This is a genomic window from Acuticoccus sp. MNP-M23 (assembly GCF_031195445.1).
Classification (GTDB): Bacteria; Pseudomonadota; Alphaproteobacteria; order Rhizobiales; family Amorphaceae; genus Acuticoccus.
In genome coordinates this window covers 1,519,668-1,746,487 of record NZ_CP133480.1, presented here as the reverse complement: position 1 = coordinate 1,746,487, position 226,820 = coordinate 1,519,668, and the positions used below count along the sequence as shown (strand labels likewise).

211 protein-coding genes, 1 tRNA gene, 2 pseudogenes and 1 riboswitch (1 of these 215 only partly in view) are annotated in these 226,820 nt (G+C 66.8%); of the genes and pseudogenes, 89 read left to right on the top strand and 125 right to left on the bottom strand.

Translation table 11 applies throughout. From position 1 onward, the window contains the following. The 5 genes from RDV64_RS08260 to RDV64_RS08240 all read right to left on the bottom strand — a co-directional run. Positions 1–686: the 5' portion of a thermonuclease family protein gene (locus RDV64_RS08260; RefSeq protein WP_309198799.1), read on the bottom strand. 106 nt of this gene lie to the left of the window's left edge; only the first 686 of its 792 coding nucleotides appear in the window; it begins with the start codon at positions 684–686; its stop codon lies beyond the left edge, outside the window. A 113-nt stretch (positions 687–799) separates the two neighbouring features. Further along, on the bottom strand, positions 800–1,189 hold the full coding sequence (gene rplS, locus RDV64_RS08255) for a 50S ribosomal protein L19 (RefSeq protein ID WP_309198798.1): 390 nt from the start codon (positions 1,187–1,189) through the stop codon (positions 800–802). Positions 1,190–1,296: 107 nt separating this feature from the next. Next, entirely contained in the window at positions 1,297–2,526 is a 1,230-nt protein-coding gene (locus RDV64_RS08250; RefSeq protein ID WP_309198797.1) for an AMP-binding protein, read from the bottom strand. A gap of 24 nt (positions 2,527–2,550) precedes the next feature. Continuing rightward, positions 2,551–3,399, bottom strand: coding sequence for an ABC transporter ATP-binding protein (locus tag RDV64_RS08245; protein ID WP_309198796.1), 849 nt, complete (start codon positions 3,397–3,399; stop codon positions 2,551–2,553). An 89-nt stretch (positions 3,400–3,488) separates the two neighbouring features. Continuing rightward, positions 3,489–5,114, bottom strand: coding sequence for a methyl-accepting chemotaxis protein (locus RDV64_RS08240; RefSeq protein WP_309198795.1), 1,626 nt, complete (start codon positions 5,112–5,114; stop codon positions 3,489–3,491). A gap of 239 nt (positions 5,115–5,353) precedes the next feature. On the opposite strand from RDV64_RS08240, the gene RDV64_RS08235 reads away from it, so the two are divergent. Beyond that, positions 5,354–6,625: a SulP family inorganic anion transporter gene (locus RDV64_RS08235; RefSeq protein WP_309198794.1), complete on the top strand. Its 1,272-nt coding sequence runs from the start codon at positions 5,354–5,356 to the stop codon at positions 6,623–6,625. Between the two features lie 54 nt (positions 6,626–6,679). Here RDV64_RS08235 and RDV64_RS08230 read toward each other — a convergent pair whose 3' ends face one another. Continuing rightward, positions 6,680–8,008 (bottom strand): ABC transporter substrate-binding protein, encoded by a 1,329-nt coding sequence (locus RDV64_RS08230; protein ID WP_309198793.1) that lies wholly within the window; start codon positions 8,006–8,008, stop codon positions 6,680–6,682. Between the two features lie 368 nt (positions 8,009–8,376). Between RDV64_RS08230 and RDV64_RS08225 the strand changes: the two genes are divergently transcribed. Continuing rightward, positions 8,377–8,871, top strand: coding sequence for a hypothetical protein (locus RDV64_RS08225; RefSeq protein WP_309198792.1), 495 nt, complete (start codon positions 8,377–8,379; stop codon positions 8,869–8,871). A 120-nt stretch (positions 8,872–8,991) separates the two neighbouring features. Here RDV64_RS08225 and RDV64_RS08220 read toward each other — a convergent pair whose 3' ends face one another. Beyond that, positions 8,992–10,065 carry a branched-chain amino acid ABC transporter permease gene (locus tag RDV64_RS08220; protein ID WP_309198791.1) on the bottom strand — a complete coding sequence of 358 codons (1,074 nt, stop codon included), beginning with the start codon at positions 10,063–10,065 and terminating at the stop codon, positions 8,992–8,994. Positions 10,066–10,226: 161 nt separating this feature from the next. On the opposite strand from RDV64_RS08220, the gene RDV64_RS08215 reads away from it, so the two are divergent. Further along, positions 10,227–10,487, top strand: a complete 261-nt coding sequence (locus RDV64_RS08215; protein ID WP_309198790.1) for a hypothetical protein — start codon at positions 10,227–10,229, stop codon at positions 10,485–10,487. A gap of 7 nt (positions 10,488–10,494) precedes the next feature. Here the strand turns inward: RDV64_RS08215 and RDV64_RS08210 are convergent, their stop codons facing one another. Genes RDV64_RS08210 through RDV64_RS08200 form a run of 3 tightly spaced genes read right to left on the bottom strand, consistent with a single transcriptional unit; the run spans position 10,495 to position 12,248 of the window. Further along, the gene (locus RDV64_RS08210) at positions 10,495–10,884 is read right to left on the bottom strand and encodes a DUF805 domain-containing protein (RefSeq protein ID WP_309198789.1); all 390 of its coding nucleotides are present in this window, start codon (positions 10,882–10,884) and stop codon (positions 10,495–10,497) included. A gap of 27 nt (positions 10,885–10,911) precedes the next feature. Beyond that, positions 10,912–11,286, bottom strand: coding sequence for a VOC family protein (locus RDV64_RS08205; protein ID WP_309198788.1), 375 nt, complete (start codon positions 11,284–11,286; stop codon positions 10,912–10,914). A gap of 26 nt (positions 11,287–11,312) precedes the next feature. After that, the gene (locus tag RDV64_RS08200) at positions 11,313–12,248 is read right to left on the bottom strand and encodes a branched-chain amino acid ABC transporter permease (protein WP_309199459.1); all 936 of its coding nucleotides are present in this window, start codon (positions 12,246–12,248) and stop codon (positions 11,313–11,315) included. Between the two features lie 237 nt (positions 12,249–12,485). On the opposite strand from RDV64_RS08200, the gene RDV64_RS08195 reads away from it, so the two are divergent. Beyond that, positions 12,486–12,710, top strand: coding sequence for a DUF3072 domain-containing protein (locus RDV64_RS08195; protein WP_309198787.1), 225 nt, complete (start codon positions 12,486–12,488; stop codon positions 12,708–12,710). Between the two features lie 4 nt (positions 12,711–12,714). Here the strand turns inward: RDV64_RS08195 and RDV64_RS08190 are convergent, their stop codons facing one another. Further along, positions 12,715–13,503, bottom strand: a complete 789-nt coding sequence (locus RDV64_RS08190; protein ID WP_309198786.1) for an ABC transporter ATP-binding protein — start codon at positions 13,501–13,503, stop codon at positions 12,715–12,717. A gap of 75 nt (positions 13,504–13,578) precedes the next feature. Between RDV64_RS08190 and RDV64_RS08185 the strand changes: the two genes are divergently transcribed. Then, positions 13,579–14,928 carry a hypothetical protein gene (locus tag RDV64_RS08185; protein WP_309198785.1) on the top strand — a complete coding sequence of 450 codons (1,350 nt, stop codon included), beginning with the start codon at positions 13,579–13,581 and terminating at the stop codon, positions 14,926–14,928. Positions 14,929–15,107: 179 nt separating this feature from the next. Here RDV64_RS08185 and RDV64_RS08180 read toward each other — a convergent pair whose 3' ends face one another. The 6 genes from RDV64_RS08180 to RDV64_RS08155 form a co-directional block, all read right to left on the bottom strand. Further along, positions 15,108–17,090, bottom strand: a complete 1,983-nt coding sequence (locus RDV64_RS08180) for an AMP-binding protein (RefSeq protein WP_309198784.1) — start codon at positions 17,088–17,090, stop codon at positions 15,108–15,110. A gap of 106 nt (positions 17,091–17,196) precedes the next feature. Further along, a complete protein-coding gene (locus RDV64_RS08175; protein WP_309198783.1) occupies positions 17,197–18,474 on the bottom strand; it encodes an amidohydrolase family protein in 1,278 nt (425 codons plus the stop codon). Positions 18,475–18,531: 57 nt separating this feature from the next. Continuing rightward, positions 18,532–19,110, bottom strand: coding sequence for a histidine phosphatase family protein (locus tag RDV64_RS08170; protein WP_309198782.1), 579 nt, complete (start codon positions 19,108–19,110; stop codon positions 18,532–18,534). Positions 19,111–19,142: 32 nt separating this feature from the next. Then, on the bottom strand, positions 19,143–20,678 hold the full coding sequence (locus RDV64_RS08165) for a TRAP transporter large permease subunit (RefSeq protein WP_309198781.1): 1,536 nt from the start codon (positions 20,676–20,678) through the stop codon (positions 19,143–19,145). Further along, on the bottom strand, positions 20,671–21,189 hold the full coding sequence (locus RDV64_RS08160; RefSeq protein WP_309198780.1) for a TRAP transporter small permease subunit: 519 nt from the start codon (positions 21,187–21,189) through the stop codon (positions 20,671–20,673). The genes RDV64_RS08165 and RDV64_RS08160 overlap by 8 nt, the downstream gene beginning before the upstream one ends. 31 nt (positions 21,190–21,220) lie before the next feature. Further along, on the bottom strand, positions 21,221–22,324 hold the full coding sequence (locus RDV64_RS08155; RefSeq protein ID WP_309198779.1) for a TRAP transporter substrate-binding protein: 1,104 nt from the start codon (positions 22,322–22,324) through the stop codon (positions 21,221–21,223). 171 nt (positions 22,325–22,495) lie between these two features. Between RDV64_RS08155 and ppa the strand changes: the two genes are divergently transcribed. After that, a complete protein-coding gene (gene ppa / locus RDV64_RS08150; RefSeq protein WP_309198778.1) occupies positions 22,496–23,032 on the top strand; it encodes an inorganic diphosphatase in 537 nt (178 codons plus the stop codon). A 4-nt stretch (positions 23,033–23,036) separates the two neighbouring features. Next, positions 23,037–23,489 carry a VOC family protein gene (locus RDV64_RS08145; RefSeq protein ID WP_309198777.1) on the top strand — a complete coding sequence of 151 codons (453 nt, stop codon included), beginning with the start codon at positions 23,037–23,039 and terminating at the stop codon, positions 23,487–23,489. A 7-nt stretch (positions 23,490–23,496) separates the two neighbouring features. On the opposite strand, the gene hutU is transcribed toward RDV64_RS08145, so the two are convergent. The 3 genes from hutU to hutI are packed head-to-tail and all read right to left on the bottom strand — an operon-like array spanning position 23,497 to position 27,921. Beyond that, a complete protein-coding gene (hutU, locus tag RDV64_RS08140; protein WP_309199457.1) occupies positions 23,497–25,158 on the bottom strand; it encodes a urocanate hydratase in 1,662 nt (553 codons plus the stop codon). Positions 25,159–25,172: 14 nt separating this feature from the next. Continuing rightward, a complete protein-coding gene (hutH, locus tag RDV64_RS08135) occupies positions 25,173–26,696 on the bottom strand; it encodes a histidine ammonia-lyase (protein WP_375143800.1) in 1,524 nt (507 codons plus the stop codon). A 19-nt stretch (positions 26,697–26,715) separates the two neighbouring features. Further along, positions 26,716–27,921: an imidazolonepropionase gene (gene hutI / locus RDV64_RS08130; RefSeq protein ID WP_309198775.1), complete on the bottom strand. Its 1,206-nt coding sequence runs from the start codon at positions 27,919–27,921 to the stop codon at positions 26,716–26,718. A gap of 60 nt (positions 27,922–27,981) precedes the next feature. Here hutI and RDV64_RS08125 point away from each other — a divergent pair, with 60 nt between their 5' ends. Further along, positions 27,982–29,328 carry a formimidoylglutamate deiminase gene (locus RDV64_RS08125; protein WP_309198774.1) on the top strand — a complete coding sequence of 449 codons (1,347 nt, stop codon included), beginning with the start codon at positions 27,982–27,984 and terminating at the stop codon, positions 29,326–29,328. A 10-nt stretch (positions 29,329–29,338) separates the two neighbouring features. Here RDV64_RS08125 and uraD read toward each other — a convergent pair whose 3' ends face one another. Further along, entirely contained in the window at positions 29,339–30,820 is a 1,482-nt protein-coding gene (gene uraD, locus RDV64_RS08120; protein ID WP_309198773.1) for a 2-oxo-4-hydroxy-4-carboxy-5-ureidoimidazoline decarboxylase, read from the bottom strand. Between the two features lie 158 nt (positions 30,821–30,978). Between uraD and RDV64_RS08115 the strand changes: the two genes are divergently transcribed. Continuing rightward, a complete protein-coding gene (locus RDV64_RS08115) occupies positions 30,979–32,211 on the top strand; it encodes a urate hydroxylase PuuD (RefSeq protein ID WP_309198772.1) in 1,233 nt (410 codons plus the stop codon). Between the two features lie 77 nt (positions 32,212–32,288). Further along, positions 32,289–33,998: an adenine deaminase gene (gene ade / locus RDV64_RS08110; RefSeq protein ID WP_309198771.1), complete on the top strand. Its 1,710-nt coding sequence runs from the start codon at positions 32,289–32,291 to the stop codon at positions 33,996–33,998. Positions 33,999–34,000: 2 nt separating this feature from the next. On the opposite strand, the gene clcA is transcribed toward ade, so the two are convergent. From clcA to RDV64_RS08075, 8 genes and pseudogenes are all read right to left on the bottom strand, one after another. Next, a complete protein-coding gene (gene clcA / locus RDV64_RS08105) occupies positions 34,001–35,302 on the bottom strand; it encodes a H(+)/Cl(-) exchange transporter ClcA (RefSeq protein WP_309198770.1) in 1,302 nt (433 codons plus the stop codon). 184 nt (positions 35,303–35,486) lie between these two features. After that, a complete protein-coding gene (locus RDV64_RS23835; protein ID WP_375143818.1) occupies positions 35,487–36,194 on the bottom strand; it encodes a glycosyltransferase in 708 nt (235 codons plus the stop codon). A 1,586-nt stretch (positions 36,195–37,780) separates the two neighbouring features. After that, on the bottom strand, positions 37,781–39,004 hold the full coding sequence (locus RDV64_RS08095) for a hypothetical protein (RefSeq protein ID WP_309198769.1): 1,224 nt from the start codon (positions 39,002–39,004) through the stop codon (positions 37,781–37,783). A gap of 106 nt (positions 39,005–39,110) precedes the next feature. Further along, entirely contained in the window at positions 39,111–39,995 is an 885-nt protein-coding gene (locus RDV64_RS23830; protein WP_375143817.1) for a ketoacyl-synthetase C-terminal extension domain-containing protein, read from the bottom strand. Further along, positions 39,978–41,071, bottom strand: a pseudogene (locus RDV64_RS23825) (polyketide synthase); the annotation flags it as partial. The gene RDV64_RS23830 and the pseudogene RDV64_RS23825, both read right to left, overlap by 18 nt. 26 nt (positions 41,072–41,097) lie before the next feature. Beyond that, positions 41,098–41,562 carry a phosphopantetheine-binding protein gene (locus tag RDV64_RS08085; RefSeq protein WP_309198767.1) on the bottom strand — a complete coding sequence of 155 codons (465 nt, stop codon included), beginning with the start codon at positions 41,560–41,562 and terminating at the stop codon, positions 41,098–41,100. Positions 41,563–41,719: 157 nt separating this feature from the next. Beyond that, a complete protein-coding gene (locus RDV64_RS08080; protein WP_309198766.1) occupies positions 41,720–43,381 on the bottom strand; it encodes a thiamine pyrophosphate-binding protein in 1,662 nt (553 codons plus the stop codon). A gap of 4 nt (positions 43,382–43,385) precedes the next feature. Continuing rightward, positions 43,386–44,126 carry a FadR/GntR family transcriptional regulator gene (locus RDV64_RS08075; protein ID WP_309198765.1) on the bottom strand — a complete coding sequence of 247 codons (741 nt, stop codon included), beginning with the start codon at positions 44,124–44,126 and terminating at the stop codon, positions 43,386–43,388. 105 nt (positions 44,127–44,231) lie between these two features. On the opposite strand from RDV64_RS08075, the gene RDV64_RS08070 reads away from it, so the two are divergent. From RDV64_RS08070 to RDV64_RS08050, 5 genes are all read left to right on the top strand, one after another. Further along, a complete protein-coding gene (locus RDV64_RS08070; protein WP_309198764.1) occupies positions 44,232–45,194 on the top strand; it encodes an NAD(P)-dependent oxidoreductase in 963 nt (320 codons plus the stop codon). A gap of 37 nt (positions 45,195–45,231) precedes the next feature. Continuing rightward, positions 45,232–46,206 (top strand): TRAP transporter substrate-binding protein, encoded by a 975-nt coding sequence (locus RDV64_RS08065; RefSeq protein ID WP_309198763.1) that lies wholly within the window; start codon positions 45,232–45,234, stop codon positions 46,204–46,206. Between the two features lie 117 nt (positions 46,207–46,323). Next, positions 46,324–47,613, top strand: coding sequence for a TRAP transporter large permease (locus tag RDV64_RS08060; protein ID WP_309198762.1), 1,290 nt, complete (start codon positions 46,324–46,326; stop codon positions 47,611–47,613). Further along, entirely contained in the window at positions 47,613–48,104 is a 492-nt protein-coding gene (locus tag RDV64_RS08055) for a TRAP transporter small permease (RefSeq protein ID WP_309198761.1), read from the top strand. Before RDV64_RS08060 ends, RDV64_RS08055 begins: the two co-directional genes overlap by 1 nt. A gap of 10 nt (positions 48,105–48,114) precedes the next feature. After that, positions 48,115–48,456 (top strand): NIPSNAP family protein, encoded by a 342-nt coding sequence (locus RDV64_RS08050; RefSeq protein WP_309198760.1) that lies wholly within the window; start codon positions 48,115–48,117, stop codon positions 48,454–48,456. A 22-nt stretch (positions 48,457–48,478) separates the two neighbouring features. Here RDV64_RS08050 and RDV64_RS08045 read toward each other — a convergent pair whose 3' ends face one another. Continuing rightward, positions 48,479–48,931: an Lrp/AsnC family transcriptional regulator gene (locus RDV64_RS08045; protein WP_309198759.1), complete on the bottom strand. Its 453-nt coding sequence runs from the start codon at positions 48,929–48,931 to the stop codon at positions 48,479–48,481. A 123-nt stretch (positions 48,932–49,054) separates the two neighbouring features. On the opposite strand from RDV64_RS08045, the gene RDV64_RS08040 reads away from it, so the two are divergent. Continuing rightward, a complete protein-coding gene (locus RDV64_RS08040; RefSeq protein WP_309198758.1) occupies positions 49,055–50,020 on the top strand; it encodes a nucleoside recognition domain-containing protein in 966 nt (321 codons plus the stop codon). Here RDV64_RS08040 and RDV64_RS08035 read toward each other — a convergent pair. From RDV64_RS08035 to RDV64_RS08025, 3 genes are read right to left on the bottom strand one after another with little or no spacing between them, the layout of a single operon-like run. After that, positions 50,017–50,586, bottom strand: a complete 570-nt coding sequence (locus RDV64_RS08035; protein WP_309198757.1) for a Smr/MutS family protein — start codon at positions 50,584–50,586, stop codon at positions 50,017–50,019. The genes RDV64_RS08040 and RDV64_RS08035 overlap by 4 nt on opposite strands. Further along, positions 50,583–51,647, bottom strand: a complete 1,065-nt coding sequence (locus RDV64_RS08030) for an MltA domain-containing protein (protein ID WP_309198756.1) — start codon at positions 51,645–51,647, stop codon at positions 50,583–50,585. The genes RDV64_RS08035 and RDV64_RS08030 overlap by 4 nt, the downstream gene beginning before the upstream one ends. A gap of 45 nt (positions 51,648–51,692) precedes the next feature. Next, positions 51,693–52,403 carry a Tim44/TimA family putative adaptor protein gene (locus RDV64_RS08025; RefSeq protein WP_309198755.1) on the bottom strand — a complete coding sequence of 237 codons (711 nt, stop codon included), beginning with the start codon at positions 52,401–52,403 and terminating at the stop codon, positions 51,693–51,695. Between the two features lie 202 nt (positions 52,404–52,605). Here RDV64_RS08025 and RDV64_RS08020 point away from each other — a divergent pair, with 202 nt between their 5' ends. Next, entirely contained in the window at positions 52,606–53,154 is a 549-nt protein-coding gene (locus RDV64_RS08020; protein ID WP_309198754.1) for an FxsA family protein, read from the top strand. A 110-nt stretch (positions 53,155–53,264) separates the two neighbouring features. Continuing rightward, positions 53,265–53,759: a protein-export chaperone SecB gene (secB, locus tag RDV64_RS08015; RefSeq protein ID WP_309198753.1), complete on the top strand. Its 495-nt coding sequence runs from the start codon at positions 53,265–53,267 to the stop codon at positions 53,757–53,759. Between the two features lie 9 nt (positions 53,760–53,768). Here secB and RDV64_RS08010 read toward each other — a convergent pair whose 3' ends face one another. The 10 genes from RDV64_RS08010 to RDV64_RS07965 all read right to left on the bottom strand — a co-directional run bounded on the left by RDV64_RS08010 (position 53,769) and on the right by RDV64_RS07965 (position 63,003). Next, positions 53,769–54,779 carry an NAD(P)-dependent oxidoreductase gene (locus RDV64_RS08010; RefSeq protein WP_309198752.1) on the bottom strand — a complete coding sequence of 337 codons (1,011 nt, stop codon included), beginning with the start codon at positions 54,777–54,779 and terminating at the stop codon, positions 53,769–53,771. 90 nt (positions 54,780–54,869) lie between these two features. Beyond that, positions 54,870–55,442, bottom strand: a complete 573-nt coding sequence (locus RDV64_RS08005) for a hemerythrin domain-containing protein (protein WP_309198751.1) — start codon at positions 55,440–55,442, stop codon at positions 54,870–54,872. Next, the gene (gene trpS / locus RDV64_RS08000) at positions 55,439–56,470 is read right to left on the bottom strand and encodes a tryptophan--tRNA ligase (protein WP_309198750.1); all 1,032 of its coding nucleotides are present in this window, start codon (positions 56,468–56,470) and stop codon (positions 55,439–55,441) included. The genes RDV64_RS08005 and trpS overlap by 4 nt, the downstream gene beginning before the upstream one ends. A 102-nt stretch (positions 56,471–56,572) precedes the next feature. Beyond that, positions 56,573–57,022 carry a YaiI/YqxD family protein gene (locus tag RDV64_RS07995; protein WP_309198749.1) on the bottom strand — a complete coding sequence of 150 codons (450 nt, stop codon included), beginning with the start codon at positions 57,020–57,022 and terminating at the stop codon, positions 56,573–56,575. Between the two features lie 43 nt (positions 57,023–57,065). Continuing rightward, positions 57,066–57,800 carry an amino acid ABC transporter ATP-binding protein gene (locus tag RDV64_RS07990; RefSeq protein WP_309198748.1) on the bottom strand — a complete coding sequence of 245 codons (735 nt, stop codon included), beginning with the start codon at positions 57,798–57,800 and terminating at the stop codon, positions 57,066–57,068. Then, positions 57,797–58,912: an amino acid ABC transporter permease gene (locus RDV64_RS07985; RefSeq protein WP_309198747.1), complete on the bottom strand. Its 1,116-nt coding sequence runs from the start codon at positions 58,910–58,912 to the stop codon at positions 57,797–57,799. Before RDV64_RS07985 ends, RDV64_RS07990 begins: the two co-directional genes overlap by 4 nt. Next, positions 58,909–60,033, bottom strand: coding sequence for an ABC transporter permease subunit (locus tag RDV64_RS07980; protein WP_309198746.1), 1,125 nt, complete (start codon positions 60,031–60,033; stop codon positions 58,909–58,911). Before RDV64_RS07980 ends, RDV64_RS07985 begins: the two co-directional genes overlap by 4 nt. Before the next feature lie 24 nt (positions 60,034–60,057). Then, entirely contained in the window at positions 60,058–61,086 is a 1,029-nt protein-coding gene (locus RDV64_RS07975) for an amino acid ABC transporter substrate-binding protein (protein WP_309198745.1), read from the bottom strand. Between the two features lies 1 nt (position 61,087). After that, on the bottom strand, positions 61,088–61,804 hold the full coding sequence (locus RDV64_RS07970; RefSeq protein WP_309198744.1) for a GntR family transcriptional regulator: 717 nt from the start codon (positions 61,802–61,804) through the stop codon (positions 61,088–61,090). Then, positions 61,801–63,003 (bottom strand): aminotransferase class V-fold PLP-dependent enzyme, encoded by a 1,203-nt coding sequence (locus RDV64_RS07965; RefSeq protein ID WP_309198743.1) that lies wholly within the window; start codon positions 63,001–63,003, stop codon positions 61,801–61,803. The genes RDV64_RS07970 and RDV64_RS07965 overlap by 4 nt, the downstream gene beginning before the upstream one ends. Before the next feature lie 212 nt (positions 63,004–63,215). Here RDV64_RS07965 and ilvA point away from each other — a divergent pair, with 212 nt between their 5' ends. Then, entirely contained in the window at positions 63,216–64,493 is a 1,278-nt protein-coding gene (gene ilvA / locus RDV64_RS07960) for a threonine ammonia-lyase IlvA (protein WP_309198742.1), read from the top strand. On the opposite strand, the gene cobA is transcribed toward ilvA, so the two are convergent. From cobA to RDV64_RS07925, 7 genes are read right to left on the bottom strand one after another with little or no spacing between them, the layout of a single operon-like run. Next, complete coding sequence (cobA, locus tag RDV64_RS07955) at positions 64,490–65,347, bottom strand: uroporphyrinogen-III C-methyltransferase (RefSeq protein WP_309198741.1); 858 nt, start codon at positions 65,345–65,347, stop codon at positions 64,490–64,492. The two genes, ilvA and cobA, sit on opposite strands and share 4 nt — an antisense overlap. Beyond that, complete coding sequence (gene cobM, locus RDV64_RS07950; protein ID WP_309198740.1) at positions 65,344–66,111, bottom strand: precorrin-4 C(11)-methyltransferase; 768 nt, start codon at positions 66,109–66,111, stop codon at positions 65,344–65,346. The genes cobA and cobM overlap by 4 nt, the downstream gene beginning before the upstream one ends. Then, positions 66,108–66,908, bottom strand: a complete 801-nt coding sequence (locus tag RDV64_RS07945) for a precorrin-2 C(20)-methyltransferase (RefSeq protein WP_309198739.1) — start codon at positions 66,906–66,908, stop codon at positions 66,108–66,110. Before RDV64_RS07945 ends, cobM begins: the two co-directional genes overlap by 4 nt. 39 nt (positions 66,909–66,947) lie before the next feature. Further along, positions 66,948–67,640, bottom strand: a complete 693-nt coding sequence (locus tag RDV64_RS07940; RefSeq protein WP_309198738.1) for a precorrin-8X methylmutase — start codon at positions 67,638–67,640, stop codon at positions 66,948–66,950. After that, positions 67,637–71,014, bottom strand: a complete 3,378-nt coding sequence (gene cobN / locus RDV64_RS07935; protein ID WP_309198737.1) for a cobaltochelatase subunit CobN — start codon at positions 71,012–71,014, stop codon at positions 67,637–67,639. The genes RDV64_RS07940 and cobN overlap by 4 nt, the downstream gene beginning before the upstream one ends. A gap of 15 nt (positions 71,015–71,029) precedes the next feature. Then, positions 71,030–72,109 (bottom strand): cobalamin biosynthesis protein CobW, encoded by a 1,080-nt coding sequence (cobW, locus tag RDV64_RS07930; protein ID WP_309198736.1) that lies wholly within the window; start codon positions 72,107–72,109, stop codon positions 71,030–71,032. Continuing rightward, positions 72,106–72,567: a DUF1636 family protein gene (locus tag RDV64_RS07925; RefSeq protein ID WP_309198735.1), complete on the bottom strand. Its 462-nt coding sequence runs from the start codon at positions 72,565–72,567 to the stop codon at positions 72,106–72,108. Before RDV64_RS07925 ends, cobW begins: the two co-directional genes overlap by 4 nt. 59 nt (positions 72,568–72,626) lie before the next feature. After that, positions 72,627–72,775, bottom strand: a riboswitch (cobalamin riboswitch). 170 nt (positions 72,776–72,945) lie between these two features. Here RDV64_RS07925 and pdxA point away from each other — a divergent pair. The 4 genes from pdxA to RDV64_RS07905 all read left to right on the top strand — a co-directional run bounded on the left by pdxA (position 72,946) and on the right by RDV64_RS07905 (position 76,407). Beyond that, positions 72,946–73,941 (top strand): 4-hydroxythreonine-4-phosphate dehydrogenase PdxA, encoded by a 996-nt coding sequence (gene pdxA / locus RDV64_RS07920; protein ID WP_309198734.1) that lies wholly within the window; start codon positions 72,946–72,948, stop codon positions 73,939–73,941. Then, a complete protein-coding gene (locus tag RDV64_RS07915; protein WP_309198733.1) occupies positions 73,938–74,684 on the top strand; it encodes a pyridoxine 5'-phosphate synthase in 747 nt (248 codons plus the stop codon). The genes pdxA and RDV64_RS07915 overlap by 4 nt, the downstream gene beginning before the upstream one ends. A gap of 118 nt (positions 74,685–74,802) precedes the next feature. Further along, positions 74,803–76,038 (top strand): glycerophosphodiester phosphodiesterase family protein, encoded by a 1,236-nt coding sequence (locus RDV64_RS07910; RefSeq protein WP_309198732.1) that lies wholly within the window; start codon positions 74,803–74,805, stop codon positions 76,036–76,038. Between the two features lie 72 nt (positions 76,039–76,110). Continuing rightward, on the top strand, positions 76,111–76,407 hold the full coding sequence (locus RDV64_RS07905; protein ID WP_309198731.1) for a DUF1244 domain-containing protein: 297 nt from the start codon (positions 76,111–76,113) through the stop codon (positions 76,405–76,407). Positions 76,408–76,476: 69 nt separating this feature from the next. On the opposite strand, the gene RDV64_RS07900 is transcribed toward RDV64_RS07905, so the two are convergent. The 5 genes from RDV64_RS07900 to RDV64_RS07880 form a co-directional block, all read right to left on the bottom strand. After that, on the bottom strand, positions 76,477–76,782 hold the full coding sequence (locus tag RDV64_RS07900) for a hypothetical protein (protein WP_309198730.1): 306 nt from the start codon (positions 76,780–76,782) through the stop codon (positions 76,477–76,479). Positions 76,783–76,845: 63 nt separating this feature from the next. Next, a complete protein-coding gene (locus tag RDV64_RS07895; protein ID WP_309198729.1) occupies positions 76,846–77,043 on the bottom strand; it encodes a CsbD family protein in 198 nt (65 codons plus the stop codon). A 127-nt stretch (positions 77,044–77,170) separates the two neighbouring features. After that, positions 77,171–78,052 (bottom strand): WecB/TagA/CpsF family glycosyltransferase, encoded by an 882-nt coding sequence (locus tag RDV64_RS07890; RefSeq protein WP_309198728.1) that lies wholly within the window; start codon positions 78,050–78,052, stop codon positions 77,171–77,173. Positions 78,053–78,446: 394 nt separating this feature from the next. Beyond that, on the bottom strand, positions 78,447–79,772 hold the full coding sequence (locus tag RDV64_RS07885; RefSeq protein WP_375143816.1) for an ammonium transporter: 1,326 nt from the start codon (positions 79,770–79,772) through the stop codon (positions 78,447–78,449). Between the two features lie 250 nt (positions 79,773–80,022). Then, positions 80,023–80,361 carry a P-II family nitrogen regulator gene (locus tag RDV64_RS07880; RefSeq protein ID WP_309199455.1) on the bottom strand — a complete coding sequence of 113 codons (339 nt, stop codon included), beginning with the start codon at positions 80,359–80,361 and terminating at the stop codon, positions 80,023–80,025. A 273-nt stretch (positions 80,362–80,634) separates the two neighbouring features. Here RDV64_RS07880 and RDV64_RS07875 point away from each other — a divergent pair, with 273 nt between their 5' ends. From RDV64_RS07875 to RDV64_RS07865, 3 genes are all read left to right on the top strand, one after another. After that, positions 80,635–81,054 (top strand): EVE domain-containing protein, encoded by a 420-nt coding sequence (locus tag RDV64_RS07875; protein WP_309198726.1) that lies wholly within the window; start codon positions 80,635–80,637, stop codon positions 81,052–81,054. After that, positions 81,015–81,698 carry a 50S ribosomal protein L11 methyltransferase gene (locus tag RDV64_RS07870; RefSeq protein ID WP_309198725.1) on the top strand — a complete coding sequence of 228 codons (684 nt, stop codon included), beginning with the start codon at positions 81,015–81,017 and terminating at the stop codon, positions 81,696–81,698. Before RDV64_RS07875 ends, RDV64_RS07870 begins: the two co-directional genes overlap by 40 nt. 149 nt (positions 81,699–81,847) lie before the next feature. Further along, positions 81,848–82,267, top strand: coding sequence for a hypothetical protein (locus RDV64_RS07865; protein WP_309198724.1), 420 nt, complete (start codon positions 81,848–81,850; stop codon positions 82,265–82,267). Here RDV64_RS07865 and RDV64_RS07860 read toward each other — a convergent pair whose 3' ends face one another. The 5 genes from RDV64_RS07860 to leuS all read right to left on the bottom strand — a co-directional run bounded on the left by RDV64_RS07860 (position 82,268) and on the right by leuS (position 88,454). After that, positions 82,268–82,960, bottom strand: coding sequence for a 2OG-Fe(II) oxygenase (locus RDV64_RS07860; protein ID WP_309198723.1), 693 nt, complete (start codon positions 82,958–82,960; stop codon positions 82,268–82,270). Beyond that, a complete protein-coding gene (gene ada / locus RDV64_RS07855; RefSeq protein WP_309198722.1) occupies positions 82,950–83,999 on the bottom strand; it encodes a bifunctional DNA-binding transcriptional regulator/O6-methylguanine-DNA methyltransferase Ada in 1,050 nt (349 codons plus the stop codon). The genes RDV64_RS07860 and ada overlap by 11 nt, the downstream gene beginning before the upstream one ends. Positions 84,000–84,113: 114 nt before the next feature. Further along, positions 84,114–85,136 (bottom strand): DNA polymerase III subunit delta, encoded by a 1,023-nt coding sequence (gene holA, locus RDV64_RS07850; protein ID WP_309198721.1) that lies wholly within the window; start codon positions 85,134–85,136, stop codon positions 84,114–84,116. Next, positions 85,133–85,654, bottom strand: a complete 522-nt coding sequence (gene lptE, locus RDV64_RS07845) for an LPS assembly lipoprotein LptE (RefSeq protein ID WP_309198720.1) — start codon at positions 85,652–85,654, stop codon at positions 85,133–85,135. Before lptE ends, holA begins: the two co-directional genes overlap by 4 nt. Continuing rightward, complete coding sequence (leuS, locus tag RDV64_RS07840) at positions 85,641–88,454, bottom strand: leucine--tRNA ligase (protein WP_309198719.1); 2,814 nt, start codon at positions 88,452–88,454, stop codon at positions 85,641–85,643. The genes lptE and leuS overlap by 14 nt, the downstream gene beginning before the upstream one ends. Positions 88,455–88,531: 77 nt before the next feature. On the opposite strand from leuS, the gene RDV64_RS07835 reads away from it, so the two are divergent. Continuing rightward, positions 88,532–89,218: a YggS family pyridoxal phosphate-dependent enzyme gene (locus RDV64_RS07835; RefSeq protein WP_309198718.1), complete on the top strand. Its 687-nt coding sequence runs from the start codon at positions 88,532–88,534 to the stop codon at positions 89,216–89,218. Here RDV64_RS07835 and RDV64_RS07830 read toward each other — a convergent pair. The 6 genes from RDV64_RS07830 to mnmE are packed head-to-tail and all read right to left on the bottom strand — an operon-like array spanning position 89,215 to position 95,204. Then, complete coding sequence (locus RDV64_RS07830) at positions 89,215–89,655, bottom strand: isoprenylcysteine carboxylmethyltransferase family protein (protein WP_309198717.1); 441 nt, start codon at positions 89,653–89,655, stop codon at positions 89,215–89,217. The genes RDV64_RS07835 and RDV64_RS07830 overlap by 4 nt on opposite strands. Continuing rightward, positions 89,655–90,566: a ParB/RepB/Spo0J family partition protein gene (locus RDV64_RS07825; RefSeq protein ID WP_309198716.1), complete on the bottom strand. Its 912-nt coding sequence runs from the start codon at positions 90,564–90,566 to the stop codon at positions 89,655–89,657. Before RDV64_RS07825 ends, RDV64_RS07830 begins: the two co-directional genes overlap by 1 nt. Further along, complete coding sequence (locus RDV64_RS07820) at positions 90,566–91,357, bottom strand: ParA family protein (protein ID WP_309198715.1); 792 nt, start codon at positions 91,355–91,357, stop codon at positions 90,566–90,568. The genes RDV64_RS07825 and RDV64_RS07820 overlap by 1 nt, the downstream gene beginning before the upstream one ends. Positions 91,358–91,359: 2 nt before the next feature. Next, complete coding sequence (gene rsmG, locus RDV64_RS07815; RefSeq protein ID WP_309198714.1) at positions 91,360–91,998, bottom strand: 16S rRNA (guanine(527)-N(7))-methyltransferase RsmG; 639 nt, start codon at positions 91,996–91,998, stop codon at positions 91,360–91,362. Further along, the gene (gene mnmG, locus RDV64_RS07810; protein ID WP_375143799.1) at positions 91,995–93,851 is read right to left on the bottom strand and encodes a tRNA uridine-5-carboxymethylaminomethyl(34) synthesis enzyme MnmG; all 1,857 of its coding nucleotides are present in this window, start codon (positions 93,849–93,851) and stop codon (positions 91,995–91,997) included. The genes rsmG and mnmG overlap by 4 nt, the downstream gene beginning before the upstream one ends. 60 nt (positions 93,852–93,911) lie before the next feature. After that, positions 93,912–95,204, bottom strand: a complete 1,293-nt coding sequence (gene mnmE, locus RDV64_RS07805; protein ID WP_309198712.1) for a tRNA uridine-5-carboxymethylaminomethyl(34) synthesis GTPase MnmE — start codon at positions 95,202–95,204, stop codon at positions 93,912–93,914. A gap of 17 nt (positions 95,205–95,221) precedes the next feature. Here mnmE and RDV64_RS07800 point away from each other — a divergent pair, with 17 nt between their 5' ends. Then, positions 95,222–97,198, top strand: a complete 1,977-nt coding sequence (locus RDV64_RS07800; RefSeq protein WP_309198711.1) for a thioredoxin domain-containing protein — start codon at positions 95,222–95,224, stop codon at positions 97,196–97,198. Between the two features lie 37 nt (positions 97,199–97,235). Here RDV64_RS07800 and dnaQ read toward each other — a convergent pair whose 3' ends face one another. The 4 genes from dnaQ to RDV64_RS07780 form a co-directional block, all read right to left on the bottom strand. Continuing rightward, positions 97,236–97,949 (bottom strand): DNA polymerase III subunit epsilon, encoded by a 714-nt coding sequence (gene dnaQ, locus RDV64_RS07795; protein ID WP_309198710.1) that lies wholly within the window; start codon positions 97,947–97,949, stop codon positions 97,236–97,238. Between the two features lie 86 nt (positions 97,950–98,035). Continuing rightward, positions 98,036–98,623: a dephospho-CoA kinase gene (gene coaE, locus RDV64_RS07790; RefSeq protein WP_309198709.1), complete on the bottom strand. Its 588-nt coding sequence runs from the start codon at positions 98,621–98,623 to the stop codon at positions 98,036–98,038. Then, positions 98,620–99,426 carry a shikimate dehydrogenase gene (locus RDV64_RS07785; protein ID WP_309198708.1) on the bottom strand — a complete coding sequence of 269 codons (807 nt, stop codon included), beginning with the start codon at positions 99,424–99,426 and terminating at the stop codon, positions 98,620–98,622. Before RDV64_RS07785 ends, coaE begins: the two co-directional genes overlap by 4 nt. Continuing rightward, positions 99,423–100,277 (bottom strand): pyruvate, water dikinase regulatory protein, encoded by an 855-nt coding sequence (locus tag RDV64_RS07780; RefSeq protein WP_309198707.1) that lies wholly within the window; start codon positions 100,275–100,277, stop codon positions 99,423–99,425. The genes RDV64_RS07785 and RDV64_RS07780 overlap by 4 nt, the downstream gene beginning before the upstream one ends. A 402-nt stretch (positions 100,278–100,679) precedes the next feature. Between RDV64_RS07780 and hemE the strand changes: the two genes are divergently transcribed. From hemE to RDV64_RS07760, 4 genes are all read left to right on the top strand, one after another. Then, entirely contained in the window at positions 100,680–101,720 is a 1,041-nt protein-coding gene (hemE, locus tag RDV64_RS07775) for a uroporphyrinogen decarboxylase (RefSeq protein WP_309198706.1), read from the top strand. After that, positions 101,717–102,142, top strand: a complete 426-nt coding sequence (gene hemJ / locus RDV64_RS07770; RefSeq protein WP_309198705.1) for a protoporphyrinogen oxidase HemJ — start codon at positions 101,717–101,719, stop codon at positions 102,140–102,142. Before hemE ends, hemJ begins: the two co-directional genes overlap by 4 nt. 180 nt (positions 102,143–102,322) lie before the next feature. Further along, positions 102,323–103,588, top strand: a complete 1,266-nt coding sequence (gene rho, locus RDV64_RS07765) for a transcription termination factor Rho (RefSeq protein WP_309198704.1) — start codon at positions 102,323–102,325, stop codon at positions 103,586–103,588. Between the two features lie 152 nt (positions 103,589–103,740). Beyond that, the gene (locus tag RDV64_RS07760; RefSeq protein WP_309198702.1) at positions 103,741–104,154 is read left to right on the top strand and encodes a universal stress protein; all 414 of its coding nucleotides are present in this window, start codon (positions 103,741–103,743) and stop codon (positions 104,152–104,154) included. 125 nt (positions 104,155–104,279) lie between these two features. Here the strand turns inward: RDV64_RS07760 and gyrB are convergent, their stop codons facing one another. The 3 genes from gyrB to RDV64_RS07745 all read right to left on the bottom strand — a co-directional run bounded on the left by gyrB (position 104,280) and on the right by RDV64_RS07745 (position 108,803). Continuing rightward, positions 104,280–106,727 (bottom strand): DNA topoisomerase (ATP-hydrolyzing) subunit B, encoded by a 2,448-nt coding sequence (gene gyrB / locus RDV64_RS07755; RefSeq protein ID WP_309198701.1) that lies wholly within the window; start codon positions 106,725–106,727, stop codon positions 104,280–104,282. Positions 106,728–106,890: 163 nt separating this feature from the next. After that, positions 106,891–108,321: a pyruvate kinase gene (gene pyk / locus RDV64_RS07750; RefSeq protein WP_309198700.1), complete on the bottom strand. Its 1,431-nt coding sequence runs from the start codon at positions 108,319–108,321 to the stop codon at positions 106,891–106,893. After that, positions 108,318–108,803: a DUF1036 domain-containing protein gene (locus RDV64_RS07745; RefSeq protein WP_309198699.1), complete on the bottom strand. Its 486-nt coding sequence runs from the start codon at positions 108,801–108,803 to the stop codon at positions 108,318–108,320. The genes pyk and RDV64_RS07745 overlap by 4 nt, the downstream gene beginning before the upstream one ends. 708 nt (positions 108,804–109,511) lie before the next feature. Here RDV64_RS07745 and RDV64_RS07740 point away from each other — a divergent pair. Then, positions 109,512–109,787, top strand: coding sequence for a DUF2312 domain-containing protein (locus tag RDV64_RS07740; protein ID WP_309198698.1), 276 nt, complete (start codon positions 109,512–109,514; stop codon positions 109,785–109,787). Positions 109,788–109,796: 9 nt separating this feature from the next. Here RDV64_RS07740 and RDV64_RS07735 read toward each other — a convergent pair whose 3' ends face one another. The 7 genes from RDV64_RS07735 to RDV64_RS07705 all read right to left on the bottom strand — a co-directional run bounded on the left by RDV64_RS07735 (position 109,797) and on the right by RDV64_RS07705 (position 117,262). Continuing rightward, complete coding sequence (locus tag RDV64_RS07735; RefSeq protein WP_309198696.1) at positions 109,797–111,413, bottom strand: AMP-binding protein; 1,617 nt, start codon at positions 111,411–111,413, stop codon at positions 109,797–109,799. A 4-nt stretch (positions 111,414–111,417) separates the two neighbouring features. Next, on the bottom strand, positions 111,418–113,523 hold the full coding sequence (locus tag RDV64_RS07730) for a bifunctional diguanylate cyclase/phosphodiesterase (protein WP_309198695.1): 2,106 nt from the start codon (positions 113,521–113,523) through the stop codon (positions 111,418–111,420). 64 nt (positions 113,524–113,587) lie between these two features. Next, complete coding sequence (locus RDV64_RS07725) at positions 113,588–113,887, bottom strand: HPr family phosphocarrier protein (RefSeq protein WP_309198694.1); 300 nt, start codon at positions 113,885–113,887, stop codon at positions 113,588–113,590. Next, the gene (locus RDV64_RS07720) at positions 113,868–114,266 is read right to left on the bottom strand and encodes a PTS sugar transporter subunit IIA (protein WP_309199454.1); all 399 of its coding nucleotides are present in this window, start codon (positions 114,264–114,266) and stop codon (positions 113,868–113,870) included. The genes RDV64_RS07725 and RDV64_RS07720 overlap by 20 nt, the downstream gene beginning before the upstream one ends. Before the next feature lie 68 nt (positions 114,267–114,334). Further along, entirely contained in the window at positions 114,335–114,769 is a 435-nt protein-coding gene (locus tag RDV64_RS07715) for an HPr kinase/phosphatase C-terminal domain-containing protein (protein WP_309198692.1), read from the bottom strand. After that, positions 114,766–116,508, bottom strand: coding sequence for a HAMP domain-containing sensor histidine kinase (locus RDV64_RS07710; protein WP_309198691.1), 1,743 nt, complete (start codon positions 116,506–116,508; stop codon positions 114,766–114,768). The genes RDV64_RS07715 and RDV64_RS07710 overlap by 4 nt, the downstream gene beginning before the upstream one ends. Before the next feature lie 55 nt (positions 116,509–116,563). Continuing rightward, a complete protein-coding gene (locus tag RDV64_RS07705) occupies positions 116,564–117,262 on the bottom strand; it encodes a response regulator transcription factor (RefSeq protein WP_309198690.1) in 699 nt (232 codons plus the stop codon). 138 nt (positions 117,263–117,400) lie between these two features. Between RDV64_RS07705 and RDV64_RS07700 the strand changes: the two genes are divergently transcribed. Further along, positions 117,401–118,132 (top strand): DUF2470 domain-containing protein, encoded by a 732-nt coding sequence (locus RDV64_RS07700; RefSeq protein ID WP_309198688.1) that lies wholly within the window; start codon positions 117,401–117,403, stop codon positions 118,130–118,132. Here RDV64_RS07700 and RDV64_RS07695 read toward each other — a convergent pair. Next, a complete protein-coding gene (locus tag RDV64_RS07695; RefSeq protein WP_309198687.1) occupies positions 118,129–118,722 on the bottom strand; it encodes an exopolysaccharide biosynthesis protein in 594 nt (197 codons plus the stop codon). The two genes, RDV64_RS07700 and RDV64_RS07695, sit on opposite strands and share 4 nt — an antisense overlap. Before the next feature lie 153 nt (positions 118,723–118,875). On the opposite strand from RDV64_RS07695, the gene RDV64_RS07690 reads away from it, so the two are divergent. The 4 genes from RDV64_RS07690 (at position 118,876) to RDV64_RS07675 (ending at position 123,773) form a co-directional block, all read left to right on the top strand. Continuing rightward, complete coding sequence (locus RDV64_RS07690; RefSeq protein ID WP_309198686.1) at positions 118,876–119,205, top strand: XdhC family protein; 330 nt, start codon at positions 118,876–118,878, stop codon at positions 119,203–119,205. Next, positions 119,202–119,906 carry an XdhC family protein gene (locus RDV64_RS07685; protein ID WP_309198685.1) on the top strand — a complete coding sequence of 235 codons (705 nt, stop codon included), beginning with the start codon at positions 119,202–119,204 and terminating at the stop codon, positions 119,904–119,906. Before RDV64_RS07690 ends, RDV64_RS07685 begins: the two co-directional genes overlap by 4 nt. Beyond that, on the top strand, positions 119,903–121,504 hold the full coding sequence (locus RDV64_RS07680; protein ID WP_309198683.1) for a molybdopterin-binding/glycosyltransferase family 2 protein: 1,602 nt from the start codon (positions 119,903–119,905) through the stop codon (positions 121,502–121,504). The genes RDV64_RS07685 and RDV64_RS07680 overlap by 4 nt, the downstream gene beginning before the upstream one ends. A 199-nt stretch (positions 121,505–121,703) precedes the next feature. Then, entirely contained in the window at positions 121,704–123,773 is a 2,070-nt protein-coding gene (locus tag RDV64_RS07675) for a glycosyltransferase family 2 protein (protein ID WP_309198682.1), read from the top strand. On the opposite strand, the gene RDV64_RS07670 is transcribed toward RDV64_RS07675, so the two are convergent. The 4 genes from RDV64_RS07670 to RDV64_RS07655 form a co-directional block, all read right to left on the bottom strand. Next, positions 123,733–124,716: an urea amidolyase gene (locus RDV64_RS07670; protein WP_309198681.1), complete on the bottom strand. Its 984-nt coding sequence runs from the start codon at positions 124,714–124,716 to the stop codon at positions 123,733–123,735. The two genes, RDV64_RS07675 and RDV64_RS07670, sit on opposite strands and share 41 nt — an antisense overlap. Next, positions 124,713–125,426 carry a carboxyltransferase domain-containing protein gene (locus tag RDV64_RS07665; protein ID WP_309198680.1) on the bottom strand — a complete coding sequence of 238 codons (714 nt, stop codon included), beginning with the start codon at positions 125,424–125,426 and terminating at the stop codon, positions 124,713–124,715. The genes RDV64_RS07670 and RDV64_RS07665 overlap by 4 nt, the downstream gene beginning before the upstream one ends. Further along, complete coding sequence (locus tag RDV64_RS07660) at positions 125,423–126,184, bottom strand: 5-oxoprolinase subunit PxpA (protein WP_309198679.1); 762 nt, start codon at positions 126,182–126,184, stop codon at positions 125,423–125,425. The genes RDV64_RS07665 and RDV64_RS07660 overlap by 4 nt, the downstream gene beginning before the upstream one ends. A 109-nt stretch (positions 126,185–126,293) precedes the next feature. Next, positions 126,294–127,637, bottom strand: coding sequence for an aspartate aminotransferase family protein (locus RDV64_RS07655; RefSeq protein WP_309198677.1), 1,344 nt, complete (start codon positions 127,635–127,637; stop codon positions 126,294–126,296). A gap of 172 nt (positions 127,638–127,809) precedes the next feature. Here RDV64_RS07655 and RDV64_RS07650 point away from each other — a divergent pair, with 172 nt between their 5' ends. Next, on the top strand, positions 127,810–128,052 hold the full coding sequence (locus RDV64_RS07650) for a DUF333 domain-containing protein (protein WP_309198676.1): 243 nt from the start codon (positions 127,810–127,812) through the stop codon (positions 128,050–128,052). 40 nt (positions 128,053–128,092) lie between these two features. On the opposite strand, the gene RDV64_RS07645 is transcribed toward RDV64_RS07650, so the two are convergent. Continuing rightward, the gene (locus RDV64_RS07645) at positions 128,093–129,118 is read right to left on the bottom strand and encodes a 1-aminocyclopropane-1-carboxylate deaminase (protein ID WP_309198675.1); all 1,026 of its coding nucleotides are present in this window, start codon (positions 129,116–129,118) and stop codon (positions 128,093–128,095) included. Positions 129,119–129,180: 62 nt separating this feature from the next. Beyond that, positions 129,181–131,847, bottom strand: coding sequence for a TRAP transporter permease (locus tag RDV64_RS07640; protein WP_309198674.1), 2,667 nt, complete (start codon positions 131,845–131,847; stop codon positions 129,181–129,183). Positions 131,848–131,935: 88 nt separating this feature from the next. Between RDV64_RS07640 and RDV64_RS07635 the strand changes: the two genes are divergently transcribed. Continuing rightward, positions 131,936–132,487, top strand: a complete 552-nt coding sequence (locus RDV64_RS07635) for a DUF924 family protein (RefSeq protein WP_309198673.1) — start codon at positions 131,936–131,938, stop codon at positions 132,485–132,487. Between the two features lie 96 nt (positions 132,488–132,583). Here RDV64_RS07635 and RDV64_RS07630 read toward each other — a convergent pair whose 3' ends face one another. After that, positions 132,584–133,543 carry a TAXI family TRAP transporter solute-binding subunit gene (locus RDV64_RS07630; protein WP_309198672.1) on the bottom strand — a complete coding sequence of 320 codons (960 nt, stop codon included), beginning with the start codon at positions 133,541–133,543 and terminating at the stop codon, positions 132,584–132,586. 324 nt (positions 133,544–133,867) lie between these two features. Here RDV64_RS07630 and RDV64_RS07625 point away from each other — a divergent pair, with 324 nt between their 5' ends. The 3 genes from RDV64_RS07625 (at position 133,868) to RDV64_RS07615 (ending at position 137,635) form a co-directional block, all read left to right on the top strand. Further along, positions 133,868–135,076, top strand: a complete 1,209-nt coding sequence (locus tag RDV64_RS07625) for a PRC-barrel domain-containing protein (RefSeq protein WP_309198671.1) — start codon at positions 133,868–133,870, stop codon at positions 135,074–135,076. A gap of 137 nt (positions 135,077–135,213) precedes the next feature. Then, positions 135,214–136,224, top strand: a complete 1,011-nt coding sequence (locus tag RDV64_RS07620) for a PRC-barrel domain-containing protein (RefSeq protein ID WP_309198670.1) — start codon at positions 135,214–135,216, stop codon at positions 136,222–136,224. Between the two features lie 268 nt (positions 136,225–136,492). Then, complete coding sequence (locus RDV64_RS07615) at positions 136,493–137,635, top strand: PRC-barrel domain-containing protein (RefSeq protein ID WP_309198669.1); 1,143 nt, start codon at positions 136,493–136,495, stop codon at positions 137,633–137,635. Between the two features lie 72 nt (positions 137,636–137,707). Here RDV64_RS07615 and RDV64_RS07610 read toward each other — a convergent pair whose 3' ends face one another. The 3 genes from RDV64_RS07610 to RDV64_RS07600 all read right to left on the bottom strand — a co-directional run bounded on the left by RDV64_RS07610 (position 137,708) and on the right by RDV64_RS07600 (position 141,119). Continuing rightward, entirely contained in the window at positions 137,708–139,306 is a 1,599-nt protein-coding gene (locus RDV64_RS07610; protein ID WP_309198668.1) for a TRAP transporter large permease, read from the bottom strand. 9 nt (positions 139,307–139,315) lie between these two features. Then, on the bottom strand, positions 139,316–140,005 hold the full coding sequence (locus tag RDV64_RS07605; protein ID WP_309198667.1) for a TRAP transporter small permease: 690 nt from the start codon (positions 140,003–140,005) through the stop codon (positions 139,316–139,318). A 112-nt stretch (positions 140,006–140,117) separates the two neighbouring features. Next, complete coding sequence (locus RDV64_RS07600; protein WP_309198666.1) at positions 140,118–141,119, bottom strand: DctP family TRAP transporter solute-binding subunit; 1,002 nt, start codon at positions 141,117–141,119, stop codon at positions 140,118–140,120. A gap of 243 nt (positions 141,120–141,362) precedes the next feature. On the opposite strand from RDV64_RS07600, the gene RDV64_RS07595 reads away from it, so the two are divergent. The 4 genes from RDV64_RS07595 (at position 141,363) to RDV64_RS07580 (ending at position 145,351) form a co-directional block, all read left to right on the top strand. Next, a tRNA-Thr gene (locus tag RDV64_RS07595) sits at positions 141,363–141,438 on the top strand. Between the two features lie 449 nt (positions 141,439–141,887). Further along, a complete protein-coding gene (locus tag RDV64_RS07590) occupies positions 141,888–142,571 on the top strand; it encodes a TrkA family potassium uptake protein (RefSeq protein ID WP_309198665.1) in 684 nt (227 codons plus the stop codon). Then, positions 142,562–144,025: a potassium transporter TrkG gene (locus tag RDV64_RS07585; protein ID WP_309198664.1), complete on the top strand. Its 1,464-nt coding sequence runs from the start codon at positions 142,562–142,564 to the stop codon at positions 144,023–144,025. The genes RDV64_RS07590 and RDV64_RS07585 overlap by 10 nt, the downstream gene beginning before the upstream one ends. A gap of 138 nt (positions 144,026–144,163) precedes the next feature. Then, positions 144,164–145,351 (top strand): DUF1036 domain-containing protein, encoded by a 1,188-nt coding sequence (locus RDV64_RS07580; protein ID WP_309198663.1) that lies wholly within the window; start codon positions 144,164–144,166, stop codon positions 145,349–145,351. A gap of 108 nt (positions 145,352–145,459) precedes the next feature. On the opposite strand, the gene RDV64_RS07575 is transcribed toward RDV64_RS07580, so the two are convergent. Further along, on the bottom strand, positions 145,460–146,038 hold the full coding sequence (locus RDV64_RS07575; RefSeq protein ID WP_309198662.1) for an invasion associated locus B family protein: 579 nt from the start codon (positions 146,036–146,038) through the stop codon (positions 145,460–145,462). A 130-nt stretch (positions 146,039–146,168) separates the two neighbouring features. Next, entirely contained in the window at positions 146,169–147,506 is a 1,338-nt protein-coding gene (locus tag RDV64_RS07570) for an MATE family efflux transporter (protein ID WP_309198661.1), read from the bottom strand. A gap of 167 nt (positions 147,507–147,673) precedes the next feature. On the opposite strand from RDV64_RS07570, the pseudogene RDV64_RS07565 reads away from it, so the two are divergent. Both RDV64_RS07565 and RDV64_RS07560 read left to right on the top strand, forming a co-directional pair. After that, positions 147,674–147,847, top strand: a pseudogene (locus tag RDV64_RS07565) (DUF1328 domain-containing protein); the annotation flags it as partial. A gap of 230 nt (positions 147,848–148,077) precedes the next feature. After that, the gene (locus tag RDV64_RS07560) at positions 148,078–148,974 is read left to right on the top strand and encodes a histone deacetylase (protein WP_309199453.1); all 897 of its coding nucleotides are present in this window, start codon (positions 148,078–148,080) and stop codon (positions 148,972–148,974) included. Here the strand turns inward: RDV64_RS07560 and RDV64_RS07555 are convergent. Beyond that, a complete protein-coding gene (locus RDV64_RS07555) occupies positions 148,971–150,134 on the bottom strand; it encodes a transporter substrate-binding domain-containing protein (RefSeq protein WP_309198660.1) in 1,164 nt (387 codons plus the stop codon). The genes RDV64_RS07560 and RDV64_RS07555 overlap by 4 nt on opposite strands. 215 nt (positions 150,135–150,349) lie before the next feature. Between RDV64_RS07555 and RDV64_RS07550 the strand changes: the two genes are divergently transcribed. The 12 genes from RDV64_RS07550 (at position 150,350) to minE (ending at position 161,242) form a co-directional block, all read left to right on the top strand. Further along, positions 150,350–152,674 carry a UvrD-helicase domain-containing protein gene (locus tag RDV64_RS07550; RefSeq protein WP_309198659.1) on the top strand — a complete coding sequence of 775 codons (2,325 nt, stop codon included), beginning with the start codon at positions 150,350–150,352 and terminating at the stop codon, positions 152,672–152,674. 211 nt (positions 152,675–152,885) lie between these two features. Next, a complete protein-coding gene (locus RDV64_RS07545; protein ID WP_309198658.1) occupies positions 152,886–154,916 on the top strand; it encodes an EAL domain-containing protein in 2,031 nt (676 codons plus the stop codon). A gap of 221 nt (positions 154,917–155,137) precedes the next feature. Continuing rightward, the gene (murA, locus tag RDV64_RS07540) at positions 155,138–156,427 is read left to right on the top strand and encodes a UDP-N-acetylglucosamine 1-carboxyvinyltransferase (RefSeq protein WP_309198657.1); all 1,290 of its coding nucleotides are present in this window, start codon (positions 155,138–155,140) and stop codon (positions 156,425–156,427) included. Positions 156,428–156,546: 119 nt separating this feature from the next. Further along, positions 156,547–157,008, top strand: coding sequence for a DUF2948 family protein (locus RDV64_RS07535; RefSeq protein WP_309198656.1), 462 nt, complete (start codon positions 156,547–156,549; stop codon positions 157,006–157,008). A gap of 13 nt (positions 157,009–157,021) precedes the next feature. Further along, positions 157,022–157,507, top strand: coding sequence for a UPF0262 family protein (locus tag RDV64_RS07530; RefSeq protein ID WP_309198655.1), 486 nt, complete (start codon positions 157,022–157,024; stop codon positions 157,505–157,507). 2 nt (positions 157,508–157,509) lie between these two features. Then, on the top strand, positions 157,510–157,929 hold the full coding sequence (locus RDV64_RS07525; RefSeq protein ID WP_309198654.1) for a low molecular weight phosphatase family protein: 420 nt from the start codon (positions 157,510–157,512) through the stop codon (positions 157,927–157,929). 143 nt (positions 157,930–158,072) lie between these two features. Continuing rightward, the gene (gene infA, locus RDV64_RS07520) at positions 158,073–158,291 is read left to right on the top strand and encodes a translation initiation factor IF-1 (protein WP_309198653.1); all 219 of its coding nucleotides are present in this window, start codon (positions 158,073–158,075) and stop codon (positions 158,289–158,291) included. Position 158,292: 1 nt separating this feature from the next. Further along, a complete protein-coding gene (locus RDV64_RS07515; RefSeq protein ID WP_309198652.1) occupies positions 158,293–158,925 on the top strand; it encodes a Maf family nucleotide pyrophosphatase in 633 nt (210 codons plus the stop codon). Further along, positions 158,922–159,134, top strand: a complete 213-nt coding sequence (gene yacG, locus RDV64_RS07510) for a DNA gyrase inhibitor YacG (RefSeq protein WP_309198651.1) — start codon at positions 158,922–158,924, stop codon at positions 159,132–159,134. Before RDV64_RS07515 ends, yacG begins: the two co-directional genes overlap by 4 nt. A 231-nt stretch (positions 159,135–159,365) precedes the next feature. Beyond that, the gene (minC, locus tag RDV64_RS07505) at positions 159,366–160,142 is read left to right on the top strand and encodes a septum site-determining protein MinC (RefSeq protein WP_309198650.1); all 777 of its coding nucleotides are present in this window, start codon (positions 159,366–159,368) and stop codon (positions 160,140–160,142) included. Continuing rightward, positions 160,143–160,958 carry a septum site-determining protein MinD gene (minD, locus tag RDV64_RS07500; RefSeq protein ID WP_309198649.1) on the top strand — a complete coding sequence of 272 codons (816 nt, stop codon included), beginning with the start codon at positions 160,143–160,145 and terminating at the stop codon, positions 160,956–160,958. Beyond that, a complete protein-coding gene (gene minE / locus RDV64_RS07495) occupies positions 160,955–161,242 on the top strand; it encodes a cell division topological specificity factor MinE (protein ID WP_309198648.1) in 288 nt (95 codons plus the stop codon). The genes minD and minE overlap by 4 nt, the downstream gene beginning before the upstream one ends. A gap of 101 nt (positions 161,243–161,343) precedes the next feature. On the opposite strand, the gene RDV64_RS07490 is transcribed toward minE, so the two are convergent. Next, complete coding sequence (locus tag RDV64_RS07490; protein ID WP_309198647.1) at positions 161,344–161,589, bottom strand: hypothetical protein; 246 nt, start codon at positions 161,587–161,589, stop codon at positions 161,344–161,346. A 169-nt stretch (positions 161,590–161,758) separates the two neighbouring features. Between RDV64_RS07490 and ykgO the strand changes: the two genes are divergently transcribed. Continuing rightward, a complete protein-coding gene (ykgO, locus tag RDV64_RS07485; protein ID WP_309198646.1) occupies positions 161,759–161,884 on the top strand; it encodes a type B 50S ribosomal protein L36 in 126 nt (41 codons plus the stop codon). Positions 161,885–161,993: 109 nt separating this feature from the next. After that, positions 161,994–162,692 (top strand): tetratricopeptide repeat protein, encoded by a 699-nt coding sequence (locus RDV64_RS07480; RefSeq protein ID WP_309198645.1) that lies wholly within the window; start codon positions 161,994–161,996, stop codon positions 162,690–162,692. Positions 162,693–162,797: 105 nt separating this feature from the next. Here the strand turns inward: RDV64_RS07480 and RDV64_RS07475 are convergent, their stop codons facing one another. From RDV64_RS07475 to msrP, 13 genes are all read right to left on the bottom strand, one after another. Continuing rightward, positions 162,798–163,490, bottom strand: coding sequence for a phospholipase (locus RDV64_RS07475; RefSeq protein WP_309198644.1), 693 nt, complete (start codon positions 163,488–163,490; stop codon positions 162,798–162,800). 243 nt (positions 163,491–163,733) lie between these two features. After that, on the bottom strand, positions 163,734–167,084 hold the full coding sequence (locus tag RDV64_RS07470) for an efflux RND transporter permease subunit (protein ID WP_309198643.1): 3,351 nt from the start codon (positions 167,082–167,084) through the stop codon (positions 163,734–163,736). A 31-nt stretch (positions 167,085–167,115) separates the two neighbouring features. Further along, positions 167,116–168,504 carry an efflux RND transporter periplasmic adaptor subunit gene (locus RDV64_RS07465; RefSeq protein WP_309198642.1) on the bottom strand — a complete coding sequence of 463 codons (1,389 nt, stop codon included), beginning with the start codon at positions 168,502–168,504 and terminating at the stop codon, positions 167,116–167,118. A 7-nt stretch (positions 168,505–168,511) separates the two neighbouring features. Further along, positions 168,512–169,498, bottom strand: coding sequence for an Hsp33 family molecular chaperone (locus RDV64_RS07460; RefSeq protein WP_309198641.1), 987 nt, complete (start codon positions 169,496–169,498; stop codon positions 168,512–168,514). A 118-nt stretch (positions 169,499–169,616) separates the two neighbouring features. Next, entirely contained in the window at positions 169,617–170,687 is a 1,071-nt protein-coding gene (locus RDV64_RS07455) for a capsular biosynthesis protein (RefSeq protein ID WP_309198640.1), read from the bottom strand. Positions 170,688–170,881: 194 nt separating this feature from the next. After that, entirely contained in the window at positions 170,882–171,538 is a 657-nt protein-coding gene (gene grpE / locus RDV64_RS07450; RefSeq protein ID WP_309198639.1) for a nucleotide exchange factor GrpE, read from the bottom strand. Between the two features lie 18 nt (positions 171,539–171,556). After that, positions 171,557–171,877 (bottom strand): thioredoxin, encoded by a 321-nt coding sequence (gene trxA / locus RDV64_RS07445; RefSeq protein WP_309198638.1) that lies wholly within the window; start codon positions 171,875–171,877, stop codon positions 171,557–171,559. Positions 171,878–171,934: 57 nt separating this feature from the next. Further along, entirely contained in the window at positions 171,935–175,288 is a 3,354-nt protein-coding gene (addA, locus tag RDV64_RS07440; protein ID WP_309198637.1) for a double-strand break repair helicase AddA, read from the bottom strand. Continuing rightward, positions 175,276–178,155, bottom strand: a complete 2,880-nt coding sequence (gene addB, locus RDV64_RS07435) for a double-strand break repair protein AddB (protein WP_309198636.1) — start codon at positions 178,153–178,155, stop codon at positions 175,276–175,278. The genes addA and addB overlap by 13 nt, the downstream gene beginning before the upstream one ends. Further along, positions 178,152–178,868, bottom strand: a complete 717-nt coding sequence (locus tag RDV64_RS07430; RefSeq protein ID WP_309198635.1) for a nucleotidyltransferase family protein — start codon at positions 178,866–178,868, stop codon at positions 178,152–178,154. Before RDV64_RS07430 ends, addB begins: the two co-directional genes overlap by 4 nt. After that, the gene (tsaE, locus tag RDV64_RS07425; RefSeq protein ID WP_309198634.1) at positions 178,865–180,280 is read right to left on the bottom strand and encodes a tRNA (adenosine(37)-N6)-threonylcarbamoyltransferase complex ATPase subunit type 1 TsaE; all 1,416 of its coding nucleotides are present in this window, start codon (positions 180,278–180,280) and stop codon (positions 178,865–178,867) included. The genes RDV64_RS07430 and tsaE overlap by 4 nt, the downstream gene beginning before the upstream one ends. Beyond that, entirely contained in the window at positions 180,277–182,577 is a 2,301-nt protein-coding gene (locus RDV64_RS07420; protein WP_309198633.1) for an ATP-binding protein, read from the bottom strand. Before RDV64_RS07420 ends, tsaE begins: the two co-directional genes overlap by 4 nt. Before the next feature lie 138 nt (positions 182,578–182,715). Beyond that, positions 182,716–183,717 (bottom strand): protein-methionine-sulfoxide reductase catalytic subunit MsrP, encoded by a 1,002-nt coding sequence (msrP, locus tag RDV64_RS07415; RefSeq protein WP_309198632.1) that lies wholly within the window; start codon positions 183,715–183,717, stop codon positions 182,716–182,718. A gap of 333 nt (positions 183,718–184,050) precedes the next feature. On the opposite strand from msrP, the gene RDV64_RS07410 reads away from it, so the two are divergent. The 7 genes from RDV64_RS07410 to phoB all read left to right on the top strand — a co-directional run bounded on the left by RDV64_RS07410 (position 184,051) and on the right by phoB (position 191,911). Beyond that, on the top strand, positions 184,051–185,298 hold the full coding sequence (locus tag RDV64_RS07410) for an ATP-binding protein (RefSeq protein WP_309198631.1): 1,248 nt from the start codon (positions 184,051–184,053) through the stop codon (positions 185,296–185,298). 139 nt (positions 185,299–185,437) lie between these two features. Beyond that, positions 185,438–186,481 (top strand): substrate-binding domain-containing protein, encoded by a 1,044-nt coding sequence (locus tag RDV64_RS07405; protein WP_309198629.1) that lies wholly within the window; start codon positions 185,438–185,440, stop codon positions 186,479–186,481. 132 nt (positions 186,482–186,613) lie between these two features. Further along, positions 186,614–187,987, top strand: coding sequence for a phosphate ABC transporter permease subunit PstC (gene pstC / locus RDV64_RS07400; protein WP_309198628.1), 1,374 nt, complete (start codon positions 186,614–186,616; stop codon positions 187,985–187,987). Between the two features lie 19 nt (positions 187,988–188,006). Next, positions 188,007–189,365 (top strand): phosphate ABC transporter permease PstA, encoded by a 1,359-nt coding sequence (gene pstA, locus RDV64_RS07395; protein ID WP_375143815.1) that lies wholly within the window; start codon positions 188,007–188,009, stop codon positions 189,363–189,365. Between the two features lie 42 nt (positions 189,366–189,407). Next, positions 189,408–190,328 (top strand): phosphate ABC transporter ATP-binding protein PstB, encoded by a 921-nt coding sequence (gene pstB / locus RDV64_RS07390; protein WP_309198626.1) that lies wholly within the window; start codon positions 189,408–189,410, stop codon positions 190,326–190,328. Positions 190,329–190,413: 85 nt separating this feature from the next. After that, positions 190,414–191,106: a phosphate signaling complex protein PhoU gene (gene phoU, locus RDV64_RS07385; protein ID WP_375143814.1), complete on the top strand. Its 693-nt coding sequence runs from the start codon at positions 190,414–190,416 to the stop codon at positions 191,104–191,106. Between the two features lie 109 nt (positions 191,107–191,215). Next, positions 191,216–191,911 (top strand): phosphate regulon transcriptional regulator PhoB, encoded by a 696-nt coding sequence (gene phoB / locus RDV64_RS07380; protein ID WP_309198624.1) that lies wholly within the window; start codon positions 191,216–191,218, stop codon positions 191,909–191,911. A 60-nt stretch (positions 191,912–191,971) separates the two neighbouring features. Here the strand turns inward: phoB and RDV64_RS07375 are convergent, their stop codons facing one another. Beyond that, positions 191,972–192,508, bottom strand: coding sequence for a GcrA family cell cycle regulator (locus RDV64_RS07375; protein WP_309198623.1), 537 nt, complete (start codon positions 192,506–192,508; stop codon positions 191,972–191,974). 280 nt (positions 192,509–192,788) lie between these two features. On the opposite strand from RDV64_RS07375, the gene RDV64_RS07370 reads away from it, so the two are divergent. Both RDV64_RS07370 and argF read left to right on the top strand, forming a co-directional pair. Next, a complete protein-coding gene (locus RDV64_RS07370) occupies positions 192,789–193,985 on the top strand; it encodes an aspartate aminotransferase family protein (protein ID WP_309198622.1) in 1,197 nt (398 codons plus the stop codon). Beyond that, the gene (gene argF / locus RDV64_RS07365; RefSeq protein ID WP_309198621.1) at positions 193,982–194,926 is read left to right on the top strand and encodes an ornithine carbamoyltransferase; all 945 of its coding nucleotides are present in this window, start codon (positions 193,982–193,984) and stop codon (positions 194,924–194,926) included. The genes RDV64_RS07370 and argF overlap by 4 nt, the downstream gene beginning before the upstream one ends. Positions 194,927–194,954: 28 nt before the next feature. Here argF and RDV64_RS07360 read toward each other — a convergent pair whose 3' ends face one another. The 5 genes from RDV64_RS07360 to uvrC form a co-directional block, all read right to left on the bottom strand. After that, on the bottom strand, positions 194,955–195,368 hold the full coding sequence (locus RDV64_RS07360) for a carboxymuconolactone decarboxylase family protein (protein ID WP_309199452.1): 414 nt from the start codon (positions 195,366–195,368) through the stop codon (positions 194,955–194,957). An 88-nt stretch (positions 195,369–195,456) separates the two neighbouring features. Beyond that, on the bottom strand, positions 195,457–195,924 hold the full coding sequence (locus tag RDV64_RS07355; protein ID WP_375143798.1) for a molybdenum cofactor biosynthesis protein MoaE: 468 nt from the start codon (positions 195,922–195,924) through the stop codon (positions 195,457–195,459). Then, positions 195,917–196,168: a molybdopterin converting factor subunit 1 gene (gene moaD / locus RDV64_RS07350; RefSeq protein WP_309198620.1), complete on the bottom strand. Its 252-nt coding sequence runs from the start codon at positions 196,166–196,168 to the stop codon at positions 195,917–195,919. Before moaD ends, RDV64_RS07355 begins: the two co-directional genes overlap by 8 nt. Beyond that, complete coding sequence (pgsA, locus tag RDV64_RS07345) at positions 196,165–197,211, bottom strand: CDP-diacylglycerol--glycerol-3-phosphate 3-phosphatidyltransferase (RefSeq protein ID WP_309198619.1); 1,047 nt, start codon at positions 197,209–197,211, stop codon at positions 196,165–196,167. The genes moaD and pgsA overlap by 4 nt, the downstream gene beginning before the upstream one ends. Next, entirely contained in the window at positions 197,208–199,175 is a 1,968-nt protein-coding gene (gene uvrC, locus RDV64_RS07340) for an excinuclease ABC subunit UvrC (protein ID WP_309198618.1), read from the bottom strand. The genes pgsA and uvrC overlap by 4 nt, the downstream gene beginning before the upstream one ends. Before the next feature lie 113 nt (positions 199,176–199,288). Here uvrC and RDV64_RS07335 point away from each other — a divergent pair, with 113 nt between their 5' ends. Further along, a complete protein-coding gene (locus RDV64_RS07335) occupies positions 199,289–200,068 on the top strand; it encodes an SDR family oxidoreductase (protein ID WP_309198617.1) in 780 nt (259 codons plus the stop codon). Between the two features lie 178 nt (positions 200,069–200,246). Continuing rightward, the gene (locus tag RDV64_RS07330; RefSeq protein ID WP_309198616.1) at positions 200,247–200,477 is read left to right on the top strand and encodes a hypothetical protein; all 231 of its coding nucleotides are present in this window, start codon (positions 200,247–200,249) and stop codon (positions 200,475–200,477) included. A gap of 21 nt (positions 200,478–200,498) precedes the next feature. On the opposite strand, the gene RDV64_RS07325 is transcribed toward RDV64_RS07330, so the two are convergent. The 3 genes from RDV64_RS07325 to RDV64_RS07315 all read right to left on the bottom strand — a co-directional run bounded on the left by RDV64_RS07325 (position 200,499) and on the right by RDV64_RS07315 (position 204,212). Next, the gene (locus RDV64_RS07325) at positions 200,499–201,257 is read right to left on the bottom strand and encodes an SDR family oxidoreductase (protein WP_309198615.1); all 759 of its coding nucleotides are present in this window, start codon (positions 201,255–201,257) and stop codon (positions 200,499–200,501) included. 232 nt (positions 201,258–201,489) lie between these two features. Further along, a complete protein-coding gene (locus tag RDV64_RS07320; protein WP_309198614.1) occupies positions 201,490–202,362 on the bottom strand; it encodes a DUF3445 domain-containing protein in 873 nt (290 codons plus the stop codon). After that, complete coding sequence (locus RDV64_RS07315) at positions 202,362–204,212, bottom strand: M3 family oligoendopeptidase (RefSeq protein ID WP_309198613.1); 1,851 nt, start codon at positions 204,210–204,212, stop codon at positions 202,362–202,364. The genes RDV64_RS07320 and RDV64_RS07315 overlap by 1 nt, the downstream gene beginning before the upstream one ends. A gap of 122 nt (positions 204,213–204,334) precedes the next feature. Here RDV64_RS07315 and RDV64_RS07310 point away from each other — a divergent pair, with 122 nt between their 5' ends. The 6 genes from RDV64_RS07310 to RDV64_RS07285 all read left to right on the top strand — a co-directional run bounded on the left by RDV64_RS07310 (position 204,335) and on the right by RDV64_RS07285 (position 214,502). Further along, entirely contained in the window at positions 204,335–205,930 is a 1,596-nt protein-coding gene (locus RDV64_RS07310) for a L,D-transpeptidase family protein (RefSeq protein WP_309198612.1), read from the top strand. Between the two features lie 233 nt (positions 205,931–206,163). Continuing rightward, entirely contained in the window at positions 206,164–207,828 is a 1,665-nt protein-coding gene (locus RDV64_RS07305) for a DUF882 domain-containing protein (RefSeq protein ID WP_375143797.1), read from the top strand. Positions 207,829–208,064: 236 nt separating this feature from the next. Beyond that, positions 208,065–209,030, top strand: a complete 966-nt coding sequence (locus RDV64_RS07300) for a metalloregulator ArsR/SmtB family transcription factor (protein WP_309198611.1) — start codon at positions 208,065–208,067, stop codon at positions 209,028–209,030. Further along, positions 209,027–209,899, top strand: a complete 873-nt coding sequence (metF, locus tag RDV64_RS07295) for a methylenetetrahydrofolate reductase [NAD(P)H] (RefSeq protein WP_309198610.1) — start codon at positions 209,027–209,029, stop codon at positions 209,897–209,899. Before RDV64_RS07300 ends, metF begins: the two co-directional genes overlap by 4 nt. Before the next feature lie 11 nt (positions 209,900–209,910). After that, complete coding sequence (metH, locus tag RDV64_RS07290; protein WP_309198609.1) at positions 209,911–213,609, top strand: methionine synthase; 3,699 nt, start codon at positions 209,911–209,913, stop codon at positions 213,607–213,609. A gap of 29 nt (positions 213,610–213,638) precedes the next feature. Continuing rightward, a complete protein-coding gene (locus tag RDV64_RS07285) occupies positions 213,639–214,502 on the top strand; it encodes a hypothetical protein (protein ID WP_309198608.1) in 864 nt (287 codons plus the stop codon). An 18-nt stretch (positions 214,503–214,520) separates the two neighbouring features. Here the strand turns inward: RDV64_RS07285 and coaA are convergent, their stop codons facing one another. Genes coaA through hisB form a run of 7 tightly spaced genes read right to left on the bottom strand, consistent with a single transcriptional unit; the run spans position 214,521 to position 219,097 of the window. Further along, entirely contained in the window at positions 214,521–215,498 is a 978-nt protein-coding gene (gene coaA, locus RDV64_RS07280; protein ID WP_309198607.1) for a type I pantothenate kinase, read from the bottom strand. 24 nt (positions 215,499–215,522) lie between these two features. Next, a complete protein-coding gene (locus RDV64_RS07275; protein ID WP_309198606.1) occupies positions 215,523–215,846 on the bottom strand; it encodes a phosphoribosyl-ATP diphosphatase in 324 nt (107 codons plus the stop codon). After that, the gene (gene hisF, locus RDV64_RS07270) at positions 215,839–216,627 is read right to left on the bottom strand and encodes an imidazole glycerol phosphate synthase subunit HisF (RefSeq protein ID WP_309198605.1); all 789 of its coding nucleotides are present in this window, start codon (positions 216,625–216,627) and stop codon (positions 215,839–215,841) included. Before hisF ends, RDV64_RS07275 begins: the two co-directional genes overlap by 8 nt. Continuing rightward, entirely contained in the window at positions 216,627–217,358 is a 732-nt protein-coding gene (gene hisA / locus RDV64_RS07265) for a 1-(5-phosphoribosyl)-5-[(5-phosphoribosylamino)methylideneamino]imidazole-4-carboxamide isomerase (protein ID WP_309198604.1), read from the bottom strand. Before hisA ends, hisF begins: the two co-directional genes overlap by 1 nt. Further along, entirely contained in the window at positions 217,355–218,005 is a 651-nt protein-coding gene (hisH, locus tag RDV64_RS07260; RefSeq protein ID WP_309198603.1) for an imidazole glycerol phosphate synthase subunit HisH, read from the bottom strand. Before hisH ends, hisA begins: the two co-directional genes overlap by 4 nt. Continuing rightward, a complete protein-coding gene (locus tag RDV64_RS07255; RefSeq protein ID WP_309198602.1) occupies positions 218,002–218,466 on the bottom strand; it encodes a DUF2628 domain-containing protein in 465 nt (154 codons plus the stop codon). The genes hisH and RDV64_RS07255 overlap by 4 nt, the downstream gene beginning before the upstream one ends. Before the next feature lie 34 nt (positions 218,467–218,500). Then, on the bottom strand, positions 218,501–219,097 hold the full coding sequence (hisB, locus tag RDV64_RS07250; RefSeq protein ID WP_309198601.1) for an imidazoleglycerol-phosphate dehydratase HisB: 597 nt from the start codon (positions 219,095–219,097) through the stop codon (positions 218,501–218,503). Between the two features lie 78 nt (positions 219,098–219,175). Here hisB and pyrF point away from each other — a divergent pair, with 78 nt between their 5' ends. Genes pyrF through RDV64_RS07225 form a run of 5 tightly spaced genes read left to right on the top strand, consistent with a single transcriptional unit; the run spans position 219,176 to position 223,046 of the window. Beyond that, a complete protein-coding gene (pyrF, locus tag RDV64_RS07245) occupies positions 219,176–219,916 on the top strand; it encodes an orotidine-5'-phosphate decarboxylase (protein ID WP_309198600.1) in 741 nt (246 codons plus the stop codon). A gap of 29 nt (positions 219,917–219,945) precedes the next feature. Next, positions 219,946–220,566 carry an arylesterase gene (locus tag RDV64_RS07240; protein ID WP_309198599.1) on the top strand — a complete coding sequence of 207 codons (621 nt, stop codon included), beginning with the start codon at positions 219,946–219,948 and terminating at the stop codon, positions 220,564–220,566. Continuing rightward, complete coding sequence (locus tag RDV64_RS07235; protein ID WP_309198598.1) at positions 220,563–221,189, top strand: Pr6Pr family membrane protein; 627 nt, start codon at positions 220,563–220,565, stop codon at positions 221,187–221,189. The genes RDV64_RS07240 and RDV64_RS07235 overlap by 4 nt, the downstream gene beginning before the upstream one ends. 41 nt (positions 221,190–221,230) lie before the next feature. Beyond that, positions 221,231–222,283, top strand: a complete 1,053-nt coding sequence (locus RDV64_RS07230; RefSeq protein ID WP_309198597.1) for an aldo/keto reductase — start codon at positions 221,231–221,233, stop codon at positions 222,281–222,283. Positions 222,284–222,290: 7 nt separating this feature from the next. Continuing rightward, positions 222,291–223,046: a sulfite exporter TauE/SafE family protein gene (locus RDV64_RS07225; RefSeq protein WP_309198596.1), complete on the top strand. Its 756-nt coding sequence runs from the start codon at positions 222,291–222,293 to the stop codon at positions 223,044–223,046. On the opposite strand, the gene RDV64_RS07220 is transcribed toward RDV64_RS07225, so the two are convergent. Then, positions 223,041–223,250 carry a hypothetical protein gene (locus tag RDV64_RS07220; protein ID WP_309198595.1) on the bottom strand — a complete coding sequence of 70 codons (210 nt, stop codon included), beginning with the start codon at positions 223,248–223,250 and terminating at the stop codon, positions 223,041–223,043. The two genes, RDV64_RS07225 and RDV64_RS07220, sit on opposite strands and share 6 nt — an antisense overlap. A gap of 69 nt (positions 223,251–223,319) precedes the next feature. Between RDV64_RS07220 and RDV64_RS07215 the strand changes: the two genes are divergently transcribed. The 4 genes from RDV64_RS07215 to RDV64_RS07200 are packed head-to-tail and all read left to right on the top strand — an operon-like array spanning position 223,320 to position 226,786. Continuing rightward, entirely contained in the window at positions 223,320–224,249 is a 930-nt protein-coding gene (locus RDV64_RS07215) for a threonine/serine dehydratase (protein WP_309198594.1), read from the top strand. Positions 224,250–224,306: 57 nt separating this feature from the next. Continuing rightward, positions 224,307–225,419, top strand: a complete 1,113-nt coding sequence (gene leuB / locus RDV64_RS07210) for a 3-isopropylmalate dehydrogenase (RefSeq protein WP_309198593.1) — start codon at positions 224,307–224,309, stop codon at positions 225,417–225,419. Beyond that, positions 225,416–225,853 carry a DUF4174 domain-containing protein gene (locus RDV64_RS07205; RefSeq protein WP_309198592.1) on the top strand — a complete coding sequence of 146 codons (438 nt, stop codon included), beginning with the start codon at positions 225,416–225,418 and terminating at the stop codon, positions 225,851–225,853. The genes leuB and RDV64_RS07205 overlap by 4 nt, the downstream gene beginning before the upstream one ends. A gap of 3 nt (positions 225,854–225,856) precedes the next feature. Next, positions 225,857–226,786 carry a DMT family transporter gene (locus RDV64_RS07200; protein ID WP_309198591.1) on the top strand — a complete coding sequence of 310 codons (930 nt, stop codon included), beginning with the start codon at positions 225,857–225,859 and terminating at the stop codon, positions 226,784–226,786. The last annotated feature ends 34 nt before the right edge of the window (positions 226,787–226,820 follow it).

Genomic DNA, 226,820 nt, shown 5'->3' with positions numbered 1-226,820 from the left:
CCACCGGCAGGCTCGGCCCAGCCCTGTTCCACCAGCCACTGTGCAAGGTCGGTCCCCGCGACCTCGCAGGACGCCAGGCGCAGCGGCGCCTCGAGGTCCACGGGCTTGAGGTCGTGACATTCGATGGCGCGGCGGCGGATCAGCCGGCGCATGGCGGTGCGCGCCCGCATGCCGCATGGCCACACATCGCCGTTCGGACGCGTGCACGACGCGGTCTCCACCGGCGCGTCCACGTGGGCAAGCCGGATCTTGTGGGTGCGGGCGTTGATGACACCGGCGGACTCGATCACCACCAGCCGGTAAACATCCGGCGTTTCCACGGGCGCGGCCTGAAGCGCAACGTCGGCGGGTTCGGTCTCGACGCGGGACGGCGCCCGCTCCAGCGGCCCCTCGATGCGCACACCGACGATGCCGTCCTTCTCCACGAAGCGGATGCGGTTGCCCTCGCCATCGCCCGTTGCGGGCGCAGCGCTGTCATTGGCCGTCGAGCGCCGCGTCGGGCCGGCATTCGCGGGGCGGCCAACCTCAACCGGCTGGCGCGCCACCATGTCGCGCACCTCGGCGGACGCGGTGCGCACCTCGTCGCGGTGCGGCAGGCTTGTCAGTGCGCTCCAGCCATAGCTCCACGCAGCCCACAGAAGAACTGCGGTGACCAGCATCAGCAAGGCTGCAAAAGCGCCGCGCATTCTACCGCCGGCCCGTCAGAACGCGCAAAGACGCCGGCCGAGCCCGAAGCCCGGCAGCGTCAATGGCCTGGAATGAGCGGCGAAACGGGGTCCGCAAGCCGCGCGCCGTAGGCTCAGCCGCGTGCTGCGGCCGGCTCGGGGCGCTTTTCCTTGCGCTCGACAATACGGGCAGCCTTACCGGTGCGGCCACGCAGGTAGTAGAGCTTTGCACGCCGCACCTTGCCGCGGCGGACAACGTCCACACCCTCAATCATCGGCGAGAAGACCGGGAACACACGCTCCACACCTTCGCCGTAAGAGAGCTTGCGGACGGTGAAATTCTCGTTGAGGCCGGCACCCGAACGGGCGATGCACACCCCTTCGTAGGCCTGCACGCGGGTGCGCGTGCCCTCGGTCACACGCACGCCAACGCGCACCGTGTCGCCGGGCTGGAAAGCAGGCAGAGCCCGCTTCTCGGTAATGGTCGCCATCTGCTCGGCGTTGAGCTCGTCGATGATGTTCATGTCGCTAGTTTCCCATCGCGCTGGCGGGGCGAGCGCGCTTGAGCCATTCCATGCTTGAAAGCCAAGGCTGGTTCAATAGTGTTCGCGGACGGGTTTGTCGAGGGGGTTCAGCCCTCGACGGGTCTTTCATCGGCAATCACCTTGCCATCGTTGGGAAGTTCCGCCGCCGGAACCACCTCCACCGTGCCCGTGAGGCTGGTCAGCGCCTTCATCGTTCCGGCAATTGCGCCGGCTTCTTCCGGGTCCGGCCCGGCCACACGCAGGGTCATCGCATCGACGTGGTCGGCCCGGGTCACCACCAGCCGCGCCCTGGTGATGGACGGATGGCGGCGCGCGATCTCGGCAATCTGCGCCGGATCGACGAACATCCCCTTCACCTTGGTGCGCTGGTCGGCCCGGCCCATCCAGCCCTTCAGCCGCATGTTGGTCCGCCCGCAGGGACTTGGCCCGGGCAGCACCGCGGACAGATCTCCCGTGGCAAGCCGCAGCATGGGGTAGGTGTCGCAAAAGCGGGTGACCACCACCTCGCCCACTTCGCCGTCCGGCACCGGCTCGCCCGTGCCCGGCCGCACGATCTCCAGAATGAGCCCTTCGTTGACGATCAGCCCGTCCCGCGCCGCACTCTCGTAGGCGACGACGCCGAGATCGGCCGTGGCGTAGCACTGCGCCACCGTCACGCCGCGCGCCTCGATCCGTTCCCGCAGCGCTGGCGGCAGCGCTGCGCCCGACACCAGTGCCTTGTTGAAGCCGAGGGCAAGCCCCGCCGCCTCCGCACGTTCCAGGAGGATGTTGAGATAGTCCGGCACGCCGCAATAGGCGGTGGCGCCGACGCGGGCGAGCGTGTGCAACATATCGTCGGGACTGCCGGGGCCGGCGGCAAAGACCGGGCATTCCAGCGCCTTCAGCCCGCTTTCGAGAATGAAGGCGCCCGGCGTCACATGATAGCCGAAGGTGTTGGCAACCCGCTCGCCTTTGCGAAACCCTGCCGCAAACAGCGCGCGGCCCGCCCGCCACGGGTCCAACTCCGGCCCCTGCGGGACCAGCACCGGCCCCGGTGACAGGAAGATCCGCGTGAGCCGCCCCTCCGGCACGATCAGGAAGCCGCCGAAGGGTGGCGCCTCGGCCTGCGCTGCCATCAGGTCGGCCTTGCGGATCACCGGCAGGGCGGCGAGCGCCTGGCGATCCGTCACGCTTGCCGGGTCGACTTCCGCCAGATGCGCGCGCCAGCGCGGCGCCTTCGCCCTGGCGGTCGCAAGAAGCTGCGGCAACGCCCGCATCAGCGCGGCTTCCCGCGCCGCGGGCGTGCGGGTTTCGCTGGCATCATAATGGTCAGTCATGGCGCATGTCCGATCCAGCCGGGTTCAATTCAGCCAGCGTTTCCGCCGCTTATAATGCTTCACGTTCTTGAACGAGCGGCGGCCCTCGCCGGCAACGCCAAGGTAGAATTCCTTCACGTCGTCGTTTTCGCGCAGGCGGCTGGCGTCGCCGTCCATCACCACACGGCCGGATTCCAGAATGTAGCCATAGGTGGCGTAGCGCAGGGCCACGTTGGTGTTCTGCTCGGCCAGGAGGAATGAGACGCCCTCCGCCGCGTTGATCTCCCGCACGATCTCGAAGATCTGCTCCACCAGCTGCGGGGCAAGGCCCATGGAGGGTTCGTCCAGCAGGATCATCTTGGGCCGGCTCATCAGCGCGCGGCCGATGGCGCACATCTGCTGCTCGCCGCCGGAGGTGTAGCCGGCCTGGCTGCTGCGCCGTTCCTTCAACCGCGGAAAATAGGCGTACACCTTGTCGAGATCGGCGCGGATGGCGCCCCAGCCGTCCCGCCGCGTATAGGCGCCTGTTAGGAGATTTTCCTCGATGGTGAGGTGGCCGAAGCAGTGGCGGCCTTCCATCACCTGGATGCAGCCGCGGGTGACCAGCGCGTTGGGCGACAGCGCCTGCACTTCCTCGCCGGCAAAGTGAATCGAGCCCTTGGTCACGTCGCCCCGCTCGGCCCGCAGGAGGTTGGAGATGGCCTTGAGCGTGGTGGTCTTTCCGGCCCCGTTGGCACCCAGCAGCGCGACGATGCCGCCCTGGGGCACCTGCAGCGAAACGCCCTTCAGTACCAGGATCACATGGTCGTAGATCACCTCGATGTTGGCGACATCGAGGATCGCGGCGTCTGCGGCAGACGGCGCGGGCATCGGGGACGTTGCGGCAGTCGACATCGAGGCGCGTTCCTCCGGAACCGGGCCTGTCAGCGTAGTTCAACACAACCGCCAGTGTACAGATGGTGCGCGGACCGCCCCTCCGCCCGTCAGGCAGCCCGGTGGCTGGCCTGCTGGTTGCGGTTCGCATGCGAGGGGAAGTGCATCTGCGCCGGGGCGTCCGGGTCGAGATAGCCGTGGGTGCCCTTGCCGTCCGGCCCCTCGCCCGCTTCGTGCTTCTCCACATTGGCCAGCAGCATGGCGATGGCCTGGTGCATGGCGTGGGACAGGGTGGAGACACTGCGGGCCACCTCGTCGACCCGGCCGGCCGCCTGCGCTCCGCTGTCCATCACCCCTGAAAGCACCTCCACCGACTGGATCGACCGGTCGACGGACGAAGCCACTTCGGACAGCGAGTGCTCCATGGCGGTGCTGGCTTCGGTCTGCTCCTCCACGGCGCCCAGAACCGCGCTGGAGCTTTCGTTGACCTTGGCGGCGGACTGGCCGATGCGGCGGATCTTCTCGACAACCTCTTCGGTATAGTTGCCCAAGGCGGTCAGACGGCTGGCGATGGTGTCGGTTGCCTTCCCGCTCTGCTCGGCAAGGCCCTTCACTTCGGCGGCGACCACGGCGAAGCTCTTGCCGGCCTCGCCGGCGCGGGCAGCCTCGATGGTGGCGTTGAGGGCAAGCAGGCTGGTCTGTTCGGAGACCGACCGGATGACGTCGAGAATGCCGTTCATCTCGTTGCTGGCCTCCACGAGACCGCGCACCGCCTCGGCGCTTTCCTCGGTCTGGCGCATCACGTCGGCCATGTGGAGGACGGCGCCGTCGATGTTGCCGCGGATGTTTCGCGACGCTCCGGTCATCGTGTTGCTGGCTGCGCGCGCCGTGCCCACTTCGGCCTCGACCGCTTCGGCGCTGCCGCGCACGCCTTCGAGCTTCTCCTGCCCGTCTGCGGTAATTTCGGTCAGCATCCTGGCGACCTTGTCCATGGCACCTGTTTCGCGGACCACAGCCTGCGCCGAATTGTCAGCCTCCTTGCGAAAGTCGAGGATGAGGTCGCTGATCGCGGCCTGGCGGTGTTTTTCGGCGGCGAAGTTGGCTTCAAGCTCGCGGGTGGCGGCAGCCGCCTGCGCCCTCGCGGCGTTGCCGCTTGCTTCAGCGTCATGCAGCGCAGCCGCCAGCCACCTGGTGGCCGGGACGAGGAACAGGACCTGGACCAGCACGATGGCGCCGTGGAGAGGGAGGCGGATATAAGCCGCCCCATCCGAAAAGACGAAATGCGGCGCAACGACATTGACGGCGAGATGGCCGGCGGCGACCACAGCCGTTGTGGTGATGAAGACCTTGAAGTCGCACCAGCCGATCATCACGCCGACCATCACCACAACGTACATATGCATGTCGTTCTGGTAGGGGGTGCCGCTGGCTGCGGCGATCAACACGCCGGTCAGCGCGATCCCGCATGCGGCGGACACATGGCGGGCGGTTGGTTCAACGCCCCAGCGCCAGCGGGCAAACTGCGCTGCGCCCGCGATGGCAGAAGCCAGGACCGTCAGCACGATGGTCGCGCCGAGCGGCTGACCGCTGCCGAGCGAAACGGCCAGAACGATGGGCGGATGCGCCCAGAAAAAGACGATCAGCGCTCTCGCAAAGCGCGCGCGGGCGGCGCACAGCATTTCGTCAGCAGGCGCCCGCAGCGGGCTCTCGGTCAGCTGACCTGCCTCTTCTCGCATCGAACCATCCTGAGTTTGAAATGACGGCGGGCTGAGGTCAGCAGGCGCCCCCCGGTCACGACGTCTCCAGCTATATCAATCCAAGCTGGATCAGGGATGGAAGCCGGCACCCGACCCTTGCACCGGCCCCGGCGCTAACCCCATTCCTGCCGGGCGCTGGCCCGATGGTCCATCAATGCACCCCTGCCTTTACAAACATGGGAAGCGGCCGCCCCTGCGGTTGTGCTATGAGCCCTGCCATGCGCAGACCCAAAATTCTCACCACCCTGCGGGACTACTCCTGGTCACTGTTTGCGGGCGATGCGGCCGCCGGCATCACCGTGGCCATGGTGGCGATCCCGCTTTCCATCGCCATTGCGATCGCCTCCGGTGCGACGCCCTCGCAGGGCCTGCTGACGGCGGTGGTCGGCGGCTTTCTCATTTCGGCGCTGGGGGGAAGCCGCGTCCAGATCGGCGGGCCGACGGGCGCCTTCATCGTCGTCGTCTACCAGATCATCGTCGACCACGGCTATGACGGGCTCCTGCTCGCCACCTTCATGGCGGGGCTGATCCTGCTGGTTGCGGGCGCATTTCGCGCCGGCCGGCTGATCGCATTCGTGCCGGAAGCGGTGGTCAACGGCTTTACGGTCGGCATCGCGCTCATCATCGCCACCAGCCAGCTGAAGGACTTTGCCGGGCTCGACATGGCCAGCGCCCCGGCCGATTTCCTCGGCAAGGTGGAGGCGCTATGGGCGGCGCGCAGCACGGTGCTGTGGCCGGCGGTGGCGGTGGCGGCGATCACCATGGCGCTGCTCATTGGCCTGCGCCGGCTGGCCCCGCGGGTGCCGGGCGCCATCGTCGCGGTTGCGGCGGGGTCTGCACTTGCGGCGCTGTTTGCGGGCGTCGACACCATCGGGGGCCGCTATGGCGCGGTCAGCCTCGACTTTGCCATCCCCACGCTGCCGCCGGTGAGCTTTGCGCGCATTGCCGAACTCCTCCCGTCCGCCATCATCATCGCGTTTCTGGCGGGCATTGAATCCCTGCTGTCGGCGATGGTGGCGGACCGGATGTTCGGCGGGGCGCACCGGCCCAACGCGGAACTTCTGGCGCAGGGCGCCGCCAACGTGGGGTCCGCGATGCTGGGCGGCCTGCCTGCCACGGGCGCCATCGCCCGCACGGCCACCAACGTGCGCGCCGGCGGGCGCACTCCGGTTGCCGGCATCGTCCATGCGCTGACGGTGCTGGTGCTCATCATGGCCGCTGGCGGGCTCGTCTCACGGCTCGCCATGCCAGCGCTTGCCGGCCTTTTGATGATGACCGCGTGGACCATGAGCGAGCCGCACAAGTGGCCGATTTATCTCCGCGCACCCATGGCGGACCGGATGCTGTTCGTCCTCACGCTGGTTCTCACCGTGCTGGTGGACCTCACGGTGGCCATTGGCGTTGGCGTCGCCGTCGGCCTGGCGCTGCGCCTCTACGCCAAGTCCAGCGCCGGCGATATGGACAGCGACTGGACCACACCCGAACGCTGACGGGCGCAGGGAAGGGGCCGCTGCCGGCCCCCTTCCGTCAGGCGCGCGCTGGCGCTACTGCGCGGCGGCGCAGGGCACCTCGCGCTCCGGCCACGGCGCATTGGCCTGCGCATAATCCGCGGCCGCCGTTTCCAGCATCGGGCGTACCTTGTCCACCATGGGCGAGAACCAGTCGGACGCCTTTTCCCAGCCATCGCCGGTCCACTGCTGAACGTAGATGTCGGCCTGCCCGGCATGGTCGCTGCAGCTGAGCTTCAGCGGCTGGATGAAGCCTTCCATCCCCGCCTCCTTCAGCCGCTCGGCGGTGATGTCCAGCGCCTCCAGCCCGTCGCGAACTTCGGCCGGCGTCACGTTTGCCTTGCCGGTCCTCGCCTGCGCGGTGCGGATGGCTTCTGCCATGTAGAAGGAGTTCACCACGCCGCGGTTGTAAAGGTTCTCACCGATCCGGGACTTGTCGGACACCGTGGAGGCACCATTGTCGTAGACGTGGGTGATGATGTCCTGAATGACCGGGAAGTCGGCGCCGACGGCGTTGAAGTTCATGGTCTTGTAGCCCTTGGCGCCAGCGCCAGCGGGCCGGGCGTCATCCTCGCCGCCGGACCACCACACGCCGATGAACTTGTCCATGGGGAAGCGCACCTTGGCCGCCTCGCGCACGGCGGTCGGGTTCATGGCGCCCCAGCCCCACATGACCATGTAGTCCGGCCGGTCGCGCCGCACGTTGAGCCATTGGGACGACTGGTTCTGCATGGTGTCGAACGGCACCGGATACTGGGTCATGGTGAAGCCGTATTCGGAGGCGAGGTCTTCCAGCAGCGGGATCGGCTCACGGCCATAGCCGGCATCGAGGAAGATGTAGCCGATCTTCTTGCCCTTGAGGTTCTCCATCCCGCCTTCCTGCTCGCCGATATATTTGACCGCCGCCGAAGCGCCGTCCCAATAGGAAAGCGGCGGGTTGAACACCCACGGGAAGACGCCGCCATCGGCTGCCGCCGACAGGCCGTACGCCATCGACAGCACCGGGATCCCGTCGACGGACGCCTTGGGGATCAGTTGCAGGGTGATGCCGGTGGACCAGGGATTGATGATCAGCGGATTGCCGCCCACAACCGAGTCGTAACACTCCACGCCCTTTTGCGTGTTGTACCCGGTCTCGCACTCCTCGATCTTGATCTTGACCCCGCCGATGCCGCCATCGCGCTGGTTCAGCATTTCGAGGTAGTCGTGCATCCCGTCGGCAATGGGGATGCCGGAGCCGGCAAACGGCCCGGTGCGGTAGGTGAGCAGCGGCAGGTACAGCTCGCCGTCCTGCGCCAGCGCGGGCGCGGTGCTGACCGTTGCCGCCGTAACTGCGGCCAGTATTGCTCCAAGAAATCGGGGCATGCTTTTGTTACCTTCCCTCAATCTATTTTTGCCGGCGCCTCTCTGGACGCTCCGCGAGTACAATACGCACGCACGGGCGCCCGCCACAAACATCTTGTGTTGCAACAACGCTGGCGCGCCCGCCCGGACAGATACCGCCCCCACGAGAAATCGCAGTACATTGCGGCTCCGCCGAAAGCAGGAGCAGCGCAGCATTCAGATTGAACCGATAATGATTGCAGGAATTGCTTCTGCCCTGCCCAATTATCTCTGAAATAACCTCAATATGCGAAACGCATCGGGAGACTGGCCGTTCTTTCCCGTGAGCGGGCGTTGCAGCGGTTGGCGCAAATCCTCGCACCCCAGGTGAGTAAAAACCGGAGGCCACCATGATTTCTTCGACCAGCGCGGCACAGCCATTCACCATGGTCCACCGCGGCGCCGGAGGCTTGAAGCCGCAGAAGACCGGCTACCACGAGTTCGTGAAGCACGACTACTGGACCATCCTCAACTCCGCCACCATCGCTCCCGCCAACTTCCTCTACAAGCCGCGCGCCGACAATCTGAACAACCAGGCGGCAGCGCAGTCAGATGATGCAAAGGCCGCGGATCTGATCGCCATGCTTCAGGCGATGGCGGCAAGCAGCGTCGCCACAGCCAACGAAGCCCTGGAAGATCTGACAGCCTCCGCAGGCGCAGTTGGCGGCGCAATCGAAGGCGCAGTCGGCGAGGTTGTCGAGGTCGTCGACGGGGCGAACACCGACGGGCTGGTGGAGGCGGTCGACAACGAAGCAGCGGCGGCCACAGATCCGGACGCGTCTGCCGACGATCCCAGTCTCCTCGGCGGGGTCATTGATACGGTGTTCGGCCTGTTCGGGTTCTGAGCTGCCATGCCGGTCCCGCTGGTCTCGCCCGGTTGATGACGGGCGGGACTTAAACCGGCAAAACATGCGTCCCCACAAGCAAATGGCACACGCTGCGCCTGCCCGTGACGGGTTCCCGACCTAGTAGGGGAACGGCCACACCCGCAGCTTCTGCCGCGCCACCGACCACATGCGCGCCAGCCCGTGCGGCTCCACAATCAGGATGCCGACGATGAGCGCGCCGATGACGAGAAAGTTGAGGTGCTCCACGGTGGCAGCGTCGATCTCAAGCCCCAGCGCCGCCGGCACCATGCGGATGACGATGGGCAGGATGAAGATGAACGCCGCCCCCATGAACGAGCCCGCCATGGAGCCGAGCCCGCCCAGGATCACCATGAACAGAACCTGGAACGACAGGCGGATGTTGAACGCCGAAGGCTCCGCCGCCCCCAGCCACATGAACACGAACAGCGCTCCTGCCACCCCGCACACGAAGGACGACACGGCAAAGGCCGAGAGCTTGGCAAACAGCGGTCGCACGCCAATCAGCTCGGCGGCAATGTCCATGTCGCGGATCATCATCCACGAGCGTCCGATCCGCCCGCGCAGGAGGTTGCCGATCAGCCACGTCATCAACAGGACGATGCCCAGCACCACAAAATAGCGCGTCAGCGGTGCCGCCGTCGCACCGGTTATGGCAAAGCCGAACGCCTCCCGCGTCGGCACCTCGATGGCGCCGGACGGGTTGGCGTTGTAGAGCCAGGGAATGCGGATGAAGCACCATTCGAGGAAAAACTGCGCCGCCAGCGTGGCGACGGCGAGGTAGAAGCCCTTGATGCGCAGCGACGGCAGGCCGAACAGCACGCCGATGCCCGCCGAGAAAACCCCGGATGCCAAGACCCAGACGATGATGTTCACGTCCGGAAAGATGGTGGTCAGCTTGTAGCAGGCGTAGGCGCCCACCCCCATGAATGCGCCGGTCCCCAGCGATAGCTGGCCGCAATAGCCGGTGAGCACATTGAGGCCGATGGCCGCCAGCGCAAAGATCAGAAACGGAATGAGGATGGTGTTCAGCACGAAATCGTTTGCGAACCACGGGACGATCAGCGCAGCCGCCACAATCAGCGCAATCCCGATCCGGTCCTCGCGGACGGGAAAGGCCGCCTGGTCCGCCGCATAACTCGTCTTGAACTGGCCGGCTTCACGGTAAAACACGGGGCGCATGTCCTCGGACGTTTATTGTTGCTCCATTCGCAGCCGAACCGCACGCGCCGTCAAGCGCGGATCGCCCCCCGCGCGCTTGTGATCGGCCCGCCATCGCCGCCGCGCCGCAAATGCGGTAGGGGACGGGACACATACGCAAGAAAGGAACGGCCATGATCCGCATCGTGCTCGTCGCGCTCACCATCGCGTTTTCCGCCGTCGCCGCGCAGGCCGGCGCAACCCGCATCAAGGCCCCGGACGGGTCGGTGATCGACGTCATCACCACGGCCAGCGCCTCGGTGGTGACCAGCTATACGCCGCAGGGCAAGATGTCGTCCCGCCTGCGCTACCCCACCTACAAGGGCGACGACGGGCACGAGAGGCTGATCCTCCTCCTGTCCCCGCCCGGCTCGACGCACGAACGCCAGCAGTAGAGCGCCATCAGCGCGGTGGCGGCGGCCCGTAGCGGTTGTCGCCATAATCGCCCGGCGTCGCGAACATGATGATGAGGATGATCGTCCCGATCAGCGGGATGAAGTTGAGCAGCATCCACCACGCGGAGCGCCCCTTGTCGTGCAGCCGGCGGAAGCACACCGCCAGGTTTGGGCACAAAAGCGCCAGTTGCAGAAGGTACGTGACCGGCGCATCCGCCGTGCGCGACAGTGCCTCGAAGCCAAGAACCGGCGCCACCAGTGCTCCGTCGGCAATGCCGGTGATTGCGGCCAGAATGAAGACGGCCAGCGTCCACCACCAGAATTCAGCCCGGCCGGCCCGGCCTGAAAAGTTGGCGTAGTTCATCAGAACCCGCTCGACGGCCGCCACAAAATTCATCCCGTTTCCCTCGCTCGCCCCCACGCGTCACCCGACGGCCGGCGCGTGTTCCTCAAACCCGTCGCGCGTCGGCCCGATCAGGCAGAAGCGGTGGCCCGTGGGCGCCTCCATGATGATCCAGCGCGGAAACTCCTCTACCCGCGTTGCGCCGAGGGCGGCAAGGCGTGCGGCTTCGGCCTCCTTGTCGTCGGTCTCGATGTCGAGGTGGACGCGCGGGTCATGGTCGACCGCCTGCAGGAGGATGCGCGGGTCGCCCCTGTCATTTTCGAGGATCGCATATTTGCCGCGTTCGTCGATCTTGCCGTCGCATCCAAGAGCGGCGGACCAGAACGCCAGCGCAGGGGACAGTTCGTCGATCTTGCAGTCGATCACGATGCAGCCGATGCGGCTCTTGTGGGTCATGGGGTGTCCTTCATTCCGGCGGGAGGTCAGATCCGTTCGATGATCCGTTCGCCAAACAGACCCTGCGGCCGGAACAGAAGGAAAACAAGCGCGATCATATAGGCAAACCAGCTTTCGATCCCGCCCCCCACAAGCGGCCCCCAATAGATCTCGCCGAGCTTTTCGCCGATCCCGATGATGAGGCCCCCCACGATGGCACCCGGGATCGACGTGAACCCGCCGAGGATCAGCACCGGCAGCGCCTTGAACGCGATGATCTCCAGCGCGAACGACACGTCCGACCGTGCACCCCACATGATCCCCGTGAACAGCGCCACCACCCCTGCGGCAAACCACACGATCACCCAGATCTGGTTGAGAGAGATGCCCACCGACAGCGCGGCCTGGTGGTCGTCCGCCACGGCGCGCAGGGCCCGGCCGATCCGCGTCTTGGAGAAGAAGAAGCCGAGCGCCGCCACCAGCGCCAGCGCAATGGCAGCGGCCGCAACGTCGAGGTGCTGGAAGAGGATGAAGCCTGGCGCCCCGTCGGGGCCGAGGCCAGCCGGTTCCCACACCGACGAGCCGGTGGGCAGGAACAGCGCCTCCGTCACCATGGTCTTCGGCTCGCCGCCGAAGATGAGCTCGCCAAGACCGATGAGAAAGAATGTGAGCCCGATGGTGGCCATGAACAGGATGATGTCCGGCTGGTTGACCAGCGGCCGCAGGACGAACCGCTCCACCCCCACGGCCAGCACGAACATGATGCCGAGGCAGGCGACAAATGCCAGCGGCGCCGGCAGCCCGAGCTCCACCAGCCCCACCAGAGACAGGGCGGCAAACACCACCATGATGCCCTGGGCAAAGTTGAACACGCCGGACGCCTTGAAGATCAGGACGAACCCCAGCGCAATCAGAGCGTAAAGCACACCGCCGACGAAGCCTTCCCACAGCACCTGGATGAAGAAATCCGGCATCGCGAACATCTGCACGAACGGATCGATCAGAACGGCGTAGAGCGTTGTCACCAGGTCCTCGCTTCGTCTGGCAGCGGGCCAGTACCGTGGAAGCGCCGGGGCCGCGCCGCAAGTCTTTTCCTGCGCGGTTGCAGTTGATCCGCGCGGGCGGGCAGATGGACGCAGGGCGCCAATTGCAGCGTCTGCCGTAGGAACGGATCAACATTCGGAACATTTACCGAACATCGAAACCCCGGAGCATGATCCATGACAGCCACCCCAAGCCCGCAGCCGAAGGCCGAGCCCACCTCCAACGCCGAAAAGGACCCGGACAACTGGACCACCGGCGACGAGGCGATGACCGGCGCCCAGGCCTCCTACCTGAAGACGCTGTCGGAAGAAGCCGGCATTCCGTTCGACGAGACGCTCTCCAAGGCCGATGCGTCCAAGGCCATCGACGCGCTCCAGGCCGAAACCGGGCGCGGCAAATAATCCGTCAGTGCGACACGCCGAGGTAAGCGTCGATCACATCCTGATCGGCGCGAACCTCGTCCGGCGTGCCGTCGGCAATCCGTTCACCATGGTCGAGCACGACCACGCGGTCCGAGATGTCCATCACCACGCCCATGTCATGCTCGATGAGGGCGATGGTGGTGCCGAATTCCTCGCGCACATCGAGGATGAAGCGGCACATGTCTTCCTTTTCCTCAAGGTTCATGCCCGCCATGGGCTCGTCCAGCAGCAGAAGGTCCGGCTCCATGGCGAGCGCCCGGCCCAGTTCCACGCGCTTTTGCAGCCCGTAGGGCAGCTTGCCCACCGGCGTCTTGCGGATCGCCTCGATCTCCAGAAAATCGATGATCTCCTCAACCCGGCGGCGGTGGACGATCTCCTCGTTCAGCGCAGGCCCGAAGCGGATCAGCTGCCACAGGAAGCCGCGCTTCATCTGCAGCGTGCGGCCGGACATGATGTTGTCCAGCGTCGTCATACCCTTGAACAGCGCCACGTTCTGGAACGTGCGGGCAATGCCGGTGGCCGCCGCATCGTAGGGCCGCATCTTGGCGCGCTGGCGACCCTTGTAGGTGATAGTGCCCTTCTGCGGCTGGTAAAAGCCGTTGATGACGTTGAGCATCGACGTCTTGCCTGCACCGTTGGGGCCGATGATCGCGCGGATCTCGCCGCGGCGGATGTCGAACGAAACGCCGCGGATGGCGTGCACGCCGCCAAATGAAAGGGTGACGTTCTCCACCGCGAGCAGAATTTCTTCGCTTTCGTGAGGCTTGCTCACATCTAACGGTTGCTTTCTGTTTTCTTGCTTTGCAATCACCGGTTGTTATACTCCCGCTATAGAAGGAGGCCGGCGATGAACGTCAAGACGCTTCGCTTCAGCGTGAAGGGAGACGGCGGCCACATTCATGTGGTTCGTGCCGCCATTGCGCCCCGGACAGTCACGTTGACCTGTTCCTGCGGCGACGAAGGACCAATCCGGATGTGCAATCACCGCAAGGCGCTGATGCAGCACGACCCTTCCGTCCTTGCCGGCAAGAATATCGAGGACATCAATGTCCTGGCCGATGCCGCGCAGCGGACCGATTGCGCCCGCTGGTTCGACATCACCACAACCTACATCCGCAATTCCGCTGACGTGCGCGCCGAACTCGAAACCGCCACCAGCCTTTATTGCGAACGCACAGGACACCGCTTCGGCCCCCTGCCGGACGAGGCCGAGCCGGACGCCGATCCCGCCGAGGACGCTGCGGACACCGCGCCGCCAATCGTGGCCGAACCGCAGCCCAAACCGGTGCGCCGGTTCTATCCGCCGCCGCTGCGCGCCCCGCCCATCATTGGCCGCCTCAAGGCTGGCGCCAGCAAGTCGGACGCCACAGCGGGGCCAATCCGGGTCCGCCCGTTCCGCCCCCAGACCGTCCGCCCGCGGGAGGACGACGTGCCCGGCGCTGTCGACAACCCAGCCGCTGTGCCCGAGCCGACCATCGTGGCGCCGCAGGTACAACTCGCGATCCAGGCGCCGCTTCTCGGTGCGCCCAGGCGCGTGCCCTACGCCGCCATGGCCAGAGCCGCCATCACCGAGGCGAAGGCGGCGTGGGCCAAGGGCGCCCGCCACCCCGAGGCGCAGATCCCGCCGCTGCTTGGCGGCATCCCCGCCGAAGCTGCGGCAGACGCGCCCGCACCGTTGCCGGAAATGTTCGGTCCGCCGGTCCCCGGCACTGCAGCATCGCCCTGCGAGCCCTACGGCCCACCGCTGGACACCTTCATGGCGCAAGAGGCAGCTGGCGCCGAAGCTGGTGGCCAGCCCGCAGAGTTCTTCGGTCCGCCCCTCGGCGCGTTCCATCCCGCGCCGAACCGCGCCGAGCCCTTCGGTCCGCCAGTGGAAGCCTTCTGCGCGCAGCCAGTGCAGCACGCCACGCCCTGCGCGCGCGACCTCGCCGCTGTGGCCAACGCCGAGCCACCAGCGCACGCGGCCGGCGCGGCGCTCCAGAAGGCCGACGAGCCGCAACCTGGGTTCCTGCACAAGGTCAACCATGCCGGACCCTGGACAAGCGATGCGGCTGTCGCCCCTCATGCCCGCCCACCGTGCGCGATCGAGCAACCGCTGGAGGAGGATGAGGCGATGCCGGCCTTCCTCCACATTCCTGCGCCGCCTCCCGCTCTCGGTCCGCAGTTCGACCCGGCCGAGATGCGCTACGCAAGCTGAGCGAACCCGAACAAGAGCCCGGGCGGCAGGACCGCCACCGCGGCGGCCGGCAGCCGGCAGCACCACGCGCCACCGCCGCGCAGGTGCCTGCACCGCTGGCGCCGACTGCTGCAACCGTGGCGATCCGCATCTGCGCGCAAGGCCCTGTCGGCCGCTGCGCGGCGCTGCCGCTGCGCCGTTCATGCCGCAGCCCTTGCCGGCGACGTCGCCGGCACCACCGCCGCGTCATGAATTGTCACGGTCGCCTCAACAAAGCCGCGCCGGCCATCCTCGAACGTCACTTCGGTGCGGACGAAGCAGGTGTCCGCACCGCCGTAGAGCGCATCGATCAGCGGGGCGTAGCGGTCGGCCACAAAGGCGCGCCGCACCTTCTGGGTGCGCGTCAGCTCGCCGTCGTCCGCATCCAGCTCCTTGTGAAGCACCAGAAAGCGGCGGATCTGCATCCCCGCCATCTGAGGCTCGGCCGCCAGCGCCTGGTTGGTGAGCGCAATGTGCGCAGCCATGGTTTCAGCCACCCGCGGATGCTGCGCCAGCTCCTGATAGGAGGCGTAGGCAATGTTGTTGCGCTCGGCCCAGTTGCCCACCGCCACAAGGTCGATGTTCAGCATGGCCGCCACAAAAGGCCGCTCGTGGCCGTAGGTGACCGCCTCCCGCACTTCGGGAAAGAATTTCAGCTTGTTTTCCAGATATTTGGGCGCGAAGAGAGCGCCATCGTCGAGCCGCCCCACATCCTTGGCCCGGTCGATGATCTTCAGCTGACCGTCAGCCTCGAAAATTCCTGCATCGCCGGTCTTCACAAAGCCGTCCGCGGTCAGCGCCTCCGCCGTCTTCTCCGGATCCTTGAAGTATTCGACGAACATGCCGGGCGAGCGGAACAGCACCTCGCCGCTGTCCGACAGTTTCAGCGTCACGCCGGGCATTGCCGGCCCCACCGTGTCGGCCCGCACCGCACCGTCCGGCTGCGCGGTGACATAAAGGAACGCCTCGGTCTGCCCGTAGAGCTGCTTGAGGTTGATCCCCAGCGCCCGAAAGAAGGAGAACAGCTCCGGGCCGATGGCTTCGCCCGCCGTGTACGCCGTCCGGATCCGCGAAAAGCCGAGCACGTTCTTGAGCGGGCCGTAGATCAGCCGTTCGCCAAACCAGTAGGCGATACGGCCGGAGAGCGGCACGGGCCGCTTGTCCAGAATGGCCTCGCCGTGCCGCTTGGCCACCGCCATGCAGCGGTTGAACAGCGCACGCTTCAGCGCGCTCGCATCCTCCATCCGGATGAGCACCCGCGTCAGAAGCTCCTCGAACACCCGCGGCGGCGCGAAATAGAAGGTCGGCCCGATCTCGCGCAGGTCCTGCTGCACGGTCTGCGGCCCTTCGGGGCAGGCGGTGCAGAACCCGGTCACAAGACCCTGCGCATAGTTGAGGTAGTGGTCGCCAACCCAGGCGAGCGGCAGGTAGGCGAGCACCTCGTCATTTTCGGTCAGCCCGTCGAATGCGGCGGTGTCGCGCGCCGCCTCTACGGCGCGTGCAGCCTCCAGCACCACCCCCTTGGACTGACCGGTGGTGCCTGAGGTGTAAAGGATGGTGGAAACATCGGCGCCGCTGGCCGCGTCCACACGCTTCTCCCACGTTGCCGCCACGCCCGGTTCGTCCGCAAGCCGCCGGTCGCCCATCGCCTGAACCGCGGTAAAGGCATGCAACCGGTCCGCCGCATAATCCCGCAGGCCGCGCGGCTCGTCGTAGATGATGTGCTCCAGCACCGGCGCGCTTTCGTGCGCGGCAAGGCACTTGTCCACCTGCTCCTGATCCTGACAGAGCGCAAAGCGAACGCCGGCGTGGGCCAGCACATAGGCCAGCTCCTCCGCAATCGCATCGGCATAGACCGGGACCGGGATGCCCTGGAGCGATTGCGCCGCCATGAACGTCCAGTAAAGGCGCGGCTTGTTGTTGCCGACAATGGCGATGGCATCGCCCGGCTGGAACCCCAGCGCTTCCAGCCCAAGGGCAAACCGCATCACCTCGTCGCGCAATTCCCACCAGGTGACGGTGTGCCAGATGCCGCGGTCCTTCTCGCGCATGGCGGGACGGTTGCCGCGGCGGCGCGCATTGTCGAGCAGCAGCTTGGGAAACGTGTCGCCCGCCGCCTGACCGGCCGGAACCTGCCCCGTCATCCGCGTTCTCCCCTGACGATGAACGGTTGGCCCGCCCCTTTCCCCGGAGCAAAGCCCGGACCCGCACACAGCGCAAGGGACACCTTCGCCGGGCCCGCAAAGCCCCTCATTCCGCCGCGATCAGCCCCCGCCGTTCCCCCGCCGCACCAAGGGCATTCTTGTAGAGCACCCCGTCCTTCATGATGAGCGCCAGATTGTCCTGATGCTGAACCAGCGATACGTCGGCGAGCACGTCACCGCGCACCAGGAGGAGGTCCGCCAGCATTCCCTCGCGGATCATGCCCAAATTCATGCCCATGAGCGCGCCGCCGACGCGGGTGGCACAGGACAGCGCCTCGGCGGGCGAATAGCCAAAAAATTTGACGAAGTGCGCAATGTCGCGCGCGTTGGTGCCCATGGGGGTGATCGCAAAGCCATAATCGCCGCCCACCACCACGCGCAGGCCGCGCTTGCGGATTTCGGTCAGCGTCGCCACCGTGTGCTCGAACTTGCGGTAAAGCCCCATGGAGGCGACCACGTCCGGCGTCATGCCGACCCGGTCGCCCTCGTGCACTGCGTTGTGCACCAGGCCGAAGGCGGGGCCGACAAAGATCCGGTCCTTGACGCTTTCCAGCATGTCCAGCGCTTCGGTGTCCGCATAATCGCAGTGGTAGATGCAGTCGATCCCGTGCCGGACGGCCATCTTCACGCTCTGCGACGATCTGGCGTGGCAGGCCACCGTCTTGTGATAGGCCCGCGCGACCTTGACGAAAGCGGCCAGCTCCTCGTCCTCCAGCGGCGTGATTTCGGCACGCGCGTGGCTGACGAAATCGTCGCCCGAAATGTTGATCTTCAACGTGTCGACGCCGTCGCGAACGCATTCCCGCGCCACCTTTCGGAATTCGTCCGCCCCGTCGGCCACCAGACCGAAGCTTTCCAGATGAATGTGCCGCTTGCGCTCGTCGCCGAGGCCGGCGGTGTTGGTCACCTCCGGGCTGCCAGCCCGCATCCGCGGACCGTCGATAAGCCGTTCGTTGATCGCATCGCGCGCGGTCACGCCCAGCATCGGCTTGGCGGACGCCGCCTCGAACACGGAAGTAAACCCGTGATCCAGCAGTTGTTTCAGGTTGCGGGCTGTGAGCAGCATGTGTCGCTCCGGGCAGATGCGCCCAAGGTCCGGCCCTTCGTTCACGTCGGTAAAGCTGGGGTGGCAGTGGCCTTCCACCATTCCGGGCATCAAGGTCATCCCCGTGCCGTCAATGGTTTCGGTGCCTGGGGGAATCACCCCCGTGCCGACCGATTTGATGATATTCCCATCCACCAGCACCTCGGTGCCCGGCAATGCAACGCTTTCACCGTCGAACACCTTGGCATTTCTGATCCCGAGCATCATGTCCTCCGCCATTTTTATCTTTTGCCGGAGTATGACCTTGTTTTGCCCGGTTGCACATTGCCCGCCGGTTCAGTCGGTGCCGGGCGGGGGCACCGGCACTGCAATCGCGCCCGTCACATCGAGGGTGCCGTCCTGTGCCACCTGAAGCACCACCATCTCGCCCGAGCGGGTAAACTCACCCGTCAGCGCCGAAATGTTCACCTGATGGGTGACGAGAATGCGCAGCGGTGCGTCAGGCGCCTTGGCGAGATAGGACCGCAATGCCTCGGTCTGCGGCGCGCGGTCCGCCCGGTTGGCGAAGAACGAGTTGAGCGCAGGCAGCGTCTCCACCGGACCGAGATCCAGCAGCCGCGCGGTCTCCAGGCTGCGGCACCACGCGCTGGAGAGGACGTTTGCATTGTCGATGCCGTTGGCGCGGAACAGGTCGCCAATGGCGCGGGCCTGCGCGCGGCCGCGCGCATCGAGGTTGCGCTGGGTGGTACAGTCGGCCACGTCGAAGCCGGCGGGATCGCCGGTGCCGGGGGCAAGGGCGTGGCGCATCATCGCCACCGCACCGGGGCGGGACAGCGCCTGCCACGCGGCTTCGCTGGCGGCGGCGGGGGCCGCGCAAAAAATCATCAAGAGGGCGAAAATCGACGGTGTGCGCATGGGTGTCTCCTGTGCCATGCGCACAATACTGGTCAGTAAAGCCAGCCCGGCAATGCGGTGGCTAGCCACGGCAGCGCCCATACGAGCGCAATGCCCACCGCCTGCAAGCCGATGAACGGCGCCACCCCGCGATAGATGTCGCCGGTGGTCACCTCCGGCGGGGCCGCGCCGCGCAGGTAGAACAGCGAGAAGCCGAATGGCGGCGTCAGAAACGAGGTTTGCAGGTTGATGGCAATCAGCACCGCAAGCCACGTGGGGTCGTGTCCCATCAGGATCAGCACCGGCACCACCAGCGGCAGCAGGATGACGCTGATCTCGACAAAATCGAGGAAGAAGCCGAGGACGAAGATGATCGCCATGGAAAAGGCGAGCGCGCCGAACGGTCCGCCCGGCATGGATGTCAGCAGCGCCTCGATCCGGTCTTCCCCACCCAGCCCCACCAGCACGAGGCTGAACATGGATGCGGTGATGATGGTGGCAAAGATCATCGCCGTCACCGTCATCGTCTGCGTGGCCACCGCCTTCAGCAAACCGCCTCGCAGCAGCCGCCACAGCGCCAGAACGAGCCCGATCGTGCCGACGACAACCAGCGCCCCCGCTGCCGCTGCAAACAGCATGTCCACGCTGTCGGTGTCGCCCCGTTGCAGGCGGATCGGCCGCAGAACCGCCAGAACGGCCAGCACCACAAAGGCCGCAGCCCCCCACAGGACGGGCGCTGCCCGGCCAAGCCGCGCCCCCGCCATGAACACCGCGCCAACCGCTCCCACCGACGCCGCCTCCGACGGCGTTGCCACCCCGCCCAGAATGGAGCCGAGCACCGCAAGGATCAGCGCCACCGGCGGTGCGATCACCAGCGCCACCTCCCGCGCGGTGACGCCGCCCGCGTCGGCCACCGGTGGCAGGTCCTGTGGCCGCCACAGCGCCCGGCCGACCAGATAAAGAATGTAGATCCCCACCAGGACGAGACCCGGCACGAGCGCCGCCGCAAAGGTCTCGCCGACCGAAATGGTGTCGATCGTGAACTTGCCCTCGGCATACTGGGCTTGCTGGTAGGCATTGCTCATCACGTCCGACAGGATGATGAGCAATGTCGACGGCGGGATGATCTGCCCCAGCGTGCCGGACGTGGCCACAATGCCGGCCCCCAGCGGCGCGCTGTAGCCGGCCTTCAGCATGGCGGGCAGCGCAATCAGCCCCATGGCCACCACCGTGGCGCCGACAATTCCGGTGGAGGCAGCCAGAAGCGCCCCCACAAACACCACCGAAACGCCAAGCCCCCCGGCGCGCTTGCCGAACAGGCGCCCCATGGTGGTGAGGAGGTCCTCCGCAATGCGCGACTTTTCGAGGACGATGCCCATGAACACGAACAGCGGGATCGCAATCAGCACGCCATTCGTGAGGATGCCGAAGACCCGCTGCCCCAGTGCGCCGAGCAGCGAAAGGTCGAACACCCCGAGGGCCGCGCCCAGAAGCGCAAACAGCATCGCAACGCCGCCGATGGCGAATGCGGCGGGAAAGCCGGACAGGATCGCCACCATCAGGCCGGCGAACATCAGAAGGTCAAGCATCGCCCACCGTTTCGCTGCCGCCACGCAGCGCTTCCAGATCACGCAGGAGCCGCGCGACCCCCTGCACCGCCATCAGCACGCAAAAGGCCGGCACCAGGGATTTCATCAGAAACGACGCCGGAATGCCGCCAACCGAGATCGGCCCCTCCAGAATGGCCCACGAGCGGGACACCATCGGCCATGACCAGTAGGCGAGCAGTCCCAGCGCCGGCGCAAGGAAGATCAGCGCGCCTGCAACGTCCACCGCCGCCCGCCCGCGCACGCCGAGCTTGGCGTAGAAGATGTCCACCCGCACATGCGCGTCCACCAGGTACGCGTAGCCCGCACCCAGCATGAACAGCGCGGCGTGGACGTAAAGGACCGCCTCGGTGGCGGCAATGTCCGACACGCCGAACACGTGCCGGGCAATCACCACCGCAAACTGGAGAAGCACCAGCACCACGGCCAGCCACGCCACCAGTGCTCCGGCGGCGCGGTTCACAAGGTCGAGCCGCGCGGCGAGCCGGTTCACCCGCCGCGCTCCGGTTCAGCCACCCCGGCGGTCAGTATTTGTAGTCGAGCTGGCGGGCGTTGTACTCGCCGGCATCCGCGTACGGGATGTAGCTCATCATCAGCGCGCGGTAGGCGAGATAGCTCTCGGTGATCCGGCGGACCAGCTCGTCATCGTCGCCCTGAAGCTCCGCAATCACCTCGCCGGCAGCGTTGCCCATGGCAATCATCACATCGTCCGGCAGCTTGCGCACCATCACGCCCTCGTTGGCCACCATCTGCTGGAGCGCCTGCGCGTGCTTGGTGGTGTATTCGGTCCACACCGGGTTGTAGAGGCTTTCGGCGGCAAACTTCACGGCCTGCTGCAGGTCCGCCGGGAGGTTCTCGTACACCTCGGCGTTGATGGCGCACTCCTCTGCGGACGACGGCTCGCCCACGCCCGGCCAGTAATAATTCTTGGCGATCTGGTAAAAGCCCAGCGCTGAATCTGTCCACGGGCCGATGAACTCGCCAGCGTCCAGCGCGCCGGACTGGAGCGCCTGGAACATGGCGCCGCCGCCCATCGCCTGCACCGCCATGCCGAGCTTGTTGCACATCTCGGACGCAAGGCCCGTGGTGCGGAAGCGCAGGCCTTTCAGGTCGTCGACACTCTTGATCTCGTTGCGGAACCAGCCGGCCCATTGCGGCCCGGAATTGCCGCACAGGAACGGCTTCAGGCCGAAGCGGCCGTACATTTCGTCGTAAAGGTCCTGGCCACCCCCCTGGGTCAGCCAGCCCACCTGCTCCATCGCGCCAAGCCCGAACGGCTGCGACCCGAACAAGAGGATGCCCTTGGACTTGGAGCCCCAGTAGGCCGGGACCGCGTGGTAGATTTCCGCCGTACCTTCGGACACGGCGTCGAACACGCCATTGCCGGGCACCAGCTCGCCTGCGGCATAAAGGTCGACCTTGATGCGCCCGCCGGACAGTGCAGTGATCCGGTCGGCCAGCATCTGGGCTGCAACGCCGGGGCCCGGCAGGTTTTTCGGCCAGGCGGTGACCATCTTCCAGGTCATGGTGGACTGGGCAATGGCGGGGGCGGCCAGCGTTGTCGTGCCGGCAACGCCGGCGGCTGCGGCCGCACCACCGATCAGGCCTCTGCGGGTCAATGTGGTCATCGGTTTCCTCCGTCCGATGCGCTCCAAACGGCGCATTTTCGCGTTGAGCACATTTCAGGCCATCTCGGTGCCGTTGTCGAGATGGGCGACAAAGAGGTGAACGGCATTGCAAAGCGCGCTAATTCACGGTGAAACGCTTTTGATTCGGCTGAATCGCACCAAGGAGACGCCATGCGCATCGACGCCATTCCGATCGGGAAGAACCCGCCCGAGGACTTCAATGTCATCATCGAGGTCCCCGTTGGCGGGGAGCCGATCAAGTACGAGATGGACAAGGAATCCGGCGCGCTCTGGGTCGATCGCTTCCTCTACACGCCGATGCGCTACCCGGTGAACTACGGCTTTGTCCCGCACACCCTGTCGGACGACGGCGACCCGATCGACGTGATGATTGCCTCCACGCGCCCCATCGTGCCCGGCGCAGTCATGAGCGCGCGGCCCATCGGCGTCCTGCAGATGGCGGACGAAAGCGGCGAGGACGAGAAAATTCTCGCCGTGCCGACCAACCGGCTGACGCTGCGTTACGAGAAGATCAGGACCTTCTCCGACGTGCCGGACATCACGTTGCAGCAGATCGAGCACTTCTTCACCCACTACAAGGATCTTGAGCCCAACAAGTGGGTCAAGATCGTCGGCTGGGCGGATGAGAACGTCGCCAAGGAAAAGGTGGTCGCCGCCATCGAGCGCGCCAAAGCGCAGAAGAAATGAGCGTATGGCGCGAGGCTCCGGCCTCGCGCCAACGGGGCGGCGGGCACGGCCCGCCAGCCGTGCCGAAACCGGACCGCCGCCCATGATCCCCGCCATCCACCGCATCGTCATCTACACCAAGAAGATGCCGGAGATGGCTGCGTTTTACGGCAATGCCTTCGGCTACGAGGCGATCCACCGGGCCGATGACCGCATTGTCGAGCTTTGCCCCCCTGCCGGCGGGCTCACGCTGCTTCTGCATCCGGCAGGCAAGGGTCAGCGCGAAGGCCAGGCGCTGGTGAAGCTGGTGTTCGACACGCCGGACGTCGAGACGGCGCGGGATGCGCTGATCGCCAGGGGCATCGAGGTTGGCCCGCTGCACGATGGCGGTGGCTACCGGTTTGCGAACCTCAAGGACCCGTCGGGCAACAGCGTTTCGCTTTCAAGCCGCGCATTTGCGGACCGGCCGCCATCCTGACTCGCTGTCAGGGCAGGATGCCCGGCAGCACCAGCCCCTTCTCCCGCGCGACGTCCAGCGCAATGTCGTAGCCCGCATCGGCGTGGCGCATGACGCCGGTGGCGGGGTCGTTCCACAGAACGCGCTCCAACCGCCGCGCTGCCTCCGGTGTGCCGTCGGCCACCACCACCATCCCCGCATGCTGGGAATACCCCATCCCCACGCCGCCGCCGTGGTGGAGCGACACCCAGGTCGCGCCGGATGCGGTGTTGAGAAGCGCGTTCAGCAGCGGCCAGTCGGACACGGCGTCCGAACCGTCCTTCATGGCTTCGGTCTCGCGGTTGGGGGACGCGACGGAGCCGGAATCCAGGTGGTCGCGGCCGATCACGATGGGGGCCGACACCTCGCCATTGGCCACCATCTCGTTGAACGCCATCCCGAGCCGGTGGCGATCGCCGAGGCCCACCCAGCAGATCCGCGCCGGAAGGCCCTGAAATTCGATCCGCTCGCGCGCCATGTCCAGCCAGGTATGGAGGTGCGTGTCATCCGGCATCAACGCCTTCACGCGCTGGTCGGTGCGGTAGATGTCCTCCGGGTCGCCGGAGAGCGCCACCCAGCGGAACGGGCCGATCCCGCGGCAAAACAGCGGGCGGATATAGGCCGGGACGAAGCCCGGAAAGGCGAACGCGTCCGCCAGCCCCTCGTCCTTCGCCACCTGCCGGATATTGTTGCCATAGTCGAGCGTCGGCACGCCGGCCTTGTGGAACGCGACCATCGCGGCAACGTGCACCTTCATCGACGCGCGGGACGCAAGCTCCACCGCATCGGGGTCGCTGGTGCGCTTTTCGCGCCATTCGTCCATCGTCCAGTCTTGGGGCAGGTAGCCGTTCACCGGGTCGTGGGCGGAGGTCTGGTCGGTCACCATGTCCGGCTTCACGCCGCGGGCGACAAGCTCGGCAAAAACGTCCGCCGCATTGCCGAGAAGCCCGACGGACTTTGCCTCCCCCGCCGCCGTCCAGCGGTCGATGATGGCAAGCGCCTCGTCCAGCGTTTCGGCGCGCTCGTCGAGGTAGCGGGTGCGCAGGCGAAAATCGATCCGGGTGCTGTCGCACTCCACGGCGAGGCAGCAGGCGCCGGCCATCACGGCAGCCAGCGGCTGCGCACCGCCCATGCCGCCAAGCCCTGCGGTGAGGATCCAGCGGCCGGTCAGATCGCCGCCATAATGCTGGCGGCCGGCCTCCGCAAAGGTCTCGAAGGTGCCCTGCACAATCCCCTGCGTGCCGATGTAGATCCACGAACCCGCCGTCATCTGGCCGTACATCATCAGCCCGGCGCGATCGAGCTTGTGAAAATGCGCCCAGTTTGCCCATTCCGGCACGAGATTGGAGTTGGCGATGAGCACGCGCGGCGCGTCGGCATGGGTGCGGAACACGCCCACCGGCTTGCCGGACTGGACAAGCAGCGTCTCTTCCTCGCCCAGCGTCTTCAGGGCGGCGCTGATCCGGTCGAAATCGTCCCATGTGCGCGCGGCGCGGCCGATCCCGCCATAAACCACCAGCTCGGCCGGGTTCTCCGCAACAGCCGGGTCGAGATTGTTGTGCAGCATCCGCAGCGCCGCCTCGGCGCCCCATGTGCGGCACGTTCGGTCCGGCCCGCGCGCGGCGTGGACGGGGGGCCTGTTGTGGCCCATGCGGCCGGCGGCGCTCACGCGCTCGCCTCCAGCGCCAGCGTCTCCATCCCGGCCGCTGCGGCAAGGGTGCCCAGAATGTCCCGCGATGCCTCGATGTCGGGCGCGATAAGCCGGTCTTCTTCGAGCTTGGGCACAACCGCGCGGATCGCGTCCTTGGCGCGCTCAAGCTTCGGGCTGCTCTTCAGCGGGGCGCGCAGGTCGATCCCCTGCGCCGCGGCCAGCGCCTCCACGGCGACAATTCCGGCAAGGTTCCGGCTCATGGGCAGAAGGCGGCGTGCGCCGTGACAGGCCATGGACACATGGTCCTCCTGGTTCGCGGACGTGGGGGTGGAATCGATCGAGGCGGGGGCCGCGCGCTGCCGGTTCTCGCTCATCAGCGCCGCCGATGTCACCTCGGCAATCATCAGCCCGGAGTTCAGCCCCGGCGATGGGGTGAGAAAGGCCGGCAGCCCGAACGACAGCGCCGGGTCCACCAGAAGCGCGATCCGCCGCTGCGCAATCGACCCGAGCTCGGCAATGGCCAGCGCAATCTGGTCGGCGGCGAACGCCACCGGCTCGGCGTGGAAGTTTCCGCCCGAAACGATCGAGCCATCGTCCAGCACCAGCGGGTTGTCGGTCACCGCATTGGCCTCGCGCTCCAGCGTGGCCGCGGTGAAGCGGAGAATGTCGAGGCAGGCGCCCGCCACCTGCGGCTGACAGCGCAGGCAATAGGGGTCCTGCACCCGCTCGTCGCCCTCCAGATGGCTGTCGCGGATCTCGGACCCCTCGATCAACCCGTAGAGGCGGGCCGCAACGTCAATCTGGCCGCGGTGGCCGCGGAGGGCATGAATAGCGGCGCGAAACGGCGCCTCGGAGCCCATCGCCGCATCGGTGGACATGGCGCCCGTCACCACCGAGGCTTCGCAAAGGAGGTGGGTCTCGAACAGGCCCGCCAGCGCCAGCGCGGTGGACACCTGTGTGCCGTTGATGAGGCCGAGGCCTTCCTTGGGCCCCAGCGTGACCGGCGCAAGGCCGGCAGCGCCGAGCCCCTCCACCGCAGGGCGGACACGCCCCTCGAAGGTGACGGTGCCGACACCGATCATTGCCGCAGCCATGTGGGCCAGCGGCGCCAGATCGCCGGACGCGCCCACTGAACCCTGCCCCGGAATGACCGGCAGGCAGTCCCGCTCCAGCATCTGCTGGATGAGCTGCAACGTCTGCCACCGCACCCCCGACGCGCCGACGGCAAGGCTTGCGACCTTGGTGGCCAGCACCAGCCGCACCACGGCGGGCGGCAGCGGGTCGCCCACCCCTGCCGCGTGGGACAGGATGATGTTGCGTTGCAGCGTCTCGGTGTCGGCAGCATCGATTCGCCGGCTGGCGAGCTTCCCGAACCCTGTGTTGACGCCGTAGACCGGCGCCTTGCCCCGCGCCGCCTCTGCGATCACCGCAGCCGACGCGTCCACCCGCGCCCGCGCGCCGTCGAGCAGCGGCGGGATGGCGGCACCGAAATAGAGCGCGCGGAGGGTCTCGAGTGTCAAATTCATGGGGAGCGCCATTGCAAGGAAGGGGCCGGGATCAAACCCAGGCTCCCGCTGCCATCCGCTTGATCAGCGGGTTGAAACCGATCCGGTAGACGAGCTCCGCCGGGTCCTGCACGGCCCAGACGGCAAGCTCGGCCGCCTTGCCGGGTGCAAGGGTGCCGTGGGTTGCCTGAAGCCCGAGCGCGTGGGCGGCATGCCGGGTGGTGCCGGCCAGCGCCTCCTCCGGCGTGAGACGGAACAGCGTTGCCGCCATGTTCATGGCCAGCAGAAGCGACGTGAGCGGCGATGAGCCGGGGTTGCAGTCGGTCGCCACCGCCATGCGCGCGCCGTAGCGGCGCAGAAGGTCGACCGGCGGCAATTCGCTCTGGCGCAGCGTGTAGCAGGCGCCGGGCAGCAGCACCGCCACCGTGCCCGCCGGTCCCAGCGCCGCGGCATCGGCTTCGTTCAGGTGCTCCAGATGGTCCGCCGAAAGGCCCTTGCGGTGCGCCACCAGCGCCGTACCGCCGCTGTCCGACAATTGCTCGGCATGGAGTTTTACCGGCAGGCCGTGCGACGCGGCATGGTCGAACACCCGGCCCATCTCCTCGGCGGAAAACGCGATCCCCTCGCAAAAGCCGTCCACGGCATCCACCAGACCGCCGCCGACCGCTTCGTCCAGTCCGGGCAGGACCACTTCGTCTATGTAGCGGTCGTTGCTGTCATATTCGGGCGGACGGGCGTGGGCGGCCAGCCACGAGGTCAGCACCTTCACCTGGCGCACCTCGCCGATCCGCCGGGCAACGCGCAGCATCTTCAACTCGTCCGCAATGGTGAGACCGTAGCCCGATTTGATCTCCAGAACGCCGACGCCTTCGGCCAGAAGCGCGTCCACCCGCGGCAGGCTTTCGGCAAGGAGCGTCTCCTCGCTCGTCTCCCGCACCGCGCGCATGGTGGAGACGATGCCACCACCGGCCGTCGCCACCTCCTCGTAGCTGGCGCCCTCCAGCCGTGCCTCGAACTCGCCCGCGCGGTTGCCGGCGAACACGATGTGGGTGTGGCAGTCAATCAGCGCGGGGGTTATCAGCGCGTCGCCAAAATCGGTCACCGGCACGGCGGCGGCTTCTTCCGGCAAAGCGGTGCGCGGGCCGACCCAGGCCACATGCCCCTTGTCGATGACGACCGCGCCGTCTTTGATAAGGCCGTAGCGCGGGCCATCGCCCGTCATGGTGGCCACAGAAGAGCTTGTAATGACAGCGTCCATCGCGACCGCCTCCCGGCACGCAGAACACATCGCGGCTATCGCCGCGTCAAGGCGGTGCCTGTGAGCGAGATCATCATCGCCGCACAGGCGCTCACCGAAGACGGTTGGCGCAACAATGTCGCCATCACCATCGAGGGCGGGCGGGTTGAAGCCATTGAACCCAGCGATGCGCCGCCCACCGTGGACATTCTGTTGCCCGCACCCGGCAACCTCCACAGCCACGCCTTCCAGCGCGCCATGGCGGGGCTGACCGAGCAGCAGACCGGGAACGACAATTTCTGGTCCTGGCGGGCGCTGATGTACCGCTTTCTGGAGGCTCTCACCCCGGACGACGTGGAGGTGATCGCAAGCGGCCTGATGATGGAAATGCTGGAGGCCGGCTATGCCGCACTCGGCGAATTCCACTACCTCCACAATGCGCCCGGCGGCACGCCCTACGACAATCCGGCCGAGCTGGCCGCGCGGATTGCGGCGGCGGCCGGCACCACCGGCATGGGCCTCACCCTGCTTCCCGTCCTTTACATGCAGGGCGGGCTGGACGGGCGGGCGCTGGAAGGCGGCCAGCGGCGCTTTGCCAGCACCGAAGACAGCTTTGCCGCGCTCATGGAGGGGGCCGCGCAGGCCATCGCCGGCCTGCCGGACGACACGCGCCTCGGCGTCGCGCCCCATTCGCTGCGCGCCGTGCCGGCGGACGCCATCGCGCGGGTTGCCGCGCGGCCCGGCCCCAAGCATATCCACGTTGCCGAGCAGACCGCGGAGGTGGAGGAGGTGCTCGCCCACACCGGGGCGCGGCCCATGGCGCATCTTGCGAGCCTCGTCGACCTCTCGCCGGAATGGACGCTGATCCACTGCACCCACGGCACCGCCGCGGAGCTTGGCGAGGCCGCCCGCGCGGGCGCCGTTGCAGGCCTGTGCCCCATCACCGAGAGCAACCTTGGCGACGGCATCATCGAGATGGCGGCGGTGCAGGAAGCCGGCGGCAGGTTCGGCATCGGGTCCGACAGCAACGTGCGTATTTCACTGGCCGAGGAATTGCGCACGCTGGACTACAGCCAGCGGCTCGCCCGCCGGGCGCGCAACCCGCTGGCGGGCCCCGGCCAGTCCTCCGGCCGCACGCTCTATCAGGGCGCATGCCTTGGTGCCGCGCAGGCACTGGCCCGTGGCGCAGGCACCATTGCCCCCGGCAACCTTGCCGATCTCGTCGCCCTGGACGGCGCGGCGCCAAGCCTTGCAGGCCTCACCGGTGACAGGGTGCTGGATGCGCACATTTTTGCCGGCGACGATGGCGCCGTGCGCGATGTGTGGAGCGCCGGCCGCCATGTGGTGCGGGGCGGCCGGCACGTGGCGCGCGACCGGATTGCGCCTGCCTTCATGGCAACGCTGCGGCGGCTGCGCACTGTGGCTTGAGGCGGTGCCCTCAGTGGCCCGCCAGCCCCCGCACGGTGCGTAAAAGCACGGCCTCCACCATGGCAGGCTCCGCCCGCGCACGGCGCGCGTGGCGCCGCGCGCCCGGCAACCGCACGCCGGGCTCCGCCGCAAGCCGCGCCAGAAACGCATCGGCCCGGCCCAGCGCATCCGGCCCGCCGAGACGCTCCGGCGACAGCGCCAGCACGAACACACCGCCCCTTGGCAAGCCGCCGCTTGCGGCCTCCCGCGCGCCCGCCTCATCGCTGAAGACATCGCCCACCAAGCCTGCGGCGAGCAATTCCACCATCAGCGCAAGGGCCGAACCCTTGTGCGCGCCGAACGCCAGCTGCGCCCCGCCGCCCAGGATCGCCGCAGGGTCCGTGGTCGGCACCCCGTCTTTATCCACGCCGACGCCGAACGGAACCGGCCGGCCATCGCGCGCGGCAATCATCACGTCGCCGCGGGCCATCGCGGCGCTGGCAAAGTCGAACACCAGCGGCGGGGCGGCGGGCCGCGGAAAGGCGAATGCAATGGGATTGGTGCCCAGAAGCGCCCGCCGCCCGCCGTGGGGCGCGAGGTAGGGGTAGTTTGCAGTGGCGGCAAAGGCGGCAAGGCCGCGCTCGGCCAGCGCCTCCACCTCCGGCCACATGGCGGCAAAGTGCACCGCATTGCGGAGCGCCAGCACAGCGGCGCCCTTTTCGGATGCAAGGTCAGCCAGCTGCGGAAGGAAGCGTGCATAGGCGAGCGGAGCGGCCCCGCCGTCGCCATCCACAAGCAGCGCCGCATCCGGCCCCGCAAGCCTGGCGGGATCGGCCGCGCCGTTGAGGCTGCCCAGCTCCAGCCCCTTCACATAGCCCGGCAGCCGGAAGAGCCCGTGGGACTCGCTGCCATCGCGCTCTGCCGCTGCGATATTGTCCGCAATGGCGGCAGCGTTGGCCTCGTTGGCCCCGGCGCGGGAGAGCGCATCGAATGCCATCTTGCGGACGGTGTCGATGGGCACGGCCGTGCGGGTCACGGCAGGGGGGGCCGCCAGAGCGGCAAGCCGGAAACCGGCAATCTTGTGCACCTCGTCCAGTGCCACGCGGAACTCGCCGTCCGCCGTGCCGTCCACCCGCTCACGAAACGCTTTAAGGATGCCCGTCCGGTCGAGCCCCTTCACCGCGATGATGAACGGGAAGCCGAACTGCGCCACATAGCGCGTGTTGAGCGCCTGAAATTCGGCGAACTCCGCCTGCGTGCAACGGTCGAGCCCCGCACCGGCCTGCTCTGCGCTGGAATGCGCGGTGAGGGCCGTGCCCAGCCTTCCGGCAAGGTCCGGGTGCGCGCGGAGCAAGGTGCGCTGCGCATCGGCCCCGGCGCGCTCGACCACCCGGCGGAAGACGGGCGCGGGGTCCTCGCCCACGCCGATGCCACCGTCCCAGGCGCGTTCGGCCACCCAGGGGCTGTGCTCGTAAACGAACGCGTACCGGGAAACGAAGTCGTCCCGCGTCATCGGGTCACCCCTTTGTTGGTGCTGCGGAAAGGGCGGGCAGGGTCGGCGCAATTGGCGCGGTGCACTCTATCTTGCATAGAAGGCAGAGTATGGCCGGACGCATCCATTTCGCAACGCGTCCATCCGATCCCTCGCACCGCCGGTGGTGGAAGCAAAAAATGGCAGCGCTGCAAGACTTTCTGAGCCTCTTCGTCCGCTGGGCCCACGTGGTGGCGGCGATCTCGTGGATCGGCTCGTCCTTCTATTTCATGGGGCTGGACGCATCGCTCAAGCGGCGCGCCAACATGCCGGACGGCGTGAAGGGCGACAACTGGACCGTCCACGGCGGCGGCTTCTACCACATCCGCAAATACACCGTCGCGCCCGACCAGATGCCCGAAGACCTCCACTGGTTCAAATGGGAATCCTACGCCACCTGGATGACCGGCGCTGCCCTCCTCGCGGTGGTCTATTATTGGAACGCCTCGCTCTACCTGCTGGCGCCGGACAAGGCGGACCTTGCCCCCTGGCAGGGCATTGCGCTGTCCGCAGGCGGCCTGGTCGCGGCATGGTTCGTGTACGACGGGCTCTGCCGGTCGCCGCTCGCGCGCGCGCCTGCGGTGCTGTTCGGGCTCCTGTTCGTGCTGATCACCGCCTCGGCGTGGGCTTACGGGCTGGTGTTTTCCGGCCAGGCCGCGTTCCTGCAGACGGGCGCGATGATTGCCACCATGATGGCCGCCAACGTGTTCCTCGTCATCATTCCCAACCAGAAAATTGTGGTGGCGGACCTCGTGGCGGGCCGGGTGCCGGACGCGAAATACGGCGCCATCGCCAAGCTCCGCTCGTCGCACAACAACTACCTCACCCTGCCCGTCATCTTCCTGATGCTGTCCAACCACTACCCGGCCACGTTCGGGCACGCCCACGCCTTCATCATTGTCGCGATCGCACTGTTCCTGGGTGCCATCGTCCGCCACTGGTTCAACACCTTCGAGACCGGCGCCACCGGCATCAGGATCGCGTGGCAGTGGCCGGCCGCGCTTGCCCTCGCCGTCGGCATGGCGCTGTTTGCCACCCTGCCGCAGTTCAAGAACCCCACGCTGACCGCAGCTCCCGCCGACACCGACGGCACGGCGCCGGGCGGTGGTGAACGCGGCCTCAACACGGCGCTGGACGCGGCAGCCTTCGGCATCGTTTCGGCGCGCTGCGCACCCTGCCACGCCGCCGCCCCCACCTTTGCGGCCATCGCAGCGCCCCCCGGCGGCGTCATGCTGGACACGCCCGAGCGGATGCGCACCCACGCCGCGCAGATCATCGCGCAGAGCGTCGACACCCACGTCATGCCGCTCGGCAACGTCACGCAGATCACCGACGATGAGCGCGCCGCCCTCGCCGCCTGGGCCGGCCGCTGACAGCACCGGCGCGGGCCGGACCATGATCCTCGCGCCGGACCTGCTATGCTCTGCCGGCGACGAAAAGGAGTAGACGCATGAGCCGGAGCACCATCGAGAGGCGGATCGCACAGGGCACCGGCGACGAACCGGCCGACCTCGTCCTAAAGGGCGGCACCGTGTTCGATCTCGTCACCGGCGAGCATCTGACCGGCGATGTTGCCATTTGCGGCGACACCATTGTCGGCACCTGCGACACCTACGACGGCAAGGAGACGCTGGACGTCTCCGGCCTCACTCTCGTGCCGGGTTTCATCGACACGCACCTCCACATCGAATCCTCGCTGGTCACGCCATTCGAGTTCGACCGCTGCGTGGCGCCGCGCGGCATCACCACCGCCATCTGCGATCCCCACGAGATCACCAACGTCATCGGCCTTCCGGGCCTCACCTATTTTCAGGAGGCCAGCGAACACACGGTGATGGATATCTTCGTCCAGCTCTCGTCGTGCGTGCCGTCCACCAGCATGGAAACCGCCGGCGCCACGGTGGATGCCGCCGATCTTGCAGCGCTGGACGCCCACCCCAGCAATATCGGCCTTGCCGAGATGATGAACTACCCCGGCGTCATCCACCGCGACCCCGGCGTGATGGACAAGCTTGCCCTCTTCGAAGGCGGCCACATCGACGGGCATTGCCCGATGCTGTCCGGCCGCGGCCTCAACGGCTACATTGCCGCCGGGGTGCGCACCGAGCATGAGGCGACCACCGCCGCCGAGGCGCTGGAGAAGCTGCGCAAGGGCATGCGCGTCCTCATCCGCGAAGGCTCCGTCTCCAAGGACCTTGACGCTCTGGGCGAAATCCTGAACGAGCGAACCGCGCCGTACCTGTGCCTTTGCACCGACGATCGCAATCCGCTCGACATTTCCGAACATGGCCACCTCGACTACATCATCCGCACCCTCATCGCGCGAGGGGCCTCGCCGTTGGCCGCCTACCGCGCCGCCTCCCTCTCCGCGGCCGAAGCCTTCGGCCTGAAGGACCGCGGCCTGATCGCACCCGGCAAACGCGCCGACATCGTCGCCCTCGGCAGCCTCGAAGCCTGCGACGCGCGGATGGTGCTGGCGGGCGGCACCGTGGTCGGCGACATCGCGTTCGCCGCACGGCAGACGCTGACCGCCCCCGGGCGCCACTCCGCCAGGGCCCCGAAGGTGGACGCCACGTCCTTCCGCGCCGGCGGCAACCGCGAAGAAACGCCGGTGATCGGCATCATCCCCGGCAAGATCATCACCGAACACCTGACCGAGACGATCCCGATCCGGAGCGGCGACAAGAAGCCGGATACCGCACGCGATCTGGTGCGCATTGCGGTGGTGGAGCGGCACGGCATCAACGGCAACATCGCGTCGGGTTTCGTGAAGGGGTTCGGCCTGAAAAGGGGCGCCATCGCCTCCACCGTCTGCCACGACCACCACAACGTCGCCGTGGTCGGCGTTTCCGACGATGACATGGCGCTTGCGGTCAACCGTCTGGGCGAGATCGAGGGCGGTTTCGTGGTTGCCGAAGGCGGCAAGGTGCTGGCGGAACTGGCCCTGCCGGTGGCCGGCTTGATGAGCCTTCTGTCGTTCGAGGAGGTGACGGCGGAGCTGATTGCGCTGCGCAAGGCCGCCCTCAGCCTCGGCGTCACGCTGGAGGAACCGTTCCTTCAGCTCGCCTTCCTGGCGCTCCCGGTCATCCCGCACCTGAAGATCACCGACCGCGGGCTGGTGGACGTGGACCGGTTCGAGATCATCAGCGCGGCCGGATGAATTCAGGCTCCGGCGGTGTGGCTGTGGCGCGCGGCGGCCTCCCGGTCGAGACGCCGGGCAAACAGCACCTCGTAGATGGGCTTGCCGCCCAGCGCGCGGGCGGACAGCGTGGCGGCGATGGAGCAGGCCATCAACTCCGGCAGATAGACGTAGCCTGCCGTCAGCTCCATCAGGATGATGACAGCCACCATCGGCGCCCCGACGGTGGCTGAAAACAGCCCCGTCATCGCAATCACCGCGCACACGGCGGGATCCACCGTCATCCCCAGCGGCAGCGCGTTGACCAGCACCGCCGCCGTCAGGCCGAACGCGGTGCCCATACACAGGATCGGCGCAAAGATGCCGCCGGCAATGCCGATCGAATAGCTGGCGATGGTGACGAGAAAGCGCGCGATAACCAGCAGGATCAACACCGCAAGGCCGGGCGCTGCGTGTTCGGTCATGGTGGTGACCAGCGTTTCGCCGCCCTGCACCAGGTTGGGGTCGACCACCAGCATCGCCCCGGCCAGCGCCCCGAAACAGGCGGCGAGCGCGTAGGCCCGCGGCTCCGTCAGCCGGGCAAACCGGTCCAGCCCCCACACCAGCATCCGGTTGAAGACAACGCCGACGCCGCCGAGAAACACGCCGAGCACCAGCGCCAGAATCACCTGCGCGCCCACCTCGTCATGCATCGTCACCTCGACCAGCCGGCGCGCCCCCATGATCGATTGCGTGACCAGCGCGCTGCCGAGGCTCGCCACAATGACGCCGGCATATGTATCCGCCGTGTTGGGAAACTGGCGCCGCGTTTCCTCCAGCACGAACATCACCGAGGCCACCGGCGCGTTGAACGCGGTGGAGAGGCCCGCCGCGGCGCCCGCAGCAATCAGCCCCCGCCGCTCGATCTCGCTGACCTTGACGATGCGTGCGAAGCCCTGGCTGATCGCCGCGCCGATATGAATGGTCGGCCCCTCGCGCCCCACCACCAGCCCGGCGCCAATGGCCATCACACCCGACACGAACTTGACCGGCAGCACGCGGGCCCAGCGCAGCGGCAGCTCGTTGGCCATCGCGCCTTCCACCTCCGGAATGCCGCTGCCGCTGGCCTCGGGCGCAAAACGGCGGACCACCGCAACGCCGATCAGCGTCATCAGCGCGGCGGCACTGGCGGAGATGGCCACGCGAATTGCGAGCGGCTGGCTGACCGCGACCGACCGGTGCAGCGCCAGAACGCCGTCGGCCACCAGGTGGAACGCTGTCCCCACAAGGCCGACGACCACGCCAACTATGGCGGCAAGGAGGATGATGTAGGGAAAGCGGCGCATGGGACTCCACAAGAGGGGGCTTTCCGGCGCCCGGCCTCGGCATGCGATACCCTTCAACCCCGCCTGTTCACAACCCTTGCGCCGGTGCAGGAGAGACGGTGCCTCAAGCTTCGGACGGGGCGGGAACGCGCGGCGCGGGAAACCAGACACGTTTTTTCGATTCCGCCCGCCGCAGCGCGTGTTGTCAGGAAACCACCCCCTCGGTCTGATCCTCCTTCTGGCGCTCGGGTTCTTCCCACCCACGCGCCGGACCGGGCGCGCTCTCGCTTTTGAACGGCTCGCCGACGTCTTCGGCCGGTTCGGCCAGCGGGCCATAAAGCTCAGCCACCGCGGCAAAGATGTCCGCCACCAGAGCGCAGTAGCGGGCGGCATCTTCGCTGAGCGCCATCTCGCCTTCTATCCGCCTCTTCTCACCGCCGGCGCCCTCCACACCGGCCAGCAGCGCGCGGGTCCGTGAGAGGAAATCGTCGTTGTCGTCCGCCACCAGCGTCAGGTCCGAGCTGGTGTCGAGGCCCGCCACATCCGTCACGACGTGCGGCAGACCGAAGGCCGTGTACATCTTGATCTTGAGCGGGTTCATGAACGCGGACACGCCGTCATGCAGATGCGGCACCACTGCAAAGTCGCAGATCCCGGCCAGAGACATCACCGCCCTCTCGCGCATGGCACCATGGTAAACGCACTGCGGCCGGCGCAGAAGCTGCGTCAGCTCCTTCTGGACGCGCTCGCTGGAGCCTACAATATGCAGCACCCCGCCGCGCGCGCCCACAAGCGCGGCCACCCCGTCAAGGAGCGCCCAGTCGATCCGGTTGTTGAGGTCGCCCGAGTAGAGGACGTGGGCGTGCCGCGCCTCGTCGATCTGCCACAGCTCGCCGCCCGCATCTTTTTCCATCGGCGGCACGTACCAGTTTGGAATGAGGAAGGAATTATCTTCGCGCGCAATGCCGGCCTCCACCATCGACGCCCGGTTGACCGCGGAATTGAACACCACGCTGTGCGCCATGTCGCAGGTCTGGCGGTAGAGCGCGATCATCTGCGATCGGCGTTCGACCGCCGTCCAGCTCAGCTGGTTGTCCACCACGTCCACCACGGTTTCGAACCGCTCCAGGCAGGGCATCAGCTCCTCGAACACCCCCTCCAGATAGTGCACCGGGAAGACGATGATCACCGTGTTGCGTGGCGAGATTTCGTAATTCTGAAGGAAAAGCTCGAATGCATCGGTGAAGTTGAGGTTCGTCCGACCTTCACAGGCTTCGCCCTCGACCGGCGCGCCGGCGCTGCCCTTCTGGGCAATCACCGTGTTGTAGTGAACCGCGCCATGCGCCACCCCGTCGATCTTGCGCCGGGTTTCGGCTGCGCTGAGCTTTTCCGCCGAGGTGGGGTTGAGATCGTGCGGAACAACGGCCGCCGGTGTCTCGAACTCCACCACACGCACCGTGGCGCCGGAAATCCGTTCGGCCAGCACGCGCGCCACCTGGTCCACCCGGCGGCCGAACAGCCCGCTGTCGCTCTGCTTCCACAACAGGAGAATGTTCCGCCCCTGCGGATGAGAGGGCGCTGGCAAGGGCCAACGCACGCGCTCCACCCGAGCCTCGGCTTCGAGCCGCGCAAACGTTTGGTAGGCTGTGTCGAGCGAAAAGCTCTCCGGCAGGGTCGGCCGCTTGTCCCGGTCCGCGGCAAGGCGCAGGAGGACATCGCCGAAACTATCGGGATCGAACAGATATACGCCGTCGATGTCCGCCAGGTCTTCGGTGGCCGGCGAGCGCGGCACCAGAACCGAAAGGCCGGACTGGAGCGCATCGCCGATCTTGGATGAGATCTGGAACGTGTTGACGTCGTCGAAACTGGCATCGCCGGGGTATCCGGCCAGTACCGCATCGTGGCCCGCGAGCGTCGCCGGCAGGTCGGACGCCTGGATGAGGCCGAGGGTCGTGACGCCGGTGGCCTGCAGCTCCTGTTCCAGCGCTGGCGGGTCGAACGTGCCGCCAACGGTAAGCTGAATGTCGAGCTGATGCTGGTAGGCCGTCATCCGGATGACGCGTGCGGCCTCCCGCAGACCCTTGTGGGGCCGCACCGTGCCGACGAAAATCAGCCGCAGATCCGCCGCTGCCTCCCCCTCCGGCACCGGGGCGGGGCCGCGTTCCGTCACAGGCAGCGCCTTGCGCACATGGCGGACGATCTCACCGCCGAAGCGTGCCTGGAGCGACGCACTGGCCACGGAGCGCACCGGAATCCGGTCGCGATAAAGCGCAGCCTTGTTGATGCTGGTTTCACCGTACCAGCGCCCCCACGCATGGGGACCGCGCGAAAACGCCTCTTCGTTGTCGTCGATATCGAGCACCATGGCGGTGCCGGGGTGCGCAATGGCCTCCGCAAGTGCAAAGCTCGGCAGGCGCGGCTTGCAGATCCAGATGGTGTCGAACACAAGGCCGAGCCCGCGTGCCTCGTCCTTGAAGCGGCCGAACGCTGCCGGCCGGATCAGGCAGGAGCGGATCGGGCTGGACTGGAGCGGCGGCCACAACGCCTTGCCGAATTCGTCGTGGCAGAACCCGAACAGAACCACCGGCCGCTGCGAGGCAACAACGTCGTAAAGCACCTTGGCGCGGCCGGCCGGGTTGTGCGCAGCGTCCCACACCACAACGGCAACGCTGTCCGGTTGCCGGGCGACCGCCACGGCCTCTGCCAGATCGCGGGCGGAGAAGCCGTCATTGTGGCAAACCGCCAGCCGTTGCTCCTGGACGAGCCGGACCCGGTCGCCATCGATCGCATGAAGGCGGATATCCACGGCACCGCGGAACGAGCCGGGCAATGTCGCGACATAGCCGAACGACCCGGTGATCCCCAACGCCTTTTCCACGTCCGGCCTCGGCGCGTGGCCGAGTAGCGCTCACGGGACAGGTCCGCGCGGACAAGCCGGAGCTTCTCCTCACGGAGGGTCACACGGAGAAATGCCGCGATCGTCGTCGTCGCGACGGAAGCGCCGATGCAGCGGTGCGGTCCGCCGCCGAATGTCAACGATCCGGGCCGGGCCCCGCCGAAGGTCTGCCGCGCAGCATCGTCCGTCAGGCAGACGGACAGCGCGTTGCACAGTGCGCCTGCGGTCGTCTCCGTGGCGGAGACGATCAGGTAGATGAAGGCCATCAGCGGGTCGACGCCCTCCCCGGTGCGGCCCTCGCGCGCCCGAAGGTCGGCAAGGGACAGGATCGGCGAGCCGCCGGCGGCCTCCAGCGCGGCGATGGTGTCCGCCACGAGCCGATCTGCAACCTTGTCGAACTGCGCAATCAGACCGGGCGTCAGACCCTGCCGTCCCGATTTGCCGCCGTAGAACCCAACGAACAGCCGCAACCCGGAGGTGGCTATTCGCGCGACAACGGGCACAGGCAAGCCGGTCGCCTTTGCGAGGATCCTGATTGGCAACGGATCGCACAACGCGCCAAGACCATCGAACGAAACGCCCTCGTCCTGCGCGGCGCAGAGGTGGCGGGTTTCCTGCGCCACCGCCTCCGGGCTGAACGCCGGCGCGATCCCCTTCAGCGCATCGATCATCCAGCGCCGGACCGTTTCGTGCCGCTGGCCGTTCAACGTCAGCGGGAACCCGGCGAGGATATGCTCAATGGTGCCGATGTCCGCGTCCGGCCCGATCATCCGGCCGACATCGCCAACTTCCACGATCGCGAGATCCGGACTGCGCAGGATCGCCATCGCATCGCTGTGGCGGCTGACCACCTAGGCGTTGATGGCCGGAACATAACGCGGCGGCCCATGGTCCGCCGGCGGATCGAGCGACGCGATGGATGGGGTCGGCAGGTCAGACATCGTTGAACCAGAAGCGTTCGTGCTGGAACGGGTATGGCGGCAGCGCCACGTTCTCATGCAGGCCCGGCGGCAGCAGCCCGCGCGCATCGACGGCCGCGCCGTGGCGGGAAAGCGCCGCAAAAGCCTCCAGCACGGAGCGGACCGGCGGCAGATCGTCCGCCAGGGCGCGCACCACCGGGGTCTTGCCCACGGCGGGCGGCTCGGGGCCCACGGCCAGCACGATTTCCGCAGAGGCGGGGCTGGCCACACCCAGCCCCGCCGCCTCGCACAATGCTGCGAACAGGCGGTCGGCCCAGTCCGCCTTGCCCTTTGCGCCTTCGGGCAAGGTTTGCCCGAATGCGGCCAGAAGCGGGGCGCGGGCAAACTCCGCCTCGCCGATGGCAAGCGCCACACTGCGGAGCACCTTGCCGCGGCGGGGCGCAGGCGCCTCTGCCGCGCGCGCCGCCAGCTTTGTCAGAAGCTGCACGGCCTCGGCGGGGGTCGCCGCCACAATCGCATCCGCGCAGGCAAGCCCGGTCCATGTCCGTGCCGTGCTGCGCGCGACCGAAGCCAGCGAAAGGGCGGGTGTTTCACAAAGCCACGCTGCAAGTGCACAGGCCCTCCCGGAAAGTGCCGCCGGCGTTGCCGCCGAAAGCGCCAGCATCACCGGCCCCTCAATTGCGGCGGCACTACCCTTCGGCGCCGGCACAACGTCTTCCGCCACGATGACATGCACGTTGGTTCCGCTGAAGCTGCAGGAATGCACCCCCGCAATGCGCGGTGTGTCCATCCACGATTGCGTTACCGTCTTCACTTCTATGGGAAAATCAGCCCATGGAATGCGGGGCGAAGGTTCGCAAAAGCCCGGTTGCGCGGGGTGCAACCCGTCCCGCACCATCAGCACCGCCTTGGCAAAGCCCGCAAGACCGGCGGCAGCTTCCAGATGCCCCACCGCAGCCTTGACCGCGCCGATCGTCAGCGCTCCGCGCGCCGGGTCCCGCGCGCCGAAGACATCGCCCAGCACGCCCATCTCGATCATGTCGCCAAGCGGCGTGCCGGTGCCGTGGGTCTCGACGTAGCCCACATCGTCGGCGCCCAGTCCGGCCCGCGCCAATGCGGCGCGGATCACATCGGCCTGCGCCCCGCGCGAGGGGGCCGTCAGGCCGTTGGTGCGCCCGTCATGGTTGACGGCCCAGCTCTTGATGACAGCGTGAACCGTATCGCCGTCGGCCCTCGCCTGACGCAGCGTCTTCAGCACGGTCACCACGCAGCCCTCGCCGCGGACATAGCCGTTTGCGCCGGCTTCGAAGGGGTGCGCCTCACCGTCGGGGGCAAGGAGCTGCAGCCGGCAAAGGCTCGCCATCACGTCCGGCGACAAGATGAGGTTGACGCCGCCGGCCAGTGCCATCGGCGCCTCCCCGCGCAGAAGGCTCTCACACGCGAGCGTCAGCGCCGAAAGCGCCGAACTGCACGCCGTATCCACCGCCATCACCGGCCCGGTCAGACCGAGACAATAGGCAACCCGCCCTGCCGCAACGCCCATCGCCCCACCCGTTGCGGTGTAGGGGTTGCTGACGGCTGGAAAACCCGCTCTGGCCTGCAACAGCATGTAGTCGAAGCTGGAAATGCCGACGAAAACGCCGACCGGCGTCTCAGCGAGCCGTGCCGGGGCGTTGCCGGATGCCTCAGCGCCTCCCACGCCACCTCCGGGAGCAGCCGGTGCTGCGGATCGCTCGCCCGGGCATCGTGCGGTGACATGCCGAACAGGCGGCGGTCGAACTGGTCGATCCCGTCGATGGTGGCAGCCTTGTCGGTGTAGATCTTTCCGGCGGTCTGCCGGTTGGTGTCGTGGTAATCGGTCAGCGGCCAGCGGTCTTCCGGCAGCGTCCGGATGGCGGTGCGACCCGCCGCAAGATTGCCTAGAAACGCCGCAGGATCGGACGCGCCGGGAAGCCGGAGCGCGAGGCCGGTCACGGCAATATCGTTGTCGCTGGCGCCATTCACCGGACGAGATCGCGTTCAAGGTGGTCGAGCAGGGCGCCCAGCGTCGTCCGCTCGAACAAAAGCTCGGCACGGAACGGCGTGCCGGTCGCCACTTCGAGGTCTTCGGCAAATTCGGTGGCCATGTTTGAGGACAGGCCGAAGTCCGCCCAGGTGATACCGTCGCTCACGTCGGCGGGATCGAGTTTCAGCGCCGCTGCCATCCAGCGCCGCACAAAGCTGTCGAGGTCCGCCGGGGCGAACCTGCCGCGCCTTGCCGCCAGCGCGGCCACGGCGTCGGCCCGCGGCCCGGCAAAGGCGTTCATGCCATCGGCATCGGGGTGCCAGGTGCACGTGATGCCGTCGCTGACGGCAAGCGCCTCATGGGTGGCCGCACGCCGCTGCTTGCCGCTGGTGGTGAGCCGGATGGTGCCTGAATGAACCAGCACCACCCGCGTCAGCGACACGCCGTGGTGCACGAGCACGGCGCGCCAGATCGTGCGGGCCAGGGGTTATCCCGGCGCAGGAACTGCAGGCCGGCCAGAATCCGCGTTTTGGGAGGCGTGTGCGTCGTTACCGATCAAGGTCCTTTTTTGCGCCGGCGGTGGACGGCCATCCGCCGGTGCGCTTTCGATTTTGCGTTCACGCCTTCGTGCGCGGGGAGATTGCGGCGGGATCGGTCTTCAGCTCGATCAGCGCCGGACCGCCGGCCTTGCGCGCCCGCTCCAGAGCTGCCGGAAAATCCTCATGCCGCGTCACGGTTTCGCCGAACGCGCCGTAGGACCGTGCCCAGGCCGCGAAGTCCGGATTGCGCATCCCGGTGCCCGACGGGCGGCCCGGATAGTTCTTTTCCTGGTGCATCCGGATCGTGCCGTAGACGCCGTTGTTGGACACGATCACCACCACGTTGGCGCCGTAGTCGCACGCGGTGCCGAATTCGGTGGCGGACATCTGGAAGCAACCGTCGCCGGCAAGGCAGATCACCTCGCGCTCCGGGTGAGCGAGCTTGGCTGCCACCGCCGCCGGAAGCCCGTAGCCCATGGAGCCGGACGTGGGGGCAAGCTGTGTGCGGTAGCTGCGGTGCCAATAGTAGCGGTGCAGCCAGGCGGCATAGTTGCCCGCACCGTTGGTGATGATCGCATCGTCGGGCAGGACATCGCTGAGGTGGGCAACGATCTGCTCCATCTTCACGTCGCCCGGCGTCGCCTGCGGCTTGCGCCATTCCACCATCGCGGCGTGCGCGTCTGCCCGCAGGGCGGCCCACGGTTTTGCGTCCGGCGCAGGGCGGCCGGCCAGCGCAATCACCGTGGCGGCGGGCGAGGCTGCGACCGCAATGTCGGGCCGGTAGACGCGGCCGGGCTCCGACGGATCGAGGTGCACGTGGATCAGTGTCTGTTCCGGGTCAGGCACCGAAAACAGCGTGTAACCGCTGGTGGTCATCTCGCCGAGCCGCGGCCCCAGCGCGAGGATCACGTCGGCATTCTTGACCATGTCGGCCAGCGCCGGGTTGATGCCGATGCCCACGTCGCCGACATATTGCGGCGAGCGATTGTCGATATAGTCCTGACAGCGGAACGAGGTGCCCACCGGCAGGTCCCACTTTTCCGCAAAGTCCGCCACGGCTTTCGCCGCTTCGGCCGACCAGCCGCCGCCGCCCACAATCACCAGCGGCCGCTCGGCTCCGGCAAGCGCGGCGACAATATCGTCCAGCGCCGCTTCGGACGGTTCGGAACGCACCATTGTGGCCGCCGGTGCCACCGCGGCCTTGCAGGCGGCCGACAGCATGTCCTCCGGCAGCGCCAGCACCACAGGCCCCGGACGGCCCGACTGCGCCACATGAAAGGCGTGGCTCACATATTCGGGAATCCGCTCGGTCACCTCAATTTCGGCGACCCACTTGGCGAGCGGGGCGAACATCGCGCGGTAGTCCACCTCCTGGAATGCCTCGCGGTCACGCTGGTCACGCGCCACCTGACCGACGAACAGCACCATCGGCGTGGAGTCCTGCATCGCCACGTGGATGCCGGACGCCGCATTGGTCGCGCCCGGCCCGCGCGTCACGAACGCAACGCCCGCCTTGCCGGTGAGCTTGCCATGGGCGTCGGCCATCATCGCGGCGCCGCCTTCGTGGCGCGCGACCACAAGGTCGATCCCCGATTCGAAAAAGCCGTCCAGCGCGGCAAGGTAACTCTCGCCCGGAATGCAGAAGACGCGCTCCACGCCTTGCGCCTTGAGCGCCTCCACCAGCGCTGTGCCACCGTGGCGCGTGGCGCCCGTCTGATCGTTGTCGTTCACGCGTTCCATCACACTAGACATCCGCTATATCGGCCCTGTTGGCGAGGCGTTGTGCCGCCCGCTCGAAATGATTGCGCGTCGCAATGCGCGCCTCGTCCGGGTTCCCCGCCTCAAGGGCGCGGTACACCGCGCGGTGCTCCTCCAAGACCTCGCGTCCCCATTCGGACGCCATCGCGTTCTTGATGGCAACCGAGCGCAGGTTGTCTGACACGTTGCGCTCAATCATCGCAATAAACTCCACATAATAGTCGTTGCCGGACGCTTCGGTGATGGCGCGGTAGAAGCCGTCCTGCGCATCGAGCCGGTTCGCCGCCCAGTCCTGCCCGTCGGTGGTGGCATCCGCCATGGCGGCCAGGCGGCGCGATATGTCGGCCAGCTGGGGTGCGGTGCGCGCTTCCGCAGCCAGCGCGGAGGCATCCGCCTGCACGCCGGTGCGCAGCTCCAGAAGCTGGATGAGCTGGCGCCGCTTTTCAAAGCACGCCCCGCTGATTCGAAATGCCGAGCGCGACGCGACGTCGGACACGAATGCGCCAACACCGCGCTTGGATGAGATCACCCCGTCATATTTCAGCAGCGAAACCGCCTCGCGCACGACGGTGCGGGCGACGCCGAACTGATCGGAAAGGGATTGCTCGGTCGGCAGACGGTCGCCGGGTTTGAGCTGACCGGAATAGATCGCCTCCGAAATGGAACGCGCAATCTCGTCCGGCAACCGGCGCGGCCGGTCAATCCGCTCGAAAAGGCCTGCGGCCATGGTGCCTCCTTGGTGGGTCGCCTCCGCTGGCGCCGACAGGGCCCAGACTGGGGCCGCTTCTCGCCGGATGCAATAACTATCATAAAACAGTTGTCAGACAACTGATTGTGTGATCCCTTCTTTGAAGCCGGCATCGAGACCGGCGGTTCGGACGACAGGGAGTTGAGGATGGGCGAGCCGCGCATCGCATTCGTGGGGCTTGGCGGCATGGGCCGCGGGCTGGTGAAGAACATGGCCGGGAAGGGCCTCGCCGTCACCGCCTACGACATTCGCCGCACCGCGGTGGACGAGGCCGTCTCGTTCGGCGCCGTCGCCGGCAGCGACCCGGTCGCGATGGCTGCCGAGGCCGATATCTTCGGCATCTGCATCACCACCGCAGAGGCCGTGCAGGACCTTGCCATCCGCGGCGGTCTGCTGGACGCGATGCCGAAGGGTGCCGTCTTCCTCGACCACACCACCGTCTCCCCGTCCCACGTCGACCTGATGCGCGAGGCATGCGCGGCGCGCGGCCTCAGATACTGCGAAGCGCCGATGACGCGCACCCCCGCCCATGCCGACCGCGGCGAGGTCAACGTCCTCTTCGGCGGCGATGCGGAGCTGATGGAAGAACTCCGCCCGGTGTTCGACACCTACGCGGAAAACATCTTCCACGTGGGCCCCGCCGGCCATGCCATCCGGCTGAAACTCATTCACAATTACATTGCCTTCGCCAATGTCGCGACGTTCTGCGAAGGCTTTGCGCTCGCCGCCCGCGAAGGGCTCGACATGACCAAGGTCATCGGCATCATCTCGGCCGCAGGCGGCAAGTCCGGCATGATGGACCTTTATGGCGAACTCACGCTGAAGCGCGACTTCACCCCGCACATGTCCCTCGCCAATGCGCAAAAGGACGTGCGCTACTATGCCGAATGGCTCACCGATGCCGGCCTTCCCGGCTTCATGGCCACTTCGGTCCACCAGACCTACGCGCTGGCCTCCATCATGGGCCACGCCGACGAGGGCTGCACTGCCGTCATCAAGGCCTACGAAGAGCTGACGGGCGTGGAAGCCAGACTGCCGGACGCCTGAAACGCGCCGGCAAGAAAAATCAAACCGGAGGAAACAAATGAATAAATTCGTTCTCGCGGCATCCCTTGCCGCGCTCATGACCGGCCCCGCCATGGCACAGGACGTCACGCTGCGGCTGGCACATTTCGCGGCCGAAACCCACCCTGGCCATATTGCCGCCGAACAGTTCGCCAAGAACGTCTCCGAGCGCACCGACGGCGCCGTGGCGGTCGAGATCTACCCCGCCAACGAACTGGGCTCGCCGCCCGAGCAGCTGGAGCAGACCGTGCTGGGCGCGGTTGACATGAACCTGCCGACCCAGGGCGGCCTCGACAAGTACGAGAAAGCCTTCGGCACGGTGATGACCCCGTTCGCCTTCCGCGACTATGCGCACGCGCACGCGGTCCTCGACGGGCCGTTCAACGACTGGGTGGCCCCCAAGCTGGAGGAGCAGAACCTCGTGCTCCTGTCCAACTGGGAATATGGCTTCCGCAACATCACCAACTCGGTGCGCCCGATCAATGCGCCGGACGACGTGTCCGGCCTCAAGCTGCGCACCCCGCCGGAGCTGCAGATCGTCGCCGCCGTCGAGGGTCTGGGCGCATCTGCCACGCAGATCGCCTTCCCAGAGCTGCCCAACGCGCTCAACCAGGGTGTGGTCGACGGGCAGGAAAACCCCATCGGCGTGATCTACCACTACAATCTGAACGAGTTTCAGGACAATCTCGCCCTCACCCGGCACGTCTACAATTCCATGGTCCACGTCATCAACAAGGACAGCTGGGACCGCCTGTCGGAAGACCAGCAGGCTGTCGTGCGCGAGGAAAGCCAGAAGGCCGGCACGCTGATGCGCGAGCTGGTTCTGGCCCAGGAAGAGGACGAGCTGGCCAAGCTCGAGGAGCGCGGGATGACCGTCACCCGGCCCGACCTTGCCCCCTTCCGCGAGAAGGTGAACGCCTCCGAAGCGATGCAGCGTGTGAGCGACTACACGGGCAAGGACAACATGGACAAGTTTCAGAGCTTCCTCGACTGATCCTGCCGCAAACCGGCTGATCTTGCCGGGCCGGATGACATCATCCGGCCCGGTTCAACTCCTGCCCTCCCGGCCGGGGGCCCTGGCGCCCCGGCCTCTCGCGGATCGGACACGCGGATGCTGCCTCTCATCATTCTGGGCACGCTGGTTGTCCTGATCGCCATCGGCGTGCCTGTCGCCGTGGCGCTCGGGCTGACAGCCACGGGCTTTTACGTCGTCACCGGCGACTTCCACATTCTGGCGATGCTGCCGCAGCGGATGTTCTCGGCCACCACGGCGTTCACGCTGCTGGCCATTCCGTTCTTCATCCTCGCCGGCAACCTGATGAACACCGGCGGCATCACCGCGCGGATCTTCCGCTTTGCCAATGCCTGCGTCGGCCACATCCGCGGCGGCCTCGGCCAGGTGAACATTGTGGCAAGCCTGATCTTCTCCGGCATGTCGGGCGCGGCCGTTGCCGATGCTGCGGGCCTTGGCCAGGTGGAGCTGAAGGCCATGAAGGACAAAGGCTACGACCCCGCCTTCTCCGCCGCCATCACCGCCGCGTCCTCCACCATCGGCCCGGTCTTTCCGCCGTCGATCCCGTTCGTGCTCTATTCGTCCATCACCGGCGTTTCGGTGGCAAAGCTGTTCCTTGCGGGCGTCGTCCCCGGCCTCCTGATGGCCGGCGCCCTGATGCTGGCGGTTTGGTTCGTCTCCTGGCGCACCAACATGGCCCGGTCGGATCGCGCGCCGATGGCCGAACTGTGGCAGAGCTTCGTCGATTCGGTCCTGTCGCTGATGACGCCGGTCATCATCATCGGCGGCATCTTCTCGGGCATCTTCACCCCCACCGAAGCCGGCGTCGCGGCCTGCGCCTATGCGCTGGTGCTCTCCATGTTCGTCTACCGGGAGCTGAAGCTGAAAGAGCTGCCCGGCATCTTGTGGGTGACGCTGGTTCACACCATCCGGGTGATGTTCGTCATTGCGGCGGCGGGCTTCTTCGGCTGGCTCCTCGTCCACCAGCGGGTGCCCAACGCGCTGATCGAGGCGCTTCTCGGCCTCACGACGGACCCGGCGCTCATCCTTGCCATCGTCGTCGCCATTCTCCTCGTCCTCGGCATGTTCCTGGAAGGCATTGCGGTCATCGTGCTCACCGTGCCGCTGTTCCTGCCGGTCATGCTGCAGATCGGCGTCGACCCGGTGCAGTTCGGCGTCATCATGATCATGTGTTCCATGGTCGGCCTGCTCACCCCGCCCGTCGGCATGGTGCTGTTTGCGGTGTCGTCCATCTCCGGGCTGACCGTGGGCACGCTCACCCGTGCGATCTGGCCCTATCTCATCGGGCTGATGGTGGTGCTCGTCATGGTGACCTACTGGCCGGCTGTCTCCATCTGGCTGCCGAACCTCGTGATGGGAGCAAACTGATGGGCGCCCTCATCGCCATCGACCGGATTGTCGGGAAGATCCTGCGCGGCATTCCGGTGGTCTGCTTCGTCGCCCTGTTCGGCATCCTCTTCGTCAACGTGGTGTCGCGCTACTTCCAGATCTGGGCGTTTTCCTGGTTCGACGAAATCGTCGAGGCGCTGTTTGCCTACCTGGTCTTCCTCGGCGCGGCGGCCCTGTGGCGCGAGAACGAACACTTCCGCATCGACTGGATGGAGATGGCGCTCGGCCGCCCGTTCGGCCCGATCCTGCGCATTGTCTCGGTGCTCCTGTCCATGGCATTCCTCGCCATCATGGCGGTGAAGGGGCTCGACCTCACCATGCGCAGCCGCGCCGCAACGCCCATCCTTTCAGTGCCGACGGCCTACATTTACGCCGTCATCCCCGTCTCCGCCGCGATCATGCTCGTCTACAGTGTGCGCGACTTCGCCGTGGCGCTCCTGGCTGCCATCAAACCCTCCGTAAAACCGTAAAGAACCCGAAATGCTGATCGACCACCGCACCTATGTCTGCCGTCCCGGCACCATCAAGCTTCACCTGGCGCTGTATGAGAAAACCGGCTTCGAGGTGCAGTCCAAGCACCTGGGCCAGCCGCTGCTCTACGCTGGCACCGAAACCGGCGACCCCAATTCCTACGTCCACATCTGGGTCTACGACAGCGCCGCCGACCGCGCCGAAAAGCGCAAGGCCCTGCAGGCCGACCCGGCGTGGGCTGACTACCTGAAGCAGAGCCGCGATGCGGGCTATCTCGTCAGCCAGCAAAACAAGCTCCTCGTCCCGGTCGACTTTGCCCCCAAGCCGATCACCGCCGACCGCCCGGGCTGATCTTCGTCGCGGGACCGCGCCGTCACAGCGCCAGCGCGGTCTCGTCCTTGGCGGTGCGGATCACCAGCATGGTGAAGAACCGGGCGACGTTGGTCCGGTCCCGGAAGACGCGCTCGCAGAAGGCGTCATACTCGTCCATGTCGGCGAGGCGGAGGATCAGCACCACGTCGGTCTCGCCCGTGACCGCATAGGCCTGCGCCACCGCGGGCTCGGCCTTCGCAAGGTCGAGGAAGGCACGCATGTGCTGCTCGCCGTGAGACTTCAGCTCCACGGTGATGATCGCCTTCAGCCCCTTGCCCACCTTCGCGGGGTCGAGGATCGCCACCACCTTCGCAATCACACCGGACCCGAACAACCGCCGGATCCGGCGCAGGCATGTGGACGGCGACAGCCCCACCTCGTCCGCCAGCGCCGCATTGGTGCGCGAGGCATCGCGCTGCAAAAGGCCCAACAGCTTCAGGTCGATCCGGTCCATCTCCGCCTCCCGCCCGTCACACGGCAATGCAATATTATTGCACAAATCCGGCAATTTTGACCGCAACTGCGATCCGGCCCGCGCTACCCCTCTTGGAATGAACCGGCGGCAGGAGAAAACCGGATGACCACCCCCAGCCCGATCGGGCGCATCACCCGCGACATCCTCGCCATCTACTGGGAGCTGGCGCGGATCATCGTGCCCATCGCGATCCTCGCCAAGGTGCTGACCGACATTGGCGCGATCAAGGCCATTGCGCCGTGGCTGTCCGGTCTGATGGGGCTGTTCGGCCTGCCGCCGGAGATGGCGATTGCGTGGCTCAGCGCGCTTCTGGTGGGCATCTGGGCAGGGGTGACGGTGGTGTTCACCGTGCTGGCACCGGGCACGCTGACCGAGGCGGACATGACGGTCTTTGCTGCGCTCATCCTCTTTGCGCACGCTTTGCCGGTGGAGCAGCGCATCATCCAGAAGGCGGGGCCGGGGCTCCTCGCCTCCACCGCCATCCGCCTCGTCGGCGGCATGGCCTTCGCCTTCATCCTGCACCACATCTTCCGCGCCACCGGGTGGCTTTCCGCCCCGCTCGACCCGCTCTTCCTGCCGGATGAGGAGCCCGGCGGCTGGATCTCCTTCGCGGCAGACCTCGGCATGACGCTGGTGTCGATGTTCGTGATCCTGTTCGTGCTCACGTTCGCGATCGAGGGGCTGAAGCACATCGGCGCCATGGCCCATGTCGACCGGGCCCTGTCACCGCTGTTCCGGGTCGTCGGCATCGGGCCGGAGGCGGCGAGCTTCACCACCATCGGGATGCTGCTGGGGATCGCTTTCGGCGGCGGGCTCCTGATCCGCGAGGCGCGGCGCGGCACCATCCCCCCGCGGCAGATCTTCCTGTCCTGCGCCTTCATGGGGCTGGCACACGGCATCATCGAGGACACCATCGTGGTCGCCGCAGCGGGGGCGGACGTCGCCAGCATCCTTCTTGGCCGCCTCGCCTTCGCCATGGTGGCCACCGCGCTGATCGGCCTGTGGCTCGCCGCCACCTCTGACGCGACGTTCTACCGGCGCCTCTTCCGCCGCCCGGCAACCAGCTAGGGTCGCCGCACCTTCGCCTTCGACCGGAGCCGCACATAGAGCGCGCCGTCGCCGCCATGCAACGCGCTGGCGGGGCCGTAGCCCACCACCAGGCGGCCCAGCTCGCGGCCTGTGAGCCAGTGCGGCACGGCGCGGCGCAGGATTCCCGCGCCCTCGCCGCCCCGGCCCTTGCCGGTGATCACCAGCACCACGCGCCTGCCGGACGCCTGCGAACTCATCACGAAGCGGTTCAGCGCCGCATGGGCTTCGTCCTGCGTCATGCCATGCAGGTCGATCCGCGCCTCGATGGCTGCAGCGCCGCGTGCCAGACGCCGGCGCTCCTTGCGGTCGAGATCACCGATCGTGCGATCGGAGACCCGCGGCGCCGGCGGCTTGCCGGCATTTTGCACGGCAGGACTGGCCGGCGCCGGCATCTTGGGCGGGGCGGGCGAGGCTTCCGGCGGCTTCAGCGGCATGGCGGGCGGGGTCTTGGGCGCCAGCTGGCGTTCGGTCTTCAGCGGCGTCACGGTGCGGGCCACTCGCTCCCACAGGGCACGGTCGCCGGGCTTCAGCGGACGGCGGGTCACGCCGCCACGGCCGGCTCGATCAGCGTCAGACGCGCCGCCGCTTTCATCTCGCCCGCAATCCGCCCGGCCTCCGGCCCGCTGCCGAAGAAGACGTCGCCCCGCGCGGCGCCGACAATGGCGGTGCCTGTGTCTTCGGCAATCATCACACCGCGGTGGGGACCATGGTGCGGCACCTCGGTTTCCACCCAGACAGGCGTCCCCAGCGGGATCTGGCTGCGGTCCACCGCAAGGCTGCGCCAAGGCACCAGCGGCAGCCCCGCCGCTGCCACCGGCCCCAGCGCATCGTCCACCGAAGGCCGCTCCCGAAAGAACACGAACGAGCGGTTGGCCGACAGCACCGGCGCCACCAGCGCCGGGTCGGCGGCAAGCGCGCCCCGGATGGTGGCCATGGTGGCGCCGCCTTCCGGCAGAACGCCCCGGTCGATCAGCACCCGTCCGATGGCAGTATAGGGATGGCCCGACTTGCCGTGGTAGCCGATGCGCACGGTCGATCCATCGGTCATCGCCAGCCGTGCCGAGCCCTGCACCTGCGCAAAGAACGCGTCCACCGGGTCCGCCACAAAGGCAAGCTCCAGCCCGCGTCCGGCGAGGGCACCGGCGGCAATGGCCGGCCTGTCAAAATAGGGCGCCAGCGATCCATCGGGTATCCGGCGGGCGAATGTGCCGTCGCCCGGCAGGTCCGGCCGCGGCGGGGTGCGGACAAGATCGTCCGGCCGGCGATAAAGCGGCGTCTGGAACGGGCCGGTGGGCGTGCGCGACGCCTCGATCACCGGCTCGTAATATCCGGTCAGAAACCCGTCCGCACGCAGGCGCCGCGCGGTGAAAAGCTGCGTGACAATGGCGAGCGGGTCGCCCCCCGGCTCGAGCAGCGCGCCGGCGTAGGCCAGCCACGACGCCTCATGGGGCCGGGCCCGAATTTCGGGCGCCAGGTGCCGGCGCACGCCGTCCAGCAGCGCAACGGCCGCGTCCGCGCCCCAACCCGGCAACGTGTCGAATGTGACGATGTCTGACTCTGCGCCCGCCGGGGCGCGGGCGGGGCCGTTGCCTGCGGCAAGCGGCACCGCGGATCCCGCCAGCGGGGACATGGGCGGCGTGAACGCCAGCCCTCAGGCCGATTCGGTGGCGACCAGCACCCAGTTGGGATCGTCCGCCACGGTATCGCGCTCGAAGGTCCACACGTCCACCACGTCGACCACCTTGTTGGGGTCGCCGCTGATCAGCTCGCCGGCCTTGTCGTAGTTGGCCGTAATCATCTGGCTGTCGATCCGCGTGGTCACCCGCGCCACGGTGCCCTTCAGCGAAGCATCGGTGATCGCGATCTTCTCGATACCGATCAGCGTGGTCGACATGGTCTGGACCGCAGCTTCCCGTGCTGCAATTGCCGCGTCGAACCCTTCGTAGACCTCGGCAGCCAGCAGCGGGCGCAGCGTGTCGCGCTCCCCGTTGGCAAAGGCGGTGACCACCATTTCGTAGGCCATGGAGGCGCCCTGGGTGAACGATTTGGGCTCGAACGAAGGGTCGGCGGTGATGATGGCGCCCAGGCTTTCGTAAAGCGGGGTGCCTTTCTTGGCGACGCCCTTCAGGCGGGCATCGAGGTCGATCGAATCGTTGGCGCTCTGCGGGGCGGAGGGCTGCCGCGGCAGGGTCACGACATTATCGCGCGCACGATCCTTCGCGTCCGCCGGTTTGGCCGCGTAGGGGTCGTAGGGCTGGCGCTCGTTGCCGGTGCGCCTGCCAAGAACGCTTCGCAGCCGCAGGAAGATCGCCACCGCGATCGCCAGGATGATGAGGTTCTCGATGCCGAAAAAATCACTCATTCACTAATAACCTGTCCGCTCGGGTTGGAGCGACCGCGCTGGATCACCGGAGTCTGTGCAGTGTTTTCTGCCCGAAGGCAGAGGCTTCAGACAGAAATAAGACAAAAAGCGCGGCAGAACAGGGGTACTGTCCGCCACGCGACAAAGGGAACCTAGCCAAAGGACAGCCCGCGGTCCATCGCCCGGGCTGTGAAAAACTTTGGTGTGTCCCATATCCCTGTCAGGACTGGCCAAGAGGACCGTTGTGATCCGACTCTTTCTAATCGCGATTTTGATCGCCATACCAATCGCCGAAGTGGCGGTATTCTTGCTGGTTGGCAGCATCATCGGGGCGTTGCCGACCATCGCGCTCATCATCCTCACTGCCGTTCTCGGCGCAACGCTGCTCAAACGGCAGGGCCTTTCGGCCATCGCACGGCTCAAGGCCGACATGGACCAGAACAAGGTGCCCGCCGGCGCCATCGGCCAGGCGGTGACCGTGGCCATTGCCGGCATCCTGCTGCTGACGCCGGGTTTCATCACCGACACCGTGGGCCTCCTCTTGTTCGTCCCCGCGGTGCGGTCGTCGATCTGGCGGCAGGTTTCGGGGGCGGTGAAGATGGAGCGTGGCAAGGCGCCGCAGCGCAGCACTGGTGCCCCCCGCCAGCGGACTCACGCCCGCACCATCGACCTCGACCAGGGCGATTACCGGCCAAAGGGTGGCGACGACGACAGCCCGTGGTCCGGCCCGTCCTCCGGCCCCGGGCGCTGAGCCCGACCCGCGCGGCCCAGCCGGGCGGACCGCTTGTCGCATACCCGGCCGCGTGCTAGCCGTCCGGTCAATTCCTGCTTGAAAAACCCAGCCAAACAAATGGAGTCAAGATGAGCGACAGCACGACCACGGATCCTGCCGCCACCCAAGAAGGTCAGCAGCCGAGCGTGCGCGTCCTGGCGCAGTACGTGAAGGATCTCTCCTTCGAAAACCCGCGCGCGCCGATGTCCCTGCAGAAGGGCGACCAGCAGCCGCCCATCAATATCGGCGTCAACGTCGGTGCCAAGGGCCTCACGCCGACCGATTTCGAAGTCACGATCACGCTGGAAGCCAAGGCCGGCGGCGATGACGCCATCAACTTCGAGGTCGAGCTGGCCTATGCCGGCATCATCCGCGTCAGCGACATGAAGCCCGAGCACGTCCAGCCCTTCCTGCTGATCGAAGGGCCGCGCCTGCTGTTCCCCTTCGCCCGCCAGATTCTGGCCGACGCGGTGCGCAATGGCGGCTTCCCGCCGCTGATGATCGATCCCATCGACTTTGTGGCGCTCTACCGCCGCAACATGGAAGAGGCGCAGAAGCGCCAGCAGGGCGAAGCCACCAACTAGGCTTCCGCCTCAGCGGTCGCCGAATGCCTCGTCAAGAGCGTCGGCGACCGTGCGCTGCGGCACCCAGCCGAATATTTCCGCCGCCGCGTCCGTGCTGTAGCGCGCCCTCCGGCCGAACAGCGCCAGCTCGCCGGGCCGCGGCGATGCCGCCAGTGCCCCAAGACCCGGCAGGCCCAGCTTGCGCCAGCCCTTGGCGGCCCGGCCCACCGGCGCCCGCCGCTGCACCGCACGGGCATCGAGCGCCCGCGCGACCACACCGGCGCGGGCCGCCAGCGCGGCAAAGTAGGCATTCCACGTCATTTCCGGCGGCGCCACCGCGTTGAGGGCATGAAAGCCTGTCACCGGTCGCAACGCTGCCAGCGCCGCAAGCTGCGCCACATCGTCCACGTGCACCACGGGGGCAAGGCCTTCGCCGGCCGCGCCCATCGGGCCGATCCCGCCGGCTGCCATCCGCGCGGCCAGCCCGTCGAACCACAACGCACTCCCCGGCCCCAGCACGCAGCCGATCCGGAGCGCCACCGCCGCGGCGGCCTCTCCGGGCGCCTGCCGCGTGCGCTGCACCCAGGCCAAAAGCGCATCCTCCACAGCACGCTTGGCGGCACCATAGGGCCGCAAGGGCGGTTCTGGCGGGTCGCCCTCCACAATGTCGCCGGTGCGGTCGCCATACACGTCAATGGTGCTCAGCATCACCATCCGGCGAACACCGCCCGCATCTGCCGCCGCAAGAAGCCGTCCCGCCTCGTCGGCCATGGCAGACGGGTCGCCGCCATATGCGCCGTGGACAATCGCATCCGCCCCAGCTGCGGCGGCCTGCAGCGAAGCTGCATCGCCCATCTGGCAGGAGACGCTCTCCACGCCCGCGCGGCCCGCAAGGTCCGCTGGCAGCGCCGAGCGGTTGACGCCTGCGCGCACGGTGGCGCCGTGCCCGGCAAGGGCCGCCACCACCCGGCGGCCCAGAAAGCCCGCAGCGCCCGTCACCAGCACGACGGGCGCGCCAGCGGTCTCACCAGGGAGTGTCATCAACAATGCGCCTCTTCGCCCGACGTGAACGGCCCACTCTAGGCCCCCTCCGAGCCGGCGCAACCGCCGCAGGCGCCCGCGGCGCGGCGGCTAGCGGACGCCGAGCTTGCGTTCGCCCTGATCGAGAATCACCGGGATGATGAGGTCTTCCTCGTCGGACAGGTGGCGCAGAACGCCGGTCTGCATCCCTTCGAGGCGCTTGTGCAGGCGGTCAGCCGCCGGCCGCACGTCGCCGCGCTTGGACAGCGCCCGCTGGAACGCGTTGGCATCGTCCGCCAGCCCGTGGATCTCCTGATCCAGCGTGATGTGGTCCATGTCCAGAATGTCGAAGCCGCGCACCAACCGCTTGTCCGCGCGGCGGAAGACGGGAAAATAATGCTCGTCCTCGATGTGGTGGTGGCCGTGCAGCTCGCTCAGGAAGGTGGAGGCGCGGGGCGCAAACCAGCGCCAGAACTCCTGCGGGTCGCGCCCGCCATTCTGGAAACGCGCCGTGCCCTTGCGCAGCTCGCCGCCCAGCGCACGGAACATGTCATGCCGCTGAAGCCAGAACTTGGCCATGCCGCCGAGATTTTCGTGGCGCGCCCACTCCTTGCGCGGATACTGCCGCAGCAGGACGTCGAGGTCCGGCGGCAGGCTCTTGCGCTCGTGCAGCGCGTCGCTCATCCCACAAACCCCACCACACGGCGCACATCGGCCAAGACGGGCGCCGCAATGGCCGCCGCCCGCGCCGAACCGTCCTTCAGCACCGCATCCAGATGCGCCGGGTCCGCCACAAGGCGCCGCATCTCGTCGTTCAGCGGGGCAAGCACATTCACCGCCAGCTCCGCCAGCGCCGGCTTGAACACCGAGAACTGGGCGCCGCCATATTCCCCAAGCACCGCATCGCGGGTGGTGCCGGCAAGCGCGGCGTAGATGCCGACGAGATTGTCCGCCTCGGGCCGCCCTTCCAGCCCCTTCGTCTCGCTGGGCAGGGGCTCCGGGTCGGTCTTGGCCTTGCGCACCTTCTGGGCGATGGCGTCCGCATCGTCGGTGAGGTTGATGCGCGAATTGTCCGAGGGATCGGACTTCGACATTTTCTTCGAGCCGTCGCGCAGGCTCATCACGCGGGTGGCCGGGCCGTGGATGATCGGCTCGGTCATCGGGAACAGCCCGTCCGCGTGGCCAAGCTCGGCAAGCCTTGCCCCGTAGTCGTGATTGAACTTCTGGGCGATGTCGCGGGTCAGCTCCAGATGCTGTTTCTGGTCCTCGCCCACCGGCACATGGGTGGCCTGATAGGCCAGAATGTCGGCCGCCATCAGCGTCGGGTAGGCAAACAGGCCCACGGACGCGTTCTCCCGGTCCTTGCCGGCCTTTTCCTTGAACTGGGTCATCCGCCCCAGCCAGCCCATCCGCGCCACGCAGTTGAAGATCCACGCCAGCTCCGCGTGGGCCGACACCTGGCTCTGGTTGAAGACGATGCTCTTTGCCGGGTCGATGCCTGCGGCTAGGTAGGCGGCGGTCACGTGCCGGGTCGCGGAGACCAGGTCCGCAGGGTCCTGCCACACGGTGATGGCGTGCAGATCGACCACGCAATAGATGCAGGGATAGTCGTCCTGCATGGCAACGAACCGGCGGATCGCGCCGAGATAGTTGCCAAGGTGGAGGCTGCCGGACGGCTGAACGCCGGAAAACACGCGCGGGGTAAAGGTCACGGAAACAACGCTCGCGGATCTTGAGGAAACGCCGCCCTTATGGGTCCGAACCCGTGTCCAACGCAATCATTGATCGCGCCGCACCCTGCGGGGCGCCGAAACTCAGCCTTTTTGCGCCGACTGCACCATCCGGTCCAGCGCCTGCAGGAATTTTGACCGGTCCGCCCTGGAGAACGGCTTGCCGCGCCCCTGCCGGAAGGGATCCGCTGCGCGCAGGTCGGCCATCAGGTCGCGCATGGCCATCTGCTCGCCGATGTTGGCCTTGGTGAAGGGGTCGCCGTTGTGGCGAAGGGCAGCGGCGCCACCTTCCAGGCAGCGCGCGGCCAGCGGAATGTCCCCGGTGATGCAGATGTCGCCCGGCCCGGCACGCTCGGCAATCCACATGTCGGCCGCATCCGGCCCCTCGGGCACCACCACGGTCTCCACCAGCGGTTCGCGCCGCGGGCGGATGCCGCCATTGGACACGATCACCACAGGCACGGAATAGCGCTCGGCAACCTTGATGGTTTCGTCCTTCACGGGGCAGGCGTCGGCGTCGATATAGATGGTCATTGCGGCACGCTACACCGAAGCCGTGGGCGGAAACCACCCTCGGTCAGTGCCCCGGCATCGCCGCCAGAAAGGCCCTTGCCTCCGCCGACTGCGGGTTGCCGAAAAAGGCGTCCGGCGGCGCAATTTCCAGAAGGCTGCCATCGGCCATGAAGGCGATCCGGTCGGCCACGTTGCGGGCAAACCCCATCTCGTGGGTGACGCAGACCATGGTGTGCCCCTCCGCCGCCAGGGCTGCCATGAGCTGGAGAACCTCGTTGATCATCTCCGGGTCCAGCGCGGAGGTGGGTTCGTCGAACAGGAGCACCTCGGGTTCCATCATCAAGGTGCGCGCAATGGCGACCCGCTGCTGCTGCCCGCCCGAAAGCTGCCCCGGAAACTTGTGCGCCTGATCGGCAAGGCCAACACGGGCGAGGAGAGCGTGCGCGCGGTCTTCCGCAGTCCGGCGGGTGGCACCCCCGAGGGTTTCGGGCGCAAGGGTCAGATTGTCGAGAACGCTGAAGTGGGTGAAGAGGTTGAAGGACTGGAACACCATGCCTGCCTTGCGTCGCACCGCGCGCGTTGCCGCCGGCGAGCCGAGCGCAATGCCGGCAACTGCAATGGCCCCCTCGTCGAACGGCTCCAGCGCATTGAGGGTGCGGATCAGCGTCGACTTGCCGGAGCCGGAGGGGCCGCACACCACCACCGTTTCTCCGCGCGCGACCTCGAGGTCGATGTCGCGCAAGACATGGAGGCCGGTCCCGTACCACTTGTTCACGCCGTTCACCGAAATGACGCTCATGGCGCGGGGCGCCGCACATCGGTGTCGAGCCGCCGCTCGATCCACAGCGCATAGCGCGACATCACGAAGCAGAACGCGAAGTAGACGAGCATCAGGAAGAGGTACGCCTCCAGCGCGTAGCGGATCCACAGCGGGTCCTCAAGCGCGGCCTTGGTGGCGCCAAGAAAATCGAACAGGCCGATGATGGCCACGAAGCTGGTGTTCTTGAACGCGCGGATGATGTCGTTGACCAGCGCCGGTGCCACGATCTTCAGCGCCTGCGGCAGGATGACGAGGCCCATCATCGGCCAGTATGACAGCCCCAGTGCCCGCGCGCCCTCATACTGCCCCTTGCCGAGTGCCTGCAGCCCGCCGCGGACGATTTCCGCCGCATAGGCGCCGAAGAACAGCGTCATTCCCACCAGCGCGCGGACGAACTTGTCGATGGTGATGCCGTCGCCCAGGAAGAGCGGCAGCATCAGCGATGCCATGAACAGCACCGCCAGAAGCGGCAGGCCGCGAAACAGCTCGATGGTGGCAATGCACACATAGCGGAAGGCGGGCATTGCGCTGTCCCGCCCCAGCGCAAGGCCCAGCGCCAGCGGCAGGCCGAGGCTCACGGTGCCGGCAAACAGGAGGAGGGTCAGCGGCAGGCCGCCCCAGTCACTGGTGGATGTGGCGGAGAGGCCCGCCCCGCCCAGCATCAGCCACAAGGTGAGCGCGAAGGCAGCGGCCCACACCGCGCAAAGCCACACCGACCAGAAGCGCGGCACCGCGGAAAGCACAGTGGCGGCGAGGATCACGACGCACGCCAGCGCTGCCCGCCACTGCTCGTCATAGGGAAAGGTGCCGAAGAACATCACCCGGTATTTTTCCGCCACCACGGCCCAGCATGCGCCGGCGGTTGCCGCCGCGCAGGCAGCCGGATCCGCCGGCGACCACACCGCACGCACCAGCGCCCAGTCCACCACCCGTGGCAGGAGCCAGATGAGAAGGGCGCCAAGCACCACCGTTGCCACCCCCTGAAGCGGCGTCGGGAAATAGCGCGCCTTGAGGCCCGCCATGATCCCGTCCTTGCGCACGGGGGCGGGGCGGGCGGCGACGGGCGCGCGCAGGATCGGAGCGTGCGTCATCGCTCGGTGATCAGCGTCATGCGGTTGAACCCGTTGGCGAGCGCGCTCATGCCCAGCGCAGTGGCGAGATAGAGCAGCGCCATGATGCCGACGCACTCGATGGCTTGCCCCGTCAACGTCGCGAGGGAGTTGGAGACGTTGAAGAGTTCGGGATAGCCGATGGCGACGCCGAGCGAGGAATTCTTGACCAGAGAGATGTATTGCGCCGTCGCGGGTGGCACGATGATGCGCAGCGCCTGCGGAATGCGCACCGAAAACAGCACCGTGCGTTCTGAAAGGCCCAGCGCCCGCGCCGCCTCCACCTGCCCCTTGTCGACGCCGGCCAGTCCTGCCCGCACAATCTCGGCAATGAAGGCCGCAATATAGAGTCCAAGCCCCAGGAACAGCGCCAGAAATTCCGGCGAAATGGTCGCCCCGCCGCGAAAGTTGAAGCCCTTCAGCTCCGGCACCGAAAGGCCGACCATGGCCGCCGCCGCAACGGCACCCGCCACCGGCACCAGCAGCAACGCCGCCACCGCCTTGCCGCGCCAGCGCCGCCGGCCCGGCAGGCACACCAGCACCAGGGCTGCCACAAAGCCCGCGCCAAGGCCGGCCGCGGCAAGACCGGCGGCCAGCGGTTCATCCAGCCAGGGCATGACCAGCCCGCGGTTGGACACGAAGACGCCGCCGCCCAGCGCAAACGCCTGCCGGATGGCCGGCAGCGAGATCACCAGCGCATACCAGAAGATGATCTGGATCAGCTGCGGCGTGTTGCGGAAGCTCTCCACATAAACGCCGGCAGCGCGCGCCACCAGCTTGTTGGGCGACAGCCGGGCAATCCCCACAACCACGCCAACCAGCGTCGCCAGCACAATGGCCGCCAGCGACACGGAGATGGTGTTGGACAGCCCCGCGACGAACGCGCGGCCGACCGTGTTGTCCGGCCCGAACGGAATGACCGATTCCGAAACCGCAAACCCCGCTTTTTCAGACAGGAAGCCGAAGCCGCTGGACAGCCCCCGCTCGCCCAGCGCCTGCCGGGCGTTAAGCGCCGCCAGCGCCAGCACGAGCACAAGGGTGCCGACGAGAAGGCCCTGAAACACGAAGGACCGCACACGCCTGTCGTGGATGAAGCGTTTCACGCCCGGCTCCCTCGCCCCTGCCGCCTATTTCAGCGGTGCGGCGTAGATGAGCCCGCCATCGGTCCACAGCGCGTTCTGGCCGCGCTCCAGCCCCAGCTCTGACCCGGCGCCGAGGTTGCGCTCGAACACCTCGCCGTAGTTGCCCACTTCGGTGATGATGTTGAAGACCCAGTCGTTGGAAAGGCCCAGCGGATCGCCGATGGTGGAGTCCGCGCCGCCCAGCAGCGCCTTCTCGGCGTCCGTGCCGTTCTCCCGTTTGTCGGCGGCGTTTTCGCTGGTGATGCCCATCTCTTCTGCCGTCACCATCGCGTTGACGGACCACGCCACGACGTCCTTCCACTTGGCGTCGTCCTGGCGCACCACGGGGCCCATCGGGTCCTTGTCGAACACGCGGCCGAGGATCATGTAATCCGCCGCGTCGGGCGCCAGCGTGGAGCGGACCGAGGCGAGCCCGGAGGTGGACTGGATGTATGCGTCGCAGCGCCCGGCGAAGAAGGCCGACGCCAGCTCCTTGGCATCCTGGAACACGATCGGCGTGTAGCTGAGCCCGCGTGCCGAGAAGACGCTCTCCACCACCTGCTCGGCGGTGGTGCCGGGGAGGACGCAGATGGACGCGCCGTCCAGCTCGTCGACGGTGGTGATGCCGAGGGCGGTGGGGATCATGAACCCCTGCCCGTCATAAAAGGTGATGGCCGCAAAATCGACGCCAAGCTCCGCATCGCGGCTGTAGGTCTGCGTGGTGTTGCGGGTCAGAACGTCGATCTCGCCGGTCTGCAGCGCGGTGAAGCGGGTCTGCGACGTGGTCTTCACGAACTCCGTTGCGTCGGCATCGCCCAGCACGGCGGCGGCGACCGCGCGGCAGGTGTCAACGTCGAGGCCGGTCCAGCGGCCTTCGCTGTCGATGGACGAGAAGCCGGCACGGCTGCCGTTGACACCGCACACCACCTTGCCGCGCTCCTTCACGCTGTCGGCGGTATCGGCAAGAGCGGCGGTCGGGGCGGCAAGGCCCATGGCGGCGATGGCCGCGCAGGCGGTCAGGGGGAGATGGCGCATGTCAGGTCTCCTGAAGGTTGGCTGTTGCATCGACGGCGCGCGGGGCGTCCTCGATCGCGAGGGTCAGAGCGGGAAAATCGTTGAGGATGGCCATGCGGATTTCATGGCCGGCACGCAGGTGGCGCTGCATCATGCTCTGCGCCCGCACCGGGTCGCGCTCGATGATGGCCGCCGAAATGGTCAGGTGTTCGCCGATGGACGCCGCGATGCGCGAGGTTTCGTCCCGCTCGGTCATCGACAAAAGCACCTCGATCATCAGCCGCACCTGCGAATATTGCCGCTGCAGGAGCCGGTTGCGCGAGGAGCGGACGATTTCGAGGTGGAGTTCGTGACCGAGCGCCTTCGACTGCGCCGCTTCGTCGGAACCAAGCGTGCGCCCGTCCAGCTGGCTGAGCGCGCCGTCGATCTCGCGCAGCCTTTGCGTGGGCCCGCGCAGCGCGGCGAGCGAGGCCGCGAGGGCCTCCAGCGCAAACCGCACCTCGAAAATCTCGCGCACATCGTCGAGGCCGAGACGGCGCACGAAGGTGCCGCGCTTGGGCTCGATGCTGACGATCCCGTCACGCGCCAGATCGTGCAGCGCCTCGCGGACTGGGGTGCGCCCGATGCCGGTGAGTTCGGACAGCGAGCGTTCCGACAGCGGCGTGTCGGGATCGAGCCCGCCGGAAATGGTGAGCGCGACGATGCGGCGCTTGGCTTCCTCGCGCGTCAGCGTCTTCATGCGGCGCGCTGCCAGCCGGCCAGCGCATCGCGCACCAGCGCAACGTCCGCCTCGGTGTTGTAGCCGTGCGTGGCGAGGCGCAGCTGCCCGCGGCGCACGGTGTGGATCACCCCCGCCTCGGCAAGACGCGCCGACAAGGGTTCGACCCACGCCGTGCTGGAAAAGCCGTGGCCGCCCGCGTCCAGCGGCCCGGCGGTCACGATGTGGGATGTTTCGTGCGCATCCGCCGGCTGGCTGACCGGCGTTGCCCCGGCAGCATGCAGCGCCGCGCGCAGACCCTCGGCCACCATCAATGCCTGCCGCTCGACGGTGTCCGCGCCCACGCCCGCCAGCAGCGCCATCGCCGCATCCACGGCGTAGGCGCCGGCAAGGTTGTAGCTTCCCACCTCAAAGCGGCGGGCACCCGGCTGGAGGCGGTAATCATACGCACCGATGGCCGAGGCATCGTCGTTTTCGGCGGCGACCGCGGGGCGGGAGAGGTAGGCCGGCTCCAGCCGGTCCACCCAGCGGCTGGAGACATAAAGAAACCCTGCGCCATAGATGCCGAGAAGGCCCTTGCTGGTGGAGGTGGCGAAGGCGTCGACATTCTCGGCCTCCACATCGTGGCAAAGGATGCCGGCGCTCTGCACCCCGTCCACCAGAAACAGCGCATCGTGCCTGCGGGCCGCCGCCCCAAGCCGGGCAAGGTCCGCCCGGTAGCCCGGCGCAAAGCTCACCGAAGCGCACGATACCATCCGCGTGGAGGCATCCATCGCATCAGCCATGGCCGCCTGGTCGATCCGGCCGTTGACGGGGGGAACGTCGCGCAGGGTGACGCCGCGCTTTTTCAGCCGCAGCCAGGGGTAGATGTTGTTGGGATGCTCCAGCGCCAGGCAGACGACAGCGTTGTCGCCCGCCTTCCAGTCCATCGCGCAGACCACGGCGTTGATCCCGTCGGAGACGTTGCGGCCGAAGGCGATCTCGTCCGCCGATGCGCCAATCATTGCGGCAAAGGCCTTCCGCGCGGCCGTGACGTGGGTCTCGTGGCCGACCCGCGTTGCGTTGCCGCCGGCCATCCCGGTGAGAAAGTCGTCCACCGCGTCGCGCACCCTGTCGTGCAGGATCGCCTTGTCGCAGATCGACAGGTAGGCGCCGGACTGCAAGGCCGGAAAGCCTTCGCGAAACGCGGCGAGAGAGAGAGGGATGGCGACGTCGTTCATGCTGATCCGGGTTGTGCAATTCAAGTGCCATGCTGCTGCCATGCCAGCGGAATGTCAATTCGGCGGCATTGGTTGGCCTGCGGGGACCGGGCGAGGCGAGGTGCCGCCGGAACAATCATCGCCGCCGCGGCGCTGCGTGCTGCGGGCCAACCAGCCATGCGTGCCGATCTCTGCCCTTGGAAACCGGCCGCGCTCCCAGTAACAACGCTGGCATGAGCACCAGCACCGCGCCCGCACAGACCGAAACCTTCCTCGACCGCTGCAAGGAGGCCGCCGCCGCGCTCAGCGCGCTGATGGAGCCGACGCCGCTGCAGCGCAACGCGTTCCTGTCCGAACGCTACGGGGCGGACATCATTCTGAAGCGCGAGGACCTCACCCCGGTGCGGTCCTACAAGCTGCGCGGGGCGGCCAACTTCTTTCGCAAGGCGCTCACCGCAGACCCGACGCTGAAGAACTTCGTCTGCGCCTCCGCCGGCAACCACGCTCAGGGTTTCGCCTATGTGGCAAACCACTACGGGGTGACGGGCACGGTGTTCATGCCCACCACCACGCCCAAGCAAAAGATCTACAAGACGCAGACCTTTGGCGGCGACAACATCACCGTCCGGCTGATTGGCGACACGTTCGATCAATCCTACGCTGCGGCCAAGAAATTCTCGGCTGAACAGGGTGCCACCTTCGTGCCCCCGTTCGATCACCCGGACATCATCGAGGGTCAGGCAAGCGTCGGCCTCGAAATTCTGGCAGCCATGGCCGAGAAGCCGGATGTGCTGATCCTGCCCGTCGGCGGCGGGGGACTGGCCGCCGGCGTGGTGCAGGTGTTCGCCGCCATGTCGCCGGACACCGAGATCGTGTTCGTGGAGCCGGCCGGGGCACCGTCATTCCAGAAGAGCCTCATCAGCGGGCACCTGGTGACGCTGGATGGCGTCGACACGTTTGTGGACGGTGCGGCAGTCGGCAGGATGGGCGAGCACACCTTTGCGGTCCTCAAGGACCGGCATCCGGCGCAGGTGGTCCTCGTGCCGGAAGACCGCGTCTGCGAAACCATCCTTGAAATGCTGAACATCGAGGGCATCGTGCTGGAGCCCGCCGGGGCGCTGGAAATCGACGCGCTGCGCTCGCTCCCGCCGGAGCGGATCCGCGGCCGGAAGATCGTCTGCGTCACCTCCGGCGGCAATTTCGATTTCGAGCGGCTGCCGGAAGTGAAGGAGCGCGCGCTGCGCTCCGCGGGCCTGAAGAAATACTACATCCTGCGGATGCCTCAGCGCCCCGGTGCCCTGCGCGACCTGCTCGACCTTCTCGGCCCGGACGACGACATCACCCGCTTCGAGTATCTGAAGAAGTCGGCCCGCAACTTCGGCTCGATCCTCATCGGCATCGAATCCAACGCACAGAGCAATTTCCAGACACTGACGGCACGGCTGGACAGCGCCGGCTTCATCTACCGCGACATCACCGATGACGAGGTGGTCGCCGGCGTCCTGATCTAGGCCCGCAGCGCCCGCGCCTCCGGCCCCGGAAGCGCCGCTGCGCTGTCCGCAGCCGGCGGCTGCATTGCAGCGCCCAGCGCCACGTTCTCGCCAATGAACACCAGCGCGGGCGCCGAAAAGCCCTCGTCCGCCGCGTCGGCTGCAACCCGCTCCAGGGACGACACCAGCACCCGTTCGTCCGGCAAGGTGGCAGACATCACCACCGCCGCCGGCGTGCGTGCGCCAAGCCCGCCAGCCATCAGCGCGGCGGCAATGCGGCCAAGGTTGGCAAGGCCCATGTAGACGACAATGGGCTGGCCGAGGCGGGCGAGCGCTGCCCAGTCCACCGCATCGGGCGGGGTGGGCTTGTCGTCCGCGGTCGCGCAGTTACCGGTCACCAGCACCACCGCACGGTTGACGCCCCGCGCCGTCGCCGGCAGCAGCGCACTGGCCGAAGCGCCCAGCGCCGACGTCACCCCCGGCAGCACGCGCAGCGGCACGTCCGCCTCGCGCAGCGCCAGCACCTCCTCCGCGCCCCGGCCGAACACGAACGGGTCGCCGCCCTTCAGCCGCAGCACCCGCCGACCGTCCCGCGCCAGAGAGATCAGCAGCGCATTGATTTCGGGCTGCTTGGGCGAGGGGTGCCAGCCGCGCTTGCCCATGGCAAAGCACTCCGCGCGCACACCGGTCAGCATGTCGGCGTCAATCAGCGCATCGTGGACAATGGCGTCGGCGCATTCCATCGCGGCCACAACGCCGAGCGTCATCGTTTCCAGCCCGCCTGGCCCGGCGCCCGCAATCCACACGTGCCCCGGCCGGAAGCCTGCGGTGGACGGCCGCAGGCGCGCCAGAACGGATTGCGCAAACGCGCTCAAGACGTGCTCTCCAGGCCGCGGAAGCGCCGCACATAATCTGCATCGTAAAGCGCACTTTCGCGAAACTCGGTGGTGCCCAGCGTCAAACCCACAAAGATGAGCGCGGTGCGGGCGATGGGATCGTCCGCCAGCGCAGCCTCGATGGTTCCGAGCGTGGCCCGCACGACCCGCTCATCGGCCCAGGTGGCGCGTGCCACCACAATGGCCGGGCAGTCCGCCCCCAGGACCGGCAGCAATTCAGCCACCACCCGGTCCAGCGCATGAATGGCAAGGTGGATCGCCAGCGGCGCGCCCGTTGCCGCGAATGCGGCCAGCCGCTCCCCCTCCGGCATGGGCGACGCGCGGCCCGAAATGCGGGTGAGCACAAGGCTCTGCGCCTGTCCCGGCACGGTCAGCTCACAGCCGAGCGATGCGGCCGCCCCCGCAAAGGCCGGCACGCCGGGCACGATGGTCCACGCAATGCCCAGCCGGGAGAGCCGCCGGGTCTGCTCACCCACCGCGCTCCACACCGAAGGGTCGCCCGAGTGGAGCCGCGCCACGTCGTGCCCCGCCGCGTCGGCGGCCACATATTCGGCCTCGATCTCGTCCAGCGACAATGCGGCGGTGTTGACCATGCGCCCATCGGCCGGGCAGTGCGTCAGAAGCTCCGGCGGCACGATGGAGCCGGCGTAAAGGCACACCGGGCACGACGCCAGCAGCCGCTGTCCGCGCACGGTGATGAGGTCCGCCGCCCCCGGTCCGGCACCGATGAAATGGACGGTCATGCCGTTTCTCCCGCAGCGGCAGGCGCTGCCGACGCATAGGTGATGGTGTCGCCGCCGATGCGGCTGCCCCAGCCCGGCACCAGCACCAGCGAAAAATACGGCGCCGCATCGTCCGGCTTGTCGGCCAGCGGAACATGGTGGCTGCCCGCCATCGTGCCGCGCTCCACGTAGACGGCGTGGTGCAGGCGGCCGACCGAGGCCAGCGCCCGGCGGATGCGACCGAGGTTTCGACCCACTTTCATGATGACGGCCGCCTCCACTTCGGCAAGGCGGGCGGCCAGCGCATCTTCGGCCAGTGTGCCGGGGAGGATCGCCATCATCTCGTCGCCCTGCACCAGCGGGAGCCCGGCTTGCGACCAGCAGCCGGACATCGCCGTCACGCCGGGGATGACCTCGCTCGGATAGGCCCGCGCCAGCCGCACGTGCAGGTGCATGTACGAGCCGTAAAACAGCGGATCCCCTTCCGACAGGACGGCCACCGACTGTCCGGCGTCGAGTGCCGCTGCCACCCGCGCCGCGCTTTCCTCGTAGAACGCGGTGATGGCGCTGCGGTATTCGGTGCTGGCGGCCGGCATCTCCGTGGTGACGGGATATTCCAGCGCCATCTCGCGCATGCCGGGGCGCAAGGCCGCGTCCACCGTGGTGCGCGCATTGCCCTTGCGGCCGCGCTTGGCGAAATAGGCGACCACATCGGCCTCCTTCAGCACCCGCGCGGCCTTGAGGGTGAGGAGTTCGGGGTCGCCCGGCCCCGTGCCGACACCCCACAGCTTGCCCGGCGCCGAGCCGCGATCCGTCATGCGTGGCTCTCCGCCATCAAGAGTGTTGCCGTGCTTCATTCAGATCCCCGGCCGCGCCAGTGCGTTGACGCAGGCTGCCGTGATGGCCGATCCGCCCAGCCGCCCGCGCACGATGGCAAATGGCACGTCGATCCCGGCCTCCGCCAGCGCCTCTTTGGATTCCAGCGCGCCGACGAACCCCACCGGCATCCCCAGAATGGCCGCAGGCTTCGGCGCCCCGCCCTTCAGCATGGCGATGAGGTGGAAGAGGGCCGTCGGCGCATTGCCGATGGCAACCAACGCACCGGCCAGATGCGGCCGCCACAGTTCCAGCGCCGCGGCGGAGCGGGTGTTGCCCATTTCCGCGGCCAGCCCGCGCGTCGCAGGGTCGTTGAGCGTACAGATGACGGCGTTGTCCGCCGGCAGGCGGGCGCGGGTGATGCCGCGCACCACCATCTCCGCATCCGCCAGAATGGGCGCGCCGGCCTCCAGCGCCGCCCGGCCGGCATCGGCAAAGCCCGGCGAGAAGTGGAAGGTGGCCGCCGCCTCAACCAGCCCGCAGGCGTGGATCATGCGGATGGCGAGCCCCGCCTCCGCGTCTGAGAAGCGCGATAGGTCGGCCTCAGCGCGGATGATCGCAAACGAGCGGCGGTAGATCTCCGTGCCGTCGCGCACGTGGTCTTCGAGGCTGGCGCCACCGGATGCGGCCGGCACACCAAGCGCACCCGGCGAAAGGGGGGTGAGCGCGGTCATTCGGCGGCCTCCCGGCGGGTGATGCCGAGCGCGGTGCCGGCGGCTTCGGCAAGCATGTCGAGCGCCATGTCGGTGCTGTTGCGCAAGGGGTGCCAGAGGCCGCGGCGGCGGGCATCGGCGAGGCGTTTGGCGATGGCGCGCGCGGCTTCCGGGTTCTGGTAGAGCAGGAAGTCGCGCACTTCGCGGTCCTCGACATAAGCCTCGTGGAGAAGGCCGATCAGTTCGCCGGACACTGCGCCCGTGGTTTCGGCAAAGCCGACCAGCCGGTCCACCGTCTCGGCAAGATCGGATGCGCCGCGCGGCCCGTGGCGCATCTGGCCGCGGATGTAGCGTGGGTTGATGGCGCGCGCCCGCACGGTCCGCGCCAGAGCCCGCGACAGGCTGCGCGCCTGCGGCCGTGCCGGGTCGGTGGTGTCCAGCGAGACGAGATCCGCCGCGCCGCCAAGGCTCGTCACCGCCGCCGCAAAGCCGCCGATGAACGCTGCATCCGCCGAACCTTCGAGGAGGTCGCGCGCGGGATCGTCGCCGGTGTGGACGAGCCCTTCGGCGCCCGCCACCCGTGCTGCGAAGGCGCCGGGGGCAGCCTTGGCATCGCCATCGGCTCCCAGCGTGTGGCTGGCGGCGGCGAGGTAGGCGGCGCCGATCTCGTCGGCATTGTCCCAGTCGCCGGACTGGAGCAGGGCTTCGGCACCGCTGCCGTAGGTGCCGGGCGCGGAGGAAAAGACACGGGCGGCCGGTTCGCCGCGCGCGATGGCTTCGGCGAGGGGGTTGTCGCCCTCCTCCTCGTCGCGGGCGGCGACGGCATCGGCAGCGGCCACCAGCAGCGCCACCTGCGCGGGGAACATGTCGCGGAAGAGGCCGGAGACACGGAAGGTCACATCCACCCGCGGACGGCCGAAGAGGGCCGGCGGCAAAACCTCCACGCCGGTGACGCGGCCGCTGGCGTGGTCCCAGCGCGGGCGGCAGCCCATCAGCGCCAGACCCTGGGCGATTTCCTCGCCGCCGGTGCGCAGGCTGGCACTGCCCCACAGGTCGACCACCAGCCGTGCCGGAAAGTCCCCGTGCTCCTGCATGAAGTAGCGCACCACCTCGTCGGCGGAGGCGCGGCCCACGGTTGCGGCGGTGGGCGTCGGCATCGCGCGCGGGTCGAGCGTGTAGAGGTTGCGGCCGGTGGGGTGGACGTCCGCCCGCCCCCGCGCCGGCGCGCCCGACGGCCCCGGCGGCACGAAATTGCCGGCCAGCGCCACCAGCAGCGCCGTGCGCTCGCCCTCGGCGCTCGCCTGCCGGGCACGGGTTTCGGCCGGGTCAGCGTCCTCGGCCATGACGTCGGCGCGGCCATAGATATGCTGGCCGTCCTTCAACGCGAAATCCTTGATGTCGCAGAGCCAGCCGTCGATCGCCTTCAGCGCCTCGCCCGGTCCGCCGCCGGGGGCGACGCCCGCCACACGGTCGAGGCCCGTGCGCGCCGCCTCGTCCAGAATGACGCGCTCCAGGCGGTCGCGCCGCGCGGGATCGAGGCCATCGGCCTGCGCGTATTCGTCCACCAGACGCTCCAGCGCCTCCTCGTCGTCGGTCAGCCCGGCGCCCACCAGCGGCGGCGGCAGGTGCCCCAGCGTGACGGCGGCAATGCGCCGCTTGGCCTGCGCCGCCTCGCCGGGGTTGGAGACGATGAAGGGGTAGACGACCGGCACGGTGCCGGTGACGATCTGCGGGAAACAGTCCGGCCCCAATGCCACCGCCTTGCCGGGCAGCCACTCCAGAGTGCCGTGCGCGCCCACATGCACCAGCGCATGGGCCTCGAGCCCCCCGGCCTCGCGGGGTGCGCGCATAAAATGGCCGAACGCAAGAAGGTCGTGCGTCGGGGCAAGGTCGGGGTCGTGATAGTCCGCCCGGCGGTCGGAGGCGCGGCCCCGGTCAGGTGCCAGCGCAACGGTGATGTTGCCGAAGGTGGCGCAGCGCAGCATCAGGGGCGCACCATCCGGCTGGCCCCATGCGGCGTCCACCTTCGCCCGTGCCGCCTCGGGCAGCTCTGCGAAGGCCGAAGCCCATGCGCTGCCGGGCAGCACTTCGCGCGGGGTGCGCAGCATCGCCATCAGGTCGCGCGGTTCGGCGGGGATGCCGTCCACCGCATAGCCCGCTGCGGCAAGGTCGTGCAGCATGGCAAGGACGCTCATGGGCACGTCGAGGCCGACGGCGTAGCCCGTCCGCCCGTCCGCGCCCGGATAGTCCGGCATCACCACCAGAAGCCGGCGTTCGGCGGCTGGCGTCTGCCGCAGGCGCACCAGTGCGGCGACGCGGTCCGCCACGGCTTCGATGCGGGAGGGTTCCGGCGTGTGGCGCTGGGCGCGCCAGCCGAGCGGCGAGGCGTCGTCCTCGGCCGGGTCGTCCTTGAAGGAGATGGCGCCGGCCATCACCCGGCCATCCAGCTCCGGCAGGACGACGTGCATCGCAATGTCGGATGCGGTGAGGCCGCGCTCAGAGCCTGCCCAGGCGCTGCGGGTGGTGGTCGCGAGTGCGGCCTGGAACACCGGCACGCCCAGCCGCTCGAACAGCGGCAGGCCGTCGCCGCCGCCCGCCGCTGCAAACGCCGTGGTGGTCACGATGGCCTCCGGCTTCACCGCCTCCACGGCGCGGGCGAGGAAGGCGGCCACATCGTCGCCCTTGAGGCTTGGCACGAACAGCGGCACGGCCGCCATGCCGCGCGCCGCCAGCGCCCCGGCAAGGGCGTGAACGGGCGCGATGTCTTCAGCCAGCAGGAGCGAGCGGTAGAACGGCACCAGCACGGCGGGCCTTTCGGCCACAGCGTCCGGCAGGTCGACGATGCCCTCGCCCGGCAGATAGCAGCCCATGCGCGGGACCGGCACGGCTTCGCGCTGTGGCGCATCGTGCCCGGCAAGGCGGGAAAGGCGGGCGACGAGGCCGTCCATGTTGTCCGGCCCGCCCTCGCGGAAAAAGCCGAGCAGGGCCTCTATTTCCTCGGCGGGCACGGTGGAGAGGCGCGCCAGCTCATCGTCCCGCTCGCTGCATTCGCCGGGGAGAAGCGCCAGCGCGATGCCTTTCTTGCGGGCCATCGCGGACAGCCGCTCCGCACCATAAGACCACCAGTTGTAGCCGCCCAGAACCCGCACGAGGATTGCCCTGGCGCCCGACGCGGTGTTCTCGGTCCACAGGTCCACCGACATCGGGTGTTTGAGGTGGCGCAGCGCGGCGAGCCGCATTTCCGGGCCGCCGTCCGCCCGTGTATGGGCCGCTGCAAGTCCGGCAAGGTCGGAATCGGAGAAGGACAGGACGGCAAGGTCCGCCGGGGCCTGCCCCAGGTCGACAGGCTCCAGCGCCCCGTCCAGCGAGGCCGCGGTGATGTTGGCGATATGCACCCGGCCCGGCCCCGATCAGCCCAGGAGGACGCGTTCGACCGCGGCGCGGTCGATGTCGTGGAGGCCGATCACCACGAGGCGTGTGGCACGGGTTTCATCCGCGCTCCACGCCCGGTCGAAGTGGGAGGTGACGCGCGCGCCAACCCCCTGCACCAGAAGGCGCATCCGCTTGCCAGACACTTCGGCGAAGCCCTTGATGCGCAGAACGTCCGGCAGTGCACCCGCCGCCTCGACGCGGGCGACAAGCGTCTCGGCGCTCTCCACCGCGGGGAGCGTGACGATGAAGGTGTCGAAGTCGTCGTGCTCGTGGTCGTCCGCGCCGTCGTGGTGGCTGTAGCGGCTCTCGATCACATCCTCCGTCGCGGCGCCGAGGCCGAGGAGAATGTCCGGGCTGATCGCCCCGTTCTCGGACGGCACCACCTTCACCGAAGCGCCCAGATGCGCGCCGAGCCGCTCTTTCGCGGCGGCAAGGCCCGCAGTGTCGACGAGGTCGGTCTTCGACAGGATCACGAGGTCGGCGCAGGCGATCTGGTCGTCGAACACCTCCTCGATGGGGTCGTCATGGTCGAGCGTCTCATCGGCGGCGCGCTGGGCGTCGAGCGCAGCGGGATCGTGCGCGACGAGGCCGCGGGCCAGCGCATCGGCGTCGGCAACCGTGATCACGCCGTCCACCGTCACCCGCGCGCGGATGGCGGGCCAGTTGAACGCCTGCACCAGCGGCTTGGGGAGTGCGAGGCCGGACGTCTCGATGAGGATGTGCTCCACCATCGGCTCGCGCGACAGGATCGCGTCCAGCGCAGGCTGGAAATCGTCCGCCACGGTGCAGCAGATGCAGCCGTTGGCCAGCTCGACGACGTTCTCCTCCGGGCAGGTGTCGATCCCGCAGCCGCGCAGAACTTCGCCGTCTATGCCGACGTCGCCGAATTCGTTGACGATGACCGCGAACCGCCGTCCGCCCGCATTTTCGAGGATGTGGCGCAGGATCGTCGTCTTGCCCGAGCCGAGGAAGCCGGTGACGACCGTGCAGGGCACGCGCGCCCGCGCACCGGCCAGAACGCCAGTGGGAACCGCCGGGGCGGGTGTGTCGAGGCTCATGATACGGCCTTTCCGGTGGCTGAAGGGAGCGGTGGGACGCGGGAGACCATACCGGATTTCAGGCATTGCGGGCGGCCGCGCCAGGGCATCACGCCGCCACGCGCTTCGGCCAGAAGCCGTGCGCCCTCGATCAGGTCGGCGGCATTGTCCTCGGCCAGGTCGCCGAAAACGTAGGTCCAGCCGTCTTCCGCCACAAAGGCGGCAGACAGGCGGCGCTTGCAGTTGCCGAGGCACTCGTGGCCGATCACGGTGGCGGCGCCGTCGTTGGCGGCCTCCACGCCCGCAAGCAGGCGCTGACCGGGGCGCGGGTCGCTGTCCGCGCCGTCGGCATTGCGGCAGCTTGTGCAGACCAGCAGCGTTACGGGTGAGGGCGCGCCATGCGGCTCGTCCTGCGGCGCCGCGTCCGTCGTCGCCATGGTGGCGGACGGGGCGGTCGCCGTCATCGTTGATGACGTCATTCTTCCCTCCGTCTCCAGTGTCCCCGCTGGAGGTTGGTTGGTTTCGCGCGCCTTCCGGCAGGTTTCCTGGCTCGCGGCTCGAACGCTGGTCCGCCGCCTTCCCGCTCCGGCCCGGGGGCGCGGATCAGTGGCAGTTGGCGGTCAGCTCGCCGCTCACAGTTGCGGGCACAGCCGGGGAGTTGAGCGAAAGCCCGCACCCCGTTCCCTTCTCCGGCACGCACGCAAACACGTCGCGCCCCGGCACCGTTGGCAGAGGCCATCTGCTGTCATGGCCCCGTGGGTGTCAAGCTGGACCGCGGCGCCGGGCCGCGCGGCAGACATGCCCGTCATTCCGCAATCGGGCTTGCCAGCGCCCTTTCCTCGCGCGAAAGCAACGCCATGAGCGCACCACTTGCCATCACCATGGGCGAACCCGCCGGCATCGGCGGCGAAATCACCCTCGCCGCCTGGGCCACCCGGCGCCTGCCGCCCTTCGTTCTGATCGACGACCCGGCGCGGGTCCGGGCGCTCGCCACCACGCTGGGGCTGAACGTGCCGGTCGAGGCCGTGAACGGTCCCGCCGAGGCCGCCGAGGTCTTTGCCCGCGCGCTCCCCGTCCTGCCGCTGTCCGAACCCGTGCCGCTGGCGCTCGGCACGCCGTCGGGCGGCACCGCGCCGGCCGTGCTGGAATCCATCCGCACCGCCGTTTCGCTCGCCATGTCGGGGGCGGCCGGCGCGGTCGTGACCAACCCGATCCACAAGGCCGTGCTGATCGACGCCGGCTTCCGCCATCCCGGCCACACCGAATTTCTGGCTGAGCTGGGCGGCGTCCCGCGCACCGTGATGATGCTTGCCGGGCCGGACCTCCGCGTCGTTCCCGTCACCATCCACATTGCGCTGAAGGCCGTGCCCGCTGCCCTCACGGCGGACGAGATCATCGAGACCGGCCGCATCGTCGCTAGAGCGCTGCGGCAGGATTTCGGCATCGGGAGCCCGCGCATTGCGGTGGCGGGCCTCAACCCCCACGCCGGTGAAGACGGCAAGATGGGCACCGAGGACCGCGACATCATCGCCCCCGCCGTCGCCACCTTGCAGGCCGACGGCATTGCCGCATTCGGACCCCTGTCAGCCGACACGCTGTTCCACGCCCGCGCCCGCGCCACCTACGACGCCGCGCTGTGCATGTATCACGATCAGGCGCTGATCCCGATCAAGACGCTGGCGTTCGACGAGGGCGTCAACGTCACCCTCGGCCTGCCGTTCGTGCGCACCTCGCCCGACCACGGCACCGCGCTCGACATCGCCGGCAAGGCCATCGCCCGGCCGGACAGCCTGATTGCTGCCATCAACCTCGCCGCGGACCACGCCGCGCGCCGCTTCGGAAAGACACAATGACCCCGCAAAGCCCCCGTCTCGGCGTCAACATCGACCACATCGCCACCATCCGCAACGCACGCGGCGGCGACAATCCGGACCCGGTGCGGGGCGCGCTGATCGCAATGGAACACGGCGCCGACGGCATCACCGCGCACCTGCGCGAAGACCGCCGCCACATCCGCGACGAGGACATGAGCCGCCTGCGCGCCGAAGTGCCGCTGAAGCTCAATTTCGAGATGGCGGTCACCGAGGAGATGCTGACGCTCGCCCGCGAGATCTCCCCCCACGCCTGCTGCCTGGTGCCTGAGAACCGCGCCGAGATCACCACCGAGGGCGGGCTCGACGCCATTGCCGCCGGCAACGTCCTGCCGGACTATGTGGCCCGCCTTGCCGACGCCGGGATCCGCGTCTCGCTCTTCATCGACCCGGATGTGGCGCAGGTGGAAATGGCCGCCCGTGTCAAAGCGCCGGTGATCGAGCTGCACACCGGCCGGTTCTGCGAGGCCACGGGCGAGGAGCGGGCGCGTGAGCTGAAGCGCCTCACGGAGGCTGCCCGCGTCGCGGAAGAACTCGGCATCGAATGCCATGCCGGCCATGGGCTGACGTTCGACACCATCGCGCCCGTCGCCGCGATCCCGCAGATCCTGGAATTCAACATCGGCCATTTTCTGGTGGGCGAGGGGGTGATGATCGGCTTCGGCCCGGCCGTCGCCGAAATGAAACGGCTTATAATTCAGGCGCGTCAGGCCGCATTTGCCTGAGAAGGACGCGGCGGTCGATTTTTCGGCGGATTGACATGTAGGGTTCACAAAGGCGTAGCGCTCTCGTCACACAGAACGGCGAACGCTCCGCCCGGAAACCGCTTCACCGGAGGACCGCATGCGTTCCCTATTGCTGACTGCCCTTCTCGCGACCGCCGCCGCCCCGGCACTCGCCGCCGAACTCCCCAAAGCTGACGCGATGAGCTACGGCTTCCGCCCGGCCTTCCTCATCGACACGATGGAAGACGGCGACCTCAAGGAGAAGCTTCTCTCCTGCGCGGGCCAGACGCCCTCTCGCACCACCTTTTCCATCGGACACCGCGGCGCACCGCTGATGTTCCCCGAGCACACGGTGGAATCAAACGTGGCCGCTGCCCGCATGGGCGCCGGCATCCTTGAGTGCGACGTCACCTTCACGGCCGACAAGGAGCTCGTCTGCCGTCACGCGCAGAACGACCTCCACACCACCACCAACATCGTCGCCACCGACCTAGGTGCAAAGTGCACGACGCCGTTCACCCCGGCCGAAGGCGACACCCCCGCTGCCGCCGAGTGCCGCACGTCCGACCTGACGCTCGCCGAGTTCAAGACGCTGGCGCCCAAGATGGACGCTGCCGACAAGACCGCGACCACCGCCGAAGACTATCTCGGCGGCACCGCCGATTTCCGCACCGACCTTTACGTGGACGACACGACGCTCCTGACGCACGCGGAATCCATCGAGCTGTTCAAGTCGTTCGGTGCCAAGTTCACGCCGGAGCTGAAGTCCGCCTCGGTCGACATGCCCTATGACGGGTTCACGCAGGCGGATTACGCCCAGAAGCTGATCGACGAGTACAAGGCCGCCGGCGTTCCCGCGTCCGACGTGTGGGCCCAGTCGTTCAACCTCGACGACGTCAAGTACTGGATCGAGAACGAGCCGGAATTCGGCGCGCAGGCCGTCTACCTCGACGACCGCTATGAAGCGTTCGACGACGACGAGGGCGAGATCGACCCCAACGACCCCGCCACCTTCAAGCCGACCATGCAGGAACTGGCGGACATGGGCGTCAACTACATCGCCCCGCCCATCTGGATGATGCTCACCCTCGATGACAGCGGCGAGATCGTGCCCTCCGCCTACGCCAAGGAAGCCAAGGCCGCCGGCCTCAAGCTGATCGCATGGTCGCTGGAGCGCTCCGGCCCGCTGGAGAGCGGCGGCGGCTGGTACTACAAGTCCATCGCCGACGCCATCGACGACGATTCCGATTACCTGAAGGTCGTCGATGTTCTGGCGCAGGACGTGGGTGTCGAAGGCATCTTCTCCGACTGGCCCGCCACCGTCACCTACTACGCCAACTGCTTCGGCAAGTAGTGCGGACCACGGCGGCCCCTTCCCCAAGGGGCCGCCACGCCATAGTTTTGCGGCGGTAACAGGAGTGCTCCGATGACCGACGCCGAACGCACCGAACTCGAAGCCGCCGCCTTCCGCCGCCTCGTCCAGCATCTGCGCGAACGGACCGACGTGCAGAACATCGACATGATGAATCTCACCGGATTCTGCCGCAACTGCCTCAGCCGCTGGTACGGCGAGGCCGCCGCGGAAAAAGGCATGGACATGGGCAAGGAAGAGGCGCGCGAGATCGTCTACGGGATGCCGTACTCAGAATGGCGCGACCGCTACCAGACCGAGGCGACCGACGCGCAAAAGGCCACCTTTACGGCAAATCCACCGCAGCACTGAGGGTTTGGGCGCATTCCGCGCCCTCCGCCCGGCACGCCGGCGGCCGCTCATGCTGCCGGCGGACGGCTGTCAGAGCGTGCGGGGTGTGAGGCTTGCGCGCTTGCGTGGCAGCTGCGGACTCGCGGCCAGGGCGCGGCGGCGCATCCAGGGGCCGGGTTCTGAGGATTTGGGGTAGTAGCGCGGCACGCCATTGGCACAGCGGCCACGGCGTTTCAGCGGTGTGGGGGCCAGCCGGGTCAGTGGCCGGTCTGCCAGCTCCACGGCACCGCGCTTTCGCCCCAAGGGCTGCCCGGCATTGAATATCTCGGTGCCCTCGTGCCGGTGCCAGGGGGCGGATTCGCCCGCGCCCTGGCCATTCTCGTTACGTCCAACCATCGGTCGCCTCACCGTTGTTGCCGCGGATGAGGCATTAAACCAATGGTTAGGCGTATTGCCAACTCAGAGGTTGTCGAGCCATTCGTCGACCTGCCTGCGCACCTCTTCCTTGGAGTCGCCGTAGCGCTCCTGAATGAGGCCTTCGAGGCGCTCGCGGTCACCCTCAGCCTGGGCAACCTCATCGTCCGTGAGCTTGCCCCATTTGCTCTGAGCCTGTCCGGTAAACTGCTTCCAGTTGCCTTCGACCTGATCCCAATTCATGTGTCCGACTCCTTGGTGACATGGATTGCTCGGTGAACGTCGCCGCAGGCGAAAGAGTTGCACACCCGGCCGTCATTTCATTGCGCATTGCCGCCGCTGTCGAACGCATTGGCGGGCACGGGCCGCGTCAGAAGCCGGCCCGCGCTCTCAGCGCCCGCTCCCGCTCAGCCTCGCGGGTCGCCGTGCGCACTGCGCTGTAGGGCCGTGCTGCCTCAAGCGCCATCATCCGCCGCTGCTCGCGGATGCGGAAGCGCGCGCGATCGCGCTTGTGCATCCGGTAAAGGCCGGGCAGCCGGACCAGGATGCCGAGATAGCGGCCACCCAGCCTGAACGGTTCGGTGGAGGCGCGCCACAACCACTCAAGCCCCATCTTCTGCATGAACGCAGGCGCGCGGCGGATCTCGCCGGACAGGAAATCGAGCCCGCCGCCGATGTTGAGAAACACGCCGTGGCGCACGTTGTCCGCCATTCTGGCCGACCACATCTCCTGCTTGGGCGCACCCAGCGCCACCAGAATGATGTCCGGCCGCACGGTGCGGATCATCTGCGTCAGCTCTGCCTGAATGTCCGGGTCGCGGTCGAAGCCGAACGGCGGCGCGTAAGCGCCCGCGAACTCAAGGCGGGGGTTGTCGGCCTTCAGCCGCTTGGCGGCGGTGTGCAGCCGCTCCATGGTCGAGCCGAACAGGAACACCCGGCGTCCCGCCGCAGCCGCCGCCTGCATCACCGGCCCGATCATGTCCGACCCGGTGACGCGTCCCGGCAGGGGCGTTCCCTCGTGCTCCGACATCCACACGAAGGGCATCCCGTCGGCCGTCACCAGGTCGGCTTCCTCGTAGACGCGGCGGAAGCGCGGGTCCGTGCGCAGCTTCATCACATGGTCGAGGTTGGTGGTCACGACGTTGCGTGCGGGCCTTCTGCCGGACCAGTGGATGATCCGCTCCACGGTCGCCGCCATGTCCAGCCCGCTGACCGATACGCCGAACAGGCGCTGTGTTGGGACAGGCGGCATGTCGTCCGCCATCGCCATGGCTGGTGCCACTGCGGGCGCGGGCGCCTCAGGCACTGGCGGCGCAGGTTGCGCGACGGGGGCATGCGCCGGCGGCCTTGGCTGTGGGGTTGGCGTCGCGCGGGCCGGCGGCGCGGCTTTGCCGCCATACAGGGTTCGGTGGATGCCGCGCGCCAACAGAAAGCCGACGAAAGCACGCCGCAGCAAGGGGTTGTCCATCTTGGTTTTCGCTCCGCCTGCTGTGGCCCGCGCCGAAAGCGACATGCTTTCGGAAGGACCCTTCAATCACAACACTGAACCATCAACGCAAAAAAGCCCGGGCGCGAGCCCGGGCTTTTGAAGTTTTTTCCGGAAAAGCGATCCGCCGGCGTGGCGGACCGCTGCTTCCGAGGGCCGATTACATGCGGCCGGTGCCGAATTCGGGGTAGGCAAGCACGCCCACTTCCGACTGGTCGAGACCCGCGGCCTCTTCTTCCGGCGTTGCCCGGAGCCCGGTCACACCCGCCAGGATGAGCCACACCACGAGGCTGGAGAAGAACGCCAGGCCACCGATGGCCGCAACGCCGACGAACTGCACGTAGTAGCTGGCGTCGGTGTTGGTCAGCGGCACGATCATCGTGCCCCAGATGCCGGCCACGAGGTGGACCGGGATGGCGCCGACGACATCGTCGATGCGGAGCTTGTCGAGCAGCGGCACGAACACCACCACCAGCACGCCGCCGATACCACCGATCATGGCAGCCTGCGCCATGGTGGGGGTGAGCGGCTCGGCCGTGATGGACACGAGACCGGCCAGCGCGCCGTTGAGCGCCATCGTGACGTCGACCTTACGGTAGAGGAGCTGCGTCAGGATGATGCAGACCACCACGCCGGAAGCCGCTGCGGTGTTGGTGTTGACGAAGATCTTCGCCACCGCGGAGGCATCTTCGATGGTCCCGAGCGCGAGCTGCGAGCCGCCGTTGAAGCCGAACCAGCCGAGCCACAGGATGAACGTACCCAGCGTGGCAAGCGGGATGGACGAACCCGGCATCGGGTGGATCACGCCGTTGGAGCCGAACTTGCCAGCGCGGGCGCCGACAACGATGGCACCGGCAAGCGCTGCCCAGCCACCGACCGAGTGCACCAGCGTGGAGCCGGCGAAGTCGGAGAAGCCCATCTGGTCGAGCCAGCCTGCGCCCCACTCCCAGGAACCGGTGATCGGGTAGAGGATGCCGGTCAGGAAGACGACGAAGATCAGGAACGGCCACAGGCGCATACGCTCGGCCACGGTGCCCGAAACGATCGAGGCCGTGGTGGCGCAGAACACCATCTGGAAGAACCAGTCGGATGCAGCGGCATAATCACCCGAATCCGCGGACGGTGCGGGGATTTCCTTCATGGAGAAGGTGCCGAGATAACCCGAAAGCTGCGCGATGTTGTCGGCAACGTTCACGTTCTCGTACATCAGGTTGTAGCCGAGCAGCCAGAACATGATGCCTGCGATCGAGTACAGCGCGATGTTCTTGAGGCACTGCATGGCTGCGTTCTTGGACCGGACGAGACCGGCTTCCAGCATGGCAAAGCCAGCTGCCATGAACATCACCAGGAAGCCGCCCATCAGGAACAGCAGCGTGTTGAACACGAACGGATTGGGGTCCGTCGGTGCGTCGGACGGACCCGGCTCGGAGTCGGTATCCGTTGCGGAGGCTTCCAGCGCATCGAGGCGCGCCGAAATGGCCGACATGGCGTCGGATGCAGCGTCGGCCGTTGCGGCCCCGGCTGCCTGGACAGCGTCGCCGGTTTCTTCGGCGGCGTTCTCGATGGCATCGCCCGCTTGTTCGGTCTGCGTCTCAACCGAGGCAGCGGGCGGCGTTGTCGTATCGGTCTGCGCCCAGGCTGGGGCCGCCACCGTCATCGCGAGCGCCAGGCCGGCCCCCGCTAGAATATTCAAGAGTTTAAACTTCATTGGGTTGTCCGCTAACGAGGGTGGGGTTTCAAAGAGCTTCGGCGTCGATTTCGCCGGTCCGTACGCGGACCACCGAATCAAGCGTGTAGACAAAGATCTTGCCGTCGCCGATCTGTCCGGTCTGAGCGCTTTGCTGGATTGCCTCGACGACGCGCGGGACAGCTTCGTCCGACACGGCGAGTTCGATCTTTAGCTTCGGAAGAAAGCTGACCGCGTATTCGGTGCCGCGGTACACCTCCGTATGGCCCTTCTGGCGGCCATAACCCTTCACTTCACTCACCGTCAGGCCTGAGACGCCCGCAGCGGACAAAGCGTCCCGGACCTCGTCGAGCTTAAACGGCTTGATGATTGCCATCACAATTTTCATGCGCATTCCCTTCGTCTCCCCACCGGGCGTTCGGAGGCCCGACAGCGGTCGGCTGGTCAGTTGATTACAAGAGCTGTGCCAACCCTGTGGGCCGGTTTTGCCCGTTAGATATACACCGCAACAGCCTACGGGTTAAGCAAATGCATAGTTTTTAGGCGATATCGAACGCAGCTCTGCACAGCGGTGTGCATCCGCAGGCCAACCTCATGCTATGCGCCGCCAATCGCTGCGCATAGAAGGGATTGCGGGCGTACACGACCTTGAGGAAATAAAATGGCGCATTGGCTGTTCAAATCAGAACCGAACACATGGAGCTGGGACGATCAGGTCGCCGCCGGCAAGTCCGGAACCGAGTGGGACGGTGTGCGCAATTATCAGGCGCGCAATATGATGCGGCAGATGAAAAAGGGCGAGCGCGGATTTTTCTATCATTCGGTCAATGAAAAGCAGATCGTCGGCATTGTGGAAGTGGTGGCAACCGCACACCCCGACAGCACCGATGACAGCGGCAAATGGGAATGCGTCAACATTCGCGCGATCAAACCCCTGACATCGCCTGTCTCGCTGGACATGGCGAAGGAGACCGAAGCACTCGGCGAGATGGTCCTCGTCAACAATTCGCGCCTTTCGGTGCAGCCGGTCACCGATGCCGAATGGGCCGAAGTGCTCAAACTCGCCCAGACCAAGGCGTGACCCCGGCCGCATTCGTTCTCGAAAACACGGTGCTTCAGGCGCCCTCGCTGGTCCCCGAGATCAAGCTCCACCTCGCGGACGATGCGCTGCCCCTCTGGCACAAGACGGAAGACGAGCTGGCGCGGATCGGCCTGCCGCCACCGTACTGGGCGTTTGCGTGGGCCGGCGGCCAGGCGCTCGCCCGCCACATACTGGACACGCCGAGCCTCGTCGCCGGCCGCACCGTGCTCGACATCGGTTCCGGCAGCGGCCTTGTCGCCATTGCCGCGGCCATGGCCGGGGCGGCCCGTGTGGCCGCCAACGAGATTGACGATTTCGCGCTCGCCGCCATTGCCGTCAACGCCGAAGCCAACGGCTATGCCATCGCCATCGAAAGCGGCGACCTTCTGGACGACACCGCCGACGCGGATCTCGTGCTGGTGGGCGACCTCTTTTACGAAAAGCCGCTGGCGACCCGCACCCTGGCCTACCTGCGCCGGGCCCAGCGCGCCGGTGCCGCCGTGCTGGTGGGCGACCCCAGCCGCTCCTACCTCCCCAAGGAGGTTCTCAGCCCGGTTGCCACCTACAACGTGCCCACACCCCGCGCGCTGGAGGATGCCGACATCAAGCGCACCACGGTCTGGCGCCTCGCCGACGGGGCTTGAGGAAGACCGCCGGCAGCGCCGGGGCGGGCAGGGCGGTTCGCGCAACGATTGCCGGTGGCCGGACCGCGGGCTACGCTTTGCCGCCAACCGGAGCATGTGATGCGCGCCAAATCCACCAGAAACCGCCGGCAGCCCGCGGTGACGTCCGCATGAGCCTTGCCGAACGCGCGATCCGTGAAGTGATCGACCGCCACGACGCCTTCGTGACCTGGTTCACCGACGGGACGGACCCCGCGGTGATGACCGCAATCACGGCCTCGTTCGCGCCCACCATGGTGGCGTTCGGACCGGACGGGACGGCAACTCACCACGCCGCGTTGCTGGAGGTCCTCGAAGGCGGGCGCGCCGCGCGGCCGGCGGACTTCACCATCACCATTGCGGATCCCGAGGCGCTGTGGGCGAACGACACCGCCGCCCTCATCACCTACGTGGAACACCAGAGCAGCGGCACGACGCGGACGGCCCGGCGGTCCACCGCCCTGTTCACCGCCGACGAAACGGCGCCCAACGGTGCCCTCTGGCAGCATGTCCACGAAACGTGGATCGATACCGGCGCTCAAGCCGGCTGATCACGCCGCGTCGTGAAAGATGACGCCCAGCGTCATCCGCTCGCCGCTGCGAAGGCGGCTCACGCCATGGCGCATCCGCACCCGGTGGTCGCCTCTGGCCCCGCGCCGGGGGCGCTCCGCGGTGGCAAACAGCGCGCCTTCGCCAAAGCCGAGCGGCACCACCTCCGCACGCGATTGCATCCGCGGCCGCTGCTCGGTCAGCACCAGCTCGCCGCCATCGAACGTCGCCGGATCGGTCAGCAGAACCACAAGCTGGAGCGGAAACGACACCGCACCATAAAGGTCCTGATGGAGGCAATTATAATCGCCCGCCTGATATTTGAGGAGGAGGGGGGTCGGCTTCGTCTGTCCCGCGTCGTGGCAGCGCTCCCGCATGCCGGCAAGCGTTTCTGGCACGGGCGCGGTGCCGAGCCGTCCGGCCCAGCGGTTTGCCGTGCGCGCGGCGTGGGGGTACACCGCCGCCCGCAATGATGCGACCGCGTCAGGCAGCGGATTGTCGAAATATTTGTACTCGCCCGAGCCGAAGCCATGCCGCGCCATCACCACGCGGCTGCGGAATGCGGCGGTCTCGTAGGAGGCGGCCAGCGCGCGGCAGACTGCGGGCGTCAACAGCGGGCCGGTCCGCGCCACGCCGTATTCGTCAAGCTCGGCGTCAATCCGGGGCCAGTCCAGCGCATCGATCTCAGGCTGCATGGCCGCGCTCCGCCTCAATCAGCGCGGCCTTTTTCGGCACGCCCCAGCGGTACCCGGCCAGCGATCCGTCGGCCCGCACCACGCGGTGGCAGGGAATTGCGACGGCAATTCCGTTGGCCCCGCAGGCCCGCGCCACCGCCCGGTGCGCTGTGGGGGCGCCGATGGCCCGCGCAATCTCCGCATAGCTTGCCGTGGTTCCCACCGGAATGCGGCGGAGCGCCGACCACACCCGCTCCTCGAATGCTGTCCCGCGAATGTCGAGCGGCAGTTCCGCCGCAAGCCGCGGCTCGGCAACCGCGGCCAGAACCCCAACCATGAATTTTTCAAAATCCGCGCCGCCGTCCACCACAATGGCATGCCGGAACCGGGCCTCGATGTCCGCACGCCCTTCGGCGGCGGTGTCACACAGCACGATGCCGGCAATGCCGACGCGCGAGAATGCCGCAGTCACGACACCAACCGCACTGGGCCCGCTTGCAAGCACAATCACCTCGCCGCGGCCGCCCGCTGCCATTGCTGCCGGCGCCACGCCGAAACGGGTGGCCACAAGGTCGTAAAAGCGCGACAGGCTTTCAAAGCCCGCGCGGAAGGCGGCATCGGTGACAGCGCCGCCCTCGGCCAACGCCGTCACCACGCGCCGTGCCCGGTGGGCTGCGCCGTAGGCTTTCGGCGTCACGCCGGTGTGCGCCTTGAAGATGCGGTGAAAGTGGTGCTGGCTGAGGCCGGCGCTTGCCGCAAGTTCGGCAAGGGGCGGCGTCCGATCCGCCGCCTCGATGGTACGGCAGACGGCCTCCACCGCAAGAGCGTCGCGCTGGGCCTTGGACATTTCGCCCGGCTTGCAGCGCTTGCACGGGCGGTAGCCCGCCGCCACCGCCTCCCGCGGCAGCCGGAATTCGAACACGTTGCGCCGCAGCGCCTGCCGCGAAGGGCAGCTGGGCCGACAATAGACCCCTGTGGTGACCACGGCGTAGACGAACGCGCCATCAGCAGCGCCGTCGCGGGCTTCAATCGCCCGCCATGCGGCATCAGACACAGCCATCCCGGCTCTCGTTCCTGCAACCATGGTCCGTCCCTCCGGCGTTCTGGAGAGTGTTGTGCCGCACGGCAATAATGTCGCGACACCCGATTCTTGCGCCCGAATTCGGGCGGCCGGTCAGCGCCCGTCCTGACAGACGATCCGCAGCATCACATCCTGCGCCACCGGAATCGACAGCGCGGGCCGGGTGCGCGTGGCAAATACCGCCGCCGCCACCGCAGCCGAAACGGTGCGCAGCCGCGCCGGGGTCCACCGGTCGAGAATGCGTGCACCAGAAGACTTGCGCGGGCCATAAAGCGGCGGGCGGATCCCTTCCACCGCGCGGCCGGGCGCAGTGCCCGCAGCCACGGCCGCTGCCGCAATTTCAAAACCCTGCAGCGCCCACTGCGCGTTCATCAGCAATGTCACCGCATGGCTGTCCTGCTTGAGAACGCGGGGCAGGAGCACCGCTAGCCGGTCCCGCTGGCCGAGCAGCGCAGCATCCACCACCTCGCTCATTTCGGTGACCGACACGTCCCCCACCACGGCATCCACGTCGGCCAGCGTCAGCCGGTCGCCGCTGGCGGCATGAAGGCACACCTTGGCAACTTCGCTGCGCGAGGCGCCACGATCCGCACCGAGCCGCTCGATCAGCGCGGCGCGGGCCTCCGCATCCACCTGAAGGCCGAGCGAGGCCGCTTCCTCGTCCACCATCCGCTCCAGGTCGCGCACACTGTCGGCCGGGCAATAGATCGCCAGCGCCGCCTTTGCCGCCTCGGCGTCCTTGCGCAGGCCGACGCCTTTCCTGAGGTCGCCGGCTTCGATCAGGACCACGGCGTCGGTCGGGGGATCGGCAAGCAGCGGCGCGACGGCCGGGGCAAGATTCTTGCCGCCCGCATCGCGCACCCAGACCAGCCGTTTATCCCCGAACATCGACACCGTGCGCGCTTCATCGGAAAGACGGCCCGCCTCGCCGGTGATGGCGGACGCATCGAGCCGGACCACGGCAAACGGGTCCGATGAAGCGTCGAACAATTTTGCGATGCTGGCGGCTGTTTCGGTGACCAGCCCGCGATCGGGCCCGAACACGACAATCACCGGCGCCAGTGCGTCGATCGAGGTCAGCCGCCGGCCGACCTCGGACGCGCGCAGCGTGCTCACGCGCCCCGCTTGGCCGCGAAGTAGGCGGCAATCCGTGCGCCGATATTCTGCGCCATGATCTTGGCCGCCCGCGTGCCCGCATCGCGTTCGGCCCGCACGTTGGAAAAGCGCTGGGACGAAAAGTCGTAGGATGCGGTGGCGTTCGACGAGCCGGTCAGCAGCGTCTTGCCGGTCGCGATCTCGGACAGGATGAACGTGCTGTTGAGCGTCAGAAGAACGGCGGCGGGCAGGTCTTCCTCCAGCTCGATGGCCAGCGGATCGGTGGCCGCATCCTCGATGATCCGGAGGCGGTAAAGCTCCTGGTCCGGTCCGCCGCCATCGCCGCCGAACAGGAACATCAGCTCGTTGCGGATCTCCTGGCCCACCCGGTTGCCCGGTGGATCGATGACAATGGCCTTCAGATCGGGCACCGGCGACAGCGCGCCACCCGCGCCGCCCGCATAATAGAGCGGACGCACGTTGCACCCGGCAACGCCAAGCGCCACCGCTGCGATCAGAAATCCCCTACGCGACCACATTGACGATCCGTTTCGGCACGATGATGACCTTGCGCGGCGCGCGGCCGTCCAGATGCTTCTGAACCTCCTCCAGCGCGAGCGCGGCCTTCTCGATGTCGTCGTTGGCTGCATCCATCGCCACCGTCACCTCTCCGCGCTTCTTGCCGTTCACCTGCACCGGCAGCGTAACCCGGTCTTCCACCAGGAGCGAGGGGTCGAATTCGGGCCAGGGCGCAGCGGCGGCAAAACCCTCGTTGCCAAGCAGCGTCCAGCATTCTTCGGCCAGATGCGGCATCATCGGCGCAAGGCAGCGGATCATCCGGTCGATGCTGTCGCGGTAGACGGCGCCGGGCGTCTTGTCCTCGGAGATCGCGGCCTGCAGCGCGTTGGTCCACGCATAAAGCCGTGCCACGGCCCGGTTGAAGCCAAGACCCTCGATGTCCGCGCCAATGTCGCGAATGGCTGCGTGGGTCGCCTTGGTCAGCGCCGCGCCATCACCGCTGGCGGACTTGCCAAACCGCTCCTGCGCCTCGTGGATCAGCCGCCAGACGCGCTGAACGTAGCGGTGCGCCGCGTCGACACCCGCGTCGGTCCACTCGATATCGCGCTCCGGCGGGGTATCGGACAGCATGAACCAGCGGGCGGTGTCGGCGCCATAGTTGGCGATGATCTGGTCCGGATCGACCACGTTCTTCTTCGACTTCGACATCTTCTCGACGCCGTAGCTGAACGCTGGCGTGAGTGCGTCCTTGGTCATGTCGACCAGCCACTTGCCGGCGTCCTGCGCCCGAAGCGGATGGTTGGGCGAGAACCATACGGGCCTTTCGAACAACGGCGTCGCGCCATTTTCGGCAAAGACGGCAGCATAGGCGGCGCGGGTGGCCTCTGGCGCATCGTTCAGCCAGTGGATCATCGCATCGCCATCAATCGCGGGGTCACCGTCCAGCCGGCGCGCCGCCTCGACCTGCATGGCGTAGCGCGCCTTCAGCCGCTCGGCTTCCTCCGGCGTGGCGGGCCGGACATCTTCCGGCGGCAACCATTCGCGCAAGACACCGCCGAAGGTTTCGTGCGTCACCATCCCTTGCGTGAAGAGGCCCGCAAACGGCTCGGGCCGCGAGCCGAACCCGGCCTTGTCCACCGCACGCATGAAGAAGCGCGAATAAAGAAGGTGCAGGATCGCATGCTCGATGCCGCCGATGTACTGGTCCACCGGTACCCAGTGCTCCATCGCATCCTTGTCGATGGGGGCATCGGCATCGGGCGCGGCAAAGCGGGCGAAATACCAGGACGAGTCCACGAACGTGTCCATGGTGTCGGTTTCGCGCCGGGCAGCGGCACCGCAGGACGGACAGTCCACCTTCGACCATGTAGGATGACGGTCGAGCGGGTTGCCCGGCACGTCGAACGTCACGTCGTCCGGCAGTTTTACCGGGAGCTGGTCGTCTGGCACGGGAACGATGCCGCATGCCTCGCAGTGGACCACCGGAATGGGGCAGCCCCAGTAGCGCTGGCGCGAAATGCCCCAGTCGCGCAGGCGGTAGTTCACCTTGCGCGTGCCCTGCGGCGCGCCATCCAGCTGGTGGGCTTCCATCTGATCGGCCACTTCGGCCTTCGCGTCCGGAATGGAAAGCCCGTTCAGAAACTCCGAATTGAAGATCACGCCGTCGCCGGTATACGCCTCCTTGCCGACGGCGAAATCGACACCGGCATCGCGCGGACGAACCACCGGCCGGACCGGCAGCTCGTACTTGCGGGCAAAGTCGAGGTCGCGCTGGTCGTGCGCGGGACAGCCAAAGATGGCGCCCGTGCCGTAGTCCATCAGCACGAAGTTTGCGATGTAGACCGGCAGCGTCACCGTCTCGTCGAACGGGTGAGCCACCCGCATCCCGGTGAGGTAGCCCTTTTTCTCCGCACGCTCGATGTCGGCGGCGGACGTGCCCATACGCTGGCACTCGGCAATGAAGGCTGCCGCTTCGGGGCTGTTCTGCGCAATCGCCGCCGCCAGCGGGTGGCCGGGCGAAATGGCCATGAACGAGGCGCCGAAAATGGTGTCCGGCCGGGTGGTGAACACCTCCAGCGTGGTCTGATCGTCCGGCGAGGGCGCCGTGAACGCAAAGCGCAGGCGCAAGCCTTCGGAGCGGCCGATCCAGTTGCGCTGCATCAAGCGCACCTTGTCCGGCCACCGTTCCAGCCCGTCCAGTGACTCCAGAAGGTCCTCGGCAAAGTCGGTGATCTTGAAGAACCACTGCGACAGTTCGCGCTGCTCCACCAGCGCGCCGGAGCGCCAGCCGCGCCCGTCGATCACCTGCTCGTTGGCCAGCACCGTCATGTCCACTGGGTCCCAGTTGACGCGCGCGGTCTTGCGGGTGACGAGGCCCGCATCGAGGAAGGCATTAAACAGGCGCTGCTGCTGGTGGTAGTAGGCGACGTCGCACGTGGCGAACTCGCGGCTCCAGTCGAGCGAGAGGCCCATGGACTTCAGCTGCGCGCGCATTGCGGCAATGTTGGCGTAGGTCCACTCGGCCGGGTGGACCTTGTTCTGCATCGCGGCATTTTCCGCCGGCATGCCGAACGCGTCCCACCCCATGGGGTGCAGCACGTTGAAGCCCCTGGCGCGGCGGTAGCGCGCGACCACATCGCCCATGGTATAATTGCGCACATGGCCCATGTGGATGCGGCCCGACGGGTACGGGAACATCTCCAGCACGTAGTATTTCGGGCGGCTGTCGGCGTTGTCTGTGCGATATAGGTTCGCGTCGTCCCAAGCGCTGCGCCACTTGGCTTCGGTTGCGGGCGCGTTGTAACGCTCAAACGTACTCATGTTTCGGACCGGATTCTTGATGCGGGGCGGACCATGGGTGAGCTTTTGCCCACGGTCAATGTTGGAACAACCACTCTATGAGCGAACATCGTGTCGGTGAGGAAGTCGCGCAACGGTTGGCAGCCGTGCGCCAGTCGATTGCCGAGGCTGCGGAAGCCGCTGGCCGGGCCGATCCGGTCGATCTGGTGGCCGTGACGAAAACCTTCGATGCGGACCACATCCGCCCTGCGCTGGAGGCTGGCCAGCGGATGGTCGGCGAGAACCGCGTGCAGGAGGCCGGGGGCAAGTGGCCCGCGCTGCGTGAGGAATTTGACGGCATTGAGCTGCATCTTCTCGGCCCGCTCCAATCCAACAAGACCAAAGACGCGGTGGAGCTGTTCGACGTGATCCAGAGCGTCGACCGCGAGAAGATCGCGAACGCCATCGCCAAGGCCGCCGACAGCGTGGGCCGGATGCCGCGCTGCCTTGTGCAGGTGAACATCGGCAACGAACCGCAGAAGGCCGGCACCTTGCCGGACGAGACGGCAGCGCTGGTGGAGCGCTGCCGGGCGCTGGGGCTGACGGTCGACGGCCTCATGGCCATCCCCCCGGCCGACCACCCCCCCGGTCCCTATTTCGAGGCTCTGACGGCCCTCACAGCCGCCTGCGGCCTCAGCGACACGTCAATGGGCATGTCGGGCGACTACCGCGAGGCCATCGCCCACGGGGCGCGGTGGGTCCGCGTCGGGTCTGCAATCTTCGGCAGCCGGCCGCCGATCCGCTAGAGCCAGCGGCGGACGTTGCTGGCATAAGCCTGGTAGACACGGCCGAACGCCTTGTAGAGACGCTCTTCCTCGGTGCGGATAAAGGCCCTTTGGAGGATCATTCCCAGGGGAATGGCGAGCAGTGCCGCGAACGGTTGCCGGAAGGCAAACGCGAAACCGACGACAGCAAGGCAATCGGCCGCGTAGATCGGATTGCGGCTGAGTGCGAAGGGGCCGCGCGTCACCAGCGCGGCAGGCTCGCGGTCGGGCAGCACCGTCGTCATCGATTTGCGCAGCACATAGACCGACCACAGCGAGATGACGACGCTGAGCGAGATCAGCAGCCAGCCGACAAAAATGGTTTCCGCATTGCCGAACTGCCAGAACTGCGCGGCGGCAAATGCCAGCGCAATGAACAGCGCGGTCCACACCGGCGGCCAGATCCGCATGGTCGCCATCAGCTTTCGCCGAGCATCCGGCAGACCTCGTCGAGCTGGTCGAGCGAGGTATAGCGGATGGTGAGCGTGCCGCTTTCATCCGCGTTGTGGGCAAGCTTGACGGGCAAGCCGAGCCTGTCGGTCAGGCGCTTGGTCAGGGCGCGGGTGTTGGCGTCGTCCGCAGGCTTCGGTTTGGGCTCCTTCGGCACGCGGTTCGCCTGGGCGGCCACCAGCGCCTCCGTGGCGCGCACCGAAAGGCCGCGGCTGATCACTTCATCCGCCAGCGCCTCGGCGTTATCGGCGCCAATCAAGGCGCGGGCGTGCCCTGCGGTGAGGGACCCGTCGGCAACGCTGGCGCGGATCGACGGCGGCAGATTGAGAAGGCGGAGCGTGTTGGCCACATGGCTGCGGCTCTTGCCGATCAGCTTGGCAAGGTCCTCCTGGCGGTGGCTGAACTCGGCCATCAGACGCTGGTAGCCGTTCGCCTCCTCGATGGAATTCAGTCCCTCGCGCTGGATGTTCTCGATCAGCGCCAGCTCAAGCGCCTCTCCCGCCGTCACGTTGCGCACCAGCACCGGCACCTGGTGAAGCCCGGCGCGCTGCGCCGCACGCCAGCGCCGTTCACCGGCGATGATTTCGTAGTGCCCGTCGACCACCCGCACCACAATGGGCTGCATCATCCCGTGGCGGGCAATGGACTGCGCCAGCTCCTCCAGCGGCTCATCCTCGAAACTGGAGCGGGGATTATGCGGGTTGGGCGCCAGCGATTCGATCGGCACCTGCTTGGAGTTTTTCGATTCGCGCTGGGGCCCGGCACCAGGCGTGTCGGCATCGCCCAGCAGCGCGGACAGGCCGCGGCCGAGCCGCTTGCGCGTGTCGGGCCGGGCGCTCGCCTTGGCGTCGCCCTCAGCCTTCTGTTCGGCGTTCGCCATCAGGCAACTCCCATCTTCTGTTCGCGGTCGATGAGTTCGGACACCAGGCGGAGATAGGCCTGGCTGCCGGCGCACTTCAGGTCGTAAAGGAGCGCGGGCTTGCCATAGGACGGCGCCTCCGAAAGGCGCACGTTCCGCGGGATCATCGTTTCGTAAACCATATCGCCCATATGCGCCCGAACGTCCGCCACCACCTGATTGGCGAGGTTGTTGCGGGCGTCGTACATGGTCATGACGATGCCGTGCAGCTTTAACTCCGGGTTAACGCTTTCACGAACTTCCCCGATGGTCCGCATCAGCTGCGACAGGCCTTCCATCGCAAAGAATTCGCACTGAAGCGGCGCCAGAATTGCGTGGGCCGCCGCGAGCGCGTTGACCGTGAGCATGGTGAGCGACGGCGGGCAGTCGATCACAACGTAGCGCGGGCCTTCGGGCAGCGACGCGATGGCCTCGCGCAGGCGGACCGCACGGTCTTTCTCGCCCGATAGCTCGATGTCGATCGACAGGAGATCCATCGTCGCGGGGGCCAGCGAGAGGTGAGGGACGGACGTCTCGCGGATGGCTTCGGCCAGCGTCGCATCACGGGTGAGAACATCGTAGGTGCTGACGGGGCGGTCGTCGGAGTGGATGCCGAGGCCGGTGGAGGCATTGCCCTGGGGGTCAAGGTCGATCAGGAGGACGCGTTCACCCAGCGCCGCCAGCGCGGTGGCGGTGTTGATGGCCGTGGTGGTCTTGCCCACGCCGCCCTTCTGGTTGGCGACGGCAATGACGCGGGGCCGTGGTGGCAGCATCGTTACACCCTCACAAGGTTGGTCACGGCAAGGACGGCACCGTCCGGATCGGTCTGGCTCGGGTGCGCTGTCACATCGAAGCGATGGTCCGAGACCGCCTCGATTTCAGTGCCAGCGTCCCGGCCCTTTGGAAAGAGCCCCAGCGTGTCAGGCCCGAAAAACGGCTCGGACAGCGCCAATAGCTTGTGGAGAGGCGCCAGCGCGCGCGCCGAGACCACGTCGTAGGTGTCCGCCGCCAGCGCTTCGGCCCGGTGCGGCTCCACCTTCGCATCGAGCCCGCAATCGGCCACCACGCGCAGGAGAAACGCGGCCTTTTTGCGGTTGGATTCCACCAGCGTCATTACCGTCTCCGGCCTTGCGATGGCGACCACCAGACCCGGAAAACCGGCGCCTGCACCAAGGTCGATCCAACGCCTGCCGCGCCCCTCTGCCAGCGCCACCACCTGAAGGCTGTCGGCAATGTGGCGGGCCCAGATCCGCTCGCGGTCCGCCGCGCTGACAAGGTTGGAGACCGCGCCCCACTGATCCAATGCGCCCACAAACCTTTCCAGAAGGTCAAAACGCGCTGGCTCCAGCACCGCCCGGATTTTCTCGCGGGCGGATTGTTCTTCCGCGCTTGGGGTTTTGACGGACCCGTTCATGCAGCCGCCCGCCGAGCATGAGCGGCAATGAGTGCAAGACCGGCAGCCGTCATTCCCGAAATCCGGCGCGCTTCACCGATGGTGGCGGGACGGCGGGCCGCGAGCTTCTGTTGCAGTTCGGTGGACAAGCCGGGGATTGGTGCGCCCACCAGCACGGGTGGAATGCGGATTCCGTCGGAAGCGGCTTCCCCTGCGGCTTCGCGCGATTGGCGTTCGGTGTGGACCCGGTAGAGCGCATCGGCAAAGACGGTTTCCCGCACGGCACGGGGGAGGGCGCCAAGGGCGGGGGCAAGGGCGATGACCGCGGGCCATCCACCTTCTTCGTGGGCGAGAATGTCCGTCCCCGTCCGCTTCTTGCCGTCCTCCTTGAAGCGGATGCCGTGGGCAGCCGCCTGCTGCGGTGTGAGCGTGAGCGCCGCGAGTGCGGACAGCGCCTCGGCCTTGAGGCGCTCCTTCTCGCGCAGAGCCGCCATCCGACCGGCACTCACCAGACCGACCGTATCGCCCCACGCAGTCAACCTGTCGGCCGCATTGTCCGCGCGGAGGGTGAGGCGGTGCTCGGCGCGGGAGGTGAACATGCGGTAAGGCTCGTCGACACCGTTGGAGATGAGATCGTCGATCATCACGCCGGTGTAGGCATCGCGGCGCGACAGCGCCACGCCATCGCTGTCGCCGGCGCGGCGGGCTGCGTTGAGCCCCGCCATCAGCCCCTGCGCCCCGGCTTCCTCGTAGCCCGTCGTGCCATTGATCTGGCCCGCCAGATAGAGGCCGGGGAATGCGCGCACCTCCAGCGTCGGGTCCAGCGCGCGCGGGTCGATCATGTCGTACTCGATGGCGTAGCCAGGCTGCACGATGGCAGCGTTTTCGCAGCCGGGCATGGAGTGGACCATCGCCAGCTGAACGTCCTCCGGCAGTGAGTTGGAAATCCCGTTGGGGTAGATGAGATCGCTCGTCAGCCCCTCCGGCTCCAGAAAGATCTGATGGCTGTCGCGGTCGGCAAATCGCACAACCTTGTCTTCGATGGAGGGGCAGTAGCGGGGCCCCACCCCGGTGATGTGCCCGGCATACATGGCGGACCGCTGAAGGTTGGCGCGGATCAGCGCGTGCGTCGCTTCCGTGGTGCGGCTGACGTGGCAGGGCCGCTGCGCAATGGCCGTGCGCGTTGTTTCTTCGGCAAAGAAGGACGGGTCATCGTCACCCAGTTGCTCGGGAAGATCGCTGAAATTGATGGTCGAGGCCGCGAGGCGAGGCGGGGTGCCCGTCTTGAGACGACCCATGGGAAGGTCCGCCGCCCGCAGGCGCTCTGCCAGCCTGGACGCGGCGGCTTCGCCCATGCGACCCGCAGGCCAACGCTTGTCGCCAAGGTGAATGATGCCGCCTAGGAAGGTGCCGGTGGTCAGCACAACGGCGGCCGCATTCAGCACTGTGCCATCCGCCAGCACAACTCCGCAGACCACGCCGCCGTCCACCACAAGGTCGGCCGCTTCGCCGGCTACGACACTCACCCCCGGCGCGGCGGCGATGGTGGCTTGCATCTCGGCGCGATAAACGGCGCGATCGACTTGCGCGCGGGGGCCTCGCACGGCAGGCCCGCGGCTTCGGTTAAGAAGGCGAAACTGGATGCCTGACGCATCGGCAACGCGGCCCATGGCGCCATCCAGCGCGTCGATCTCTCGCACGAGATGACCTTTGCCGATGCCGCCGATGGCCGGGTTGCAAGAAAGGCGGCCGGTCGCATCCGGATCAAGGGTGAGGAGGGCGACCTTCGCGCCAACGCGCGCAGCCGCCAGCGCCGCCTCGCACCCGGCATGACCACCACCGACAACCACCACATCATGTTTCACGTGGAACATTCCTCGACTGGACGATCCAGATACCGGCGCCGGATGTTTCACGTGAAACACGGGCTGCAATCACTTACCGATGCAGAACCGACCGAACACATCATCGAGGATGTCTTCCACCCCGATGTCTCCTGTCAAGCGTCCGACGGCATGACAAGCCGACCGGAGCGCCTCTGCCTTCATCTCAAGATGGGGCGAGTCCGTCGCCTCTGCCAGCGCCGCCGCAATCTCTTCACACGCTGAGCGTTGGCGAGCACGGGTGATGAGCGCGGCTTCCGATCCGGCCATGCCTCTCGCCGCCGCTTCTGTCAGGCGGGCTGCCAGCGCTTCTATGGATGCGGGATCTGCAAGGCTGGTGGCAAGGTCGGCATCGGCGGGGCGGAGGTCCGACTTGTGGGCGATCCGGAGGTCGGCAGAAGGGAGTCTGAGGGGGATGGTGTCCGGGCTTGTGACTTCGACAATGAAGTCCGCAGCCTCAATCTCCGCGCGGGTGCGGGCAATGCCCATCGCCTCCACCCCGGCCGCGCCCTCACGCACGCCCGCAGTGTCCGCAATCACCACACGGTAGCCGCCAAGGTCCAGCGTGGTGGCCACAACGTCGCGCGTGGTGCCTGGCTCGTCTGATACCAGCGCAATAGCGCGACCGGCGAGCGCGTTGATAAGGCTGGATTTTCCAGCATTCGGCGGACCAGCGAGGACGATGCGGAAGCCGTCCGCCAGCTTGTCGGCATCACGGCTGCCAGCAAGAGCCGCGGCAATTTCTGCGGCGACGGGGGCGATGGCCTGTTCCACCGGGGGGCCGCCATCAGGAATGTCGCTTTCGTCCGCAAAGTCGATATGTGCCTCGCACAGGGCAAGCGCTGCAATGAGAGCGGCGCGCCAGCCACTGATCGCCGACGTGAGGGCACCGCCAGCCAGCCGGACTGCCCGGCGCCGTTCTGCCTCCGTGCGGGCGTCGATGAGTTCGGCCAGCGCCTCTGCATCGGCAAGGCCCATGCGGCCGGACAGGACGGCCCGCATGGTGAACTCGCCGGGTTCGGCAACGCGCACACCGGGGAGGGCGACGGCCTCGGTCAGCATCCGGTCCACCACCGCAGGGCTGCCGTGACAATGATACTCGACCATGTCTTCGCCGGTGGCGCTGGCGGGACCGGGAAAGGCGAGGCAGAGGGCCTGGTCGATCACCGCGCCGTCGGACGGTGCGGTGAGGGTCCGCAGCGTCGCGCGGCGCGGCGGCAGAGCGGGCGTGCCGAAGCGTTGTGCCACAGCCATCGCGTCCGGCCCGGAAATGCGCAGGATCGCGATCCCGCTGGGTGGCGGACCGGACGAAAGCGCCACTATGGTACCCGTGAAGCGTGTCACGATGGAGAGCCCGACGCATGACGGAAAACCGGCTGAAGCACTCGGCGAGCCCCTATCTGTTGCAACACGCAAACAACCCCGTTGACTGGTGGCCCTGGTGCGACGAGGCCCTTGCCACCGCAGAAAAATCCGGCAAGCCCATTCTCCTGTCCGTCGGTTATGCCGCGTGCCACTGGTGCCACGTGATGGCCCACGAAAGTTTTGAGGACGAGGATACTGCGCGCGTGATGAACGAGCGCTTCGTCAACATCAAGGTCGACCGCGAAGAACGGCCCGATATCGACCAGATCTATATGGCAGCGCTCCACGCCACGGGCGAGCAGGGCGGATGGCCGCTGACCATGTTTCTGACCGAAAAGGCCGAACCCTTTTATGGCGGCACCTATTTTCCGAATGTCGCCCGCTTCGGCCGCCCGCGCTTTGTGGACGTGCTGACCGCCGTCGCGGACTCCTACGCGGCCGGCGCGGAGATTGTGAGCGGAAATGCCGAAATACTGCGGCAGCATCTGATGCAGACCCAGGCGCCGGGAGAACTGCCGGCGGATGCGCCCGAGAAGGCCGCGCGGCAGTTGTTGACCGTGATCGACCCGGTCCACGGCGGGACACGCGGTGCGCCGAAATTTCCCAATGCGGGGCTGTTCGAGGTGCTCTGGCGGGCCTACGCGCGGTCCGGCGAAGAGGCTTATCGCGATGCAGTGCTGCGCTCGGCCAACCGCATTGCCATGGGCGGGATCTATGACCATGTGGGCGGCGGTTTTGCCCGCTATGCGGTGGATGAGCGCTGGCTGGTCCCGCACTTTGAAAAAATGCTCTACGACAACGCCCAGCTGATCGGCCTGATGAGCGACGCGTTTTGTGTAACCGGCGATCCGCTCTATCGCGCGCGGATTGCCGAGACCATCGCATGGGCCGAGCGGGAGATGGCCGTGGACGGGCTGTTCGCCGCCAGCCTCGATGCGGACTCCGAGGGCGAGGAGGGGCGGTTCTACGTCTGGTCCGCTGCCGAAATTGCCGAGGTGCTGGGCGCGGAGGCGGAGGCGTTCATGGCCGCTTACGCCGTGACGCCGGGGGGAAACTGGGAGGGCACCAATGTGCTCAACCGCCTCGCCACCGACACGCTGGGTGATCCCGCCACCGAAGACGCGTTGGCGCAAAGCCGGCAGGCACTCCTCGCGCGCCGCGAGACACGCCCGCGCCCCGGCCGCGACGACAAGCTCCTCGCCGACTGGAACGGACTGATGATTGCCGCCCTCGCCAAAGCCGGCGCTTCGCTTGCTGAGCCCGCGTGGCAGAACCGCGCCGCGGACACCTATGCCGCCGCGAAGGCGACGTTTGGCAGCGGGGCACGGCTGGTTCATGCGGTGCGCGGCGAAGCGCGGTCGACCCAGGGGTTTGCGCTCGATTATGCCGGGATGATTCATGCGGCGCTGGCGCTTCATGCGGCCGGGGTCGGCGACGGCACGGCCCTGCTTACGGATGCGATCGCGTGGGTGGATACGCTGGAGACGCACCATGTGGCCGAGCATGGCGGCTACCACTGGACGGCGGACGACGCACCGGCGCTGATCGTGCGGCCGGATTCGCCGATGGACGAAGCCGTCCCCAACGCCAACGGGCTGATGGTCAAGAACCTGGCCACCCTCTGGACCCTCACCGGAGACGAACGGTTCGAGAGCATCGCGCTGCGGATCCTGCGCGCCCATGCCCGCGCGGCGGCACAAAATGTGTTCGGCTGCGCAAGCCTCTTCAACGGGCAGGATCAGCTTGAGCGGCTGGCCACCGTCACCGCCCTCGGTGCGCCGCGGCTGCTGGCGGCTGTTCGCGGCTCCGGGCACCCGGCTGCCATTGCGGTGGAGGCGGCCCCGCCAGGCTCCCCGGCAGACGGCATTGCATTGCCCGCGGGCGAAGCAATCGTCTGCCGCAGCGGTGTATGCTCACTGCCGACGGGCGATGATGAAGCACTGCGCCAGACACTATGGCGCGCGCAGTTATAGTGAGAATTTTACTTGAAATTTCGTTTGATAAAGCAGTCTATTCTGCTGCGATACGTGGTGTATCTTCGGAATCGTCAAGATCTTTCCATATGGAGAACTTGAAGGTCGCCATGAAAGTGGCGTGGGCCTCGCGCTCTGCCTCGGTGAGCCGGGGCGCGAGCGGGGCGGGTCGCGGTGGGTGCTTGACCGCGATGCCGCCGGAATTGCTGCGGCCGCTGTCCGCGCCCAGCACGAACGTCGCCTGCCGGCCGCCGGTGAGTTCCAGGTAGACTTCGGCCAGAAGTTCGGCGTCGAGCAAGGCGCCATGCTTGGTGCGGCGGGAGGCGTCCACGCCGTAGCGCGAGCAGAGCGCATCCAGCGAGTTGGGACCGCCGTGCTTGCGACGGGCGATCTGCAGCGTATCCACCACCTGATGCTGGCCGATGGTGGGCAGGTTGCAGCGCGCAAGCTCTGCGTCGAGAAAGCCCACGTCAAAACTGGCATTGTGGGCGACCAGATTGTCGTCGCCCAGGAAGGCAGCGAACCCGGCTGCGACCTCGGCAAATTTCGGCTTGTCGGCCAGGAATTCGGCGGACAGGCCGTGGACGCGGAACGCCTCGTCCGGCATGTCGCGCTCGGGATTGATGTAGACGTGAAACGTGTTGCCGGTGGGAATGGCGTTCAGAACCTCGACCGCGCCGATCTCGACAACGCGGTCACCGCCATTGGCGTTGAGGCCCGTGGTTTCGGTATCGAGGATGATCTCGCGCAAGGTGCTCTCCCGGTCCGCCCCAATATGCCACATCGGGGCGCGGGCGTGGAGCCGTCTGCCCCGCGCTCCCCGATGTTATTGCCGCCTTAACCGAACTGCAGAAGGGCGCGGCGGACAGCACCCACCTCGGCGCGGGTGGCAGCCAGGCCGTGCGCCGTGTCGATGATGAAGTGGGCGCGGCGGCGCTTGTCCGCGTCCGGCATCTGCTTGGCGCGGATCGCCTCGAATTTTTCCGCCGTCATGCCGGGGCGGGTGATGACGCGCACCTTCTGCACCGAGGCCGGGGCGGATACGACGGCAATGGCGTCCATCTCCTCGTCACGCCCGGTTTCGAACAGGAGCGGCACGTCGATCACCGCAATGCGGGCGCCGCTTTCCTGTGCCTTTTCGAGCGCGCGGGCCTGCTCTTCGCGCACCATGGGGTGGACGATGGCCTCGAGCCGCTTCAGCGCTGCGGGGTCGCCGAGCACGGCAGCCGACAGAGCCTTGCGGTCGATGGCGCCATCTCTGGCGGTACCGGGAAAGGCCGCCTCCACTGCATCCACCGCGGGCCCGGCATAAAGGGCGTGAACGATGGCGTCGGCATCGATCACGGCATCGCCGCAGTCGGCGAACATCTTAGCCGTGGTGGATTTGCCCATGCCGATGGAGCCCGTCAGGCCAAGGCGGATCACAGCGTTGCCACGACCTTGGCCCGCAGCGCCGCGTCCACCTCCGGCTTGATGCCGAACCAGCGCTCAAAGCCCAGAGTTGCCTGATGGAGCAGCATTCCGAGACCGTCGACCGCCACGAGGCCACGCGAACGGGCCGCCGCCAGCAAAGCGGTTTCCAGCGGATTATACACAATGTCCGCCACCACTGCCGAGGCGGGGAGGGGGGACAGATCGATGTCGAGCGGGTCGATGCCGGCCATCCCGCGGGTGGTGGCATTGATGAAGACGCCGCAACCCGCCATCGCGTCCGCAAGGTCTGTCAGGGGAATGGCGGCGGCCCCGGTGCTGGCCGCAATTGATTCTGCCTTGGCGAGCGTGCGGTTGGCGACCGTTACCGCGCAGCCGGTGGCGCGCAGCGCGTCTGCAATGGCAAGAGCTGCCCCGCCTGCGCCCAGAATGAGCGCGGGGGCATTGCTGTCCCGCCAGGCGGGCGCCGCGGCATCGAGGCTGGCGACAAAGCCGGGACCGTCGCTCGATGTCCCGCACACCACGCCGTCTGCCCGCCACAACGTGTTGGCGACGCCAAGCCGCGCACCGGCCCCTTCCAGCTTGATGTGGGCCGCCGCCGTGCGCTTGTGCGGCACGGTGACGTTCACGCCGGCCCACTCTGCCGGCAGCTCGGCGAAAAAGGAATCGGCATCCTCCGGTGCAACCGGGATCAGCTCATACCGGGCATCGACGCCGTAGCGCTCGAACCAGTGCGCGAAGATGGCCGGCGAACGCGTATGCTTGACCGGCCACCCGGCGACACCCACCCGGATCATTCGTAGGCGTCCGACAGGGCGGATCGGTCGTGCCGCTTGTCGGTCAGGAGCGCGACGATGGCAGCGGCGGTCTCTTCGATGGAGCGGCGTGTCACATCTATCAGCGGCCAGCCGTTTTCGGCGCAGAGCTTGCGGGCGAACGTGATCTCCTTGGCGACTTCCTGGCGATTGACGTAGGCCGACGAGATCTGCTCGTTGCTCATGGTCAGGACGCGGTTTTCACGCAAGGCCACAATCCGCTCGGGGGAAGCGGTGAGGCCCACCACCAGCGCCGTCTTCGCCTGAAAGATGTTGGGCGGCATGGCAAGGCCGGTGACGATGGGCAGGTTGGTGGTGCGCACCCCGCGGTTCGCGAGATAGATCGAGGTGGGCGTCTTGGACGTGCGCGATACGCCCACCAGCACGACGTCGGCGTCATCTATGTTGTCGGGCAGGGCGCCATCGTCGTGCCGCATGGCGAAGTTGAGCGCCTCGATCCTGCGGAAATACCCGGCATCCAGCGAGTGCTGCGCCCCCACCCGCGCCGCCTTCTGGACGTTGAGGTAGGACTGGAACACCGCCACCAGCGGGTCCAGCACGTCGATGCAGGGAAGGCCCAGCTCGCCGCACTTGGCCTGCAAGCGTTCCAGCACCTGCGGGTCCACCAGCGTGAACATGACGATGCCCGGCGCATCCTCGATTTCCGACAGCACACGGTCGATCTGACGGTCGGAGCGGACGAGGGGATAGATGTGCTCGATCGCCTCCACCTCCTCGTAGCGCGCGACGGCCGCGCGCGACGCCGTCATCAGCGTTTCGCCCGTGGAATCGGACACGAGATGAACGTGCACGAATGTGCGTTTACGGTTCACAGCCACCACCTCAACCTGGGGAGGAATATTGAACAACTCGTGCCGTCACCGGGCTTGCGGCGCAAGGGTGTGAACAACCCCTTCCGCCGTCCACCACTTCATCCAACGGGCAAGTGCGGTGGAAAAGACGCGTTCGAACGTTGCACGGATGCGACCGGCTCGCGGTTTTTCAGCACCATTCCACACGGTTACCGTCATTTATGCTGAATGGCTTGACCGACAAACGGGCAGGGCGGCTGCGGCGATCACAGGGCTTGCGCGGATCTGCCGGAACATGTGAACTCTTGGGACCAATCCCCGCCCTGAGGCCGAGCCTTGATACCCAGCTTTATGTTCGGCGCGTCATCCCCGACACTCACGGTCCAACAACAACAACACCCTATAAACATTAAGAATTGATAAATGATGGAAGACGGTTCGATCCGCCCTCTCCTCCTGGGAGCACTTTCGGGGAAATCAACGCAGCCAACCCCGGTTTGGTTCATGCGCCAGGCTGGCCGCTACCTGCCCGAGTATCGCAAGCTGCGAACCCAGGCCCCGAGCTTCCTGGACTTCTGCTACAACCCCGATCTCGCGGTCGAGGCGACGCTCCAGCCCATGCGGCGCTATGCATTCGATGCGTCGATCATCTTCTCCGACATCCTCGTCCTGCCCCATGCGCTGGGCCAGGAGGTCTGGTTCGTGGAAGGCGAAGGGCCGCGGCTCACACCGCTTGCGGACCCGGCATCGCTGTCCTTCGACGGGTTCGATGCCCATCTGGCTCCGGTCTACGAAGCGCTCCGCCGCCTTCGGGCCGAGCTGCCGCGCGAAAAGGCCGTGCTCGGCTTCGTCGGTGCCCCGTGGACGCTGGCGACCTACATGATCGCCGGCCAGGGCGGCCGCGAGCAGTGGCCCGCGCGCACGTTCGCCGCCCGTGAACCCCAGCGCATGAAGGCACTGGTGGATACGCTGGTGGAGGCCTGCACGCGGCACCTGGTGGCGCAGATCGAGGCGGGCGCGGATGCGGTGCAGATCTTCGACAGCTGGGCCTCGTCACTGGACGAGCGCGGCTTTCGCGAATGGTCGATCGAGCCGATTGCGCGGATAGTGCGGGGAGTACGGGCACAAAAGCCGGGCGTGCCGATTATCGGCTTCCCCCGCGGGGCCGGCTTCGGCTACGAGCCGTTCTGCGAGGAAACGGAGGTGGACGGCGTGTCGCTGGACTGGACGGTACCGATGAGCGCGGCGCAGCGGCTTCAGGCGAAGGGCGTTTGCGTGCAGGGCAACCTCGACCCGGCCCGGCTGAAGGAGGGCGGCGCGCAGCTAGATGATGCCGTCACCCACATCTGCGAGGCGCTGAAGGGTGGCCCGTTCATCTTCAACCTTGGCCACGGCATCTCGCTGGAAACGCCGCCCGAGAACGTCACGCAGGTGATCGACAAGGTGAAGGCGCTCACGTCGTGACGTATCTCTGGATCAAGGCGCTGCATGTGCTGGCGATCATCTCGTGGATGGCCGCGCTCCTCTATTTGCCGCGGCTGATGGTCTACCACACCAAGGCGGAAACGGGATCGGTCCAGTCCGAGACCTTCAAGACCATGGAGCGGCGACTTCTGCGCGGGATTGCGCTGCCTTCGATGGTGGTGGCATGGGCAACCGGGCTCACCATCGCCACCATGTCGGGCGCATGGTCCCAGCCGTGGTTTCACCTGAAGCTGGCGGCAGTCATCGTCATCACGGCGATGCACATGGCCAATGCCGCCTGGGTGCGCGGCTTCCGCAACGACGCCAACACCCACTCGGAAAAATTCTACCGGATCATGAACGAAGTGCCTGCGGTGTTCATGGTGGTGGTCGTCGTCGCAGTCATCGTCAAACCGTTCTGAAGGCTTTTTTGCGGCGGGGGCTTGCGTTTGGCCGGGTGCATTCGTATTATCCCGTCGCAACCGGCTCTGCCCGCCTCGCGTTGACGCTCCCCTCTGCAGCGTTTGGCCGGCCCTCCCGCCTGATTTCGGTTCCCAATCCTTACAAGTTTCCCAGCGCCGCGCTGGCACCCGGACATGCCCATGCAAGAAATGAAGCTCCGCGACCTCAAGGCGAAAAGCCCTGGCGACCTCATTGCGTTCGCCGAGGAACAAGACGTGGAGAACGCTTCGACGCTCCGAAAGCAGGAGCTGATGTTCGGCATTCTCAAGCAACTGGCTGAGAAGGATGTCGACATTATCGGCGAGGGTGTCGTCGAGGTTTTGCAGGACGGTTTCGGCTTCCTGCGCTCCCCGGATGCCAACTACCTGCCCGGGCCGGACGATATCTACGTCAGCCCCAGCCAGATCCGCCGCTTCTCGCTGCGGACCGGCGATACGGTCGAAGGGCAGATCCGCTCGCCGAAGGATGGCGAACGCTATTTCGCCCTCCTCAAGGTCAACACCATCAACTTCGAGGATCCGGAGGCTGCGCGCCACAAGATCCACTTCGACAACCTGACGCCGCTCTACCCCGAAGAGCGCTTCAACATGGAAGTGGACGGCCCGCCCACCAAGGATTTCTCCAGCCGCATCATCGACCTGGTGGTTCCGCTCGGCAAAGGCCAGCGTGGGCTGATCGTGGCACCGCCCCGCACCGGCAAGACGGTGCTGCTCCAGAACATCGCAAAATCCATCACCGCCAACCATCCGGACTGCTACCTTATCGTCCTCTTGATCGACGAGCGGCCCGAGGAAGTGACGGACATGCAGCGCTCCGTGCGCGGCGAGGTGGTGTCCTCCACCTTCGACGAACCGGCCGCCCGCCACGTTGCGGTGGCCGAAATGGTGATCGAAAAGGCCAAGCGCCTGGTGGAGCATGGCCGCGACGTGGTCATCCTGCTCGACTCCATCACCCGCCTCGGCCGGGCCTACAACACCGTCGTGCCGTCGTCCGGCAAGGTGCTGACCGGTGGTGTGGATGCCAACGCATTGCAGCGCCCCAAGCGCTTCTTCGGTGCGGCCCGCAACATCGAGGAAGGCGGTTCGCTGTCCATCATCGCCACCGCGCTGATCGACACTGGCAGCCGCATGGACGAGGTGATCTTCGAGGAGTTCAAGGGCACGGGTAACTCCGAAATCATCCTCGACCGGAAGATCTCTGACCGCCGCGTGTGGCCGTCCATCGACATCCAGCGCTCCGGCACCCGCAAGGAAGAGCTTCTGGTGCGCAAGGAGGACCTCAAGAAGGTCTACGTCCTGCGCCGGATCCTCAACCCGATGGGCTCCGTGGATGCCATCGAGTTCCTGCTCGACAAGCTGCGGCAGACGAAAAACAACGCCGAATTCTTCGATTCGATGAACACCTGACCGGCGCACCGGCGGCGGGCTGAAACAGCGAAGGCCGTCGCCCCGAGGTGGCGGCCTTTTTGATTTGCGGCGCCCAATTGCGCAGGGTCAACGACATGGACCGGTTTTCCGGTCCATCCATGGGATGCGCTGAAAACCACGAGGAAAAGATAATGTATCGTACGATCATGGTTCCGGTAGACATGGCTCACGTGGACCGGCTCGACCGCTCCCTCCAGGTGTGCGCGGACCTTGCCAAGCTGTACAGCGCAGAGGTGGTTTACGTGGGCGTGACGACGGAAGCGCCGTCGGAAATTGCGCACACCCCGGCAGAGTTCGAGGCACGCCTGAAGGCCTTTGCCGAGGCGGAGACGGCCACCCACGGCCACAAGGCCCGCGTTCGCGCCTACGCGAGCCACGACCCCACGTCAGACCTCAACCACACACTGATCGAGGCCGTGGACGACACCGGCGCAGACCTCATCGTTATGGCGGGCTACCTGCCGAGCTTTGCCGACCACTTCCGGCGCTCTCACGAGAGCGTGCTCCTGAACCGCACCAAGGTGTCGCTGCTGGTGGTGCGTTAGTCTCCAGCCGCGTCGGAGCCGCTGCGTAAAGTCGCTGCTGATAGCGCCGGATTCACGCTGGTCACGCCATAAAAAAAGCCACGCCGTTGCCGGCGTGGCTTTTTTCGTACCGTGTTGCGCAACCCTCAAACGTCGAGGTTGGAGACTTCCAGCGCGTTGTCCTGGATGAACTCGCGGCGTGGCTCGACGTTGTCGCCCATCAGGCGGGTGAAGACGTTGTCGGCGTCGTCGGCCTCGGTGATGCGCACCTGAAGAAGGGTGCGTGCATTGGGGTCCAGGGTGGTCTCCCACAGCTGGTCCGCGTTCATTTCGCCAAGGCCCTTGTAGCGCTGGATAGCGATGCCCTTGCGGCCTGCGGCAAACACGTTGTTGGCCAGCGCGCGGGGGCCGTAGAGGTCGAAAGACTTGTCCTTGCGCTGCAGCTTTGCGACACCGGCATACACCTCCTGCAGGTGGTCGGTGTAGCTGGCGAGGCGCTTGGCATCGGATGAGCCGAGGAGCGCGCCGTCGATCTGCGCAAATTCCTTCACGCCACGCACAGTCCGCTCGAAGGTGAGGCCGCCGTCTTCGGTGGCAATGCCGATCCAGCCCTGCTCGAAGTCTTCGGACAGAACGTCGAGCCGAGTCGCAACGCGGTTGGCCAGCGCGGCGGCCGCTTCGGGGTCGGCAAGGCTTTCGGGGATGAGTGCGCCTTCGATGGCAGCCTGCTCGACCACCGTGCGGTTGTAGCGCGAATGCATCCCGTCGAGGATGTTGGCGATGGACCGGGCTTTCAGCGTCGTCGCCGCAAGGTCGGGGCCGATGAGGACTTCGCCGGACGACAGCGTGAGGTTGCTGTCTTCGAGCCCCGAGGCGGCGAGGAAGTCTTCCAGCGCGCCATCGTCGTGCAGGTATTGTTCCGACTGGCCGCGGCGCACCTTGTAGAGCGGCGGCTGGGCAATGAAGAGGTGCCCGCGCTCGATCAGTTCCGGCATCTGCCGATAGAAGAAGGTGAGCAGCAGGGTCCGGATGTGGGCGCCGTCCACGTCGGCATCGGTCATGATGATGATCTTGTGGTAGCGCAGCTTCTCGACGTTGAATTCATCCTTGCCGATGCCGGTGCCGAGCGCGGTGATCAGCGTGCCGATTTCGTTGGACGACAGCATCCGGTCAAACCGGGCGCGTTCCACGTTGAGAATTTTTCCGCGCAGCGGGAGCACGGCCTGATTGCCGCGGTGGCGGCCCTGCTTGGCCGAACCACCTGCCGAATCGCCCTCGACCAGGAAGAGTTCGGCCTTGGAGGGGTCGCGCTCCTGACAATCGGCGAGCTTGCCGGGGAGGGACGCGATGTCGAGTGCACCCTTCCGGCGGGTCAGCTCGCGCGCCTTGCGGGCGGCCTCGCGGGCAGACGCCGCCTCGATCACCTTCTGGACCAGGATCTTGGCTTCCTGACCGTGCTCCTCCAGCCAGGTGGAGAGGCCCTTGTTGACCAGACCCTCGACCACCGGGCGCACTTCGGAGGAGACCAGCTTGTCCTTGGTCTGCGACGAGAATTTGGGGTCCGGCACCTTTACGGAGAGCACGCAGGTGAGGCCCTCGCGGCAGTCTTCGCCGGTGAGGGTGACCTTCTCCTTGCGCGTGGCGTCCGCGTAGGAGGTCATCTGCCGGGTCAGCGCCGCGCGGAAACCGGCAAGGTGGGTGCCGCCGTCGCGCTGGGGAATGTTGTTGGTGAAGCAGAGGACGTTCTCGTGGTAGGTGTCGTTCCACCACATGGCCACTTCCACGGTGACACCGTCACGCTCGTCCTGGAACGTGATGGGCGCGGGAACCAGCGCCGACTTCTGCCGGTCGAGATATTGGACGAAGGCGGCGAGGCCACCCTCGTACATCATCGCCTCCTCGCGCAATTCCTGGCCGCGATTGTCGCGCAGGAGGATCGAGACGCCGGAGTTGAGGAAGGCGAGCTCGCGCAGGCGCCGTTCCAGCGTGCCGAAATCGAATTCGACGGACGTGAAGGTCTCCTGAGAGGGCAGGAAGCGGACTTCGGTGCCGGACCGGCCTTCTGCGGGACCGACGTCGGCCAGCGGGGCGACGGCGTTGCCGTGGGCAAAGCTCATCTTGTGGGTGCGGCCGGCGCGGCGAATGGTGAGGTCCAGCTCGGCGGACAGCGCGTTGACGACCGAGACGCCCACGCCGTGCAGGCCGCCGGAGACCTTGTACGAATTCTGGTCGAACTTACCGCCGGCGTGGAGCTGGGTCATGATGACCTCGGCCGCCGAGATGCCTTCCTCGGTGTGGATGGCGGTGGGGATGCCGCGGCCGTTGTCGGTGACGGAGACCGAACCGTCGCTGTTCAGGGTGACGGTGACAATGTCGGCGTGGCCGGCAAGGGCTTCGTCGATGGCGTTGTCGACCACCTCATACACCATGTGGTGCAGGCCCGAGCCGTCGTCCGTGTCGCCGATGTACATGCCGGGGCGTTTGCGCACCGCATCGAGGCCCTTCAGGACCTTGATGGAATCCGCGCCGTAATCATCCGGCTGCAGGTCTGGCGAATCGGGCTCGGAGCCCTCGGTAAGGGGGGTGCCTTGCATGCTATCCCGTCGGTTGGCCGCGTGGACGGAAACTTAGGCTAGCGGCCTATCCTGCGCGAGTGTGAACACTTTATATATAGGCCTATGCACGGGTTTTGAAACACAAACCGCTATCGAAGGCCGGCTTGCATGGCAGACGGCCCTCAAGCGGGGTGCAAGGCCCCTAGCGCTCATCCTGCGAGCGGACAAACGCGAGCTGGAGGAAGTTGGTGACCCCCGGCGTGTGCAGCGGCAGGCCGGCGATGACCACGATCCGCTCACCGGTCTTGCCGAGACCCTCGTTGACCATTGTGGCGCCGGCAAGGGCGATCAGCTGTTCCAGGTTGGTCGTCTCGTCGACGACGACGTTGTGGAGGCCCCAGGCGATGCCGAGACGGCGCGCAGTCTTGGCGCGGGGGCTCAGCACCAGGATGGGCTTTTGCGGCCGCTCGCGCGACACACGCAGCGCCGTGCCGCCGCTGGTGGTGTAGCAGACCGTGGCGGCCACGTTCAGCGTTTCGGCAATCTGGCGGGCGGCTGCGGCGAGCGCGTCGGCGCCGGTGGACTCAGGTTCGGTGCGCTGGGCGAGGAGAATACCTTCGTAGTTGGCATCCTTCTCCACCTGCTGCGCAACGCGGTCCATTGTGGCGACGGCCTCGACCGGGAAGTCTCCGGCAGCGGATTCAGCGGACAGCATGACCGCGTCCGCGCCCTCGAAGACGGCGGTGGCCACATCGGACACCTCGGCGCGGGTGGGCACCGGAGAACTGATCATGCTTTCCAGCATCTGCGTGGCGACCACCACGGGCTTGCCGGCGCGGCGGGCGGCACGGGTGATCCGCTTTTGCAGACCGGGCACGGACTCAAGCGGCATTTCCACGCCGAGATCGCCGCGGGCGACCATCAGCGCGTCAGACATCTCGATGATTTCGTCCAGCCGCTCGATGGCCTGGGGTTTCTCGATCTTCGACAGCAGCGCCGCACGGCCGCGGGCGACCTTGCGCACTTCCGCAAGGTCTTCGGGGCGCTGGATGAAGGAGAGCGCGACCCAGTCCACATCGGCGTCGAGCACGGCGTCGAGGTCGCTGCGGTCCTTGGGGGTGAGCGCGCCGACCGGCAGCAGCGTGTCCGGGCAGGACACGCCCTTGCGGTTGGACAGCGGGCCGCCCTGGATCACCGTGGCCTCGGCGCGGTCCTCGTGCACTTCGGTAATCTTGAGGGAGATCTTGCCGTCGTCGAGCAGCAGGCGGTGGCCGGGTTTCAGCGCGCGGAGAATTTCGGGGTGGGGGAGGTGAACGCGGTCCACCGTGCCGGGCGTGGTGTCGGAATCGAAGACGAAACGGGCGCCGTTGACCAGCTCCACCTTGTCGTTCTCGAACTTGCCGACCCGCAGCTTGGGACCCTGAAGGTCCGCAAGGATGGTGATGGGGCTGCCGATTTCGCGCTCGACGTCGCGAATGAAGCCGACCAGCTCACGCATGAGCGGGTGATCGGCGTGGCTCATGTTGATGCGGAAAACGTCTGCACCGGCGGCGTGCAGTTCCTTGATGCGCTCCCGGGTGGAGGAGGCGGGACCGAGCGTTGCGACGATCCGAACCCTGCGGGCTCGAATCATTGTCCGCCGATGCCCGCTTTCGGGCGCTCTGTCAGCTGCACGGTCCAGGACAGCTTGTCACCTGTGTCGACCTCCACGAAGCCGCGCCGCTCGAAGCCGCGGGCCACGCAATCGCTGGTGCCTTCGATGGTGAATTCCTTGTCGTGAGTGCACATGAAGGCCGTGCCGCCCCAGGCGCCACCTTCTTCATAGTCCAGTGCGTAGAGGTAGTAGAAGCGCGAGGGCAGGGGGCCATCCACGACGACCTGGCAGGACTCTGCGTCCACGTTCCACCAGCCTTCGCTCACCCAGTCCTGCTGGTCCTTGTAGCCGATCGCGATGCCAACCTGGACGGGAGTCTTGTTGCAGAGGCGAAGTTCGGCCCTTGCGGTGCCTGCGGTGGAAGACAGAGCGGCGGCGGCCACAAGCACGGCAAGAGCCGGTAGCGTGAATTGGCGAACCGTTCGATACATCTGCTGCGAGCCGTCCTTTTTTTCGTTCATCGTCAACGTGTTCGCGGCGCTAACCCATCTTTTCATGCTGGGTGACGGGAGCAATGTCAATTGCACCGCGGGTTTACACCGCGCAGACCACAAACTCGTAAACCACTGTGGTTAATGCGCTCGAATCACACTCGCTACTGAATGATATCAGGAATTAGCATACGAAACTGTTCCAAGGCTGACATGTCCACACCAGAGCAAAAGGCAACACCGGGCGTGTTGAAATCTACCAAAGCCACGCAACAACCCTCGCGTTACCTTAAACAGAGTTTTATTCAGTTGGATGAAATTTTTGTCCGTGAAAGACATTTTGAGAGCACGTTAAATGACTGCCGGGGGTGGTTCGTCGGATCCTGTGTGGTCCGGATGCCACGCGAGAGAACTGCGTGAAGGACCGAAGCGCAAAACGCACGCGCGTACCTATTTTGCAACATTTTTATGCGTGTTCCGCGCTGAAAGCTCCCGCCCGGCCATGGTGCCTGGTCTGGGCACCGCGCAACGCGCCAGGCAGATCTATTTGAAATTGAATGGCATTTTATCGAATTGCAGCTGTGCAACACCCCACGGCCGGACCCTTTTTCGTTAAGGCGGTCTTTACCCGCGCCCGCTTGGCTTAGCGCGAAGAGCGGGGATGAGCGGTGGTCGCTGGATTGATCGCATGCCCGCTGCGGTCATTGTGGCCGGGCATCAGTTCTTAAGGAGACAGTCATGGTGAATGGCGGAGTGGCCGGCGATCAGCTGCGCGCATTCGTTGAGCGCATCGAGCGCCTCGAGGAAGAGAAGAAGGCGCTCGCGGACGACATCAAGGATGTCTACGCCGAAGCCAAGGGCAACGGGTTCGACGTGAAGATCCTTCGCAAGGTGGTCAGCCTGCGCAAGCAGGAGACCAACGAACGGCTGGAGCAGGAAGCGGTCCTCGACCTCTACCTCGCTGCCCTGGGCATGAAATTTTCCGAAGACGAGCAGCGCGCCGCCGCAGCCTGACGCCGGGCTTCAGCCGCCCGCGATCTCGCGGGCGCGCTGGCGCAGCGCAAATTTCTGCACCTTGCCGGTGGTGGTTTTCGGCAAGGGCTCGAACACCACCCGGCCAGGCAGCTTGTAGGCGGCAATCTTCTGCCGGCACCATGCGATCAGGGCTGCCTCGTCGGCACCTTCGCCGTCCAGCAGCTCCACGAATGCGCACGGAGTCTCGCCCCATTTCTCGTGGGGCATCGCCACCACCGCCGCTGCACTGACGGCGGGGTGCGCATAAAGCGCCGTCTCCACCTCGATCGACGAAATATTCTCGCCGCCCGAGATGATGATGTCCTTGGCGCGATCCTTGATCTCGACGTAGCCGTCCGGGTGCCGCACCGCGAGGTCGCCGGTGTGGAACCAGCCCCCTTCAAACGCCCTCTCGGTCGCGTCCGGGTCCTTCAGGTAGCCCTTCATCACGATGTTGCCGCGGATCATGATCTCGCCAATCGTCTCCCCGTCGAACGGGGTTTCGGCCATCGTGTCCGGGTCTTTGACCGTGAGGCTCTCCTGCAGCGTGTAGGCGACGCCCTGACGGGCCTTGAGACGGGCGCGATCCTCAAGCGGCTTGTCGTCCCACGCCGGCTTCCAGGCGGAGACGACACAGGGGCCGTAGACTTCCGTGAGGCCATAGACGTGGGTGACGTCGATGCCGACGCCCTCCGCCTTCGCGATGACGGAGGCGGGCGGCGGAGCGGCGGCGACCATCATGCGGACCGGCGGGTCAGCCCTGAAGCCGGCGCGCGTTGCGCCCTCGATGGCCATCTGCATGACGATGGGCGCGCCGCAGAAGTGGGTAACGCCGTGCCGCTGAAATGCGTCCGCCACCGCATCGGCGGAGACCGCGCGCAGGCAGACGTTGACGCCCGCCGCCATGGCGATGGTGTAGGGAAAGCACCAGCCGTTGCAGTGGAACATCGGCAGCGTCCACAGGTAGACCGGGAAGTGCGGCAGCACCCAGTCCAGCGCATTGGAGATTGCCGTGGTGGCAACACCCTTGTGGGAGTAGACGACGCCCTTCGGCCGCCCCGTGGTGCCGGAGGTGTAGGACAGCGAGAACGAATCCCACTCGTCGAATGTCGGCACTTCGGTCAGCGCCTCGGCGGCGAAGAGGTCCTCGTAGTTGAGATCGGACGGGCCTTCGGTTTCCGGTGCGAGGGCATCGTCGATCCGGGCGACGCGGGGGCGCTCGTCCATCAGGGCCAGCGCGTCGGCCAGCCGCGGCAGGAGTTCGCGATCGCACAGGACGAGCCGGCACTCGGAGTGGGTGAGGCAGTAGGCCAGCGTGTCGGCATCGAGGCGGGTGTTGAGCGTCAGCATCACCGCGCCGGCCATCGGGATGGCGAAGTTGGCCTCCACGAAGGCGGGCGTATTGGGGGCAAGGATGGCCACAACGTCGCCGCGCGCGATGCCGTGGGACAGGAGCCCGGCTGCCAGCTGCCGCACGCGCCCGTCCACCTCGCCCCATGTGGATGTCCTGTCGCCGTGGATGATTGCGGGCTGCTCGGGGAATACCGCGGCTGTCCGGGCGAGAAAGGCGAGCGGGGAAAGGGGCGCTGCGTTGGCGCTGCAGCGGTTGAGGCCGGTTTCGTCCATGATCTTATTCGGGCTGTTCGAGCATTGCGGCAAACTGGGTGAAGGGCAGCGGGAACGAGTAGAGGTAGCCTTGCGCATACCGGCAGCCGATGTCGCGCAGCACCTCCTGCTGTTCGGAGGTCTCGACGCCTTCGGCAATGACGTTGAGACCCATCGACTGGCCCATCTGCAGGATACCCTTGACGATGGCGCGTTTGCGCCGGTCGCTCTCGATTCCGAAGACGAACTGCTTGTCGATCTTGATCTCCTTCACCGGAAAGCTGGTGATGTGGATCAGCGACGCGTACCCGGTGCCAAAATCGTCGAGGCTGAATTCGACGCCGGAGGAGACGAGATACGAGATCTTGTCGTGCAGCGACTTGTCGTCGACGCCGATGATGACGTCCTCGGTGATCTCGATGATGAAGTCGCTCGGCTTGAGGTTGCCGTCGCGGGTCTTCTCCAGAAACGTGTCCAGAAAGTCGTTGCGCAGGACCTCCGTGCGTGAGGCGTTGACGGAGACACGGAACGGCCGGTCGGTGGTGGCGCGCAGCTTGGAGATGTCGGCAATGACGGCGTCCAGCATGGCGCGGCCGACGCGGCTGCCGACCTCGTGGTCGTCGAGCGCGTAGGCGAAATCCTTCGCGTCCAGCACCATGTCGGGCGTCTGCCAGCGCACCAGCGCCTCGACACCGACGACGGCGTTGGTCTCCATGTCGATCTGCGGCTGGTAATAGGGCACGAATTCGCGCTTCGCGAGGCTTTCGCGCGCCTGCACCAGAATTGTGGCCCGGCGCTTTGCGGTGTCGTCGGCGATCTTGCGGTCGAACACGATCACCGGCTCGTCGAGCTTCCGCTTGGCGCGGGACAACGCCATTTCCGCAGCGCGGGTCAGCTCTTCGGGGCCGCTGGCGTGGGCGGGGAAGAAGGCGACGCCGGCGCTCATGACGATGTCGTTCTTGCCGGCCCCTTCGCGGCGCATTTCGTCGAACTGCTCTTTCAGCCGCGAGATGATGGGTTCCAGCCTGTCGTTCTCCGTGGCGCCGGACACGATCAACGCAAATTCGTTGATGGAGACGCGGGCGATGGTGTCGCTCTCGCGCAGGATCGACGTCAGCCGGGAGGCAACCTCCATCATGTTCTTGTCCGGCATGGTGTAGCCGGAATGCTCGGTCAGGCGCGCAAAGTCGGAAATCTCCACCAGCACGAGCGCGAAGGTCCGTTCCTCGCGCTTGGCCTTGCGTACGGAGACCGCAATCCGGTCCTCGAACAGGAGGCGGTTGGGCAGGCCCGTCACCGGGTCGTGGTTGGCCGCCCACCACAGCCGCCGTTCGGTGTTGAGCTGCTTGGTCACATCCTGGGTGATGCCGAAAAGCTTGCGGCCCGTCCGCTCGTTGGACGTGCGGCCGACCGTGCGGACCACGCGGCGCTCACCACCTGGCGTGTCGATGGGGGTGGTGAGGTCGAATGCCCCGCCTTCGGCAGCGGCGCGCTCCATTTCCAGCGTCAGCTTTTCACGGGCGGGGGAGGGGTAGAGCTCCAGAATGCGCTCCAGCGTGACCTCGCCGCCGGGGTCCAGCCCGTGGATTGCATAGACCTCTTCGGACCAGGCAAGCCGGCCGGTGCCGATGACCTGCTCCCAGCCGCCGATCTTGGCGAGGGCCTGCACATGGGACAGAAGCGCGTGCTCGGCGAGAAGGCGCTGCCGTTCGGCGCGCATGTCGCCGAGACGGTAGATGATGGGGAGGGCGGAAACCGCGGCCCGCCGGAAGGCGGACAGCGGCATCGTCTTGCCGGGGGCGGGCACCGCAAACACGACGGTTTCGGTTTCGGGAAAAAAGATGGCCTGCGCGGCGTCGCCGAGCTGGCTGGTCACGGGCGCCGAGATCAGTGCGCTGGACTGGGCTTCATTCTCGTCGAACTGGTTGGCGGCCACGGCCTCGCACACCGCGTGGACGGTTTCTTCGCGCAGGGTTTGCGGCAGGCGCAGGAATTCGCTCGACCCGGCGTGGACCACCTCATCTTCCAGCGCGAGCACGCCGCAATAGCGCACACCGAGGCTGTCGGCGAGCAGATTGCAGGCCGCTGCGGAGAGTTCGAGAAATGGGTCGTCCGATGGATCCGCAGCCACACCTGTCAGCCTTGAGCGCCTAGAATCACTTAACCACGGGGGCGATTAAGGTTGCATATCTTTATCAGTCACGTTCACCGAAGCCGTCATTGACCAGTGCCGCGATGGCATCTGCAGCGGGTCGCGCATCGGTGCCTTCCACCGTCACTTCCACCGTACTGCCCAACGTCGCCGCAAGCATCAACAATCCCATGATGGATCGTCCGCTGACGGACTGACCGTCCTTGGTCACCTCTACCTCGGACTGGAAGAACTCCACCGTGTTGACGAATTTTGCCGCGGCCCGCGCATGCAGGCCCCGGCGGTTCACCATTGTCAGGAGCAGGCGCTGCGCCTGGTCGTCTTCAGCTTCCGGCGAGGACATGGCTGGCAATACTGATGTATTTGATACCGGCGTCCCGTCCGGCGTTGACGGCCTCAGGCAGCGTCATCCCGGTTCGGGCGGACGACAATTTCACCAGCATCGGCAGATTCACGCCGGCAATCACCTCAATATTGGTCGACATCACCGAGATGGCAAGATTGGAGGGCGTGCCGCCGAACATGTCGGTCAGGATCACGACTCCCTTGCCACTGTCCACGCGGTTGACCGCGGCGAGAATATCCGCGCGCCGCTGTTCGATGTCGTCGTCCGGCTCGATGGATATCGGCTCCACCGCATCCTGCGGCCCCACCACATGTTCCAGCGCCGCCCGCAGCTCCTGGGCCAGGCGGCCGTGGGTGACGAGAACCAGTCCAATCACAAGGTCGCCCCTTTTTTCATTGTTCGCATCTGGCGAAGGCGCACGTTGATCTGCTGTGCCGCCCACAGTCAAGAACCGGAGGGTTGCAGGAGCGTCCACAATGCGGTTGCACCGGCCTCCGGCTGCCGTGCGAACAGGCAGATCCGCGGCAGGTGTGCACCGCGCAGGGGAACACGGGAAGGGTCCGGCATCCGTTCCGGCGCGTCTTCGAGGTCGGCCACATGGGTGAGGCGCACGGCGGGCAGGTACGGTATTGCGGCAATGCCGTAGCCGCGGATTTCGGCGAGACCACGCAGCGCCTCGGCAGGACGCGCGACAAGCCTCCCGTTCGACGCGCGCAGATCGACCCGGTCGTCGGCCACCAGTGCGGCGTAGTGCCCGCTGGCGTGCCACCTTGCGATGAGTGCCAGCGCCAGCGCGGTCTTTCCGGCGCCGGGTGCGCCGCGGACGAGCACGCCCCACGGCCCGAGCGCGACGGCACCGGCATGGATGGTGGCGCTCACGCGGTCACGGGCAGGCGCACGGTAAACCTTGCACCGGCGACGTCGCGCGCCGGACCAAGCGTCGTGCGGTAGCGGTTTTCTGCGAAGATCTCGCCATTGTGCGCTTCGATGATCTGGCGCGAAATTGCGAGGCCCAGCCCCGAGTTGTTGCCGAAGGAGCGCTGTTCGGAACGGTCTGTGTAAAAACGCTCGAAGATCCGCTCCAAGCTGTCTTCGGCAATGCCGGGGCCCTCGTCGTCCACAACCACTTCGATGAAGTTGGCAAAGCGCTGGGCGGTGACCACCACGCGGCCATTGTCCGGCGTGAACGAGCGCGCATTGTCGACGAGGTTGGTGAACACCTGCGCAAGACGGCCGTCGTTGCCGACGACCACAAACCCGTCGGTGCTCTTGGTGCCGCGCACCACAAATTCCACGCTCTTGCCCTGCTCGCGGCCAAGCTCGGCCTGGGTCGTGACCACCCCCTCAATCAGCTCGATCAGCTCGTAGCGGGCATAACCGTGACGGTTCAGCTCCGCGTCGAGCTTGGAGGCGTCGGCAATGTCGGTGATCAGCCGGTCGATGCGGCGCACATCGTGCTCGATCACGTCGAGGAGCTTAAGGCGCGATGCTTCCGCCGTGACGCGCGGCAGCGTTTCAGCGGCGCTGCGCAGGGAGGTGAGCGGGTTCTTGAGCTCGTGCGCCACCTCGTCGGCAAAGGCTTCGATGGAATCGATGCGCGTGTAGAGCGCCACCGTCATGTCGTGCAGGACGCGGGACAGCTCGCCGATCTCGCCACCATCGGACAGCTCCGGGATGGGCGCGGAGACTCCGCCGCTGCGGATCCGGTCCGCTGCGCGAGCAAGGCGGCGGATCGGCATGGTGACGGTGGCCGCCAGAACGATGGAGACGACAATGGCAATCAGCCCGGCGATGAGGAAGATGCGCACGATGGCAAGTTCCTGGCGATAGGCGATCCCGGTTACTGCCCCCGGCGCACTGCGCAGATGCAGCGCCGCCAGCACGGTGCCCGACGCATCGGTGATGGGCGTTGCAACCGAGATGAGCGTGTCGGCATTCGCATCGGCACGGACGCTGACTGTCTTGACGCCGCCGAGGGCGGAGACGGCTTCGTCGAGGTCAGCGGCAACGGCGTCTTCGGCCGGTTCCAGCGGCAGCGAAGGCCGCAGCCAGAGCCCGGCAATCGCCTCCCAGACCGAGCGGATCAGGCTTGGGGCGGGGGCTACGGGGGCTACGGGGGCTTTCAGCACCGGGCTGCCACGCTGCTCGACGGCAAGCTCACTGTGGAAGATCGGCTCGCCATCGGCGCCGAAGATGCGGACCTGAGCAATCGAGTCCTGCAACACGGTCGCAATCACGTCACTGACGCCAGGCCGGTCGATCTCCGTCGAGGCCGGCGCCGGGATGCCGCCCTGTGGTGCCGGCGCGCCGGCGGCGGGGGTGCGGCCGTCCACCGGCAAAAGGGTGAAGTACGGCGTTTCCGGCGTGAGCTGGTGGAAGGCGGCGGCGGTTGCGTCCGCCTGGACCAGAAGGCTGCGGATCACAGCGTCGGTCGCACCGCGCCGGAGGTCGGCGACCTTGAGCGTGGCGAACAGCAGGATTGTCAGCCCGACCAGAAGCACTGCCATGAACTGGAGCGCCAGCCGCGAGAAGCCGAAGGTGGTGGCCTGCAACAGCCGGCCGGTGGGCGGACGGAAAACGCCGGGCCATGGCGTCTTGAAGATCGGCTGTGTGTTCACGGGCCGGGCTGTTCCTTGCAGGCGCTGTATGATGCCGACGGACCTGCTGGCGGCCTCATTCTTCCTTGAAACGATATCCGACGCCATACAGCGTCTCAATCATGTCGAATTCGTCGTCGGTTTGCTTGAACTTCTTTCTAAGGCGTTTGATGTGGCTGTCGATGGTTCTGTCATCGACATAGACGTGGTCGTCATACGCCGCGTCCATCAGCGCGTTGCGGCTTTTGACCACGCCCGGCCGGTGTGCCAGGGCCTGCAAAATCATGAATTCCGTCACCGTGAGGACGACGGGCCGGTTCTTCCAGGCGGAGGTATGGCGGTCGGAATCCATGGTGAGGTGGCCACGCGTCAGCGTGCGGGCCGGCGTTTCCGGCTCGGCCGCCTGTTCGCGCGCCTGCGCACGCCGAAGCACCACGCGGATGCGTTCGACCAGCAAACGCTGGGAAAAGGGTTTGCGTACGAAATCGTCCGCACCCATCTTGAGGCCGAAGAGCTCGTCGATCTCGTCGTCCTTGGAGGTGAGGAAAATCACCGGCATATCTGTGCTCTGCCGTAGCCGGCGGAGCATTTCGAGCCCGTCCATCCGCGGCATCTTGATGTCGAGCACCGCAAGGTCCGGCGGATTGGCGTTGAGACCCTCAAGCCCCGAAACCCCGTCATTATAAGTGACCACCTCGAACCCCTCCGCTTCAAGCGCGATCGAAACGCTTGCAAGGATGTTCTGATCGTCATCGACGAGTGCGATTATCGCCATGGTCGTTCGCCTGTTTCGAAATCCGGCCAAGCCCAATTCAATATGGCGGCACAAGCGGGATGTTTGTGGCTCAAATGTGTTTGAGGGGTGTGACCTATGTCACAAAGCTGTCGGTCTGTAGGCTGAAGGAGCATTTCGATGAGCGATCGATGGACAAAACGGGATGCTGCCCGCTTGGCGCGAACTCTCGTCCACACCGCGCCGGAAGCGGCGTTGGGCACGCTCGCGGCACAGGGCGGACCCCATGTGAGCCATGTGTCTAGCGCTACCATGATTGATGGTGCACCGGTGGTTCTGGTCTCGCAACTTGCTCTGCATACCCAGAATATTGCGCGCGATGGCCGTGCATCGCTGATGTTCGTCGCCCCGCTTGCCGGGCTCGACGACAATAACGCGCGCGCACGGGTGACGCTGGACGGCACGCTGGCGCCGGTGCCCGATGCCGCGTTGGCGCGAAGTCGCTTCCTGCGGCGGCATCCCGCAGCCGAAATGTATGTGGATTTCGGTGATTTCGCGTTCATGGCGCTGGCAGTGGCGGACGCGCACCTGGTGGCGGGGTTCGGCCGGATCACCGCGCTCGAACCGGGCGACATTCTGGCACCGGCCGACATGGCCGCCGCGCTGGGCGAAGTGGATGTTTCCGCCTGCACCCATATGGACGAGGACCATGCCGACGCGCTGGAGCTGATTGCGACACGCCTTGGCGGCGGTCCCGCGGACGGTGCGTGGCGCAGCGTCGGGATCGATCCGCTGGGGATCGACCTTGGCGCGGGCGGGGCGGTGGTGCGCGCCGAGTGGGACACCCCGGTGGCCAGCAGCGGGGCCCTTCGAGCGGCACTTGTGGCCATGACCAAGGCAGCACGCGGCTAGAACGGAAAGAACGTGAAGGCGATGCCAAGGCCGATGAAGCCGATGGCAATGCCGAGGACCAGCAGCAGCCCGTCGCGCACCATCAAGCCGAGCCCGATGACAAGCATCGACAGTCCGGCCGGGAAGGCGCCGAACGGCACCACCGCCAGCGGATACATGGAAAGCGAGACGATAATGCCGCTGATGGCGACAAGCTGGTGAAATGGCGGGGAGAGCATGAACTCCATCCGCGGGCCAATCACGCGGTCGATCCGCCTTGCCCACCCCTTTGCCTTGTGGAGGGACCGGACGAGCCGCTCCCGACCGATCGCCCGTGTCATGATGAACCGAGGCAGCCAGATCTTCTCGGCACCGAACAGGAGCTGGACCGACAGGAGCAGCATCACGGTGCCGGTGAGGATGCTCATTCCCGGAATGGCGCCGGTGGGCAGCACCGCAACCAGGGACGTGATCACGAAGAGAGAACCGAACGCACGCTGCCCCAGCGACGCGACCACATCGGACACGGCGACCTCTTCGCCCTCGGTGTCGTTCTCGATGGCATCCAAAAGGGAGGCGAGGTTGTTGCTCTTGTCGGGCTCTTCGGCCATCGGCAGGGCTCCGTCTACTGGTCGCAAGGTCTTGTGGGACGCTAACGAACCGGGACGACAGTTGTTCACTTTCGGGGCCTTCCTGCAAAGCCCCTTGCAGTGCGCGGTTGCCGTGCGATGTTGGCGGCCGGCCCCGGCTGAGGAGAAGATGCGATGGATGAGACCGACCCGCTGAAGACTGCCGAGCGGTGGCACGCCGAGGGGCGCAAGGTGGCCATTGCGACCGTGGTGGACACCTGGGGGTCCGCGCCGCGCCCCGTTGGCAGCCATCTGGTGATTGACGGCGAGGGTGCGTTCGAGGGGTCCGTCTCCGGCGGTTGCGTTGAGGGGGCGGTGGTGGCCGAGGCGGTGGATATTGCTGCCGGTGCCCCCGCCAGACTCCTCGAATTCGGCGTTGCGGACGAGACGGCGTGGGAGGTCGGCCTGTCCTGCGGCGGGACGATCCGCGTCTATGTCGAGCCGCTGACGGGGGCGGGGGCTTGAGGGTCGCGGATCTCGCCGCGCTCAACGCAGCGCGTGCCGAACGCAAGGCCGCTGCCCTCGTGGTGCCGCTGGACGGTGGCGCGGGCCGGCTGGTGATGCGCGGCGATTTTGCGGCCGACCCGCTGGCCGACGTGCTGCACGCAAGGTTTGCGAACGGCAAGTCGGGCCGGGAGGAAACGGCCGAGGGCGAGGTGTTCGTGGCCATCCACCGCCCGTCGCCGCGGCTGGTGGTGGTGGGCGCGGTCCACGTCAGCCAGGTGCTGGCGCCGATGGCGGCGGCGGCCGGGTTCGACGTCACTATCGTCGACCCGCGGACGGCCTTTGCCACCGAGGAACGCTTTGCCGGCGTGAAGATGGTCGCCGAATGGCCGGATGCGGCGCTTCTGGCGCTGGACCCCGAAACGGCGCTTGCAACCCTCACCCACGATCCGAAGATCGACGATCCGGCGCTGGAAGCCGGGCTGACGGCGGACTGCTTTTATATCGGCGCCCTTGGCAGCAGGAAGACACACGCGCGGCGGGTGGAGCGTTTTGCTGCAAAGGGCTTCGACGATGCGGCGATGGGGCGGATCAATGCGCCCATCGGTTTGCCCATCGGCGCCGCCTCGCCTGCTGAAATTGCGGTGTCGGTGCTCGCCGAGGTGATTGCGGCGCTGCGCCTCGGGCCCGCAAAGGCAGCAAAACTTTCGGCCGCTGCGTGAAGTTCGGGCCGGTTGCCGCCGATGCGGCAGAGGGCGCGCTGCTGGCCCATTCGCAGCGCACCGGCACAGGCGTCATCCGCAAGGGCACGCGGCTGACGGCGGACCACATCGCGTCGCTCCGTGCAGCCGGGATCGATGCGGTGATCGCCGCGCGGCCGGAGCCCGGTGACCTCCACGAAGACGAAGCGGCCCGGAAGATTGCAGAGGCCGCCGTCGGTCCGGAAACCTACGTGGAACGCGCCGATACCGGCCGCGCCAACCTCTTTGCCGACCGCGCCGGACTGGTGATGGTCGACCGCGCGGCCGTCGACGCGCTGAACGCCATCGACCCGGCGATCACGCTGGCGACGCTGACGCCGTTCACCCGCGTGTCGGAAGGACGGATGATCGGCACCGTGAAGATCATCCCGTTTGCCGCGTCCGCGCAAAGCGTTGCGGCGGGGGCGGTGACGGTGGGCGGGGCGCTGTCGGTGGCGCCCTGGGTGGTGCGCCGGGTGAGCGCGATCTCCACGGAGCTTTCGGCGCTGAAGGCCAGCGTGATCGACAAGACACTTGGTGTGTTTGCGCAGCGGCTGGCGGCGCCTGGCGCCGACATTGTCGAGGATGTGCGGGTGCCCCATGACGAGGCGTCCCTGGCCGAGGCGCTGCGGGCGGCCACCGGCGAGGTGATCGTGGTGTTCGGCGCCTCTGCGGTGGTGGACGTGAATGACGTTATCCCGGCGGCCATCCGGGCGGCCGGCGGCAGGGTGGTGCATCTTGGGATGCCGGTGGATCCGGGCAACCTTCTGGTGCTTGGCGAACTTGACGGGCGGGTGGTGATTGGCGCACCGGGCTGTGCGCGCTCGCCAAAGGCCAACGGGTTCGATCTGGTGCTCGACCGTGTGCTGGCGGGCCTTGCCGTGGAGCCGGCGGACATTGTGGCAATGGGCGTCGGCGGATTGCTGGAGGAGACCGCGGCGCGGCCCCGACCCCGGCGCGGCGACAATGCGGTTCGGCCGGAGCGGCCTGCGGCCATCGTTCTTGCGGCGGGGCGGTCAACGCGGATGGGCGTTGCCAACAAGCTTCTCGAGGAGGTGTCCGGCAAGCCGATGGTGGTCCACGTGGTGGAGGCAGCGCTTGGCTCCCGCGCCACCCGCGTGGTGGTGGTGACGGGCCACGAGGCTGCGCGCGTGGAGGCGGCGCTGGCGGACTGCAACGTCACCTTCGTGTACAATGGCGCCTTTGCCGATGGGCTATCCACGTCCCTGCGCGCAGGCCTCGAAGCGTTGCCAGGCGAGACGGATGCGGCGCTCATCCTCCTGGGCGACATGCCCCTCGTCACAGCCGAAGATTGCACGCGGGTGCTGGGCGGGCTGGAGCGCGAAGGCGCGTTGATTGCGATGGCCACCGATGGCGGCGGGCGCGGCAACCCGGTGGCCTGGTCGTCCCGCCTGTTTCCTGAGTTGCGCGCCACCGAAGGTGATGCCGGCGGCAGGGCGCTGATGTCCCGCTACGCTGACCGTGTGGTGGATGTGGAGATCGGCCGTGCCGCCGGGACCGATGCCGACACACCGCAGGCGCTGGCTGCGCTGCGCAAGGGCCTCGACCCGGCCGGCTGAGGCTATCGCGCGTCCAGCAAGTACAACCTTCAGCTGTACAATACCACATTTCTTGTTATGGTGGCCTTGCCTGCCCCGGAGCCTCAACACGTCGTCCGGGGCGCAAGGGGAGCGCGCGTGTGCGAGTGATTTTTTCGGCAAAAATGCGCGTGATCAATCGGCCGGGTCAATTCGCCGTGCCGCCCGCACGGTCCACCTTGTGCTGAGCGCGTCAGGGCCGGACCGGCCCTCTCGCGAAGAGGGAACCAGCGGCGGCGACACCCTGCCACTCGCGATCCGTTTTGCGCTGGCCGAATGCCGGGACCTTGGCCCCCACCACGATCCACCGGACGCGCTGGCGCACCTTTCGGGCTACGAGGCCAGCCTGGTCTTCGCCCTGCTGGGTGCGGACATGACGAACAGCGCAGCGGGGTGGCTGGCGGACGCTCTGGATCGCGCCAGCGGTTTCGACTGCCTGCGCGCAGCGTTTTCCTCCGCCCGCCTCGGCACCCGTCCCCAGCCCTTCACGGATCTGGATTATTTCCTTGCCATCGGACAGTGGCTCGGTTGCCGCTTTGAGGAGGAGGATGCCTTGTGTGCGTCCTTCCAGGGCATGCACGCCCCGTCGGTGGATGTGCGCGCCACGGGCGACGGAATGATCCTGCGCTATATCGGGCCGGACGGGCCACGCATGGTGATTGCGCCCGCCCAGGCATGGTTGCCGAGGCTTGCGCGCCTTTTGTGCAAGAACCCCGAGATGCGCGGGCGGATCACGGTTGCAACGCCCCATGCCATCGTCGCTGCCGCACAATCAGGCGGCCCGAACGTCGGAGCGGCCCGCGTTGCCCCGCTCCATGCCGTGCCGGACAACGAAGTGGCGGACCGTGTGGTCAGCACTGCGCAGGTGGTGGTGTTTGCGCTGGTGCTCACCGGCCTGTCGGTGGTTTCGCTGAAGGTGCCGGCGATGATGCTCGCCGTGACGCTTCTTCTGGTGACGGCAATTCTGATCGGTTATGCCGCCAGCCGCTGCTATGCGCTGATGGCAGATCTTTCGGCGGCCACGCTGCCGCGGCAACGGCTTAAAAGCAGCGAATTGCCCGTCTACACGGTGCTTATTCCGCTTTATCGGGAGGCTCGGGCGATCAGCGGGCTGGTCCGTGCGCTCCGCCGGCTGGATTATCCGGTCGAGAAGCTGGACATCCAGTTTCTGGTGGAGGCGGACGATGCGGAAACCCGCGACAGCATCTTGCGCGAGGCGCGGCATCTGCCGTGCCGCATCGCCATCCTGCCCAAGGGTTTGCCCAAGACGAAGCCGCGCGCGCTCAACGCCGGCCTGCGGCAGGCCCGCGGCTCGCTTGTGACCATCTACGATGCAGAGGACCGGCCGGACCCCGGCCAGCTCCGCCTTGCGGCCGAAACCTTCGCCGCTGCGCCGGACAGTCTGGCCGCCGTGCAGGCGCGCCTTTGCATCGACCATGAGAACGACAACTGGCTGACTCGCATGTTCACCATCGAATATGCGTGCCTGTTCGACCGGCTGATGCCGGCCATTGCCGCGCGCGGCCGGCTCATTCTTCTGGGCGGAACGTCAAACCATTTCCGCGCCGAAGCGCTTCTGGCGGTTGGCGGGTGGGATCCGTACAACGTCACCGAGGATGCCGACCTTGCGGTGCGGCTGGTCCGCCGCGGCTTCCGCATCGGCATGATCGAGTCCGACACCTTCGAAGAATCGCCGCTGGCGGTGGGGGCCTGGATCAAGCAGCGCTCGCGCTGGTTCAAGGGCTACATGCAGACGTGGCTGGTCCACAACCGCGCCCCGCTGTCGCTGCTGCGCGAGCTTGGCTGGCGGGACACGCTGGTGATGCACCTTTTCATCCTCGGTGCGCTGACCGCGGCGATGGCACACAACGTGGTCCTGCTGGCTCTGCTGGCGGCGCTTCTGGGGCTGCTCCCCGTCACGTTCGAGTCGCCATGGCTTGCGGTGCTGCACGGCAGCGCGGCGGTGATGAGCTACGGCGTCAACTTTGCGCTGGGCGCCGTTACCATCCGCGACCGGCGGCGGCGCGGCCTCAGCCCGTGGCTGGTGCTGTGGTTTCCAGTTTACTGGGTCCTGATGGGGGTCGCCGTCGCCATCGGCCTTTATGACCTCATCCGCCGGCCGCACCACTGGCGCAAGACGGAGCACGGCGTTGCAAGGCGGCCCGGCCGGGTGAGCGCCCACGCGGCCGGGCCGGCGCAGTTCGCCACCGCTACGGGGCCTGATCGTCGCCCGAGACGACACCGCCGATGAGGTTGCGGCTGGCCAGATATTCCGACGTGAACACCGAGCGAACACGCGGCACCGGCGGTGCGGCGAGCGCATCCTCCAGCGCGCGGCGCCGCCGGCCGGCTTCGGCAAGGTCGATGAACGCAAAATGCACCGTGGCGCCGGGCCGCAGCTGCGTCAGCCGCGGCCGGTCCGCCAGCGCCACCACCGCAATCTTCGGATAGCCGCCGGTGGGCGCACGGTCCGCACATAAGACGATGGGCTGGCCGTTGCCGGGCACCTGGATCGCGCCCTCCACAATCCCGTCGGAGATGATGTCGTGGGTGGCGGCCTCCAGCGGCGGTCCTTCCAGCCGGTAGCCCATCCGGTCCACCTTGTCGGTGAGCCTGTAGGCCTCGGTGGTGAAGGTGGTCTGCACCTCTTCGGCAAACAGATGGTGCTGCGGGCCGGGAAGGAGGCCGATGGGGCCGTCCGGCAGGGCAATGTCCACCGCTAGGAGCGGTTCGGCGTCGCCGGGCGTCTGGACGCTGAACGGCGTGTCGAAGTCGCGCGCGCCAAGCCCGGTGCGGGCGTTGGTGGCGTAGGAGCCGAGAACGGGGGCGCCAAGGTCGATCCCCGCCACGGCGAGATAGGCCCACATGCCGTTGCGGCCGGGCGTGATGGTGAGGGTCTCCCCGTCGCCAATGAAGAGGCGCGCCGGCAGGGTGACGGGCTCGCCGTCTCCCACCGTTGCGCTGAAACCGGGCCCGGACAGGCCCGCAAGCACCGGCCCCTCCGCGCGGAACGCCGCACCGGCGATGCCGATCTCGAAGGCTGCCGTCCCGCTCCCGGCGAGCGCGAGGGCGTGGCGAAAGCGCACCCAGTCCATCGGGCCGGACTGCGAGACGCCGAAGCGCATGGCGCCCGACCGTCCCGCATCCTGCACCGTCACGAGGTGGTTGTGGCGGACCACATGCAGCGCGCTCATCCGTCGTCCTTCGTCAGCCCGCCATCGGTGGTCCTGGCAAGGGAGGCCCATTCGTCCTCGCTCACGGCGTCGAAGGCGATGGTATCGCCGACCGCGAAGGGAACCATCGGCGTCTCGTCCGGCCGGAACAGGGTGACGGCGGTGCGGCCGATCACGTACCAGCCGGTGGGCATGGAGATGGAGGTGAGGGCCGCCATGCCGCCCGCCAGGATGAGGCTGCCCGCCGGCATCGGCGGTCGCGGCGATGGGCGGCGCGGGATTGCCAGCGTCTCGTCCACGCCGGACAGATACGCGAACCCCGGTGCAAATCCGTACATGCCCACCTGGTAGCGTCCCTCCAGAAATTTCGACCGCAGCGCCTCCACGCTGAGGCCGAGCCCGGCGGCGGCGTCGGCAATGTCCTCGGCGCAATCGCCCTCCATGGCCACCGGCAGGCGCCAGTGGGCGGGGCCGCGCGCGGTGTCCTCGCCCGTGCCTTCGGGAAGGGCGGCGAGCAGCGCATCGCGGTCGGTGGCGGCGGGATCGAACAGGACCAGAAGCGAGCGGAACGTCGGCACCACCTCCACCAGACCGGCCGGGGCAGCGGCATCGAACGCGGCGGCAAGCGCCGCCACCTGTGCGCCGGCGCCTTGCGTGATCTCGTCGCCAAACTCGATCACGAACGCATTCTCGCCGCTGCCGCGGAAGGTGGCGCCCTCGGTCAGGCTCATCCGGCGAACGGGGTGACGGTGACGCCCGCGCCTTCGAGGGCCGCGCGCACCGCCTTTGCGATGGCGACGGCGTCAGCGCTGTCGCCATGGACGCAGATACTGTCGATGGCGGTGGGCAGGCGGCTGCCGTCGTGGGCAAAGATGGCACCGGCCTCCACCATCTTCACCACGCGGGCCGCGGCCTCCGCGGGGTCGTGGACGAAGGCGCCGGGCTTGGCGCGGGAGACGAGCTGGCCGTCCGGCTCATAGGCGCGGTCGGCGAAGATCTCGGCGGCAACGGGGAGGCCAGCTGCGCGCCCGGCATCCTCCAGCGCCGTGGTCGCGACGGCCAGAAGGGTCAGCGAGGGATCCACCTGTCTGACGGCGCTGGCGATGGCGTCGGCCACGGTGCGGTCGGCGCTGGCCACGTTGGAGAGCGCCCCGTGCGCCTTGACGTGGGTGACGCGGCCACCCTCCACCGCCGCCATCGCGATGGTGGCGCCAATCTGGTAGGCGACCATCCGCGTGATGGCATCCGGCGCCATCGGGATCGGACGGCGGCCGAACCCGGCCTTGTCCTCAAAGCCCGGATGCGCGCCGATGGCGACGTTGTTGGCGATCGCGGTGCGGATGGTCTCGGCCATCGTGTCGGGGTCGCCGGCGTGGAAGCCGCAGGCAATGTTGGCGCTGGTGACGATCTTCAGGATTTCGCCGTCCGCACCCATGGTCCAGGGGCCGAAACTTTCGCCGCAGTCCGCATTGAGGTCGACAGTGGTCATGGCTTGTCCCGGTTGTTCGCGCGCCTTCTGCAAGGTCTAGCAAAAAACGTGCACGGGCGAAGCGTGGCGGGGCAAAAAGCGGTGCTCCGGGTGCTTGCCGTCCGGCCCGTCAGCCGCGGCCGAGCACGTCGTCCACCGCCTGGCCGAGCCGGTCGACCAGCGTGTCGATGTCGTCGGCGCTGGCGATGAAGGGCGGGGCGATGAGGATGTGGTCGCCAGCGGCACCGTCGATGGTGCCGCCCATGGGGTAGACCATCAGGTCCCGCTCGAACGCGGCGCGCTTGATCTTTGCGTGGGTCTTTGCCTCGGTGGGGAGCGGGGCGCAGCTGTCCCGGTCTGCGACAAGCTCCACACCCATGAACAGGCCGCGGCCGCGGATGTCGCCCACATTGGGGTGCTGGCCGAAGCGGGCTTCGAGGCTCTGGCGGAGGCGGTCGCCCATGGCGTTCACGTTGGCCAGAAGGTCCCGGCTTTCGATGGTGTTGAGGACCGCAACGCCGGCGGCGCAGGCCGTCGGGTGGCCCATGTAGGTGTGGCCGTGCTGGAAGAAGCCCGAGCCGTCCGCAATTGTCTGGTGAATCTTTTCGGCGACAAGGGTGGCGCCGATGGGCTGGTAGCCGGCGCCGAGCCCCTTGGCGATGAGCACCATGTCGGGCCGCACATCGTCGGCCTCGGAGGCGAAGAGGGTGCCGGTGCGGCCCATGCCGCACATCACTTCGTCCAGAATGAGGAGGACGCCGTAACGGTCGCAGATCTCGCGCACCCTGGCGAAGTAGCCTGGAACCGCCGGAACGGCGCCCATTGTAGCGCCCACCACGGGTTCGGCCATGAAGGCGGCCACCGTTTCGGGGCCGAGACGCTGGATTTCGGCGTCCAGCTCGTCGGCGACGCGGGTGCCGTAGGCCTCGGCGCTTTCGCCGGGCTCGCCCCAGCGCCAGTGGTGGCAGGGGGCAATGTGGCTGAACGCATCCGACAGGAGCGGCGCGAACTGGCGGCGCCGCCATTCGTTGCCGCCGGCGGCCAGCGCGCCCAGCGTGTTGCCGTGGTAGCTCTGCCGCCGCGCGATGATCCGCGAGCGGGCGGGCTCGCCTTTTTCGAGGAAATACTGGCGGGCGAGCTTGATCGCCGCCTCTGCCGCTTCCGATCCGCCGGACACGAAATAGACGCGGCCGATCCCCTCCGGTGCGCGGGCGATGAGCATGTCCGCCAGCTCTTCGGCAGGCTCGGAGGTAAAGAAGCCGGTGTGCGCATAGGGCAGATCGTCCACCTGGCGCTTGATGGCATCGGTCACCCCCCGGTCCGAATGGCCAAGGCAGGAGACCGCCGCACCGCCGCACCCGTCCAGAATGCGGCGCCCGTCGCGGGTGATGACGTAGACGCCGTCGCCGCCGACCGCGACGGGAAGCGACGCGGCCGTGGCACGCTGGAAGATGTGGGCGGATGGACTTGGCATGATCTCGAAATCCCTGCGACGGCCCACGCTACAAGATCTGGCGGCGCGAGGGTATCGCATCGCGCCGGCCGAGCCTGCCGGGGGCTTGTGCCCGACCGTCGCAGCGGGGCGGGGCGTTCGCATGGCGCGACGGAGCGTTTATGGTGGTGCAACACGAACCAGGACAATGCCCATGCGCTATGCCCCTTTTCTTGCCGTTTTCGTGCCGCTGACTGCGTTTGCGGCGGACGGCGAACCCGCCAAGCCTGCAACCAATCTCGCCAACCCGGCCTCGCAATTTTGCGTGACCCACGGCGGGACGCTCGAAATCCGCACCGAGGCGAATGGCGAGGTGGGCTACTGCCACCTGCCCGATGGCCGTGTGGTGGAGGAATGGACGTACCTGCGCGAAGAGGCCGTTCCGCAGCAAAAATAGGACCGGGCTGCCCGTTCGGCGCGGGCAGCCCGCAGTTCCCCTACCCGTTGCGGAAGGTGTAGCCGTAGCCGTTGAGGGCGGGGGCGCCGCCCAGATGGGCGTAGAGCACCTTGGAGCCCGCGGGGAAGTAGCCCTTGGCGATGAGGTCCAGCATCCCGTCCATGGATTTGCCCTCGTACACAGGGTCGGTGAGCATGCCTTCCGTACGCGCCGCGGTGCGGATCGCGGCCAGCGTCCCCGCGTTGGGCACGCCGTAGGCGGGGTGGGCGTAACCGTCGAGCAGGGTCACGTCGCTGTCCGCAATATCGCCGACGCCGATGAGGTCTGCCGTGCGACGCGCAATGTCCAGCACCTGCGCGCGCGTCTGGTCGAGCGTGAACGATGCGTCGATGCCGATGACGTTGGCGGCGCGCCCATCGGGCTTGAAGCCTGCCACCATCCCCGCATGGGTGGAGCCGGTCACGGTGCAGACCACCACATAGTCGAACCTGACGCCGAGTTCGGCCTCCTGCGCGCGCACCTCCTCGGCAAAGCCGACGAAGCCGAGCCCACCATATTTGTGCACCGACGCGCCTGCGGGAATGCCGTAGGGCCTGCCGCCCGAGGCTTCCACGTCCGCCAGCGCATCTTCCCACGACTTGCGGATACCGATGTCGAACCCGTCGTCCGTCAGGCGGACGTCGGCGCCCATGATGCGCGACAGCATGGGGTTGCCGACACGGTCGTAGACGGCGTCTTCGTGGGGCACCCAGGCTTCCTGGACGAGGCGGCACTTCATGCCGATCTTGGCGGCAACGGCGGCCACCTGGCGGGTGTGGTTGGACTGGACGCCGCCGATGGAGACCAGCGTGTCCGCACCCGACGCGATGGCGTCCGGCACGATGTATTCCAGCTTGCGGACCTTGTTGCCGCCGAAGGCGAGGCCGGAATTGCAGTCTTCCCGCTTGGCCCAGATCTCCACCTTGCCGCCGGCGTGGGCGGTGAGGCGGTCCAGCCGCTCGATGGGGCTGGGGCCGAATGTGAGGGGATAGCGCTCGAAGCCGGCGAGGAGGTCTCTGGCGGTCAATTCAGTCTCCCGAGGCGCGCTGATGCACCGCCTGGGGGCCTTACTCCCGCAAGGCGGCGTTGTCAGAACGCCGGTTGTGTCTGTCTTCTGCGCTGCATCAAAATCACGAGGGCCAGAATGATGAAAGCCGGAATGTAGAAAATCTCCTTCGGCATGCGTTCGGCTCTGGTCTGGACCTTGTTCAGGACCACGGGCTCCTCGGCGTAGAAGTCGTAATCCTGGCCGAGATAGGCGAACGGGGTGCCGGGGAACGGCTCGTCGAGGGTCAGCCGGTCGCCGTCCTCCAGGAAGGTGAGGCCGGCATCGGCAATCCGGTCTTCTCCGGTGGCGGCATCATCCAGCGAGATGACGATGTATTTTGAGGTGCGCTCCAGCGGGTTGTTGAAGTCGGTGCCGACGAGCTCCATTCGCAGCGGGGATCCGGCGGGCTGACTGCCGGCGATGTCGTAGATCTCGACCCCCGCCCGGTCATCATAGGGCGGTTGCACCATGTCGAGCAGGATGCTCGGCCGCAGCAGGGTGAGGGCGACCAACAGCAGCGCGACGGTCTCGAACCAGTTGTTGCGCGAAAAGAAGTAGCGCTGCGTGGCGGCGGCGAACACCAGCATGGCGATCACCGCAATCACGAAGGCCTTCACGCCGATGTACCACGGCACAAACTCGGAGGTGGGCGTGCCGTCGACGATCACCACCTTCATGAGCAGCAGCTCGGTGTTGAAGATGAACATGAACGGCAGCAGCGCGGTGCGGATGTCGTAGCCGAAGCCTTGCAGGCCGGTCTTGATCGGATCGCCGCCCGATATGCCGGCGGCCGCGTAGGCGGCAAGGCCGACGGGTGGCGTGTCGTCGGCGAGAATGCCGAAGTAGAACACGAAGAGGTGCGCCGCGACGAGCGGGATGATGAGTCCTTCGGATGCACCGAGCGACACGATGACCGGGGCCATCAGCGAGGACACCACAATGTAGTTGGCGGTGGTCGGCAGGCCCATGCCGAGGATGAGGCTCATCACCGCCACGAGGATCAGCATAAGCATCAGCGAGCCGCCGGCCAGCGCCTCCACGAAGGCCGACACGACCTGGTGCGCGCCGGTGAGCGCGATGGTGCCGACGATGATGCCGGCCGCGCCTGTGGCGACCGCAATGGGGATCATGTTGCGCGCCCCGGAAATCATCCCGCGGCTGAACTCGTCCCACCCTTGGGCGAAGCTGGCGGCAAAATTCTCACCGCCGCGCAGGAGCGCCTTGATCGGGTGCTGCGTGAACGCGATCAGCACCATGGATGCCGAGGCCCAGAACGCGGCCAGCCCCGGCGACATGCGCACCACCATCACGCAGTAGAGAAGCACGATGATGGGGAGGAGGAAGTGGAGGCCGGTGAGCAGAACGTCGCGCACCACCGGCAATTCCTGGATCGGCGCGTCGGGATCGTCGACGTGGAGATCCTCGCGCTTGGAGGCGATGACGAGGCAGATGATGTAAAAGGCCACGAAGACGGCGATGGCGATTTCAAGCCCTGCATCGGGGAAGGCCGTGGCCGTCCACCCGAGGCCGAAGTGGACCGCGAACCCGAGGGCCATGATGCCGGCCAGCGTGATGATGAACGACTGGATCTTGGCGGCGGCGGAGCCTGCGCGCGACTTGTGCGGCAGGCCCTTGAGGCCGAGCTTCAGCGATTCCAGGTGCACGATGTACAGGAGCGCGATGTAGGAGACGAGCGCCGGCAGCAGCGCGTAGACGATGAGGTCGGTGTACGGCGTGCCGGTGAATTCTGCGATGAGGAACGCGGCGGCGCCCATCACCGGCGGCGTGAGCTGGCCGTTGGTGGAGGCGGCGACCTCGATGGCGCCGGCCTTTTCCGGCGAGAAGCCGGTGCGTTTCATCAGGGGGATGGTGAAGGTGCCGGTGGTGACCACGTTGGCGATGGACGAGCCCGAATAGATGCCCGACAGCGCCGAGGCGATGACGGATGCCTTGGCCGGCCCGCCGCGCAGGTGGCCGAGCAGCGAGAAGGCGAGCTTGATGAAATAGTTGCCGGCGCCGGCCTTTTCGAGGATGGAGCCGAACAGCACGAACAGGAAGATCATCGACGCGGAGACGCCGAGCGCCACGCCGAACACGCCCTCGGTCTGCATCCAGAAGTGCCACATGGCCTTGCTGTAGGATGCGCCAGCCCAGCGGATCGAGTCCGGAAAGAACTCCGACGAGCCGAAGAAGACGTAGGAGAGGAAGACGCCCACAACGATGAGGAGCGGCAGCCCGAGCGCGCGATAGACCGAGATGCCGACAATCACCATGCCGATGGTCGAGACAATCAGGTCGGTGTTGGTCGGCAGGCCCGAACGGCGGGCTATCTCGTCGGCGAAGACGACGAGATAGAGACAGGACCCGGCGCCGACGATGCCCAACACCCAGTCATAAAGCGGGATCTTGTCGCGCGGGGAACGGGAGAACAGCGGGAAGGCCATGGCGACCAGCAGCAGCGCGAAGGCGAGGTGGATGGCGCGCACTTCGGTGTTGTTGAACACCACGCGCAGACCGGTCTGCTCCTGGATGATGAACGGCAGCGGCGAGGCGACGTAGAGCTGGAAGAGGGCCCATGTAAAAGCGAGCGAGGGCACAAGCATCCGCTGCCAGCCCAAAGGAACCCGCGCGCCGGAGTCCACTGATGCGACGAGGTCGTCCGCGGAGGTTGCTGCGCCTGGGGCGTGGGGGTCGGTCGCCGTTGTCATGCAAGGCCTCTTGTGAGCACGCGATTGCCGAGCGTTCCATGCTTTCAAGGAACGTGAAAGGCTTTTTTGAACTGATGCAGGAGTTCGTATGACGAATATCGAAAATTCTGACGCGTTGAGGCTGCTGGACTTCTGGCTGGGTGCCGGACCGGACCGCTGGTACGCCAGATCGGACGAGTTCGATGGCCTGTGCGCCGCGTGGATCCCGCAGTGGGAAGAGGCGGCGTCGGGCGCGCTGGACGGCTGGAGCGCCACCGCCGCGGGGTCGCTGGCGCTGATCATCCTGCTCGACCAGATCCCGCGCAACGTGTTTCGCGGGTCGGCACGGCAGTTCGAAACGGACGCGAAGGCGGTTGCGGCGGCCGAAGCCGCGGTGGCGGCGGGGCATGACAAGACCCAGCGTCTGCCGGTGCGGCTGTTCTACTATCTGCCGTTCGAACACGCCGAAGACGAGGCGTTGCAGGAAAAGGCGCTCGACCTCATCCGCCCGCTTAAGAACCAGGATGCCTACTACTGGGCGCTGGTCCACGCTGATGCGGTGCGCCGGTTCGGCCGTTTTCCCCACCGCAACGCAGTGCTGGGCCGGGAGACGACTGCCGCGGAACGGGCCTATCTGGAAAGCGGCGGGTTCGGTGCCTGAACAGGGGCGCCCGAGAAGCGGCAACACGAAAAAGGGCCGGCGCGTGGTGCGCCGGCCCTTCCCTCAATCCGCGGCCGAAACCGCAGGGACTGGGTTTTACTGCCAGCCGCGCTCTTCGTAATATTTCACTGCGCCGGGGTGCAGCGGTGCGGAGAGACCGTCCTTGATCATCTCTTCTTCCTTCAGCACGCCGAAGGCAGGGTGGAGCTGCTTGAACTGGTCGAAGTTGTCGAACACGGCCTTGACGGTGGTGTAGACCACGTCGTCCGGCACATCGGCCGACGAGATGAACGTGGCGCCGACGCCGAACGTGGTGGTGTCCTCGTCATTGCCCTTGTACATGCCGCCCGGAATGGTGGCGACGCGGTAGTACGAGTTGTCCGCGACCAGCTTGTCGATGGCCGGGCCGGACACGTCCACCAGCGACACGTCACAGGAGTTGACCGCTTCCTGAATGGCTGCAGCGGGGTGGCCAACGGTGTAGATCATCGCGTCGATCTTGCCGTCGCAAAGCGCCTGCGCCATCTCGGAGCCCTTCAGCTCGGTGGCGAGCGAGAAGTCGTCCATGGTCATCCCGAAGGCGTCCATCACGACTTCCATGGTCGCGCGCTGACCGGAGCCGGGGTTGCCGACGTTGACGCGCTTGCCCTTCAGGTCCTCGAAGCTCGAGATGTCGGTGCCGGGACCGGCGAGGAGGGTAAACGGCTCCGGATGGACCGAGAACACCGCGCGGAGCTTCTCGAACGCGCCGGCATCTTCAAACTGGCTGGTGCCGTTGTAGGCGTGGTACTGCCAGTCCGACTGGGCGACGCCGAAGTCCAGTTCGCCGGAGCGGACGGTGTTGATGTTGTAGACCGAGCCACCGGTGGATTCGGCCGAGCAGCGGATGCCATGGTCGCGGCGCCCGCGGTTGACCAGCCGGCAGATTGCGCCGCCGGTGGGGTAATAAACGCCGGTGACACCGCCGGTGCCGATGGTCATGAACTTGTCTTGCGCCTGGGCGCCGGTGACGGCCATCGCGCTGACTGCGAGTAGCGCGAGAAGTGGCTTCCTCATGAAATCCCCTTGTGTTTTTCCTGTGGGGTCAGAAGCGCCGGAAGCGAACCAACCCCTTGGTTTATATAGTCGTACGGTCGCGGTTTGCCCGCGGGACTGACCCAGGCGGCGCCAAGCCCGCCGCAATCGGGCGGCCGAGCAATTCGGCGCCGGCGTGCGGTGCGCACGCAGGTAGACGAAGGCAAGCTGCTTGGACGTGGTTTGTCAACGCTCGTAATTTAGCACGTTTTTGCGGAACGGAAGCTCGGGAGGAACCGTTGTCTCGGCAAGTAAGGATCAAAATCCTGTTTGGTCCAAGCAATAATTTTGAACGAGGTAGCATCTATGACCCGCAACCTTCTGGGCGGCACCGCCCTGATCGCGATTCTCAGCGTAACCCCGGCCGTGGCGCAGGACGACATGCGCGTTCTCATGTTCGCCGACGACGCGCAAATGAATGCCCGTGTCGCCGAAATGGACACCAACGGCGACGGTTCGGTGTCGATGGCGGAGTACGACGCGTATCTCGTCACGATCCCCGTCGCTGATGCCGACCGCGCCACGTACGTCGCAGACTTCGAAGCACTCGACGCCAACGCCGACGGCATTCTGGTGGTGACCGAGCTCGAAGCCGGCATGGCAACTGCCGCAGGCGGAACCGCAGCGCAGGTCGACGTGACGCAGGCTGAAGCCAAGGTTGCTGTCACGCAGCCGGCACCGAACGTGAACGTCAAGCAGGGCGACGCTACGGTTGCAGTGTCCCAGCCCGAGCCCGAAGTTGCCGTGACTCAGAAAGAGCCGGAAGTTTCGGTCAAGCAGGCTGAGCCGACCGTTTCGGTGAACCAGCCGGAGCCGGAAGTGTCGGTCCAGCAGGACGAGGCGACTGTTTCCGTTGACCAGCCCGAGGCCCAGGTGGCCATCGACGCACCGGCACCGGAAGTTGAAGTCCGCCAGGCGACCCCTGACGTGCAGGTGACGCAGAAGGAGCCGACCGTTTCCGTGTCGCAGCCCGAGCCTGACGTGAGCGTCCAGACGGCTGAAGCAGACGTTTCGGTCCAGACCGAAGACGCCAACGTCGTCATCGAGCAGGGCGAGCCGGAAGTGGTGATCCAGAAGGTCACCAGCGTCGACACCGCCACCACGGCTGATGCTGATACGGAACTCGAAGAAGCAGCCGACGCCACCGGCGAAGCGGTTCAGGTTGCCGCTGCAAAGACCGCTGACGCAGCGGGCGATGCCACGACCGCCGTTATGAACGCCGTCGCGTTTGATGACATCGACGGTGAAGACGCCTACAACAACATGAACCAGGAAATCGGCGAGATTTCCGACATCGTGATGGAAAAGACCAGCCGCGAGATCTTCGTGGTGGTGTCGGCCGGCGGCTTCCTCGGCATTGGTGATGCGGACGTCGTGTTCCCCTACAACAGCGTGTCCATCGCTGGCGACAAGGTGATGATCGACACCAACATGTCGGAAGAGAACCTTGAAGACCGCAACGACTACAACGAAGACCTCTATGAGGACGTGCCGGAAGACATGATCGTTCGCTAAGCCGCGATCCTGTGACGACGCGATAGAAAAGCCGGGGCACGCTGCCCCGGCTTTTTGCCGTGCTAATGCATGGCCGAAGCCTTGCCACGCACCGTGGAAGCGACATTTTCTATTTCAATCAAACGAAGGAGCGATCCATGAGCCTGTTCACCCGCACCGCATTCGTTGCGCTGCTGGCAGCCAGCCCGGCGCTGGCACAGACCGACCAGACGCCGGCTGCCACCCCCGAAAGCGCGCCAGCCCCTGCGGCCGCCGCCGATGCCACTGCCAACGACGATGCCGTTGCGCGGACCCGCGTGATCGTCCGCCAGCCGGCCGCAACCGTGCGGGTGTTCGAGCCGGCGGTGACCGTTACCGTGAACCAGCCCCCGCCCCGGATCATCGTGCGCCAGTTCGAGCCCATCGTGACCGTGACGCAGCACGCGCCCGAAGTGAGCGTGACGCCCCACGAGCCCGATGTTCGCGTTGAGCTGCGCGACCCCGAAGTGGTCATCGAGCAGCCCGATCCCACGGTCACCATCGACCAGCCGGAAGCGACCGTTGACGTTGCGCTGCCGGACGCGAGCGTGGATGTGACCCCGGCCGAGCCGCAGGTGACTGTGGGCCAGGTGGCGCCTGAGGTTGTGGTCAGCAGCCCCGACCCGTCCGTGGAAGTGACCCAGCCGGAATTCAACGTCGAGATCCAGCAGGAAGACGCCAACGTGCAGGTGCAGCAGGCACAGCCGCAGGTGAACATGCTGACCGAGACCACCGTCGAGGCCGATACCGCCGCTGAGGCAGACGTCGCAGCCGAGCCTGACGCCGAAGTTGCGGCAGTGGTCGCTGCCGAGCCGGCCACGCCGGTTGCCGGGATCGTGATCCCGCGGGACGATATCGTCGGGCTGACCGTGGTGAACGCCGAAGGCGACACCGTCGGCGAGATCGACGATGTGCTGCTCGAAGTGGCGACGCAGGAGCCGGTTGTTGTGGTTGCCGTTGGCGGACTTCTCGGCCTCAACGAGCAGCAGCTCGTTTTCGCTTACGACGAGCTGACCTTCAACGCCGATGAGGCCGTGCTTGCCACCGCTGCCGACGAGGACGTGCTCGAAAACCGTCCGGAGTACGACGAAGAGAAGTACGTCGCGCTGCCGGCTTCGATGCTGCGCTGATCCGGTTCGGGGATGGGGCATTGCCCCGTCCCCGCATCTGCTCGTCCGTGCGCCCCCCGGAACCGGCGCGCAGACTTAAACCCGATTAATATATCGCGGCTAATATATCGGCGCCCTAACGTATACGGGCCGTTATGGTTCCCGCCAAAAATCGCAATATAAAGTATTTATTCAGCGGCGTTTCGGAACGAGCGGTGCGCCTTAGGTATTTCATCCACAAGGAGCCTTGTGCTCTCCCGCAAAATATTTCGACGAGGAGCCGATCCCCATGGCGAATAAGTGGATGCTGAGCACTGCGATGCTCGCTCTTATTGCAGCAACGCCCGCCGCGGCACAGAACGCCAACGAATTTGGCGAGTGCGCGTTCGATGAGATGACCAACGAAACCTTCCTCGGCCTCGATATCGACAACGATAGCGGCCTGACGATGGAAGAGTATCGCGACTGCCTCCAGGAGGCTGGTATCGAACTCGACGATGCCAAGATGACCGCATACAACGACGCCTTCACCAAGGCTGACGCCGATGCCGACGGCATCCTGCTGTACGCCGAAGTCGAGACCGCTACGGCTTCCGCCGATGGCGCACCGACCGGCACCATCACGGTAACGCAGCCTGCCGCCAACGTGGTGGTCAACCAGTCTGCGCCGGAAGTGAATGTTGCGACGAAGCAGCCGGAAGTGACGGTTTCCACGCCGAAGCCGGAAGTTGCGGTCTCCACGCCCGAGCCGGAAGTTGCCGTGACCCAGGCCGAGCCGACCGTCAGCGTCGATCAGCCGGCCCCGGTTGTCAGCGTCGATCAGCCGGCGCCTGAGGTCAACGTGACCCAGCCCGAGGCACAGGTTGCCGTCGAAGCCGGCCAGCCCGCCGTTTCGGTCCAGACCCCCGAGCCTGAAGTGGCCGTTGCCACTCCCGACCCGGAAGTCGAGGTGACCCAGCCCGAGCTTGACGTGAACGTCGAGCAGCAGGACGCCAATGTCGCCGTTCGCCAGGAGCAGGCTGACGTTGCCGTTGCTCAGACGACCGCAGTCGAAGCCGATGCCGCCGTTGCCGTCGACGCAACGTCGACCGAAGCGACTGCCACCGATATGGCCGCTGCCGAAGTGAAGACCTACCAGATCCGCATCGACGATGTGCTGGGTGAGGATCTTTACAACAACAACGGCGAAGAGATTGGCGAGATCGACGAGATCGTCCTCGACCCGGCGACCAACAAGCCGATCGTTCTGGTCTCCGTCGGTGGCTTCCTCGGCCTCGGCGACCGTGAAGTGGTGTTTGCATACGACGACATCACCTTCACCGACGACCGGGCGATGCTCTCTTCCGACCTGACCGAAGAGCAGCTGAAGGCAATGCCGGATGTTGACGAAAGCGCCTACACCGAGCTGCCCGAGACCATGATCGTCCGCTAAGGGCGGTCCACTCGGATCAAAGCGACAAGAGCCGGGGCCCTGTGCCCCGGCTTTTTTGCGTCCGGCGTCTGCCTACCGGGTGACGATCTCGGGCCCCATCAGTGCGGTCGGAACATAGGTGGAGAGCGCCGGCACGTAGGTGATGATGATGAGGAACACGAAGAGGACCGCAACGAACGGCAGTGCCGCCCGCACGACCTGAACCAGGCTCATCCCGGTGATGCCGGAGGTGACGAACAGGTTGAGGCCGATGGGCGGCGTGATCATCCCGATCTCCATGTTGACCACCATGATGATTCCGAGGTGGATCGGGTCGATGCCGAGCTGAATGGCGATCGGGAACACCACCGGCGCCACGATCAGCAGCAGGCCCGACGGCTCCATGAACTGCCCGCCGATGAGGAGGAGCACGTTGATCGCGATGAGGAAGGTGAACCAGTTGAAGCCGGCGCCGAGCATCCAGTCGGTGATCGCCTGCGGAATGCGCTCTGAGGTGAGGACATGCGCAAACAGGAGCGCGTTGACGATGATGAACATCAGCATCACCGTTGTCCGCGCGGCGTCCATCATCACCTTGCGCGTATCCCGGTGGACAATGGTCGCCGGCGCCATCAGCAGCGAATAGACGACGTTGCGCAACAGAAGGACGAGGCCCGATCCGGCGGCAACGAGGCTGCCTGTCCCCTGCCGCACCACAAGGTAGGCGACGCCGGCGATGGTGGCGACCAGTGCGGCGACCATGGTGCGCGGGCCGATGGTGCCTTCGCCCGCGCCGAAGAAGGAGAGGATCATGATCACACAGAACAGCGCCAGCGCATAAAGCCACGCAAAGAAGCCGTTGCGTGCGGCAACGCTGTCGCTCTCATGCGTGAAGCGCTTGCCCTTCATCGGCCCCATGTCGCGGTAGACGAAGAGCGCGATCAGGAAGGAATAGACCGCGGCGACGGCGGCAGCCTCGGTCGGCGTGAAGACGCCGCCATAGATGCCGCCCAGAATGATGATGATGAGGAAGAGGCCCCATGCGGCGTCCTTGCCGGCGCGCAGGAATTCGCCCCAGCCTTCCCACTCACCCTTGGGGAGACCCCGCACCCGCGCGATGACGTAAATGGTGACCATCAGCATGCAGCCGGCGAGAAGGCCGGGGATGATGCCCGCCAGGAACATGCGGCCGACCGAAACATCGGTCGCGGCAGCGTAGACCACCATGACGATGGACGGCGGAATGAGGATGCCGAGCGTGCCCGCGTTGCAGACGATGCCGGCCGCAAATTCCTTGGAGTAGCCCACCTGCCGCATCCCGGCGATGGCGATGGTGCCGATGGCCACCACGGTGGACGGCGAGGAGCCGGAAAGCGCTGCAAACAGCATGCAGGCCAGCACCGAGGCCATGGCAAGGCCGCCGCGGAACGACCCCACGGTCGCGATGGCGAAGCGGATGATGCGTTGCGCCACCCCGCCGGTGGACATGAAGGAGGCGGCGAGGATGAAGAACGGGATGGCGAGGAGCGTGTAGTTCTGGCTGGCCGTGAACAGCTGCTGTGCCACCGACGAGACGCTGTCGTTGGAGAAAAACGTGATCATGATGATCGAGGACAGGCCGAGTGACACCGCAACCGGGACGCCCGACAACAGCAGCGCGAAGACGAGGCCGAATAGGATCGCCGTTTCCATGGGTCTCGCTCAGTCCTTGAGAATGTTGCGGTTTTTTTCCACGAGGTCTTCGGCCTCGTGGCTGGCGATGATCAGCTCGCGCTTGCCCTGGATGATCTCCACCAGCGCCTGGACGGCGCGCATGGCAAGGAGACCGAGGCCGATGGGCAGGATCAGGTAGGCGACCCACCGGTGAACCCGGTCCTGGCCCGTCATCTCGACCATGAATGCCGGGTATTTGAGGTCGTCCAGCCCGATGCCCACGCGGTACATCTTCCACCAGTAGTCCACCGCACCGCCGCCGCGGGTGGTGGCACCGAGCGACTTCAGCCAGTCCGCATTGATGAACATGACGGCGTATAGGAGAACGGCCAGTGCGCCGAAGATGGCGAATCCGCGGAAGACCGGCCGCGGGAACAGGCGGATGAGGCTGTCGATCCCGAGGTGGGAGTTGATCTTCACCGCGTAGCTCATTCCGAACAGGATCAACCACGCGAACAGGATGCGGTTGAGCTCCAGCGCCCCCTGGAAACCGGAATTGAAGCCGTAGCGCATCACCACCTGCACGAACGCAACGAGGGTCATTGCGGCGAGGATGAGGGCGATCACGATCTCCTCTAACTCGTTCATGACGCGCGGGGCGAGCTTGTCGGCGATGAAATAGAGCGTGATGAAGCCGACCAGCGTCAGCAGCGGATAATTGAGCAGAAGTGAGGCCATCGACATCTCGCTGCGGGCTTGCCGGACGGCGCCGGCGGCGCGTCAGGCCCGGCCGGCCGGGTGGTTCTTGTGGAAGCGCCGCGGCCGAGAGCCGGCCGCGGCGCAAGGTGGCTCAGGAGGCCGGGTTGTTGGACGCGACGGCGGCGTCGATGATGTTCTTGCCGATCTCTTCCTCGAACTCGCCCCACACCGGCTTCATCGCGTCGACCCAGGCCTGGCGCTGATCGGTGTCGAGCGTGCGGATGGTGCCGCCCGCGGCAATGATGTTCTCCTTGGCCTGGTCGTTCAGGCTGTTGGCAAGGCCGTTCATCTTGACCGACACTTCGTCCACCAGGGTGAGGAATTGTGTGCGGGTGTCATCGTCGAGGCTGTCGAGGAAGTCCTGGGTGGTGACCATGAAGTAGGACAGCATCTGGTGGTTGGTTTCGGTAATGCCGTCCTGCACCTCGAAGAATTTCTGCTGGTAGATGTTGGTGTAGGTGTTTTCCTGGCCGTCCACCACGCCCTGCTGGAGCGCGCCGTACACCTCGTTGAAGGCGAGCTTCTGTGCGTTGGCGCCCAGCGCCTCGATCATGGCGGCGGCAATGTCGGAGGTCTGGATGCGAAATTTGAGGCCTTCGGCGTCGGTGGGCTGGATCAGCGGCTTGTCGGCCGAGAACTGCTTCATGCCGTTGTAGATGTAGCCGAGACCCACGTAGCCGACATCTTCCATCGACGTCAGAAGACTCTTGCCCTCGTCGGTCGCCAGAAAGCGCTCCATCGCGGCAACGTTCTGGAACACGAACGGAAGGTCAAACACGCCCAGGACGCGCGTGTAGGCGCCGAACTTGGACAGTGAGGGCGCGGCAAGCTGCACGTCACCCAGGAGCAGCGCTTCCATCACCTTGTCGTCGTCATAAAGCTGGGAGGACGGGAACACCTGCATGCAGGCCTTTCCGTTCATCTCATCGTTGATGCGACTGGCAAGCTCTGTGGCAAACTCGCCCTTGGGATGGCCGGTTTCAGCCACAACATGCGAAAATTTGATCACGGTTTCGCCGTCGTCACAATTTGCAATTGCAGGGGCGGTTGTGATGACCAATGCAGCGACAGCTGCGCCTAGGACAGATTTCACTCGGACATCTCCTGAATACGTTTTTTCTTCTGTCGGTGTGCCACAAAACTTGTGCGACGCAAAGCAAGTCAATACACGCTAGAGTTACCGGCGCGAATTGTGCAAGCGGCAGCCTGACGGCAAGATGCCGCGCAAGGACCGCCGCGCTGATGCAAGACTGTGGCCGCCGACAGTTTCGCGATGATGAACTGGATTCCGCGGTTGCGGTCACCCCGCATTTGCGTGTACAGGAGCGCCCAGTGGGCCGCACTAGCTCAGATGGTAGAGCAACGCATTCGTAATGCGTGGGTCGCTGGTTCGAGTCCGGCGTGCGGCACCATCTCCCCCTTTTCCATCGAAGCTTCCGTCAAGGCGTCGATCACGCAACTCTCTTTGTTGGCGCGATGGCCCTTGTTTCGGCCGTTGTGCGGCGGGGTTGATGACGAGCCCAGGCACAGCTTGCTGCTCGACTGCTGTCGGCCCGCGTCATGACACCGCGGCAGAGCGGATCGCGGACCGTGTCGTCATGGGACGGGTCCGGCCGCCACCTCCCGTCATCAAAGCTGAATGCCAGAGACAGATACAAGGGTAAGGACCGCGCGTTCCCCTTTCGGCAATAACCCTGCATTTTCCGGCCAGTGCGAGACGGAAGGCCGCGCGCTGCAGCGATCCGCCTTCACATCTCACGTCTTTCCGGATCGTTGCGAAGACTGGGCGATGGCGGCCGCTGCGAAAGTGTGATCAATGCGCCCGGCGTCCAAAGTCTCGACCGAAAGGCACGAACAGCGAATGTCTGAAGGAGCGAAAGGGGCGCCGGCCGGCGGGCCGGTTGCCGTCATCGGGCTTGGTACGTTCGGTGGAACCGTCGCGACCGATCTTGTCGCTTTCGGCCATCATGTCATCGGGATCGACACCGACGAGCGGCGTGTCAACGAGCTGGCAGACACGCTGACACAAGCCATGATCGCCGACGCGCGCGACGAGAAGGCTCTCAGAGATGCCGGCGTCGACAAGTGCGACGTGGTCATCATCGCGATGGGCGAGAACCTCGAAGCCAACATCGTGGGCGCCATGAACGTGCGCCTCTTGGGGGTGCGTGACGTGTGGGTGAAGTCGCGTTCGCGCACCCACCGGCGCATTCTGCGCGAGATCGGGTTCGACAAGATGGTCAATCCGGAGCGCGACATGGGCCACCGCGTTGCGCAGCGGATCCACAACCCCTTCGTCACCGACTACATGGTCGCCGCTGAGAATGTCACCGTCGTCAGCCTCAACGCACCGCGGCGGCTGGTGGGGAAGCGGCTGCAATCAATCGGCTTTGCGAAGCGCTTTGGGGTCGAATGCCTCGGGATCCTGCGCGCCGGCAAGCTGCAGCGGTTCAACGAGGACCCCGAGATCATAAAAGACGATGCGCTTTTGTTGCTCGGGCCGCGTGCGCAGCTGCAGCATTTCGGCGAGACGCAATGCGGCTAGGGGGGCGGCGCGACCGCGGTGAAAACAGTGACGATGCCGACGCGCTCGGCCCCGCGCCCAGCGCCGAGCGGCCGGTGCTGCGACGGCTGCGCCGCGTCGGCCGCGATTTTCTGCGTCTGCCGCCACCGCTGACACTGCTGCTTCTGTACGCAGCGTTCGTGGTTGTCGGTGCGGTGCTTCTGAAATTGCCGATCGCGCAGGAAGCGACGGCAACCGCCGTGACCTGGAGCGACGTGATTTTCATGTCGGCCTCGGCCGTCACGGTGACCGGGCTCGCCGTCGTCGATCCGGCGCTGACGTTCTCGTTGTTCGGCGAAGCTGTCCTCATGATCCTCATCCAGGTCGGCGGTCTCGGGCTGATGGTCTTCGCGGTCCTCATTCTGAGCATCCTCGGATTTCCGATCGGATTGCCGGGCTCGATCACGCTGCGTGAAGACCTCGGCCAGACCTCGCTTCACGAGCTGGGCCGGCTTGTCCGGCTGATCGCCTTCGTGTTCTTCGTCTGCGAAGCGGTCGGGGTTTTCGCCCTCAGCTTCGTCTTCGTGCCCGATCTCGGCTGGGGTCCGGGTCTGTGGCACGCGCTCTTCTTTTCGATCAGCGCGTTCAACAATGCCGGCTTCGCCCTCTTCCCCGACAGTCTGACGCGCTACGCCCTCGATCCGGTCATCAATATTGCCGTGCCGGCCCTCTTCATCGTCGGCGGAATCGGATTTGCCGTCATCGCCGATCTCAATCGCCATCGCCGCAGCTGGCGTGCGCTGTGGTGGCCGCGCTGGCGCCCGTTGATGCTGCACTCCAAGCTGATGCTGGTCGGGACCGCGGCGCTCATCATCTGGCCGCTCGTAACGTTCGCGATCCTCGAATGGTCCAACCCGGGCACGCTCGGCCTTTATGACAGTTGGCAAGACAAGCTGACGGTGGCGTGGTTCCAGGCCGTCACCCCGCGAACCGCGGGCTTCAACACGGCAGATTTCGCAGCGGTCCACGATGCCACGGCGTTCATGACCATCACGCTCATGCTGGTCGGCGGCGGCCCGACCTCGACTGCGGGCGGCATCAAGGTGACGACGTTGATCTGCCTGCTGCTTGCCACCTACGCCTTCTTCCGGCGCCGGTCAGAGCTGAACGCGTTCGGACGGTCGCTGTCGCTGGAAGATGTGATGCGGGTGACTGCGCTCGTGTCGGTCGCGATCCTTTTCGTTGCGGTCGCCACCTTCGTCATCTCGGTCAGTCACGACGGTGAGTTCTTCGATCTCATCTTCGAGGTCGCTTCGGCGTTCGGCACGGTGGGTCTGTCGCGCGGCGCAACGGCCGAACTCGATGAGATCGGCCGTGCCGTCATCGTGATCCTGATGTTTGTCGGCCGCGTCGGCCCGCTCACGCTGGGCTTCTTCCTGGCGACGCGCACGCAGCCGCGCGTGCGCTACCCGAAAAGCGCGGTTTTTCTCGGGTAGGCGTTGCTCCGGTGTTCGTGACTGCGGCCGTCCGGCACCCTTGCCATCGGGCGGGCCAATATCGACCCCATGGCCTATCAAGATTAAGGTTAGAAGCCTTGATCGCCGCGCATTCCCTCGTGCACCATGGAGATATCCTTGCGACGCATCATCCTTCTCGCGCCATGCCTTGTGTTGGCGAGCCCATCGGCACACGCGGCTCTGGAGATCTGCAACGCTGCTCCGGTGGTGGCGTCCGTCGCCATCGGATACAAGGGAGCCGCCGGCTGGATGTCGGAGGGCTGGTGGAACGTGCCCGCCGGCGCGTGCGAGAATGTCATCAGCGAGTCGCTGACGCTCACGCATTATTATTGGCGCGCCAATAACAATGCCTCCGGGGACCACTGGCCCGCGGGCCGCTACATGTTCTGCATCACCGATGAGGCCTTCACCATTGTGGGCGACACGGCGTGCGCGGACCGTGGCTACAGCCAGGTCGGCTTCAACGAGATCGTGACGAACGGCGCCGGGCATCACACCATCACGCTCACCGAAGAGGCGCGGCGGCAGGCAGCCTACGACGCCGCCCTCGGGAACGATGCCGGCAAGACGGCCGCCGACGCTGGTGATGGCCCCGATCCCAAACCGGAGGCCGAAGCGGCGGCCGCCCCCCCTGCGACCGCCCGGACCGACGAAGTGCCGGAAGCCATGGGTGTAGCGCACGAGGCGAATACCATGCGCATCACGCCCGCCCCCGGTCCGGGCGTCTATGGCGAGCCCTATACGATGACCGGGACGTTCAAGGGCTGCATATGGGGCGACACCGTGATCGAGTGCCGTCTCGGTGCGGAGGATGGCGTGGAGCTTCTCGTCTCGACGGGCACCGGCGTCCCCCACGTCGCCGGCGAGATGCTGGCGATCTATGCGGACGGGCAGCCGATGACTTGGGTGGGGGACATGATCTCCGATGTCGACGATCTGGCGGAGGTCACCGTGCGCGAGGTGATTTTCATCGACGAGCCATCTATCGCGAACCTCAAGCGCAACCTCTACGGCGCGTGGACGAACGAAGCCACGGGCCAGATGCATGTCTTCGACGAAGGCTTTTTTGGCGTGTTCAGCCCCGATGTCGAGGATTCAGGATACATCACCGGTGGCACGCTGACGGTCAGCGAGGACTGCGGCCGGGGCTATGATGGTGGGCCTTATCTCGGCTTTACCGCCGATGGCGGCGACCCTGAGACGGAGGACTGCCGGCCGCTGGTAGCACGGGCGCCGGACCGCATCGGCATCGCGCGATCAGGCGACCCTTCGACGGTCGACTACTTTGCCCGCACACGACCGTGATGTCGCCGGCGCTGCCTGACAACCCGGTTCGCGGTGGCGGCTGACGGTGGTGACGACGGGGAAAGTGGCACGGGCACCGGCCGAAGACTGGTGCCGGTCTTGTGAGGGTTAGCTGGAAAGCGCCTTCAGGCGGTTCTGCGCGGCGGAGAAGCCGGATAGCGAGACGCCGAGTGTCACCTCCGCCTCGTCGTCGGACGCGGTGCGGAAGGTGACGCCGAACCGGGCGCCGCGGCGCAGGGCGGCAAGCTCCGTATCCGTCAGCGTGTGGCGCATCAGGCAGCCGCGCGGCAGGCAGGTGCGGAAGGGCAGGGTGAGCAGCGGTTCGCCGTCGACCGCAAAGGTGCCGCCGCTGGGCAGCAAGAGGCCGAACGGCGCGAGAACCGTGAAGAAATTCTCGCCATTCACCACGGCGAGATCCAGCTGCATGATGATGTCCTGCGTGCCCTCCTTGTTCAGCGTCTGCCCCATCCAGCAGCGCTGGTTGCCGCCCTCGGGCGTCACGCAGCGCACCGTCCAGTCCCCATAGGTTTCGGTCAGGGAATCGGGTGTCTGGCTGAAGGTGGGACCGGCTGCGAGAAATGGCATGAGACACAGGAGGAGTGCCACTGCGGCAGCAAACCCGCCGAGTTTCAGCGCAGCGATCGGCCGGGGCAAGGTCCGGCCGGGATTGTTGGTGCGTTGCTGCAATCTTGCCTCCAACCAAATTCCGACGGTTTTGCGGCCCCGCTGAAAGGCCGAGTCGAACCATGCAAGGCAGAATTTTGCCCACGCGGCCCCGCTGCGCAAGGGCTGCGTGTTGCGGCCCTTGCCGCGCGCCTCAGCCGAAGGTGCGGCGGCTTTCCCGCGGCACCAGCACCCACAGGCTCAACCCGCGCAGCATCAGCCAAACATTGAGTGCGAGCCAGAGGCCGTGGTTGCCGAGATATGGCGTGAGAAGCCAGCAGGCCGCGAAGAAGGTGCCCGTGGACAGGAGCATCATGTTGCGCATCGCGGCCGTCCACGTTGCGCCGATGAAAAGGCCGTCCATCACGAAGGCGATCATGCCGGTGACGGCAGTGAGCGCGACCCAGCCGAGGAACGCGCCCGCCGAGGCGCGCACGTCCGCGGCCGAGGTCATCAAGGCGATGAAGTGCGGTCCGGCCAGCATCCAGAGGCCCGCGAGCGCGACCGAGACCACGACGCCGGCAACCAGCGTCAGCCGCAACGTGGCGCGGAAAGCGCCGCGGTCGCGAGCGCCGACGGCCTTGCCGCCGAGCTGTTCGGCCGCGGTGGCCAGCGCATCCAGCACATGGGCCGTCAGCAGGAAGATGTTGAGGAGGATGGCATTGGCGGCAAGCGTCACGTCGCCGGCGCGCGCCCCCGCCGCGGTGAACAGCGCAAACGCGGAGACCAGCAGCCAGGACCGGATGAGGATATCGCGGTTGACCACAAGGGTGCGCGTGAAGCCCAGCCGCTCGAACACGGCCGACCAGGGCGGGCGCGGCGCCGTGCGCAGGCTACGTGCAATCAGCACCACCCCCGCCGCAAACGTGACGGCCTCCGCCGCGACCGAGGCGATGGCAACGCCGGCGACCCCCAGCCCCGCGCCAAGCACCAGCGCCAGAGACAGCGCAATGTTGACGCCGGCCAGCAGCACCTGAAGCGCAAGGCCGGTGCCCGCGCGGGCAAGCCCGAGCAGCCAGCCTAAAATTGCGTAGTTGGCGAGCATGAACGGGCTGCCCCACACCCGCCACGCAAAATAGGTGCGGGTGGCCTCTGCCACCTCTTCGCTGGGGTCCATGATGGCGATGAACGCCGCAATCATCGGCCATTGCAAAAGTGCGATGGCCAGACCCAGCACGGCGGCAATGGCGAGCGCCCGCCACAGGGCGACCGCCTCGCCCTCCCGGTCTCCCGCGCCCACGGCCTGCGCAATCAGCCCCGTCGTGCCGTGGCGCAGGAAATTGAACGAGGCGCCCACAAAGTCGAACAGCAGGGCACCCAGCGCCACCGCCCCGATGAGCGCCGCCGAGCCCAGCTGGCCGATCACCGCCATGTCCGTGATGCCGATGAGGGGCGTGGTGGCGTGGGCGATGGTCATCGGCAGCGCGATGGCAAGCACCATGCGCAGCGTCACCGGCGCTGTGCGGGCGGGCGGGTTGAGGGGGGCGGCCATGGTCAGTCCTGTCTGCGCGGCAGGGGGGGGCCGCGCCGGCCTTGTAGCCCACGGCATCGCGCCGCGCGAGGCGGCGACGGAGCGGCTTGCCGGAAAAAGGCGTGGCTTGCGTGGAACTTGTTGGTGCCGCGACAGGTTGTCCCGGAAACAAACGAGTGGGTGAGACGATGGACTTTCTGACTTGGGCGATCATCTTTGCGGTGGTCGCGGTAATTGCGGGTGTGTTCGGATTTACCGGGATTGCGGCAGGCGCCGCGACAATCGCGCGTATCCTGTTCTTCGTCTTCGTGGTGCTGGCGGTGATCTTCCTGATCATGCTGCTGGTCGGCGGCGCTGCGGTGTCCGCTACCTTGACGGCGGTGCCCGCAACAGTGGCTGCAGTGCCGGCCCTGTTGATGGTTGCCTGACCAGGCATCAGCCTGAATGCTGACAAAAGGGGACGGCGGGCCTTGCTCGCCGTCCCTTTTTTGTGTCCGCAGCGCTGGTGACGGTCGCGGCCGCGCGGCGCCCCGCCACACCGCCCGAAGGCTTGCACCGATACGCGCGGCGCGCCACGTTCGGCCCCGTGCCAATGCTCCCCGTTGTTCATAATCCCAAGTATCAGGCGGTGTTTCCGCCCGGCCATCGCTTCCCCATGGGCAAGTTCGGGGCGGTGGCCCGGCGGCTGACCGCGCTCGGCTTCGGTCCGTTTCACGTTCCGGCGCCGGCGCCCGCGTCATGGATTACGCTGGCCCACGCGCGGGCCTATGTGGACCAGGTCTTTTCCGCCGACGTTCCGGCAAGGATCGCGCGGGAGATCGGTTTTCCGATGACCGATTCGGTGGCGCTGCGTGCCCGCACGGCCTGCGCCGGCACCGCGCTGACCGCCCGTCTGGCGCTGGAGCATGGCATTGCCTGCAACACCGCCGGCGGCAGCCACCATGCCCGCTACGAGCAAGGGGCGGGGTTCTGCGTCTTCAACGATGTGGCGGTGGCGATCCGCGTGTTGCAGGCCGACGGCGCCATCGGCCGCGCGCTGGTGTTCGACTGCGATGTGCATCAGGGGGACGGCACCGCCCACATCTTCGCCGACGACCCCGGCGTTGCCACGGTCTCGATCCACGCCGAGGCCAACTACCCCGTCCGCAAGGCGCGCTCCACAATAGACGTCGGGCTGCCCGATGGGGTGGAGGACGCCCGCTACATGGCGGTTCTGGACGAGACGCTGGAGCAGGCGCTCGCCTTTCCGGCGGACATTGTGTTCTACAACGCCGGCGTCGACCCCCACCGGGACGACAGGCTGGGCCGACTTGCCCTCACCGATGACGGGATTGCCGCGCGCGACCGCCGGGTGATTGATGCGGTACGGGCCCGCGGCCTGCCGCTGGTGGGCGTGCTCGGCGGCGGCTACTCGGACGACGTGGAGGCGCTGGCCGCTCGCCATGCGCTGCTCCATCAGGCCGCGCGGGACAGTCTCGCCAGATCCTAGTTGCTGCCCGGCAGGTAGCGGTCGACGAGGCTCCACCATCCGTCGGACGTCACGGCCTTCAAAACGGCGCGGTCGATGGCATCCTGCTCGGCCGGGGCAAGGTCCGCGCGCGTGGCGATGGTGACATATTGCGGGTCCTGCGTGGTGGTCGAGAGGATCAGGTCGCTCGGCACCTTGTCCATCGCGACGCGCAACGTCGGCGCGGCAGCGGCGGCTGCGTCGGCTTTGTCCGCCGCGATCGCGGCGAGCGCATCGTCCAGCGTCGCCTCGGGCACGAGCGTGATGCCGAGGTTCTTCAGATAAGCCTCGGCGGAGCCACCTTCCTGCACCGCGACGCGGTGGTCGGTGAGGTCCGACGGCACGTTCAGCGTCTGCGCGCTGCCGATGTTGGTGGCCGAAACCACCGAGGCGGTGAGTGCTGCGGACACGGCAAGCCCCACCAGCATCCAAAGCATCGCCACCGCGCGGCCGATGAAGCTCTGGGGCGCCTTGTCGCCATAGCCGATGGTGGTGAGTGTGACGCCGGCCCACCAGAAGCCATCGCCAAGCCCGCGCGCCGCGCCATGGGCGAACTGATCCTCATTGTGGCGGCGCTCCACCAGCCAGATGATACCGCCGACCACGAGGAGAAGCGCACTCAGCGAGATAACGATGTTGAGGAGCTCGCGGGTCGCAAGGTTCTTCAAAACCCGAAAGAACGACAGCTCCACCTCGCTCACCACGCCGAGGGTGGCGGTGTAGAACGGCATGGTGAAAGAGACGCCCTCGGCATTTTCGGGCGTGGCGTCGAGGGCGATGGCGACATCGATCTCGCCGGAGCGCAGCGCCTCGTGGAGCCCGTCGCGCGTGATGGGGGTGATCTCATAAGGAAGGCCGGTGTCCTCGGCGACCATGCGCCACAGGTCGATGCCGATGCCCTGCCAGCTGCCGTCCGCGCCCTGTGCCGCGAACGGTGGCCGCTGGGCCGCGCCGACCTTGAGCGGCCCGGTGCGCACGGTGACGTTGTCCGCGCTCGCGTTCGCGTTCGCCGGCGCCTGTGCCTGTGCCTGTGGCTCTGCCGCTGGCGCGGGGCTTTGCGCGTGCGCTGGCAGCGCAAGCAGAATGGCCGCGACCAGCAGGCACGCGAGGCGGGAGATGGAGTCGATAGGGGTGGGGCGCATGTCGGTCCTCGGGTCGTCGGCAGGGGCCGGTCGGTGGTCTTTGGATCGGTCGTTGACAAAACAACGCATAGATTGACGCAGGGTTCGGCGTTGGCTTGCGCGGGACTGCGGATGTTGTCCCCGAGTTCATCCACATTTGCCGAAAAAGCACTCGAATTTGCATCAACAGTTGCACATCTGTTCTAAGATGGCGCGCTAGCGAATCAGGTGGGGCGATGACGAACCCAATGCGTCAGACGGCGCCGACTGTATCCATTGCCGAGCGTGCGGCCCGTGCATCGCGCCCGGCACCGGCGTATCTGGAAAGCCTCAACCCCGAGCAGCGGCGCGCGGTGGAGGCCATCGACGGCCCCGTTCTGGTGCTGGCCGGCGCCGGCACCGGCAAGACGCGGGTGCTGACGACGCGGATCGCGCACATCCTGGCGCTCGGCAAGGCGCGCCCGTCCGAGATCCTGGCGGTGACGTTCACCAACAAGGCCTCGCGCGAGATGAAGGAGCGCATCGGCCGCGTCGTCCCCGGCCAGAGCGAGGGGATGCCCTGGCTCGGCACCTTCCACGCCATCGGCACGCGCATCCTTCGCCGCCACGCCGAGCTGGTCGACCTCAAGCCCGATTTCACCATCCTCGACACCGACGACCAGATCCGCCTCGCCAAGCAGATCCTGTCAGCCGAGAACATCGACGAGAAGCGCTGGCCCGCCCGTCAGCTTCTGGGCCAGATCGACGCGTGGAAAAACCGCGGGCTGACGCCCGAAGAGGTGCCCAAGAGCGAGGGCGACTGGTTCGCCCACGGCAAGGGCCTCAAGCTCTACAACCTCTACCGCGACCGGCTGAAGACCCTGAATGCCGCCGATTTCGGCGACCTGCTGCTGGAGCCGATCCGCCTCTTCCGCAAGAATCCGGACGTTCTGGAGATCTACCAGAGCCGGTTCCGCTACATGCTGGTGGACGAGTATCAGGACACCAACATCGCCCAGTATCTCTGGCTGCGGCTCCTCGCGCAGGGCAACCGCAACCTGTGCGTGGTGGGTGACGACGACCAGTCCATCTACGGCTGGCGCGGCGCGGAGGTGGACAACATCCTGCGCTTCGAGACCGACTTTCCGGGCGCCGTGGTCGTCCGCCTCGAGCGCAACTACCGTTCCACCAGCCACATTCTGGCAGCTGCCAGCCACCTCATCAGCCACAACGAGGGCCGGCTCGGCAAGACGCTGTTCACCGACATCGTCGACCCCGACGAGGTGCCCGTCAGCGTCGCGTCCTCCTGGGATTCGGAGGAGGAGGCGCGCTCGATCAACGACGAGATCGAGCGGCTGCACAAGGCCGGCGGCAGCCTCGACGAGATCGCCATCCTGATGCGCACCACCGCGCAGATGCGTGCGTTCGAGGACCGCTTCGTCACCGCAGGCACGCCCTACCGCGTGATCGGCGGCCCGCGCTTTTATGAACGCAAAGAGATCCGCGATGCGCTGGCCTATTTCCGCTGCGTGACCCAGCCGGCCTACGACCTTGCGTTCGAGCGCATCGTCAACGTGCCGGCGCGCGGGATGGGCCAGGTCACCATCCGCACCATCACCGAAGCCGCGCGCGACCGCGAGGTGCCCTTGCTGACGGCAGCGGCAGACCTCCTTGCCACCGACGAGATCAAGGGCAAGGCCCGGACCGGGCTCGGCACGCTGGTTGCGCAGTTCGACCGCTGGCGCACGCAGATGGCGACCCTGCCGCACACGGAGCTCGCCGAGATTATCCTGGAAGAATCCGGCTACACCGACATGCTGAAAGCGGACCGATCCGCCGATGCGCCGGGGCGGCTTGAAAACCTGAAAGAGCTCATCCGCTCCATGGACGAGTTCGACTCGCTGCCCGCGTTCCTGGAGCACGTCAGCCTCGTGACCGAGGCGCAGAGCGATGCCGGCGACGAAGCCGTCACCCTGATGACGCTCCACGGCGCCAAGGGGCTGGAATTCGACGTGGTGTTCCTGCCGGGCTGGGAGGAGGGGCTGTTTCCCTCCGTCCGCGCGCTGGACGAGAGCGGCCAGTCGGGCCTCGAGGAAGAACGCCGCCTTGCCTATGTGGGCCTGACGCGGGCGCGCAAGCGGGCATTCGTGTGGTTCGCCCTCAACCGGCGGATCCACGGCATGTGGCAGTCGAGCGCCCCCTCGCGTTTCATCGACGAGCTGCCGGAAGACCATGTGGCTGTGCGCGAGGAAGCGGGGTACGGCGGGATCGGCGGCTATGGCGGCTCACGTTTCGACCAGGTGGAGACCTTTTCGTCCAGCTACCATACGCCGGGCTGGGAGCGGGCGAAGCGGCGCGAGGATGTGCCGCGGCGCCAGCGCAATTTGCCAAGCACCATCGAGGGTGAGCTTGTCGCAAAGTCGGTGGCGGACCGGCCGAGCGCTTACGCACCGGGCGCGCGGGTGTTCCACCAGAAATTCGGCAACGGCAATGTTGCTGCGGTGGAAGGCAACAAGCTCACCGTCGACTTCGACAAGGCGGGACGAAAGCGTGTCCTCGATTCCTTCGTCACGTCAGTCTAGCAAGGCTCCGTTCAACGCACTGTCGTTCCGCAAGGTTTGACGAGAGCGGGGCCAGGCCAGATTTCCGGACCGTTCCGGGATTGTCGGATGCGTGGTTGCAACTTACGCTTACAATCCTATCTGACTTGCCTTCCGACGCGCTGCATTCTGGCATGCGCGAAGCATCCCGCGGTGTCGGTAATCGTGCTGGAACAGGCCGCTGATCTTGAAAATGCAATCGTCGAATCGTCCCGGATTTCGGATCCAGCAGGCTTTCGTTCTCAACATTGTCGGCGCAATTCTGGTCGCGATCGTTTTCATGATCGTCGCCATATCCGCGATTATTTCTGCAAAGGAGGACGTGGCGAAAACGGCGTTGCAGACGGCGCAGATCTGGGTGCTCGCGACCCTGTCGAACCAGTTGGAAATGACCGAGGTCATGGCCGGCCATGACGTTCACGAGGCGGACCTGACCTATCTGCGCACAGCGGCGCTGGGCAGCGAGATCATCTATTTCAGCCTGCATGCACTGGACGGCACCGTGCGGCTGAACGCCACGGTCGCCGATACCGAATCCAGCCTTGCGGCCGATCGCAGGTTCCACCCGCTCGTCCCCGATTGGGAGGTGCCGTCCGAGGCGTTTGCGGGGGAGCCTTTCGTGCGCGTGAGCAAAGGAACGCTGCCGGACGGGACGACGGGTACGCTGGCACGGGTCTTTGCACCCGTCATGGACGACGGCGCGGTGGTGGGCGTTGCCGGTGTCCTGCTCGACCAGACGCGCACGGCCAGGATCTTTGCGGACGAAGCGCGCAACGCGATCCTGTTCAGTGCTCTCCTGGCCGGGCTTGCGCTGATGACGTCTGCGGCAACAGGCTATCTGCTGCTGGCGCAGCGCCGCAGCGAAAAGACGATCCGCTTCATGGCGCATCATGACCCGCTGACGGGCGCGGCCAACCGGAACCTCTTTTCTGAGAAGATGAGGGAGACGGTGGGCGAGGCCACAAAAACCGACCGGATGATGGCCCTCCACCTCATCGATCTCGACAAGTTCAAGGCCATCAACGACACGCTGGGCCACGACGCCGGCGACGCTCTCCTGCGCGACGTTTGCAGCCGGATCGAGCGCGAGATCGGTGGTGACGACCTTCTTGCCCGGCTCGGTGGTGACGAATTCGCCGTCATTCAGCAGGGCGTCGCCACCGTGGCGCAGGCGAATGCCATGGCACAGCGGCTGCGCGAAGCGGTCAACGAGATCCGCCGGGTCGACGAAGTGCCCATGGGCGTCAGTGCCAGCATCGGCGTCGCGATCGTGCCGGAGCATGCGTCCGACGAGGTCGACCTGCAGAAATGCGCCGACCTTGCGCTCTACCGCGCCAAGGATTCCGGGCGCGACACGGCGGTCATGTATGAAGTGGGCATGGATGAGGACATGCGTGTGCGCAACATGCTGCGCATGCTCCTGCGGCGCTCTGCCGATGCGGAAACCTTCGAGTTGCATTACCAGCCGATGCACGACACCCGCACTGGCGCACTGGCTGCATTCGAGGCGCTCCTGCGCCTGCCGGCCACCGGAGACACGCCGGTTTCGCCGAGCGTCTTCATTCCCGTTGCCGAGGAGATGGGGCTTACCCCGCGCATCGGGGCCTGGGTGCTGCAGGAAGCCTGCACCAAGGCGATGGAATGGCCGGACGACATCATCGTGTCCGTCAACCTGTCGGCGCAGCAGTTCGACGCGGACATTGTCGGAGACGTGCGGACTGCTCTGGACGGCAGCGGGCTCAGCCCCTCGCGTCTGGAGCTTGAGATCACCGAGAGCATGTTCATCCGCGAGCCCGAGCCCTTTCTGGAAAAACTCCATGCGCTGAAAGCCCTTGGCACACGCATCGTGATGGACGATTTCGGCACCGGCAACTCCAGCCTGAACTACCTCTGGATGTTTCCGTTCGACAAGATCAAGGTCGACCGCTCGTGCTTCCTTTCGCTCGAGAACAACCAGAACGTGGCTCACGTTCTGCGTTCGATCAGCGCTCTGGGCGCCGCCATGAACCTGCGCGTCACGGCAGAGGGCGTGGAAACCGAAGCGTTGCGCGAATTTGCCGTGCGCGCCGGATATGACGAGATTCAGGGCTTCTTCTACAGTCGCCCGATGTCTGCCGACGCTCTCGGCGCCTACATCGCCGGCGCCACCCGGCGTGTCGGCGACGACCTTCTGCAGGCGGTGACGACGCATCCGATCCATCCCGTCATCAAAGGCGAAGTGTAGCGGGGGATCGCCCCGCGGCGACACCGCACGGTTGCGCGGCGCGGCCGGTGTGGCGGAGATGTCGCAACTTCCCGGCGACCCGTGCGGCAACCCCGGTCCCGGCCGCCGGACCGTTTGATACGTTCCATAAACTCGCTTAGCGCATACTCCGTTCGTCGCTTGCCTGCGCCTTGTCGATCAGGCTTCGTTCAAGCGTCGTTTTTGTGTGTAGTGAGGGCTTCATGGATCGCATCAAGATCACCGGCGGCGTACCTCTGGAAGGTGCCATCCCGATCTCCGGCGCGAAGAATGCCGCCCTCCCGCTGATGATCGCCTCGCTCCTCACCGACGAGACGCTGACGCTTCAGAACGTCCCGCGCCTTGCCGACGTGCAGCGCCTGTTCGACATTCTGGCCAACCACGGCGTTGACACGTCCTTCCAGGGCAAGCGCAACGGGCAGGATTCCCTTGCGGGCCAGACCGTCGCCATGACGGCCAGCGCCATTGTCGACACCCGCGCGCCCTATGAGCTTGTGTCCAAGATGCGCGCGAGCTTCTGGGTGATCGGCCCGCTTCTGGCGCGCATGGGCGAAGCGGTGGTGTCGCTCCCCGGCGGCTGTGCCATCGGCACACGCCCGGTGGACTTTTTCATCGACGGTCTGCGCGCGCTGGGCGCCGAGATCGACATCGACGCAGGTTACGTGATCGCCCGCGCCAAAAATGGCCTTGTCGGCAACCGTGTCCGCTTCCCGCGCATCTCCGTCGGTGCCACCCACACCGTGATGATGGCGGCTACGCTGGCCCAGGGTGAAACGGTGATCGAGAACGCCGCCTGCGAGCCGGAAATCGTCGATCTGGCCGATTGCCTGATTGCGATGGGCGCGAAGATCGAGGGGCAGGGCACCCCCACCATCCACATTCAGGGTGTGCCGCGGCTTCATGGTGCACGCCACACCGTCCTGCCGGACCGGATCGAGGCGGGAACCTACGCCTTTGCTGCGGCCATGGCCGGGGGCGACGTGACCCTGGAAGGGGCGAGCGCCCTTCACCTCGAGCGGCCGATCGAGCTCCTGCGCGCAGCCGGCGCGGAAATCGACGTGACCAACCGCGGCATTCGCATCCGCCGCAACGGCCATGGCATCGAAGCAGTGGACGCGGACACCGCGCCCTATCCGGGCTTCCCCACGGACCTGCAGGCCCAGTTCATGGCACTGATGACGTCCGGCAAGGGCACGAGCCACATCACCGAGACGATTTTCGAAAACCGGTTCATGCATGTGCAGGAGCTGGCGCGCCTCGGTGCCAGAATCTCGCTCAACGGGCAGACTGCGACGGTCGAGGGCGTCAAGCATCTGCGCGGTGCGCCGGTGATGGCCACCGATCTGCGGGCCTCCGTCAGTCTCGTGATTGCCGGCCTTGCGGCCGAGGGCGACACCGAAGTTTCCCGCATCTACCATCTCGACCGTGGCTTCGAGCACCTGGAGCAGAAGCTGTCGCGCTGCGGCGCGCAGATCTCCCGCATCACGGGCTGACCGGGCGCGGCGTTTGCCGCGCCATGTCTGCTTGCGCGGCGATGGCAATGCGTTCTGCCATCGCCAAAGGCGTTTCGTCTGCTATGTGTCGCTGAGACGCCAATAGTCGGATCCACGCCATGTCCTCGACCACTCCCCTGAAACTGGCCGCACTCGATACTGAAGACCTCAGCGTCGTGTCTGCGCACGTGCAGGACGCGGTGGTGAAGGCGGCGGACATTCGCTGGTCGCCCGCCACGGGCACCTTTTTGATGCCGATGAACCGTTTTGCCTGGGAAACCACGCAGGCGCTGCGCCGCCGCGCCGCCGACCAGCGTCGCCGCGCGGTCCTCCACTTCGACCGGGTGAAGCGCGTGCGCTCCATCGGCGTCGCACCAACCGACAAGGAGGCGGTGCTGTCGGTTCTGGCCATCACGTTCGCGCAGACCGAGCCCGAGGCGCCGGGCGGCACGGTCACACTGGTGTGTGCGGGCGATGCCGCCTTGAAACTGGAGGTGGAGTGCATCGAGGTGCGGCTGACCGACCTTGGCGCGGCCTGGAGCGCGTCGATGCGGCCCAAGCACCGCGCCGGCTCGGTCTGAGTTGAGCCCGGCCATGGCCGAACCACAGCCTCCCGCCCGCCGCCTCGTTGCGGTCCTGTTTGACGAAGCGTCGATCGAGCGCGGCACGCCCGAGGTCGAGCACGAACGCGCCATCGCGATCTACGACCTGCTCGAGGAAAACGTGTTCGACCCCGCGGGCGCGCCGGACGGGCCGTACAAGCTCACCTTGTCCATCGTCGAGAATCGGCTTGTGTTCCATGTGGCCGACGAGGGGGACGGGCAGCTCATCACGCACATCCTGTCGCTGTCGCCGCTGCGCAAGGTGGTGAAAGACTACTTCCTCATCTGCGAAAGCTATTTCTCTGCAATCCGGCAGTCGGCTCCCGCGCAGATCGAAGCCATCGACATGGGCCGCAGGGGCGTTCATGACGAGGGCTCGCGCATTCTGGCCGAGCGGCTGGAGGGCAAGATCGGCGTGGACCACGACACGGCGCGGCGGCTGTTCACGCTCATCTGCGCCCTGCATTTCAAGGGCTGACAGTGGGGGCACCGGGAGCGGTTCTCTTTGTGTGTCGCCACAATGCGATCCGCTCACCGATGGCAGCCGCGCTGGCCCGCGCCGCCTTTCCGAAGATCTATTCCCGCTCGGCGGGGGTGGATGGCGGCCAACCCGACCCGTTTGCCGCCGAGGTGATGTCGGAGAAGGGGCTCGACATCTCGCAGCGCCGGCCGCGCCTGATGGCGGAGCTTGCCGATACCGGGTTCGACCTTGTCGTGACGCTGGCACCGGAAGCCCACCACCACGTGCTGGATCTGGCGCGAACGCAGTCCTTCGACGTCGAATACTGGCCAACCCTCGATCCATCGTCTACTCAAGGCTCCAGAGCGCAAATTCTGGAGAGTTATCGCGCGTGCCGTGACGCCCTCGACGTCGCGATCCGCAAGAGGCTCGCCGGCTGAAGCCCCGTGCCGCGGCAACGCGGCGTCCGCAATCCCAATGCGTCTGGTCCCGCCCCATTTCACCGAGGCTGGAACCAACGCGTGCACGTCACCACTTGTAGGGTTGGCGTGTCCAAACAACAGAGCGAGTCGACAAGGGCCACATGGCGAAAGAAGAAGTACTGGAATTTCCGGGGCAGGTGACTGAACTCCTCCCCAACGCAACCTTCCGGGTCAAGCTGGAAAACGAGCACGAGATCATCGCACACACCGCAGGCCGCATGCGCAAGAACCGCATCCGCGTTCTTGCCGGCGACAAGGTGCTGGTGGAGATGACTCCTTACGACCTGACCAAGGGTCGCATCACGTATCGCTACAAATAAGATGGCGCGCCGGCGCAAAAACTCCGTCCTGATTCTGGCCTCCGGCTCGCCGCGCAGGCTCCAGCTCCTGGAGCAGATCGGCTACGCACCCGACCACCTCTCCCCGGCAGACATCGACGAGACGCCGCAGGACAAGGAGCGGCCTGACGCCTACGCCGCCCGCATGGCCCGCGAGAAAGCGGCCGTGGGGCAGTCGCGCGTGCGCGAGTTGATGGGCCTCGACAACACGTTCGTTCTTGCGGCGGATACCGTTGTGGCCGTCGGTCGCCGGATCCTGCCCAAGGCGGAATCCTTCGAGGCGGCGGACAAGTGCCTGCGCCAGCTTTCCGGCCGCAGCCACCGGGTGATGACGGCGGTGGTGGTCATCTCCGGCGGCAAGGCACGCGAGCGGCTGGTGGAGACGCGGGTCAAGATGAAGCGCCTGTCCGAGCGCGAGATTGCCGACTACCTCGCGTCGGGCGAGTGGGAAGGCAAGGCGGGCGGCTACGCCATCCAGGGCCGGGCCGGGGCCTTCGTCACCCAGCTCGTCGGCTCCTATGCTGCGGTTGTGGGCTTGCCCCTCTACGAGACCGAGCAGCTTCTGGTGGGCAGCGGCTTCAAGCGCGACCCGGCCGCAGGCGACGCTGCGCCGTGAGTGCCAGCGCGCGTCCGCCCCGGCCGGGCGGAACCATCCCGCCCACCAAGCGATGCCCCATCTGCAACAAGCCTGCGTCAGAGGACGCGCGCCCGTTCTGCTCCAAGCGGTGCGCCGACCTCGACCTGCACCGCTGGCTTGGCGGCCACTACGCGATTCCGGTGGTGGAAGAGGACAGCGGCACCGGCATGGACAGCGACGAAGACTAGGGCGTGACCTTGGCACCGCATGGCGGGTCTGCCGAAGGTCCGAGGCCGCAAAAATGCGGATTGGCGCAATCCTACCTGTGGATCGCCAGGATACGCGCGTGACGCGAATCAGACGTTAACCCAAAATTTACCGCGTTGGCATTCATATGGGCCAGACCCGGAACCGGATTAACGCTCGTGCAACAAACGACTCCAACACAGCGATCGATTCGGTTTACCGGCCGGTCGTTCATGGCTTTCGTTCTCACCCCCATGCCGCCGATTTCGGACTGGCTGGAAGAGTTCGACTCCTTCGCCAAGCGCAGCCCCGGCTTCTTTGCCGGACGGCCCGTGGTGGTGGACATTTCGCACATGCCGGCCACCCGGCCCGACCTGGTTCATATGGTGACCGAGCTGAAACGCCGGCACATCACCATCATGGGCCTCGACGGGCGCACCCCCGGTGAACTGGGGGCAGACGCGAGAGGCTTGCCGCCGATCCTGACCGGCGGCAAGGAAGTTGCGGCGCTGGCCGAACTCGGTGCCAAGGCCGACGCGTTCGCGACACCGGCAGAAGAGGCGCCGGTGGCAGCGCCTGCGGAAGAGCAGCCGCTCACCGCCGACGCCAAGCGCGAGCTCGCCGAAGCCGCGCTCGCCGCGGTGGAAGAGGCGATGGAGCAGCCGGACAACGAGACGCTGATACTCGATGAACCCGTCCGCTCCGGCATGTCGGTCGTGCACCTCAAGGGCGACGTTGTGGTGATCGGTTCGGTGGCCTCCGGCTCCGAAATCGTCGCGGCCGGCTCGATTCATATCTACGGGGCGCTGCGGGGGCGGGCAATTGCCGGCTCCAACGGCGACCGCAAGGCCCGGATCTTCTGCAACGCGCTCCACGCCGAGCTCGTCGCGATCAACGGGCTCTACAAGACCAACGAAGACCTGGACCCGGCCTGTGTCGGCCGCTCGGTACAGGCATGGCTCGACGGCGACGCCCTCAAGATGGCCGCCTTCAACGGAAAGGGATCGTAAATGGCGAAAGTCCTGGTAGTCACGTCCGGCAAAGGCGGGGTCGGCAAAACGACTTCGACGGCGGCGCTCGGGGCAGCGCTGGCACAGACCGGCGCAAACGTCGCCATCGTCGACTTTGACGTCGGTCTTCGGAACCTCGACCTGGTGATGGGCGCCGAACGCCGCGTGGTGTTCGACCTCATCAACGTCATCCAGGGCGATGCCAAGCTCTCCCAGGCGCTGATCCGCGACAAGCGCGTGGACACCCTGCACCTCCTGCCCGCCAGCCAGACGCGCGACAAGGATGCGCTGACGGAAGAGGGCATCGACAAGGTGATGGACGAGCTGCGCGAGAAGTTCGACTACATCCTGTGCGACAGCCCGGCCGGCATCGAGCGCGGCGCGACGCTCGCCATGCGCCACGCCGACGTTGCGATTGTGGTGTCCAACCCCGAAGTCTCCTCCGTGCGCGACTCCGACCGCATCATCGGGATGCTGGATTCCAAGACGCTGAAGGCCGAGCGCGATGAGCGGATGGAGAAATATCTCCTCGTCACCCGCTACGACCCGGTCCGCGCCGAACGCGGCGAGATGCTGAAGGTCGATGACGTTCTGGAAATCCTCTCCATCCCGCTGATTGCGGTGGTGCCGGAAAGCCAGGACGTGTTGAAGGCCTCCAACCTCGGCATGCCGGTGACGCTGGGCTCGCCCCACTCCACCGCCGCAAAGGCGTATCAGAACGCCGCCAAGCGCATCATGGGCGAGAACGTCACCGTCGAGATCCCGGCCGATCGCCGGAGCCTGTTCGGCAAAATTTTCGCGAAGAGGGCAGCATGAATCTGATTGACCTGTTCCGCCGAAAGCAGAATTCCGCGCCTGTGGCGCGCGAGCGTCTGCAGATCATCCTGGCGCACGAGCGTGCGGCGTCGGGCACATCGGACCTTCTGGTGACGCTGCGTGAGGAGATCCTCGCCGTGATCGCCAAGCACATGACCATCGAGCGCGACAAGGTGCACGTGAAGATGGATCGTGGCAGCGACATGTCGCTGCTGGAAGTGGATGTGGAATTGCCGCTGCGTGATGAGTCCGGGGAGCCGCTCCGGCTGGCCGCCAACGGCTGACCGGATGGCGCGCCTTGCGCGCCGGACGCCGGATTGCCCGCAAGGGCGCTGATTGATGAGCCGAGCGGCCTCAGCCGCTCGGCTCAGTTTGTCTGAAGTGCCTATCTATTGGCGGCCTGTTTGCCGAGGCGGACTTCCTTGATGGCTTGATCGATGAGGTTCAGCGCCTTCACGCGGTGTCCGCCCTTGTTGGCCGGAGCGTCCTGCAGCTCGCCGCGCGCCTGCTGAAGCAGACCGATGGCGCGATCCATCCGCGGCTGGTTGGCCATGGCGGTGCCGACGATGCCACCGGCCACCAGAAATGCCGCAGCGGCGATGGCGGTGTCGCGTTTCGTAATTTTCATCATAATTAACTCCTTGGGTATTCGGTCGTTTCTCGGTTGGAGACGACGTTGGATTTTGGTACCGCTGAAAGCGCACGCAATCAATCGCTTGACCTTTGTAGCACGGTACACCTATTAAGGGGCAGAGACGGCGCGGGTTCCCGCGCCGTTTGTTTGTTCACGGGGTCCAATCATGAAGATCAAGAATTCGCTGAAGGCCCTGATGCGCCGCGACCGCAACAACAAGCTGGTTCGCCGCCGGGGCCGTGTCTACATCATCAACAAGAAGGCACCGCGCTTCAAGGCACGCCAGGGCTGACGCCCGGCCTTCCTGCCGCGCGGGTGGCTTGCCCGAGGCTGGGCAACTGCCACTATGCGACCGTCGGTCCTTTTGACCGGACGGGCCGCTTGGTCTCATAGTCGAGACCATGAAAAAGCTCGCAAGCCTGCTCATCTTGTCACTCGCTCTGGCCGCACCCGGTTTTCCGGCTGCGGCCGAGACCGTTGTGGTGCCGCGTCCCGACGCCGGTGCCGACAGCACCGATATGCCGCAGCGCAATGTCGGCGCGCCGGACAAGCCCGCCGCGGACGCCATGGAGAAAGGCGACCGGAAGGACCGGGAGACCGCCTCTGCCGCCGCGCGCAAAGCCGAACGGATCGACGCCCTGTTCGGCCGCCTTGCCAATGCCCGCAACGACCGGCAGGCCAAGCGCATTGCCCGCCACATCATGCGCCGGATGGCCCAGTCCGGGTCCGACACCGTCGACCTGCTGATGCGCCAGGCCGCCGTCAGCATGAAGGCCAAGGACTATGCCAAGGCGCTGGACATTCTGGACGGTGTGATCCGCCTCCATCCCGACTACGTGGAAGGCTGGAACCGCCGCGCCACCGTCTATTTCCTCGCAGAAAAATACGGCGAGTCCCTTGCCGACATCGAGCAGGTTCTGCGCCGCGAGCCGCGTCACTGGGGTGCGCTGGCGGGCATGTCCATGATCCTCCTCGCGCTTGACCGTGAGGAAGACGCCGTGGCCGTGATGGACCGCGCCCTCGAAATCCACCCACACCTCGAAGACATGAAGAAGCGCCGCGACCGCATCGCTCTGGAACTCAGCGGCGCCGAGATCTGATCAGGGGCTGCACGGCACCCTTGCGGCGTAGGCAGACCTTAAAACCCGGGGCTCAATCCGGACCGCCCTTCTGCGAGCCAATGGCGCGCACTGGCGCGCGAAAGCCTACCGCGCGCTGAGCAGCGCCCGGAGCGCGCGGACATCATTTTGCAGGATCGCGTGCCCCGCGCCCGGCTCGAAGTAGGTGTAAATTTCGGCGCCGAGGCCGGCCATGATGCGCGCCGTATCCTCCACCCGTTTCAGCGGCATCAGCGGATCGTGGATGCGGCAGCTGAGGGACACCGGCATCCCGTCCAGCCCTTGCGGGTAGTCGAAAACCTTGTCGCGGTGGCCGTAGAGTTCGCAAAGGGGGAAGGCGGCGGGTGCCTCACCCGTGCCGATCAACCCCGCCGACATGCCGACCACCCCGCCATAGCGGCGCCCCGCCCGCGCGACATGTTCGAGCGCCAGACAGCCCCCCTGACAGAACCCGGCGAAAATGATCCGCTGCGTCGGAACGCCTTGCCCCAGAATATCCGCCACCAGCGACTCGACCGCTCGCATGGCCGAGCCGAAATAAGGCTCGTTGGTCTCGATGGAGGCGAGGAAGGAGCGTGGCCACCAGCCTTCCGGTGCGCTGGGCGCGAGCAGCGCCACATCGGCCAGTGCCAGCTGCTGGCCGAGTGCAAGGGCCTGTTCGGCTGATCCGCCGGGACCATGAATGAGGATCGCGACGCGGCGCGCCTGCGCCGGCCCGGCGCCTGCAGAGAGCACCGCCGCATCATGGTGGGGGTCCGGCGCCACGTTCTGAACGCTCATGGACGGCGCCCCTCGACCTTGCGCCGGATCGGGCCCGAGTTGCGCTGGCGGCCCCTGCACGGGAGGGCGCCGGAGTTTCTTCCCATCGTCATTGTCGACCTACCGGGCTTGCGGTGGGGGCGTTCGTTTTTCTCAGAGAATACGTTTTCGGCAGAACATCAAAGAGGTTTTGTCTTCGGTTGTACGAGGCGCGCGGTCGCCGGAAGGGCGCGCGGGCGTTGCTCCCTGCCGCGGCAGGCCGCTCTAGCGCGGATTTGCCGGTGTGGCAGAAGCGCGGCGGCGGCCGATCAGTGCGCTGAACACGCGGCCGATATCGAAGCCGATCCCGAGGAGCGTGGGAACGAGAATCAGCACGAGAACCGTCGCCAGCGCCAGCCCGAAGACGATGGTAATCGCCATCGGCAACAGGAACTGCGCGGACATGGAGCGCTCGAAGATCAGCGGTATCAGGCCGCCGATGGTGGTGAGCGAGGTGAGGAGCACGGCGCGAAGCCTGTCCGCACTGGCGCCCGTTGCGGCGTCGGCAAAGGTCTCGCCGGCGCCAAGCCGCTCGTCGAACCGCTTTACCAGAATGATCGAGTCGTTGACGAGAATCCCCGCCAGCCCGAGCAGGCCGACGAAGCTGACGATGGTGAGGTTCATGCCGAGCACCACATGCCCGAGGATGGCGCCCACCGCACCGAACGGGATGATGAGCATGATCACCACCGGCCGCCAGTAGGAGCCGAACACGAAGGCCAGCGTCAGATAGATCATGATGAGGGCGAGATAGGCGCCCTGGCGCAGGTCCTCGAACGAGCGGCGGCGCTCCCTGTCCCGCCCGTCGAAGCTGGCGCGGACCCCGTAACGGGCCTCCATGCCGGGCACGATGGTCTCTGCAATCAGCGCGGTGACCTCCTGCGGCGTGGCGATGGCGGTGTCCACGTCGGCAAAGATGGCGATGGTGGTGAGCCCGTCGCGCCGCACGATGACGGAGAAGGTGTTCCGCTCCGCAAGGGAAGCCACCTCGGTGAGCGGCACGAATTCGCCGCCGGGCGCGCGCAGAAACAGATCCTCCAGCGGAACCGGTGCGTTGCCGGTGCGCTGGCGCACGCGGATCGGCACCTCGTCGTCGCCGATCGCAAGGCGGCGGGCAATGTCGCCCTCGAAGGCGCCGCGCACCTGCGCGCCGATGCTCTCCGCGGTAAAGCCAAGCGCCTTGCCGCGGGCCGTGAGCGACAGCGCAACCTCGGGCTTGCCCAGCGGCAGATTGTCGGTCACAGCGGTCACGCCGGGGAGCGCGGCCATGGCGGCCATGGCTTCGGTGGCGGCCGCCTTCATCACCGACGGGTCGGCGCCGGTGAGGCGCATGTCCACATCGCGGCCGGGCGGGCCGCCACGCCGCTCGGCAATGGAAACCCGCTTGATGCCGGCAATGTCGGGCACGGCCTTTTTCCAGGCGCGGACCAGCGCGGGCGTGCGCACCGTCCTGTCTTCGGACGGGGCAAGCTGCACGCGGAGGGTGGCAAGGTTGTCGCCCCGGTCCCGGCCTGCCCTGCCGATCAGCGCGTAGGTGTCGGACACCACGGTCTCGCCATCCGGCGCGAGGGCGGTTTCCGATTCTTTCAGCGCAGCTTCCACGGCATAGACGCCTTCAAGCACCCGCTCGCGCGGCGTGCCGGCGTGAAACTCCACCCGCGCCTGGACGAATTCCGCCTCGGGCGAGGGGAAGAACACGAAGCGCACATGCCCGCCGCCCAGATAGAGCCCGTAGACCACCACCATCACCGAGCCCACGGCCACGGCCAGCGTGGTGTAGCGGTAGGCGTAGGTGAGGCGGACCGCGCGCGTGAACGGGCCGTCCCGCAGCGCATTGAAGCGGCGGTCGAAACCGCTGCGCAGCCGATGGGTGGTGCCGTGGGCGGAGACGCCGCTGCGACGGGCAAGGCGGCGCTCCACCAGCCCGGCCAGCGCCAGGCCGGCGATGATGGCAACCGTTGCCACGAAGAGCGGCGGCAGCGACAGGAGCGCCTCGCGCGCCGCCGGCTCCGCGGTGGCAAGCCAGCGTGCCGCGGTCACCGCCCCGCCAATCAGCACCGCACCGATGCCTGCAAAAACCGTGAGGCGGAAAAAGCGGCCGACGTTGAGCCCGGAGCCCGTTCGGCCGGCATGCGCTAGATGGCCGGGCAGGATCAGAAAGCACTCCACCAGCGAGGCGATGATGATCGAGATCCCCACCAGCGGCATGGCATCCATCATCTGCCCGATGATGTCGCGCATCATGAAGATGGGGGCGAAGGCGGCGATGGTGGTGACCGACGAGGCCAGCACCGGGACCAGCATTTCCATCGCACCGCGTTCGGCCGCTTCCGCCGGCGGCAGGCCGCGGCTGGCCAGCGTGTCGGTGTGTTCGCCCACCACAATGGCATCATCGACGATGACGCCCAGCATCATGATGAGCGCAAACAGCGAGATCATGTTGATCGACTGCCCGGTGGCCAGCATCACCGCGAGGGTGCCGGCAAACGCAACCGGGATGCCCAGCGCCACCCAGAATGCGATGTTCGCGCGCAGGAACAGGAACAGGACGATCAGCACGATGGCGAGGCCCTGCCAGCCGTTGCGGATCAGGATGGAAATGCGATCCCACAGCTTGTCGGTCTGGACGTCGTAAAGCTGGACGGTCAGGCTCTGGGGGAGCGTCGGGCGCACGTCGTCGAGGTAGGCGCGAACCACCGCGTCGGAGGCCAGCGCATCGGCGGACTGGGCCCGTTCCACGCTGAGCTCGATTGCGGGGTTGCCGCCGCGCAGACCGGCCACCGTGCCGCGCGCAAAACCTTCGGACACGTTGGCCACATCGCCAACGGTGAGCGCTTCGCCCGACGGCAGCGCCTTGACGATCATGGCTGCAATGGCCGCGGGCGTTTCGGCCCCGGCCGCGACGCGCACCTGGCGGTCGACCACGCCGGTGAGGACGCCGGCCGGCCGGTCCAGCGTGTTGGCGCGGATGGCGTCGGCGATGTCCGCCGTGGTCAGGCTGTGGCGCAGGAGATCGTGCTCGCGCGCATCCACCAGAATCTCGCGGTTGCGCATGCCGCCGATGGTGATCCGGTCGAGCCCGCGGTCCAGGAGGTCGTCGCGGATGCGGCGGGCAAAAACCTGCAGCGCACTTTCGGGGAAGGGGCCGGCCACGCCGATCTTGGCGACCGGATCGCGCAGCTGATCGGTCTGGATCACGGGGCTTTCGGCGTCTTCGGGCAATGTCGTCAGCCCGGCAACGGCCTGCTCCACATCGCCAAGCGCCTTTTGCATGTCCGTACCCGGCGCAAAGTTCAGCGAGGTGAAGGCCGAGCCTTCGCGGGCGACCGAGCGGATGGAATCGACCCCGGTGAGGAAGCGCACGGCGGGCTCGACCGCGTCGAGAATGTTGGTGGACACGTCCTCCGCGCTGGCGCCGGGCCAGGCGATGGAAATCTCAACCTGCGCCAGATCCGTGGGCGGCCAGAAGCGCGTGGTGAGGTTGGCCAGCGAAAAGGCGCCCAGCACCAGCATCAGCGCCATCAGGAGGTTGGCTGCGTTGGGGTGCCGAGTGAAGAGGGAGATGAACGCCTTCATCGCGGCGCGGCCCTTTTGTGGCGGGCGCTCTTCACGAGCGCTCCGCCGCGTCGGGAGCGCCCTGCTTGCGGGGGCGGGCGGGAGTTGCCGGGGGCTCGCCGTTCGGGTCGGGCACCTTGGTGGCGACGCTGGCGGTGTCCGGCGCCGCGCTCTTCTTCGCCGGGCCGTCCACGCGGTTGACCTTGATGCCGTCGCCGGCTTCGGCAAGGCGCGTGGTGACCACCTGGTCTCCGTCGTTCAGCGGCCCGCTCACGATGGCGTCGCCATCGTCCAGCGCGTGGATGATGATCTTGCGCGAGACGAGGCGGTCGTCCGGCCCGATCACGAACACCGAGCGCCCGTAAAGGGCAGCGGTGGGAACGCGGGCGGTGTTCTGGCGCACCACGCCCGGAATGCGCACCTCCACAAAGGCGCCTGGCCGGGGGGCGGCACGGTTGCCAAGGTCGACCCTTGCAAACACGTCGACGCCGCCGCGCCCACTGTCGATGTCGGCGCCGGCACGCGTCACCGTGGCGTTGTAGGTGAGCGGCGTGTCGCCGATCCGCCAGATCACCTCCACCTCGGTGCCGAACAGCGCCTCTTCGTCGAGGAGGCGGCCATAGCGCTGGTCGCTGAGGACGAAGCGGACGTCCAGCGCATCGGCGCGGATGAGCGAGACGGCGAGGTCGTTGGCGGCAAGCTGGCGGCCGACGGAGGCGTTCTCCTCACGCACGATGCCGGTGAAGGGGGCGGCGAGCACGGTGTCCTCCAGCGCGCGCTCTGCCTTTTCGACCATCCATTGCAGCCGCTCCACGGCGGCGGCCTGCTGGTCGCGCCGCGCAACCTCGGCCTCCAGCGTATAGCGCACCTGATCGAGCGATTGCTGGCGCTGGCTGACCAGAAGGCGGCGGTCATCCATCGCCTTGTCGGTGATGTTGCCGGAGCGGGACAGGCGCTCGGCCCGTTCCAGATCGGTCTGCGCAAAGATCAGTTGTTCTTCGGCGCGGCTCTTGAGGGCGGTTTCCATGCCGATGCGGGCGTCGGCCTCGGCAGCGCCTGCGCGGGCCTCGGCGAGCTGGGCGCGTGCTTCGCGCAGGGCGCCCTCGTAGGCAAACGGGTCGATGGTGACCAGCGGGGCGCCGGCCTCCACGGTCCGGCCGATCTGGAGGTTGGGGTGGACGGCCACCACCTCGCCCGGCGAGGCAACGCGCAGTTCCGCAGCGTCCGCGGCCACAAGCTCGCCGAACGCCCGCAGCGTGGCGCGGTTTGCGCCCAGCGCGACGTCGGCTGCGGTGACCGAGTAGACCACTTCCGGCCGCGCGCCGCCGGGCATGGTGCGCGGCGGGCCGGACAACAGCGCCTCGGTGACGAGAAACGCGCCGAACAGGACGAGGGCCGGCAGCACGGCCTGCGCCCCGAGCCGGAGCGCGCGCCTCAGCATCGGCCCCTCAGTGCGGCGCGGGGAGCGGCTCCAGACTGTCCGGCTCGAATCGGTAGCGCGTGTTGCAGAACTCGCATGTGACCTTGATGACCCCGTCCTCGACCATGGAAGCGCGGTCTTCCTCGCTGAACTGGTCGAGCATGACCTTAATGCGATCAGTTGAGCAGTGGCAGTCTGCACTCAAGGTGAATGCGTCGAACACCCGCACGTCCCGTTCGTTGAAGAGACGAAGAAGAAGCCGCTCAGCGGTCATTGCCGGGTCCACCAGCTCGTGATCCTGTGCGCTTTTGGCGCGGGCGGCAGCTTCCACCCAGGCGTCGTCGTCCTCGCGGTCGTCGTTGGCGGCGGCGTTGTCCGGCGCATCGCCAGGGTCGAGGTCGCGCACCACAATCCGGTCCGAGGCTTCGGGCAGGAACTGGACGGTCACGCCGCCGCCGCGCCAGCTGCGCTGCGGTGCCTCGCCCTCGCGGCGCTCGATGGTTTCGGCCACCGCCAGGCGGAACAGCGTCGGGATCTGCTCGGACTGGGCGAAATAGGCGTGCGCCACGTCCTCCAGGCTGTCGCCGGCAAGCTCCACCACGCCCTGATAGCGGCGGTTGGTCATCCGCGGGTCGATGGTGAGGGCAAGCGTCCCCGTCCCGGCAATTTCGCCAAGCGAGGGGTTCTCGCCGAGCGCCGCGACGGCCTCCGCGTCGAAGCGGGCGTAGCCGCGCAGGGCATCGGGGGTGGTGAAGTCGGTCACCACCATCGACACGGGGCCGTCGGACTGGATCTGCAGGATGACGCGGCCGTCGATCTTCAGCGCGGTGGCGAAGAGGACGTTGAGGAGAATCGCTTCGCCCAGAAAGCGGGAGACCTCGGGCGGATAGTCGTGCTTGCGCAGGATGTCGTCCAACGCAGGGCCGAGCCGGGCGATCCGGCCGCGCACGTCAAGATCATCGACGGAGAAGGGCAGGACGAGATCGTCGCTACCGGTGGTTTCGGCAGTGCTCAACGGAATGGCTCCGGATTGTTCTTGTGGTTAAGGCCGGTGCGCCGCATCTCGGCGCCGGGCCGTCTGGTCGTTGCAATCAATATAGGGATGGGGCCGGGCAAATTCACCCGGCGGCCTATCAGCGGATGCCGAGGGCTTTTGCCCGTGCGTGACGCGGCGGCGGGCCATTCGTGGCGCCGGGCGCACCGACGGTGCCGGCCAGCACCCGGTCCGCAATGGCATTGGCGGACACCGTGGTTCCCTCGCGGTTGTAGATGGTGCCGCGCACCTGGATGGACGCCGCCAGCGCCTTGCGGAACGCCTCGAACAGGGCCGGGTCCGGCGCCACGGCCTCGGTCCAGAACGCGTCAAGCGTGCCCTGGTGGACGAGGCCCGGCACATCGTAGATCGACGGCGAGAGTGTGTGGGTCGGCAGCCCCGCGGCCAGCCCGTCCAGCCCGGCGCTGGAGTTGATCGTCACCATGCCGGCGGCATCGGCGCACCAGACGCCCATGCCGAGGCCGTCGACGAAATCCACGCGGTCCGCAATGCCGGCCTCCGCGGCGAGTTTCGGGACGCGAACGGTCCAGTCCACCGGGCCAAGGTCGCCGGGATGCTTTTTTGCGACAAGCCGTGCGTCCTTGGGGGCGTGGGCGGCGAAGGAGCGGAAGGTGAGGCCCAGCGCCTCGGTGGTGTCTTCGAGCTGGGAGTTGGCGCGGATCTGGAAGTCCGTGTCGGTCTGCATGGCGAACAGATAGAAGGGCGGCTTCAGCCGTTTGCGAACGGCGGCGGCGGCCTTGTCGCGCGAGCCCTTGTGGCCCTCGCGCCAGAGGAAGCGGGCATAGGCCACGAACGGGTGGTAAAGGCCGTGCTGCCGATAGCGCGGGTAGAGGAAGCCCGCGAACACGTTGGGCAGCGCGTTCATCAGGTCGTCCCGCGTCTCCAGCAGCGGCTCGCGCGGGTACACCACCGACGTGTCCACCGGCGGCGCGTTGGCCGCGATGGCGCGGATCTCGTCCGGATCGGTCGGAAACAGGCTGTCGACGGAGTTGCCGTTCAGCTCGATGGTCATCCAGTCCGGCCGGAGGTAGCCGAGCTCGGTCACGCAAACGGTAATGCCCCGCGCCCGCGCTTCGGCGGCCGCCTCAAGATGATAGGGGCGGCGTTCGGAGTGCATCAGCACGGTGTCGATGCCGTGCCGTTCGCACAAGGCGCCGACGATGGCGCCGAAATCCGCCCGGCGGCCGCGGTAGTTGATCGCACGGCCGAAACCCCAGGCGACAGCGTCGCCGGGGCAAAGGTTGATGCGGTGGACGGATGCGCCGCCGGCCTCAAGCCGCCGTCCGATCAGGCGGAAGAGCGGCGACAGCGGGCCCTCCAGAAGGAGGACCGAGGATGCGCCTGTCAGGCGGCATCTCCGGTGCTGCCCGTTTCGGCCTTCGGCTCGGGCTTGGGGCCGCCCTTCGACACGCCGACCATCGCCGGGCGCAAGGTGCGATCGCCGATCATCGCCCCGGCCTGCACCACCTGCATGACGGTGCCGGACGCAACGTCGGGGTTCTCGACCTCGAACATCGCCTGGTGGCGGTTCGGGTCGAACCGTTCGCCCACCGGCTCGATGATCTTCACGCCGTGGCGCTCGAGGACGCTGGCCAGCTCGCGGCCGGTCATGTCGATGCCTTCGACCAGACCCTTGACCTCTTCGGGCAGGGACTCCCGATCCTCGATCAGGGAAAGCGCACGGCGGAAATTGTCCGCCACGTTGAGGATGTCGCGGGCGAAGGCGGTGACGGCATACTGGCGCGCGTCCGCAACGTCGCGGGTCGCGCGGCGGCGCACGTTCTCGGCCTCGGCGAGGGCGCGCAGCATGTTGCCGCGCATCTCTTCGGCTTCGGCGCGCAGTGCTGCGGTCTCGTCGACGTCTTCATCGAAGTCGCCGGCAGGGCCGTCCTCGGTCTCAGCGATGATATGCTCGTCCTCTGCATTCATGGGGCCGTCTTCGCGGGCCTCGTCGTCAGGGCGCGCTTCCTGCGGCGCGCCCTCCTTGTTTTCGCCGGACATTGCCGCCTCGTTTCGCTTTCAGATGGAAGACTTGATCCAGTCGGACAGCTTGCCCTTGGGGGCTGCACCGACCTGGGTGGCCATCGGCTCGCCGTTCTTGAACATGATCAGCGTCGGGATCGAGCGGACGCCATATTTCATGGCGGTGGCCTGGTTCTCGTCGATGTTCAGCTTGGCGATCTTCACCTTGCCGCCCATCTCGGTCGCAATCTCCTCGAGCGACGGCGCGATCATCTTGCAGGGGCCGCACCACTCCGCCCAGAAGTCGACGACCACGGGTTCGCTGGATTGGATGACATCGTTGTCGAACGATGCGTCCGTAACGTCAGAAGGGGCCATGCCGCACCTTTGTTTTATCTCTGGTTCCCAGTTAGGTATGGGTCCGTTGGGGGACCGTCAAGCGGACCCGGATGCAGCGCGGATGGGTGGCAGCACTGCGTCCATCGCCATCACCTCCTGCGTGGCGGTCCACACGATGGCCGTGCGGACCGGAACGCCCAGCATCGGCGCCACCAGCGCCTTGTAGATGGCCAGCTGCTGCGCATAGGCGCGCGGTGCCCCGGTGGCGGCTGCCGGCACGGCGCGGTCCGTCTTGAAATCGACAATAGTTGCGGTGTCGCCGAGAATGATCCGGTCGATCCGGCCGAGCGCGCGGCGGACGCTGCCGTCCGGCATCACCACATCGCCGATCACATCCACTTCGGCGTGGGTGGTGCCGGCCAGCGCCGGGAGCGCCAGAGCAGCAAGGGCCTCGCCGGCAATCGTCGCGGCGGTATCGGCATCCAGTGCCGGATGGCGGGTGGCGATCCGCAGCGTCATGGCAGCAAGATCGCCGCCGCGCTCGATGAGGTCGTGGATCAGTGCGCCGTAGGCCGCGGCGGGGAGTGCGCGGTCGTCGGGACCAAGCGTGACCGGCGTGTGGTCCCCGTCCGACGGGGTGATGGCCGGGGGGCGTTGCGGCAGCGGAGGTGCCAGCATGGTGAGCCACGCGGGCGCCGGTTCCGCGGCGGGCGTCGGTTTCGGGTCGTGGGTGGTGGCGGGCGCGGCCTCGCCGGCAGGGTTGCGCCAGGCGAGCATGGTGCCGAGCGCCATGTCGCGCGGCTCGCTGCCTTCCTCCAGCGCGGCGCTGACGATCTCGTGCCACATGCCCGGCGCGGGCTTGCGGGTGCGGTAGGCGCCGCACACCACAAGATGCCGTTCGGCTCTGGTCATCCCCACATAAAGGAGCCGGTTGTGCTCGGCGCGGGCGGCAATTTCCGCAGCGTCCAGCACCGCGGCGATGGCGCGCGGGCGGTCTGCCTTGGCGGGTGCCAGCGCCAGAACCTCGGTATCTGCGGGACCTGCGAGGGGAACGACGGCGCCGCCCTTGGGGAGCGGGATGGAGGCGCCCACATCGGCCAGGAACACCACTTCGGCTTCCAGCCCCTTGGCACCGTGGACGGTCATCACCCGGACCTTGCCGGCGCCACCTTCGGCAGAGCGGCGGATTTCCTCGGTCAGCGTTTCGAGGCGCAGGAGGAAGGGTTCCAGCGCAGGAATGCCCTTGCCCTCGAAATCGAGTGCAATGTCGAGGAAGGCGTCCAGCGCGTCTTCGGCCTCCGAGCCCATGCGGGCCGCAAAGTCGCCGCGCCGGCCCTCGCCAATGAGAATTCCGGCGAAGAAATCGAACGGGCGGGCGCGCCGGGCCGCGTGCCGCCAGCGCCTGAGGGTGGCGTGAATTCCGGCGCTGGCGGGGTCTTCGGCAAGCGCTGACCAGAGGCTGCCGTCCCGGCCGTGGCAGAGGCGGAAGAGGGTGTCCTCGACCACGTCGAACAGCGGACTGCGCAGGACCGCGGCCAGCGACAGATCGTCGGTGGAGATCAGCGCACGGGCCAGCGCCAGCATGTCCTTGACGGCAATGTGGCGGGTGACGTCCAGCCGGTCGGACCCGGCGGCGGGAATGCCTCTCGCCTTCAGCTCGCCATTCATCAGCGGCGCAAACTTGCCCCGGCTGCGCGACAGGATGAGGACGTTGCCGTAGTCCACCGGCGCGCCGCCGTCCGGCCCGACGGTGGCCCATGCCTCGATCTGGTCGGCAATGGCACGCACCAGGCGCACATCGCCGGCAGCGTCTGCGCTGGTGTCGAGCGGGGCGTCCCAGGCGGGGTCGACTTCGCCCTTTTCGCTGCCCACCAGCGGCCACACGTCCACGCCGCCGGCAAGATCGCGGATGGCGACGTGGCGCACGGCGCTGGCGTTGGCGGCGGTGCTGAGGTCCGCTGCGGCGAAGACGCGGTCCACTGCCGCCAGCACCTGCGGCGCGGAGCGGAAGGAGTGGGCAAGGTCCACCGGCGCAAACGGGAGGGACGCGCCTTCGGCGAGGCCCGCATAATGCGCGCGCTTTTCGTTGAAGAGATGCGGCGCTGCGCCCTGGAACGAGTAGATCGACTGTTTCTCGTCACCCACCACGAACAGCGTGCGGTGCGCCTGCCGGCTGGAGGCGCCGGCAAAGAACTCGCCTGTGAGGGCGTCGACCAGATCCCACTGGGCGGGGGCGGTGTCCTGCGCCTCGTCCAGCATCACATGGTCGATGCCGTCGTCCAGCTTGTAGCGGACCCACTCGGCGGCAATGCTGCTGCGCACGAGGTTCATGGCCGTGGCAATCTGGTCGTCATAGTCGATCAGGCCGCGGCGGCGCTTCTCGGCATCGACCACCAGATGCACCCGGTGGGCGATCTGCACCAGCGGCACGGTGGCGTGGATGACGTTGCGCGCGGCCTCGAAGGCGGCGAGCGCCGCGAGGCGGGCAAGCTCGTGGTCCAGCTTTTCGGCAAGGTCCGGCAGCGCCTCACGCACCTTCTTGGTGACGGCGTTCTTGCGGGGGGTGCCCTTGTCGGTGAGGAAAGCGGCGCGCCAGTGAATGTCGCGGATGGCGGGGTCGTCGCAGCCGATGGCCGGGGTCAGCGCGTCGGCGAATGCGTTGTCGGTCTTGGTGCCGATCTCGCGCACCTTGGCGACGATTGCCGCGCAGTCCGCATCGGTCAGGCTGGTGGAGAAGGGGGGCGGCGCATCAAGATCGAGGCCGAGCGCGTCCGCCAGGCTGGCGGTGAGCGTGGCGGTGTCGTCGCCATCGCGCAGCCAGGCGGCAAGGCGGGTGCGCTCCCGCACGAAGGCGAGCAGCATCGAAGGCAGCCCCGCGTCGGACACGAAGGGGATTGCGGCGCGGATGGCGGCGGCCACCGGACCGTCCGGCCGGGTGGTGGCTTCGGCGAGGACGGCGGCGATGGCGCGGTCGTTCAGCTCGCCTGCGGTCGCGTCGTCGAGCACGTTGAAGGCGCCGGAAATATTGGCCTCCAGCGGAAAACGGCGCAGCAGTGCGGCGGCGAAGGCATGGAGGGTCGAAACCTTCAGCCCGCCCGGTGTTTCGAGGCTGAGCGCGAAGAGGGTGCGGGCGCGCTCGGCGGCCTTGTCCGGGTCGACACCGGGGGCGAGCGCCTGCACATTTTCGCGCAATTCATCATCCGGAAGGGCGGCGAGCGCCGCCAGCTCCTTGTAGACGCGCCCGGCCATCTCGGCCGCCGCCGCGTTGGTGTAGGTGAGGCAAAGGATGGCACCCGGCGCAACGCCGGAGAGGAGAAGCCGCACCACGCGCTGCGCCAGCACATAGGTCTTGCCCGCGCCTGCGTTGGCGGAGACCCACACCGAGGCTGCGGGGTTGCTGGACCGGCGCTGCGCGTCGTTCGCCTCGGGGGGAACGTTCAGCCCTGCCATTCGCTCACCCTCGCCAGATGGTCGTAGTCGCCGTCACTGTCGGCTTCGAAGGGGATGCGGGCGCGGCTGAGGTAGCCGGTTGCGGGGTCGCCGTAGTGGGCGACCAGCGCACGGAAGGCGGCCATTGCATCCTCCACCATGGTTTCGGTGGTTTTTCCTTTGGGTTCCATGCGCTGCCACGCCACCGGGGTGCGGCCCTGGCCGATGGCAACGTAGGTCAGCCCGTCGATGGGGGAATCCGGCGAAAAATCCATCGCGCCCTCGCGCACCAGCACCGCTTCCAGCGGCAGTTGCGGTTCGAGGAGGCTTGCCACCTGCGCGGCGGTCGGCGCGCGGCCGCTCTTGTAGTCGATGATTTCGAGCTGGCCGTCTTCGCCCTCGTCAATCCGGTCGATCCGGCCGTGCAGGCGGATGCCGTCAATATTCGCGCCGGCGCTGTCTTCGATGAGCCTTGGCGTCCATGCGCCGATGCGGGCCTCTTCGGCGGCGACCACATGCGGTGCGATGTAGGCAAGGCGGGCGCCCCAGAGTGCCTGCGCGTCGGGAGCGTAGGCGAGCGGGGCCAGCGCCGTTTCCACCAGTGCGCGGAAGCGGGCTTCGGCGTCCGCTTCACGGTAGGCGCCGGTGCGCATGAACTCGGCCAGCACGGTGTGGATCAGCTCGCCGCGTTCGCCGAAGCTGGGGTCGGCCTCCATGGGGTCCAGCGGGCGCAGCTTGAGGATGCGCTTGGCGTAAAAGGCGTAGGGGTCGCGCACCAGCCGGGCAACGTCCGTCACGGCGATGGCCGTCGGGCGCGCTCCGAGCGGCGGGACGGGCGCGGGGCGGGGTGCGGGCGGTCGGTCCGCGTGGGTGTCGGCAAGGGCCGCAAGGTGGACGAGGCGGGCGCCGCGGGCAAGCGCTTTGGCGGCGGGGGCGCCGGCAACGGCGGTGAGCCGCTGCCACCAGCGCGACGCGATGGTAGGGGCGCCGCCTGCCTTGCGCGCGCGGGTAAGGGTCAGCCGCCGTGCGCCCGCGGCGACCATGTAGTCATGGGCGGAAAGCCCGATCTTGCGCTCAGGCAGGTCGATCCCGAAGGCGGTCATCATCCCGCGGGACATCCATGGCCCGGTTTCCGGCACGGCCGGCCAGGTGCCTTCGTTGAGGCCGCCGAGGATGGCGTGGTCGAACGCCTGCAACCGCGCTTCGAGCGGCCCGAGAATGCGCACGGCGGCGTCGTCCTCCGGCCCGCGCACCACAATGCCGGAGACCAGCGCCTCGAAGGTCGACGGCCAGTCGCCACTGTCGATGGCAAGCTCGGTTCGCTCGGCAAGGGTGGCGAGCGTATCAATGACGGCTTGCCAGTCGGCGCCATTGGGCGGCTCTCCGGCGGCTGCGATCACCGCCTCGGCATGGGCGGCGGCCAGCGCGCCAACGGTGACGCCGCGGCCGAGCTGGGCCAGCGGGGCAAGAGCGCTCAGCACGGCGGTGCCCAGGCGTTGCGCATCGGCATTGCCGCGCGCGGCGAGGGCGGCGGCCATGCGGCCGGGGCCGATCCGTGGGCCGCGCAGCAGCGCCTCGATGCCTTCGATGCCCGGGCGGTCGGCCCCGGCGAAGGCCAGCGGGTGCTTGAGGAGGGCCAGCCATTCGGCAGCGGAGCCGCCAGCGGTAACGGCGGCGACAAGCCGGGCAAACACGCCTGCCGGGGTGGCGGTGAGCGGTTCGCCGGCGGAGTCGTCCACCGCGATGCTCCAGCGGCGGAGGGCGTGGCAGACGCGGCGGGCCAGGGGCCGGTGCGGGGTGACCAGCGCCACCGTTTCGCCGCGTTCCACCGCTTCGCGCATGGCAAGCGCCACGGCGGCGGCCTCGGTGCGTTCGTCCTCCGCCTCCACCATCGCAACATTTTCGAGTGCTGCCGGAATGTCGATGGCGGTGCGGTCGGCGGTCCAGCGGCCGGTGGCGGGAGCCGGACGCAGCGATGCGTTGACGAGGGCGATGCGCGAAGGTGTTGCCGTCGCTCTGGTGGGGGTGAGGCGCGCCACATCGCCGGGCGCGCAGCCGAGGGCTTCCAGAAGCTGGCCGAGACCATATTGGGGGTGGCCGGAAGCATCCGGCGCATCCTCCAGCGCGGCCCAGTCTTCTGCGGTGGCATTGCGGTCGAACGCGGGGAGGACCACCGCGCCGAAGGGGCTTCTCGCAATGGCCCGGATGAGGCGGCGGGTTGCGGGAATGGAGCCGGTGGAGCCAGCCACAATCATCGGCCCGGCGGCGTTCCCGACGGCGGTGGCGGCGGCTTCGGCCTCGAGGCGGCGGGCGGCGCCTTCGGTGATCTTGCCGTTGGCGGCAAGATGCGCGGGCCAGGCCTCGGTGGCGATGGACAGAAAGTCGGTGGTGAGCTTCCAGTGGCTGGCAAGGTCGGCCCGCTCGACGAGGCCCGGCAGGTCCGCCCAGTCCGCTTCCTGGGTCTCCACCTGATCCATCAGCGCCATCAGATCGTCGGCAAGGCGAACGGCGTCGGCGCCGGAGGAGGGGAGCAGCGTGCGCGAATCCGGTTCGCCGTCCACCGTCAGCCGCCGTGCGAACACGCGGACCAGCGAGGCGAGCGCAACGCGTCCCTCCAGCGTGCCGACGGTGGCGGGCGTATCGAGGGTCTCGTCGTCGGTCTCGCCAAGCGCCTCGATCCGGGGCAGCACGCTGGGCTTGCCGGCCACATCCAGAAAGGCTTCGGCCAGCGCGCGGGCGGCGCGGCGGGTGGGGAGGTAGACCGTGGCGCTCGCCATGGCGAAGGGGTTGTCCGGCGCCTTGCCGTCCGGCCACAGGGTGCCATCGGTGAGACGGGCGGCCAGCGTTTCGAGGAACGGATCGCCGGCGTCGACCGAAAAGACCCTCATGTGTGGCTGGCGAGGTAGGCTTTTTCGGCAACCCGGATCGATTGGGGGGTGCCGACATGGAGGAAGATCCCGTCGAGCCGGAGGCCGAACAGCCGGCCCTGCTCGATCAGCCTGTCGAAGGTGACGTTGAGGGAGAACCGACCCTCCGGCGCCCCCTCGAAGGCGCGGGGGCTGAACACGGCGCACCCGGCATAGATGAACGGCGCGAGCCGCCGCTCCGCCCGCCGCTCCAGCCGTCCGTCCGGCGACAGCGAGAAGTCGCCCCGTCCGTCGTAGCCGATCGCGCCCACGGTGGGCGCGAGAAGGAGGAGGCCGTCCATCCGGTCGGGGTCGAATGCGGCGACCATGCGCTTGAGCGTATTGGAGGCGCCCTCGATGAAGAAGGTGTCGGCGTTGGCCACCAGAAAGGGCGCGTCGCCGAGCAGCGGGAGCGCCTTCACCACACCGCCGCCGGTTTCGAGCATCACGTCCCGCTCGTCCGAAATGGCGACGCGGTCGCCCTTGCGTCGGCGCACATGCACCTCGATGAGATCGGCGAGATAGTGGACGTTGACGACGATCCGGTCGACGCCCGCGCTGTCCAGCCGGTCGAACACATGGTCGATCAGGGACTGGCCGGCCACCTCGATCAGCGGTTTTGGCGTCATTGCCGAAAGCGGGCGCATCCGCGCGCCGCGGCCGGCTGCCAGCACCATGGCGGCAAGTTCGCTCATTGCGTGTCCATCACATCGGTATTTTCCGCAAACCAGGCGGCCAGCGGGGCAAGGGCCGGCGCCGCGGCTAGGTTCTGCGCGATTGTCGCCTTCATCCGCGGGATATGTTGAAGATATTGCGGCTTGCCGTCCCGGTCGTTGAGGCGGCGGAAGACGCCGGCAATCCGGGTTGCCCGCTGGGCGCCGAGAAGGGCGTAGGTTTCGTGCCACAGCGCCATGTCGAGCCCGGTGCGGCCGGCCAGATAGCGCGCGATGATCTCGCCCTCCAGCGCGCGCGGGATGGCGACGCGGGCGTCCTGCGCGAGCGAAACCACATCGTAGGCGGAAGGGGCGATCATGGCGTCCTGATAATCGATGATGCCGATGCGCGCGATGCCTTCGCGCGCCGGAAGCCACAGACAATTGGGCGAGTGGTAATCGCGCAGCGCCAGCCTGTCGTCGCCGCGCCACATCGTGCCGATGGCGGCCCGCCACAGCCCGTCATACTCCGGCGTTACCGGAGATTTCAGCAGCCATTCCATGAACAGCGTCACTTCCAGTGCCGCAAGGTCGGCGTCGAAGCGGGGCGGCGTATAGGCGGGCGGCGCGGTGGTGCCCGTTTCGTGGAAGGCGGCAAGCGCATCGGCGGCCGCAAGGTAGCGCTCTTCCACCGGGGCGCCGTCCTCGGCAATCTTGCCGTCGCCGAGGTCTTCCAGAAGGATGAAGCCTTCCTGCGCATCGGCGGCGTGGACGGCGGGGGCGGACAGCCCGCAGCCGCGCAGAAGTGCGCCGACAGCCAGGAATGCGTTGTTGTTGCCGTCCGCCAGCCGGGCTCTGGCGGGGTAGGAGTCCGGTGCCGGCACAAAGCTCGGCGCGTTCATCAGAACGGCGCTTTCGTCCGGCCGCACGAGGCGAACATAGGAGCGGGTGGAGGCATCCTGCTTGAGCGGCAGCACCGCGGCATCGCCCCAGCCCGCCGCTGCGATGAACCCGTGCATCGCCTGCCTTCGTGCAAACCTTGCGGCCCAGGGCGCCGGCGCATCGAGCGTGACGGTGCGCGCCTCGTCGCCTTCGGCAAACTGGATGGTGAGGGTGATGGGGAGCGGCTCGCGCGGCCACTCGATCAACTCGGCAGCGTCCGGTTCGCCAAGGCCCAGCTCGTCCATCTCGGCCGGATCGGTAACGCGGTATAGGTCCACGTGGCGCACGGGGATGCGCCCGTCATAGGCCTGCACGATGGTGAAGGTGGGGCTTGGCACCTCCATCGCCGGATCTTCGGCCAGAGCGCGCAGGATGGCGCGGGCCAGCGTGGTCTTGCCGGCGCCAAGGTCGCCGATGAGGGCCACACGGTCGCCGGTGGCAAGGACGGACGCGATGTCGGCGCCGAGGCGGGCCATGGCGGCCTCGTCTTCAATGGCGAGAGTGAGTGTCACGCTGCGTCCTGCACGGTTGCCTTGTGCTGGTGGCGCGGGAAGCGCACCACCACCGCCGCGCCCGGCCCGTCCACCGGGTCGACCGCAACCGTGCCGCCGTGGAGTTCGACAAAGCTCTTCACCAGCGCCAGCCCGAGGCCGACGCCACCGCGGCGCCCCTGCGCCCCGGAGGTCATGAACCGCTCGAACACGGCCTCTGCCTTGTCCTTCGCAATGCCGAGGCCGCGATCACGCACGGAAATGGCGACGAACCCGCCCTCGCTGCGGCCGTCCACGGTGATGGCGCTGCCCTCCGGCGCGTGGGCGACGGCATTGGACAGGAGGTTGAACAGAACCTGGCGCACGCGCTGCGCATCTCCTTCAAATTCGGCCGCATCCGGCGCAATGTCGATTTCCAGCGCGATGGACTGTTCGGCAATCCGGTCCTGCAATCCCTCGGTCACTTGCGCAAGGGCTGCGTTCACGTCCACCGGCGCGGTGGCCAGCTCCATGATGCCGGCGTCGATGGTGGCAAGGTCCAGAATGCCGTCGATGATAACCAGCAGCGCCTCGGACGAGGTGGAGACGTAGCTCGCATACTCGGACTGTCTTGGTGTGAGCGGCCCGGTTTCCGGGCGGTTGAGCAGCTGGGTGAAGCCGATGATGGTATTGAGCGGCGAGCGCAGCTCGTAGGATACGTGCTCGATGAATGCGTTCTTGAGCTTGTCGGCCGCCTCCAGTGCGTTGTTGCGGTCGAGGAGGGCACGGGCGACGTTCACGGTGTCGGTCACGTCTGCGAATGTGGCCAGTGTCGACCCGTCGGGCAGCGGGTTGAACGCATAGTCGAGAACGCGGCTGTCGGCGCACTCCAGCCGGCCCTTTTCGGTCACGCGGTACTCGGTGAGGCCAGTGACCTGGCCGATGAGGGTTTCCCACACCGCCAGCATTTCGGGAGGTGCGCTGCCGGCAATGTCGCGCACATGGTCGCCCACCTCGGCCGCGCTGGCGCCGGAAAGGTGCCAGAATGCGGGGTTGGCGAGGCGGAGCAAACCATCCGGGCCGAAGCTCGCGACGCCCTCGCCCAGATTGTCGATGGTCTCGCCTTGTGCGCGCGAAAGCGTGTTGTACCGGCGTTCCAGCGCCAGCTGCTCGGTGACGTTTTCGTAGATGTATGTCACGCCGCCGTCGGAGCCGGGGTTTGCAATCACGCGCAGCGTCTGCCCGTCGGGCAGGTGCCACCAGCGCTCGAAGCTCTCGCGCGTTTCGTAGCCCTTCAGCTGGTCGCGCTTCCAGGCCTTGAAGTCCGCGGTTTCGGGCAAGCGGCGCTCGCTGCGCAGATGATCGAGAACGCGCTCTTCCGGCGGGGCCTGCTCCAGAAAGGCGGGGGGCAGCGCAAACAGGGTTTCGAAGGCGGCATTGTGGAAGGCCAGCCGCTGGTCCGGCCCGAAGATGGCGATGGCGGTGGCAAGACGGTCCAGCGTGGCGGCATGGCTTTGCAGCGCGCGCGATTGCGCGGTGAGCGACTGGGTGATCTCGGTGACGTCCATCGCCAGCGCTGCCAGCGCCCCCTCGCGCCGCTCTGCGGCAACATCGAGGATCCGGCGTTCGCCCTTCACGATGGTGGACACACGTTCGGCAAGGGGTCCATCGCCGGCGCGCAGCTTGCCGGCAGCGTTGGCGTCCAGCAGCGTTTCCGCGCCCGCTGCGGCAAGGTCCGGCGTCCGGGCGCCCACCGCGTCCGCATAGGCAGCGTTGACCCAGAGGCGTTCGCCCATTTCGTTCTCCACCCAGGCGGCGTGGCAGAGACTGGCGACGAGGCTTGCGATCCGCTCTGGCACGGCGCCCGCGCCGCCGCCGCCATTCTGGGCCTCGATGAAGATGGTCGGTGCGCCGCCATCCATGCTGCCCACGGCGGCAAGGCCGTCTTCGCCCAGAAGCTGGCGGAAGGGGGTGCCTTCGGCCAGCGCCGCAACCGCGGCAGCAAGCGGGCCGTCTCCGGCCACGGCGTCGTTCACGCTGGCAGGTACGGGGCCTGCGACAATGGGTGTGCCGGCGGGGGTGAGCCGGACCGCGGCAAGGGCACCGCGGGCCAGCGTCTCGTCGGCCAGGGTGCGGGCGATACGGTGCGCCCGCGCCTCGTCGGTCGCCGCAAGGGCGGTGCGGGTGGTGCGGGCGGCATAAAGAAGCGCCGCGGCGGCCAGAATGAAGGCCGCCGATGCGAGGAGCCAGCCGGTCACCATAAAGACGGCAACGTTCCGGCAGGGGTCATCGGCCACTCCGTCCGGCGCAGGGCGCCGGGTTGCGCCGGATGCCGCCATTGCGGCCCGCGGCTCGGGATTTGCCGCGCAGGCCCCGTCCGGGCGGTCTGCGCGCGGTGCCGATCCTAATCCCGCAGGCGGGCTTCGCGAAGACCCGTTCTCGCCCGATCAACCGGAGATCCGGTTGCGGGGTATGTCTCAATAATAAAGGCGCTCGCCTTCCTTGTCCGCGTAGAGGCCGGCAACCTCGTCGGCGTAGCCGTTGTAAAGGAGCGTCGGGATCCGCTCGTCGCTGCCCAGGGGCTGTTCGGTGGCCTGGCTCCAGCGGGCGTGCGCAACTTCGGGGTTCACGTTGGCCCAGAAGCCGTATTCAGCGCCGGCAATGTCCATCCAGAACGAGCTTGGCCGCTCATCGGTAAAGGTGAAACGCACCAGCGACTTGGCGGACTTGAAGCCGTATTTCCACGGCAGTGCCATGCGCAGCGGTGCCCCGTTCTGCTCCTCGATCGGCGCGCCGTAGGCCCCTGTCACCAGGAAGGCGAGCGGGTTGGTGGCCTCCTCCATGGTGAGGCCTTCCACGTAGGGCCATGGGTACCAGGACTGGCGCTGGCCGGACGCAATGTCCGGTTCCATGAACGTCTCGGTGCGGATGTATTTTGCACCGGACAGCGGCTTTGCCAGGGCGACGAGATCGGCCATCGGGAAGCCCGTCCACGGCACGACCATGGACCATGCCTCCACGCAGCGATGGCGGTAGACCCGCTCCTCCAGCGACATCTTGCGCAGGAGCGTGTCGATATCGAGGGTCTGCTCCTTTTCCACCATGCCGTCGATGGTGACGGTCCACGGCCGGATCTGAAGCTTCTGCGCGGCCTTGAAGATGCGCTTGTGCGAGCCGAACTCGTAAAAATTGTTGTACGTGGTGACCAGGTTCTCGTCCGATATGGGACGCATCACCTGATAGGCCTCGTTGCGCGGCGCGGGGTAGAGGCCGGCGGACGGGTCGTTTTCCACGTCCGGCGTCGGCACGTTGTCGCCGCCGAGCAGCCGGTCGAAGATGTTGGCGTGGGCGGGGCCTGCGGCTATGGCGCCTGCAGCAATGCCCGCCGTCTTCAAAAAGGCGCGGCGGTTGCGAAACACCCCCTCCGGCGTGGCAGTCCGTTCCGGCAAAGCCCAGCGCGGTTTGAAATGGACGGGCATGTTGTGGCCTCGCAATCTGATCCGACAATCTGTCACTAATACGTAGTGCAACGCGATGCGGTTTTCGCGCACACTTCCGCGTGACAAACCTTAAGAGACCGCAATGGCGGCAATCGGCGGGACTTCGGCGTCGCTTTCTTCTATGAAGGGGGGATGCCTTCATCCGATTTTCGCAAATTTTGCGCAACGTGGCTGCAGGCAAGCCGTTTGCGCGTGGTGGCGGATCCTGCCGATGATCTGTTCGGATGGCGAAGGCAGCGCGTGGTAATTCTGTCCCGCGCCGATGCGCAGGCGGGACGGGCGGAATTTTTGGGGGATGCGTTGAAGGGGCCAGTGATACCAGTGCTCGCGTTTGCGGCAATGTCGGCGCTTTCCCTGCTGCTGGCTCCGGTGGCGTTCGTGCTGGCGGCGAGCGTTTGTGCGGCGCTGTTGCTGGTGGCCGGCCCGGCGCGCGCGGCTGACATTGGCGCCGAAGCTGCCTCGGACCCGGCCCTGCCCCCGGCCGACGAGGCGCTGACCCGGCGCGCAGGCGCCGCGACCCTTTCGGCCGACGCCCAGGCCATTCTCGATGCGATGCCCGACGCCTGCATCGTCCTCACCGGCGAACGCACGGTGGTGTGGGCGAATGCCGCCGCGCGCGAGCAGTTCGGCGATTTCGAGCCGGGCACGCCATTTTCCTTCACGATGCGTGTGCCGGAGCTTTTGCGGGCGCTCGAAAAGGCCAGCCGGCACGGGCTTTCGGAGCGGGCGCGCTGGTCGGTTCGCGTGCCGACGGGCCGGTGGTACGAAGCGTTCGTCACCCCGTTCCCGTTTGCGAGCGCGCCGAAGGATGCCATCGCCATCTTCGTGCGCGACCTCACCGAGCAGGAGCGGCTCGACCGGATGCGCGAAGACTTTGTGGCCAACGCCAGCCACGAGCTGCGCACGCCCCTTGCGGCCCTCACCGGCTTCATCGAGACCCTGCAGGGCCCTGCCAGGGACGATCCCGCCGCGCGCGAACAATTTCTCGACATCATGCGCCAGCAGGCCGAGCGGATGAAGCGGCTGACCGATGCGCTGCTCTCCCTCTCCCGCATCGAGATGCGCGCGCACGTTCGCCCGTCCGACAAGGTGGACCTTGCCGCCAGCGTCCGCAGCGCCGTGGAATTCACCCGCACCATGGCGCGCGAGGACAGCGTGACGCTGGAGCTTTCCATCGAGGAGGCGCCCCTGTTCGTCCGCGGTGATGGTGACGAGCTGGTCCAGCTCATCGGCAACCTCATCGAGAACGCCATCAAATATGGCGGCAAGGGCAAGCGCGTTCTGATTTCGGTCGCGCGTGAGCCTGCCGGCCGCGGCGAGGCGGCCTGCGTTTCGGTCGAGGATTTCGGCATCGGCATCGCGCCAGAGCACGTGCCGCGGCTGACGGAGCGCTTCTACCGGGTGGATGTGGAAGCGTCCCGCGCGCGGCGGGGAACCGGGCTGGGGCTTGCCATCGTCAAGCACATTGTGGCGCGGCACCGCGGCCGGTTGACGGTCCGCAGCGAGCTTGGCGCGGGTTCGACATTTGCGGTCAAGATCCCGATTTTTACCGAGCGCTGAAATCGCTTCCGGAACAGACATTTATGTTGTCATGGAAGGTTCATCGAACTGTCACGGTAACGTCAAGTGGGCACAATAGGCAGACCGGCAGAGGGCGGTGGTTAAACAAACCCGGCCGCCGCTTATGACAGGAGCCTTTGTGAAATTCACGAACTTTGCGAGCGTTGCAGCTCTCGCCGCCGCTGGCGTTCTCGCCGCGTCCGCCGCCTCCGCGCAGTCGCGTGACACCATCCAGATCGCCGGCTCTTCGACGGTCCTGCCGTTCGCCTCCGTTGTTGCCGAAGAATTCGGCAACGCCTTCCCCGAATACAACACCCCCGTGGTCGGCTCCGGCGGTTCTTCGGGCGGCCTGCGCCAGTTCTGCCAGGGCGTCGGTGAGAACACCATCGACATCGCCAACGCCAGCCGCGCCATTCGCGACAGCGAAATCCAGGCCTGCAACGACGCCGGCGTGAAGACCATCATCGAAGTGCGCGTCGGCTACGACGGCATCGTGTTCGCCTCCGATGCGTCCACCAACCACTTCGCCCTCGAGCCCGCACAGATCTACCAGGCGCTGGCCGCCAAGGTCCCGGTCGACGGCGAGCTGGTCGACAACCCCTACGCCAACTGGTCGGAAATCGACTCCAAGCTGCCGGACCAGGAAATCACCATGGTGATCCCGGGTACCAACCACGGCACTCGTGAAGTCTTCGAAGAAAACGTCGTCCTGCCGGGCTGCGAGTCCTTCGACGTCATCGAGTCCATGGAAAAAGACGCTGGTGAAGCCGCTTGCCTCGGCTTCCGCCAGGATGGCCGCGTGATCGAAGTCGCCGGCGACTACACCGAGACCCTCGGCCGCCTCGACGCGCAGCCGGCTGCCATCGGCGTGTTCGGCCTGTCCTTCTACGACCAGAACCGCGACCGGCTTCAGGTTGCCACCGTGAGCGGCGTCGAGCCGACCATGGAAAGCATCGCCACCGGTGAATATCCGGTCTCCCGCCCGCTGTTCTTCTACGTGAAGGGCGAGCACCTCGGCGTCATCCCCGGTCTCGAAGATTACGCCATGTACTTCGTGTCCGAGCAGGTTTCCGGCGCCGGTTCGCAGCTCGAAGCTGCCGGCCTGATCCCGCTTTCGGCTGACGAGCGTCAGGCGCAGATGGACAAGATCGCCAACAAGACCCCGGTCTCCGCGGCCGACTGATCGCAAAGCGCCGGCCCTCTCGCCGGCGCAACGCATTCGGGCCCGCTAATTGCAGCGGGTCCGTCTCTTTGGCGCGGTCCTGCGCCATCGTCATGGCACTCGCCGTCCGAAGAGCAAGGTGCTCACCTCACGATGTCCAGCTTCATCCCCGTCGCCGTGGTGCTGATCCTCCTCGGGATCGCCTACCAATGGGGCGTTTCGACGAGCCGCAAGGTTGCCACCGCATCAAGCGGACCGATGCATTCGCGGTTCGGCTATCACGGGCTCCTGGTGGCGCTGTGGTGCCTCATCCCCGCCGCCGTCACCTTCATCATCTATCTGGTGTTCGAGCCGATCATCTCCGACGCCATCCTCCAGTCCTACCTCCCGCCCGAGATTGCCGCCGACACCGGCGAGAGTGCCAACGCCCTGTCGCGGATGGCAAACATCGCCTCCGGTTTCGGGGCAGTGGGTGAGCTGACCGGTTACGAAAAGGCGGGTGCTGCCGCGCTGGAGCGTTTCCACGCGATTGCATGGTTCGCCGCAATCACCATTGCCGCTGCCCTTGGCGCGGCGGGTGCCGCGGTGGCCCGCAAGAAGATCTCGCCGGGTCTGAGGGCCCGCAACCGGGTGGAGCTTGCCATCCGCGTGGTGCTCATCACCTGCTCCGCCATTGCCGTGCTGACCACGGTCGGCATCGTCCTGTCGGTCCTGTCCGAAGCGCTGCGCTTCTTCTCCTACGTCAACCCGATGGACTTCCTGTTCGGCACCACCTGGAACCCGCGCTTCTCCTCCACCGGCACCGGCGGACAGGGCGACTTCGGCCTTCTGCCCCTCCTGTGGGGCACCATCATGATCACCATCATCGCGATGATGGTGGCGGTGCCCGTGGGCCTGATGTCGGCCATCTACCTCTCCGAATATGCCGGCCCGAAGTTCCGCTTCTTCGCCAAGCCCGCACTCGAAATTCTCGCCGGCATCCCCACCATCGTCTACGGCATCTTTGCCATCTTCACGGTGGGGCCGCTCTTCGCCTCTGTGGGCGACGCCATCGGCATCAACATCATGGCAACCAGCGCGTTCACCGCCGGTGTGGTGATGGGGATCATGATCATCCCGTTCGTGTCCTCGCTGTCGGACGACATCATCAGCCAGGTGCCCAAGGCGATGCGCGACGGCTCCTACGGCCTCGGCGCCACACAGTCGGAGACCATTCGCAAGGTGCTCCTGCCAGCGGCGCTGCCCGGCATTGTCGGTGCGTTCCTGCTGGCAATCAGCCGGGCCATCGGCGAAACGATGATTGTGGTGCTCGCCGCCGGCAACTCGCCGGTGCTGACGGGCAACCCGTTCGAGGCGGTCTCCACGGTGACCGTCACCATCGTCAACCAGCTCACCGGCGACACCGACTTTGCGAGCCCCCAGTCGCTGGTGGCCTTCGCGCTCGGCCTCACCCTCTTCATCATCACGCTGATCCTCAACGTGATGGCGATCTACATCGTGCGGAAATACCGCGAACAATATGAATAGGTCCGACATGGCGACCACGATGGCAGCGCAATCGGCCGGCGAGATCGAGCGCAACAACACGCGCGCGCAGGTCGAGGCGTCCATCGGCCGCCGCCGGCGCAACGAGGCGATCTTCAAGGGGATCGGCCTTGGCGCGGTGCTCATCGGCCTCACCTTCGTGGCGGTCCTGTTCGGGTCGATCTTCTACAAGGGCATCCCGGCCTTCACCCAGGCGACGCTGCACCTTCCGGTCACGTTCGACGCCGCCATCATCAAGGTTCCCGACCGCCCGCAGCAGATGCCCGGCGTGTCCGATGCGGACTACCAGCAGGAGCTGTACGCCTGGCAGCGCAAGCTGGTGTTCGTGAACTGGAACAAGATCGTCCAGAACGCCTTCGCCACGGTGTTGCCGGACGCCGCGGACAATGCGCGCGACGTTGGCGGCATGGTGGCCAGCGCCGAAAAGGTGCGCCTGCGCGACATGGTGGCCGACGATCCGTCGCTCATCGGCACCACGCAGGACGTCGCGCTGGTCGCCGCAGCCAACATCGATGTCTGGCTGAAGGGCAACATCGACCGGGACCTCCCCCAGTCCATGCAGCAGCTGTCCGCCAGGCAGCAGCAATGGGCCGACGCGCTCTACGATCGCGGCGTGATCGAGATGAACTTCTCCAGCACGCTGTTCACCAACGTGGATTCGCGCTCCTCGCCGGCCACGGCCGGCCTGCTGGGCGCCATCGTCGGCTCGGTGATGATGATGCTGGTGGTGATGCTGTTCGCCGTCCCCGTCGGCGTGATGGCCGCGGTGTACCTGGAAGAATTCGCGCCGCGGAACTGGTTCACCGACCTCATCGAGGTGAACATCAACAACCTTGCCGCGGTGCCTTCCATCGTCTTCGGCCTTCTGGGCGCTGCGGTCTTCATCAACCTCTTCGGTCTGCCGCTGTCGGCGCCTCTGGTCGGCGGCCTGGTCCTGTCGCTGATGACGCTGCCCACTGTCATCATCGCCTCGCGTGCGGCGCTGCGCGCGGTGCCGCCGTCGATCCGGCAGGCGGCGCTCGGCGTCGGCGCATCACCCACCCAGGCCATGTTCCACCACACGCTGCCGCTGGCGGTGCCGGGGATGCTGACCGGCGCCATCATCGGCGTGGCGCAGGCGCTCGGCGAGACCGCGCCGCTCCTGCTGATCGGCATGAACGCCTTCGTCGCGTCCGTCCCGTCGACCCCGCTGGATCAGGCGAGCGCGCTGCCGGTGCAGATCTATCTGTGGCAGGGCAACGAGCTGCGCAATTTCTTCGAGCCGCGCACGGCGGCCGCCATCATGGTCCTTCTGGGCGTGATGATCTCACTGAACACTCTTGCGATCCTTCTGCGTCATCGCTTCGAACGCCGCTGGTAATCCGGCGCGCGCCCGACCTGACGAACCCCTTCGAGGACCATCATGAAAACTGCGATGAACCAGACAGCGGACGAAACCGGCACCGGCGACCACGGCACCGCGCATGACGCCGCGTCGCTGGAAAGACAGGCCGAGACGGGGGGTGAGTTCACCCGCGACCACGATCTGGTGTTCGACACGATCCGCCGCCCCTTCGCACAGCCGCAGCGCGCCAAGATCGACGCGCGCGACGTCTGCGTCGACTACGGACAGAAGCGGGCGATCCATCACATCTCGATGGCGATCCCCGAAAAGTCGGTGACGGCCTTCATCGGCCCGTCGGGCTGCGGCAAGTCCACGTATCTGCGCTGCTTCAACCGGATGAACGACACCATCGACGGGTGCCGCGTGACCGGCCGGATCGAGATGGACGACGAGGACCTCAACAACCACGACCTCGACGTGGTGCTGCTGCGCGCCCGCGTCGGCATGGTGTTCCAGAAGCCGAACCCGTTCCCCAAGTCGATCTACGACAACATCGTCTACGGTCCAAAGATCCACGGCACAGCCACCAAGAAGGCCGACCTCGACATCATCGTCGAGCGGAGCCTGCGCCGTGCGGGCCTTTGGAACGAGGTGAAGGACAGGCTGAACGAGGCGGGCACCGGCCTGTCCGGCGGCCAGCAGCAGCGCCTGTGCATCGCGCGCGCCATTGCCGTGAACCCCGAAGTCATCCTGATGGACGAGCCTTGTTCGGCGCTCGATCCCATCGCAACCGGCACCGTGGAAACGCTGATCCACGAACTGCGCGAGAACTACACGATCGTCATTGTGACGCACTCGATGGCACAAGCCGAGCGCGTGAGCCAGAAGACGTGCTATTTCCACCTCGGCTATCTCGTCGAGGAAGGACCAACTGAAGAGATCTTCAATGATCCTCAAGAGGAGCGCACACGCCAGTATATAACTGGTGTGTTTGGGTAGGAATGCAGCCGTGGCACGTCATTGCGTGGTGTCCGGCGGACGGAGTCATGACGTGGGTATTGTTGTAAGAGACCAGTTTACCGAGATGCAGCGACTGGCAGGAGAAATCGCCGAGATGGGCGGGCTGGCCGAGCAGCTGGTGATGGAGAGCGTGACCGCGCTGACGCGGCTCGACACGCACCTCGCACGCCGGGTGATCGCGGCCGACCGCAAGCTCGACGCCATGCAGCGCAGCGTGGAGAACCACACGGTGGAGATGATCGTGGCGCACCGGCCCGAGGGCAAGGCGCTGCGCGAGCTGGTGGCGGGCCTGCGCATCTCGTCCGACCTCGAACGGGTCGGCGATCTGGCAAAGAACAACGCGAAGCGGTTGCTGGCCATCGAGAACAGCGCGCATCCGCCCCGCGTGGCGCTCGGCATCGAGCACATGTCGGAAATTGCGCTGGAGCAGCTGAAAACGGTGCTCGACGCGTTCACCAGCCAGGACGTGCCGGCTGCGCTGGACGTGCGCCTGCGCGACGACGAGGTGGACGCGATCCACACCTCCATCTTCCGCGAGCTGCTGACGTACATGATGGAGAATCCGCGGAACATCACGTTCTGCACGCATCTCCTGTTCTGCGCAAAGAACATCGAGCGCATCGGCGATCACGCGACAAATATTGCCGAGGCCATCCACTACGTCGTGACCGGCGAGCAGCCCGCGGAAGCTCGCGAAAAGTCCGACGCGTCGTCTTACCTGTCTGCGGATTTCACAGGCAACGTCGGCTTGCGCTGACGGTGACCGGGGCCGCTGACACTTTGTCAAAGGTTAGTTCATGCATGGACCCGACGCGGTTGAACCGTGTGGCAGCGATGCGCATGCGGTGCGGTCCAGGGGCGCGATAATGCCCCGCATCATGATTGTCGAAGACGAGGAGCCGCTAGTGCTTCTCCTGCGCTACAACCTCGAAGCGGAAGGCTATGCGGTCGATTCGTGCAGTCGCGGCGACGAGGCCGAGATGCGCCTTCTGGAACAGCCGCCCGATCTTCTGGTGCTCGACTGGATGCTGCCGGGCCTGTCCGGGATCGAGCTGTGCCGCCGGATCCGGTCCCGCCCGCAGACCGAGCATCTGCCCATCGTGATGCTGACGGCGCGCGGCGAGGAGACCGAGCGGGTGCGCGGCCTTGCCACCGGCGCCGACGACTACGTGACCAAGCCCTTCTCGACGCCCGAGCTGATGGCCCGCATCCGCGGCCTTCTGCGCCGCTCCAAGCCCGAAAAGGTTTCGGCGATGCTGCGCGCTGGCAGCCTGGAGCTGGATCGCACGATGCACCGCGTGCAGCGGGGCGGCCGCGAGGTGAAGCTGGGGCCGACCGAATTCCGCCTGCTTGAATTTCTGATGCAGTCACCCGGCCGCGTGTTCAGCCGCGAGCAGCTTCTGGACGGCGTGTGGGGGCGGGACGTTTACGTGGACGAACGCACGGTGGACGTGCACATCGGCCGCCTGCGCAAGCAGCTCAAGCGCGGCAAGGAGGCGGACCCGATCCGCACAGTGCGCGGCGCCGGCTACGCCTTCGACGACAGGTTCGGCGCCGACTGAGAGCGGCGCTTTTCAGGCTCGGCGCCGGCAATCGCCGCCGCCGCCTCATTGGTTGCCGCGTCAGCGCCCGGTGGGCTTGCGCGGCTTGTTGGTGCGGCCGGGGAATGCCACGTCGGCGTGGGCGGTGCAGTAGGTGTCGCCAGGTTCGGACCGCGCACCGCAGAAGCTGAAATTGTCGCCGGACGGATCGCCGATGGGCCAGCGGCATGTGCTGGCGCTGAGGTCCGTCAGCGTGATTCCGCCGCGCAAGGGCACCACCTCGGCAACATGCTGAGGTACGGGGGCCGGCTCGAAAACCTCCCGCTCGACCACCTTCACCGCAGCAGCGCCGGCCGCCATCACGCGCGGTTGTGCAGCGGGCTTTGGCGTTCGGACCGCAGCGGCTGCGGCGGCGGGCGAGACGGTGGCGGGCGCCGGTGCGGCGCGACGGGCTGCGGGGCGCGCCGTCTTCACGCGGCCCGACAGACCCAGCCGGTGGATCTTGCCGATCACCGCATTGCGCGTGACACCGCCCATCGTCCCGGCGATCTGGGACGCGGAGTGCCCCTCTGCCCAGAGCTTGCGCAGTTGTTCGATCCGCTCGTCGGTCCAGCTCATCGCAGTCCCCTTGCTGTCCACAAACAGCCCACAGGGAATCCAAAGGCGGCGCGCCGAAAACGGCACGGGAATCCACCGTGTTGGCTGAAGGCTGTGGAGCGCGTCATTTGCGCTCCTGTTCCTCATGAATCGTAAAGGAATTGACGAATCAGCGTCTAGAGTCAGCGAGTCGCGATGGACTCAAGAGTTGCTTTTTCCCCAACCATCGGGAAGAAGACGCGTTCGTCTTCGGGCGAGATACCCCAACTCTGTGGAGAAGCGCGTCAAGCGCGACACAATTATGACCGAACCCGCGTTGTTCGCCACCTACAACCGTATTCCCGTCTCGTTTGATTCGGGTGAGGGCGTCTGGCTGCACGGGTCCGACGGGCGACGATACCTCGACATGGGCGCCGGCATCGCCGTGTCCGCCCTTGGCCACCAGCATCCGCACCTTGTTGCGGAGATGCAGAAGGCCGTCGCCGGCGTGTGGCACACGTCCAACCTCTTTGAAATTCCGGAGCAGGCCCGCCTTGGCGAGCGCTTGGTGGCGGAGACGTTTGCCGAGCGCGTGTTCTTCTGCAACTCGGGCGCCGAGGCCAACGAGGCCGCGATCAAGACCGCGCGGCGCTACCAGTTCATCAACGGCCACCCGGAGCGCACCCGCATCATCACCATGGCGGGCGCCTTCCACGGGCGGACGCTCGGCACCATCGCGGCCGGCGGCTCGCCCAAATATCTGGAAGGCTTCGGCGAACCGCTCGCCGGGTTCGACCAGGCGCCGTATGATGACATTGAAGCGGTCAAGGCACTGATCGGGCCCGAAACGGCGGCGATCATGGTCGAGCCGATCCAGGGCGAGGGCGGCATCCGCCCGGTCTCGCGCGAAGTGCTGGCCGAGATGCGGGCGCTGTGCGACGAGCACGGCCTTCTCCTGGTGTTTGACGAGGTGCAAACGGGTGCAGGGCGCACCGGCACGCTGTTCGCCTATCAGTCGCTCGGCGTCACGCCCGACATTCTGGCGGCGGCCAAGGGCATCGGCGGCGGCTTCCCGCTCGGCGCGTGCCTTGCCACGGCGGATGCCGCGGCGGGCATGGTGCCCGGCACCCACGGCACCACCTATGGCGGCAACCGTCTTGCGTGCGTGGCGGGCAATGCCGTGCTCGACGTGCTTCTGGAGGACGGCTTTCTTGAAAAGGTCCGGCAGACCGGGCTTTACGCCAAGCAGGCGCTTGCCGGTCTGGTGGACAGCCATCCGGACATTTTCGAGACTGTGCGCGGCGAGGGGCTGATGATCGGCGTCAAATGCCGTGCGCCGGTGGCGGACATCACCAATGCTGCCCGCGCCGAAGGGCTGCTCGTCATCCCGGCCGGCGAAAACACCGCCCGCCTTCTGCCGCCGCTGGTGGCAACGGAGGCGGACATCCGCGAGGCGGTGGCGATGCTCGACCGTGCGGCAACCGCGGTGGAAGCCAAGAGTGCGGCGGCCCCGCAATGAGCGAGCCGATCCACTTCCTGGACCTTGCGAGCCAGCCGCAGGGCGCCCTTCGCGCCATTCTGGACGAGGCACACCGGATCAAGGGGGAGGGGCGCAAGCCCCGTCCCCGGACCGACGTTCTCGCCGGGCGCACGCTCGCCATGGTGTTCGAGAAGCCGTCCACCCGCACGCGCTTCTCGTTCGACCTTGCCATGCGCGAAATGGGCGGCGACACGATCGTCGCCAATGGCAGCGAGATGCAGCTCGGCCGCGGCGAATCGATGCCGGATACGGCGCGCGTCCTGTCCCGCTACGTCGACGCGGTGATGATCCGCATGCTCGACCACGACGCGCTCGCCGAGTTCGCCCGCCATGCCGAGATGCCGGTGATCAACGGCCTTACCCGCCGCTCGCACCCGTGCCAGATCATCGCGGACCTCATCACCATCGAGGAACGCCTCGGCCCCATCGAGGCGCGCACGGTGGCCTGGGTCGGCGACGGCAACAACATGACGGCAACCTTCCTGGAGGCTGCCGGCCCGCTGGGCTTCCGCATGCGCATCGCGACGCCGCCGGAGCTTGCCGTGCCGGACGATGTGGTGGAGGCCGCGCGTGCCGCCGGGGCCGACGTTTTCGTTTCCACCGACCCGCGCGAGGCGGTGGACGGCGCCGACGTTGTGGCGGCCGACTGCTTCGCCTCCATGGGCGACGAGGACGAGGCTCGCCGGCTGAAGTTGCTCATGCCCTACCAGGTGAACGATGACCTGATGGCGGCGGCAGCGCCCGGCGCCGTGTTCCTCCACTGCCTCCCCGCGCACCGCAACGAGGAAGTGACGGATGCGGTGATGGACGGCCCCCAGTCGGCCGTGTTCGACGAGGCGGAAAATCGCATCCACGCGCAAAAGGCCGTGCTTGCCTATGTGTTCGGGCTGATTGCGGTGGCCCCTGCCTCGGACCGCTGACACCTGATGGCGCGGTCGCCCCGCGCCATCACCCCTTCGGCGGCAAGAACCCGAGCCCGCCGGAAATCCGGTTCCAGGTATTGATGTTGGCGATCGCCACCGTCAGCTGCACCGCCTCCTCCTGCGAAAAATGCGCGAGCAATGCGGCAAATGCCTGGCGTGAGCCGGTTCCCGCGCGCATTCCGGTCAGGTGCTCGGCAAAGGCGAGCGCCGCCTTCTCGCGCGGCGAAAACAGCGCGCCGTGCTGCCATCCTTCAATGCTGGCCACCTTCGCATCGTCGATGCCGATGCGGCGCGCAATGCCCAGATGCAGCGCAATGCAGAAGGCGCAGCCGTTGATCTGCGAGATGCGCAGCTTGACGAGTTCGGTCAGTTCCCTGGAAAGGCCTGCGTCGTCCACCGCCTTGCCCATGGCAAGGAGGGCCGCGGAAGCCTCCGGCATCATGGCCTGGAATGTCTCGTAGGTGAGGCCCGGCGGGGCGGCGTTGTCGTTGGTGCTCAACTCGGGTTCAACCTTTGAAGGCGCTGGCTCAGGCCCAGCGGGCGCGGGCGGCATCGTCGGCGCTCTTTGCCTCGATCCACTCGCCCTTTGTGCCGTCCGCCAGATGTTCGCGCTTCCAGAACGGCGCGTCGGTCTTCAGGAAATCCATCACGAAGCGGGCGGCCTCGAAGGCGGCGTCGCGGTGGGCCGAGCCTGCCGCCACCAGAACGATGGGTTCACCCACCGCGACAACGCCGGTGCGGTGAACCGCGAGAACGCCGTCGAGCGGCCAGCGCGCCATGGCAGCCTCCGCGATGCGCTGCATCTCGGCCTCCGCCATGCCAGGATAATGCTCCAGCTCCAGCGCAGTGATCCGCCCGCCCTCGCCCCGGCAATAGCCGCTGAACGTGACCACCGCGCCGGTGTGATCGCGCGGCGATATTTCGGCCAGCCATGCCGCAGGGTCGAGCGGGCCGTCCAGCACGCCGACATGAAAGCGGGGCGGGGCGTCAGCCACCGGTCATCGGCGGAAAAAGGGCAATCTCGCCGGCATCGCGGATGGGCGTGTCGTGTGCCACGTGGCGGTGGTCTGCGGCGACGCGGATGAACGCGTCACGCTCCAGGGCATGGGCGTATTCCTCGCCCTTGCCCTTCAGGTGGAGGATCAGCTCGTGCGCTGTGGTGACGTCGGGCGGCAGGACGATGTCGTCCTCCGCGTGACCGATCCGCTCGCGCACCCAGGCGAAATACTTGACCTTCATTCTTCCTCGAACGCCTCCTTCGGCGTCTCCATCACGTATTGCACGAAGCTGGAGATGGTCATCAGCATGGCCGCCCACAGGATGAGGAGCGCCGCCACCCGCGCAACGGTGGGGAACGGCGCCAGCGGGGCGGCCATCAGCGCGGCCAGCGCCACCATCTGGAACGTGGTCTTCCATTTGCCCGCCATTGAGGGCGGCACCACGATGCCCTTGCCCGCCAGATGCTCCCGGTAGCCGGACATGGCAATTTCCCGCGCCAGAATGAGCGCGGCGGCAATCACGTTCAGCCCGTCGATCAGGCCGATGGCGCACAGCGCCAGCATCGTGACGGCGATCAGCAGCTTGTCGGCGATGGAGTCCATCATCCGGCCGAGATCGCTGGTCAGGTTCCAGGAGCGCGCGATGCGGCCGTCCAGCCAGTCGGTGATGGCGGCGAGCGCGAACACCACCAGTGCCAGCGTGAGGTTTACGCCCCACGGCCAGAGCAGAATGACCAGCAGCACGAAGATCGCGAGCCCGCGGAACACGGTGAGAATGTTCGGCAGCGTCATGTGGGAGAACAGCGACGGATAGGTTGGGCCTCCATGGGGGCGCTTTGCCGCAGCTGGCGCGGGCGGGGTGGCCGCCGGGGGTGCCGCCGCCGGGGCGGTGGCCGCTGCCGGGGCGGTGGCCGCAGGCGGGGTGGCCGCGGGAGCCGGTGCAGCTGCTGCGGGCGGTGCGGTTTGGGCGGGCTGCGCGGGTTCCGCCGGGGTCACTACTTCGGGCGTTGCAGCCGGCGGCGTTGCGACGACGGCGGGTTCGGGAATCCGGTCGGCTTCGTCCGAGGTGTCGGCCTCATCGGCCGGGTGGTTGTCGAGTGCGGTCTCCGGCAGGCCAGGCTCGGTGTCGGCCGCCATCTCGGGCGGTTCCGGAGTATCGGCCGAGGCCGGGCGTAAATTGCCGCCGGGGAGCCCGTCCAGCGGGGGTGGAACCTGTGTCGAACCCTCCTGGGAGACTGGGTCCTTGCGATGCGCCATGGCGCCTTCGTTTGTGTCATCAGTCATCGGGATGCCGGTGCGTTTGCCGCGTGAAAATGGTCATATACCCTTTTTGCGACGCTTTCCGAGATGCCGTCCACCTCTATCAGGTCGCCGACGCCAGCTTTGGACACGGCCTTGGCCGTGCCGAAATGCTTCAGGAGCGCCCGCTTGCGCGCCGCGCCAACGCCTTGGATTTCATCCAATGGATTGGCCGTAAACGCTTTTTTCCGTTTGGCGCGATGGGTGCCGATGGCAAAGCGGTGCGCCTCATCGCGCAGCCGCTGGATGAAATAGAGCACCGGATCGCGCGGTGGCAGACGGAAGGGTTTTTTTCCTGGAACGTGAAATTCCTCCCGTCCCGCATCGCGGTCGACGCCTTTGGCGACACCGACCATGGGCACGTCCTTGATGCCCAGTTCTTCCAGAACGCCGAGTGCCGCGGCGAGCTGCCCGGCGCCGCCGTCGATCAGCACCAGGTCCGGCCACGGGCCCATGGTGTCGCGTTCTGCGGACTGTCCCTCGCGCGGCGCTTCCTTCAAAAGCCGGGCAAAGCGGCGGGTCAGCACCTCGTGCATCATGCCGAAATCATCTCCCGGCGTGATCTCCTGCGACTTGATGTTGAACTTGCGGTAGTGCTGCTTGGAGAAACCCTCCGGCCCCGCGACAATCATTCCGCCGACCGCGTTGGTGCCCATGATGTGAGAGTTGTCGTAGACCTCCACGCGCATCGGCGGCGCCGCGAGGCCGAATGTTTCGGCAAGGCCGGACAGAAGCTTGCCCTGACTCTGCTTGTCCGCCAGCCGCCGGCCGAGCGCCTCGCGCGCATTGGTCAGCGCATGGTCCACCAGCTCGCGCTTGGTGCCGCGCTGGGGCACCGAAACCTCCACCTTGCGCCCCGCCTTCTGGGTGAACGCCTCGGCCAGCAGGCCGCGCTCCGCCGGATCGTGGGACAGGAAGATCGTGCGGGGGACGGGTTTGTCGTCATAGAACTGCGCCAGAAAGGTCTCCAGCACCTCGGGTGCATCAAGCCCCTCGTCGCGCGGGAAGAAGGCGCGGTTGCCCCAGTTCTGCCCGGTGCGGAAGAAGAACACCTGCACGCAGGTCTCCCCGCCATCCTGGTAGACGGCGAACACGTCCGCCTCGTCGATGCCCTGGGCGTTGATGCCCTGGTGGCTGTCGACGTGGGAGAGGGAGGCCAGCCGGTCGCGGATCACGGCCGCCCGCTCGAACTCCATCTTCTCGGAGGCTTCCTCCATTTCGTCGGCAAGTTTGGTGCGGATCGCCTTGGATCTGCCGGAGAGGAACGCCTTGGTTTCGGCGACCAGCGCCGCATAGTCCTCCAGCGACACCTCGCGGGTGCACGGCGCCGAGCAGCGCTTGATCTGCCACAGGAGGCACGGGCGCGTGCGCGAATCGTAGACGCTGTCCGAGCAGGAGCGGATCAGGAATGATTTCTGCAGCGCGTTGATGGTGCGGTCCACCGCGCCGGCCGAGGCGAACGGGCCGAAATAGGTGCCCTTGCGCGAGTGGGCGCCGCGGTGCTTGAGGATCTGCGGTGCCTCGTGCTCGCCCGTGAGCAGGATGTAGGGGAAGGACTTGTCGTCCCGCAGCAGCACATTGTAGCGCGGGCGAAAGCGCTTGATGAGGTTCGCTTCGAGCAGCAGCGCCTCGGATTCCGTGCTGGTGGTGACGAACTCCATCGCCACCGTGCGGTTGACCATGCTCATCAGCCGCGCTGACAGGCCGATGGGACGCGAGTAGTTCACCACCCGCTTTTTCAGGTTGCGCGCCTTGCCCACGTAAAGCACGTCGCCCGCCTCATCCAGCATCCGGTAGACGCCGGGGGCATTGGGCAGGTGGCGCACGGTTTCCGTGATCAGCTCGAAGCCGGTGGCGCGGATATCGGAGCGGCGAAAGCGCACCTCCTCGAAGATCTCGCGGTCCGATCCCGACTGCGGCGCGTCCTTGATGCGGGTGATCTCTTCCATGCCCTCTATCTGGCGCACCAGCGGCCCGGCTGCAATTGACCGCACCCCGCAAGGTGGAACGTCATTGCCGCACTGGTGCTTCTCCGCACAGGATTTCTCGGAGTAACAAGCACATGGACCTCAAGCTCAACGGACGGCGCGCCATCATCACAGGTGGCAGCGGCGGGCTCGGCCTTGCCACGGCGGACATTCTGGTGGCCGAAGGCGCGACTGTCATCCTCACCGATCTCGACGAGGATGCGGTGACGAAGGCTGCAAAGAAGCTCGGCGTGGACGGCATTGCAGCAGACCTTTCGACAACGCCCGGCGCCGAGGAACTTTACAAGAAAACCGGCGATGTGGACATCTTGATCCATGCCGCGGGCGTGACCGGCGCGAAGGGCGATCCGCTGGAAATGAAAGACGAGGACTGGGACGAGGCGCACCAGATCGACTTCATGTCAGCGGTGCGGATGGCCCGGCTTTACGGGCCTGCGATGATAGAGAAGGGTTGGGGGCGGATGGTGTTCGTCACCTCCGAAAATGCCGCGCAGCCCTATCCGGACGAGTCGGTCTACAACGTGGCGAAGGTGGGGATTGCCAGCTTTGCCAAGTCGGTCTCGATGCAGCATGCCGGCAAGGGGCTGCTTGCCAACTGCGTTGCCCCTGCATTCATCAAGACGCCGATGACGGATGGAATGATGGAAAAGCTCGCCAAGGAACGCGGCATCAGCGTGGACGAGGCGGTTGAGGTGTTTCTGGCCGAGGAACGTCCGTATCTGGCGCTGAAACGTCGCGGTGAGGTTGAGGAAGTCGCCCCTGTGATTGCATTGCTGGCATCCGAGCGGGCGAGTTTTGTGGTGGGTGCCAACTGGCGTGTCGACGGCGGCGCGGTCGGCACAATATCCCTCTAAACTGCTGAAAAAATTTGGATTATTGGCTCTTCAAATCTTCCCGTCTGCGTGCCGGTCGCGCGGGATGGGAAGGTTCTCCGGCTTTCGATTATACAAAAACTGCAATGTATGGTTGACAACCTGGGGGCGTATTGTTTTTTATTTGAACTGCAGATTGTTAGATCTCTGGTGGATTGCAATGAAAATGAATCAAAACGAAAAGCAGGACAAGTTTCGTGAAGCAGCGGTCCGGCGCGTTCGCAACGTCGAGACCACTCTGCGCCGCGTCAGAAATCTGTCGAATCCATCGTCCTACGCCTACACGCCGGACGAAATCGAGATGATTTTCGAGCACTTGCAGACCGTGCTCGACCGCACGCGGGACAGCTTTGCGCTGCAGCGGGAGCAGCAGCAATTCTCGCTGCGCTGAACGGGTCTCGCGCTGCCTCAACTACTCGTTGATGACAGCGTCGGGTGTCTGCCACGACAGGTGCTGGCCGCCATCGAGGGCGAGCATCTGCCCGGTGATCGATTGCGCACCGTGCAGGTAGCGGACGGTGCGGCCGAAATCGGCAAGGTCCGGGGCTTTCCCGAGCGGGACGGCGGCCACGATGGCGCCGAAATCCGCGTCGGTCTGGCTGGCAGCCTTCAGCGTCGGTCCGGGTGCAATGGCGTTGACGCGCACATCCGGGGCCAGAGCTTGCGCCATGGTGCGTGTCAGCCACCACAGCGCCGCCTTTGAGGCGCTGTAGCTGAGATAGCGCGGCGTCGGTTTCCAGACACGCTGGTCGATGATGTTGACCGCAAGGCGGGACAGGCCGGGACTGTCCGTCTGTGCGGCCAGCGCGGATGTCAGCCGTGCCGGCGCTTCCGCGTTGATGGCCATGTGCGAGCGCCACAGCGGGCTCGCCAGCGACTGCGCATCGTCCGGCGCGAACTGTGAAGCGTTGTTGACGAGAAGGGACAAAGGGCCGAGTGCGTCAATGGCGGCCGGCACCAGCGCTTCCACGTCCGCCGGGTCCGCAAGGTCGCCGGTGAGGACGGTGGTTGCGACCCCGTGGTCGCGGGCCAGCCTTTCGGACAGGTCGCGGGCGGCATCCACCGAGCGGTTGGCGTGGATCGCGATGTCGTAGCCGTGCGCGGCAAGGTCCGTCGCAATGGCCCGGCCGATGCGGTGGGCAGCGCCGGTGATGAGCGCAGTCTTGTGCATGGGCCATGCCTTCCTGCCGCACGGGCGGCTCGTCTGGATTGTCTGCGGCCGCGCGTTCAGCGCCGGTTGAGCGCACCAGGTGGTGCCCGGCGATATTCACGAATGGTCTGTTTGCGCAATTCCGGCAAGCTACCGGAGGGCTTCTGCGACATACGGCTCACGGGGCATGCCGCGCGTCGTGCGCAGGGTGGTCTGCGTTCTGGCGGTCCGCAATTTCCCGGCTGTCGCGCGCTCACGCAGGCGCACTGCCAGCCAGATTTTCCAGCTCGGCGGCCAGATCGTCTCGGGCGGGCGCGAGGTTCTTGTAGGCGAGTTCGTCGGCGGAGAGGCCGCGCAGGCGTGCGGCGAGCGCTCCGGCCAGATGCGGGCCGTCCGGGTGAGCGGAGAGGGCCGCCAGAGGGTCGAGGCAGACCTTGATGGTGAACAGCAGGTCCTGACTGACGGGCAGCCGTGTCAGGGTCTGGCGCTCGACGCGGATGAGGGCGGGTGCATCCGGCGGGGGCGGCGGCGCAGGCCGGTGCTTGGAGCGGGCATCGCGCAGACCGCCCCCGCGCTGGATCGACCAGTTCAGCCGCCATACCGGCGCGCCAACCTTGAGCGCATCGAATATGCGGTGGACGCGCGTTGCCATCGGCCCCGCCCAGCCCGGCACGTCGGTGTGAATGGCGTCCATCGGCTGGCCGAATTTTTCCGCCAGAATCCAGGCCGAAGGGTAGGCGAGTGCGGCCGCTGCCAGACGCCACTCGCCGTCCGGCCCGCGCCGCATCAGCACGAGGTCTTCCTGCACGCTATGGGCCGCGGCCAGAAGCGGCGGCGTGTGCGGCAAGGTGGAGGGGCCCGGCAAAATGCCGCCAGTGGCGAGAAAGGCGGCAACCCGGTCCGCCGCCTCCTCCTGCGCCGCCAGAGTGCCCCGCGCCGCCATGAAGGCGTCCGGCTCTGCGGCGAAGATCGCGGCCCGTTCGGCCAGTTCCGCCTCGCGGTTCTCGTCGATTTCCAGCCAATTGGCTGGATCCAGCGGCGCCATGGCGATGGTGAACGGCCGGTGGCGCCCCGCGTAGGGGGTGTGGCGCGGGCGCGGACGATCCGCCGCGCCCGCGCCGGGCATCAGGCTGCGGCGGCGTCGGCGGCTTCCAGCTCGTCGATCAGCCCTTCGATGACGGAAAGGCCGGTCTGCCAGAAGGCCGGATCGCGCGCATCGAGGCCGAACGGGGCCAGAAGCTCGGAGTGGTGCTTGGTGCCACCGGCGGCCAGCAGCGCGAAATACTTGTCCGCAAAGCCTTCGGGGTTCTTTTCGTAGACGCCGTAGAGCGAGTTCACCAGGCAGTCGCCGAACGCGTAGGCGTAGACATAGAACGGCGCGTTGATGAAGTGCGGGATGTAGGACCAGAAGATCTCGTAGCCGTCGTTGATCCGCACGGCATCGCCAAGGCTCTCCTCCTGCACCTTGAGCCAGATCTCGCCGAGCCGCTCAACGGTCAGCTCACCCTCGCGCCGCTCGGTGTGGACCCGCCGCTCGAAGGTGTAGAACGCGATCTGCCGAACCACGGTGTTGATCATGTCCTCCACCTTGGCCGCCAGCATGGTGCGGCGGGTGGCGGCATCGGGCGCCGCGTCGAGCAGGCGGCGGAAGGTCAGCATCTCGCCGAACACGGAGGCGGTTTCGGCCAGCGTCAGGGGCGTCGGTGCCATCAGCGCGCCGTTGGGGGCCGCGAGAAGCTGGTGGACGCCGTGGCCAAGCTCGTGGGCGAGCGTCATCACATCGCGCGACCGGCCCTGGTAGTTCAGGAGAACGTAGGGGTGCGAGGAGGGGACGGTCGGGTGCGCGAACGCGCCGGGCGCCTTGCCGGGGCGGGTCGGCGCGTCGATCCAGGCATTGTCGAAGAAGCGCTTGGCGAGATCCGACAGCTCGGGCGAAAAATCGCCGTATGCGGAGAGCACCATCTCCTGCGCGTCCGGCCAGGCGATCGTTCGGTCGTCCGAATCGGGCAGGGGTGCGTTGCGGTCCCAGGTGTCGAGCTGGTCCTTGCCGAACCACTTGGCCTTGAGCTTGTAGTAGCGGTGCGACAGGCGCGGGTAGGCGTCCTGCACGGCGGTGACGAGCGCGTCCACCACCTCGGCCTCCACGCGGTTCGCGAGGTGACGGGAGTCGGCCACATCCTTGAAGCCGCGCCAGCGGTCGGACACTTCCTTGTCCTTGGCGAGGGTGTTGGTGATCAGCGCGAAGGTCCGCTCGTTGCCCTTGAGCCCGGCAGCGATGCCCTCGGCGGCGCGCTTGCGGGTGGCTTCGTCGCTGTCCAGCAGCGCGTTCAGCGCCTCCTCCAGCGTCACCTTCTCTTTGTCGCCCATGTCGACGCGGATGGCGGCGATGGTCTCGTCGAACAGGCGAGACCAGCCGTTGCGGGACGAGACCGCCTTGTCGAGGAACAGGCGCTCGATGTCATCGGAGAGCTGGTAGGGCCGTTCCTTGCGCAGATCGTCGATGAAGGGGGTGTAGCGGGCCGCATCCGCGTCCGTCAGCGCCGTGTCCATCACGCCGTCGTCGACCCGGTTCAGCTCCAGGCCGAAGAAGAGGAGGTGGGCGCTGAGCGTGGTCAGCTTGTCGGCAATGTCGCCGTAGGCCTTGGCGTAGACCGGGTTGGTGGTGTCGGTCGCGTAGAGCAGGCCGGCGTAGGAGCCGATCCGGCCGGCGCGGTCCTCCAGTCCCTCGTAGTGCTTCAGCGCCGCGGTGAGCGCCTTGCCGCCATCCGGCGCCGCCAGCAGATCACCGAGCTTGCCCTTGTACTGGGCCTCGAAGGCGCGCGCGTCGTCGGCCAGCGCCTTGAGATCGCCGGTAAGCACAGGATCGTCGGGCCCGGCATAAAGGTCGGTCAGGTCCCATTCGGGGAGCTTGCCGAGGCGGGTTGCGGCGTGGGCGCGTTCGGCGGTGTCGTGTGGCAAATTTGCGGGCGTGCGCATGAATCTCTTTCGGCTCTGCGGTCAAAATTGCGCGGCATTAATCTTGGGGTGCCGACGCGATGGTATGGCAAGGCGCGGGGGATTGCCTCCCCCTAAGATGAGAGTCGGTGTTGGGTATCGCAATGACGAAATGGATTAAGGCCGGCGTGCTTTTCGCCGCAATGGGTGTCGGCGCGGTTCCGGTGGCGGCGGAAGTGCCGATCCCACGGCTTTCGCCCATGAACGGGGTGACAGTCGCAAGCCTCGATGGCTTTGCGCTGCCCGCCGCCGTACCGCTGACGCTGGCGGAGGCGATTTCGCGCGAAGCGATGGTGGATGTCAGCTTTGCCGTCTCCGAATTTTACGAACGTCGCGGCTTTGCGCCGGTGTGGACGGCCGAAAAGGCGGCGGACCTGCGCGCCCGGCTGGCGGAGGCCGCGGGAGACGGTCTCGACCCGGCGGACTATTTCGTTCCCACCGCCGAGGCGAGCGGCCTGTCCGATGCTGCGGTCGACGTATCGCTGACCGAGGCAGCGCTGCGCTATGCCAACGATTCCTTCTCCGGCCGGCTCGACCCGCAGGCCGTGTCGCAAATCATGACCATCGAACCGCCGAAGCTCAACGAAGCGCGGTTCCTGCGGCTCCTGGCCCGGACCGGCGACGTACCGCGCCTTCTGGAAAGGCTGCATCCCGAACATCCGCAATTCATCGCCCTGCGCGACCGTCTGCGCGTTGCGCTGGAAAGCGGGAGCGAAGGCCCGATCCCGGTGGGCAGGGGACCGGCGCTCAAGCGCGGCACGAAGGAGGTGCGTGTCGCGCTGCTGCGCCGCCGGTTGGGCGCCACCGTGATGCGCGGCGAAAATCCGGAGGCGTTCGACGCCGGACTGGAAGACGCCGTGCGCGAATACCAGCGCTCGCGCGGTCTTTCGGCGGATGGCATCGTCGGCCCGCGCACCATCACCCACCTCGACGAGGGCATTGTCGGCGACCCCACCGATTCGCTGATTTCCAACATGGAGCGCTGGCGCTGGATGCCGCGCGACCTCGGCCGCCACAATGTGACCGTGAACATTCCTGCGTACCGCGTCCGCGTGAACACCGATGGCAAGACCATTTATGACGGCAAGGTGATTGTCGGCGCCACCGGCCATCCGACGCCGCTGTTCTCGGACAGGATCGAGCACATTGTGGTCAATCCATACTGGAACGTGCCGATCTCCATTGCCGCCAACGAGATGCTGGGCGGCATCCGTGCAAACCCCGGCGGCTATTTTGCGCGCAAGGGCTACGAGGCCGTGGTGAACGGCAGGGTGGTGAACCCCAATTCGCTGTCCTGGCACCGCGGCATGCTGCACAAGGTCCGCATCCGCCAGAAGCCCGGCCGCGGCAATGCGCTGGGTGCGGTCAAGTTCCTGTTCCCCAACAAGCACGCGGTCTACCTGCACGACACCCCGTCCAAGAGCCTGTTCGGCCGTGACGTGCGCGCGCTCAGCCATGGCTGCGTTCGGGTGGATCAGCCGTTCGCGTTTGCCGAGGCACTGTTGTCGCAAACCGCCTCATTGTCGGGCAGACGCGTTGAGGGAATGGTTGGCGGAAAGCAGAAATGGCTCAACCTCGACGAAAAAATTCCTGTTCATCTCAGCTATTTTACATTGGAAGCAGATAGCAGTGGAGCGCTGCATCGGTTCAGCGACGTCTACGGTTTTGACGCGAGAACCCAGCGCGCGCTGGGGCTATAACTCTATTTCAGCGTGTGGCGAGGGGGCAACAGCCCGGCACCAGCGGCGTGGGGCTCTTTTCAAAGGTTGAGCAATTCGGTTAAGGCTCGTGCAAGAGTCTCGTTGTAGAGAACCCTGTGCGCCCATGTTTGCGGCGTGCCCTGGCCATGTGTCTGACAGGGGGCGGCTTGCTGAAACTTGAAACGTCGATGGACCGGTGTCCGCCTGCTTTGCCCTTTGTGGCAGCGACCTTTTTGCGTCGCGTCGCAGGGCTTGTGGTGCTGGCCGTTCTTCTTGGCGTCGTCGCGGCAAAGCCCGCCGCGGCGCAGACCCGCACGCTGGAGCTTTTCTTCACGCACACCAAGGAAAGCATCAAGGTCGTCTACAAGCGCAACGGCCGTTACGACGCTGCGGGCCTGCGTGACCTCAACCGCTTCCTGCGCGACTGGCGCCGCAACGAGTCCACCAAGATGGACCCGGAGCTGTTCGACCTGATCTGGGACGTCCAGCAGCAGTTCGGCGGAAAGAAGATCAGCGTCGTCTCTGCCTACCGTTCGCCGGCGACCAACTCCATGCTGCGCGGCCGTTCGCGCGGTGTGGCGAAGAACTCGCAGCACATGCTCGGCAAGGCGATGGATTTTTACATTCCGGGCGTCAAGATTTCGACGCTGCGTGCTGCCGGCATGAAGCGGCAGGTGGGCGGCGTCGGCTATTATCCGCGCAGCGGCAGCCCGTTCGTACACTTCGACACCGGCAGTGTGCGCGCCTGGCCGCGCATGTCCAGCGGCCAGCTGTCGAAGCTTTTCCCCGACGGGAAGACCCTGCACCTGCCTTCCAACGGCAAGGCGCTGTCCGGTTACTCCGCCGCGCAGGCGCTGGAGAAGCAGGGCAAGCTTGCGTCGCTCGACACGCGCGGCGGCAATGGTGGTGGCGGCGGCGGGCTAGCCTCGCTGTTCAATTTCGGCGGCGGCCGCAAAGACGTGAAGCCGCCCGAGCCAAAGGCCATCGCGCGCCGGCCCAAGGTTCAGAAAGCGCCCGAGCGCAAGGCCGCACCGGCGCCTGTCCAGGTTGCCGCGGCAGCGCCGGCCGCGACCGTGCGCAGCAGCACCGGCGATGGCAACAAGGGCTTCCGCCAGCTTCCGGGCGTATCGCTGGGTGGCCTGATAGGCCGCTTCCGCCGCAACAACGAACCTGCTGAAGTAACCCCGGTCGCCCTCCCGTCCGAGCCGCTGACGGCCGTTGCCGTGGCCGCTGCCGCACCGGCGGGCAACGGCGCGGACGACGAAATCAACTCGCTGCTCACCGAAGCGCCCGCTGACGCCAGCCCGCCGCCGATCCCGCGGATCGCCCCACGCGAAGGTCTCGCCGTGGTCGCTGCGCCGGACGATGCCGACGATCCCAAGGCTGCCGACGCGCTGAACGAGCTGATCGAGGACAACGCGGACAGTGCCACGGCGGAAATTCAGCTGGCAGCCCTGCCGCCTCACCGCCCCGAAGTGCTGCGCGACGCGCCCGCCACCGCGCTCGGCTTTGCTGACAGCACCGGCGCGCTCGGCCAGAGCGGCACGCCCCAAAGCGCGGCTGCAGCCCTGATTTCGCGCCCCGCAACCAACGCCGTGCCGCCGGCCGCCGCCGCGACGTTGGCGCCCCCGGCATCAGCCGGTGCGCCGATCCTGAAGGCTTCGTTCACCAAGGTGCGCGGCGCCAGCCCGGTGCTGATCGGCAACACACGAGGGATGGCGGACAGCACGTTCGCGACCCTCTCCGCGCCGGATGAAGACGGTGCGGCCAAGGGCGGGCTTCTGCTGGCTGACGGTTTTCTCGGCGCACCCTCCGGCTTTGCCGCCGTGAACGCCTGGCCGAACACCAACAGCTTCACCGGCCTGCGCATCACCGTGTACGCCGCGCCGCGCAGCTAGCGCGGCAAGTGGCCGGGGCCAGTGCCCCGGCTGGGCATGAACTGTAGGCCCCCGCAATGCGGGGTGGCGGCGCTCGGTTTCCTGACATCCTGCGAGAGAGGCTGCGGGCCTGCGGTTGACATCACACCGGCGGATCACGATAAAGCTATAAAGAAATCTTTATATGGCGATTTCGCGTGATGGTGGACCGGTACAATCAGTCCCGCGCCGGGCCAAACCTTGGTCATGATGCGCTCGTGGCTGCCCTGAGGGCGGCGGGCGAAACCACGCGCCTGCGGATCCTCGCTCTTCTCGCGGACTCCGAACTGACCGTGAAGGATCTGACCACCATTCTCGGCCAGTCCCAGCCGCGGATCTCGCGCCATCTCAAACTTCTGGCCGACGCCGGGCTCGTCACCCGATCCACCGAGGGCGCCTGGGCATTCTATCGGCTGGCCGATGAGAACGACGGACCCTGCCCCGCAGCGCAGGTGCTGGCGATGCTGGACAGGGACGACCCCGCCGTCGCCCGCGACCGTGAGCGCCGCACCGCCACCCGCCGCGCCAACGCGGAAGCCGCCGCCAGCTACTTCGCTGCCAACGCCCGCGTCTGGGACCACCTGCGCACCCTGCACGTGCCGGACACCGAGGTGGAGGCCGCCATCTGCGGGCTCGCCGGCACCAGTCGCATCCGCACGCTCCTGGATGTGGGCACCGGCACGGGCCGCGTTCTGGAACTCCTCGCCGGACGCGCCGACCGGGCCGTGGGCGTCGATGCCAGCGCCGCCATGCTGGCCGTTGCCAGGGCGAACCTCGACGCAGCAGGCATCGCCAACGTCCGCCTTGCGCAGGACGATATCTACACGCTGTCGCAGCCGCGCGACGCGTTTGACCTGGTGGTCATCCACCAGGTCCTCCACTACCTCGACGATCCGGCCCGTGCCGTGGCGGAGGCTGGCCGCATGGTCAGTCCCGGCGGTGCGCTGCTGATTGTCGATTTCGCTCCCCATGCGCTGGAGATCCTGCGCGCGGAAGCGCAACACAGGCGCCTCGGCATCGGCCGCGGCGAAATGGAGGGCTGGCTTCAGGCTGCCAATCTGGACGCGGTGGAGGTGATCGACCTTCCCGGCCGTGGCAATGAGCTGACCGTGACCCTGTGGTTTGCGCGCGACCGCCGCATGATTTCCGACGATCTGCGTATCAACGAAGGTGCTTTGGCATGACAGCCCCCACGGTCTCGTTCGAATTTTTTCCTCCCAAGACCGAGAAGATGGAAGAAACGCTGTGGGCCACGGTCCAGAAGCTGGCGCCGTTGTCTCCGGAGTTCGTGTCCGTCACCTATGGCGCGGGCGGGTCCACCCGTGAACGCACCATCCGCACGGTCAAGCGTATTGTGGAGGAAACGCCGCTGAAGGCAGCGGCGCACCTCACCTGCGTCGGCGCCACCCGTGACGAGGTGAACGCGGTGATCCGCGATTTCTGGGACGCTGGCGTCAAGCACATCGTGGCCTTGCGCGGCGACATGCCCGATGGCCCCGGCACCGCCTACAAGTCCCATCCGGGCGGCTACGACACCAGCGCCGACCTCGTGGCCGGCATCAAGGAGATCGCGCCGTTCGAGGTGTCGGTGTCGGCCTATCCGGAGCGCCATCCCGATTCGGCCAACTGGGAAGAGGACATCGACAACCTTGCCCGCAAGGCCGATGCCGGGGCGGATCGTGCCATCACGCAATTCTTCTTCGACAACGACCTGTTCGACGCCTTCCGCGAGCGGGTCGCGGCGCGTGGCATCACCATTCCCGTGGTGCCGGGCATCGTTCCGATCCACTCGTTCGCGCAGGTCAAGCGCTTTGCCGACATGTGCGGCGCGTCGATCCCCGCGACCCTTGCCCACCGCTTCGAGGGGCTGGAGGACGACGCCGAAACGCGGCGCCTCGTGGCCGCTCACATTGCCGCCGATCAGGCGTTCGACCTGATGAACCGCGGCGTCGACCGCTTCCATTTCTACACCATGAACCGTGCCGACCTCGTCTTTGCGCTGTGCCATCTTCTGGGCCTTCGCGCGGATGACGACGTGTCGGCCGCGGCCTGACCGGAGTCCCCATGTCCCAGTATCTGATCGACGAAGCCCGCCGCCGCATTCTCATCATCGACGGCGCCATGGGCACGATGATCCAGAACGAACGGCTGGACGAGGACGGCTATCGCGGCAAGGGCGGCGGGCAGGATTGCGACCTGGGGACCGATTTGCCCCAGGCCGGCAACAACGACCTTCTGGTGCTGACGCAGCCGGCCGTCGTGCAGAAGATCCACGAGCAATACCTGCGCGCCGGCGCTGATATCGTGGGCACCAACACGTTCTCGTCCACCACCATCGCCCAGGCCGACTATGGCCTGCAGCACAAGGTGTACGACCTCAACGTGGCGGGCGCGCGCGTGGCGCGTGCGGCGGCGGACGCCGTCACGAAGGACGAGCCGGACCGGCCGCGTTTCGTCGCCGGCGCCATCGGCCCGACCAACCGCACCCTCTCCATCTCGCCGGACGTGAACGACCCCGGCTACCGCGCCGTCTCATTCCAGGAGATGGCCGCCGCCTATGCGGAGGCCGCCCGCGGCCTGATCGACGGTGGCGCCGACCTCATCCTGATCGAGACGATCTTCGACACGCTGAACGCCAAGGCCGCGATCTTCGGCATCGAGGGTCTGTTCTCGGAGGGTGTGAAGCGCCTGCCGCTGATGATTTCCGGCACCATCACCGACCGCTCGGGCCGGACGCTGTCTGGCCAGACGCCCACGGCATTCTGGAACTCGGTCAGCCACGCCAACCCGTTCTCGGTGGGGCTTAACTGCGCGCTGGGTGCAGAGGAAATGCGCCAGCACGCCGCCGAGCTTGCCGGCGTGGCCGACACGCTGGTGTGCGTCTACCCCAACGCGGGCCTGCCCAACGAGATGGGCGCCTACGACGAGAGCCCGGACTACATGGGCGAGCAGCTGGAAGAATTCGCCAAGGGCGGCCTTCTCAACATCGTCGGCGGCTGTTGCGGCACCACGCCCGAGCACATCAGTGCCATTGCCGACAAGGTGGCCGCATTCGAGCCGCGCACCCCTGTCGACCACCGGCCGATGCTCCAGCTTTCGGGGCTTGAGCCGTTCGCGCTGACGAAGGAAGTGCGGTTCGTGAACGTCGGCGAGCGCACCAACGTCACCGGGTCGGCCAAATTCCGCAAGCTGATCAAGGAAGGCGACTACTCCACCGCGCTGGACGTGGCACGCGAGCAGGTGGAAAACGGCGCGCAGATCATCGACGTGAACATGGACGAGGGGCTGCTGGAGTCGCAGGAGGTGATGGAAACCTACCTGAAGCTCGTGGCCTCCGAGCCGGATATCGCGCGCGTTCCGGTGATGGTCGACAGCTCCAAGTGGGACGTGATCGAGGAAGGGCTGCGCCAGGTTCAGGGCAAGTCCATCGTCAACTCCATCTCCATGAAGGAGGGCGAAGAGGCGTTCCTGAAGCAGGCCGACCTCGTCCGCCGCTACGGCGCGGCCGCCGTGGTGATGGCGTTTGACGAAGAGGGCCAGGCCGACACCTACGAGCGCAAGATCGAGATCTGCGGCCGTGCCTACAAGCTTTTGACCGAGAACGGTTTCCCGCCGGAAGACATCATCTTCGACCCCAATATCTTCGCAGTGGCGACGGGCATCGAGGAACACAACAACTACGGCAACGACTTCATCAACGCGACGCGCTGGATCCGCGAGAACCTGCCCCACGCTCACGTTTCGGGCGGCGTCTCCAACCTGTCGTTCTCGTTCCGCGGCAACGACCAGGTGCGCGAGGCGATGCACTCGGTGTTCCTCTACCACGCCATCCAGGCCGGGATGGACATGGGCATCGTCAACGCCGGCCAGCTTGCCGTATATGACGACCTGAACCCCGAGCTGCGCGAGCTGTGCGAAGACGTGGTGCTCAACCGCCGCGACGATTCCACCGAGCGTCTGCTGGAGGCCGCCGAACGCTACAAGGCCGGCGGCGGCGCCAAGCGGGTGGTCGACCTGTCATGGCGCGAGACGGACGTGTCGGGCCGGCTCCGGCACGCGCTGGTCCACGGCATCACCGAGTTCATCGAGGAGGATGTCGAGGAAGCGCGCGAGAAGGCCGAGCGTCCGCTCCACGTCATCGAGGGGCCGTTGATGGACGGCATGAACGTGGTCGGCGACCTGTTCGGCGATGGCAAGATGTTCCTGCCGCAGGTGGTGAAGTCCGCCCGTGTGATGAAGAAGGCGGTCGCCTACCTCCTCCCCTACATGGAGGCGGAAAAGGAAGGCCAGCCGCGCAAGAATGCCGGCAAGGTGCTGATGGCCACCGTGAAGGGCGATGTCCACGACATCGGCAAGAACATCGTCGGCGTCGTCCTCCAGTGCAACAATTTCGAGGTCATCGACCTTGGCGTGATGGTGCCGGCGGACAAGATCCTGCAGGTCGCGAAGGAAGAGAACGTCGACATCATCGGCCTGTCCGGGCTTATCACGCCGTCGCTGGACGAGATGTGCAACGTGGCCGCCGAAATGCAGCGCTCGGGCTTCTCCGTGCCGCTGCTGATTGGCGGGGCGACCACGTCCAAGGTCCACACCGCGGTGAAGATCAACCCCAACTACACCGCAGGCCAGGCCGTGTATGTGACCGACGCGTCCCGTGCGGTCGGCGTCTGCTCGCGGCTTCTGAACGACAAGGAAACGTTCGAGGCGGAGCTTCTGGCGGAGTATCGCAGCGTTTCGGAAAAATACCTCAAGGGGCAGAGCGACAAGAAGCGGATGCCGCTGCGCGACGCCCGCGCCCGCCGCACCGAGATCGACTGGGACAGCTACACCCCGCCGGTCCCGCGCGAACTCGGGCTGAAGAACATCGAGGTCCCGCTCGAAACGCTGGTGCCGTACATCGACTGGACGCCGTTCTTCTCGGCCTGGGAGATCAAGGGTGCCTACCCGCGCGTTCTGGACGATGAGCGCTATGGCGAGGCGGCTCGTCCGCTGTTCGAGGACGCGCAGGCGATGCTCAAGCAGATGGTCTCCGAAAAATGGCTGACGGCGAAGGGCGTGATCGGCCTTTGGCGCGCCCAGTCCGACGGTGACGACGTTGTGCTCTACGGCGAAGACGGGGCCGAGTTCACCCGCTTCCATACGCTGCGCCAGCAGGTGGCACGCGGCAACAGCAAGCGCGCCAACGCCGCGCTGGCGGATTTCGTGGCGCCCGTAGGCGGGCCGCAGGACTATGTGGGCGGCTTCTGCGTCACCACCGGGCTTGGCGAGGAGGTGATGGAAAAGCGCTTCACCGACAGCAGCGACGACTACAGCAAGATCCTTGCGCAGTCGCTGGCCGACCGGCTGGCCGAAGCCTTTGCCGAATATGCGCACATGGTGGTGCGGCGCGAGATCTGGGCCTATGCGCCCGACGAAGCGCTGACGCCGGAAGAGCTGATCGGGGAAACCTACCAGGGCATTCGCCCGGCACCGGGCTACCCCGCCCAGCCCGACCACACCGAAAAGCGCACCCTGCTGCCGCTGCTTGAAGCAGAAGACCGGGTGGGCGTGACGTTGACGGAGAGTTGCGCCATGTGGCCGGCGTCTTCGGTATCCGGTCTTTACTTCTCCCACCCGGAGAGCGTCTACTTCGGGATTGGCAAGATCGAGCGCGATCAGGTGGAAGACTACGCGCGGCGCAAGGGTTGGGACGTTGCCGAAGCGGAACGCTGGCTGGCACCGATCCTGAACTACACGCCACAGCCGCTGGCAGTCGCCGCCTGAGGTCGCGCCTCTTTTTGGGGAGGCGAGGGATGCGATTTGGGTGGTTGATGGCGGCGGCCGTGATGCTGGCGCCCGGTGCGGCGCTGGCGCAGACATCCTGCGGGCAATATGATTTTGCCCGCCCCTACGTCGGCAGCTTCTTGCAAGGTGAGACCTTTGCGGATGCTGCAAAGGCGGTCGAAACCATCACCACCATGGCTGATGGCGCCTGCCATCAGGACGAGGTGCTGGCGCTGATGGCCGCCGCGTACGGCGATGTCGTCGGCTACAAGGCGGCCGCCACTTCGCCAGGGGCACAAAAGCAGCTCGGCCTCGACGGGCCGGTGCTGGGCGTCCTGTTCGACGGCATGGTGCTGGGCGATGGCGCCACCGTCCCGGTCACCGACGGCGCGCGGATGATCTTCGAGCTGGACCTCCTGGTGCGTGTCGGCGACCCGGCCCTGGCGAAGGCCACCACCCGTGCCGAGGCGCTCGCCGGGATCGACGCGTTCATTCCCTTCATCGAGCTTGGCGATCTGATGGTGCCCAAGGGGGTCCCCGTCACCGGGCCCCTGTTGCAGGCCATGAATGCGGGTGGCCGGCTCGGGGTGCGCGGCGCCCCCGTCTCCACTGCCGGCATGACCGTCGCCAGCCTCGATGATTCCGCTGGCATTCTGATGAAGGACGGCGCGGTCGTGGCCGAGGCGCCGGCATCGTCGCTGCTGGGCCATCCGCTGGACGCGGTGTTGTGGATTGCAGAGGCGACCCGGGCGCGCGGCATGGCGCTGAAGACGGGCGATCTTCTGAGCCTAGGCTCCATGGGCCGGTTCCAGCTGGCGTCCGCCGGCAAGATCGCCGCCGAATATACCGGCTTCGGCCCGGAGCCGGCAACGGTCTCCCTCACGCTGGAATAGCCGACGGGCCGGCGCCGCTCAGACCTTGCGCAGCGCCACCTTGGTGATGTGGTGGTCCGCACCCTTGTGCAGGATCAGGTCGGCCCGGAGGCGGGTGGGGCCGACATTCTCGCGCAGGTTCTTCAGGTTGATCTGCGCCCAGAGGCGTCTGGCAAACGCGGTGGCCTCTTCGTCCGAAATGTTGGCATATTTGTGGAAGTAGGAGCGCGGGTCGGTGAACCGGCGCTCCTGCAGACGCTTGAAGCGGGTGATGTACCAGCGTTCCAGATCGTCTTCCTCGGCATCGAGATAGATCGAGAAATCGAAGAAATCTGACACGAAGGGCGTGCGCGGCTTGTCCGACAACAGGCGCGTGGTCTGCAGGACGTTCAGGCCTTCGACGATGAGAATGTCCGGCTGGCGGATTGTGAGCACCTCGCCGGGCACCCGGTCGTAGGTGAGGTGCGAATAGACCGGCGCGGTCACGCTGGCTTCGCCCGCCTTGATGTCGCGCAGGAACTTGATCAGCGCGGCAACGTCGTAGGATTCGGGAAAGCCCTTGCGCTCCATCAGGCCTTCAGCCTTGAGGTGGGCGTTGGGCCACAGGAACCCGTCGGTGGTCACGAGGTCGACCTTGGGCGCCGACGGCCAGCGGCGGATCAGCGCCTGGAGGAGCTTTGCCGTGGTCGTCTTGCCGACCGCGACCGAGCCCGCCACGCCGATGATGAACGGCACGCCCGCGTCGCTGCGGCCCAGAAAGCGGTGCGTTGCAGCGTGTAATGCTTCTGTCGCTTCCACGTAGTAGGTGAGAAGGCGCGACAGCGGCAGGTAGATGGTCTCCACCTGCTCGGGCTCAACATAGTCGTTGAAGCCTTGCAGCTGGACGATTTCGTCCCGATTGAGGGGCATCGGCTGCCCCTTGCGCAGATCGGCCCAGTCGGTCTCCGAAAAGACGTGAAACGGGGCGAAATCCTCGCGGGAGTCGTCGCTGGTCGTGTTGTCTACGCGTGCGTCCATGGGCTGAAACTCTAGCTTGTCAGACTAACCTGACAAGCGGCTGGCCTTTTCTTCGAGGCCGGACTGGCCTGTGCGGCGCTGCAGCTCCGCCATCACGGCGTCCCACGAGCTGCCGGTCACCGCAAGCAGAACGGTGAGGTGATAGATGACGTCCGCCGCCTCGCCGGCGAGGGCGGCAGGATCGCGCTGCACCGCGGCGATGACCGTCTCGACGGATTCCTCGCCGAACTTCTCGGCGCACTTGTCGATCCCCTTGGCCGCGAGCGTACGGGTGTAGGACTGAGCCCCCTCGTCGGCGAGGCGTGCGCGAACGATGGCTTCGAGGTCGCGGACCGAAAACTCAGTCATCGAACTGGCCGTGGGGGTCGTTGTCGATCCGCACCGGAATGCCGGCGGCGGCCATGTGCGCCTTGGTCTCGCCGATGGTGAAGGTGCCGAAGTGGAAGATGGAGGCCGCCAGAACCGCCTCCGCCCCGCCAATCTTCACCGCATCGACCATGTGGTCGAGCGTACCGGCGCCACCCGATGCGATCACCGGGATCGGCACGGCATCGGCCACGGCGCGGGTGAGCGCATTGTCGAAGCCGGCCTTGGTGCCGTCGGAATCCATGGAGGTGAGGAGGATCTCCCCCGCGCCCAGCTCGGCCATCTGGCGTGCGAATTTCACCGCGTCGATGCCGGTTTCCTTGCGTCCGCCGTGGGTGAAGATCTCCCAGCGGCCGTCCGCCACCTTCTTGGCGTCGATGGCGACGACGATGCACTGCGCGCCGAATTTCTCCGCCGCCTTGCCGACAAAATCGGGGTCTTTCACCGCGGCGGTGTTGATGGACACCTTGTCGGCACCCGCGAGCAGCAGCGAGCGGATATCGGAGATGGTGCGGACGCCGCCGCCGACGGTGAGCGGCATGAAGCAGCGCTCTGCCGTGCGGCGCACCACGTCGAACAGGATCGAGCGTTCCTCGTGGCTGGCGGCAATGTCGAGGAAGGTGAGTTCGTCGGCGCCGGCGGCATCGTAGGCTTCTGCGGCGGCGACGGGATCGCCCGCGTCGCGCAGTTCCTGGAACTTCACGCCCTTGACCACGCGGCCGCCCTGCACGTCGAGGCAGGGGATGATGCGCTTCTTCAGCATCAGGCAGCGCCCCGCACTGCGGAAATGGCGGCGGCAGCATCGACCCGGCCATCGTAGAGCGCACGGCCGAGGATGGCGCCGTCGAGGATGGCGCATTCCGGCTCGGCGAGGCGGGAAATGTCGTCCATGCCGGAGAAGCCGCCGGATGCGATCAGCGGGGTTTCCACCTTCTGCGCAATGGCGAGGGTTTCGGTGAGGTTGAGGCCGGTGAGCATCCCGTCGCGGCCGATGTCGGTGTGGACGATGGCGGCGACGCCGGCGTCCTCGTAGCGGGCGGCAAGGTCGGCGGCATCGAGTTCGGTGGCATCGGCCCAGCCGGCGACGGCGACGCGGCCCTCGCGCGCGTCGATGCCGACGACAATCTGGCCGGGGAAGGACTTGCAGGCGGCGCGCACAAGGTCCGGGTCCTTGGCCGCTGCCGTGCCGAGGATGACGCGGGCAACGCCCTTTTCCAGCCACGTCGCAATGGAGGCCATGGTGCGGATGCCGCCGCCCAGCTGCACGGGTTTGGTCGTGGCAGCGAGGATCTCGGCAACGGCCTCCGCGTTGCGGCTGACGCCGGCGAACGCGCCGTTGAGGTCCACCACGTGCAGCCACTCGAAGCCAAGCTGCGCAAAGTGGGCGGCGCGGCTCGCCGGGCTGGTGTCGAACACCGTGGCGCTGTCCATCTCGCCGCGCTCCAGGCGCACGCACTGCCCGTCTTTGAGGTCGATGGCGGGATAAAGGATCATGGGGCCCAGGCGAGGAAGTTTTGGATGAGTTTAAGCCCCAGCTTCTGGCTTTTTTCCGGGTGAAACTGAGTGCCGATGATGTTGTCGCGGCCGACAATGGCCGAAAACGGCCCGCCATGGTCGGACAATGCAATGATGGAATCCGCCGCATTGGGCGCGAAGGCGTAGGAGTGGACGAAGTAGGCGTGCCAGCCGTCCGGGCCGGTCTCGATGCCCTTCATCACGGGGTGCGGGCGCACCTCCTCCAGCGTGTTCCACCCCATGTGCGGGATTTTGAGGCTCTTGTCGGCTGGGGCGAGGGGGCGGACCTCGCCGGAAATCCAGCCGAGCCCGTCGCTCACCTTGTGCTCCAGCCCCTGGTCGGCAAACAGCTGCATGCCGACGCACACGCCCAGCATCGGCACGCCGCGCTCCATCACTGCGGTGGTGAACGCTTCCACCATGCCGGGAGAGGACGTGAGGCCGCCCATGCAGTCGGCGAACGCGCCGACGCCGGGCAGGACGATCCGGTCGGCCCGTGCGACGCGCCGGGGGTCGGCGGAGACGACGATGGCGGTGGTGTCGCCGGCGTCCTCGGCCGCGCGCACGAATGCCTTGTGGGCGGAGCGGAGGTTGCCGGACCCGTAATCGACGATGACGACGCTCACCGCGGTCCCTCGGGGAAGAGGCCGAGGACGGGCGGCGTGCGCTGTCCGAAGGGCGCCGGCTCGGGCGCGGCGCGGACAGGCAGCGGCTCGGCGAGGCGGTCGGTGTAGTAGCGGCGCTCGGCTTCGGGCAGGCGGCGGCCCTCGACCACGTCGTTCATGTGCCAGCCGCGGCGACTGAGCGCCCAGCGCCGCAGCCCCTCCGCTTCAAAGCCGAACCAGAGCGAAGCAACCAGCGTGACGGGGGTGACGGCATCTTCCCCCAGCAGGGTGATCGTTGCTGCAACCAGCCCGGCGGCGACAACGAGATAGGCAACCGCCAGCACGAGATGGCCCTTGGCCAGCAGCCAGAGCGGGCCGAACAGGGACGCCCGCCAGGAAAAGCCGTCACGCACGAACAGCGCGCGCTCCGCCTTGCGGTGCTCGCGGAACCTGTCGTGCTCCCACACGGTCCAGACAGCCATTGTTCAACTCCTTCACCACGCATGCCGCGCGGCGCTACAGCGTTCCCTTGGTGGACGGGACGGCGCCGCCGGGCGCGGTCAGCGCTACGGCCTGCCCCAGAGCCCTTGCGACGCCCTTGAAACAGCTTTCCGCAATATGGTGATCGTTGGTGCCATAAAGCGTCTCGATATGCAGCGTTATCCGGGAATTCATTGCAAACGCGGTGAAAAATTCCTGCACGAGCTGGGTGTCGAACGTGCCGATCTTTGCCGTGTGAAACGCCGTGCGGAACACCAGGAACGGCCGGCCCGAGATGTCGAGCGCCACGCGGGTCAGCGTTTCGTCCATCGGGAGCAGGCAGTCGGCGTAGCGGGCAATGCCGCGCTTGGTCCCCAGCGCGTCGAGGATCGCCTGGCCGATGGCGATGCCGACGTCTTCCACCGTGTGGTGATCGTCGATGTGGAGATCGCCCTTGGCGGTGATCTCCATCGCGATGCCGGAGTGGCGCGCAAGCTGGTCGAGCATGTGGTCGAAGAAGCCGACGCCGGTCGCAATGGCGCTCGTGCCCCCGTCCAGATCGACGGTGACTGAAATTTCGGTTTCATTTGTCTGGCGGCGGACCGTGGCGCGCCGTGGTTCAGGCTGAGGCATTGGAAACGCCTTCTAAGGCAGTCTGGCGTCCGTGTCAGCCGCGTTCTACAACAGGGTTCCACGCCAGAGCGCCGCGCCATGATTTTCGACACGCCCAAGAGCCGCCTGATCCTGGCACTCGACTTTGCCGACACCGCGAAAGCCGAAGCTTTGGTGAAGGCGACGGAGGGGATGGTGGGCGTTTACAAGATCGGCTTCGAGTGCGCGCTGGCAGGCGGGATCGACCTTGCGCGTGAGCTGGTAGAGTCCGGCCACCACGTCTTCCTCGACATGAAGCTTCTCGACATTGCCAACACGGTGGCCTCCGCCGTGCGCTCGGCGGGCAAGCTCGGCGTCGATTTTCTCACCGTCCACGCCTACCCGCAGGCGATCGCCGCCGCCGTGGCCGCGCGCCCGGAGGGGCTCCAGATCGTGGCGGTGACGGTGCTGACGTCGCTCGACGACGGCGACCTTGCGGAAGCGGGCTACGCGCTCTCCACCGAGGCGCTGGCAAAGCGGCGGATCGAGACGGCGGCAGCGCTGGGGGCGGACTGCATCGTCTGCTCGCCGCGGGAGGCGGTCCACGCCCACCGCTCGGGGCTGACGGTCATCACCCCCGGCGTGCGGCTGCCGGAAGATTCGCCGGGCGATCAGAAGCGCGTCGCGACGCCGCAGGTGGCAATCCGCAATGGCGCCGACGCGGTGGTGGTGGGCCGGCCGATCAACGCTTCGCCAGCGCCCGATGAGGCCGCCGCGCGTTATGTCGAGGCTATCCGCGAGGGGTTGGCCTCACGCCCGGCCAAGGCGGCCGCGCCTTCCCCCAAAGCTGCACGGCGCTAGATGCGGGCACGTCTTCGGGGAGAATTTCCATGCGTCTTGTTCTGACTGCGTTGCTTTTGCTTGCCGGCCTGTCCGCCGCGCGGGCCGAGACTGTGACCCTTGTTGCGCTGGGCGACAGTCTGACCGCCGGCTTCCAGCTGGCGCCGGGCGCCGGCTTTCCCGCCCAGCTGGAGCGCGCGCTTCAGGCCGAGGGGATGGACGTGAGCGTGGTCGACGCCGGCGTATCCGGAGACACGACGTCCGGCGGCCTTGCCCGGCTCGACTGGTCGGTCGGCCCGGACGCCGATGCGGTGATCGTCGAGCTGGGCGGCAACGATGCCTTGCGCGGCCTCGATCCCGAAAGCACCCGCGAAAACCTGACCGCGATCCTCGACCGGCTGGAGGCGCGCGGCTTGCCGGTGCTCCTGGCCGGCATGCTGGCCCCGCCCAACCTCGGCGCCGAATACGGCAACGACTTCAAGGCCGTGTTCGATGACCTCTCGGCCCGCGACGTGATCTACTACCCGTTCTTCCTCGAAGGGGTGGCTGGCGATCCCGCGCTCAACATCGGCGACGGGATCCACCCCACCGACGATGGGGTGGGTGTCATCGTCACCAACATCCTGCCCAAGGTGCGCGAGCTTGTGGCCCGCGCGAAGGTTGCGGAGTGATCGGCCGCAGCGCCAGCATTCTGGCGGCGGCGACCACCGCGGCGGCCCTGTTCGCGCTGGTGCTGCGCACCGACCTGTCCATCACCAATTTTGCAGCAGACGGGAAGGGTACCGGCGCCGCACTGTGGGACCTTGCGCGCTACTTCACCATCTGGACCAACATCGGCGTGCTGGCGGTGATGGCACTGGCCGCCATTGCGCCTGCCCGCTGGGGCGATCCGCGCGCGATGCTGGTGGCGGTGTCGTCGATCACCATCGTCGGCAGCGTCTATTTCCTGCTCCTGCGCGGCAACATGGCGACGAACACGCCGATGGAGAATGTGGCGACCCTCGCGCTGCACGCAGTGGTGCCCGTTCTGTCCATCGCGACGTTCGTTGCCTTGCGCCATGGTGCGCTGGCGTGGCGGCACGTTTGGTGGGGGATGGCACCGGCGGCAATCTATGGCACCTACGTCCTCGTCCGCGGTCTCGGAGAGAACTCCTACCCCTACTGGTTCCTCAACTACGACGAGCTTGGCCTTGCGCTGTTCGTGCGCAATTCGGTCCTGCTGACGCTTACCTTCGGCGCCGTCAACGCGCTGTTCATCGCCCTCGACAAGGTTCTGGCGCGCCTCACGCGCTGACCGCCTCCCTCCGCTTCGAAGACAAGATCAGGATCACCGCTATGGACTATCGCCCGCTCGGCCGTACGGGCCTTTCGGTCAGCGCGCTTTCCCTCGGCACGATGACGTGGGGAACGCAGAACACCGAAGACGAAGGCTTCGCGCAGATGGACTATGCGCTGGAGCGCGGCCTCAATCTGTGGGACGCCGCCGAACTCTACCCGACGCCCACAGCCGCCGAAACGCTGGGGCGGACCGAGGAAATCATCGGCAACTGGATGGCGGCGCGCGGCACCCGCGACAAGATCATCCTCGCCAGCAAGGTGCTCGGCCGTTCCGAAAACCGCTGGTTCCGCGATGGTGATCGCGAGCCGCGCCTTACCGCCCGCGACATCGAAGAGGCCGTCAACAAGAGCCTGAAGCGGCTGAAGACCGACAGGATCGATCTTTACCAGGTCCACTGGCCGGACCGGACGACCACCCAGTTCGGCTCCAACCCCATGGTCTACAACACGCCGAAAAAGGTCGACGACGAAACGCCGATCCACGAGAGCCTTGAGGCGCTGGACCGGCTGGTGAAGGCCGGCAAGGTCCTCCACATCGGCATTTCCAACGAATCCACCTGGGGGCTGATGAAGTGGATTGCGGCAGCGGACGCAGGCCACGGGCCGCGCATTGCCTCGATCCAGAATGCCTACAGCCTCGTCAACCGCACGTTCGAGGTGAACCTTGCCGAGGCGGCGCTGCGCGAAGACGTGTCCTTGCTGGCCTACTCCGCGCTGGCGCAGGGCTACCTCACCGGAAAGTACCGCGGCGGCGCTCTGCCCGAGGGCGCCCGCAAGACGCTGTACAATCGCCTGACCCGCTATGAAGGCCCCGGCGCCGAGGTGGCCAACGACAAGTACGTGGCCCTGGCCGAGGAGGCCGGGCTCGACCCGGCGCAGATGGCAATCGCGTTCGCCATGTCGCGCCCGTTCATGACCAGCGTCATCATCGGCGCAACCAGAATGGAGCAGCTGAAAAGCGTGATCGACGCTGCCGACATCACGCTGGGCGACGACCTTCTCGCCGAGATCGACAAGGTTCAGCGCGCCCACGGCAACCCCAGCCCGTGAGCCGCCGGTGATCGCATTCCTGCCGGATGGCATCACCTGGGGCGCCGCCGCGGCGCTGATGGTGGTGTCGCTTCTGTCCAGCGCCCTGACGGCGGCTGTGGGGATCGGCGGAGGCATCGTTTTCCTGGTGGCGCTCACCTTCGTGGTGCCCATCGAGGCGCTGATTGCCCTGCACGGAATCATCCAGGTCGGCTCCAATGCCGGCCGGACCATCGTCCTTGCAAGGCAGGTGAACTACCGGCTTCTGCTGCCGTTCGTTCTGGGTGCAACCGTGGGCGTCGCCATTGGCGCGGCGCTGGTGACGGACCTGCCGGAAGCGACCATCCTCCTGGCCATCGGCGTCTTCGTCACGGTCACGACCTGGGTCAAGCCACCGCCATTCGGGCGGGGTCAGCCGGCCGTGCTGGCCATCGGCGGGGCCGGCGCGTCGATCCTGACCATGTTCATCGGGGCCACGGGGCCGTTCGTGATTGCGATGATGCGGCAGACGGGGCTGTCGCACATCGGCCTCGTTGCCACCAATGGCGCGGCGATGACCGTGCAGCACGCCCTCAAGGTCATCGCGTTCGGCATTCTGGGCTTCAATTTCATGCCGTGGCTGCCGCTGGTCGCCGCGCTGATTGCGAGCGGCTTTGTCGGAACGCTGATCGGCGCGCGGCTCCTGCGCTCGCTTCCCGAACAGGCGTTGCGTATGGCGCTGAAGGTGGTGCTGACCATGCTTGGCCTCCACCTCATCGTCCGCGGCGTGCTGGACCTCCTATGAGCGCGGCCGCGGGTTGCCGTCCGGCCCCTCGGTGCCGTACGGCATCCGCGGCTCGTTGTGGGTCATGCGCGGATCGTCCATCAGCGACGAATGCTCGTTTTCGATCTTCGCCTGGTAGGCACGGTAGCGCTGGTAGGCGGCAAAAAGGGCGACGACCACCAGCGTGGCGATGGCCAGGACGAGGACGAGGGATAAATCTTCCATGGCGTTTGTAACCTCCGGTTTCGTAATAAAACAGAAATTGCAGGAACACGTTCCTGTCAGGGCAATGGCATGATTGACGCAGGCGACATTGACGCAGCCGCGGAGCGGATTGCGCCCTACGTGCGGCGCACCCCGCTTCTGGCGCTGCGCGGCCCGGTGCCGTGCGAACTGAAGCTCGAACAGTTGCAGGTCACGGGCTCGTTCAAGGCACGGGGCGCGTTCAACACGCTGTTGTCGCAAAAGGTGCCGGCGTCTGGCGTGGCGGCGGCATCGGGCGGCAACCACGGCATCGCCGTTGCCCACGCCGCGCGCGAACTTGGCCACAAGGCGGCGATCTTCGTGCCCGAGATTGCAAGCCCCGCAAAGATCGCCGCAATCCGCGCCGCGAAGGCCGAGATTCACATCGGTGGCGCACGCTACGCCGATGCGCTGGCCGCCTGCGAGGCCTACCAGGCTGAAACCGGCGCGATGAGCATCCATGCCTACGACGCGGAGCCGACCATCACCGGCCAGGGCACCGTCGCGCGCGAATGGGAGCAGCAGAGTGCGGGGCTCGACACGGTGCTCGTCGCGGTCGGCGGTGGCGGGCTGATTGCGGGCATCGCCGCATATTTCGGCAAGCGGATCCGCGTGGTGGGCGTGGAGCCGGAGGGCTCGCGATGCCTCTATAACGCGCTGGAAGCTGGCGGGCCGGTCGACGTCAAGGTCGACAGCATCGCCGCCGACTCGCTTGGCGCACGCAGCGCCGGGGCGCTGAACTTCACCATTGCGCGGCTGCGCGTTGCCGAGGTGAAGCTGGTCACGGATGCGGCCATCCGCGCCGCGCAGCGCACCCTGTGGCGCGAGGCGCGGCTTGTCACCGAGCCCGGCGGTGCGGCGGCCTATGCGGCGTTGTCGTCCGGCGCCTACCGGCCGGCACCCGGCGAGCGGGTCGGGGTTCTCGTCTGCGGTGCCAATACAGACCCGATCACCTTCGGCGCGGTGCTCGACACGAATTGAACGCGGGACCGACTTGGGCGTAGAGAAGAGGCGATCTTTCCAAAAGCAAGGAACGCCATGCCTTCCCTTCTCCTTCTCGCCGGTGACGGCATTGGCCCCGAAGTGATGGCCGAAACCCGCCGCGTGATCGAATTCTTCAACCGCCGCGGGGCGGCGTTCGAGCTTGCCGAAGGGTTGGTCGGCGGCGCTGCGGTGGACGCCGAGGGCGCCCCGGTCTCCGAGGAAACAATGGCGACGGCAGAAGCCGCAGATGCGATCCTGTTCGGCGCCGTCGGCGGCCCGCAATATGACGACCTTGCCTACGACCTGCGCCCCGAAGCCGGCCTCCTGCGTTTGCGCAAGGCATTCGAGCTGTTCGCCAACATCCGCCCGGCCATCTGCTATCCGGCGCTGGCCGACTCCTCGTCGCTGAAGCGCGACGTGGTCGAAGGCCTCGACATCGTGATCCTGCGCGAATTGACCGGGGGCGTGTATTTCGGTGAGCCGAAGACCATCGAGGATATCGGCAACGGCCAGAAGCGCGCCGTCGACACGCAGGTTTACGACACCTACGAGATCGACCGGATCGCCCGTGCCGCCTTCGAGCTTGCCCGTGCCCGCGCCACCGGCGGCAACGCGCCCCGCGTGACGAGCATGGAAAAACGCAACGTCATGAAGACCGGCGTCTTGTGGCGCGAGGTGGTGCAGGCCGCCCGCGACGACGGCAACACCGACATCGTGCTGGACCACATGCTCGCCGACGCCGGCGCCATGCAGCTGGTGCGCGCACCCAAGCAGTTCGACGTGATCGTCACCGACAACCTCTTCGGCGACCTCCTGTCCGACATTGCAGCGCAGCTCACCGGGTCGCTGGGGATGCTGCCGTCCGCATCGCTGGGGGCGGTGGACGCGAAGTCCGGCCGCCGCCGCGCGCTGTACGAGCCGGTCCACGGGTCCGCGCCCGACATTGCGGGCCAGGGCCTTGCCAACCCGATCGCAATGATCGGCTCGCTCGCGATGGCGCTGAAATATTCCTTCGGCATGACGGCCGAGGCGGATCTGGTGGACGGCGCGATTGCGGCGGCGCTGGACAAGGGCGCCCGCACCTCGGATATCGCGGCAGGCGGCGCTGCGCTGTCCACCAGCGAAATGACCGATGCCATCCTGACCGAGATGGAAAAAGCGGCGTGATCCGCGCGCTTGTCGCGGTCCTGTTTTCGGTGTTCGGAGGGGCGGCCATGGCAAGCGATCTGGACGAGGTGCGCTGGCAGTACCGGCCGCTCCTCGTCTTCACCCCGGCGGCGGACAACACCAGCCTGTCGCGCCAGACGACAATCCTTGCCGACAACAAGGCCGGGCTGACGCCCCGCAAGATCGCGGTCTACGTGGTCGAGATGGACCGGGTGTTCACGATTTTCGGTGCGCCGGCGCCGGACGCGGATGCGAAGCGCCTCCGCCGGCGCTTTCGCGTGCCCGATGCAGCGTTCCGCGTGGTGCTCATCGGCCTGGACGGGGGCGCTAAGCTCACCCGGGACGAAGCCCTCCCGGCAGACGAGCTCTTCAACACAATCGACGCGATGCCCATGCGGCAGCGCGAACTGCGCGAGCGCGCGTCCGGAAACTGATTCATGGCCATGTCCGACAATGCCAAGGGGGCGCTGCTGATGTGCGTCTCCATGGGCGCGTTCTGTATCAACGACGGTTTCATGAAGGAGAACTTCGAGACGTCGCCGGTGGCGCAGACGATCTTCATCCGCGGCCTGTTCGCGTCCGCGATCCTGGTGGCATGGGCGCAGGCCACCGGCGCCTTGCGCTTCCGCCCGGCCCGGCACGAGATCCGCCCTCTCGTCTTCCGCTCCATAGGCGAGATCCTGGGGACGGCGTCATTCATGATGGCGCTGTCCCACATGCCGCTGGCCAATGCGACGGCGGTGCTCCAGGGCGCGCCGCTGGCCGTCACCATGGCCGCCGCGCTGTTCCTCGGCGAAAAGGTGGGGTGGCGCCGCTGGTCGGCCATCATGGTCGGCTTTATCGGGATGCTGGTGATGCTGCGGCCCGGAGGGGCCGACTTCGACCTTTATGCCATCTTCGCGGTGTTTGCGGTGCTCTTCATCGTGTTGCGCGACCTTGGCACCCGCGGCATGAGCGCCGCGACGCCGACGCTGTACGCCAGCGCGATCTCCGCGGTCTGCATCACGGTGGTGTCCGGCCTCGTCATCCCCTTCGAGGGGTGGAAGGTGCCGGTGGGGCGGGAAGCATTGCTGGCCGCATGCTCGGCCGCCTTCATTATCGTCGGCTACGTGACGAATGTCGGCTCCATGCGGTTCGGCGATGTGAGTGCGGTCTCGCCGTTTCGCTACACGGTGCTGATCTGGGCGCTGCTGATCGGCTATTTCGGCTTCGGGCAGGTGCCGGACACCATGACGCTGATCGGCGCTGCCATCGTGGTGGCGGCCGGCCTTTACACCCTGTGGCGCGAGCAGATCCGCGGGCAGGACATTGGTGCCCGTTCCTCGGCCCGCCCCTTCAGCCCGGCCCAGGAAGAGCCGGAGGCATAGGGCGGACGGCGCGACCGCGCCGACATTATTACTT

Bases quoted from the DNA above. Each gene is read 5' to 3' on its own strand.
- coaA (WP_309198607.1), bottom strand. From the start codon at position 215,498: ATGGACGCACGCGTAGACAACACGACCAGCGACGACTCCCGCGAGGAT.
- RDV64_RS07785 (WP_309198708.1), bottom strand. From the start codon at position 99,426: ATGATCCGGGTGGGTGTCGCCGGGTGGCCGGTCAAGCATACGCGTTCG.
- RDV64_RS08165 (WP_309198781.1), bottom strand. From the start codon at position 20,678: ATGCTTGACCTTCTGATGTTCGCCGGCCTGATGGTGGCGATCCTGTCC.
- RDV64_RS07820 (WP_309198715.1), bottom strand. From the start codon at position 91,357: ATGCTGCCACCACGGCCCCGCGTCATTGCCGTCGCCAACCAGAAGGGC.
- RDV64_RS07650 (WP_309198676.1), top strand. From the start codon at position 127,810: ATGCGCTATGCCCCTTTTCTTGCCGTTTTCGTGCCGCTGACTGCGTTT.
- RDV64_RS08060 (WP_309198762.1), top strand. From the start codon at position 46,324: ATGCTGCCTCTCATCATTCTGGGCACGCTGGTTGTCCTGATCGCCATC.
- RDV64_RS07530 (WP_309198655.1), top strand. From the start codon at position 157,022: ATGGCCGAACCACAGCCTCCCGCCCGCCGCCTCGTTGCGGTCCTGTTT.
- RDV64_RS08225 (WP_309198792.1), top strand. From the start codon at position 8,377: ATGATTTCTTCGACCAGCGCGGCACAGCCATTCACCATGGTCCACCGC.
- RDV64_RS07690 (WP_309198686.1), top strand. From the start codon at position 118,876: ATGGATGAGACCGACCCGCTGAAGACTGCCGAGCGGTGGCACGCCGAG.
- RDV64_RS08230 (WP_309198793.1), bottom strand. From the start codon at position 8,008: ATGCCCCGATTTCTTGGAGCAATACTGGCCGCAGTTACGGCGGCAACG.
- cobW (WP_309198736.1), bottom strand. From the start codon at position 72,109: ATGAGCCTCGACACACCCGCCCCGGCGGTTCCCACTGGCGTTCTGGCC.
- RDV64_RS07625 (WP_309198671.1), top strand. From the start codon at position 133,868: ATGACCCGCAACCTTCTGGGCGGCACCGCCCTGATCGCGATTCTCAGC.
- RDV64_RS07360 (WP_309199452.1), bottom strand. From the start codon at position 195,368: ATGCCGGAGGCTTCCGCGGCCCTCCTTGCCATGGGCAAGGCGGTGGAC.
- RDV64_RS07470 (WP_309198643.1), bottom strand. From the start codon at position 167,084: ATGAAGGCGTTCATCTCCCTCTTCACTCGGCACCCCAACGCAGCCAAC.
- RDV64_RS08005 (WP_309198751.1), bottom strand. From the start codon at position 55,442: ATGAGCGACGCGCTGCACGAGCGCAAGAGCCTGCCGCCGGACCTCGAC.
- moaD (WP_309198620.1), bottom strand. From the start codon at position 196,168: ATGAAGGTCAAGTATTTCGCCTGGGTGCGCGAGCGGATCGGTCACGCG.
- RDV64_RS08045 (WP_309198759.1), bottom strand. From the start codon at position 48,931: ATGGACCGGATCGACCTGAAGCTGTTGGGCCTTTTGCAGCGCGATGCC.
- cobM (WP_309198740.1), bottom strand. From the start codon at position 66,111: ATGACCGTCCATTTCATCGGTGCCGGACCGGGGGCGGCGGACCTCATC.
- ade (WP_309198771.1), top strand. From the start codon at position 32,289: ATGAGCCGGAGCACCATCGAGAGGCGGATCGCACAGGGCACCGGCGAC.
- gyrB (WP_309198701.1), bottom strand. From the start codon at position 106,727: ATGCAAGGCACCCCCCTTACCGAGGGCTCCGAGCCCGATTCGCCAGAC.
- RDV64_RS07970 (WP_309198744.1), bottom strand. From the start codon at position 61,804: ATGAAGACGCTGACGCGCGAGGAAGCCAAGCGCCGCATCGTCGCGCTC.
- hemE (WP_309198706.1), top strand. From the start codon at position 100,680: ATGATGGAAGACGGTTCGATCCGCCCTCTCCTCCTGGGAGCACTTTCG.
- RDV64_RS23830 (WP_375143817.1), bottom strand. From the start codon at position 39,995: ATGGTGCGGGACGGGTTGCACCCCGCGCAACCGGGCTTTTGCGAACCT.
- RDV64_RS23835 (WP_375143818.1), bottom strand. From the start codon at position 36,194: ATGGAAAAAGATGCGGGCGGCGAGCTGTGGCAGATCGACGAGGCGCGG.
- RDV64_RS07545 (WP_309198658.1), top strand. From the start codon at position 152,886: ATGCAATCGTCGAATCGTCCCGGATTTCGGATCCAGCAGGCTTTCGTT.
- RDV64_RS07310 (WP_309198612.1), top strand. From the start codon at position 204,335: ATGACGAAATGGATTAAGGCCGGCGTGCTTTTCGCCGCAATGGGTGTC.
- RDV64_RS07835 (WP_309198718.1), top strand. From the start codon at position 88,532: ATGAGCGAACATCGTGTCGGTGAGGAAGTCGCGCAACGGTTGGCAGCC.
- RDV64_RS08155 (WP_309198779.1), bottom strand. From the start codon at position 22,324: ATGACCACATTGACCCGCAGAGGCCTGATCGGTGGTGCGGCCGCAGCC.
- grpE (WP_309198639.1), bottom strand. From the start codon at position 171,538: ATGTCCGGCGAAAACAAGGAGGGCGCGCCGCAGGAAGCGCGCCCTGAC.
- RDV64_RS07555 (WP_309198660.1), bottom strand. From the start codon at position 150,134: ATGCGCCCCACCCCTATCGACTCCATCTCCCGCCTCGCGTGCCTGCTG.
- infA (WP_309198653.1), top strand. From the start codon at position 158,073: ATGGCGAAAGAAGAAGTACTGGAATTTCCGGGGCAGGTGACTGAACTC.
- RDV64_RS08065 (WP_309198763.1), top strand. From the start codon at position 45,232: ATGAATAAATTCGTTCTCGCGGCATCCCTTGCCGCGCTCATGACCGGC.
- clcA (WP_309198770.1), bottom strand. From the start codon at position 35,302: ATGCGCCGCTTTCCCTACATCATCCTCCTTGCCGCCATAGTTGGCGTG.
- RDV64_RS07615 (WP_309198669.1), top strand. From the start codon at position 136,493: ATGGCGAATAAGTGGATGCTGAGCACTGCGATGCTCGCTCTTATTGCA.
- hutI (WP_309198775.1), bottom strand. From the start codon at position 27,921: ATGGACGCTGTCATTACAAGCTCTTCTGTGGCCACCATGACGGGCGAT.
- RDV64_RS07285 (WP_309198608.1), top strand. From the start codon at position 213,639: ATGCGATTTGGGTGGTTGATGGCGGCGGCCGTGATGCTGGCGCCCGGT.
- RDV64_RS07635 (WP_309198673.1), top strand. From the start codon at position 131,936: ATGACGAATATCGAAAATTCTGACGCGTTGAGGCTGCTGGACTTCTGG.
- RDV64_RS07825 (WP_309198716.1), bottom strand. From the start codon at position 90,566: ATGGCGAACGCCGAACAGAAGGCTGAGGGCGACGCCAAGGCGAGCGCC.
- RDV64_RS08245 (WP_309198796.1), bottom strand. From the start codon at position 3,399: ATGTCGACTGCCGCAACGTCCCCGATGCCCGCGCCGTCTGCCGCAGAC.
- hisB (WP_309198601.1), bottom strand. From the start codon at position 219,097: ATGCCTCAGCCTGAACCACGGCGCGCCACGGTCCGCCGCCAGACAAAT.
- RDV64_RS07430 (WP_309198635.1), bottom strand. From the start codon at position 178,868: ATGAGCGAACTTGCCGCCATGGTGCTGGCAGCCGGCCGCGGCGCGCGG.
- RDV64_RS07885 (WP_375143816.1), bottom strand. From the start codon at position 79,772: ATGTCGGCCATTTCGGCGCGCCTCGATGCGCTGGAAGCCTCCGCAACG.
- RDV64_RS07640 (WP_309198674.1), bottom strand. From the start codon at position 131,847: ATGACAACGGCGACCGACCCCCACGCCCCAGGCGCAGCAACCTCCGCG.
- RDV64_RS07315 (WP_309198613.1), bottom strand. From the start codon at position 204,212: ATGCGCACGCCCGCAAATTTGCCACACGACACCGCCGAACGCGCCCAC.
- RDV64_RS07200 (WP_309198591.1), top strand. From the start codon at position 225,857: ATGGCCATGTCCGACAATGCCAAGGGGGCGCTGCTGATGTGCGTCTCC.
- RDV64_RS07725 (WP_309198694.1), bottom strand. From the start codon at position 113,887: ATGTCCTCGCCGGAAGCTGAAGACGACCAGGCGCAGCGCCTGCTCCTG.
- RDV64_RS07255 (WP_309198602.1), bottom strand. From the start codon at position 218,466: ATGGCTGTCTGGACCGTGTGGGAGCACGACAGGTTCCGCGAGCACCGC.
- RDV64_RS07335 (WP_309198617.1), top strand. From the start codon at position 199,289: ATGGACCTCAAGCTCAACGGACGGCGCGCCATCATCACAGGTGGCAGC.
- RDV64_RS07860 (WP_309198723.1), bottom strand. From the start codon at position 82,960: ATGCAGCCTGAGATCGATGCGCTGGACTGGCCCCGGATTGACGCCGAG.
- pyrF (WP_309198600.1), top strand. From the start codon at position 219,176: ATGATTTTCGACACGCCCAAGAGCCGCCTGATCCTGGCACTCGACTTT.
- pstB (WP_309198626.1), top strand. From the start codon at position 189,408: ATGAAAACTGCGATGAACCAGACAGCGGACGAAACCGGCACCGGCGAC.
- RDV64_RS07995 (WP_309198749.1), bottom strand. From the start codon at position 57,022: ATGACCATCTATATCGACGCCGACGCCTGCCCCGTGAAGGACGAAACC.
- minD (WP_309198649.1), top strand. From the start codon at position 160,143: ATGGCGAAAGTCCTGGTAGTCACGTCCGGCAAAGGCGGGGTCGGCAAA.
- minE (WP_309198648.1), top strand. From the start codon at position 160,955: ATGAATCTGATTGACCTGTTCCGCCGAAAGCAGAATTCCGCGCCTGTG.
- RDV64_RS07900 (WP_309198730.1), bottom strand. From the start codon at position 76,782: ATGGTTGGACGTAACGAGAATGGCCAGGGCGCGGGCGAATCCGCCCCC.
- RDV64_RS08200 (WP_309199459.1), bottom strand. From the start codon at position 12,248: ATGTTCGCGATGCCGGATTTCTTCATCCAGGTGCTGTGGGAAGGCTTC.
- RDV64_RS08215 (WP_309198790.1), top strand. From the start codon at position 10,227: ATGATCCGCATCGTGCTCGTCGCGCTCACCATCGCGTTTTCCGCCGTC.
- pyk (WP_309198700.1), bottom strand. From the start codon at position 108,321: ATGATTCGAGCCCGCAGGGTTCGGATCGTCGCAACGCTCGGTCCCGCC.
- pstC (WP_309198628.1), top strand. From the start codon at position 186,614: ATGTCCAGCTTCATCCCCGTCGCCGTGGTGCTGATCCTCCTCGGGATC.
- hutU (WP_309199457.1), bottom strand. From the start codon at position 25,158: ATGGGCCACAACAGGCCCCCCGTCCACGCCGCGCGCGGGCCGGACCGA.
- secB (WP_309198753.1), top strand. From the start codon at position 53,265: ATGAGCGACAGCACGACCACGGATCCTGCCGCCACCCAAGAAGGTCAG.
- mnmG (WP_375143799.1), bottom strand. From the start codon at position 93,851: ATGTTCCACGTGAAACATGATGTGGTGGTTGTCGGTGGTGGTCATGCC.
- RDV64_RS07890 (WP_309198728.1), bottom strand. From the start codon at position 78,052: ATGCCGCCTGTCCCAACACAGCGCCTGTTCGGCGTATCGGTCAGCGGG.
- RDV64_RS07480 (WP_309198645.1), top strand. From the start codon at position 161,994: ATGAAAAAGCTCGCAAGCCTGCTCATCTTGTCACTCGCTCTGGCCGCA.
- RDV64_RS08195 (WP_309198787.1), top strand. From the start codon at position 12,486: ATGACAGCCACCCCAAGCCCGCAGCCGAAGGCCGAGCCCACCTCCAAC.
- RDV64_RS07985 (WP_309198747.1), bottom strand. From the start codon at position 58,912: ATGACGCACGCTCCGATCCTGCGCGCGCCCGTCGCCGCCCGCCCCGCC.
- RDV64_RS08145 (WP_309198777.1), top strand. From the start codon at position 23,037: ATGGCGCGAGGCTCCGGCCTCGCGCCAACGGGGCGGCGGGCACGGCCC.
- RDV64_RS07655 (WP_309198677.1), bottom strand. From the start codon at position 127,637: ATGCCAAGTCCATCCGCCCACATCTTCCAGCGTGCCACGGCCGCGTCG.
- RDV64_RS07865 (WP_309198724.1), top strand. From the start codon at position 81,848: ATGAGCCTTGCCGAACGCGCGATCCGTGAAGTGATCGACCGCCACGAC.
- RDV64_RS08080 (WP_309198766.1), bottom strand. From the start codon at position 43,381: ATGGAACGCGTGAACGACAACGATCAGACGGGCGCCACGCGCCACGGT.
- RDV64_RS07705 (WP_309198690.1), bottom strand. From the start codon at position 117,262: ATGGCGATAATCGCACTCGTCGATGACGATCAGAACATCCTTGCAAGC.
- RDV64_RS08175 (WP_309198783.1), bottom strand. From the start codon at position 18,474: ATGGCGGAGGACATGATGCTCGGGATCAGAAATGCCAAGGTGTTCGAC.
- trxA (WP_309198638.1), bottom strand. From the start codon at position 171,877: ATGGCCCCTTCTGACGTTACGGACGCATCGTTCGACAACGATGTCATC.
- RDV64_RS07965 (WP_309198743.1), bottom strand. From the start codon at position 63,003: ATGAACGACGTCGCCATCCCTCTCTCTCTCGCCGCGTTTCGCGAAGGC.
- addB (WP_309198636.1), bottom strand. From the start codon at position 178,155: ATGAGGGTCTTTTCGGTCGACGCCGGCGATCCGTTCCTCGAAACGCTG.
- RDV64_RS07830 (WP_309198717.1), bottom strand. From the start codon at position 89,655: ATGGCGACCATGCGGATCTGGCCGCCGGTGTGGACCGCGCTGTTCATT.
- RDV64_RS07465 (WP_309198642.1), bottom strand. From the start codon at position 168,504: ATGCTGAGGCGCGCGCTCCGGCTCGGGGCGCAGGCCGTGCTGCCGGCC.
- RDV64_RS07670 (WP_309198681.1), bottom strand. From the start codon at position 124,716: ATGAGCGCGCTGCATGTGGTCCGCCACAACCACCTCGTGACGGTGCAG.
- RDV64_RS08040 (WP_309198758.1), top strand. From the start codon at position 49,055: ATGACCACCCCCAGCCCGATCGGGCGCATCACCCGCGACATCCTCGCC.
- phoB (WP_309198624.1), top strand. From the start codon at position 191,216: ATGCCCCGCATCATGATTGTCGAAGACGAGGAGCCGCTAGTGCTTCTC.
- RDV64_RS08180 (WP_309198784.1), bottom strand. From the start codon at position 17,090: ATGACGGGGCAGGTTCCGGCCGGTCAGGCGGCGGGCGACACGTTTCCC.
- RDV64_RS07320 (WP_309198614.1), bottom strand. From the start codon at position 202,362: ATGCCCGGCGCGGGCGCGGCGGATCGTCCGCGCCCGCGCCACACCCCC.
- RDV64_RS07535 (WP_309198656.1), top strand. From the start codon at position 156,547: ATGTCCTCGACCACTCCCCTGAAACTGGCCGCACTCGATACTGAAGAC.
- RDV64_RS08075 (WP_309198765.1), bottom strand. From the start codon at position 44,126: ATGGCCGCAGGCCTTTTCGAGCGGATTGACCGGCCGCGCCGGTTGCCG.
- RDV64_RS07945 (WP_309198739.1), bottom strand. From the start codon at position 66,908: ATGACGGATCGCGGCTCGGCGCCGGGCAAGCTGTGGGGTGTCGGCACG.
- RDV64_RS07665 (WP_309198680.1), bottom strand. From the start codon at position 125,426: ATGAGCCTGACCGAGGGCGCCACCTTCCGCGGCAGCGGCGAGAATGCG.
- leuB (WP_309198593.1), top strand. From the start codon at position 224,307: ATGCCTTCCCTTCTCCTTCTCGCCGGTGACGGCATTGGCCCCGAAGTG.
- RDV64_RS08115 (WP_309198772.1), top strand. From the start codon at position 30,979: ATGGCAGCGCTGCAAGACTTTCTGAGCCTCTTCGTCCGCTGGGCCCAC.
- RDV64_RS08050 (WP_309198760.1), top strand. From the start codon at position 48,115: ATGCTGATCGACCACCGCACCTATGTCTGCCGTCCCGGCACCATCAAG.
- RDV64_RS07925 (WP_309198735.1), bottom strand. From the start codon at position 72,567: ATGACGTCATCAACGATGACGGCGACCGCCCCGTCCGCCACCATGGCG.
- RDV64_RS07660 (WP_309198679.1), bottom strand. From the start codon at position 126,184: ATGACCACTGTCGACCTCAATGCGGACTGCGGCGAAAGTTTCGGCCCC.
- RDV64_RS07585 (WP_309198664.1), top strand. From the start codon at position 142,562: ATGCGGCTAGGGGGGCGGCGCGACCGCGGTGAAAACAGTGACGATGCC.
- RDV64_RS07610 (WP_309198668.1), bottom strand. From the start codon at position 139,306: ATGGAAACGGCGATCCTATTCGGCCTCGTCTTCGCGCTGCTGTTGTCG.
- RDV64_RS07940 (WP_309198738.1), bottom strand. From the start codon at position 67,640: ATGACCGCGCTCACCCCCCTTTCGCCGGGTGCGCTTGGTGTGCCGGCC.
- RDV64_RS07740 (WP_309198698.1), top strand. From the start codon at position 109,512: ATGGTGAATGGCGGAGTGGCCGGCGATCAGCTGCGCGCATTCGTTGAG.
- RDV64_RS08010 (WP_309198752.1), bottom strand. From the start codon at position 54,779: ATGACACTCCCTGGTGAGACCGCTGGCGCGCCCGTCGTGCTGGTGACG.
- RDV64_RS07375 (WP_309198623.1), bottom strand. From the start codon at position 192,508: ATGAGCTGGACCGACGAGCGGATCGAACAACTGCGCAAGCTCTGGGCA.
- RDV64_RS07875 (WP_309198726.1), top strand. From the start codon at position 80,635: ATGGCGCATTGGCTGTTCAAATCAGAACCGAACACATGGAGCTGGGAC.
- RDV64_RS07570 (WP_309198661.1), bottom strand. From the start codon at position 147,506: ATGGCCGCCCCCCTCAACCCGCCCGCCCGCACAGCGCCGGTGACGCTG.
- RDV64_RS07490 (WP_309198647.1), bottom strand. From the start codon at position 161,589: ATGATGAAAATTACGAAACGCGACACCGCCATCGCCGCTGCGGCATTT.
- RDV64_RS07990 (WP_309198748.1), bottom strand. From the start codon at position 57,800: ATGAGCGTCATTTCGGTGAACGGCGTGAACAAGTGGTACGGGACCGGC.
- RDV64_RS07620 (WP_309198670.1), top strand. From the start codon at position 135,214: ATGAGCCTGTTCACCCGCACCGCATTCGTTGCGCTGCTGGCAGCCAGC.
- RDV64_RS07760 (WP_309198702.1), top strand. From the start codon at position 103,741: ATGTATCGTACGATCATGGTTCCGGTAGACATGGCTCACGTGGACCGG.
- argF (WP_309198621.1), top strand. From the start codon at position 193,982: ATGAGCGAGCCGATCCACTTCCTGGACCTTGCGAGCCAGCCGCAGGGC.
- RDV64_RS07975 (WP_309198745.1), bottom strand. From the start codon at position 61,086: ATGCGCCATCTCCCCCTGACCGCCTGCGCGGCCATCGCCGCCATGGGC.
- minC (WP_309198650.1), top strand. From the start codon at position 159,366: ATGGCTTTCGTTCTCACCCCCATGCCGCCGATTTCGGACTGGCTGGAA.
- RDV64_RS08185 (WP_309198785.1), top strand. From the start codon at position 13,579: ATGAACGTCAAGACGCTTCGCTTCAGCGTGAAGGGAGACGGCGGCCAC.
- hisA (WP_309198604.1), bottom strand. From the start codon at position 217,358: ATGATCCTTTATCCCGCCATCGACCTCAAAGACGGGCAGTGCGTGCGC.
- RDV64_RS08250 (WP_309198797.1), bottom strand. From the start codon at position 2,526: ATGACTGACCATTATGATGCCAGCGAAACCCGCACGCCCGCGGCGCGG.
- RDV64_RS08235 (WP_309198794.1), top strand. From the start codon at position 5,354: ATGCGCAGACCCAAAATTCTCACCACCCTGCGGGACTACTCCTGGTCA.
- RDV64_RS08025 (WP_309198755.1), bottom strand. From the start codon at position 52,403: ATGAGTGATTTTTTCGGCATCGAGAACCTCATCATCCTGGCGATCGCG.
- hutH (WP_375143800.1), bottom strand. From the start codon at position 26,696: ATGGCGCTCCCCATGAATTTGACACTCGAGACCCTCCGCGCGCTCTAT.
- rho (WP_309198704.1), top strand. From the start codon at position 102,323: ATGCAAGAAATGAAGCTCCGCGACCTCAAGGCGAAAAGCCCTGGCGAC.
- uraD (WP_309198773.1), bottom strand. From the start codon at position 30,820: ATGACGCGGGACGACTTCGTTTCCCGGTACGCGTTCGTTTACGAGCAC.
- RDV64_RS07700 (WP_309198688.1), top strand. From the start codon at position 117,401: ATGAGCGATCGATGGACAAAACGGGATGCTGCCCGCTTGGCGCGAACT.
- pdxA (WP_309198734.1), top strand. From the start codon at position 72,946: ATGAGCGCACCACTTGCCATCACCATGGGCGAACCCGCCGGCATCGGC.
- RDV64_RS07420 (WP_309198633.1), bottom strand. From the start codon at position 182,577: ATGGCGGCATCCGGCGCAACCCGGCGCCCTGCGCCGGACGGAGTGGCC.
- RDV64_RS08095 (WP_309198769.1), bottom strand. From the start codon at position 39,004: ATGGCGATCCTGCGCAGTCCGGATCTCGCGATCGTGGAAGTTGGCGAT.
- RDV64_RS07910 (WP_309198732.1), top strand. From the start codon at position 74,803: ATGCGTTCCCTATTGCTGACTGCCCTTCTCGCGACCGCCGCCGCCCCG.
- metF (WP_309198610.1), top strand. From the start codon at position 209,027: ATGACAGCCCCCACGGTCTCGTTCGAATTTTTTCCTCCCAAGACCGAG.
- RDV64_RS07330 (WP_309198616.1), top strand. From the start codon at position 200,247: ATGAAAATGAATCAAAACGAAAAGCAGGACAAGTTTCGTGAAGCAGCG.
- RDV64_RS07915 (WP_309198733.1), top strand. From the start codon at position 73,938: ATGACCCCGCAAAGCCCCCGTCTCGGCGTCAACATCGACCACATCGCC.
- pgsA (WP_309198619.1), bottom strand. From the start codon at position 197,211: ATGACTGATGACACAAACGAAGGCGCCATGGCGCATCGCAAGGACCCA.
- RDV64_RS07735 (WP_309198696.1), bottom strand. From the start codon at position 111,413: ATGGACGAAACCGGCCTCAACCGCTGCAGCGCCAACGCAGCGCCCCTT.
- ilvA (WP_309198742.1), top strand. From the start codon at position 63,216: ATGAGCACCAGCACCGCGCCCGCACAGACCGAAACCTTCCTCGACCGC.
- RDV64_RS07475 (WP_309198644.1), bottom strand. From the start codon at position 163,490: ATGAGCGTTCAGAACGTGGCGCCGGACCCCCACCATGATGCGGCGGTG.
- RDV64_RS07905 (WP_309198731.1), top strand. From the start codon at position 76,111: ATGACCGACGCCGAACGCACCGAACTCGAAGCCGCCGCCTTCCGCCGC.
- RDV64_RS07220 (WP_309198595.1), bottom strand. From the start codon at position 223,250: ATGGAAGATTTATCCCTCGTCCTCGTCCTGGCCATCGCCACGCTGGTG.
- rplS (WP_309198798.1), bottom strand. From the start codon at position 1,189: ATGAACATCATCGACGAGCTCAACGCCGAGCAGATGGCGACCATTACC.
- RDV64_RS07800 (WP_309198711.1), top strand. From the start codon at position 95,222: ATGACGGAAAACCGGCTGAAGCACTCGGCGAGCCCCTATCTGTTGCAA.
- RDV64_RS08240 (WP_309198795.1), bottom strand. From the start codon at position 5,114: ATGCGAGAAGAGGCAGGTCAGCTGACCGAGAGCCCGCTGCGGGCGCCT.
- RDV64_RS07560 (WP_309199453.1), top strand. From the start codon at position 148,078: ATGCTCCCCGTTGTTCATAATCCCAAGTATCAGGCGGTGTTTCCGCCC.
- RDV64_RS08210 (WP_309198789.1), bottom strand. From the start codon at position 10,884: ATGAATTTTGTGGCGGCCGTCGAGCGGGTTCTGATGAACTACGCCAAC.
- RDV64_RS07325 (WP_309198615.1), bottom strand. From the start codon at position 201,257: ATGCACAAGACTGCGCTCATCACCGGCGCTGCCCACCGCATCGGCCGG.
- RDV64_RS08205 (WP_309198788.1), bottom strand. From the start codon at position 11,286: ATGACCCACAAGAGCCGCATCGGCTGCATCGTGATCGACTGCAAGATC.
- RDV64_RS08170 (WP_309198782.1), bottom strand. From the start codon at position 19,110: ATGCGCACACCGTCGATTTTCGCCCTCTTGATGATTTTTTGCGCGGCC.
- RDV64_RS07880 (WP_309199455.1), bottom strand. From the start codon at position 80,361: ATGAAAATTGTGATGGCAATCATCAAGCCGTTTAAGCTCGACGAGGTC.
- ykgO (WP_309198646.1), top strand. From the start codon at position 161,759: ATGAAGATCAAGAATTCGCTGAAGGCCCTGATGCGCCGCGACCGCAAC.
- metH (WP_309198609.1), top strand. From the start codon at position 209,911: ATGTCCCAGTATCTGATCGACGAAGCCCGCCGCCGCATTCTCATCATC.
- murA (WP_309198657.1), top strand. From the start codon at position 155,138: ATGGATCGCATCAAGATCACCGGCGGCGTACCTCTGGAAGGTGCCATC.
- hisF (WP_309198605.1), bottom strand. From the start codon at position 216,627: ATGCTGAAGAAGCGCATCATCCCCTGCCTCGACGTGCAGGGCGGCCGC.
- ada (WP_309198722.1), bottom strand. From the start codon at position 83,999: ATGGCTGTGTCTGATGCCGCATGGCGGGCGATTGAAGCCCGCGACGGC.
- RDV64_RS07240 (WP_309198599.1), top strand. From the start codon at position 219,946: ATGCGTCTTGTTCTGACTGCGTTGCTTTTGCTTGCCGGCCTGTCCGCC.
- RDV64_RS07590 (WP_309198665.1), top strand. From the start codon at position 141,888: ATGTCTGAAGGAGCGAAAGGGGCGCCGGCCGGCGGGCCGGTTGCCGTC.
- RDV64_RS07870 (WP_309198725.1), top strand. From the start codon at position 81,015: ATGGGCCGAAGTGCTCAAACTCGCCCAGACCAAGGCGTGACCCCGGCC.
- lptE (WP_309198720.1), bottom strand. From the start codon at position 85,654: ATGTGGTCGCGTAGGGGATTTCTGATCGCAGCGGTGGCGCTTGGCGTT.
- RDV64_RS07745 (WP_309198699.1), bottom strand. From the start codon at position 108,803: ATGAACGAAAAAAAGGACGGCTCGCAGCAGATGTATCGAACGGTTCGC.
- leuS (WP_309198719.1), bottom strand. From the start codon at position 88,454: ATGAGTACGTTTGAGCGTTACAACGCGCCCGCAACCGAAGCCAAGTGG.
- RDV64_RS07275 (WP_309198606.1), bottom strand. From the start codon at position 215,846: ATGACTGAGTTTTCGGTCCGCGACCTCGAAGCCATCGTTCGCGCACGC.
- RDV64_RS07515 (WP_309198652.1), top strand. From the start codon at position 158,293: ATGGCGCGCCGGCGCAAAAACTCCGTCCTGATTCTGGCCTCCGGCTCG.
- addA (WP_309198637.1), bottom strand. From the start codon at position 175,288: ATGGCAGGGCTGAACGTTCCCCCCGAGGCGAACGACGCGCAGCGCCGG.
- RDV64_RS07215 (WP_309198594.1), top strand. From the start codon at position 223,320: ATGATTGACGCAGGCGACATTGACGCAGCCGCGGAGCGGATTGCGCCC.
- RDV64_RS07895 (WP_309198729.1), bottom strand. From the start codon at position 77,043: ATGAATTGGGATCAGGTCGAAGGCAACTGGAAGCAGTTTACCGGACAG.
- RDV64_RS07370 (WP_309198622.1), top strand. From the start codon at position 192,789: ATGACCGAACCCGCGTTGTTCGCCACCTACAACCGTATTCCCGTCTCG.
- RDV64_RS07550 (WP_309198659.1), top strand. From the start codon at position 150,350: ATGACGAACCCAATGCGTCAGACGGCGCCGACTGTATCCATTGCCGAG.
- ppa (WP_309198778.1), top strand. From the start codon at position 22,496: ATGCGCATCGACGCCATTCCGATCGGGAAGAACCCGCCCGAGGACTTC.
- msrP (WP_309198632.1), bottom strand. From the start codon at position 183,717: ATGCCCGTCCATTTCAAACCGCGCTGGGCTTTGCCGGAACGGACTGCC.
- pstA (WP_375143815.1), top strand. From the start codon at position 188,007: ATGGCAGCGCAATCGGCCGGCGAGATCGAGCGCAACAACACGCGCGCG.
- phoU (WP_375143814.1), top strand. From the start codon at position 190,414: ATGCAGCGACTGGCAGGAGAAATCGCCGAGATGGGCGGGCTGGCCGAG.
- RDV64_RS07630 (WP_309198672.1), bottom strand. From the start codon at position 133,543: ATGAGGAAGCCACTTCTCGCGCTACTCGCAGTCAGCGCGATGGCCGTC.
- RDV64_RS08055 (WP_309198761.1), top strand. From the start codon at position 47,613: ATGGGCGCCCTCATCGCCATCGACCGGATTGTCGGGAAGATCCTGCGC.
- RDV64_RS07605 (WP_309198667.1), bottom strand. From the start codon at position 140,005: ATGGCCTCACTTCTGCTCAATTATCCGCTGCTGACGCTGGTCGGCTTC.
- uvrC (WP_309198618.1), bottom strand. From the start codon at position 199,175: ATGGAAGAGATCACCCGCATCAAGGACGCGCCGCAGTCGGGATCGGAC.
- RDV64_RS07230 (WP_309198597.1), top strand. From the start codon at position 221,231: ATGGACTATCGCCCGCTCGGCCGTACGGGCCTTTCGGTCAGCGCGCTT.
- rsmG (WP_309198714.1), bottom strand. From the start codon at position 91,998: ATGAACGGGTCCGTCAAAACCCCAAGCGCGGAAGAACAATCCGCCCGC.
- RDV64_RS07695 (WP_309198687.1), bottom strand. From the start codon at position 118,722: ATGGCCGAAGAGCCCGACAAGAGCAACAACCTCGCCTCCCTTTTGGAT.